Below are 230,686 nucleotides of genomic sequence, written 5' to 3'. Positions count from 1 at the left end.
TGAAGCCCGCGTTGGCGGACTGCTCGCCGGCAAAGCTGGCGTCTTGCACATTCACGTCGGAGACGACGACAGCAAACTCGCCATCCTGTTTGACGTTCTGAAGAAGACAGATCTGCCGATGTCTGTGTTTACCCCAACGCATCTCAACCGCAATCCTGACCTGCTCCAGGAGGCTATCACCTACGGCAAGCAAGGCGGATATGTCGACGTCACCTCTGGCATCCGCCCGGACGAACACGACCACATTTCCGTAAAGCCGTCGAAAGCCATTCGCATGCTGTTGGATGCTGGCGTACATCAGGGACTCATCACCATGAGTTCGGACAGCAACGGTAGCTCCCCCATCTTTGACGACCGCGGGAAGCTGGTTGCGATGGGCATCGGATCGATAGCCACGTTATGGGAGGAGACACGAGATGTCATTGTCCAGGAAGAAGTGCCCGTAGAGGTCGCCGTCCGGATTGTCACGCGCAACGTCGCGCGCGTGCTGAAGCTAGGTCAAAAAGGGGCCATTCGAGAGGGAATGGACGCGGACCTGTTCCTCGCAGACGAACAGTTCCAAATCAGACATGTGTTTGCCAAGGGGCGACAGGTGGTCCAAGACGGAAATCCGATTGTTTTTGGCACCTTCGAACACGCGGATCGCGTTCCAGGGTCCCCCGGGGCAAAGGCGGAAACCGGCAAGGTCGATAAGGGTCGTGGGCGGGCAAACATCTCACCAAACGAGGATGATCCAGACGATTTTCCAGACGCGACAGAACGCCAAAAACGCAGCCGCCGCGGTTACTGCTGCTAACGTGCGAGCGTCAAACGGGGGTGAGCGGCGGTTCACGGCGCAGAACCGCGAGGAGGTTCTCGGCAGCCAAGCGAGCCATTTTCATCCGCGTCTGAACGGTCGCAGACCCGATGTGGGGTAACAACACGACGTTGTCCAGCGTCGTCAGAGGGTGGTCCTTTGATAGCGGCTCTTCACTGAACACGTCAAGGCCGGCCGCCCAAATCCGTCGCTCTTTCAAGGCGCGATATAATGCGTGTTCATCCACCACAGGCCCCCGCGCCACGTTGATCAGCACGGCGGTTGGCTTCATGTAGGACAGTTCGCGTTCTCCAATCATGCCGTGCGTCTCTTCCGAGAGGCTGACCACAACGACGACGTAATCGGAGACAGACAGCAACGTCGGCAGATCTGTGTAGCGACACCCGTAATTGCGTTCGGCTTCTGGCTTTTGGCTTCGGCTATAGTACAAGACATTCATCCCAAAGCCACGTGCGCGGCGGGCCACAGCTTCGCCAATGCGCCCCAGGCCGACGATTCCGAGCGTGGTCCCGTACACGTCTTGTCCGGCCAGCAAGAATGGGCTCCACGACTGCCAGAGACCGTTGCGAACGAATCCATCCGCTTCGGGAATGCGGCGGGCCGTTGCAAGCAACAATCCAAACGCCAAATCCGCCGTGGTTTCCGTCAAGACATCCGGCGTATTCGTGACCACAACTCCGCGCGATTTTGCGGCACTCACGTCGATGTTGTCAAAACCCACCGCCATGTTTGAAATCACCTGAAGCGACGGCCCTGCTGCGTCCATGACCTGTTCATCAATCCTGTCGGTCAGCATGCTCAAGATGCCATGCACACCGCGCACGCCTTGCAGCAACGAACTACGAGGCACGGGGACCTCACTGGAGGAATGAACCGTGAGGCAGGTCTCTGCTTCGAGCATTTGTATGATGGCTTGTGGCAATCGCCGGGTGAGGTAAACGGTCGGCTTCGGCAAACTGTCTTCCCCCTTCAAACGTCCGATTCGAGTAGACTGTGGATATCAGATCAATTCCATCCCCGAGGGGGTCATTGATATGGAGCTGTTGTTCCTCGGTACCGGTGCAGGTCTGCCTGCGAAGTCTCGAAACGTCAGTGCCATCGCCCTGCAACTTCTACAGGAAAGGGGCACAGAATGGCTGTTTGACTGCGGGGAAGGAACCCAACACCAAATTTTACGAGCGCCCGTCAAACTGCATCGGTTGGAGAAGGTGTTCATCACACACCTCCACGGTGACCACATCTTCGGGTTACCTGGACTGCTCTCCAGTCGCTCTTTTCACGGCGCACCATCGCCTCTTCAGGTATACGGGCCGCCGGGTCTTCGGTCTTTTGTTGAATGCGCGCTGTCCATCAGTTCAACGCACCTGACCTATCCCGTGGAGTGGGTTGAAGTACGCCCAGGCGTCGTCTGGTCGGATGAACGCTTTGAAGTCCGTTGCGAGCTGCTTGACCACGTCGTCCCTTCATACGGATACCGAGTGACTGAACGAGACAAGCCCGGAGCGCTGCGGAGCGATGCTCTGAAAGCACTGGGTGTACCACCGGGTCCCATCTACGGCACGCTGAAAGCTGGGGGACGCGTCGTCTTAGAGAACGGCACTGTCCTCGACGGACGTGAATTTCTGGATCCGCCCATTCCCGGTCGCACACTGGCGATTCTCGGAGACACGCGGCCGTGCGCATCTGTACGAACGTTGGCCCAAGATGCAGACGTGCTTGTACACGAGTCCACATTTCACAGTGACTTGGCTCCACTGGCACATCAGTATGGGCACTCCACAGCTTTAGATGCGGCCAAAATGGCACACGAGGCAGGTACACACGCGCTCATTTTGACACACATCAGCGCTCGCTACCAAGACGATGTGACCCACTTGCTCGACGAAGCTCGCGCTGTACACCCCAACACCTACGTGGCAACAGATTTCTGGACATATGCGTTCTAATTCACGATGGCGAATTGGGCGTCTTATTCGCCTCCGCCACCTTTTGCGCGATGTCTGGCCGCGGATCCCAGCAGTGAAACTTGTAAAACGTTTTCGTCTCGTACCCAAGGCGCCGACAACGTGGCTGTGGGCGCCCATCCACGCGCGACATTTCAAAATGCCGACAGGTCGCACAACAGTGGTAGTCCTTTGTCATGCAGTATCTCCCTCTCCCAACTGTTGACCTTAGTCTACCATAGGCCGCTTTGCACTTGGTTAGGTGTAGGTGTTCCCACATATCGGACACCCGCTGGGTACATCCCTGTGCGTCTATGTGCCTCGTACCACACATTAGGTGTACACCGTTTCGTCGTTGACGATGGCTGCGTTAACTAGAGGGAAAACACTTCTAGCGCAGCGAGGTGACAGTCGCTTGTTTCTATACACGGCACTTGGAGACTCCATCACGGCAGGTCAACGTGCGACAGCGCCAACGTTTGCATATCCACTTCGACTGGTATCCATGCTGCGCCACCGAAACATTCCCGCTGTTGGCGCAGTACTGGCCAATCCAGGTTGGACCAGTTCGGCACTGCAATCCGCTGTATTGGAAAATCCCACGGACTACTTGTCGCGTGCCAACACCATCTCCATCTGGATTGGCGGCGACGATATCGCCTTTACAGGCCTCGCGCTGCTCGAAGGTGCGCCTCGGAGTGTCGTTCCTCAGGCTCTTCGCAGCTACGGAGTACGTACGGGACAACTCGTAGGCGCCATCCGCAAAATCAGCAAAGCCAAAGTCATTCTGTGTACACAGTACAATCCATTCCCGAACAGCCCTTTGGCGGCAGAAGCCATTCGTGCCCTCAACCATGTCACAGCCACCGTTGCCTCCCGTACGGGCGCCATCGTCGCCCCTGCCCACAAATGGTTCGCGGGACGCGAAGCAGCACTCATTGCCGGTTACCGTACAGGTCGATTAGAAGACGGCGTGCGCGGTGGTCAACTGCCAGTTCACCCCAATGATGCCGGACACCGCGTCATTGCCGACGGATTGTTGCCGCTTCTGTGACAAATCCGTTCACGTGACACCCGTCACAACAAAAAATGAGAGTGGCAACCACTCTCATTTTTTGGATTCTGGAATTGTGTAGGCTGGGCTCTTTGTCCAATCCGCCGGCACTTTCGTGTCCAGCCACTGGTTTTTCGGAAAGAACTCGTGGCGTTCCTGAAAGTACGTGTTGAACATCTTTTCAGCCACAGGTGCTGCCGATTCGGCACCGTATCCGGCACCAGGCACCATGACGGCTACAGCAATTTGTGGGTTGTCGTACGGGGCATATGCGATGAAGACAGAGTTGTCGACTTTTTTCCCGTGAACGGTAATTTCCGCGGTGCCCGTCTTGCCTGCGGCCTTGTAGGAATCGTTGTTAAACACGCCGTACGCAGTGCCGCCTGGACTGTACAATGCTGCGTACATCCCTTCCTGAGCAATCTTGAAATACTCTGGATTGGCCTTCACGACATTTTCCACGACGGGTTGAATGACGGTGGGTTTCGATCCGTCCTGCGGAATGATTTCTTGCACGACGTGCGGTTTTAACCGCTTCCCATTGTTTGCAATCGTCGCGACGTACTGAGCGAGTTGAATGGGCGTAAACTGCTGCGACTGCCCAATGCCTGCGAACGCCAAGTCAACGGGCGATCCATACATCGGATATTGCCCCGTCTTTTTCAGGGTATCTTCCGCTTGCTGCAAATGGAACGGTACGCGCGCCATTTGCTGTCTCGAATCTTCCACATAGAAAGTGCCTTGTTCCTCGTATGGCAAATCAATGCCCGTGATTTGGCCTAACCCAAAGTCCCATTCGCCCTTGAACAGGTTGGTGATGCCCTGCGCGAAACTGGTATTGAGCCAGTGCTGGTAGTTGCTGACGCCTCCGAACCACTTGCCCATGTTGAGACCCAGTTCATAGAAAAACGTGTCACACGACACACCAATCGCCTTAATGGGATCCACCCATCCATGAGACATGCCGTCGTCACTCAAAGTCGCTTGGCCCACTCGCGTGATCATATGGTCCTGAATGACAGTACTTGGGCTGATGGCGCCAAGCTGAAGTCCGGTAATCAGATTCGCCGGTTTGACCGTGGATCCTGGGTACATCGGGCTCTGAATGGCGTGATTCATTTGAGCCGACGTCGTGCTCAAATACGTCGCGTGCTTTGCCGCTGAAACTCCGTCCGCGAACCAGTTCGGATCGACGTATGGGTAGCTCACCATCGCGAGAACACCGCCGGTCTTTACGTCAATGGCCACAGCCGACGCATCGTCAATCTCATCTTTGTACTTGGACTGATTGATCATGTTGATGATCTCGTTTTGCGTCTCCGCCTGAAGTCTTCCGTCGATGGTCAACCTGAGGTTGTCCCCAGGCTTGGGCTGCGGTGAGAATCCGAGCGACGTCACACTGCCGTCGGTCTGGTTCACGGTTGTAAACTCATAACCAACGGATCCCTGCAATTGGTGTTCGTACTCCAACTCGAGACCGGCGCGTCCCACAATCTGCGTATTGATATATCCTAATTGCTTGTATTTGGCTTCGTCTTCCTTTGTGATCTTGCCGGTGTACCCCAGCACCTGCCCTGCCAGGTCTCCAAACGGGTACACTCTCTGGGACTCGGCAACCACTTCAACGCCTGGCAGCACGGATTTGTGCTCCTGAATGTAAGACAACTGTTTCTCTGTTAACTTCGTCGCTAAGCGAACGGAAGCGTATGCCGTATCGCCCGTCATGGTACTCAGGAGCTTACCTCTGGAAATTCCCAATACCCCTGCCAATTTGTCTGCCAACTGAGCGTACGTGTTGTGGTTCATCATGGAGGTTCTCGTCAAATATAGGCTGTACACAGGTGCATCGTACGCGAGGAGATTGTTGTTCGCGTCGTAGATCTTGCCCCGAACAGGTAGAACAGGGACCTTTACGTATTGGAAATTGGCCGCCTGCACGCGGTAGTACTCACCTTTTGTGATTTGTAGATACCCCATTCGAGCAATCAGGGAAGCAAATGAGAGAAAGATCATCCCGTATATGAAGGACGTTCTACCCGCGCGGGGAGGCTTCTCAGGTTTACCCATCTCATTCATCGCAGAGTCTCCTGTATCATGGAATGATTTTATTATAAAAGAGATGTTCTCTTGTGCTCATCGTAATATGTGACGAGGATGAGAAACCTGAATGCCCACGCAGCGTGCATCTCGTGAAAGGTTTTCCCTTGGATGTATGAACGATGATAGAGAGAGAGAAATTGTTCGGGGATGGAGCGTGGTGATGCGCTGATGGTTGGCGCAACGCCAGAACAAGGGCCAGGGCCAAAGCGCCCTGACCCTCGTTTTCAGCCTGCGTTCATGACGCGCCTTGCGCCGATGTAGCGCGAAGACCAGTACGGGTTAGAAAGCGATGTAATCATCAATCCTGCGTCTTCCGCATTGATCATCATCCCGTTGCCGATGTAAATCCCCACGTGCGTTGCGCCGGGTGCGTACGTGCTGAAGAAGACCAAATCACCCGGTTGTAAATTGCCCTGCGAAACCGGAATCCCTTGGGCAAATTGTTCGGCAGCGGTGCGGTTGAGCGAAATGCCGAAATGGTTGAACACGTACTGCGTAAAGCCTGAACAGTCGAAGCCTGGGTTGGGTGTGGTTCCACCCCAAACGTATGGCAGGCCGATGAACTGCTCTGCATAATGGATGAGAGCATTCGCGTTGACGTTGGTAAAGCTGCTTTTTGTCTGAGCGATATAAGTCGGGTTTTGTACCTTGGTTTCAGCAGCCGCAGTTTCGGCGATAATTTGTTGAATTTGTGCCTGTGTCATTTTCAGCTGGCTTTCCAGTGTATACTTCGAATTTTTGTCCTTCTGCTCACGACTCTGGATGTTGCGGAGCGCGGCAGATTTCGCTTGTTTCAAAGAATTGTCAACCGATTGAAGCTGTAAAAGTTGGGCGCGACGCTGTTCCAGCTGCTTCTTGTCTGCGTCCAGCGATTTGTGCTGTGCCACGAGCTCGTGTTGGAGGTTCGCCACGGTATTGACGATGTCATGCTGTTGTTGACCAACCATGGCCATTTCACTCAAGCGGCTTAGAAAGTCAGAGAAGGACTGAGCGCCAAACAGCACATCTATGTAACTTTGGCTCCCACTTTCATACATATACTTCAGTTGGTCCGCCAATTCGTTTTCTGAGTGCGTGAGATCCGCTTGATTCTGCTGAATTTTTGCTTCCAGCGCATTCACTTTGTCTAATATTTCGGAGTACTGTTTCTGGTTTTCGCTCAATGAAGCGCTCACAGTGCGGAGAGAAGCGGTGAGCGAGTCAATTTGCTTCTGGTATGTGGACTCCTGCTGTTTGTCTTTCTCGATTTGCTGTTGCATCTGGTTGACTTGCGACTCTAGTTGCTTCGCTTGATTTTTCTTCTGGGTTAAGGAATCGGCATACGCCGTTGTCATGGAAGCGGTTGCCACACAAACCGCCACTGTCCCTGCAATCCATTTCCGTCTACTCAATAAAATCACCACGTTATCCCATTTTTGGACATGCCGTCGTTACATGCCGGATATAGTGACTATTCGACACAAGCGGGCGATTTCCTTGTTTTATTGTCGGATTTTTAGATGTGTAAAGGTTTTGCCACATTTTCGTTACGAGACTTCACGTGCTCCACCAGAATCAGGTAGGCGGAGAACCTAGACAGGACTGAGGATTCCGAGGAGAATGGAGATACTCGCAGTACAAGCCATGCGCGTGCTCGATACGGAAACAACGCGGAAAGGTGATGTCGTGAAAAAATCTCCATCGTTTGTCATCCCACTGTCCGTCATCACTGTGTTGGCCACGGCACTTCTGCTGTCCAACAAGGCACGCCCGGATCAAACCAGTGAGTCAACGGGCCATCCATCCAAGCCATACCAAACCAACGTGTTGGTGTACACGGTGGACTACGCAAGTCAGACGAATACCTATCGCGACATGATGGCGCATAAAAGCGATATTAACATGGAGTCGGACGTTGCATTTCAAGTCCAAAAAGATGGGTCCCTCAAAGGTACAGCCCCCAAGGCAACCGGGATCCTACGTTATGCCTGTGTTGAGAATCTGACAAACGGAACCTTTGACCCGAAAATGATTGGACATATCTTACACGACGCATCATTATCGAAGAAATTGCAGGACAATCTAATCAAACTGGCTCTAACGAATGGCTATGCGGGCATTCAGTTGGACTTTGAACAGCTGCACCCGAACGACGAAATGCCGTATGTCCACTTCTTGAAATCACTGCACCAGAAGACACAGCAGCGAGGTATTTCCTTGTCTGTCGCTATCTCTCCGTCCATCGGAAACGACCAACTGGAAAAAGGAATCGGAGACAACGCAGATCAGGTGGTTTTGATGACGTACGATTACTCCTATCCGGGGAGCCATCCTGGGGCTGTCGCACCAACCTGGTGGGTGAAGTCGGTCCTCGACTACGAGACCGCCGTGATTCCGAGGGACAAGATATTTCTTGGCATCAACGCGTACGGGTATACTTGGGGGAATTCCAAAGGCACCGCGGTTGGCCTGGTCAACGTAGACAAAGTCAACAAGAAGTACCACGCCACCGAACACTTCGACACTGTGAACGATGCACCATATTCGACGTATCAGAGCAACAACAAAGACTATGTATTCTACTACGAGAATCAGCAGAGTTTGACCGATAAGATGAACCTCGCCAAAGCGTACGGATTGCATGGGATTGCCATCTGGCGAATTGGGCTGGAAAACGACGAACTGTGGAAAGCCGTCGAGGCCTATAAGAAACAGAGCCTCGAATCATCAGGATAAGGACGACTAGACTACACGCTTTGCGTTGCCTTTTCATTCAATGGTCATGACGATACGCCACGGTTTACCCACTTCAGGTACACCATCCCCCCACAAGCGCACACACCGTTCCCTCCGGGCCAGCATACGGTATTACATCCTGCCTTGCAACATGGCCCGGAGGTGTTCTGTCCTTGCTTTCACTGACCTTGGCAGTAGCGTCGCTCGTGCGCGATGTTGCACTTGTGACAGGGTATGTCAACCAGTCATTCCCGCAACCTTTAAATAAAAAACAGGAAGCGGAATACTTTGAACGCTGGCTTCATGGGGACCGCAACGCATATCAAGCGCTGATTGAGCACAACCTCCGACTCGTTGCACACGTCGCAAAAAAGTTTGACTCGTCGGGCATAGATCACGACGATCTCATTTCCATTGGCACAGTCGGCCTGATCAAAGCGGTGGAGACATTCCAGCCCACCAAAGGCACGAAGTTTGCCACGTACGCAGCACGGTGCATTCAGAATGAGATTCTGATGCAGTTGCGCGCGTTGAAAAAAACGAGAAAAGATGTGTCGCTCAGTAGTCCCATAGGTACGGACAAGGAAGGCAACGAGATCACCATCGGGGACGTGCTTGGCTCAGATGCCGACGGCACAGAGGAAGAGGTTAGTAAGCGCATCGAAATTACCAATATGATGAAACTGATGAACATCCTTGATGAACGAGAGCGACGCGTCATAGAACTTCGGTTCGGCCTGGCGGATGGCAAAGAGTGGACCCAGAATGAAGTCGCAGACACGCTGGGTATCTCGAGGTCCTACGTATCCAGGTTAGAGAAGCGCGCCTTGCTGAAGATGTTTCATCAGTCTTATGCAGGTCGACGAAAGCGAAAACCGTTTGTGTACCGACCACACGCCAAAGACAACTGAAATATACCGCGGGAAGGCTTTTCGAAAACAATCACGTTTCTGAGCGCTTCAAAACAGTAGATGGCTCATTTCTGTGCTGCCAGTGCTCGGGAAATAGCCATGAATCCCCGTATCACAATCCGTTGGATACGGGGTCTGCATCTTGTATCGTACGCAACGGGTCCGGAACGCAGGTCAGCGGGTGTCCCCAGAAGATACGGCGAGGTTGTATACTTGCTCGGCTTCGGCCTGAGAAGGCGTACACATCCCCGGCACCTCCGTTGGCGCATTTGCATCGGTGCCATGGTGCGCTGCGCGCCAGGCGACGGACTCCATACGCACGAGGATGTCTCGTCGTGCCCCCGACGGCACAGGCTGCATGAGTCCGACAGCGGGAACAAATCCGTCCTTCAAGACGGCAATCCCAGCAATGGGCGTCCCATCCACGGTCCGCCAATCCGGAATTCCAGACGCATCCACCGACACACGTCCGGATGCCGACGTGATTCCGTAGCCCGTGATCCGTCCACCTGCAATGACTGCGACTTCCGCCTGTGCGACAGGTTTCCCGTCCTCGTCTTTCACGATGAAATCGAGCTCTGCATCCCCTGCTCCGCGTTCATTCACCTGACCCGTCGAGACGGCGCTTTGCACCATTCGTTCTGCACCGCATACGAATCCATCCCACATCCGTAAACCGTAATCTCCCTGCGCTCCATCTCCAGAAATTCGCACACGGCCAGTGGTCGCTGGTGTCATGGTCAATTGCACGTGGTATGTGGTCGAGCCAAACGCGAACACGCCGAGGCCGTAGTAGACTTGTGGCTGATAGCCATCCTTCCACGCGACCACCGTGATCACGCCCTGCGGGGGCCAGGCCGGTGCAGTGAACGTCCCAAACAGCAACGGATCCTGCGGTACCTGTACGTCCACGGAAGGAGTCTTGCCTTCGGCGTCGGTCACGACAGACGTTTGCACCTGTCCGTTGGTCAACAGCGCGACGTGAACATTCGGCAGCGGCTGTCCTGCCGGATTGACCACACGGACCTGAACAGCTCCTGCCACAGTCGCTGGCCCCATGAGTGCTGCAGGACTGAGGGATGAACTACCGGTCGCATTCGGTGATGGTTTGGGACTCTGGCCGACTTGCCCCTGAAACACAGTCTGCTCTTCCACCTGTGGCACTGCTGCTTTTGCCACGCGCTCGTCGGCATCGTTCGCGGCAAGCATCGAAGGCATCACGGCGGAAACGCATTCATCGGCAGAGTCATGTACGCTGTTTCCCCACGTAGCTGTCGGTGCCTGCGCGGCGCTCTGCAGCGCCTGGGTCGATGCGGAGGTGGGCGGTGTCGAGGACTGGGCGGCGTTTGCGACAGACCCACCATCCCCTCCCATCGCGACAGTACTGGACGCACTGTTCACACACCCCGTATCACTTGTGCCGTGTAGTCCAAGCCCTGCGGCAATCGCGATGACCGCTGCGGCAGCAACCCCCGAGGTCAGAAGCGTCCACCGCTTCAGAAGGCGGCGTGGCGATGGCCCAGCAGTCGTGGCAGACAGCGGTCGCAGCGTGGTCAACAGCCGGTCCACGGCGTCCTCAGAGGGGTTCGGTACCGACTCCGTAAAAGCCGTGACGAGAGACTCGTGCAGGTTCCACGCCTGATTCCATCTTTCGGAACACTCAACGCAGAGGCGGAGGTGAGCAAGAGTGGATTCATTCGCAGTGCGATCCCCGTCCACGTAAGCCCATACATCATCCCAACTGAGATGATCCACCCTGCCCCCTCCTTTCCATCATTTCCATGACTTTGTGCCTGGCGCGCGACATTCTGGTGCGCACCGTACCGGCTTTCATGCCCAGTACTGCACCAATTTCCTCGTAATCAAACTGATGAACGTGGCGAAGCAGCAAAATTTCTCGATCCGGGTCTCCGAGTTCATCCAACACTTCCATCAATTCTGCCGAGGTCTCCTTCTGCAAGTACTGCTCTTCTGGACCTGCAAAATCGGCAGCCCACAGATCAGACACCAGCTCCAACGGCGTGATCACTCGCTTTGTCCTTTTGCGCCGCAGCCAGTCGTAGCAGTGGTTCCGCGCGATCTGCGCCAAATACGCACGAAAACTCCCGCCTCGAAACAGCGACAAGGAATTGTACGCTTTCATCAACACTTCCTGAACGAGGTCATCCACCTCATTCGGATTTCGCGTGATATGATAAACCAGGTTTCTTACGAGCACCTCATGCGTGCGCAAACATCCGTGTTCACAAATCGGTTCGCCGCAGCCGGTATCGGGACACCGCATGGTGATTCTCCTTACATTGCCAGGTGATCTGGTCTGGGTACCGGCACGTCGCGTAGTCCAATGCCCGCAATCAGTGTTCGTATGTATAAAGACGTAATCTTGGCCGACTCGTTACACTTGTCGCACAGTCCCAGGTCACTGGCATCCAGTAAATGTATGGTATTCTAATTCTACCAAAGTCGGCGAGGAGGATACATAGCTCGATGTGGATCTCTTACATTTCTTCCAAGTTGCCGAAATCCGGACGCTGGCGATTTCACGCCGTCGCTCTGGCAGTGGTTGCTACCATGGTGCTGGTGGCATATCCAACGTGGTGTGCCTCAGGCGCTTATGGATTTGACGATCTCGCGCGCCTCAACATCCCACAACGCATGCTCCTGGCATGGTTGTACCTAAACGGCCACTGGCCGCTCTGGAATCCGTTCAACTTCGCCGGTCAGCCGTTCCTGGCGGCAGGGCAATCCGGGCCTCTCTACTTGCCCAACGTCCTCTTTCTCTTCATCCCAGTGGTGCCTGCCGTCAAAGTTTCCTACCTGCTTCACGAGTGGCTGGCCGCGTTTGGAACGTACGCAGCCGCTTATCACTTGTCGAAAAGTCGGTTGGGCGGCGTTGTCGCGGCCGCATCCTTTCTAACCTGTGGCTTTTTATTGGGACACCAAATCCACACGCAAATGTTTGACGCCGTCTGTTGGTTGCCCATTTCATTTTGGCTGTGCCTCTGCATCCTCGACTCCGTCACGGTGCCGCGCGTGGCAGGGCTGGCCGTGGCGCTCGCAATGGAGACGTACGCCGGTCATCCGCAAGTGACGTTCTACGTCTACCTTTTCCTCGGATTGTACTTGTTGTTGGCGTGGCTCTTCCGGCCCACGAAGCTGGCTCTGCGCCGCTCTGCAGCGGTTATATCCGCCATGGTGTACGCGGCGTTGCTGGCCGCTGCACAGTGGTTGCCAACGCTCAACCTGGTGACCTATTCAAGCCGTGGCAACGTGACACCTGGGTTTCTGCTCAACCTCTCCATGATGCCGCAAGGTCTGGTGCAATTCCTGACACCCTTCGGCGCAGGTGGCGGATACCTCAGTCCACCGCTCTCGAGAACGACATTTCTTGACGTCTACGGAAACTCTCTGTTTTGGGAGTTCACGTGCTACGCGGGGTTGGTCGCATTGATAGTGGCGTTCGCAGCAGTGGTGACACAATGGAGGACATCCCCTGCGGTCCTGGCGCTGGTCGTGATTGCTGTGGTGTCTGTGTGTTTCGCGCTGGGTTCTTACGGGTTCTTCGCCGATGTGCTTGTGCATGTACCGGGCTTTGACATGTTCCGCGTGCCTGCCCGCTATGTGGGCATCACAGATTTTTGCATCGCCATGCTCTCCGCGGTCGGCGTGGCAGCACTGCAATCGTCCGATGTAAAGCTACAGTATCGAACGCGGGTGGCCATTACCGCAGGATGTGCCATCGCGGGCGTGGGACTCATCGTCGCGAAGGTCACCGTGCCGCTGACCTACCTGTCGTGGTACACACTCGCCTTGACACTCTGCTTACTCGGAGTGCTTGGTGTGTCTCAGGTGAGGCTCGCTTGGTTTACGGCACACGCGCGAGTCCTCGCCGTCGTCGGTCTCGCGATGTTGGATAGCCTGTCGCAGAGTGCGGATCTGTCCACCTTCGTCCTTACGTCACCCACCGCTTCGTACACGGATCCTCCGCCGGCGGTGCAGTTCCTACAAAAACAACTGGGTCCGAGCACGCCCTTCCTGCGGGCCGCCGACTTCGACGCAGGCGATTTGGCGCAGGACAAGTCGGCCGCTGTGCTGATCCCTGCGCTCAACGGGTACGACTCGCTCGACGCCAGTTGGTACGACGCCACGATTGGGCTCACGTGGACCGCGGATGGGATGACGAGTCAACCAAGATCCCTGCTTGACGCGCTCGGCGTGAAGTACGTATTGACCCCGGCAGACTGGCACCCGATGATTCCCACCGCGCGTACCGGCGTACCGCAGTGGGATCATTGGCTCGACGTACCGAAAGGCACGGAGGAAGTCTCCATCCACTTGACCANTATCCATGGCGAGCCGCCCACGCCGCAGCCATTGTGTTCTGTGACCCTGTCTGCGGGCAGTGCGACGGTAACGAAGTGGATCAACGGCTGGACGGACACGTACTATTCCATCCGCCTACCGAAGAACTGGCCAACCAACGAGGCCACGCACGTGTCCGTGAGAAGTGAATCGTGGTCGAACGACATCGGACTGGACAGCATCACGTTTGTCAACGCGCATCCGTCGAGCGGGAATGAAGTGATACCGATACACCAGCCACTGGCGCCATTGCCGTGGAAACGGGTGTTTACGGACGGTCACACCACTGTGTGGGAAAATCCGGATTCCCTCGCACCGGCCTGGGTGAGCAGTGACGAAGATGCGCCGGTGGTTCCAGGTGATGCGCGGGTGCAGCTGCTCGCTTGGTCACCGAATCGTCAGGAATGGCGCCTCTCACAGTCAAGTGGTGGCGTATTCGTGCTCTCTCAGATGTTCGATCCGAACTGGCACGCAACGGTCGACGGCCACCCGGTGAATGTGCAACGCGTGGGTCCGCAGTCGGACGACGTCTTGACCGGAGTCAAAGTGGCGCCAGGCAACCACGACATTGTGCTCACCTACAGCCCTCGGTCTTTCACCCTCGGCTTGACCATCACACTGCTGAGCGCTGTCTTGTTGATTGCGCTGTGTCTGTACACAAAGAGACGCAGGCGCTCCGCGTGAGCACCTGCGTTCCCCATTGACATGAGCTCTTCCCTCCGCAGCGGAGGGGAAGGCCTGCGTCTCATTCACGTGATTCAACTACTTTTTCAAGTTACTCGGCCAAGCCTGCAATGTCGCCGCAACATCCATCGACCTGCCGTGCCGAAGCACCGAGAGGTGTACGACGTCTCCGACATTTTGGTTTGAAATGTACGCGGTGAGTGACTCAATATCGGCAACCGGCTGCCCATTGACCGCTGTAATGATGTCGCCGTCGCCGACCGGGTTGTTTTGGCCTCCGCTATCCCCTTTGAGGCCGGCCTTGCTGGCTGGGCCACCGGGTGACGTCCCAATGACCAGTACACCTTGATTGACCGGCAAGTGGTACTTTTGCACAAGGGCCGGCGTGATATCCAACCCTATGATTCCAAGCCACGGGTGATCCACCGGTGTACCACTGAGCAGCTTCGGTAAGACTTTTTCCAAGCGGTCAATCGGAACCGCGAAGCCAATCCCGACAGACCCTTCCACCGGGCTTTCGATAGCGGTGTTAATCCCCACAACCTGCCCACTCGCGTTCAACAGAGGCCCGCCGGAGTTTCCGGGGTTCAGAGCTGCGTCGGTTTGCACCAGTCCGCTCATCAGGCGTCCGCTGTCTGTCGGCATGGAGCGGTTGAGACCGCTGACAATGCCGGCAGACACGCTCGCCGTCAATTCAAATGGATTGCCGATGGCGACCACGAGGTCTCCAGGTTGCAGCGTCTTTGCCGTTCCCAGACTGAGCGGTTTGATACCGCTGGGTGGTGGCGTAATGCGAACCACAGCCAAGTCGTCCAACGCATCGGTCCCAATGACTTTCCCTTTGTAGCTGTGGTTATCCAACGAGATGGATACCGTGGTTTGTCCGTTCACGACGTGGTTGTTCGTCGCAATATCGCCTTGGTCGTCAATGAAAAAACCGGTGCCAATGTCTTCTGCAGGATTGTTTTTGTTGGATGTATCCGAATTTGCAACTGCGGTAATGGTCACCACGCTCGGCCTTGCCATTTGATAAATCTGGCTGACCGTATTTCCACTGAGTGCGGGTGGTAAAGCGTTGTTTTGGCCAGATGCAATCGACGGATTGGACTCGGGGTAGGCTCCGGCGGATTCGCGGTTGTCCAGGCTTACAGTGCGCGGAATCCACATACTTCCGCAGACGAGGCCGAGCGCAAAACAGACGGCAGCCGTAGCCACCATCCACGGTGCAAAGCGACTCCATCGGCCTGACCTCGGTGTATCCCAGTGATCCATGTCTTCCCAATGCTTCGCCATTCACATACCCCCTGCGCCCAATCATATCAGGTTTTTGCGACAGTTGCCTAAACAGCTCGGCGTGTCACGGAAAGATTGTCCTCCTCTCACCGTGCACCGGCTGACAGTCCGAGCTCGCGCGCAAGGAACGATTGAATCTTCTCGAGGCGAAACACCCGGTGCCAAGGTTGTCCAGATCTCGAGAGGTTGTGGCCCTCATTCGGAAAGCGCACGAATTCCACGGGAACGCGTCGCACGCGCAGCGCCATATACAGTTGCTCAGCCTGCTCAATCGGACACCGCAGGTCATTCTCCGAATGAATGATGAGTACCGGAGCATGCATGTGACCTGCCGATGCAATCGGGGAGACCGCCATGTATGCCTCCGGGTTTTCCCACGGCGCACAGCCGAAATCGTGCAAGTCCTCGAATCCGACGTCGCACGTGCCGAACATGCTGTACTCGTTGACGCAGGACCGCATCACAACGGCCGCCTTGTACCTATCTGTATGTCCAATCGCCCATGCCGCCATGAATCCGCCGTAACTTCCCCCAGCGATGGCGATTTGATTCCCGTTCAACGGATACCGCTCTATGGCCGCATCGACAAATGTCTCAATGTCAGAGAAGTCCACAGTCCCCCACTTGGCCTGAATACAGTGGCAGAACGCCTGCCCGTAGCCCATGCTGCCACGCGGGTTACAGTAAATCACGGCTGCGCCGGTCGCGGCCAACAGTTGAAACTCGAAGAAAAACTGCTCTCCATACATGGCCATTGGACCGCCGTGCACCTGCACGACCGTGGGATAGCCGCCGGTCGGCGCGGGTTCTCCCGGTAGCATGACCCATCCGTCCAAGGTGAGGCCGTCCACAGTGAACTGCATCTTCTCCGGCTTCACAACTTCCACCTGGTACAGGAAATCTGCGTTCCAGTTCGTAAGTTGCCGGAGCGACGTGACGTCGCCTGTTCCCATGGGCAATTCGACCGCATACACATTGCCCGGATCTGTCGTGGTCGCCCGCACCAGTGATGCACTCGAAGCTTTCCGGTTGAGGGAATACGACAGGATGCAGTGGTCACCGTTGGTGATGAACGTGCATTCACCCGTCACCACGTCCACGCGCACCAGTTGTGTGGTGCCCTTCGCAGACATCAGGCTATATACGTATTTTTGGTCTTCTGACCATTCCAATCCGACATGGTGTGCTGCGCGAGTGTCGGACACCGTCACATCGCCGAACGTCTGATCCAGAGCGGCTGTCGGACAGTAAGCGGACTCCGTTTCAACGTCATAGAGCCAAACCTTCGACTGCGTATACCCTCTATGTTCCTGGTTGTGACCGTAGAAAGCAATCATCCGACCGTCGGGAGATACGCGTGGCCCCTCCGCATAAGCAGGAACCCCGGGTAAGCGGCGGATGTCTTTCGCCTGCTGCAACGTTCCGGGCGAAGGTCCGCCGAGAGACACGACGTACAAGTAACGATTCATCGTCTCGTCCGCGTCGGATTCGAGATTGCTAGCAAAGACGATGGACGTGCCATCCGGCATCCAGTCAAAGCTCTCCACGTCAAAGGAACCTTCCGTCAGGCGTACACACGGGAAGGCCGTCGCGACGGATTTGCTCTCATAGGCGCTTTGCATTCGGCTCTTCCCGGAAACCAGGCTTCCCACATTCACCACGTGCAGGTGATTTCTCCGGTCGCCAAAATAGCCTACACCGTCTAGGCGGTAAAAGGTCCGGGTAATTACCTTGACGTCGGCGGTGTACTTTTCCCGTGGGGAAAGCTCTTTGGAAGATAGCTCGGCTTCCGCGTCCTTGCTCCTCTCTTTGACGTTGGCCACAAACGCAATCGAGCGGCCGTCTGGACTCCAGCGAAACGACTGAACGTCCGTTTTCAGTTGTGTGACTTGCACGGCTTCGCCGCCATTCGCAGGCATGACAAACAGCTGTTGATGGTCACCGCTGCGGTCGGATAGAAACGCCAACCATCTGCCGTCGGGCGACCACGCGGGTCTCGTCTCCGACTTATCGCTCGACGTGAGCAGCCACGCGTTGCCGCTGTCGGTATGCACCTTCCAAATATGAGAGCGGTACGTATTGTCCTCGCGCTGCAACCGAGTCACCACGACGGCCACTGCGTGTTCTGTAGGATGCTGTGCGATGTCCCCGATGACTTGAATATTGAAGATGTCCTCTGCTGTGAGTTTTCGCTTCGCCACGAATACCCCTACCTTCCAACCTGTGTTCGCCCGCTTCCATTCGGCGCCACCATGGGAACTTCTCAGGTGGTCATACTGCTCCTTGTCGTTTGTTTTATATATCTATGAGAAACTCGTCCACCCTAATCCCTGTTCGTCATGGTGCCGTGACATAAGATGTGAACCAAGCTTCAGCGCGGAGCCAGAGATCCATGTCATCGATAGACGCGCCCTCGAGTGCAGAATCTGACAAATTCGCCTGTAACTCCGCAATCCATCGCGTCAAGATGTCCGTCAGGGCCTGGAGCATGGACGCACGTATCGACTCAGACAGTCGCTGAACGGCTTCCCGCACGGCCTCCAGCGCAATCGGTTCGAGTGCCTTTTGCATGGCAGACTGTCCCTGACCTTCGAAAAACTGCTTCGCCGATGTGAAGTGGCGAAATGCAGGGCGAAACCGCTGGCCATCGAGATTGACGCGTTCCGGCAACTCTGGCGGTGCCAAGGACGGACTCAAGTCTGCAGGCAACGCCACATGCGTCAATCCCGCCTCCGCGAGAGCATTCGCCCACTCCGCGCGCCGCGACTGAAGGGCTTCGAGCACATGCCGGTGAGCCCGCAATCCAAACGTTCGCATTTCCGCTTCAACGGTCCTGCTGAGCACTTCGGCGAGTTCTGCTGCTGCGTCCTGCAAGGACTGCTTGTCCTGTGACGGAACGCGGAACCGCCCCGGATGGAAACATTCTTTAAACAACTGACCGAAACGAATGCGAATACGTTCGCCGACGTGAAAGACGAGTTCGTCCCATTCCGCGTTCAACCCTCTCATGACCGGGTCGGCGCCTTGCAGGACGGCGTCACGGACGCTGTCCAATGTTCCAGATAACAACGCAGCTGCACGCTTTCGCTCAGCGGCAGCGGCCTCATTCTGCTGTGCCTGCATCTTGAGCATCTCAACCTGTCGCGCTACACCATCGGCAATGGAGGAAAACCGACGCTGTACGGCGTCCTCAGCCAACGCGTCTTCCTGCGTCGCCAAAAACGCACGCAAGTCAGCTTCCAACTGCGGCAGTCCAGATTGCTCCAGTGCATACGCGGCCGACAGTTCCGAATCTTGCGGGAGTCTCAGTTTATTGCGAATCAGTTCAGCGTACCTCGGGTCCGCCGGGTTTTGCTGGTACGCTGCGGCTGCGAACGCCAACTGGCTAGAGACCTCGTAGACGCGTGGCGCTCGGATTCCCAACTGCCGAAGTTCCTTCACCACGCGCTCCCGCACAGCCGACCGTTCCTCCTCGTGTTCCGCCAAGTCCACCGCATTGATGACGACGAACAGCTTATCCGTGCCCGCAATATCCTGGACATCGGCCAGCTGGCTCAAGAATTCTTTGTCTGCTCGTGAAAATGCGTGGGTGTAGTAAAGAACGAACACAATGGCATCTGCACTCTGCATGTACTGGAAAGCGACGTCGGTGTGCCGCCTGTGAATGGAATCGACACCCGGCGTATCCACCAGAACCATGCCCGTTTCCTGAAGCAACGGCACCTTGGTGAACAGGTCCACTCGCTGTACAAAGCAAGCATAGCGCTCTTCTGCGGTGTACTTTTTCAGTTCATCGGGTCCGACTTCAAAAGACGTACCTAGGCGGTTTTGCATCTCCCCGTAACCGTTTGCAACGGCCTTGAGAAAGGTGATGTACCGGCGAGACATCGGCGTGTAATCGGTCGGTTTCAACGCCGTTGCCCGCTGCAAAGCCGCTTCCAGGTTGTCTTCCGCGAGGTGCAGGGCGAGTAACGACTGCTTGACGTCCTCCCACAGTTGCTCGGCTGATTTCGCGGTCACGCGCGCTGTCGAAAACGAGTCATCTTCCACGCCGTAAATGTGCGTAATGGCGGCTGTGGTCGGGTTGGGTGACACCACCAGGACGGGCGATTGCACGACCGCGTTGATGAGCGAGGACTTGCCCGTCGAAAATGCGCCGAAGACGGCCACCTGATGGCGCCGCCCATGCAGTTGTTCCCGCAAGTCGTACAGGCTTTGGCGCCACCCATTCGCACCTGCCAACGGGTGCAGGATATCTATCGCTTCGTCGATGCGCCGCATCAGCCGTTCTCTAGTTGCACTTACATGGATGTCGGACATGAGGAGCCTCCTTCACATGTGGAAAATACGTTGTGGACTGGATCCAGGAGTCGGGTAAGTTCCCCCTGTTGTTCCGCGGTGAGAGATACCCAGCGACGAATGGCGTCGACTTCATTCTGGAGGGCGTCCACTTCCGGTTGACGCGACCTCTCCAACTCGGCACGGAATTCGCACACGTGTTCATTCCACAGATCCAGCACGCGATTCACGGATGCAAGCACGCCGCTTTTCACCTTTCCTACCACGTCTTTGACGTACTGGTACGGATACTGGTCCGACGACAAGGCACCGGGATTCACCAAGTCCCGACACAACGCAGCCTCGATGGAGACCCCGACGGTATCAATGTCGTTCCGCCACTCGGAGTTCGCCCACGGCGTGTTGTCCACCCACTCCCGCAACCGGCTTTGCAGCGGCCAGACCAGGTATTTTTCGGTCCGGTCGGTCAGGTCCTCGAGAAACGCCTGCAAGCGCCGCTCCCGCTCCGCTGCGGTCTTTTGCTTGGAACCTAGAAAGCCAACTTTAAAGTTCTGCCGGAGGCTCTCGACGTAGAGGCGGCCTTTTTCCGTGGTTTCGTATGGAGAAATTTGCGCCAGGTCCACGAGGCGCCGTACGTCTTCGTGTAACGCGTCGTACGTTTTGCTAATCGATTCCTGTTCTCGGTTCACTGACTCTCGAAGAGTGGCCAGCTTCTCGTTCCGTTCGCAGATCCACTCATTGGCTTCTGCCTCGTCAAACGGCACAAATCCGACCGTGTCGTAGAGCGCATTCTCCACCGCTTGGAGCTTTGGTTCAAAGACGGTCGACACGAACTGTTCCGTCAGGCTCTCGACCGTCCGCAGAACACTGTTGCAAACCACCTCGTGGCCGTCCACGGCCAGGCGATGGAGCTCCTCAACGAGCTCGTTTATCTCGTTTACCGCCGACGTCTTGGTCGACGTATAGTAAATTTTTTCATAGACAATGCCGTAATCACTGAACGTCTGCTCCACACGTTGCTGAAATTCGGCGAAGGACAGTTCCCAGTCCACGTGCTTATCCACCTGGTTCACCACCAGGTACAGGGTCTTCCCCCGGTCCACAAAACTCCGGGCTAACTCCATATTCTCTTCCGACTCCACATGCTGGTAGTCCATAACAAAAAACACCACGTCGGACATGTGCAGAGCTGCTTCGGTGGCCGCCTGATGGGCCTCGTCGGTGGAATCCACGCCGGGTGTGTCCAACAGGACGACAGCCCCCGAGGGCGTCTCGTATCGAACCGCAGCCACTTCAGCGGTGGTCGGCACGGCGCCCGTCGCCAACTGCGACGTTTTCGTCAAGGCGTTGATCAGACTGGACTTTCCGGCCGAGAACAGCCCACAAAACGCCACGTACACTTCTGTCAGCCCATCCTCCACACGTCTTTGAATGTCCTGTATCTTTTGAGCCAACTCCGCCTGGCCAGCACGTTGGATTTCTTCGTGCAGGTTAGCCAGGGGAATCACCAGGCGGTTGTTATCCAATGTCACTGCCATCCTCTTCTGCCTTCCTTCACACAGCGTGCATGTTCGCAGCCATTCTATCATTCCTAAGTTAACATATAGAAAAAGACGTGGCTATGCTGAGGCTGTGGTACAATATAACCAGTTGTTGGTGGGTCTGGAGCGACTCACCGACGTGCTACAAGGGGGTCTTGCCATGTCTGATCCATCACTCGCGTACATCGAAGATCTGCTCGTGCGGCTGCTCAACACGCCGAGTCCAACAGGCGACACGGAAGCTGCTATCGCGTTGCTAGAGGCAGAGTGCCAAACCCTGCCTGTGGAAACTCGGCGCAACCGCAAAGGCGCCCTCATCATCCACGTACCTGGAACAGATACGTCGAGACAGCGGTTGGTCACGGCGCACGTCGATACACTGGGTGGCATTGTCAAGGAAATTTTACCGACGGGGCGCCTGCGTCTGGCGAAAATCGGATCGTACGCGTGGAATACTGTCGAAGGGGAGTACTGCCAAGTTCGGACCGAACGCGGCGACCTGGTGAGCGGTACGGTCATCCTGCACAACACCTCGGTCCATGTGAATCGGGACGTTGCAACCGTGGAACGCAAAGACGACAACATCGAAGTGGTCCTAGATGCAAACGTCCAGTCGAAGCAGGACACCGAGGCGCTCGGTATTGCGGTCGGAGACTTCGTGTACTGGGATCCACGGGTACAGGTGACGCCTACCGGCTACATCAAGAGTCGACATCTGGACGACAAGGCGAGCGTTGCTGTGGTCTTCGGCGCGCTTCAATCGATTTTGCAATCCGGCAAACCCCTGCCGTACGCACTGAACATACTGATTAGCAACAACGAAGAAATCGGATACGGCGGGAACTCCAACATCCCACCGGAAACGGTCGAATACCTGGCGGTCGACATGGGGGCGATTGGCGACGGGCTTTCCACCAATGAACACTGCGTCTCCATTTGTGCGAAGGATGGGTCTGGGCCGTACCACCTTGGGTTGCGCAGGCATCTGGTGTCACTGTGCCGTCAGCACAACATCCCGCATGCGGTGGACATCTATCCTTATTACAGCTCGGACGCCAGCGCCGCGATGTTGTCCGGAGCTGATGTTGTACACGGGTTGATTGGTCCAGGCGTGGCAAATTCGCACGCGTACGAGCGCACACACCGGGATGCGCTGAAAGCGACGTACGACTTGTTGATGGCATATCTCTACTCGCCCCTGCAAGGGTAATCTGGCAGCGAAGTGCAGGCCATCTGAGGAATAACGGCTTGCTGTGACCATTTCCGCAGGTGCCCTGTGCCATCGTCGCAGCCCCTCTGCCATCGGCTACATACTGTATCGATACAGGGAATCATGGCCGAATGGAGGTGAGTCCAGTGCAGGTGAATACGGTGATTCGACTCGGATCGCTCGCCTTCAACGTCGCACAGGACGAACGGGTGCAAGAATTATTCACCATGGTCCACAAGGGGGCCAAGCGCAGAGGGATTATAGGGACAATGCAACCGCCTGTCGCACCGTCCGCTCCTCGTCCGCAGCACGCACCTGCGGTAAGTTCAGGGGGAGGATCGCATCCCATCCCGTTTGCGCCGACGTCGAACTCAGTACCGAGCCCGCCTCCGCAGGCGGTTCCGAACCTGGGTAAATACCTTACGACGGACAACGCGAAGAAAGTCATGAGCTGGGCCGGACAAATCTCAAGCTTACTGAGCCAGTGAGAACGAGTTTTTCGCCCGCGACGATGAATGCCACCCGAATCCGTGGTTGTATACTATAAAAACGGAAACGAGGAGGTACGGGGGCTCTGCAAGCACGACACGCGCCAAAGACTGCAACACAATTCCTATACCGGTGTTTCCGCCACATTCTGCCCATCGCTCGTCAGGAGCTGATCACCTGGACGGGACACGCGGAGCGGATTCCTGACGATATGCTGCGCACGCAAGCGCTGGCCAGTTTGCAACACAAGCGATTTCACGCCGATGGCGGCAGCGTCTACGCTGCCGTTCGGCTTCAATATGCCAAGCCGCTGACACGTCTGATTATTGCGCTGCAGACCATCAGCGACTATCTGGACAACCTGTGCGACCGGTGTCACACGTATGACGAAGCCGACTTCGTGCAACTCCATCACGCCATGCGCGACGCCGTGCGCCCCGAAGCGCCCCTCCGCGATTACTACGCGCTGCGCGGATCTCCGGATGACGGAGGGTATCTGACCAATCTGGTCCAGACCTGTCAAACCATACTCTCCTCCCTCCCCGGTTACGCCATGGTGCGCGAACATGTGGAGTGGCTGGTCGAACGATATTGCGAGTTACAGGCTATCAAACACGTGGAACCGACCCTACGAAAGGACAAGTTGGTTCGGTGGTGGAAACCCTATCGACCGCAATTCCCGGACATCCACTGGTGGGAGTTCGCGGCCGCAACCGGTTCAACACTAGGTATGTTCTCGCTGTTCCTTGCGGCCACCACACCGCTGACCGAAGCCGAAGCGCGACAATTGTTCGACATCTATTTTCCGTGGGTCTGTGGACTACATATCTTGCTGGACTATTTGATTGACCTGGAGGAAGATAGGAGCGAAGGCGACTTTAACTTCGTGGCCTGCTACCCCAGTGCTGGCGACGTAGAAGCGCGGATTCGGTTGTTCGCCGAAACGAGCCACCAGAAGACGCGACAGGTCGGGGACGGCCTGCGCATCCACCACGACGTCGTGCACGGATTGCTCGGAATGTATCTATCCGATGACAAAGTGCGACAGCAGAAAGCTGTGCGCAACCACCGACGACTGGTATGGCAGTTTGGGCCGACGGCGTGGATGTACTACGGGGCTTGTATGCTGTATCGGTTTGTGCGTTAATCCTGGGTCGCCACATGCACGTATCCTGCAGCAAAGACAAAGAAAGGTATGTGTGTATGCCAGCCGTATTCATTCCTTTGATTGTGGTTCATGTGGGCGCTGTGCTTGCCAAATTGAGCGTGTTCTTTGTTGTCCCGAGATTGGACAGTGTGGAACGCGTCAAAGCGTTCATCCAGCGGTTCCGACCGGTGGAAAGAACGGCCGACTGGATTCTGTGGATCACCGGAGCAGGTCTTCTCGCATGCACCAGCTGGCGCATGCTCATGCAAACTTGGATGCTCGTCTCCATCGGCCTGTATGTCATTGTCTTTCTCGCCGTCCGCTTCGCCCTGACCAAAGAACTGGAGAACATCGCAAACTCGAAAAAACTCTACGCGCGCGATGAGTTGAAAAAACTGCGGACAAACAACTGGTGCGTCGGCATCCTCTCCGTCGTACTGCTCGGGATTATCGCGTATCTCATGATGACCAAGCCCTGACTGAACTGTCCTTTCGCCACCGCTCCACCGTGATGGACACCGTGTCAAACGGTCCGGGAATCGGAGCGGATGGTTTCTCCAATTCCACCCTGACCCCTTCGAGTTTTGAATAACGTTCGAGCAGTTTGTCCGCGATGGTGGCAGCCACCGTCTCAATCAAGTTTTTCGGCGTACCTTCCACAACGGCTTTTACGTCCCGGTACACGTCCGCGTAGTTCACGGTATCCTCGACCGAATCGGATGCGGCGGCTGCCGAAGTGTCGAGGTAGAGTGTGAGGTGGACGATAAACCGCTGACCGAGTGCCCTTTCTTCTGCTATGACCCCGTGGTGCCCATAGGCGACAATGCCTCTCAATTCAATCTTGTCCATACAGGCTATACCTCCTGTTTCCTACGTGCCAATAACTCGAGCTCTATCTGTGAAACATCCGTCCACCATGGTTCAGGATTCCCGTCCCACAGCAAGGTGGTTTCTGCGCGATACGCTTGTAACCGCCTATCTTCGGTCATCAGGTAGAAGTTGCTCACGGGCAACTTGCCAAGTTTATGTTTCTGGCACAGCACGTCCAATGCGGGATTCATATCCGCCGGGTTGGCAGACAGATTGGCACCGTCGCCGTGCAGCGCGTACAGCGTGTCGCAGACCGGCACGCGGACCAATGGACCGACGGCCTGGCAGCGAAGAAAGAAATCCCAGTCCCAGTAATGAGAAACCTGTTTGTCGAACGCCCCCACCTCGGCGTGCACAGACCTCCGATAGACGACGCTCGATGGCACAATTGGGTTGTACTCGCAGAGCAACGATTCGACGCCTGACCACGCAAACGCCCGCCTATCCCGGACGATGACGCTGTCCCCTTGACGGCGGAGGGACACAATCTCCGCGTCGCTGTAGGCGAGCACTGCGCCTGAACCAGCCCCTTGAAGCGCATCCAACAAGCGGTTCACGTGCCCCGGCAGCCACCGGTCGTCATCGTCACAAATGGCAATGAATTCTCCGGTTGCCATCTCGAGCGCAGCGTTTCGAGCCTCCACTTGCCCGTAGTTTCGAATGAAATTGGTGTACCGAACCGTAGCCCCTTCGAACGACCTCACCACATCGTCGATGGGACGTCCTCCGTCGTTGACTACGCAGATCTCCACATCCACATTCGGCCCTTGCTGTAAGACGACAGCCCTCATACATTGTGCAAGATCACGGTGTCGCTCATATGTAGTAATCAAAACACTCACCTTTGGCAGAAGAAATCCCCCCTTGACATTTCACCACAAGCGTTTCTTTGTTCTGGCAAGTCTGAATTCACTGGAATTCGTAGAGACGGCACGATACAATACATGATAACACGTGAACCAGTGAAAAACGTGGGAATGAAGGGGGACCTGTCCAAATGTCCGAAGTTCACACATACAAGGTCCGCAGCGCGTGGTCTGGCAATCGACAAGGTACCGGCACCATCAATGGCGATGGACTGTCGTCCAAAATCAGTGTACCCAACAATCTCGACGGCCCGGGTGTCGGCACAAATCCGGAGGAACTCCTCCTCGGAGCTGCGTCCGGGTGCTACGTTATCACGCTGGCCATCATCCTATCCAACCGCAAAGTGCCTTACACCAGACTGGAACTGGAATCCGAAGGCTTTGTGGTCGACGATGGCGGATTGCGGTTTGACCGCATTGAACACCGTCCGACCATTTACGTCGACCAACCTGTCGACCATGAAAAAATTTCATTGTACGCAGAACAAGCGGAACACGCCTGCATGGTCTCCAGCGCGCTCCGCGGGAATGTGCAGGTAACAGTCCACCCCCAAGTGTTGATGGAACCAGCGCGTACCACATAACCTGCGCGTATGAAAGGCTCACCTGAACCGCGCCCTGTTGCAGGTGAGCCGATGCTATTTTGGTCACTCACTGCAAGTCACGCGCGTAGCGCGTAGGATGGACAAACCGTCTCTCCAACTACGCGTGAAGAAATCATCATCCCGGCGTTCATGCCGACCGAATCAAGGAGCCAAATGTCATCCGGAGACGTCCGCGTCGTCACCGTCCGCCTGCACCATCCGCTCGAGTGCAGCCGACACTTCTGCGCCGAACAACATCACAATACTGCCGACGTAGATCCACAACAGGAGAAGCATCACCGCCGTCAGCGTCCCGTAGATCAAATAGTAGCGGACGAGGTGATTCGCATACCAGACAAACAACTTCCGCCCTAAGTCTAGCAGAAGCGTCGCCGCGAGTGCACCCGGAACCACGAATGGCCACGCAGCGCGGCGCGAAGGAAGGTAGCGGTAGAAAATAAGAAAACTGATGAGCAAAGACGCGGGAAACAACACTTTTGACCAACCCTGCAACCAGGTCAACCAGGCCCACCAGCCCGCCGGCTGAACGTGATGCGCCAACCACGGGTATATGGTGGTGACCAGCGCCGAAAACAGCATGATGACGAGCAACACCATCACCATGAAGAAGGAGATAATGCGCCGCGCAATAAACGAGCGTTGTTCACGTTCCCAAATGACATCCATCGCTTGCTGAACCGCCAGAAATCCGCTCATCGCGGACCACGTCAGCGTCAATGCACTGAACAGTCCAATTTGCCGGCCGACGACCGCCAAATTGGAGATGTTTTGCTGTATGACTTTCTCCGCCTGCAACGCCGGAACAAATGGGCCAATCAAATGCATCAACACGCGCTGCACGTCCACGTTCTGCACATCTAATTGCGGGACAATCGTCGACGCCGTATAAATCACCAGCAGCAAGAACGGAAACAGGGAAAAGAACGCGTAAAACGTAATCACCGCCGCCAGTGACATAATGTCGTGCCGCACGACGGCAGCGACAAGACTCCAGACATACCGCCCAACAGCATGCGGCTTTGAACCAGGCCTCCACATTCCTGTCACCTCCTGCGCTGGCATCGTTCACGGGGCCCGAATCCCTTACAGTGGACCGACATCCCCCAACTCCTCGTTATATGGCACCGACTTCTGCAAACCGCCCCAGACCAACACGGGCCAGCAGCTGGGCAAAATGCTCTGGCAACGGCGCGTGCACCGTCACCTGCCGTCTGTCGTACGGGTGGTAAAACGCCAGTTGCACAGCGTGCAGTGCGTATCCTTGTTCCAGATCCACAGTTCCTACACCATCCCCGCCGCCGTACAACACATCGCCAACCACCGGACAGCCGATGGCGGACATGTGTACCCGAATCTGGTGGGTGCGTCCCGTTTCCAAGCGGCACTGCACCAAGGAAACTTTGCCGTTCGCAATGCTGACAGACCCTAGTACTTCATACACGGTGACCGCTTCTTTCCCTGTCTTCGAGACCCGGTACCTCCCTGCTGTATGCCTATCTCGCCCGATGGGCAAGCGGATGGATCCACGCGGTGATTTGGGTTGTCCCTGAACCACAGCCCAGTACGTGCGCTCCACGCGGCGCTCCGCCAACAGCGCGTCGAGCGCCCGCGCAATATAACCGTGTTTCGCATACAAGATGGCGCCCGTGGTATCCCTATCCAACCTGTGCACATGGCGCACCTTGTGGCGCTGTCCTGTCCGCTCGTAATACGATGCGACGCGGTGGGCTAAGGTATCCGATTCTCCCGCGTCGGACGGATAAATGATGAGGCCAGCTGGCTTGTTCAGAATGAGTGCGTGATCGTCCTCCCATAAAGGGACAATCGCGCGGTTGGCATCCATGTGAGACGCACTGATATGTATCCCGTAGTCGTCTTCTACGTCGCCCATCAGGAGAATTTTGGTCGAGCCCTGGACGACGTCATCGGCCGACAGCCGTTGCTTCCCAGAGCGGACGCGTCCATCGGCAAACAGCCCCTTGACGTAGGCGCTAGGCAACATGAGTTGCCGCTTGAGTCCGTCTTGCAACGCCTGACCGTTCCACTGCTTGTCCGTTGTGACGACGAGGCTGTTGCCGAGCACCTGTACTTGCAACGCACATCCTCCTTCTATGTTCATCTTCGCCGAAGTTTCAGTCATTCTATGCAAGCGGATGGACATCCCATTATCACTCTATGACGCACCCGTGCCCTCAAGAATTCTACGCTCCTCTGCGGTAAACAAAAAGCGCGGTGGCACAGCCACCACGCATCGTCTTCAGACATCCGCATCAGTAAGCTTCGACGTACTCCACTTCTGGCACTTGAGCCTTGATGGCGCGTTCCACGCCCATTTTCAGCGTCAGAACACTGGCTGGGCAGCCCACACAGCTGCCGGTCAGCGCCACGTAGACGGTTTTGCTTTCGTCGTCAAACGAGACGAACTCCACATCGCCACCGTCCTGCTGGATGGCTTCCCGGATGCCAGTCAGGGCTTCTTGAATCCGTTCTTCGATGGACATGGTCATCCCTCCATTTCAAGCATACTGCACCCAGACCAGCATTGACAAGAGATTTCCTGCTGAATGGGTCAATCTCACGTGCACCCACGTCCACCCGTATCCCGCGCGTTTGCTACCGTTCCCTTCTGCACATAATGGGTCAGTGAAGGGAGGTGCCGCATGAGCAAAACAGCGCTCGTACTCGTCGTCATCGGGGCCATCAACTGGTTGCTCGTTGGGTTGTTCCAGTTTGACCTCGTCGCATCTCTATTCGGTGGACAAGCGGCTCTGGTCAGCCGTATCATTTACACCATTGTCGGCTTAGCTGGATTGTATGCAATTTCCTTTCTCTTTAACGACCGCAGAACAGTCTAACGACGAGGGTGGAGGTGCAACTTCGCACGGCCACCCTACGAGTTAGGGTGTTCCAGCGTTTTCCAAACGACGAACAACGCCATCTAGAGGAATGTTGCAAATCGCTCCTTCAGGAGCGCGCCAACCAGCAGCCCGCGGTGTGCAGGAGCGGCACGATACCCGTCGCAAAGGCGATACTCTCCGCGGTTGTCCTTCCGACGAAACGAAACGTCTGGCGAATGACCTCGAGCGGATCCGCAGCAGGTTTGACCTTGTCCAGAAAGAATCGCTCCAATGATCCGCTCTCTACAACCAATCGCTGCGCAATCCTCGCGTTCTCGACGGCCGCTTCAATCTTCTTCCGATGACGCACGATACTGGCATCACCCATCAGCCGCTCCACATCTGCCGCGGTGTAGGCAGCGACTTTATCGATATCAAATCCGGAGAACGCTCGGCGAAACGCCCTTCGCTTGTGGAGAATCGTCTTCCAACTCAGTCCCGCCTGAAACGTCTCCAGCACGACAAACTCGAACCAGCGATGGTCACCTCTGGGCGGTCTCCCCCACTCGACGTCGTGATAATACGCTAACAAGGGGTCATCTGCCCACGCGCAACGCATCCGCTGGTCAACCCCTCCCGCCTCGCGCAGCCATGCTGCCACCGTACTCGGTGACAGCGGCGGTTGGTCTGTTATCCGAGCCCACTCACAAATGTGCTCTCGCGAAGTTGGGCGGACAAGACATCCATGAACGAGACCGCTGGCACAGGCCAACTGCAGTGACACCTTCTCCAAGGTGTGCAGATCCATGGGTTCTTTTCGACCGAGGTCCTTCTCCAATACTTCGACCACGCGGGCTGCTCGCTTTCTACCATCCACTGGGCCCGCCGCGATACCGCCATATATACCTTCTCCACAAAAGTCTAGTCGGAAAGGACGCGTCAGCACACCCACGCCGAGTTGACGCGCGAGCGGCAGGGCCAATTGCATGGCACGCGCGTTGAGTAGGTGGTACTCCACTTGCACCACGTCAAAGGCACCGTTCACCAGCCCGAACATCACTTCGTCGACGTCTCCGACCAAACCCACGTACCGAATTTTCCCTTTCTCCTTGGCTTCCTGTAAAGCCCGTTCCGCGTCCGTCGACAGCCCATCGTTTGGGCACTCCAGTTGAACAATATCCAAATAATCCGTGCCTAACAGTTGCAACTGGTGGTCAATCTGTTTCGACACATCTTCGTCGTCGGCGATTCGAGTGGCAAGCACCACATCATCCCTCTTCACAGTCCGCAACCACTGGCTTACAAACGCGGTGGTATCACCGTCCGCCTGTCCTACGTCAAACCACGTGATCCCGTTGTCGAAAGCGACCTGCAACCACGACTCTCCTCCGTAGGTATGGCCACCCGCGACGCCCTGTTCAGGCATCACCGATCCACCTGGCAAACCGTCTGCCAGACTCAACCCGACAGCGGACACCTTCAACTCTGTTTTCCCCAATCTGTTGTACTTCACAGCGGTCTCCTTTTGAACCATGGCACCTCTACCCGAACGGCTTGTCCGGGCGATGCAGCATGGTGTCCCCTCTTCTGATTCACCATCTCTCCGTCTATTGTAGACGATGTGGCAACATCAGAAGAGGGGGAAGGGACATTGCATTACAAGAGTGGATATCCTGGAGCAGCCGGCTGACTAACAGCACGTGGGTGCGTCGGTGCGTGTCCGTCCGCGCCAACTTGTGTATCCAAGCGCTTCTGAAAACATATCGTGGTCGGTGTCACGTAAAACACCTGAACGAAGCCGAGTTTACGCGTGAATCCAAGACTTTTTTCGTTGCCGGTTTGTACAAACACCTCCAGGGTATGGGCACCAAGTCGCCTCGCTTCATCCTCGAGGTGCCGCATCACTTTGGAGCCAATGCCGTCAGACTGATACTCGGGCTCAATGACCATCGCGCTGATGTGCATTTTTCCATCCGGATTGATAAGGTACGAATAGTATCCAATTCGCTTCTTGGCTTTTTCCACAACCACGGTTGGTGCCCCCGATTGAAGATAGCGACGAAATTGTTCGCGCGGGAACACTTCTCCAAACGCTTGTTGATGTACTCCAGAAAGTTGCTCCTCCGTCAACTGGACGATATAGTCGTCATCGTCCGGCGTTCGCGCGCGGAACTCTAATACATCAGCTGGCTGTTGTTTCGCTGGTTTAGACGTAGACGTGTCCACTTTGCGTTTCTTCCGTTTCACGGCAGACTTTTTCCCCAATGATTTGCGCCGCATGGATGAACCTCCTCTTCCCTGTTGCCAGTCACAACAACTTATGCGGCGAGCCGGGCGAACGTCATTGATAGCCGAGATCTGGTGGAGCCACGGGATTCATTTATCCAGACGGCAGGCACTGCACAACGCGAAAAAAGGCAGCACGGACAATCTGCCGCACTGCCTAGTGGAAACTGTTCTATTTGTTGTTTTTGGCCTTCTTCGTATTCTTGTCCGCCTGCTTGCGAGCCTCTGCCTTGTTGCCTTTCCCATCGCGCTTCTTGTCTTTGACCTTGCTCGGCAAAGGTGCGTGGACATATCCAATGTAGTTTCCTGCGATGTCCATCTTATACTTGCGATTCGGCTGAATCTTGTCGTATTCAGACTTGGTGGTGTGAAACGTCATGGTCTGCATCTTATTCATCTGAATGCCCCGCACCGCTTGCGAGACGCTGATCCGACCCACGACTTGGTACGTCTTGAACCGAGCGTACTTCATCCACTTTGACTTCGGGCGTTCCTTCACAATTTTCTTGTTCAGGACGAATATCTCGTGCCGTTCCTTGGCAGCGTTGTACTGTTCATCAAACTGCTTCTGGCGCTTGCGCGCATAAAGAAATACGAGTACGTAGGCTGCAATCAAAATCGCAATGATGACTATCGTCACAATCCAGGAAAACAAGCGAATCTTCCCCCTGCCAAAGGCCTGTACAAAACGTATGCATGTCCCATTCTAACATCTTTGCACAGAGAATGGGTGACCACAGCGAAATTCATTGTACCACAGGTCTACAGAAGGGTAAAAAAGTGCCGAAGATGACGGGGCTCACCAGGTGACCTTAAGAAGGCTTCTCTGCCACCGGACGGGCGTATTTTTTGGGAAACACCTTCATCCCCACCGAAGGGTGGAACATAACTTCGAGATGCGGTTCCTTGTTGTCTCCTACGCCATCCGGTTTTACCGCCAACACAATGCCTTCGCCGTACTTCATGTGGCGAATCTTGTCTCCCGGTTTCCAATCATACAGTTGGTCGTTCGTGAGTGTCAGCCGCCGCACGTGCGTTTCCGGCAGTTCGTCCAAAAACCGCGATGGTTCCTTATAAGATGCCTGTCCAAACAAGGTGCGCTCCATGCAGTAGGTCATGTGCAGCTTGTCCTGCGCTCGCGTGATCCCGACGTAGCAGAGGTTGCGCTCCTCTTCGATGCCTCGGTCATCGTCGACGGATCGACTGTGTGGGAAAATGCCTTCCTCCATACCAATCATGAATACGACAGGAAACTCGAGTCCCTTGCTCGCGTGCAAGGTCATCAGTTTCACTGCCTCACTGGACTTTCCCTTTTCCTTGTCAACGTCGCTCAGCAGGGAGACCTCTGCCAGGAATTCGAGCAAGGTACCTTGCCGGCGCCGGTCAAACGACTTGGTGACACTGAACAACTCGTCGATATTTTCGGCCCGCTGTTGATCTTCCGTTTTGCTGCTTTCCGCGTACATCGCGCGGTATCCTGTGGCATGCAAAACTTCCGCCAGAAAATCGGTGACGGGCATTCCTTCCATCCACAGCATCAGTTCCTGCAGCGTGTCGTACAGCTGTTTCGCAGCTTCCGCTTGCTTGTCGGTCAGTTCGGCCTGTTTGCCACAGTTCAGCGCTTCGAGCAAAGTGAGGTCTTCCGCATGGGCGTAGTCGAGCAACTTGCCGACCGCCTGATCCCCAAGCCCGCGCTTCGGTGTGTTGATAATCCGCAACAAGGAAATCTCGTCCTTCGGATTCGCCAACACGCGCAAATACGCGAACACATCCTTGATCTCCCGGCGGTCGTAGAAGGTCAGGCCGCCCACGATGGTGTACGGAATGGCCATGCCCATGAGCGCCTCTTCCACCGCCCGCGACTGTGCATTTGCGCGGTACAAGACAGCACAATCGCCGTAACTCCCCCCTTCGCTTACGTGCTGCTGGATTTGTTCCGCGACATAGCGGGCTTCGTCTTCACCGTCCGTCAGCGCGCACACGACAATCGGCTCGCCGCGCCCACGTACGGATTTCAGGTTTTTCTCCTTGCGCATCTTGTTGTTTCGAATGACGGCGTTAGCGGCTTCCAGAATGATCTCCGTGGAACGGTAGTTGGTTTCCAGTGTGATGACGGTGGCATCCGGGTAGTCGCGTTCAAAGTTGAGGATGTTCCGAATGTCCGCGCCCCGCCACGCGTAAATGGCCTGATCCGAATCCCCGACCACGCACAAATTGCGGTACTTACCAGCCAATAGCTGTGCGAAACGGTACTGCGCGTGGTTCGTATCCTGATACTCATCCACGTGGATGTACCGAAACTTGTCTTGATACAACGCACGTACGTCGTCAAACTGCTCGAGCAGCCGGACCGTATTGACGATGAGATCATCGAAATCCATCGCGTTCGCGGCGTACAAGCGATTCTGGTACAACTCGTACACATCCTTGGCGATGGCATCGCTCAGTCCAGCGCTCTCCTTGATGGCACCAACCTGTTTCGGACCTTTCAACTCGTTCTTCCACTTTGAGATGTGCGCTTGAATCGAATACACGTCAAACTTTTTGATGTCGTAATGAAGGTCGAGCATCGACTGCTGAACCGCACTTTTTTGATCATCCCCGTCAAGGATGGTGAACGTCGGCGTGTACCCGAGCCGCTCGGCCTCGCGCCGCAGAATCTTGACGCAAATACTGTGGAACGTGCCCATCCACAAATCTTCCGCCGCGTGGCCCACCAACTTTTTCACGCGCTCCCGCATCTCTTTCGCTGCCTTGTTGGTGAAGGTAATGGCCAGCACCTGATGCACGGGGACTTTCTGTACCTGCAACAGATAGGCAATGCGTCGGGTGAGTACGCTGGTCTTTCCACTTCCCGCACCAGCAAGCACCAATACTGGGCCCTCTGTGGTCTCAACCGCCTGCTTCTGTTCAGGGTTTAGCCCTTTCAACAAACTTTGCCGATGATCAAAATCCGGATGCACCGAGGATGAAGTCTGAGTCAAGGCGATGTTCCTCCCAGTGCGTATATCTGTCAGAATCATTGCAAACCATGTCTACACGTGTCTCGTTGTTCACGTGTTCAAAACGTCCGCGTCAGAATCCGTAAACTCGACGGGAGCGACTGTGCGTCGACTTGTCCCGTTTGCAACAGCTGCGAAATGAACAGGCTCTGTTGGAGGAATAGCGCAGCCATCTGCGCAAGTACAGGCAACCGTGTGCGAATCCCAGTGACCTTATCTCCTGAAATTTCGCCCGCCACGAGCACGGCTCCGTCAGCGACCACCATGAACCAACGCCTGTCTTGTGGAACGGGTGCTGCCAGCGAGTGAATCGCTCCACGGCACGACTGACAGGGGCCGGTACAATCCGTCAGACAAAGCGTGGTAAGCGTCACAGATTGGCACAGGTCGGAGAAAACGGGGGCTAACGCAAGGGATTCCTGCGCATGCAGTGCGACCGTTGCGTGCTGCTTTGTACCACGCAGTGCATCCGCTGCGAAAAACATCAGGTTGTCGTAGCCGTCAAACGACTCCACGTGCTCTCCGTCCCCCCGTTGGGTGACGCTCTGCAGGTGGCGCTCCAAGTCCTGCATCATTTCGAGGAATGAGGTTCGCATCCGCTGCATCACCAAATCTGGCGCGACCGCCATGTAACGGACTGCATCTGGAGATACAACGCGCGTGGCCGCACCGCGGGACTCAAGCTTCTGCAACACGGTATAAATATTGCCACGCGGAACGCGTGAGGTCTTCGCCAGTTCGTATCCAGTTTGCGGACTTTTGTACAGTAAGGCGACGTACGCCCGCGCTTCGTAATCGGTGAAACCTGCCTTCTGCAACAACGGTTCCAACGCGGACACGGTCCCTATCACCTCTTGCGTAGTCGTTGATATGACTACTATAATGAGGCGAGATCTTTTTTGCAACGAAACGCGAATGTCCAGGTCGCACGCAAAGGAGGCGCTGGAATGTTGATAGATTCGTCCATGACCGACGTCAATACCGAGAAGTTGAAAACGCGCAACGAGATTGCGTACCACGTACAGGAGATTCTCAAACTCATTGGAGAAGACGTGGCACGCGACGGTCTATTGGACACGCCGATGCGCGTGGCAAAAATGTATGAAGAAGTGTTGGGCGGCATGCACGTTCAACCGGAAAGCGTTCTGAGTACGACATTTGAAGAGCGAACCGAAGGTCCCGTGATTGTCTCTGACATCACGTTCTATTCTTTGTGCGAACACCACATGGTTCCGTTTTTCGGAAAGGCGCACGTCGCGTATTTGCCGTCTGAAAAAATCGTCGGGATCAGCAAGTTGGCACGTTTGGTCGATGTGTTTGCAAGGCGGTTACAAGTACAAGAGCGGATGACAGAACAAATCGTCGACACCATTGACCGAGTGTTGCAGCCCAAAGGCGTCATTGCGCTGATTGAGGCGGAGCATACGTGTATGTGCGCCCGGGGCGTGAAAAAACCCGGATCGAAAACCACCACCCTGGCATCCCGCGGGGCGTACAACGCGAATTACGACTTGCGCCGGGAATTTTTGCAGATGATTGGTCGATAAGCGGTCACTGGACGCGCACGTTCGCATGTAAGGGGAAGCCTAAGTTGTTAGGCTTCCCCTTACATGTGCATCTAGAGTAGTTTGGAACCGTATTTCTCGAAGAGCTGCTTCATGGTTTCCGGAGCACGTTGTTCCGTAGCGTGGATGGCGTCAATCAATGCTTTAATCTGTGCTGTCATGATGATAAGGTAGCGCACCGGGGTAGGTTTGGGATTCCAAAAAGTGTGCTTTGTCATCGGGGGAGCCACAATGGCATCCCCGGCATCAAGATGGTACGTTATGTCACCGATTTGGACTCCAAGGGTTCCCTCAAGAACATACCATGCTTCACTATCCTGATAGTGTAGGTGATGCGGCGCCATAAGTTGAGGCTCTGCATCTACGGGAGTACCTGAAGTAGTCCACTCGGCAATCACTAGGTCCGCCCCAAATGGCGCAAGTGTTTGACCAGCCAATGGCGTCGCGATAATATCCGAACGCGAAAAAATGGGCAATGTCCATGCCTCCCAGCGGTAGTACCAAGCCTGGATTCTTGGCGGCCTGTCCAAGGTATGGAATGACCGCCTGGATGATGACTCCCCTTGGCAGTATAGCCGCCAGGGACGTGTCGGTGACAGGTACACGGCTGATTTGGGCGTGCTTCGGCATTACGCAGGACTGGAGGCACTCGCTCTGGATTCCTCGTACAGCGCGTCAATCTCTGCCTGGTACGCCGCCACAACCGCCTTTGCACGCGCTTTCAACGTGGGAGTCATGAGACCGTTGTCCACCGTGAACGGTTCACGCGCAATCAGGATTTTCTTCGGCTGTTCGAATTTCGCGTACTCCCGCGTCGCTTCCTCCACCTCACGGAGTAGGAAGTTCACCAGAGCGACGTCCTTGTGCCACTCGGACCTCGGCGGAACGTCTTTTCCTCGACGGCGATACCAATCTGCTACGAGGGGTTCGTTCGGGACGACGATGGCACTAATGTATTTACGCCCCTGTCCAATCAACACGACTTGGTCCACCACCGGGCGTTTGAGAATATCCCCTTCAATGGGTGCCGGCGTCACTTTCTTTCCGGTGGACAGCACGATAAGGTTCTTTTTCCGGTCGGTGATCTGTAGTTCACCGGTTGGCGTCACGCGTCCAATGTCTCCTGTGCGCAACCACCCGTCCTCCGTGAACGCCTCCCGCGTCGCTTCCTCGTTGTGGTAGTACCCGCGCATGATACTCGGACCTTTTACCAAAACCTCGCCGTCATCGGCGATTCTGACCTGCACGTTGTGCAGAATCCGTCCCGCGGTACCAAGGACCGGCGCTTCGGGGCGATTTGCCGCCACAACGGGAGAGGTCTCCGTCATCCCGTACCCTTCGGCAACAGACATACCAACGGCCGTAAAAAACCGTCCAACGTATCGCGGCAACGGCGCGCCTCCAACAATGACCGCGCGCAGCTGCCCGCCAAACAACGCCTGAATCTTGTGGAACACCAGTCTGTCCGCTAAGGCCAGCCGTGCACCTGCACGCGCCGATTTTTCCACCCTGACTTTAGTTCCGAGGTCGACCGCCCACTGAAACAGCCGTTGTGTCACTTTCCCGGACTGCTGAACTTTTTCGTATACACCCTCCTGAATTTTCTCCAACAGGCGCGGGACTGTTGTAAAGATGGTGGGGGGTATCACCCGAAAATCGTCGAGAATTTGCTGAAAATTCCTCGCGTAGGCAATCGAAGCTCCAGCTGCAAAGGGCACAAATTGGCCGCAAGTCCGTTCAAAGATATGAGACAACGGCAAGTAGGATAACGAACGGTCGGTAGGGTACAACCTGACAATTTCCCGAATGCCTTCAATATTAGCGAGAATATTGCCATGGGTTAACACCACACCTTTGGGAACGCCCGTCGTGCCTGAGGTAAAGACAATCGTCGCTACATCGTCACGCGTCAGGCCCGCCCAGAACCCCTTCCACTCCTCCTCGCTCAACGTGTGCCGGGCGCGGATCCAATCTTCGTAGAAGTAAACCTGAAAGCGTTTGCGAGCAGCGTGCAGTAGTTGAGGGTCACGGGATTCGTCGAGGACCACGAGAAATCTCAAACCGGGTATCGATGTGGCAGGAATGTCCAGCACTTTTTTCAACTGTTTCATATCCTGCAGCACGAGTCCTTCCATGTCGGAATGACGAATGATAAACTCCATTTGGTTCGAAGGAAGGCTTGGATAAATGGGCACCGTTACTGCACCTAGGCTCATCACCGCCACATCGACAATCGGCCACCAGGACCGGCTCAGAGCCAGTAGACCGACTTTGCTGTCATATTGCACTCCTTCTTCGCGCAATTTCCCGCTCACTCGGCGAATGTCTTCCCACAACTGCGCGTAGGACATTGCGATGAACGTTCCATCTGCCTGTGGGTCCCACACGGCGGGTCGGTCTTTGAACGCATTGACCGAAGTCTCTAACATTTCAAGAATATTGTGGGCCACTTCACCATCCCCTTCCCAGCATCCGTGCGTGAACGTTCTAAAATACGCTCGCCAAAATGACATGATGTCACTACTTTGTGTATATTTCGACATATCTTCCGAATTCCCTGCTCTCCACACCATGAGAATGATATCCTCACGGACCTTTCACAAACGTCTGTCGAGTCAAGCAGGAATCGTCCCTTGGCATGTCTAACCTATTACCGTTTGGTTTCCTTGACTGAAAAAAGAGGAATTCGTGATGAAGGTTGCATTCATTGCATGGGAAAACTGTACCATACAGGACGTTGCACCGGTATTGACGGCGCTAAAGCGAGCCCAGTACGCCGTCCGCACGTTGACCCTCGACGGTTCGCCTGTGACAGCCGATTGCGGCTTAACGTTGCTGCCACACGGTGCCTTGGGAACGGCCAGCCCGCGAGACTTTCAGTGGCTGCTGTTACCCAGCGGTGGCATGACATCATCCCTGCTCGAAAATCCCCACCTGCACCGTTTCATTCGCCAGTTCAATGGGCAACACAACGCTTGGCTAGCCGCGAGCGGAGACGCATGTGCCATTCTCGGGGCAGCCGGGCAGCTGGGTGGTTTGAGGTTCACCGGTCCGTCCGATACTGTCGAGAAGTACGCCTCACTCTTCACGTACTCTGCGTACACAGGCGAAGACGTGTGCCTGGATGGCAACGTATTCACAGCCAAGAACAGTGTCGGTTGTGCGCTTGCAGAGGCGATTTGCAAGCGAATTGGAGTCGAAGCGGGATAACTCAAGCGGTACATAGGAAACCATGACAAGTACAACAAGGAGGTATACCCAATGAAATGGAGTTTACACAGAAGCCTCTACGGACTGTGTGGCGTCGCGGTGTTCATGGCCACGGCGTGCGGAGCACCGCAAGCCAACAACGCCGGGAATGCGGATCAGACCAATTCCACTGCCAACGCGACCAGTGCAAGCCAGGCCAATACGACGACCGACAACAGCATCTCAGGGGCTAGGGCGAAAGCGCCGATGCAGTGGTCCTCGCCACCGGCCATGCAGATTGACCCGCACAAACAGTACTCAGCCGTCTTCCACACCAATTACGGCGACTTTACCGTGCAACTGTTTGCGTCGGAGAGTCCAAAGACTGTTAACAACTTTGTGTTTCTAGCCAAGCACAACTTCTACAACAACGACAAGTTCTTTCGCATCATCAAGACGTTCATGATTCAAACGGGCGATCCGCTCAACAATGGCACCGGCGGCCCCGGCTATCAGTTCGCAGATGAACTGCCCCCGAAACACCCCTACGCACCGGGCATTGTGGCGATGGCCAACGCAGGCCCAAACACAAACGGGAGCCAATTCTTCATCTGCACCGGACAAGACGCTGCAAATCTCAACGCGCAGCCCAACTACACCGAATTTGGCAAGGTGGTATCCGGCATGGACGTCGTGGAAAAAATCGCTGCCATCCCGGTCGTCGCCAATCCAATGATGCAGGGCGAACAGAGCAAGCCGACGAAAGACGCCTTCATTCAATCCATCGACATCGTCGAAAAATAATGCACGTGCCTCGGACGGGCACGTGCACCTGAAGTAAAGTTCCCTCACGGGGCACGACCTAGATTCCATCTAACAGCGCGCCTAACTGCGCCTGATCCGCAAGAAACGCGTCGTGCCCGAAGTGGGACTTCATTTCCAAATAACGACTGTGAACGCCGCACGCCGCTGCCAGTGCGGCGTCTCTTTTTAAGTCCTCCGCTGCGTAGAGATAGTCCTGGTCAATGCCCACGACTGTAAGGCGAGTCTCCAGGTCAGAGAACGCTGCCTCCAACCCACCTCTACCGCGGCCAATGTCATGACTGTCCATCGCCCGCGTCAAGTACAGGTAGCTGTTCGCGTCAAAGCGTCCATTGATCCGCTCGCCGTGATGATCCAAATACGACTCGACCTGAAACCACGGTTCTGCCAAGCGGTCTTTCAGAGATTCCGTGCCCTGCACAGGCGTGTGAATCAACCGACTCCACGTGGGTGAACTCGTTTCTGTGCGGCCAAACCGCTCTTGAAACAGCGGCCCCGTCCGGTAGGTGAGCATCCCGATACTCCGAGCCGTCGCGAGTCCCCTCATGGGACGGCGGCCAGTGCCGTAGTAGTCACCGTCTTGCCAGTCTGGGTCCGACATGATGGCTTGTCGCATGGCGTGGTTGTACCCGATGGCCAGGGGTGGAAACGAGGCGTGTGCCGCAATCACCACAGCGTGTTCTACGTGTCCGGGATACAGAAAAGGCCATTCCCACGCCTGCATCCCCCCCATGGAGCCGCCAATGACGACGTGCACACCCGTGATCCCCAGTGCGTCCAGCACCCGGACCTGCGCCTTCACCATGTCGCGAATGGTCACCAGCGGAAACCGCAATCCGTACGGCTTGGCATCGCGGGCAAGGCTGCTGGGTCCTGTGGACCCAGCGCACCCTCCCAATACGTTGGTGGCCACCACGAAGTACTTGTTGACGTCAATGGCCTTCCCCGGACCGATGAGGTCCGACCACCACCCTGCCCCCTCGTGGCTGGCGGCAGCGCGCGAATCCCCGGTCAACGCGTGGCAGATGACCACCACGTTGTCCTTTGTCTTGTTCAACGTCCCCCACGCGTCAAAGCGAATGTCCACGGGCGACAGCGTCTCACCGAGCTCGGTCGTGAAGTGCGGGATGGTCAACAGGCCGCAAACGTGTCGGTACTCAGGATTCTCGTGCCACTCTGAAAACGTCGCGCCCGGTGCCGAATCTGTCTTCGCAACGTCGGTCGATGTCTCCACCGTGCCCATCCCCTTCTCCACGAAATGATCAGGCCGTGACTGTGACTCGCGCAGCAGTCAGCGCGTCTTCCAGGTCTGCCAGCAGGTCGTCAACCGTCTCCAAGCCAATGGACAGCCGAATGAGGTTTGGCTTCACGCCAGATGCAATCTGTTGTTCCTCGGTCAGTTGCTGGTGCGTCGTGCTCGCCGGATGGATGACCAGGCTCCGCGCATCGCCGACGTTCGCTAAATGCTTGAACAACTTCAGGTTGTCAATGAACGCTTTGCCGGCTTCGACACCACCCTGAATGCCGAACGTCAGAATAGCACCCGCGCCTTTGGGCAGATACTTTTGGGCGAGAGCGTAGTATTCGCTGGATTCAAGCCCTGGGTAGTTCACCCATTCCACCTGTGGATGCGCCTCAAGGAACTTGGCGACAGCCAGCGCATTGGAGGAATGGCGTTCCAACCGCAGCGCGAGCGTCTCCAATCCCTGAATGAACAGGAAGGCGTTGAACGGCGACACCGCGGGTCCGAGATCTCGAAGCAGTTGAACGCGTGCTTTCACAATGTACGCCGCAGCCCCGACGTCCCGCACGTATGAGACGCCGTGGTAGGTTTCATCTGGCTCTACCAGACCTGGGAACTTTCCGTTGTCCCAGGGGAACTTTCCGCTGTCCACGATGACGCCGCCAATGGACGTACCGTGCCCCCCGATAAACTTTGTGGCCGAGTGAATGACGATGTCCGCACCAAAGTCAATGGGGCGGCACAGGTAAGGCGTTGCGAACGTGTTGTCGATAATCAGCGGAATACCGTGGCGGTGCGCGATGTCGGCTAGCGTTTCAATGTCCGCCACGTCAATTCGTGGATTGCCGATGGTTTCCACGTACAACGCTTTTGTGTTGTCGCGGATACTCGCCTCGATGGCTGCGAAGTCGTCCGGTGTGACAAAGGTGAAGTCAATGCCGACCTTGCGCAACGTGGTGTTGAACAAGTTAAACGTGCCACCGTAGAGATTGGTGGAACTGACAACGTGGTCTCCTGCGCCGGCGATGTTCAGGATGGACAACGTAATCGCTGCCTGACCCGACGCCACCGCCAACGCTCCGACGCCCCCCTCCAACCGCGCAATTCTCTGTTCAAACACATCCTGCGTCGGATTCATAATGCGGGTGTAGATGTTGCCCGTCTCTTTCAAAGCGAATAAGTTCGCTGCGTGTTCCGAATTATCAAATGCGTAGGAAGACGTCTGATAGATTGGAACAGCCACCGCGTGCGTGGCCGGATCCGAATGAAACCCCTCGTGCAGTGCAATTGTCTCAAACCCGTTAAATTTCCCCTCTGACATGCTCATCTCTCCTCTGATTTGATTGATAAGATAGGACCCATGACCAAACAAAAACCGCTCCTGAGAGGGAGCGGTGATGGATCTCAATGGATCAAACCTACGCACTCCTCTCATCTCTCAGGACCCAACGCTCTTGGTGTCCTGCAGGAATTGGCACCTCTCCAGGATTTGCTCCCTGGTGGTTGCCGGGCTTCATTGGGCCAGTCCCTCCGCCACTCTGGATAAGAGTTGTCGATGCCGATGTACGGTTTTGTGTTGGCGATAATATACCACTGCCAGAATGGTCTGTCAATCGCGAAATCTGTCGACGATTGCCAGATCCTCGTCGTCCGCCCCCGGTCTCGCTTGACGCAGGGAATGCGCAATTGGTTTAATAAGATGAATGTCCAATTTACGGGAGGTTGGTTGGATGAGGCCGACAAAAGCCATAATCCTCGCCGCGGGACAGTCGACTCGACTGCGCCCACTCACCGACGACAAACCGAAATGTCTACTACCGATGGGGCCAAAGACCATTCTCGATTGGCAACTCGAGGCCCTGCAGAGTATCGACGTCACGGATGTGCTTCTCGTGGTCGGTTACCGGAAAGAAATGATTCAGGAACATATCGCAAAGTTGCACCCGAACGTGCGCGCCACGTACGTGGTCAACTCCGACTTCAAAACGACGAACACGCTGTTTTCCCTCAAACTGGCTTTAGAACAGTACGAAGGGGATTTCTATTACCTGAATGCGGACGTCGTCTTTGACCATCAGATTTTGCAGCGCCTCGCGCCTCTCTCGGGCGGAGGGTACCTTGCTGTGGATCGGAAGCAGTGCCGCGAAGAGGAAGTCAAAGTGATTGTCTCCGGAGACCAAATTACGGCAATCGGAAAGCATCTCAATCCCGACATCTGTTACGGGGAATTTATCGGCGTGGCCAAGTTTACAGGCGACTTTGCGCGCGCGTTCCGCGAGACCGTTTATCGCGAAGCCGTTCCAGGCAATGAAATGAAGTTCTTCGAACACGCGTTGGATGCCATGCATGACAAGTCGCAGATGAAGGCGGTCGACATTACTGGGTTGCCGTGTGTCGAAGTCGATTTCCCTGAGGACTACGAGTACGCGGTCAACGAAGTATTACAGACGTTTAAAAAGGTTGAAGTCAATGAGTGAACTGAAACAAATCAACGCTTGCGCCAAGCGTCCGATTGACATTTGGACAAACTACCTGTACTACCCGTTGTCCATTCGCCTGGTGTACCTCATCCGCAACACCCGGGTCACGCCCAACGGCTTGACCCTGTTTTCACTGTTGCTTGCGCTCATTGGGTGTAGCTTGTTCTCCATCGGCGACCGGACGAGCGTATGGATGGGCCTGATTCTCGTCCAGGTCTCCTACGTGGTGGACTGCGCCGACGGCCAATTGGCGCGATACAAGAAGATGTTTTCGCCGATTGGCGGATGGTTGGATCAAGTTGCGGATAGAATCAAGGAATTTGCCGTGTACTTCAGCCTGGCATATGGGTACACCCGGGTTCACCCAGACCGCATGGACATCTGGATTTGGGCCATGGTGGCCCTGTTTGCACTGTACATGCTGGAGTACCTCGGCCAAGTCGATTTTTTGCGCAAATTGGCCTCTGCTCAGCCTGCAGCAAACGCAGTAGGCTCTTCAGAAAAACAGGATACCTTCAGCCGGATGCAAAAATGGCGCAGTTACATACCGTTCCGTAGTTTTATCATCGGGGAACAGTACTTTACCATGCTGGTGTTCATCGCATTCTACGCGATTGCTCCGTTTTTCGTGTTTGTCAGCGTACTGGGACTGCTGATGGTGGTGTACCGCATCGCGGTCAACCTGTATAAATATCAAAGAATGAAATCGTGACCCATGAGATGGCCACGTTTGTTTGAGCGGGAAGGAGGCACGGACACGTCCAATGATGCGACCAACGATTGTGATTACAGCCGGCGTGACCTGGCATGGCGCCACCGCCCGGCCCCAGCATTTTGCACGTGGACTCGCACAGCGCGGTTGGAACGTGCTTTTCGTCAACGCGCCAATCTCCTGGCTCAGCCCGTTGAAGAATAAGTCCCTCCGCAGCCAACTGCTGCCGAGGAACCCTGTCACCACCATCAACGACCCGACTTTCACCGGACAGCTCCGCGTCTTGTCTCCTGTCGCGGGACTGCCTTTTGCGAATATGTACCGTACGGTGAACAAGTGGAATCAAAGCGTGCTCGCCCAACAAATCCGCGGAGCCATGCCGGGTCCGTACATCCTGTTCCCGATGCTGCCTGGCTCGGTAGATCTCATCCCGCACCTCACGCCCGTGGTGACGGTCTACGACTGCGTGGACTTCCACACCGAGTTTGAGGGGCTGGTGAACCCCACGGTGGTGGGCAACATGGAACGCGAAATCGCCTGCCACAGTCGACTGGTGTTCGCGACATCGGACAAGCTGAAGTCGCGTATGGACGAATTTCACTCCGATGTGCGCTTGTTGCCGAACGCTGCGGAAGTGGACCACTTTGCGAAGACGCAAAGTGCCCACGTACACCCAGCACTGGCCGACATCCCGGGACCGCGTGTAGGTTTCATCGGCGGCATCGGCTCCTGGATTGACCAGGAGTTTATCGCAGGTTTGGCACAGGCCCGTCCGAATGTCCACATTGTCCTGATTGGCCCCGTTGAAACGAACGTCGCGACCCTCGAACGGTGTCCAAACGTGCACTTTCTGGGCTTACGCCCGTATCAGGAACTGCCTCAGTTCCTCGCGGGCTTCGACGCGACGCTGATGGTATTCCGAAACAATGAGCTATCGCAGGCGGTCAATCCGATAAAAGTGTACGAATACCTGGCGGCCGGTAAGGAAGTCATTTCGACACCGATGTACGAAGTGGTGACAAAAATGAAGGAATTGGTTTGGGTTGCAGGTACGCCTGACGAAGGCGCACGTGCCCTCGACCAGATCCTCGCGGGTTGTCGGCGGGTTGACGATGCCACGCGACAAGCGTTTCTCGACAGAAACTCGTGGGCCTCACGTGTCGCCGAGGTCGATGCGACGTTGCGCTCACTGCTGCCGATGAAATGACCAGGTTTGAAATCAGTGAATAAACCCGTATACAGAGAGGCAGGTGATGGGAAACCGTCACCTGCCTTTTTTTAGCGCGTGCTTCGTGAGTCTTCCATGCGTCGACAAGGCCCCCGCACTCTGCACTATCGACAACGACCTGTTACTGCGATTCCCGTGTCGCCGCTGCTGCAGCCTCCATCTTCGCCCGCTCGCGCAGCTCAACCCGCCGAATCTTGCCGCTCGTGGTCTTCGGCAGACTTTCGACAAACGAGATAGATCTGGGGTACTTATACGGCGCGGTGATGGTCTTCACGTGCTCCTGCAGCTCGCTCACGAGCCCCGGGTCTTCCGCATCCTCCGGATTGCGCAGCACGACATACGCCTTCACGATGTGTCCGCGCTCTTCGTCCGGACTGGCGACGACCGCACATTCCGCCACTTTCGGATGCTTGACGAGCGCGTCCTCTACTTCGAACGGCCCAATGGTATATCCGGCGGAGATGATGATGTCGTCTGACCTGCCTTCAAACCAGAAGTATCCGTCTTCGTCCTTTCGGGCCTTGTCGCCTGTGATGTACCATTCCCCGCGGAACGCCCGCTCCGTGCGCTCGGGATCATTTAGATACCCGCGGAACAGCGCCGGATGGGACTTGTGAACAGCGATGTGTCCGACTTCTCCGACGCCGACCTCCTGGCCTTCATCGTCTACAATACTCACAGGCATACCTGGAAACGGCTTGCCCATGGAACCCGACCGGACCTCCATACCTTGCAACGTACCCGCGAGCAATGTGTTCTCCGTTTGACCATATCCGTCGCGGACGGTGATGCCAAACTGGCGCTCGAACGTCTCAATCACTTCGCGGTTGAGCGGCTCTCCTGCCGAGCAAGCGGATCGGAGATGCAACTGGTATTGAGATAGGTTCTTGACTTTCGCCATCAAACGATATTCGGTCGGCGTTGCACAGAGCAAGGAGACCTTGTACTTGTCAAGAAGGGAGAGGTAGGCCTCTGGCGTAAACCGGCCTTGGTAAACAAATGCTGTGGCGCCGTTGCCGAGCGTGGAGACAAACGGGCTCCATACCCACTTCGCCCATCCGGGAGCTGCGGTCGCCCACGCAAGTTCACCGGGTCGCGCGTCAAACCAGTACGTACCGGCCACTTGCAAGTGCTCGCGAGCCCATGCGTAACGGTGCATGACGCCTTTCGGCCCACCCGTCGTGCCGCTCGTGTAGGACAAGAACGCGAGATCTTCGTCGGCGGTGTTCACTATGTAATCCGCGTCCGATCCGAGCGCCGAAACGTCGTCCAACCGCGTCCACCCTTTCTTCTCCCCACCGACAATAAAGAAGTGACCGAGAGTCGGGCACTCCGCACGCGCCTCGTCCGCCGCATCCGTCAATGTGTGGTGAGCAATGATGGTGCTGGCCTCCGAATGTTTCACGCGATAAACAATATCCGATGTACGCAACATCTCGGATCCTGGCAATATTGTCGTTCCTAGTTTGAGCAATGCGAGATAGACAATGTAGGGTTCACTCCCACGGGGAAGCAGTACCAAAACGCGCTGACCGCGGCCGACGCCGATGCGGGCCAGTCCACTCGCCAGTCGGTTCGTTTTCCGCCGGAGTTCCCCGTACGAGGTGCGGTGTTCACTCCCGTCCGCCGATACGCACAGCACCGCCGTCCGATGCGGCGCCTCTAATGCCACTTTGTCCACTTCGAGGGCGAAGTTGTATCCCATGCAAGCCTCTCCTCTGCGAGTTCAGATTTATCCATAGCGAAGATCTTCTAGTCACCCTCCTACATTGTAGGACAGAGAATTCGGAAAAGTCTACCCATACGATTCTCCAGGTATGTATTGACAAGTTGCGGCGTTAAGGGGCGCAACACGGAAGTTGAACGAACTCTATCAGATATCTCATCCCCTTTCGTACGGATGATAGACACGAAAAGGGACAGCACGCCGTGAATGCACTGTCCCTTCGTCCATGTATTGCAAATCGCTGGTGTTATTTCTCGCCTTGGACCTCCTGCACGGCCGCCCTCGCGAGCAGCTTGAACGTAATATCGTCCATCGGAGGATTGTGCAGACCTGCCCGGACGTCGCGGTACAATCGTTCCAGTACCAAATCTCTTGACAAACTCCGTGCCCCGACGACGCGCATGGCAAGATCCACGACGTCCATGGCGTGGTTTGTCGCCAACGTCTTCACGGCAGCCAGCTGCGGCTTGAGTGCCAGCCGCTCTTCCGGTTTGGCTTCGTCCCATCTGCGTGCGATGTCGTACATCAGCGTGCGCGCAGATAACAGTTTTAACTCCATCTCGCCGAGCTTCTGTTGAATGTGCTCCACTTCTGCGATGGGGTGCGGAAGGCTATTGGGCTGGTATGTTGCAGCGTAGTGCACGGCAAAGTCACGCGCATTCAGGGCGATGCCGAGATAACAAGCCGGGATGTGCAGTTGCCAGCCGCCTCCGTCGCGGCTCCGTAAAGACTTCTGCCCAGGTTCAAACACTGCGACGAGGTACCGCTCTGGCACAAAGACGTCCTTTAACACGATGTCGTGGCTTCCCGTCCCCCGCATGCCCATGACATTCCACGTTTCAACGACCTCGACGTCCTGGCCCCGGACGAGAAACTCGCCCGTATTCGGACTGTCTGCAATGGAAGCGGTCACGAGAATCCAATCCAGCTCAGGACTCAGTGAGCTATACGTCTTGCGTCCGTTGATGCGATATCCGCCGTCCACGGCAACGGCGGTGGTTTCAGGGCGTCCGCCGCGACTGGGGCTGCCGGTAGCAGGCTCACTCGCGCAACTGTTGATGAGCGCCCCGCGCTCCATCACGCTGTGGCAGATCTCTTCAAAGATTTCTTCCGGCAACGACCGGCTGGCTCGCAAGTTGAGCATGATGCCCACGTGCCAACCGATGGCTAGTGCGGTGGATCCATCACCGCGCGCGAGCTCTTCCTGATGCAACAACAATTCGTAGAGCGAGATTTCGTCTCCACCGTACTTCTTTGGTACTGTCCAAGTGACATATCCAGATTTGCGCAACGCGTCGATGTGTTCGTGTGGGAATGTGCCAGTCGCATCGAACTTCGGCGCTGTCTCGGCAAACGATTGGGATAGTTTGCGCGTCACTTCAAACCGCTTCCGTTCCTCTTCCGTTCGGATAAACCAATCCTGGCCAGCCAAATCGCCGCCCCCTTCCTAGTGTGCGTTGGTTCGCAAATCGGCCCATTGTTTCGCGATTCGCGAATCTCTCCTCCTCCACTTACGCGTGTGAAGCTTCTGCTTTCGCCAGCACGTCGTCCAGAAACGCTTCGACTTCAGCCTGTGTCTTCCGCAACTTGCTGACAAAGCGAGTCAGGACGTTGCCGTTCTGGTACGCGACAAAGCTCGGAATGCCCATGATATCGAGCGTCTCGCACAGTTCCGGAAACTGGTCCCTATCCACCTTGTACATCGCGATTTTCCCCGCGTACTTCTTCTCCACATCGTCAATGAACCGGTCCAAGAACCGACAGTCAGGGCACCAATTCGCGGAAAACAACATCACGACGGGCGTACTCCCGCGGACGACCGTAAAGTATTCGTCAAGGCTTTCAATGTTCTTCATCCAACTTCCGCCTCCATCCATATCACTCTTCTGAACGGGCTGTGGATTTGCCCGGCAACAAACAGCTGCCAAGGACACCCATCAGCGACAAGATTGTAGGAACGAGGAACGCGTAAAGATACGCTCTCTCTGCGGGTGCTCCGGAGACATGTGTGGGATTGACAGTGTCAATCACAGCGCCGAAAACCACCGGTAACAACACAGCGCTCAAGAAACCACCCATGTTTGCGAAGCCCGAGGTGACCCCTGCACGCTCTTGGGGTGTCGCGTCGCGAATGGTGGCGAACGTCAGAAGACTACCACCACATCCAAACCCGAGGACAAACACAATCACGAAGCTCAGCCATTCTGGCGGGTGGCCACCCGTGAGTGAGACGCTAAACCACGCCAAGGTCGCGATACTCTGCAATGCAATATACGGGCGCTTGCGCTGGCCGAACTTATCTGAAATGTATCCAACTACCGGCCCGCCCACAATCGCACCGATAAACCCAACGAGGATAAATTGCGCGGCAGCGGCCCGGGACATGTGGTACATCGTCATGAATACAGGTACGGCCCACAGACCCGTGAACCCTAAGTAACTTCCCATGATACCGAAGTGGCAGAGAAAGGTGGCCCATGAGACTTGTTCTCGCACCACTCGCTTGAGGGTGAGTAGCAGTGGAATCCGTTGTACGCGCAACGCGGGTACCGGTTGTACCGTCGTTCGCCAGGGCACCCACGTTCTTTGCAACAAAAAGGCGTTTCCCACGGCAAACACCAGTAGCAGCACGCCGAGAATTAAAAACGGCCCACGCCATCCGGCAGCAGAAACCCACGCTGCAAACGGAATGCTCGCCAAAACTGCGCCCAAATTCCCAAACGTCCCAATGAGTCCGAGAATGCCGCCAAATTCTTCGGCAGCAAACCACTTCCCAACAATCAACACAATGTTGATCCAAATGAACGCGTCCCCGGCGCCGACCAACGCGCGTCCGACGAGCAGCCAGGAAAAATTCGGAGCCAGTGAAAACATGACGGTTCCAGCGCCATCCAGCGCCGTGCCAAGTATCAGCAGACGTTCAGGCCCAATCCTATCGGCGAACGCCCCGATGGGGACCTGCAAGACCATGTACAGAAAGTACTGCACGCTGGCCATTGTCCCCAAAATGGCTGAGGACACGCCAAACTGGGCCTGCAACTGGTTCGCAATCACACCTGGTCCGGTGCGTTGCGAAAAGATCACCAGGTAAGTGAACGCAAGTGCGCAAAACACGACCCACCGATAACGCGACCGCGGTTGCCCCAATGACATTTCCATGTTACGCAAACAGCCCTTTCCGCACGCGCTGCGTCACCTGAGGACTGTGGGCAATGAAATACTCGCGACGTGCCAGACGCCCGTTACTTTCGGCGTCGTTCCGCCAGATCCAGCGCATCTGCTGCGACTGCGTCCGATGTGCCCGGTAAGCGGACAACTTGGACTGCAAATGACCTGAGACATCCACCTCTACAACGTGCGGTTGGTTCAAGCCGTAGTCCCCCGGCCGCTTCGCGATGTCTGGCCAGACGGCAAAAAACAACGCCGCTGTGGGATGTTCCCATTGGTAGTCTGCAAACGCCCGGATGGTCGCAGCGCCGATGGCGCAGTGATCCGGATGACCACCGAGCTGTTCGTGAAAGGTAATGACGACGTCCGGTTTTTCCTCTTGCATGTAACGAAGTATCTGAGAAGCCAATGCCTCGGGCGGCACGAACTCTAACGTCTTGTCTCGCAGCCCGAGCCATTCCAACCGTGCCACTCCGAGTGCCTGACAGGCCTTGACCATTTCTGCTTCGCGCAGACGCGGCAGCGATTCCCGCGTCGCAACAAGCGGAACGCCGAGCCTGCGCCCCATCTCTCCTTTGGTTGCACAGAGAAGAACGGTCCGATGACCTTCCGAGGCCGACTTGGCAAGGGTTCCGCCGCACATGAACGTTTCATCGTCCGGATGTGCAAAAACAGCCATCAGCGTACCCACAAGCCGCCCTCCTTTTTCGACTCCCACTCGCCACGTCGTGACAAGCAGAAACAGAACGATTTCGTGTCACAAGACAAATCGTAATCCTTTCGTTACAAGGTGTCAAAAACGCTCGTCTCTGTGGAGACGAGCGTTTACCATCGCTTTCACCAATGCAAAATTCCAAGAAAGTTCGTCGCCATGTCATCGATGGCTGACCAAATTATCCCTGGTACAGCGGCAGATACTTCTCGTTCAAGTAGTCGACCAAGTAGCGGGAATCAATCTCCTCGCCCGTCACCGATTTGACAATCTCCCTTGGCGTCAGCATTTTCCCGTGGCGGTGGATGTTCTCCTTCAACCACTGGCGCACGTCCAGCACGTTGCCGCTGCGGATGCGCTCCCTGAAATCTGGCATCTCCTTGGCCAACGCATGGCGGAACTGCGCCGAGTAAATGTACCCCAGTGCGTAAGACGGGAAGTACCCAAACGAGCCGCCCGCCCAGTGCACATCCTGCAATACACCCTGACTGTCGGTTTCCGGAACAACCCCGAGGTATTCCTTCATCTTGCTTCGCCAGACTTCCGGCACATCTGCAACCTTCAGTTCTTCGTTGATGAGCGCCTTCTCCAGTTCGTATCGGATCATGATGTGCAGCGCGTACGTAACCTCATCTGCTTCAACGCGAATGAACGAAGGGTGGACGTCGTTGATGCCGCGGTAGAAGGCGTCCAAAGACACCTCGTGGAAGGAAGGAAACACGTTCTTCAGTTCATCGTAATGGGCTTCCCAGAACTCCCGCGAGCGGCCAATGATGTTCTCGAAGAACAGCGATTGCGATTCGTGAATCCCCATGGAAGCTCCCGTGCACAACGGCGTACCCATGAGATCTGTGGAAATCCCCTGCTCGTAGAGCGCATGCCCACATTCGTGGATGACGCCAAACAGTGCCGTGCGAACATCGCGTTCGTTGTAGTTCGTCGTCACGCGAACGTCAAATCGATTGATAGTGGTCTCAAACGGATGGACGGTCTCATCCAGACGGCCTGCGTCGAAGTCGTAACCCAGTTTTTCTAACATAGACAGCGCAAGTTGTCGCTGTTTGTCCTTCGGAAAGTATCCCAAGAACGGCCGCACATCTGGGCGAATCCCGGAATCGACAATCCGCTGAACGAGCGCCACCAGGTCGCCGCGCAGGTCGCCAAACAATTTGTCCAACTGCTTGACTGTCATGCCAGGTTCGTATTGATCTAACAACGTATCGTAGCGGTTGTCCTGGTACCCCCAGTAGCCGGCGAATTCAATGTTCATCGCCACAATCTTCTCAAGGTACGGTCGGAACAGCGCAAAGTTGTTGGTGTGCTTGGCGTCTTCCCATACCGATTCGGCCTGCGACGTCAGCATCACGTATTCCTTGTAGCGGTCAATGGGAATCTTCTTTGTGCGGTCAAACTGCTTTTTGACCTCGCGCACCGTCGCCTGCATCACCGGATCCAGCGTAGTGTACACTGCCGGATCGGTCAGCTGATTCAGGTATTCTTCCATTTGCGGCGATGTGTTGCGGGAAAAAACTTCCTCAGACAGTGTTCCAATCGCTTCTGCACGCAGCGGAACTCCCTTTTTCGGCGCCCCGGTGCGCAAGTCCCAGTACATTAAGGACAGTGCTTCCTCGTAGTGCAGAATCTGCTTCAAGTAGTCCCGAAACTGTGCCACTGTCTGTTCCGTGTTCGCCATATGCATCTCCCTTCCTCAACTCGGCTGGGCCAGCGCGAAAATGGCCGGGTTCAGTCCGCAACCGCGGTCCTTACGGGCCGTACGCGTCAGCCGCTTCGGCGGACGGAAAGACCAGCCATGCGTCTGGCAAGTGGCGCTGATGGTTCGGGTCTGTGGTCGACGGCGAGTTGACAATCTCTCCATCCTTATACAAAACGCTGGACGATCCCCCGTCCATCGCACACGCGTTCACCGCGCCCAACTTCAGCATCTCATCCTGCACTTGGCGTTGGCTGGCACCCATGCCCGATCCGCCTTTAAAACGGCCGTTGATGACGATGAAAATCACCGTACCATCCTTCCGTTGGCCGATGGCCGTGCGTGGGTCGTATCCCCAACCGCCCGTGCCGGACGTGATCATGGGCTTGCCGTCCACCACGAGCTCGGGGTGGAACTGCATGGCGTCGCGAACGCCCATTCGCTGGAGCTGGGCAACGCTGTACTGCCCCATCACCATCACGCCGTCTTTGGTAAAGCCCACCGTGGTCCAATCATTCGTGCCTTTGGGCCATTGTACCACCTGACCGCCAGTCATCACGAGGCCGACCGGGGTTCCACCCCACCCCGCGCCCTTCGGATCTTCGAATCCGCTGGCGTTTGTGCCTGCCAATGCGCCCGTGTGTTTGACCATGTCACTGATATACTCACCCATACCGTTGTGTACGTGGGCGGTCACCAGTCGAACAAGTTTCGGGTTGTGTACCAGCATGGCATAGCCGTTCCAGCCGTTGCCGGACAACGGGAGAACTTCTATCGGCGAAGATGGCGTGGTGTCTGACACTACGTGCACATAGCTCGGCACATTCGTGTTTTTGGGAGCCTGGTGTAACGCCGCCCACAACTGGCTGTACTCTGCTGGCGTGGTCAGAAAGTGTGCCAAGTACGCGTGGCGCGTTGTAATCACCGTTTCAGCAGCTGTCAAACGAATACTGCGTCCCCACGGCGTGGCGAAACCGGCGGTCACCAGCGCCGCAATGAGTACCGCCATCGTGAATATGCTTCCAAACACCCAGCGCAGTGCTCTCCTGCGCCTCTGCATTCTCCGTTGTTCACGTTTTCGTTTCCGCGACAAGGGCCTTGACACGGGTTCTGGCGTCGGAACAAAACCATTCACACTATCTACTCCTCTCGCTGTGCTATGAGACGTGTGAACAGGTCGGTACGTTACACTGGATGTGAACGCACCCCACATGATAACGTGAGATAGCGGTGTAGCGATTCGGTGTTCACCGGGAAAAAATATAGAATTTCCCAATCCACACATTCGCAAATCTCTGATGAAAATGAAAAGGATGACTCGCTTGTATTTCGCGAGTCATCCTCAAAATTCCTTGTTCTTGACGTACCTTACTGTTCGTTACGGTCTGTCCCTGCATCCCCAGTTTCAACCGGGTGATCCGGGTACGAGCACCAATCGCTCCAACTTCCTGGATAGAGTTTTGCACCGGACAAACCAGCCAGTTCCATGGCAAACAAGTTTGCGCAGGCCGTTACACCCGACCCGCAGTACATCACCACATCCGTGGGTCGACCGAGATTTTGAAATCGGCTCCGTTGGTGCTCGGGGGACTTCCACGTCCCGTCCTCATTCACACCGTCCGTCCACGGTCGGTTCACAGCGTGCGGGATGTGGCCAGCCACCGGATCAATAGGCTCCACGTCCCCGCGGTAGCGTTCTGGAGCCCGGGCATCCACCAACGTCGCCGCTCCCGGCTGATACACCATCTTCTCAATGTCAGCCATAGAGACAATCCAATCGCGGTGAATAGACAGCGGAAAGTCACCCGGGCGAGGCTGTGGAATGGTCGTATCCGTCGGCAGCCCTTGCGCAAGCCAAGCGCGATAGCCTCCATCGAGGATGACACAGTGTTCGTGACCGAGGTACCGGATCAGCCACCATGCGCGTGGCGCCATCCCTTCTCCATCGTCGTACACCACGACGCGGGCCGTTTTGGTCACACCCGCTGCGGACAATTTGTCGGCCAGCTGCTGTGAGTCCGGCAGTGGATGGCGACCGCCGTGTGCTTGTTTCGGTCCAGAGAGATCTTGCTCCAGGTCTAAGTAATACGCGCCCGGAATGTGCCCCGCCAGGTAGCGATTCCGTCCGTCGGTTGGATCTCCGAGGCGAAATCGGCAGTCAAACACGACAGTATCCGCATCGGATACCACAGCTGCCAGTTCGGATGCAGTGATTAACACACGCGCTCCCCTCCCATGGGTATGTCAGCGATTTGCAAAACGCGAGCAACATCAATGCGTGCTGAACCGCTCTAGCAGAATGTTGCAAAAACGCTCAAGTCGGTATCTGCTTAGCTGCGGCGAGCCACTTTCCCAGCGCCGGCCTGATCTACCGGTTTGACAATAATGGCGTCGATATTGACGTGCGCGGGCCGTGTTGCAACAAACAGGACACAGTCCGCAATGTCTTCCGCAGTCAGCGGGGTCATGCCAGCGTAAACCTCATTTGCCTTTGCTTCGTCTCCGTGGTAGCGAACGATGGAAAACTCCGTCTCCACCATACCTGGATCAATGGTCGTGACGCGGATAGGCTTGCCCAGCAATTCCTGACGAAGCGCTTCTGTAATCGCGCGAACAGCAAATTTGGTGGCACAGTATACGGATCCTCCCGCGTAGGCTTCGCGCCCTGCAATGGAGCCAAGGTTAATGACGTGCCCACTGCCAGCCTTCAACATATGCGGCAAGGCAAGTCGCGTGACGCGTAGCAACCCCATCACGTTGGTTTCCATCATCTCGCGCCAGTCTTCCTCGTCCTTATCGTCCGCATCAGCGATGTGCGTCACCCCACGAGCAAGCCCCGCATTGTTGACCAAGACGTGGATGTGCCCGAGTTCACGCACCACTTCCTCAATGAAGTGCTGACTCGAGTTCGGAGACGTGACGTCCAACGCTTGGATGAACGGACGCTGTCCGGTACGTTGTTGCAGTTCCTCCGCCAGCTGTTCCAGCTTCTGCGTTCGCCGAGCACCGAGCGCGAGTCGAAATCCTGCTTCCGCCAGCGCCACTGCGGTGGCTGCCCCAATTCCTGAACTAGCCCCTGTGATGACTGCCGTCTTGCCGTGTCCGTTGAAACTCATCTACATCGCCTCCTTCACGGTGGACGCTAGGCACCTGCCTCGTGTCACACCCGCCTTGCTTACATACAATGTACCACGGCCGACCCACACGAGTGGAATCCTGTGAAATCCATGGAAGGGTGGATGGAAGCATGCCTTGTCCCGAAGTGTCCACGGGCTTCGTAGAACTGCCCGGCGAAAACTACCACCGAATTCAGCAAGCGGCTGACGCCGGTCGCAACTTGTGGAGACTCAGTCCGGTTCGAACCGCGCAAGAGGTGGGTACACGCAATCTGGGGTTCCGCCCGGACGACGTCTACACCTTCGTCGAACAATACTTTGACCCCGGGTCCGGTCTGCAACACGCCGTTGTTCGCGTCCGTCATCGTACCTGCACGTACTTGGTGGAGCTGTATCAGCCCGAGCGTCAAGGTCCGAAAGGAATCTGGGTGGTCCAGCAAGTCACGGAGCTGTAGCCTCTGATATCTTGGCTCAAGGTGGTACAATGTCGGCAGAAGTGGTTACAATACAGTGGAAACGGACCTTTGCAAAGGGTGAATTGTAGTGACAATGACATGGACCAACGTATCAGAAGTGAGCGGGGCGGCCACGGACTCCCGTCAGGCCCCGCCACATACGTTTATTTTGTTTGGTGCGACCGGAGACTTGGCGCACCGCAAATTGTTTCCGGCACTGTACAGCCTGTTTGTGGACAAGCTGCTGCCGGACAATTTTGCTGTGATTGGCGTTGCGAGAACCGACTTTGACGACAATGCGTTTCGCCAAGAAGTGAAATCTGCTGTCGACAAGTTTTCTCGGACCAAGATGAACGAGAAGGCGTTCACCGAGTTCATACAACGTTTCTTCTATTCCAAACTGGACGCCACCAACCCAGAGGATTTCCAGAAGCTCAAACAGCGAGTGGAAGCGGTGGAACACCAATTCAGCCTGCCGGAGCAGCGCATTTTCTACCTGGCCATGGCGCCCAACTTCTTTGGACAAGTGGCGCTCAACTTGAAAGCATCCGGTTTAAGTGCAGCCAGTGGCTGGCGGCGGCTGATTATCGAAAAACCGTTCGGTCACGACCTTCAGTCCGCGAAGGTGCTGAACGACGAACTGCGCCAGGTGTTTGAAGAAGAGGAGATTTACCGCATTGACCATTACCTGGGTAAGGAAATGGTGCAGAATATTGAAGTCATCCGTTTTGCCAACTCGATTTTTGAACCGTTGTGGAACAACCGGGCGATTGCGAACGTCCAAATCACGTCCAGTGAAACGGTGGGTGTTGAGGACCGGGCATCGTACTACGAAAAATCCGGTGCACTGAGGGACATGGTGCAGAACCACATGTTGCAAATGGTCATGATGGTGGCGATGGAGCCCCCGAGCCGCCTGAAAATGGAGGCCATTCGCGACGAAAAAGTAAAAGTGTTACGGTCCTTGCGCCGCTATACACCGGACGAAGTCGCACAACATGTCATTCGCGGACAATACGACGCGGGTCAGATTAATGGCAAGCCTGTCAAAGCGTACCGCGATGAACCCAACGTATCGCCTTCCTCCACGACGGAGACGTTCGTGGCAGCGCGCTTGTACATTGACAACTTCCGCTGGGCAGGCGTGCCCTTTTACATTCGCACCGGCAAGCACATGGCGGCGAAAGCCACAGAAATCGTCGTTCAGTTTCGCGACATGCCGAAAAACCTGTACTTTAACCGGGACGGAACACTCGGGCCAAACCTGTTGGTCATCCGCGTGAATCCGCAAGAAGGCATGTACCTCCAGCTCAATGCCAAAAAGCCTGGCACGGATGAAACGGTGGTTCCCGTCATGATGGAGTTCAGTCAATCCTTGAAAAATTCTCCAGAAGCGTATGAGCGTCTGTTGTACGACGCCATGGACGGCGACTCCACGTTCTTCACCCGGTGGGACGAAGTCTCCCTCGCGTGGAAGTTTGTCGATCCGATTGCCGACGCGTTCCGCTCCGACTCTTTGCCTTTGCATCACTACGCCGCAGGCACCTGGGGACCTCGCGCGTCAGACCAACTGCTGATGCAAGACGGGTTCTCATGGTGGCCTGTGTATGGGCAAAAACTGCCCGCCAACGTCAAGGCAGAGCACACATTTGGGCAAAGTCTCGAGAGGTGATCTTGTGAAAAAACGCATTTACGACGTATCCATGCCGATTTACGAAGGCATGCCTGTGTACAAGAACAAACCGGAAAAACAGCCGTCATTTCAAATCACCAGCAACTTTGACACCGGGTCCGTCCGTGAGACCCGGGTTTGCCTCGACGTGCACTGTGGCACGCACGTCGACGCTCCGTTGCATATGGTGAAAGACGGCCCCACCATCGAAACGGTGGGGCTGAACGAACTGGTTCGCGAGTGTAAAGTGCTGGACCTCACATCCGTCACGGATGGGATTACCGAGTCAGATCTGGCGAACCTGCCTATTGCCGAAGGGGATTTTCTTCTATTCAAAACCAAAAATTCGTGGGATACAGCGTTCAATCCGGAGTTTATCTACTTGAAGGAGGACGGCGCCAAGTACCTCGCCGAGAAAAAAGTGGCCGGCGTCGGCATCGACGGGCTCGGTATCGAGCGAAGCCAGCCCGGGCATCCCACGCACAAAGCGTTGTTTGCTGCGCAGGCCGTGATTATCGAGGGGTTGCGCCTAGCTGAAGTGCCAGTCGGTACATACCTGATGGTAGCTGCCCCGCTCGCCCTTCAAGGGCTGGACGCTGCACCTGCCCGCGTCATCCTGATTGCCGAAGAGACCGGCCAGTAAGGTCACCGACGCCTCAGTTCATCGTCGATTTTCTGCTCAATCTCCTCATCGGACAAGTCGAACTCGCGCGCCATTCTGCGTGCGAGTTCTCTTTGTTCGTAGTAGTACCGTCGCAACTGCTCGCGGCGCTGTTCAGGAGGAGTTCGGTCCCAACGACTGTTCCGTATCCACCGGAACAGTCCGTAACTGACGGCGCTGGTGAGAATCAGCATCAACAGCGCCGTCAGAGGACTTCCAAAGCCAAATCCAATAATCATTTTTTCTCAACCGCGTGCCCACCGAATTCGTTGCGCAGCGCCGCGACGACTTTCCCCGTAAACGTGTCGTCTTCCAATGAGCGATAACGCATCATCAAAGAGAGCGCAATGACCGGAGCAGCCACCTGCAGATCCAATGCTTCCTCCACGGTCCACTTACCTTCTCCGGACGAATGCATCACGCCTTTGATGGCATCCAACTTGGGATCCTTGGAAAACGCGCGCTCGGTCAACTCCATCAGCCAGCCGCGGATCACGGAGCCGTTGGACCAAACTCGCGCGAGTTTTTCGTAATCGTAAACATACCGGCTCTTGTCGAGCACTTCGAATCCTTCGCCAATGGCAGCCATCATACCGTACTCAATGCCGTTGTGCACCATCTTGGCGTAATGCCCGCTTCCCGAAGGTCCGGTGTAGAGGTATCCGTTTGGAACTGCAGTGTCGCGAAAGAGCGGTTCAATCACGGGGAATACGTCCTTGTCTCCGCCAATCATGTAGCATGCACCGTGACGCGCTCCTTCAATCCCCCCGGACGTGCCTACATCAAAGTAGTGCAGGCCCTTCTTTTGCAGCATTTCCGCTCGCCGCACACTGTCCTTGTAATAGGAGTTCCCGGCCTCAATGATAATGTCCCCTTTGGCCAACAGTGGTACCAGCGTGTCCAACAAATCGTCGATGATTTTCCCTTGCGGCACCATCAGCCAGACAATGCGAGGCGTGGGCAGCGAATGTACCATCTCTTCGATGGAATGCATTCCCTGTCCGCCATCCTCGGCAAAGCGTTTCACTGCATCTTCATTTACATCGTACGCTGCCACCTGATGACCATGGTCCATCATGTTCAGTCCCAAGTGATAGCCCATCTTACCAAGGCCAATCAATCCAATTTTCATCTGTCATCTCCACCCTTTTTGCTTCACCTGGAATCAGACTTTATACTGGTTCCATGGCGACTATTATATTCGATTTAGACGGGACACTCATTGATTCCTCGAAACTTGTTTTACCCGCTTACAGAGAAGCGATTCAACACGTGGCCAGCGTCCCCGTGCCGTCCGAAGAAACGATGAAGCAGACATTTGGCATGCCGGACAGGCAAATCTGGGTAACGCTGATGCCGGACGCCACTCCAGAACAGCGAATGGCCGCGCTGACATACACCGAACACCTCGTTGCAAAAAACATCTTCCAAGAGGACATCCTGCTCCCACACGCCCGCGAAGTGCTGAGTGAACTGCACCGTCGCGGTCATGTGCTGACCGTGGCCAGCAACTGCGGCACACAGTATCTGGATGCCGTGCTGGACGGCCAGCGAATCCGTAAATTTTTTACGGCTCCCCTCTGCCTGGGAAGCGTGAACGGCCGCAAAAAGGCCGACATATTGGAGCGGCACTTCCAACGCTTTGCAAAAGAAAACGCAGTGATGGTCGGTGACCGACAATCAGACGTTGAAGCCGCCGCGGCTCACGGAATCCCCTGCATCGGGTGCGACTTCGTCGGATTCGGCAAGGCGGAGGAACTGCAAGGCGCAGTCCACATCATCAGATCTCTGCCGGAACTGCTTGAACTGTTCCCTGAAGGTACGTCGACCTTGTTGCTCCCACGTGATTCAGGTTAGGTTCCCTCGAATTGCAGAAGAAACTCGCCCACTTGCTGACCTGGCCATTTCTTATTGTAGCGTTTTTCTACCCGTTCGTGGACGGCAACAGACAAGGAGCCCTTCCATCACTTGACTCCTCGGGCGACTCGGGACACACTATGAGTACGCCCGTACGCAGGGCGCGGAGGTGAACAACATGACGAAGCCGCCAGAGCAGACCAAGGTCGTGGTCGGCATGTCCGGCGGTGTGGATTCGTCTGTCACTGCGTTGCTGCTGAAGCAACAGGGGTACGACGTCATCGGGGTATTTATGAAGAACTGGGATGACACGGACGAATTCGGTCACTGCACAGCGACAGACGACTTCGAAGACGTGCGCAAGGTCTGTGATCATATCGGCATTCCATACTACAGTGTCAATTTTGAGCGCGAGTACATGGACCGCGTGTTCAAATATTTTCTTGAGGAATACCAGCGAGGGCGAACACCGAATCCGGACGTGTTGTGTAACCGCGAAATCAAATTTAAGGAATTGCTGCACTGTGCCATTGACCTCGGTGCCGACTACCTGGCAACCGGACACTACGCACAGGTGCGCAACGTGGACGGAAGGGTGGATCTCCTTCGCGGGGCAGATCCGAACAAGGACCAGACGTACTTTCTGTACATGGTGGGCCAGGAGGCGCTGCAGAAAACCATGTTCCCGATTGGCCATCTGCCAAAGCCCAAAGTGCGCGAAATCGCGGCGGAAGCAGGGTTGCCAACCGCCAAGAAGAAGGACAGCACAGGGATTTGCTTCATTGGTGAAAAAAACTTTCGGGAGTTTCTCAGCCACTACCTGCCTGCACAAGACGGAGAAATCCGCACTTTGGACGGAGAGTACAAGGGCACGCACCATGGGCTGATGTACTACACCATCGGGCAACGCCAAGGACTCGGAATTGGTGGCTCCGGTACTGGCGAACCATGGTTCGTCGTCGGAAAGGACCTCGAGAACAATGTGCTATTGGTGGCACAGGGGCATAATCACCCAAAATTGTTCGCCAAGGCGTTGCTCGCTACAGATATGCACTGGGTGCGCGGGGAGGCTCCCGCGCGTACGTTCACATGTACCGCGAAGATCCGCTATCGGCAGCCGGATCAGAAAGCCACGGTGTACATGGAAGATGACGTGTGCCGCGTGGTCTTTGATCAGCCACAGCGGGCCATCACTCCGGGACAGTCAGTTGTCTTCTACGACGGCGACGTCTGTTTGGGTGGCGCGACCATCGATAAAGCCATTGAGGTGGAAGGCGATGCGTTGCTCGCATGAAATCACCCAAGTAAAAGGCGCAGATCCGCATCGGATCTACGCCTTTTTCCGCTTAGAGGTTTGCACGGCCCCATGGACCTCCCTTGTCCAGCTCCACCTACCACTGGGTTTCGTTCTCACGCTCCCACGCGTCTGTGCAATGTTCACAAAGCGCGTTCAATCGCTCTTCGACGCGGTACAGTGGATCTCCGCAGATAGAGCAGTGCTGATGTTCCACCTTCTCTGGCATGCATGTCACCTCCTATTGACTGGCACGTTTCACAAGATGCTAATATTGGTGTCATTATAAGCGGCGGGAAATACTTCGGCAATATAAATTCTGATAATTCATAAACTTTTCACACGATTCCCACGCCTGTTTCTACCGAAATGGGCTGTCCCATCCGTGGCGTGCACCTTGCGACCTGCTCCAAGTTGAATCGCGATTTTGCCGAATGCTATAATTTCCTAAATTGCTGGCGCAAGTGAGGAGTTTTTGTGGACACCAAAGATATCGCGCTGTTTTTGGCCATCGCGCGCCTGGGTTCCATATCCAGGACAGCAGAACAACTATTTATGTCACAATCGACCGTCACCACGCGCTTGCAACGACTCGAACGGACGCTTGGTTACGAACTGTTTGTGCGCACGGCGAACGGCGTCCAACTCACCGCCGCCGGTCAGCGGTTCTTACCGTTGGCTGAACACATGGTGTCGTTGGAACAACAAATGCTGCATCCGGACCAGACAGAAACACCCACATTACGCATTATGTCCGGGCGCGCCTTCGTTTCGGTAGACGTTCCGCAGTGCTTGCTCCGAATCTCCAAACACATGACCGTCCACCTGAAGGTCAGAATGGGCTTGTACGACGATATGGTCAACGCGCTGCTAGCACACCAGGTGGACTTTTGTTTTCTCGGCGAACCCATATACCATCCGCACGTGAAGCTGGTGGAATTTCTGCCGGATGCGATTGACTTGGTCGTTCCGCTGAAACACCACTTGGTTTACAACTTTCCGGGTGTCCGCGCGCTCGCCAACGAACCATTTGTTGCATTTGGGCGCTCGTCATCTCCGTTCCGGAAACGCGTCATGAAGCTGTTGGCTGAGTCCAACGTGTTTCCTACCATTCGCGCGGAGCTAGACAGTATTGACGGCATCAAGGCGATGGTGAGCCATGGCCTCGGCGTGTCGTTCTTGCCGCGCCGCACACTCGGAGACGCTGCGTTCAAACAAATTTCGGTGATTCCTATGTCGGATCCCGCGTGGACACGCCCGACGTTTATTGCTTATCCGGACGCGTTAGACGGACAACCACTGACCCAGAAAGTGCTTTCACTGATTGCGGACTATTACAAGGAACTCGCGAAATCGAAACAACCGAAAACGCTCAAGGACGGTGAGGCACCCGGATGCGACAACCCATGACGAAAGAACAGCGGCGGGCCCACATTCTGCGCGTGGCGAAGGCGTTGTTTCAAGAACGCGGCTATGATCACATCACCATCGCAGATGTCATCAAAGAGAGCAACGTCGCTCGCGGTACATTCTACCTCCACTTCTCTTCCTTGGAGGACTTGCTGTCCTGTCTGTTTGACGAAGTGGTATCAGAAACCTGGAAACGTATCGCCCCCATTCTGGAAGAAGTGGAAGACGTAGAAGCATGTACCATAGAAGTGGTGCATGCTGTTTTTCGCATGTTTGACAACGACGATGAATCGATGATCAGTGTCTTCTTTTCCGGCGGCGGCGAAGCGTTTTTGCGCAAACGGGAAGAAGCCCTGTACTCCAAGCTGGGCGGTTTGCTTGTGCAGGCGTTGGAACGGCGCCGCACCAAGCTGTACGGCCAAGCCCGCCCCCTTGACCTGCCCAAAGTCGAATGGACGGTGGCGATGTTGATCTCGCTGGTTGCAAACATGACCCACTACGCAGCCAATCACATCGCAGCGGAGGATAGGAAGGCGTTTGAAGACAGCCTCATTCGCTTTGTCGTTGCCGGCACCAAGGAGCATCTCGGGCCATTGTTGAGGGAGAGCGAAGAAATCCGGAAACAATAATCTGGGAATGGGAGGATGGACATGACGAAGCCGCAATGGGTCTTGATCACAGGTGCCACAAGCGGCATCGGCTTGGCAACCGCGGTGCTGTTTGCCTTGGAAGGCTACCAGGTGATTGCGACTGGGAGGTCGGAAGAAAAACTGCAAAAAGTACAGCAAGCGGCGGAACGAGGAAACGTAACCATCCGCCAGGTGGTGGCAGACGTGAGCGACGAGGCCTCGATTGCCAAATTGCGAGACGAAGTCTTGGCGTTAACCAATGGCTACGGCGTGGATGTACTCGTCAACAACGCGGGATACGCGGAAGGCGGTGCCATGGCGGAAATTCCGATTGAGCGGTTGCGCAGACAGTTCGAGACCAACGTCATTGGTCTCGTCGCTGTGACACAGGCGTTTTTGCCAGAGATGCAGAAGCGGAGCCATGGGAAAATCGTGAACATCTCATCGGTCGTCGGAAAGGTGACCGTCCCGTTGATGGGTGCCTATACGGCCAGCAAACACGCTGTCGAATCCATCTCGGACGCCATGCGCATGGAGTTACGTCCATTTGGCATCGATGTCATCACGGTGGCCCCCGGTAGCATCCAAACCAACTTCGGCAACACCTTGGTGCAATCCATTGCAGAGTGGGTGTCCCCGGACTCTCACTATAAGGCCGCGTACGAGAAGTTCCGAAAGGACCGCGCGTCCGACCGCGGAGCAAAACCGATTGTCATCGCCAAAGCCGTGCTACAGGCTGTGAAGTCTCCGTCGCCAAAACCACGGTACGCCGTCCCGTTTGACTCCAAGGTGATGCCCGTGGTGAAAGGCATTTTACCCACCCGCGCGGTGGACAAAATCATTCGCAAAGTGACCATGGGACGTTGAACGCAAATCCCATCATCAAGAAAGGCGTGCCCCCTGTGGGTGGCACGCCTCATTTGATCCGTCTGTTATTGCCCGTTCAACACGGACTGGGCAATGGACAGCACATTTTCCAAGGTAAATCCGTACTTTTCCACCACAATGTCCCCAGGTGCCGAAGCGCCAAACCTATCGATGCCGAACACGCGGCCCTGACTACCGACATATTTGTACCAGGGCATCGGATGCGCCATCTCAATGGCCAGGCGTTTGGTGACGTGGGATGGCAGCACGCTTTCCTTGTACGCTTCATCCTGTTCATCGAACACATCGAGGCACGGCATGCTCACGACTCTCACTGCGACGCCCCGTGCCGCAAGTTGTTTACCCGCAGCAAGCGTCCACTGCACTTCCGAACCACTGGCCATGAGGATCAACTGGTCGCCATTTCCATGCTGATACAACACATATCCACCGCGCTCGAAACCTGCACGGTTGGCCTTGACCTCGTCCAGTGTCGGCACTTTCTGCCGCGTGAGTGCAAGCGCCACGGGTGCATCCCGATGCTCCAACGCATAGCGGATCGCGAGGCCTGTCTCAGTGGCGTCCGCTGGGCGGAATACCTTGAACCCAGGGATCAACCGGAGTGCAGCCAGTTGCTCGATAGGCTCGTGCGTCGGTCCATCTTCACCAACGGCGATGCTGTCGTGCGTGAAAATGTGAATGACCGGTTGCTTCATCAACGCGGACAACCGCAACGCCGGCCGCAAGTAGTCGCTGAACACCAGGAACGTACCAGCAAACGGTATGATGCCACCGTGCAAGGCCATTCCGTTGAGGATTGCGCCCATCGCGTGTTCGCGCACTCCGTAGAAGAAGTTCCTTCCTTCGTACGAACCCGCTTTAAAGTGGCCAAGGTCCTTCATCAATGTCTTGTTCGATCCGGACAAGTCCGCGGACCCGCCCACCAAATGCGGAATATGTGGTGCAATCGCGTTGACAATTTTGCCAAACGCGTCGCGTGTCGCCACGGCACCTTCAAACGACGGCAGCGCAGCGTCCCAATCGACGCGAACCTTTCCGTGCAGCGCATCGTCGAACTTCTGCGCCTCTTCCGGGAACGCCTGGCCGTACTGCTTCAGCTTGGCCTCCCAGTCTGCCTCCAATTGTGCACCGCGCTTCGCAATCACCTTGAAACGCTCGCGCACCTCATCCGGCACGTAAAACGGATCATGATTCCAGCCGTACGTCGCCTTTGCTTTCTGTGCTTCGTCAGCACCGAGCGGACTACCATGCGCAGCCGCCGTACCCTGCTTCGTCGGCGCCCCGTATCCAATGATGGTCTTGACCTCAATCATCGTCGGCTTGTCAGTGACGCGGCGCGCTTGTTCGATGGCTGCGTAAATTTCCTCCAGATTGTTGCCATCTTCTACCCGCAGTACGTTCCATCCGCAAGCGCGGAACCGGGCTGCCACGTCTTCGGTAGACGACCATTCCAACGGCCCGTCCAACGAAATGTCGTTCGAATCGTACAGCACGATGAGCTTGTTCAGTTTCAGGTGCCCAGCCAGCGCAACGGCTTCGTACGCAACACCTTCCATTAAATCGCCATCGCCGCACAGCACGTACGTGTAGTGATCCATCAGGTCGTAGCCCGGTCGATTGAAGGTTGCGGCCAGAAAACGCTCCGCCATGGCCATGCCGACCGCCATCGAGATCCCCTGTCCGAGCGGACCGGTCGTGGCATCCACACCGGCTGTGTGACCGAACTCGGGATGTCCAGGCGTTTTCGATCCCCATTGTCTAAATTGCTTCAAGTCGTCAATGGACAGATCATACCCTGACAGATGCAGCAGACTGTACAACAGTGCAGACCCGTGCCCTGCCGAAAGGACAAACCGGTCGCGGTTCGCCCAGGAAGGGTTCTTTGGATTCACATTGAGGAACTTCGACCACAACACGTAGGCCATGGGTGCTGCTCCCATGGGCAACCCTGGATGGCCAGAGTTCGCCTGTTCCACTTGATCGATGGACAACGCACGCAAGGCGTTGACAGACAATTGATCCACTGTGTCAAATTTCATTCTCTTCACCCCTTGCAACCACTTTGATTGCTGTCTGTATGATAGCACTCTTATCCGCGTGCATCCAAAACCAACTGCATCGAAATGCAGTTGGTCCATCGTACACATCTTTTCCAAAACCGTCTCATCCGTTGCACAGGAAACGTAGATGGGCCCCATCAGTTCCATCGACGAACCTGCCGCGACGGATGCTACATCAGTACAATGGCGACAACCGTGGCGACAGCCAGGCCCGCCATGACCGGAATGAAGTTTCGCCGGGTCAATGCCTCTGGACTACATCCGGTCACGCCAGACACATCCAGGACGCCCCATGGCACCAGGGTACCGCCGCCGCTCCACACGGAACCCATCTGCCCCAGCGCAGCGAGTACCGCAATATTGGCACCAACCGGCGTTCCAAGCGCCTGTGCCAAAGTACCGACCAGCACCAACCCAGAAAACCCGGATCCATCCAGTCCTGCAATGATACCCACCAGGACGACAATGATGGCCACGGGAATGACCGACAACGGCACGTGGGCAGCAAGCGCTTTCCCGAGATCGAACAAATATCCTGGTGCACCCTGGCCGAGAATCTGCGGGGACACTTCCGGAGATCCCATGAAGAAAAATCCTGCTATCGGAATCACCGGCGCAAAGATGTTAATGGAAAACGTGAATCCTTCCTGCAATTTTTTCATCACCGCTTCGTACGCCTTCATCCGGTATTCCAAGAACGCGATGACGATGAACAACAGTAGGCTGGCGCCGCCAACCAAGGCCGTCGCGTCATCTCCCTTCAGCCCAATGGTCACGGTGGTCGCAATCGTTGCCAGAAAAGTGAGCGGTACAACGACGGCGGCAAACTTCGCAGCAGCCCCAAAATCCGTTCGCAGAGAGGCGGTTGAGGTAGACTTCGCGACGATACGCCCCTTTTTCATGTCTCGTCGTAGCATCCAAAAGGAGAGCAGAGTGCTGACGAGGCCGGTGGCAATCACCAGCGGGATGCTCGCCTTCAAAATGGCCAATACGCCGACCCCGGCAGCAGAACCTGTCAACTTGGGCGCCCCTTGAATGACAAAGTCCCCAGACAAAGCAATGCCGTGCCCAAACAAGTTCATGGTGGCCGCAATCCCGATAATGGGCAGACCGGCCCGAAGCGCGATGGGGATCATCATCGGCCCGACAATCATGGTCATGATGGTGATGAAAACATACCAGCGAATTAGAACCGGTTTTTGCATACTGTCTGTATCAGCCGGGGCAGACTCAACGATGTATACCATGAGAAAAAACGGAGGTCATGAACACGATGAACGCACAACGCGCACAAGAAATTGCTGCTTCCCCGGTGATGGCGAACGTAACTTACAACGGAACTCCGGTTTACATTCAACGTGTGAATGAGCAAAACAAAACCGCGCGGATTTATCCACTGGATCAGCCGCAAAACGAGCAGGAGGTCCCGCTGAGCAGCCTACAAGAACAGTAACATCGTCCTGTGTATGCGTATGGTTTCTACGCGTATTTCGCCCTGACAGCTTCTTTCCCGGACTAGCTCTGGCAATTCAAACGAACCCAACGCCCAACCAAACACACCTCCCTTCCCACTCCATCAGATTGCCAGAGCTCGGGAGAAGGTCGACGCTGTCGGCCTTCTCTTGTTGTGTTCGATGCATGAGACATGCCACGTGCATCCATCCTCGATGACACACGGACCACGGTACCGCCTGGCGTTAGTCCTTCGACTCGGGCTGATTAGACTCTTCCTTGTTCGCCTGCTCTTGGAGATGCCGTTTCCATATGCGGTAAGAGAGCATGAGGATGCGCCGAGCGTGTTCGGGGGTAAAATCCCCCACTGTACTCACTTTGACTTCCATCTCCATCCCCCCACGCTAGGCTATGACCGGTCCGCTTGGTCACTTTCTATCCACTTCGTGGCGTCACATTCGAACAAACCCGCTACCGTAAACTAGAACGAGGTGATTGTATGCGGGTGGCCATCTACACGCGAGTCAGCTCAGAGGAACAGGCGCTGGAAGGATACTCCCTTGACGCGCAGCTGCATCGGCTTCGCGCATATTGTACGAGTCAGGGATGGACGGTTGCGGACGTGTACACGGACGAGGGCATTTCGGCTAAGGATATGGAACGCCCGGAACTGCAACGAATGCTCGCAGATATCCGAGACAACAAGGTCGACGTCGTGTTGGTTTACAAACTGGACCGTCTGACGCGTTCTGTTCGCGACTTGTATGAAATGTTACACATGTTTGAGCAGGCGGGCGTGGGGTTTAAAAGCGCCACAGAAGTGTTCGACACCACGACGGCGATGGGGCGACTTTTTATCACCATCGTCGGAGCCCTCGCGCAGTGGGAACGGGAAACCATCGGGGAGCGCGTCCATCTCGGCCAGGCACAAATGGTGCGGGAAGGAAAGTACTTCGGCCATACGCCTCCTTATGGGTATGCACTGCGTGACGGCATGTTGTTTGTGCATCCAACCGAGGCATACGTGGTTCGCACCCTATTTGATTTGTACCTCGCAGGAAACGGAATCAGCCGGATTGTCAAGTATTTCAATACTCCGGAGAATCATGTGCCCCGACCTCGCAACGGGGGTGCGTGGTCTATGAAGGTTGTCCATCACATGCTCAAAAACCCGATCTACTGCGGTTACGTCCGATATGGAAACAAATCCAAGACGCCAAACCAAGAGATGGTCATTGCGAACAGCGCCCATGAGCCCATCATCTCGGAGGAAACATTCAACCGTGCGCAACAACTTATGAAGCAACGCCGTCGCGTCCCTCCCCGCAGTGGAACGGGGATTCATCCCCTGGTCGGAGTCCTACGCTGCGGCATGTGTGGAGGCCCGATGATTGGGCGTACCGCGCATGCCAGACTCGATGGTCGCGCCAACGACTACTATGGTTACATGTGCAACGCACGCCGCCAAAAGAGAACTTGCAATATGAAGATGTGGAAACGCGAAGTCCTGGAATCCCACGTGGTGGAGGCATTACAGCGGATTGCCGCGGACAAGCTCGAATCGACAGAGGTAGAAATACCCGACAAAGACGAACTTCGTGTCGTACGAGCCGTACAGCAGGCGTTGCAGAACCTTCGTGTGCGAAGAAAAAAATGGATGGATGCGTTCAATGCGGATAACATCACGGCTCAGGACCTTGGTGAACAACTTCGTGTGATTACGGAAGAGCAAACTATACTGGAATCGCACTTGAAGCGTCTTTCGGAATCGCGTTCCGACAGTCCAGTGACGTTCGAACAAATGCGTGATTTTCAACAAACCTGGCAGATTGCTACCCCCATAGAACGCAAGGAATTGATCCGCTATGTCGTGGACACCATCTGGGTGTATCCTGACGGCAACGTTCGGATTCACATCCGCGCGTAGTCGTTTTCATCACCCTCATCGTCGCCGGTGTCGGCCACACGAACGCCGACACCACCCCTTTTATCAAACCCGTTCCCCAAAATGCAACACCTGGACCGCGAAAGACGTTTCGGAACGGTCTCAAGATCAATTGATCCGCACCGATGTGCTCAAGCAATCGCAGCAACGCAATCATAATGGCGATGATGATGATAATCCCTAGCAGCACCTGAGCGCTGATGAGGGATGCCTTGTACAGCGTCTGGACGGCTTTCAGAAAGCTCCCTGTATACACCCACCCCATTGCAAACGTTCCTAAAACGCACAGCGGAATCACGCCACGCCGCATCGCCATGCCGGCAATGACCAGCAACACAACCAATAAATAAATCCAATGGGACAGCGTCAGCGCCATGCACTGGACCTCCTCCACAGTCTAGGCTGAAAAGCTTGCAGCAACATATGGGATAGTGGGCTGATGGGTGACTGTGAAGAGATTCCGGAGTGACCATACGACTACAGCCGATGTACCAAGTGCAGAAGTAGAAAGGGAGCCAATCCCCGTATTATCGAGGCCGGCTCCCTTCGGTTAATGCACCTGAAATTCGTGTTGTCAATCCCATGGATGAACCCGCTTGTTTAGTGCCAGTCCAATTTCTCCTCCAAGATGATAATCTGCCTTGCGGGTCCAAGGTGGCGACACTTGCCGAAATCCTATCTGCCTCTTGCCGTAGCGCGCGAGCCTTGTCTCGCAATGCGTTGATTTCTTCCGCCCTATCTGCCAGCCACTTTAGCACGCTGGAGGCCTCGCGCAAGGCGTTTGTGGTTCGACGGAAGGCAGTCACTTGTTTCTGGAACGCCTGCACACACGCAGAGGCCCCATCGCCCATCCATGCGTCTGCGCCGCCGCTGACAGCACCAGCGACCAGGTTATCCATGCGGTAGATTTCCTGGTCAATCGAATCACCAGCTGCATCCATGGCCGCAGCGCCACTGCGCAACCGCCATGGATTCTTTGCCTCGAGCACGGCACATGCCTCCCATCGTCGTGACATGGTATGGATGGGCCATGTAGTCACCAAGATATCATGACATGCCCTCGTAACACGAAAAAGATTCCAAAGCGTATATGTATACAACACATAGACGGGTGCGAAATTCATTCCGCCCCGTATCAAAGTCCGTTTACACATATGTATGATTTTTGCGAATATTACCAAATCCGTTCACAAGTCCGTGGCTTGTGGGGGTGGTTTCTCAAAAATTTCATGGAGCGTCTCTTCCATCCACGGTGTTTACAGACAGAAAGAGACGCTCCATGCATTGTTGAATCGGTCTGGTGTTGGCGTTGCTCGCATGAGTTCCACGTTCAACGCTATCAAACGAATGGGACCCGACAGAAGCGCACTATTTCAACACAAGGATGAGTGCCAGAGCTACCCCTGGGACGGCAACCACGTACACCCAGTCCCACCAATGAATGCGAATGTCGCGGTAGAACGTTCGCCCCTGTGCAGAATTCGCGGCCGCTCCGACAAACCCGCGCGCCTCCATCGCGGTGGCGACGCGCTCGCTCATTCGAATGGCCTGCGTCAATAGCGGCAGCGCATACGTGACCGGACGCATCCAAGGCCAACGCGCGTCTTTGCCCCGCAACTGCCTCGCCTGTCTCAGCTTTGTCCACTCGCTCTGAAACAAGGGCGCCAGTCGCAATCCAGCAAGAATGCCGTAAGCAAACTTGGGGGCAAGGCGAAAGTTTTGGCACACACCGACGATGAACGAAGTCATCTCAGTGCTGGCGACCAAGAGTACCCCCATTGCGACAGCCGCCAACATGCGAAATGCCAGGACGACGCCGTTCATGAGTCCAGGCAGACTGATGTGGTACCAGAGGACATGCAGTGATTTTGCACCCGGCGGAACCGCTGAAAAGGCGGCAAACGACCAAATGTATAACACATAAAAGCCGAGGAATGGAGACAGACGTTTCAACACCTTCCATGGGCTCAGCCCTGGAACTACAAGCAGCAACAACACAGCCCAAACGAACAGCGCCAGGGTCTGTGGAAGTTCTCGCGCAGCAATCCCAACTAACACAGTGGCCACCACAGCGAGCATGGATAAGGGTGGATTCAGATACTTGGCAAGACCGCGCTGGCCACGAATGTTCACTGGTTGGTTGGATCCGCTGCTCCGCAGCTGCACTGGCTGCGGTTGCTGTTCCGGTGTGGAGTCTAGCGCTTCCACGTCAGCGAGCAAATGAGCCCGGCGCAAGACGTCCGGACGTTCGCATAGGTCGTCTGGCGAGCCGAAAAACGCGATGCCACCGTCACATAGCACAGCCACGTGGGTCGCGTAGGATCGCACGAGGTCCATGTCGTGCGTCGTGATGACGACGGTCTTGCCTTGGTCCTGCAGTTGCGCGAGTCTCTCGAGAATGGCCAACTGCGTGCGCGCGTCCTGACCAAACGTGGGTTCGTCCAACAGGTAGAGGTCGTGTTCTTCACGAACCATGGCCGCCACGCTCAGGCGCCGCTTCTGCCCCTGGCTCAATGCAAATGGACTGTGATCTTCCAGTCCGGCGAGTCCGAACTCCTCCAGCAACCGAGACACCTGCGTTGGCAAGTCCCCCTGGACAACGCCGTTGGCCAACTCATCGCCAACCCGTTCGTAAATAAACTGATACTCTGGATTTTGAAAACAGAAGGAGAGTATCCGCTGCTTTTCCGTTGCCGACAAATCCTTGAGCGCTCGCCCAAACCATGTGACCTGCCCCGACGCGGGCTTTTGCAGCCCAGCCATTACCTGCAACAGAGACGACTTCCCTACGCCATTCGGTCCCACCACCGCGACGAACGCCCCGGTGGGAATCGTCAGGTCGACGTTGGACCAGATTGTGCGCTCGCCGTACTGCAGGGACAAGCCATGTAGAGATATGGCGGGTTTGTCGACTGGAACGGACCTCCCCCGCTGTCGTGGTTGCATCGGTTGATAAGCGGATTCCAGTGCAGAGCGGGTGCCCGTGACCAACCACGCAGGCTTGCCTTTCCACGCGGGAACCACACCAGCGTCAACCATCCACGTCCACTCCTCGGCGAGCACTTCACGGGTGGGTCCCACGCGGTGGACGGTGCCGTCCCGGTCGAAAAGGACCACGGTGTCCATGTGTGGGAGCAACGCATGGAACTTGTGTTCAATGACAATCAGCGTCTGCCCCTGCTCGTGCAGGCGCGCAATCTGCTCAAAGACCACCCGGGTGGAAAGCGGGTCCAAGTTCGCCGTCGGTTCGTCAAAGATCAGTAGTTTTGGCTTGAGTGCCAGCGCGGACGCCACCGCGAGTTTCTGTTTCATCCCACCCGAAAACGTCGCGTGCTGTGCGTCCATCGGCACGTCCAGATGCACAGTGTCCAGAGACGCACGGATCACGGAATGCATGTTCTCGCGGGGTACGCCAACATTTTCAAGCCCAAACGCCACTTCGTCGTCCACGTGAATCATGCAAAACTGCGCGTCCGGATCCTGGAATACGTAACCGATGCCGCCCGTGCTGCAGAGCGACGGATGGTAGTGTAATTCGCCCTTCACCTGTGCTTCGACGGACGAAGGAATGAGTCGCGCGCAGAGCATCGCCAACGTGCTCTTTCCGCAACCGCTCGGGCCAAGAAAGAGCACCGACTCCCCTTCCCGAACTTGAAAGGACACGTCGTGAATCACAGGCTTGCTCTGTTCCTCATATGCGATGGACACATCATCAAAGCGGATGAGGCTCTCCCGGGGTTGCATCGGGAGAGCCTTTCGTGTGAGTTGGCGCTGGTCAATCATTTGGACAACGCCCTCATTTGCTTGCCAATTTCAAAATTGCGGAGAACCCCGGTCCGGTACAGCGCGTCGTCAATCCACTTCGGCAACAAACCAGCGAGGATGGCGCCGCTGATGAGCGTGGTGATGATGTAGCCCAGCTGGTTGGTCAGCGAGAACTCGCCTCCCCCATACTGGAAGTACCACTGCAGGATGTTTCCAACACCACCAAAAGCGCCCGCGAACATCAGAACAGATGTGCTGTACCGCTTCCAACCGAACAGCAACAGACCGACTTCGGTGCCCCCGCCTTGAAGAAGGCCGGAGATCAATGCGTTTGCCCCGTACGGGCTTCCGAACGCCCACTCAAAGAGGGCGCTGACCGCACCTCCCAGAAAAGCCGCGCCTGGACGACGCACAATATAAGCGACCAACACAGACGCAATCCACCAAACACCGTTCATGAGTCCGAGGAGCCATGGAGACGCGCTCCCTGTCAACGTGGCCAGCCAATCCCATCCCATGTAAATAGCACCGCAGACAACTGACAAAATCACCGTGACCACAATGTCTCGCAACTTCCACATGCTATGATTCCCCCTTGGTTTCTGGCGCTCCACCAGCCACGACCAACGGTGTACGTAAAAAAGCCTCTGCGAATGCACTGGCGCATCACAGAGGCACACTGTCCGAATCAGGTCGGTGGCACTTCCTCCCGCTGGTATTACCCAGATCGAGTCTTAAAGGGTTAGCGATCCGCTCGCTTCTCAGCCGTCATGGCACCCCTAGCGCCGAACTATGCAATTGATGCCCTCAATGTACCACGATTTGCGAGCCATGTAAATCCACTGGGTTTGCTATAATGAAAGAACTGTCAACCAAAGGAGACGTTCTCGTGAAACAAGCGGATTTTCTAATTATGGATGGCTCATCTATCCTCGTTCGCGCATTTTTTGCAAGTGCCTACGGACGGCGTTTAATGCAATCGACGCAAGGCGTATACACCAATGCCGTGTTTGGATTCTTGAATATGATGATTGGCGCCCTGGAGCGCGTGAGGCCAAGGTACGCGTTTGTGGCGTGGGACGTCTCGCGGGATACGTTTCGCCGGGAGCTTTACTCCGACTACAAAGGCACGCGCGGAGAACTCCCGGACGAACTGCACCCCCAATTCACCACGACGCAAAACGTGCTTGAAGCCATTGGGATTCCCCAGCACTTCGACGAACGGTATGAAGCGGACGATATCATCGGCACACTCGCCCACCGCGCTTCCGACGAGGGACACCAGGTCCTCATTTTGACTGGTGACCGAGATGCCCTGCAGTTAGTGCGCGACAACGTCACCGTCGCCATCATGAAACGCGGCATCACAGAGGTGGACCTGTACACTCCAGACACACTCCGCGAGCAGTACGGACTCACACCGGCGCAATGGATTGACTTAAAGGGATTGATGGGCGACACCAGCGACAACATTCCAGGCGTGCCAGGCATCGGTGAAAAGACCGCGCTGAAGCTGCTCGCAGAATACAGCAGCGTGGAGCATCTCCTCGAAAACTGCCACACCGTGAAAGGAAAGTTGCGGGACAAGCTGGAGGCCCACCGAGACCTCGCCCTGCTCAGCAAGAAACTCGCCACCATTGTGACAGACGTACCCCTGTCACTGACCTTGGAAGACTGCAAACTGCAGTTACAGTTGAAGCGTGCTGCAGAGACGCTGCGCGAGCTGGAATTGCAGCGCTTCCTGGTTCCGCTCGAGCGCTTGCTGCAAATCGGATAGTCGAATCAAGATAAAAGATAAAGATCATAGTGAACACGCCGTGCCACGCTATCATGTTCGCGCCCGTACCACGTGCTCCATCGCCTCAATGAGCGTATCTACTTCATCGTCCGTGTTGTACGGCGCCAGACCCGCGCGAATCCAGCCGCCGGATGTGTTGATACCCAGCTTATCCGCAAGCGTGGTTGCATAGAAATCGCCATCTGCCACAAAGATGCCGTACTGTTCTACGAGCGCTTCACAGACTTGCCGAGGTGTCAGACCATCCACGCGGAAGGCGATGGTCGGCGTTTTTCGGTGCGGATGGGGAGCGGCATACACAGTGACCCCTGGCATGTCGCGCAGCGCTTGGCGCAACTTTCGTGCGAGAGCATCTTCGTGCTGTGCAATGGTGGTCATGGCGTTCACCAGTCTGTCTCGCAGCGTAGCCCCCGCCCCCAGAGAACCGATGAACCGGATGGCCGCGCCGACGCCAGCAATGCCTTCGTGATTTTGGGTTCCGGTTTCCAATTTTTCGGGGATATCAGTCGGTGCCGGACGCAACTTGTACACGTCCAGCTCCTCAAACAGCTCGCGGCGAATCACCGCGATGCCGACATGCGGACCAAAGAACTTGTACGCGGAACACAGCAGGATATCCGCGCCAAGTGCGTCCCGGTCAATCACCAGATGTGGTGCAGCGTGTACCGCGTCCACGGCAACCAACGCGCCCACTTCATGGGCTCTGGCGGCAATCCGCCGCACATCCGTAATGGTACCGACGCTGTTGGACGCCAGACCCACAGCCACCAGCTTCGTCCTTTCCGTGATGACGTCTTCGAGATGGTCCAAATCCAACGTCAACGTTTCCGTATTCACCGTGAGCCACTTGACCCCTGCGCCCCGGTCGCGGGCCGCGAGCAGCCAAGGGTCCACGTTGGCGCGGTGATCCAACTCGGACACCACGACCTCATCGCCCGCCTCCCAAGTGCGCGAAAGTGCTCGTGAAATGGCCAGGTTCAGCGTGGTCATGTTCGGTCCAAAGGCCACTTCGTCTGCGGCAGCGTTCAGGAACGCCGCAACGGTTGATTTTGTATCCGCAGTCATCTGCTCTGTCTCAACGCTGCTGGGGAACACGCCATGCAAGTTGGCTCCCCCGCGAGACATGTACTGCACCATGGCGTCCATCGCCGATTGGACCACCTGAGACCCACCCGGACCATCGAAATACACCACCTGCTGCCCCTTGTATGTACGGCGTAGAGCAGGGAATTGATCTCGAACACGCTCCACTTCAAACAACCTTGCCATCAGTAACCTCCTCCACTTCAGCGAGACGATGTTTCGGTGCATCGTGTTGTACTGAGTTTGGCGTCCCAGCACGGTTTCTCTGCTTACCGAATCCTCGACTCCATCGAGTTAGCCCTTCACTCCGGTCAACGCGATACCCTCGACAATCCTTCTCTGGAAGACCAAGAAAACGATGATGATGGGTATCACCGCGAGGGTGCTCATGCCCATAATCGTGTTCCACTGAATGCCGCCGTTATCAGCACTCGCGTACAACGAAATACCAACCGGCAGTGTGCGCATCGGATCGGTGGTCGTGGCAATGACCGGCCATAAATATGCGTTCCAGTTCCCCAGAAACGTCAATATGCCGAGGGCAGACAGCGCTAGTTTGACCTGCGGCATGGCCACGCGCCACCAAATCTTGAACTCGCTTAAACCGTCGATTCGCGCCGCGTCCAACAAGTCATTTGGCACGCCAAGCATAAACTGACGCATCAGGAATACGCCGAACGCCTCCATCATGCCAGGAAACATCACGCCCCAAAATGTATCTATCCAGTTCAATTGACTGCCCATCACGTACCATGGAATGACCAACATCTCCGTAGGAATCATCAGCGTACTTAAAATCAATAGAAACACGGCGGTGACTCCAGGCACCTTGTACTTCGCCAAGGCATAGCCCGCGAGCGAGTCGAACACCAAACCACTGGTCGTCACGCACACCGCAACAATGAGGCTGTTCAGGTACCAGCGTAAATAATTGGTTTGTTGAAAGACGTATAGGTAACCGGACCAGTCTATCGAATGCGGAAAAAATGAAAACGTATAGAAGTCAGGTAGACTCTTGACGGACGACAAAAGCATCCACACGAAAGGGAGAGAAACAATCACGACCCCAATCCACAACACCATGTGGAGTGTCAAAGCCACAACATCAAACTTTCGTTTCATGTCCAGCAACCCTCGCTTCTCCTCGGCTATGTACCGCAGTCGCTGTCACACCTGGCCCCCGCTGCCCTAATACTCGTACGCTTTGTTGAGCACGCGCAGTTGCAAAACGGTCACCAAAAGGATGAAGAGAAAGAGGAACACCGCGATGGCGGATGCGTATTGCAAGTTAAAATTGCTGAAAGCGGAGTCGTACATGTAGACCACCACACTCAACGTACTGTGCAGAGGGCCACCCGCTTCTTGCCCGCTGCTGGCTGTCAGGTTCTCAATTTGCGTGAAAGTCTGCAACGCTGTAATGACACCCGTAACAGCCAAGAACACAATGGTTGGGTTGAGCAGAGGCCACGTCACACGCCAGAACGTGTTCCACTTTCCAGCACCGTCGAGTTGCGCCGCTTCGTAAAAATGGCGAGGCACGGCCTTGAGCCCAGCCAACAAGATCAACATGTTAAATCCAGCAGCTTGCCAGATCATCACAATACTTACGGACACCAGGGCCTGTGACGGGGAAGACAACCACCCCTGAGGCGGAATGTGAAACCAACTCAGCACTTCGTTCAACAAGCCCGTGTTCGCGTCGTACATCAGTCTCCATACCCAACTGACCGCCACCGTGGAGGTGATGTACGGTAGAAAGTACACCATACGATAGAACCACCGCAGGCTCTGGACCCGTTCCACGGCCAGAGCGATGCACAGGCCGATGGCCATTTGCAACGGTACTGTGATGACCACGTACAACAGTGTGTTGAGCGCCGCACGCCAAAACGTACCATCGTGTATCAATTGCTGGTAGTTGCTCAGCGTAAATCCAGACTCATTCTGCTCTGTAAAGGACATGGCGAAGGCGTAGATCATCGGAGCGATTCGAATGCACACAAAAAACAAGAGTGGAATGAGCAGAAAGGAATAGGCTGTCAAGGTACGTCTGGTCCGTAGCGTCACGCCCCGCAATGGTAACTGTGAGACGCTGACGGGTGTGGGCGTCATCCTCATCCCCCCTCTGTCGTGGCCAGAACACCGAGACAACCCAAGGGCTCTCCCCGGCGCCCGCCGCTGGTTGCGAACGACATCACGGTTTGTTGAAATACTGGTCGCGAATGGTCTGCTCTTGTTTCACCAAGTTTGCAAACGTCTGCTTGACATCTGCATGTTGAAGGTTGATCTTGCTCACCGCGTCAATCATATCCTGGCGTTCCTGTGTTTCATTGACAAAGAATGTGGCATGCGCGCTTTGCAACCCTTTGACAAACGGGCCGTAGATAGGGTCGCTGACTATCGACGAATCGTTCGACAGCGATTTCGCGGCAGGAAGCTCTCCAACGTTTTGCAGCCAGTCTTTCTCTGTGTCTTCGGAAATCAAGAACTTCAAGAACTTCTCGCTCGCCTCGAGCTTCTTCCCGGTGACCCCTTTGGCGATTCCATTCACCCAGAAAGACCCGAAGTTCGATTGCACGCCACCTGGCTTCAGCACCGGTATGGTTGTCACTCCCCAGTCGAACTTCGCCGCTTTCTTCACGGCTGCAATGTCAAACGATCCGTCAATCATCATGCCGGCCTTTCCGGCCTCAAACGCTGTGTTGTAGGCACTGAGGAACGAGTCTGACCCAATCTTGTCCTGCGTCTCCATGTCGGTCCAATATTGGAACGCGGCCAGTCCGTTCGGCGAGGCATCCCACAACACCTGCTTGCCGTCTTCGCTGAACGGCGTTACGCCGAACTGGCGCAGCAGAATCTCTTCAAACGTGTGATAGCCTTGGCCGGAAACATCCCAGGCGAAACCTTCCTGTTGGAACTGACCATTGGAATTGGTGATGGTCATCTTTTTCGCGTCTTGGATTAACTCGTCCCACGTGGTTGGTGGTTTGTTCGGATCTAGCCCTGCTTTTTGGAACAGATCCTTATTGTAGAAGAGCGCCAACGTCCGAACCGCCGTCGGCAGCGCGTAGTACTTCCCGTCCACGGCCGAAGTCTGCACCATCGGTATGTAGTAGTTCTTGATATCCACTGTGCTCATGAAGTCCTGCGGAATCGGTTGCAAGTACCCCTGTTTCACATATTGTGGAATCCAACCGTAGTAGAGGTTCAGCACATCCGGGCCCTTGCCCGCATGCATCGCCGCGGTCACCTTCTGGTTGTACTGGTCGTACGGAAAATCCTGTTCCACCACTTTGATGTCCGGGTTCTGTTTCTCAAATGCCTGGATCAGTTTTTTCATCTCCGTCACTTTGGATGGAAACGTGTACTGCCAGTAAGTAATGGTCACCTGGTTCGAATCGGTCCCGCTGTTGCCACCGCAACCGACGACGATGCCTGTCGCAAATAGGGTGGCGGAGCCGACAGCACAGAGCTTGGCCATTCCGCGATTCATTGTGAGTCCCCCCTTGAATTCGGCCTCTAGTTCGGCGAGTGTTCTATCCGCGTATCATCTATCAATTTCAATTTAATGAAATCATCTAACAATTGATGCATTGTCCTCGAGCAAAAACACTGTCGACACTCATTTATATTTAATTTCGAATCATATATTTAGATTGACAAATGACTTGGAGGCCAGCGAGATGAAGTTGAAAGAGGGTATTCTGAACCGTGAAGGGCATTCGTTCCCTGGCGCCACCTATGCCGAAGTCGTGCTCGCTCCCGCCTACGACAACGCCAAAACTGTCCTTCTGCCCCCCATGCTCGCAATCCATAAAGCACATCTCGTCATGCTGGTGGAACAATCCCTGCTCAAACGCCATGAAGCAGAGCGGATTATGAGTGGGATTCAGGCACTGGATATTCTGAAACTGCAGGAAACTGCCTACGATGGTCGTTACGAAGACTTGTTCTTTCTTGTCGAGAGTCAAATCATGCAAACTGCCGGCGAGATTGGTGGCAGTTTACATATCGCGCGCAGCCGCAACGACATGGGCGTCGCCATGTACCGGATGGCGCTGCGTCAACAGCTATTGGATACCATCCAATCCGCCTCTGCATTCTTACAGACGCTAGTGGATACGGCGAATCAGCATGTGGACACCATCATGCTCGGTTATACCCACACCCAACAAGCTCAACCGATGACGTTCGCCCACTACTTGACAGCCGTGTTTGATGCCGTCGCCAGAGACGTCAAACGTCTGCAAGCTGCCTACGACACTTGTAACCGCAGTCCGCTTGGGGCGGCGGCGTTGACCACCTCCGGCTTCCCGGTAAACCGGGAACGGGTGGCGCAATTACTCGGATTCAACGGCTTGGTAGAAAACGCATACGACGCCATCGGCGGGGCGGACTACCTGGGAGAAGCAGCAGCGGCATTGCAGGTGCTGTTTATCGGGATGGGGCGCTTTGTCCAAGATCTGCTGCTGTGGTCTACACAGGAATTTGGATCCATTCGGGTTGCAGACCCGTACGTACAGGTCAGTTCCATCATGCCTCAAAAACGAAACCCTGTGTCTTTGGAACACATTCGCTCGCTCAGCTCGAGTGGAGTTGGTCGTTGTATGACTGTCCTCCAAATGCTTCACAATACGCCGTTTGGCGATATCGTGGACACAGAGGACGACCTGCAGCCTCACCTTTGGCATGGTTTTCGCCTCTCGGATCAGATTCTGCGCCTCTGTGCTGTGGTTGTCGGGACGGTGGATGTGAACAAGGAGTTGTTGCTCAACCGCACCAAACACAGTTTTGCGACCATCACAGAGCTCGCCGACACATTGGTTCGGGAAGCCAACATTCCGTTCCGAAGTTCTCATGCGATTGCCAGTCACGTGGTGAAGATGGCGGTGGAACGACAACTGGACGCTTCACAGGTGACGAGCAGCTTGATTGACGAGGCCGCCTCCCAGGTGATAGGGCATCCGCTGCAGCTGTCTCCGGACATCGTCCAGCGAGCCATGGATCCTGTTCATTTCGTTGAGGTACGCAACGTGCCAGGAGGCCCCGCGCCCACCGAGATGCACCGCGCCTTGGCCGCAAGACAACGCCAACTGAACCACATCGCTTTTTCCGTCCGCGCAGAGGTCGAACGCTTGAAGGATGCCTCCACCTATTTGGACGCCGTTGCGAACGAATGGTGTCGAGGGTAATGCCCGTACTCGCACTCTCCTGCGCTGTTCGCGTCCAAATACAAAGGGACTGCCCCTCCGTGCTGTCGGCACTTTTGGAGCAGCCCCTTCGGTGCTCATATCTCTCGCGTTTCTTATTCTGTCACTTCTTTTTTCAGCGCATTGACGAGAAGCGCGGTGACCACAATGCCAACGAGAATGGCCACAAAGAACATCGGAACGTTGTCCACAGCCCGTACCACAGCAACGACGGGTCCACCGTGCGGCACGTGATCCGTGACACCAGACAGCATGGCAATCACGGAACCGACCATGGAACCAATCATAATGCTAGGAATCACGCGCAGCGGATCCGCAGCTGCGAAGGGGATGGCACCTTCCGTAATTCCCACAAGTCCCATGGCAAACGCCGCCTTGCCTGCCTCGCGTTCTTCCTTGGTATAGCGTTTTTTACTCAGGAACGTAGCGAGCCCCATGCCGAGCGGCGGAATACAAATCGCCACGGCAATCGGTCCCATGATAAAGTACTGGCCGCTTTGAATCATGGCAGAGCCAAACAGAAATGCAACCTTGTTGACAGGTCCACCCATGTCAAAGGCAATCATGGCACCGAGAATCAGTGCCAGCACAATTTTACTTGCACCCTGCATGCTCTGCAGCCAGGACTGTAGGTCGGAGAACACCATCGCAATCGGATAACCAAGCACCCAGATGAATATGGCCGCGACAATGGCACTGGANATAATTGGAATGACAAGAATCGGCATGATAGGTTGAATCATCTGCGGCACTTTCCAGGATTTAATCCACTTTGCTACGTACCCTGCAAGGAAACCTGCCACAATGCCGCCGAGAAATCCGGCACCTGCAGTGCTGCCGTAGAAACTTCCGTTTGCGGCGATATACCCGCCAATCATGCCTGGCACAAGTCCAGGTCTGTCGGCAATGCTCGTGGCGATGAATCCAGCAAGAATGGGCACCATGAAGGTAAACGAAGCAGTACCAACCTGCAATACGTGGTCCCAGAAAGAGCCCTGTGTGACAGCCATCCCATGTGCCGTCGGATGACCGCCAAATCCCAACGAAAGCGCAATCAACAACCCGCCGACGACGACGAAGGGAATCATATACGACACACCGTTCATCAAATGCCGGTAGATAGGGTTCTGTTTCGACTTGCGCTCTTTCTTCAATTCTTCGATAGACTTCAAATGGTCTCGGGACGCTTGTCCATATACTGGAACCGTTCCGTTTTGAAACTCAACAATCAATTCCTGTGGGCGCTTGATACCATCGGCTACCGGAACCTCGAGAACTCGCTTGCCTACAAACCGAGACTTGTCCACCGTTTTGTCCGCGGCAATGATGATGCCATCCGCCGCGGCAATTTCTTCAGCGGTCAATTCGTTTTCAACGCCGATGGAACCTTGCGTCTCCACCTTCATTTCAATACCCAATTCCTCGGCGGCCTTGGCGAGCTTTTCGGCCGCCATATACGTATGCGCAATTCCATTTGGACAAGATGTGATGGCCAAAAGTTTCACCATATTCGCCCCCTCGATAAAGCGCTTTTATCAACTTAGATCATGTCGTATCAAATCTCAATATAAGTCTCCACGTGTTTCCGCAGATTTCGGAAAAAACGGGACTTATATCGCTTTCCGCCCCGGACATACGCATGATTTTTCTAGGTTGTTCGGAACACGCCAACACGCGCGCTAATTCTTTCATGGAAATATACGAGTTTTCATTCAAAAGGATGGATATTTCTCTTTTTTGCCGGGGATTCATACGTCCATCGAATGCATCGTAACCTCGATACAGTTCGGACGTCTGAACACATTCTACGAATTCTCGGGGCAAAGTCAAATGTGGAGGGTGACGGACGTATCACCCTCCATCCGTTCGTTTTGCAAACAGAGCTTAAGCGTCGACAGAGGGGAACTCTATCCTACGCAGACAATGAGGACACTCAGCCACCGGAAGACCGCTTTGGAGTTTGAGTGTGCTGATGCGAAAGACTTCGTCACAATGTGGGCAGGTGCAATACGTCTCCTTCTCGTTCACCATGTGGTTGAACTCAAGCTCCATGAGTTCGGACCTCCTTTCTCGATGCACTTCATACAGTATTTATATGAATAGACGCTGTAATCCCACGCAAAGTTACAAATTTTCTGTGAACGATTTGCAAAATTTCGATATCACTAAGTTCAAGCACACGGTGTTCAGGCAAGCATGAATCATTTCCGTATGCTGAACACCTTCAGAAAGCGACGCAAAAATCCAGTCGACGAGATTATTGTCGACTGGATTTCGTTTCAAAATACCAGGGGTAGTGATTTTCGCATCTGGGATTGAACTTCGATTGACACGCTGGACACTCGTAGTCACACCTTTGACCTCGACGCCGTGTATGTTCATACCGTGCTCCTTCTCCCCGATGGTGACGATTCGGTGCGGGTGTTGTCAAAAGACCCACAACTTATCTCTCTCGGCTCTGCAACACGTGGCAGACGTCGGCTGGAGACAGTCCGGCCAACTTCCACAGTGCGAGCAAATGATACAACAGATCTGCGCTTTCTTCCGCAAGTTCAGCTTTGCCCGCCTCGGACTGAACCGCATTTTTTGCAGCAATCGCCACTTCCACGGCTTCTTCGCCAACCTTTTTCGCCACCTTGTCCATCCCGTGCGTAAACAGGTACGTCGTGTAAGATCCCTGGGGGCGATGCTCCCATCGGTCGGTCAGAACCGTCCACAGGTGGTCAAGGGCCTCGCTGAGACATGTCGCGTCGTTGTCTGAAGATGCAGCGCGGGTGACTTCCTCCCCGTTCACGGCGGACGTGTGACTTGTTTCCGCGGGCGACACCGCATCGTCCCATGCCGTCACGGCTTCGTGGGACGTCCTCGTCTCTTCCGCAGTCTCTCCTTTGTGTTCAACGCGCTGATAAAAACAGCTGTACTCTCCGGTGTGGCAAGCCGGTCCGGCTGGATCCACCAAATACAGTACGGCGTCTCCATCGCAGTCCAGGCGCACTTCGACCACGCGCTGAACGTTTCCGCTTGTGGCGCCCTTGTGCCAATAGTCGCCTCGCGACCGACTCCAAAACCACGCTTGGCCCGTGCCGAGCGTGCGTTTCAACGCCTCTCGGTTGGCGTAGGCCAACATCAGCACGGCCCCCGTCCCTTGATCCTGGACTACCACCGGTACGAGCCCCGTTTGCGCATCATACCGGACGCTTTCGAGCGCCGTCGCCGTCAGTTGGCCCACTTTGCGTTCCATCGCACCGGCACCCCTTTCTGCTTGAGGTAGGACTTGACCTGACCGATGGAGGTCTCCGCAAAGTGGAAGACACTCGCCGCGAGCGCCGCGTCGGCCTTCCCTTCCGTGAGCACTTTCCAGAAGTGTTCCTTCTTGCCGGCGCCACCACTCGCAATCACCGGCACGTTCACCGCTTCCGACACCATTTTGGTCAGCGTAAGATCATATCCTTCACGCGTTCCGTCCTGGCGAAAACTCGTGAGCAGAATCTCTCCCGCTCCCAGTTCTGTGACGCGGCGCGCCCACGCAATCACGTCCATGCCCGTGCCGACTTTTCCCCCCTGAATCATCACTTCGTAGGTACCCATCTTCGCATTCAAGTTTGCGTCGATGGCCACGACCACGCACTGCTCCCCAAAGCGGTGAGCGGCTTCCTTGATCAACTGCGGATTGCGCACGGCCCCGGTGTTGATGGACACTTTGTCGGCACCCGCCAAGAGCAGTGCGCGGACGTCGTCGACCGTAGACACCCCCCCGCCGACCGTGAGCGGAATGTTCACTCTGTCCGCCACCTCCGCGACAACGCGATGCGTCGCCAAGCGTCCCTCTTCGGAAGCAGAGATGTCGAGCAGGACCAACTCGTCGGCACCTTCGCGGGAGTACCGTTCGGCGAGGGCAAGCGGATCGCCCGCGTCCCGGCGATTTTCCAGAAAGCCTACGTGTTTCACGACTCGCCCGTCCAGTACATCAAAGCATGGGATAATCCGTTTCGTCAGCATGACTTCGCCTCCTGCAGCGCTGCGAACGCCTCCGTCAGGGAAAGGGTTCCGTCGTAGATGGATCTGCCCGCGATGACTCCGGCGAGCCCCGCAGCCTTCGCTGCCAGCACGTCCTCAAGATTGCGAATGCCACCGGAGGCAATCGCCTGAATCCCCGTCGTTTGGATCTCTGCCGCGAGTGGCAGATTCGCCCCTTGCAATGTCCCATCCCGTTCCACGTCGGTGACCAAGGCGTGCCTTACCCCGACTCCGTACAGGGTCTTCGCCAGGTCCACGAGGGACGTTTCGGTCTGCTCCAGCCACCCTTTGACCGCGAGCTTTCCCTTGCGACCATCCAGGCCCACCACCAAGGCGTCGCTCCCAAACCGGTCAACCACATCTGTGACCCACTCCATCCGAGTTGCGGCGGTCCCAACGACGCACCGTTTGACGCCGCAGTCCAGCCAGCGCTGCATGGCTTCCACCGTGCGAATGCCGCCGCCCACCTGGACAGACACGTTCGCCTGCGCGGCTCTCTCGACGATAGCGGCAATGACATCGACATTCTCCGGAACCCCTGATTTGGCCGCGTCCAAGTCCACCACATGCAGCCACTGAGCCCCTTCTCGGATCCACCGCCCTGCAACGTCGACGGGGTTGGCACTGTACTCCGTCTTGGCGGCGTAGTCGCCCTGTAGAAGTCGAACGCAGCGGCCGCCGAGAATGTCAATCGCCGGGTACAGTTCAAACGTTTGCGTGGGTTCAGCCATGTGCCATCCCTCCCTGTTCCATCTGCCAATCTCTGCAGATTTGAACGAAGTTGCGGAGAATTTGCTCTCCAACTTCACCGCTCTTCTCCGGGTGGAACTGCGCGCCGTACACGTTGCCCTTGCCTACGACGGCAGGCACCAAGGTCCCTCCGTAATCCGCCCCAGCCAGCAAGTGGCGAGATTCCTGCAGCACGGCGTAGTACGAATGCACGAAATACACGAAATTTCCTTTTTGTATGCCAGTCAGCAACGGGTGGTCGGCCACTTGCATGAGTTCGTTCCAACCCATGTGCGGAACTTTCACCTTGTCGTCAAAGCGCACGACTCGCCCTGGGAAGACGCCCAATCCCACGTGCAATCCGTGCTCTTCACTGACCGAGAACAAGAGCTGCATTCCAAGGCAAATCCCAAGCAACGGTCGACCTTCTCGCACCACGTTGCGAACCGCTGTGAGCAGCCCGGAGACCCGCAACTGAAACATGGCGTCGCCAAATGCACCTACGCCCGGCAGAATGACGCCGGCCAAATCGTCCCTCTCCGCCTTCAACGCCTCAAAATCCGCGCCGCGGGCAACGACCACGGTATCTTCGCCAGCCCGCGCAAATCCACTTCGCACGCTCGAGAGGTTGCCGATGCCTAAGTCTAATACCGCAATCACTCTAATACCCCTTTCGTGCTCGGCACACCACCGTCGTCCGGCGCTACCGCCAGCCGCAAGGCTGCGCCAGTTGCTTTGAACAAGGCTTCTACCATGTGGTGACTGTTCTCTCCATAGAGTATCGCCAGGTGCAGCGCCATCCGCGCCTCGTTCGCAAAGGATTTAAAGAACTCTCGCACCAGCTCCGTGGGAAACGTCCCTATGCGCTCCGCCGGAATCTCCCCCAGCAGGACAAAGGCGGGACGGCCGGACAAGTCAATCACCGCTCTTGCCAACGTTTCGTCCATCGGCGTGTGGCGTTCTCCGTACCGGCGAATACCCCGCTTGTCGCCCAGCGCAGTGTGCAACGCTTTACCGAGACACAATCCGATGTCTTCGACGAGATGGTGGTCATCCACGTCCACATCGCCTGTGGCGTGAATGGAGAGATCGAAATGGCCGTGTGCCGCGAACAGGTGCAACATATGACGTAAAAACGGCACTGGGAAATCGAGCGCTGCTTGACCGCTGCCGTCGAGGCGAAGGGTGAGCTCAACGGACGTTTCGCCCGTCACGCGCTCAATTTTCGCTTCCCTCGGCTGATTCCGTTCATTCATCCTTCTTCCTCCTGCATCCGAATCTCCACGGCGCGGGCGTGCGCCTGCAGCCCTTCCGCGTGGGCCAACGTGCAAATGTCCATTGCGTGCGCTTCGAGTGTGTGCTTCGCGTATTCCACGTAGGACATGCGCCGAACAAAGTCGTCCACACCGAGGCCAGATGCAAAGCGCGCGGTCCCAAACGTCGGCAGGACGTGGTTAGTACCCGCGTAGTAGTCGCCGACCGACTCCGGCGTGTACGGTCCGAGGAACACGGCACCGGCCGTGCGGATGTTCTTCAGCCACTTGTTTGGATTTTGCACCATCAACTCCACGTGCTCCGGCGCTGCCGCGTTGACCACCGCCACCGCCTGGTCCAGGTTGTCAGCCACCACGAGAGCTCCCCACGCTGCCAGAGATTTCTCCGCAATCTCCCGCCTTGGCAACTGCTGTAGTTGCTCCGCAAGAGCCACTTCGACAGCATCCGCCAAGGGCGCATGCGTGGTGATGCAGACCGCGCCAGCCTCTGGATCATGCTCCGCTTGAGCCAACATGTCTGCGGCGACGTACGCGGGATTGGCCGAAGCGTCCGCCACAATGAACACTTCACTTGGGCCGGCAATGCTGTCAATGCCCACGTCCCCCGACACCATTCGCTTCGCATAGGCCACATAGGCATTGCCGGGCCCGACAATCTTGTCCACCGGACGAATACTTTCCGTACCATATGCGAGCGCCGCAATCGACTGAGCGCCACCCATGCGATAGACTTCCTGTACGCCGAGGAGGTGCGCAGCGGCCATGACGAGCTGATGCGGGTACCCCGTGTCTGGCTGTGGTGGCGACACCAACACAATTTCCTCGACACCCGCAACCTGCGCGGGAATCACGTTCATGAGGACGGTCGAAGGATATGCGGCTCGACCGCCTGGTGCGTAGACCCCGACTCGGTGAAGAGGTCGCCAGGTCATCCCTAGCCGCTCCCCATCTTCCCCGATGTATTCAACATCGCGTCGCTTCTGCAACTCGTGAAAGTGGCGAATCCGGTCCGCCGCGCGTTGCAGCGTTCCTTGCAAATCCGGGCTGAGCCGAGCCCACGCCTCAGCGAGTGCGTCGTGAGGGACACGCAGTTGGAAATGCGGGTGGTCTGCAGCAGCCACTCCGTCGAACTGCGCTGTGAAGGTACGTACAGCTATGTCTCCATCGATACGGACGGTCTGCAGGATGCGCGCCACAACATCCGCCAACGACTTGTCCATGCCTTGTTCCCTTTTCCAACGCCACGCAGCCGCCGATGCCCGTTGAACCTTCATCTCCCCACCTCCGCTGCCAACACACTCGTGATACGCCTGGATATCTCGTCAACCAGGTTTCGCTTCATGCGATAGCTCGATCGATTGGCAATCAACCTCGCTGATACATCGAGCACTTCGTCAAACACCACCAGACCATTGGCCGCCAACGTCGCGCCAGTTTGGACCAAGTCAAAAATCCTGTCGGCCAGTCCAATCACCGCTGCCAGCTCAATGGAGCCGCTGAGCGTGACCAACTCCACCGATACCCCTTGACTGCGAAAATACTGATCTGCCAATCGTGGATACTTCGTGGCAACTCGGCGTGGACGCGTGTCTTTGTCCTCCGGCCTGCCTGCCACGCATAGCTTGCACTGGGCCGCCTGCAGATCCAACAACTCGTACACGTCTTTCGGATTTTCTATGAGGACGTCTTTGCCGACAATGCCGATATCCGCCACGCCAAAGGATACGTAGGTCGGGACATCCGCCGGCTTGGCCAACAAAAACCGCACAATGCCGTATTGTTCGGACGATTCTTCAAACACCAAGGCGCGGCTGTCATCCAAGTCTGCGGGCACAGGCAGGTTTGCCGCCGTCCACAAAGGCAGGATGCCCTCCAGCGTGCGACCTTTCGCCAAAGCGATGGTGATCATCTCACGTCCCCCTTCCCCATGGACTCAGCCAACCAGCGACCATCCGTCAAGGCGGTCAAGAGCCGCTCGACTTCAAACGTGAAGCCCACGGCGGGCGCGGGAGAACCAAACTGCGCAAGGAGGTCGTCGTAACGGCCACCCAATGCGACGGGCGCGCCGACGCCAGGCACGAACACTTCGAAGATAATTCCGGTGTAGTACGACAAGTCTCGCGTCAAGGTGAAGTCGAAAGACAGGTGTTCCGTCAGCCCTTGTACCGCTAGGACCGAGGCAAATTCCGTCAATTCGTCCCACAGTTTCCACACGCGCTGCGTGGTCGGGTTATCTTCCCGACTGTACGTCAGGAAGGCCGATAGAGAGCCATGGTCTAACGGATTGACTTGGGCCAACGCACCAAGTACGTCTTCCGTAATGCCGTAGTCGGCATGAACCTGCCGAAACCCGACATAGTCCCCACGGATGAGGTACTGCATCAGCGTTTCCCTGGCTTCCTGGGAAAGGCCGAGCACTTCGAGCAGGCTGGCCGTCAATTTCGCGTGGCTGACGACCATCTGCCAATCTGCAAGCCCTAGGTGCTCTACCGACCGCTGACACAGTGCCAACAGGTCCACGTCTGCCCTGTTAGCCGCTGGGCCAATCCATTCCACGCCTACCTGCGTCGACTCGGCAGCCTTGCCGCTCACCCAGGACAGCGACGCGGGGTCGTTGGACCGGCGAAACACTTTCTCCGCGTAACACCAGCGAATTTCCTTTGTTCCACTCGCGACAAGTGGAGCAGCCATGCGCGCGATGGACGGTGTCATGTCTGGGCGCAGGGCAACCATGCGCCCGTTCGGATCGAACCAACGCAGCCAGTCGTCTGCTTCCTGCACCTGCCGTCCGCGCAATAGCGTATCCACATACTCAAAGGCGCCGCTCGACACCATGTGGTACCCGTGCTGCTCGAAAAACGCCAGCAATTTTGACTCAATATCCCGTCGGTATTTCGCCTGCTCTGGATACACGTCGCGCATCCCAACAGGCTGTTCAGCCCAGGTTTGAGGAAGGTCAAAGGTCACAGAGAATCACGTCCTGTGTGTAAAATTCGATGACGTAGACGTACATGGAAATGACGATACTTTAGTTTGCTAATAAGATAAAGCATATGGATGATTGTATTCGTTTCTTCATACAGCGTCAACTGAAATGACGGGGATATACGAAAAGCCTTCCCCAAATCGGAGAAGGCTCCTCATGTATACGTCGGCTCTATTGTCCCGCCTCCAGCAACATCTCTTTCCAATCGGCGGACAGGTAGGGGCACTGACCCAGCGCTCGCGCCGCTTCCGGATTCTTCTTCCGTTCTCGCGCCACTTCGTGCGCCTTGGTCACAGTCCATTCGGGATACGGCCGTTCTTGCAGGACGAGCTCCATCCCGGCTTCCACGAACCCTTCCTGCAGTACGCGCATATACCAGCCCGTCCGACCGGTTTTCTCGGCGCTTGCCGCCAGACCAGGAATCCCGTGGCGTCGCGACAGCTTCCAGCACGGCTTCCGCGGTTGAGAGACCTGGACGAGCACCGGACCAAGACGGTAGACATCTCCAATGCACACGGTATCCTCGCACAATCCGGCCATCGTGAAGTTCTCACCGAACGCGCCATGTTCAAGCGGAATCCCAAGTTCGGATTGCCACTGTGGGTAATAATCGGCACTGTACCCGAGAATGGGTCGGTCCACACCGCCGTGGTAGCGTAAATCGGCTTGGCCGTCGTCGTCCAAGTTGAGTTTTCCTACCCAAATCGGCCCTTGCACCGGCGCTTTGTATATCCCGGACATCCAGGTTGACTCCTTCTCATCCTGTCCTGCGTCCTCACGGTATACCTGTGGTTTGCCAACCTGAATGGAAAGTAGAGTATAACTCTGCATGCGTCGACGCTCCCAGACATCAGACGTACGGTTAGAAATTCCCTACCTGGTGGTTACGCCCCGTGCAGGGACCCCGTTTCCTGGTAGTGCTTCGCCATGCGGTCGATTTCTTTTTTCAACTCCGTGACCAAGTCCGCCTCCGGAATCTTGCGGACAACCTCTCCTTTACGGAACAGCAACCCTTCTCCACGCGCGCCGGCAATACCAATATCCGCTTCGCGCGCTTCCCCCGGGCCGTTCACTGCACAGCCGAGCACCGAAACCTTAATCGGCGCTTTCACCGTTTGCAGGTACTCTTCCACCTCGTTCGCAATCGAAATCAGGTCGATGTCGATTCGGCCGCAGGTTGGACAAGACACCAACGTCGCGGCATTCGAAATCAGCTGGAACGTCTTCAATAGTTCGCGGGCCACTTTGACCTCTTCCACCGGATCCGCACTCAGCGAGACGCGAATCGTGTTTCCGATGCCCATGGACAGCAATGTACCCAATCCAGCCGAACTCTTGATGGTGCCGCTGAACAGCGTCCCTGATTCGGTAATGCCCAAGTGCAACGGGTAATTGAACGTCTCCGCTGCCAGTCGGTAGGCCTCAATGGCCAGAGGTACGTCAGAGGCTTTCATGGACACAATGATGTCGTGGAAGTCCAAGTCCTCGAGAATCTGAATGTGGTGCAGTGCGCTTTCCAGCATGCCCTGCGCCGTCGGGTAGCCGTACTTCTCCAAAATGTGTCGTTCCAGCGATCCCGCGTTCACACCGATGCGAATGGGAATCCCGCGCTCCTTGCACGCCTTCACAACGGCCTCTACCCGTTCGCGCTTCCCGATGTTACCGGGGTTAATGCGCACTTTATCAATGCCGTTCTCAATGGCCTTTAACGCCAATCGATAGTCGAAGTGAATGTCTGCGACCAGCGGGATGTGGATCTGCCGCTTAATTTCCTTGATGGCGTCTGCCGCCTCGTTGTTGTTCACCGTGACGCGGACAATCTCACACCCGGCCTCTTCCAGCCGATGAATTTCCGCGACGGTGGCTTTGACGTCCGCCGTTTTTGTCGTTGTCATACTTTGTATAATCACTTGGTTCGATCCGCCAATGGTCAAGTTCCCGACCTTCACGGGTCGCGTATCTTTTCGATGAAACATGTCTGCTCTCCCCAAGTTAAGGTCTTGTTCTTACTCCCTCGTCATTATACACCAATTCCATTAGCGTTTTGCCGCGCGAATCTGGTACATTAATGGAGGTAGACAAGGGTCACCGCTATGTTACCTACCCAACATCATGAAAGTAGAGGTGTCCAACTGTGTTGGATCAAATCATGTCGTACCTCGGACCGGAAGCGGAATCGCTCCTAACCCACACTTGTAACACTATTCCGAAATCGGCGCTGACGCTGCCGTCGCCAGACTCCGTCAACGAAGTCTTCGGCGGATCAAACCGCAACAACCAAGTGCTGCGCAGCCTCCAATCCATGATGAGCACAGGTCGTTTGGCGAACACGGGTTACGTCTCCATCCTGCCAGTCGACCAAGGCATCGAACACTCGGCAGGGGCCTCGTTTGCGAAGAACCCGGCGTATTTCGACCCAGAGAACATCGTCAAACTCGCCATCGAAGGTGGTTGTAACGCGGTCGCATCCACACTCGGTGTGCTTGCACTGACGTCGCGCAAGTACGCCCACAAAATCCCCTTCATTGTGAAAATTAACCACAACGAGTTGCTCACATATCCGAATAAGTTCGACCAAGTCATGTTTGCAAAGGTTCGTCAATGTTGGGAGCTGGGCGCCGCAGGTATCGGTGCCACCATCTACTTTGGGTCCGACCAATCCACGCGGCAGCTTCAAGAGGTCAGTGAAGCGTTCGCGCTCGCCCATGAACTCGGGATGTTCACCGTGCTCTGGTGCTACCTGCGGAATCCGGAGTTCAAGCAGGGAGGCGTGGACTACCACTTGGCAGCCGACTTGACGGGTCAGGCCAACCATCTCGGCGTCACCATTGAAGCAGACATCATTAAGCAGAAGTTGCCGGAAACGAACGGCGGATTCAAGGCCTTGAACATGGAAGGCAGCAGCTACGGAAAGACGGACGAACGGATTTACACGGAGTTAACGACAGAGAATCCGATTGACCTCACGCGTTACCAAGTGGCGAACTGCTACATGGGCAAAATTGGCCTCATCAACTCTGGTGGTCCGTCCGGTCAGAATGACTTCGCAGAAGCAGTGAAAACTGCGGTCATCAACAAGCGCGCCGGCGGCATGGGGTTGATCTCCGGCCGTAAGGCGTTCCAACGTCCGATGGAAGAGGGCGTCAAACTGCTCAACTTGATTCAGGACGTCTACCTCTGCAAAGACATCACCATCGCTTAATCTTGGACAAGCACCAAGGGCGCGGCTGAACATGCTGCGCCCTTTTCGTTTGGTGCAGTGAGCAAATTGGATCCCGCCCTTGCGGATGATGGTGCCTCAATCCCTCCATACTACTGCTGGGGGTGATGACATGGGGCAGGAAAACCAATTTAAACCCGGTTGGGAAGTTCCGAACGACGGCGAGTACGTGGAAATCGGTGAACACCCGGATAGCGGAAACCTCCACAACCCACGGAAAATTCGTCTGCATAAAGGGGATACATTTCCAGAAACCACCAACACCAACCGAAAGTGGACGCGAAACCGCAACAAGTGATGACGACACAGCGGACTCGCCGCCCAACGTTGGCAGGCGAGTCCGCTTACTGCATATAGATAGGACGCGCATGGCCAAGGAGGGTCGTCATGCACAACACAAAATCCACGGAGATTATCTCTATAACGGAGAAGTACGGGGCACACAACTACCATCCACTGCCGATTGTCATTTCCAAGGCGGAACGCGTTTGGGTGGAAGATCCGGATGGAAACCGATACATGGACATGCTCAGTGCGTATTCTGCCCTCAACCAGGGACACCGTCACCCGAAAATCATTCAAGCACTGAAAGACCAGGCAGACCGGGTGACGCTCACCTCACGCGCGTTTCACAGCGACCAACTGGGACCATTTTACGAGAAACTGACCAAGGTGACAGGCAAAGACATGATATTACCCATGAACAGTGGAGCGGAAGCTGTGGAAACGGCCGTGAAGGCTGTCCGCCGCTGGGCGTACGATGTCAAAGGGGTACCGGACGACCAGGCCGAAATCATCGTCTGCACCAACAACTTCCATGGACGGACAGTGACCATGATCTCCATGTCTTCTGCCGAAGCGTACCGCCGCGGCTTTGGCCCCCTCACACCGGGCTTCCGGATTATTCCGTACGGCGATATTGAAGCGGTGCGCCAGGCCATTACGCCCAATACGGCGGCATTTTTGGTGGAACCGATTCAGGGCGAAGCCGGTATTCTCATTCCCCCGCAGGGGTACATTGCGAAGGTGGCAGAACTGTGTCGGGAAAACCACGTACTGTTTGTCGCAGATGAAATTCAAACGGGTTTCGGCCGCACCGGCAAACTATTTGCGTGTGATTGGGAAAACGTCGTTCCGGATGTGTACGTGATGGGTAAGGCCCTTGGCGGCGGTGTCTTCCCCGTTTCCGCCGTTGCCGCGAATCAGGAAATCTTGGGTGTGTTCGAGCCAGGTTCGCATGGCTCGACGTTTGGCGGAAATCCGCTGGCATGCGCAGTCGCCATCGCGGCACTCGACGTCATTCTGGAAGAAAACCTGCCGGAGCGTTCGCGAGAGCTCGGCGATTACTTCCTGAAAGCGCTCAAGGCGATGCATAACCCAAATATCAAGGAAGTACGAGGAAGAGGACTCTTCATCGGCCTGGAACTGCATGGTCCTGCGCGACCATACTGCGAAGCGTTGATGCGAAAAGGCCTGTTGTGCAAAGAGACACATGAGAACGTCATACGCTTCGCCCCGCCCTTGGTCATTACGAAAGACGAACTGGACGAAGCGCTGGCGAAAATCCGCGACGTCCTATCGGCGTAAAGAGACGCGGCGAGGGGAATGTCCTACAAAAACGGAGCGGGAATCACCGCTCCGTGTCTTTTTTCAAATTGGACAGGTACGTTGTGTACTTCAAGATAAACAAGGTCAACCCGATGAACACGAACAATCCAAGCGCAAACGAGAGAAGTTGCATCCGCGGTCTCGGCGTGCGCAGGCACGCCAATCCCTCCCTTCATCGTGGAAATTCTCGGTATTCACACCAGGTGCTGTCCGCACCATGCCGCGAACTGACCCACGGACATGACGTCTTCCACCAACAGGATGACAACGTTGGACAACGCGGCGTACAGCCACACGTTCATGCCGACTGGGAAGAACGAATTGATTTTTCGCTTGTTCGCGAAGCTGGCATACCAGCCCGCCGCAACCAGCAAAATCACGCACACCACCGTCAAAGCGAATTCCATGACAGCCGTCGGGGCATAAATCGTTGCCACCTGCTTGCTGTACCCTGCAAACCACAGCATCAGGTTGAACTCCACCATCACCTGGGCGATGTAGACCAGCGTTGTCAACGCCAGGACCAAGTTGAATGCACGCCATTTATCCCTGGCGAAAAAAGAGGCGGCGACAAACAGCAAAATGACAGAAATGATAGATAACAACACCGTAACATACGGAAGGTCGGTCAACACTTTGTCGCTCAAGTGAAACTTCGATGGTGCCCATCCCCGCAAGTATACGTTGCACGCCACAAACGTTGCCGTCATGAACGTTAAGGCAACTAAGCCAAGCCACACCGCAAGGTTCGCATTCCCTTGATGGTCAATGTTTTCGTTGTGATCAAAGTGCACGTTTGCCTGTGCGTGATTGGTCGACATCTCGTGAACCTCCTTAACCATCGTGCTTCATCACATTGCGCTGGCAATCATTGCGATACACATGGCTATCAGGTAAACCAATGAAAAGCGAAACAGTTTTTTCGCCCACACCAAGTCCTCCCTGGCGAACAGACCTTGCACGGACTTCACGAGGAAGGTGACTCCAAGTGTCAAGGCCGCGAGCAAGTACACGGTACCTTCGTACCCAAATCCGTACAAGAGTAGTGACACGGGAACCATCGCTGCGGTGTAGCTCAAGATCTGCCACTTGGTCTCTCGATAGCCCCGAACCACCGGCAACATGGGAATGCCAGCCGCGCGGTACTCCTCGCTACGCTTCATGGCGAGTGGGAGAAAATGCGGAGGTTGCCAGAGGAAGAACATGGAGAACAAGGCCAAGGTGACAACATTCAAGGTTCCACCACTGCCCGCGACAAACCCAATGACTGGAGGCATGGCGCCAGCCAAGCCGCCAATCACAGTGTTCAGGGTCGTGGTTCGCTTCAGCCAAACCGAGTACACATACGCGTACACGACCAAACCCACAAACGCACAAGCTGCTGCAATGACGTTCACGAAAAAGACAAGCATCGCGATGCCGACACAGCCCAACGTCAGCCCGAGCACGAGCGCCGCGTGAGCGGGGACCCGCCCTGTCACAACAACCCGGTCCTTCGTACGGTCCATCGCGTAATCGATATCTCGGTCGACAAAGTTGTTCAGTGCCGCACCGGACGCGACCACGAGCGCGGTACCGAGCAGGGTATATAGACTTACAATCAGCCCCGGACGGCCGTGGCTGCCCACCCACAAACCGGCGAAGGTCGACATCAGGTTGGCAAACGTGATGCCTAGTTTCAGGAGCGACACATAGTCACGAAATGTCGCACGTTCCTCTGCACCACGCTCCTTTGGTAAACGCTTCGCCACCGCCACGCCATCTGAAGCCAACTTCGTCTCCTCCTTCTCCTCGGATGCCGCCTGCCCCGTCAATGAACAGTCCCCGGATTTGACACCGACGTTGAATTGGATCTGTCTGCTGTTTGCCTGATCCGTTGCCGAGCCAATGTCGCCGTGGTGGCCACCCACGTCATGGTGGCAATCATGCCGCCGGCGTTTGCGAAATGGAGCGTGACCACTGTAAAAGCGAGCCGACTGGTCAGCGACAGAACACCAAGGATGAACTGTACCGTCACCAGGCCTAACAAGAGTGACGCGGCCTTGACATAAAGCTGCAAATGCAGTGCCCGGCAGAACAGCCACAACGCCGCAAACGCGACCAGCGTCCCCGCCGTGATATGAAATACGAGCAACCCCACAGACACCGAGGAAGAAGGCAGCGTGTGCTGTCCGTGGCTAGCCAAATAGCTGTTGATGCCAAACAATGCCTCACCCGCGCCAGTGTGTCTGAAAAGAGCGCCCACCAGAACTGCGAATCCGCCGATACCAACCACCATCCACGCAGTAGGCGTCATCTGTTCCAGCTCCACATCGGGCCACTCACGGCCGAAACGACGGTGCACGGTAACACGGTACGCTTCCGTGGTGAGTGCAACATAAAGCGAGAGCAATACCATGCTGTTCACCACGTCGACGGTGGTCACGACGCCCGGCCACTTGAACAGGACAATCAACCCGCCCACGACCATTTGGATGAGCAATGATAGCAGCGCGAGTGTGGCAATGACCATCATTGTCTTGTTGTCGCGATACTTCCAGTACACTCTCCCGGTGATGAACAGGACCAAGACGGCTACGAGCAACGCCGTGATGCGATGAGTCATTTCAACGATGACAAGTCCAGTCCATGTCGGAAGCAGCATGCCGTGACACAGCGGCCAATCTGGGCAAATGAACCCGGCATCCTTGCCGACCACAACACCCCCAAGGACAATTTGAACCCCAAGGAGAAGCGTGGTCACCAAGGGCAATCGGTAGTTCAGCGCTGGTCACCTCCATTGACGCCGCAACCTGGTCAACGTTGCAGGTGGAAAAAACAACACTGGTCGTGGGGCTACGCTGTGGCCACTTCTTCCACTTCTTGCGGCGAGTACGGTTGGTACGGATTTTCCGTGACCACTGGAAGTTCCGTAAAGTTATGCTCCGGCGGCGGCGAGGAGATGGTCCACTCGAGTGTCCGAGCGCCCCACGGGTTGTTGCCGACCTTCTTTCCGTACTTTGCCGAGTAAAACAGGTTGAAAATAATAATCAGCGTACCCACGCCAAGGATGTAGGAGCCGATGGTCGATACATCGTTCCAGAATTGGAACTCCGGCAGGTACGACTGATAGCGTCGCGGCATGCCAGCCAACCCCACCAGATGCATCGGGAAGAACGTAACCTGGGTGCCAATGAAGTAAAACCAGAACGAGATGTGTCCCAGCTTCGTGTTGAACATCCGTCCGGTGACTTTCGGAAACCAGTAGTGCAACCCTGCCATAATGGTCATGACGCTCCCGCCGAACAACACGTAGTGAATGTGTGCAACGATAAAGTACGTGTCATGCAGGTGCATATCCAGCGGAACCTCTGCCACAATCACACCACTGAAACCACCGATGATGAACGAACCGATAAACCCGAGCGATGCATACATCATGGGAACTGTGTAGTCTACAGCGCCTCGCCACATCGTGGCCAACCAGTTGAAAATTTTTACCGACGTGGGCACTGCAATAATCAAAGACGAAATCATGAATGGAATCCCCGCAGACATCGACATACCGGCCACGAACATGTGGTGCGCCCAGACAAAGAAGCCGAGGAAGCCGATGGCCACACTGGAGTAAGCAATGGCATGGTACCCAAATATAGGTTTGCGCGAAAAAACCGGCAATAATTCAGAAATAATCCCGAACCCTGGCAAAATCATGATGTACACTGCCGGGTGCGAATAGAACCAGAACAGATGTTGGTACAACATTGGATCTCCGCCAGCGGTGGCGTCGTAAAACACAGTGCCAAAATGACGGTCCGCCAGCAACGTCGTCACTGCCCCCGCCAATGCCGGGGTACCAAAGATCTGCATGTAGGCGGTGACCAAAATGCTCCACACAAACAGCGGCATACGGTTGTACGTCATACCCGGCGCCCGCATCTTGTGTATCGTCACCACGAAGTTGATAGCACCGAGAATGGAAGACAAACCAGCGATGTGAATCGCCGTTACCCACAGATCAATACCGGGGCCTTGCGACTGTATGCTGTACGGCGGGTAAGATGTCCAGCCCGCATCCGGCATGCCAAAGAACATGCTGAATAACAGAACGACACCCGACGCGAGATACAGCCAGTAGCTCAGGGCATTCATTCGCGGGAACGCCATATCGCGCGCGCCAATCATCAAAGGTACCAAGTAGTTGCCAAACGCGCCGGTCAACAATGGAATGATGACGGCAAAAATCATGATGGTTGCGTGCATCGTGAAGAATTCGTTGTACGTTTGCGGAGAAAACAAGCCAGACGGAACCAACAAATCTGTCCGAACGAGAAGCGCAAACAAACCAGCGAGGAGGAAGAAGAAGAGCGAGGTGACTCCGTACATGATGCCAATCTTCTTGTGGTCGACCGTCATCACCCACTCGCGGATGAATGACTTACGCGGCGCCTGAACCGCTGCCTCCATTGTGCCACCACCTTCGTGCAAGTTGTATGATTACTCAGATAATACAGACGCTACTTGCGGCTGATGCTCACTGCCCAGAGTTCTGCTTTTGCTTCTGAAGTTGGGTTTGTTCCCAGTGCTCGTAATCTGCTGGGGACATCACGGTCATTTTGGCATCCATGATGGGGTGCCCCGAACCACAGAACTGGTCACACGGCACGTCAAATACCTGACCGACCTTGTCAGTGTCCGCATTCATCCAGAATTCGGTCTGCCGACCAGGCAACGCATCTTGTTGAATTCGAACAGCCGGTATGTAAAACCCGTGAATCACATCGGCTGAGTGAATCTCAAACAGGACGTTTTCGCCGGCAGGGACGCGTAAGTCATTCTTTGTTGTCAAACCGTTCGGATACTGAAACTCCCAGAACCACATGTGCCCCGTCACCTTAATCACTTCCGGTTTCGCAGGGGGCGTTTGTAAGGCGTAGACCACCTTCACGCAGTAAACCCCCATACAGACAAGAATGGCCGCAGGAATCAGTGTCCAGATGACTTCAAGCCTGTTGTTGCCGTGCACGTTCACTCCGGTTTGATTGGTCTTGGTGCGCCGATAACGAATGAGAAACGTGACTAGCAAAACTTCCACTAGGACAAAGAAGAACGTGACAACACCCAACGCAACGTCAAACAGAACGTCTAAGCTATGAGACATCGGTGTCAGTTCAGTTGGAAGCCAAGATGCTGCATCGACCACACTACACCCTCCTCGGCTGGTATCACCGTTTGCTCATGAGACTCGCACGAAGTCTTCGCGTCCTCACCTATCAAAATAATCTCAAAATTGACAGCGTATTCATTCTCTACTGACCATATCCATTGCGCATGATAGGTTTGACAACCGACGTTTCACATGGATCCGGTGACACACAGGATGAGTACGCGAAACCGCATGAGGCGAATAGAACGGCACAGTCCCGCAAAGAGATAGGTACAGTTTACCATAGGCCGACGCACAGGCGTCAAGTAATGTAGTATCGACGTACCTGTGCGGCCGTTGCAAATAGAGAGAAAACGAGTGTGTCTAAGTTGTGGCTATCCGGCGACAAATTGGCCAAGACAACCGTGACTTGTATAGATGCGATGGGTGCACTTGGAGTATAATCAGCCTCGGACGAGTGAATGTAGACACGACTCGTCGCGGAAGGGTGAGAGGAATGCTGTCGACACCCTCAGAACCACAAAGGCGCGAAAAGCGAAGCCGCCTGTACATGTTGGTGGTCTTCGTAGGCATCCTCGTCATGATGGGATTCCTGTACATCGCCATGAAGTCCATTACCACACAGCGCTTGGCTGAACACAAGCACTCCTTCATGGGATACGTAACGTCGAACCACGTCGGTAAACTGGTGGAAATAGACAGCGGTACGGGACTGGATCCCATGTCGTACGTTCTTCAACTCGACCACCCAGTTCCTGACTCCGAAAAAGCCTCGTTCACGATTGATATGATGCAAAAATACGTGCAGTACGACCGCGGTTCTGTCCTCACTGTCGTCTACGTGAACCCCACGACGAAAGTCCAAATCCCTGTTGCGGAAGCCCACTACAACCGGGTTGACGGCAGGGTGAGTGTGGCCGTTCACATGGACAACGGCGAGACAAAATCACTGGTCGTGAAAGAGAAATGGTAGAACCATGTCCACCATGTAGGACAGAACACTTTGGCGTGTGAGCGTCTGGCACAACATCCATTGGCAACGAAAACGATTGGAGGGTGTTCCATGTTTGTCTGGATGAGCGGGCTCATTGCCTTCATTGTGAGCTGGGCCACCATCCCCTACATCCGGCGTCTAGCGTTTCGCTGGAACTTCGTAGACCAACCGAATCAGCGCAAAGTTCACAAGTCGCCCCTGCCTTTGCTTGGCGGCGTCTCGATGTTTGCTGCGTTCGTCCTTGCAGCGACCTGGGTTACGGTATTACACGGGAGCCTGCCGGACGTTTACTTCGGCATTCTCATGGGCGCGTGCTTGCTTTTCGGCATCGGCCTGGTCGATGACTACTACAAGTCGCGCGCTAAGGATTTTTCTCCATGGCCCCGCCTCCTCATGCAAATTGCAGCCGCCGCGCTGGTTGCCCTATTCGGGGGAACAGTTCGCGGTTTTTCTAGTCCATTTGGCACGCACGGCTTTGTTCAGTTCCCCCACTTCGTTTCCGTGGCCGTCACTATCGTGTGGATTGTCGGCGTCATCAACGTGTTCAACTTTCTCGATGGACTGGATGGACTGGCCGCCGGCATCGCTTGTATATCTGCCGTGACGTTGATGTTTATCGCGCTCGTGAAAGGCGACACCAACTCGGCCATCTGGGCGGCAGCGGTGGCTGGAGCTGCGTTGGGTTTTCTCCGCCACAACTTCTACCCGGCGCGCATCATCATGGGTGACGCCGGTTCTACTTTGCTGGGCTTCCTGCTCGCAGCCATTGCAGTGATTGGCGCATTCAAGTCCGCAACCGTCATCTCCATCTTCGTGCCGATATTGGCGCTCGGCGTTCCGATTTTCGACGCAGTGCGGGTGGTTATACGGCGCGCAATGGCAGGCAAACCTGTGTACAAGCCGGATAAAACGCACGGTCACCACAGACTGTTGAATGCCGGTTTCTCACAGGTGCAGGCGGTGACATTCATGTATCTCTTGAGCGCCTGCTGCTCGCTGGCTTCCATGATTATTGTTCTTTTGCAACGTTAGAGACCAGAGCAGTATTTTGAAGGGACGGAACCAATGACCAAGTTCACATTCGTCGCAACGACCCCGATGGGGATTGAGTCGGTCCTCAAACGAGAATTGCTGGGCCTCGGCTATGAGGATGCCCGGGCCTTTAACGGCTACGTCGAGTTCTCCGGTGATGAGAGCGCCATCGCGCGGTGCAACCTGTGGTTGCGCACCGCGGATCGGGTGTTGGTGAAAGTCGGCCAATTTCAGGCCAAGACGTTCGATGAGTTGTTTGAAGGGACCAAAGCGCTACCATGGCAAGACTTATTACCGGAAAACGCCCACTTTCCAGTGGAAGGCCGGTCGGTGAAGTCACAGCTGTCGAGCGTGCCGGCCTGTCAACGCATCGTGAAGAAAGCCATTGTCGACAAACTGAGCGCCAAGTACGGGCGACAGACCTTCCCAGAAACAGGCGCTACATACAGCATTGAAGTTTCCATTCATTCGGATCAGGCCATGATCACCTTAGACACCAGTGGCGCGGGTCTCCACAAGCGGGGTTATCGCAAGCTCAGCGCGAAAGCGCCCATCAAGGAAACTTTGGCCGCCGCATTGGTGCTGCTCAGTTGGTGGAAGCCTCACCGCCCGTTTGCTGATCCGCTATGCGGTTCGGGCACCATCGCCATTGAGGCGGCGATGATTGGCAAGAACATCGCTCCCGGATTGCAACGCGAATTCGCCAGCGAACGATGGCCGTGGATACCGACCGAGGTGTGGACAGACGAGCGCACTCGTGCATTTGCGGCGACGAACAAAGACGTCGACCTCGACATCGTGGCAAGCGACATTGACAGTGAAGTGTTGAGCCTCGCAGAGTACCACTGCCGAAAAGCAGGTGTCGCTGAGTGCGTGCGGATTGTGAAACAAGATGCCGGACAATTTTCGTCCAATGCAGAGTACGGCTGTATCGTGACCAACCCACCGTACGGAGAACGTCTCGGTGACCAGTGGGAAGTCGAAAATCTCTACCGCGCGATGGGCAGAGCGTTTCGCAGACTCGACACGTGGTCCGCGTTCATCATCACGTCCCACACGAAATTCGAAAAAATGTACGGGAAGCCAGCCGATAAAAAACGCAAGCTTTACAACGGCCGCATTCAGACCAACCTGTATCAGTACCTCGGCCCACTTCCCCCGCCCAAGGAACGGTAAAACCCCGGTGCTACAGACCGGGGTTTTCCTTGGTCAAAGTAGAATGTAGACGTTGCAACACATCTTGCACGGTCACCTCAGTGGACAAGGGAACGGATCCTTGCGCTGCCTGCCGATTACCGCCGCCTTTTCCCCCGAGCGGAACCACAGACGCTGCAAACCACTCGTTCGCATGCACAGAGGGGGCACTAGACAGTAACTGAACCATCAGCCGCTCACCCGCTACCCCAACCACTCCAATACAGGCGGGCACTTGTTCCACAAAAGCCTCGCGGACCTTTGCACCCAACCGCTTCAAGTCAGCAAAATCCAGGTTTCCGTCCAGCGCGTGCAACACGACGTGGGTACCGTTGTCAAGCACAGTAGCGTGGGCACTGAGCTCGCGAGCCGTCGCCTCAGCGAGTGCCTCTTTGGCCTCCTCAACTTGTTTTTGCGCGCTCACCGCGTTTGCCTGCAGTTTCTGCACGGTGAGCACCAACTCATCCACGCCTGTGGACAATGCTTGGCCGACTTCGCGCAGAACCGACGTTTTTCTCTGAAAGTCAGCCAGTGCGCGCGCACCGCAGACGAAAGAAAGTCGCACCTTTCCCTTCATACTTTCCGCCTTCACCACTTTGATGGCACCGACAGCGCCCGTCGCAGACGGATGCGTGCCACCGCACGCGTTGTCGTCAAATCCGTCGATGCTGACAATGCGAATGTCCTCTGTCACTTTTGGCGGATGACGCAGGGAGAAATGAGCGAGTTCCTCTGGATTTACGAACCTTGCATATACCGGGCGGTTCTCCCAAACGACTTCGTTCGCTCGCCACTCCACGCGTTCAACGTCAGACCAAGAGAGACTCTGTACGTCGAGATCAATGGTCACCCACTCACCGCCGATATGAAAGCCGACCGTATCGACATCCATCAAATCTTCAAAACAGCGAGAGAGAATGTGTTGGCCGCAGTGCTGCTGCATGAAGTCAAGCCGCCGCTTTCCGTCAATGTGGCCAACCACGTGTTCGCCCACGGACAACGGCTTGGTGACGGTATGAAACACGGCGCCATCTTCAGTAAATACGTCTATCACAGGGACGTCATTGAGCGTTCCCGTGTCGTGTGGCTGACCGCCTGATGTGGGATAGAATGCGGAAGCATCCAATCGAACATGCCATTTTTCACCATCTCGTCGCACGTCCACCACTGTCCCCTGGAACTCCCACAAGTAACTATTCGCATAGTACAGGCGTTCTTCTCCTATGCCCAAACCCGGTTCTCCCCTCGTCTGAAATCCACTTGAAAAGCCTGGTATTCCCACCTGCACAGCTTGCAATATGTACTGCATCGGTAGTAGAGTGACAATTGACTGAACTCATTCTACTCACCATGGGAAGCGCATTGGGTATCAGTATTCGTCTGCGCGCTCCCCAAACCCTGCTCCGGACCTCGTCAGGGGCATCGGAAAACAGGATTCTTCTATCGGCAAATCTGATCCTGGTTCGACAGACCGCGGAATGATTTGCGAAAATGAACACAGGCATCATTGAAACACAGAGAGTGGAGGGAATCACACATGACAGACAAACGTGACCCGTTTGGCGTCCGCGGCACGTTGACTGTGGGTGACAAAACGTACACCTACTACAACCTGGCCGCGCTTGAAGACAAAGGCATCGGCCCTGTCTCCAAGCTGCCGTTCTCCATCAAAATCCTGCTCGAGGCCGTCGTACGTCAGTTTGACGACCGCGCTATCCTCGAACACCACATTCGCGAACTCGCAAACTGGAACGCTGCATCCCCGCAAGCGTCTGAAGTTCCGTTCAAACCTGCACGTATCTTGTTGCAAGACTTCACCGGCGTTCCCGCGGTGGTCGACTTGGCTGCGATGCGCGCTGCAATGCACCGCGCTGGTGGCAATCCGAAGCGCATCAACCCGCTGATCCCTGTGGATCTCGTTATTGACCACTCGGTTCAGGTCGATGCGTTCGCATCTCGCGAAGCGCTGGAATTCAATATCAATAAGGAATTTGAACGCAACGAAGAACGCTACAAATTCCTCCGCTGGGCACAAAAAGCGTTTAACAACTTCCGCGTGGTTCCGCCCGGCACCGGTATTGTCCACCAGGTGAATTTGGAATACCTCGCCACCGTTGTTGCACAACGAGAAGTGGACGGCGAAACCGTTGTGTTCCCGGACAGCCTCGTCGGAACCGACTCACATACAACGATGATCAACGGTATCGGCGTGCTCGGCTGGGGCGTTGGAGGCATCGAAGCGGAAGCGTGCATGCTCGGTCAACCGCTCTACCAGTTGATGCCGGAAGTCATCGGCTTCAAGCTCACCGGTCAACTGCCGGAAGGGGCAACGGCGACCGACTTGGCGCTGACCGTCACGAACATGCTCCGCAAGAAGGGTGTCGTCGGCAAGTTTGTCGAGTTCTACGGCTCCGGGCTGAGCAATATCAGCTTGGCTGACCGCGCGACCGTAGCCAACATGGCACCTGAGTACGGTGCAACCATGGGCTTCTTCCCAGTCGATGCGGAAACGCTCAACTACCTGCGCAACACTGGCCGCGACGAAGCGCTCGTGCAACTGGTCGAAGCGTACACCAAGGCGAATGGCTTGTTCCGTACGGACGATACGCCAGACCCGGTATTCACCGACACCATTGAACTGGATCTGTCCACAGTGACTCCGACCCTGGCTGGTCCGAAACGCCCGCAGGACAAGATTGAACTGAAGAGCATGAAGGCAAACTTCGAAGACGCGTTGCAAAAGCCGCTGGACAAGGGTGGCTTCGGCCTCTCTGACGAGCAAGTTAACAAGGCTGTGACCGTCAAGCGAAATGGCAAGGAAGACGTCATGAAGCCAGGGGCGGTTGTCATTGCGGCCATCACCAGCTGCACCAACACGTCCAACCCGTCCGTCTTGATTGGGGCTGGATTGGTGGCGAAGAAGGCTGTCGAACGCGGTTTGACACCGCCGAACTACGTCAAGACGAGCCTTGCGCCTGGCTCCAAAGTGGTAACGGACTACCTGGAACGCGCAGGATTGCTCGAGCCACTCTCTCAAATCGGATTTGACATCGTTGGTTACGGTTGCACCACTTGTATTGGTAACTCCGGCCCGCTGCCGGATGAAGTCGGCAACGCCATCAAAGAGAACGACCTTTTGGTATCCGCCGTGCTTTCCGGTAACCGCAACTTCGAAGGCCGCATTCACTCGCTGGTACGTGCCAACTACCTGGCATCACCGCCGCTCGTCATTGCGTACGCGCTGGCCGGCACGGTCGACATCGACCTTCTCAACGAGCCACTGGGTACCGACAAGAACGGGCAGCCGGTGTACCTGAAGGATATCTGGCCGACATCGAAGGAAGTACAGGACGTCATTTCCGACGTACTGACCGCAGACTTGTTCAAGCAACGGTACGCAGGCGTCTTCACGAGCAACGAACGTTGGAACGCGCTGACGACGCCAGAAGGCGACCTGTACGACTGGGATAAAACGTCCACGTACATTCAAGAGCCGCCGTTCTTCGTGGGCCTGTCCGCTGAACTGCCGGAGTCGGGCGACATCGAGGGCGCGAAAGTGTTGGCTCTGCTCGGTGACTCCGTCACGACGGACCACATTTCGCCTGCAGGCTCCATTGCGGCAAACAGCCCGGCTGGCAAGTACCTGACCGAGCATGGCGTCAGCCCGGTGGACTTCAACTCCTACGGTTCTCGCCGCGGGAACCACGAAGTGATGATGCGTGGTACGTTCGCGAACATCCGCATTCGCAACAAAGTGGCTCCGGGTACCGAAGGCGGCGTGACGAAGTACCTACCGACCGACGAAGTCATGCCGATTTACGACGCATCCATGAAGTATCAGGAAAACGGCGTGCCCCTCGTGGTCATCGCTGGCAAAGAGTACGGCACCGGTTCTTCCCGCGACTGGGCTGCAAAGGGCACCAGGCTCCTCGGCGTGAAGGCGGTTATCGCAGAAAGCTTTGAACGCATCCACCGCAGCAACCTGGTCGGTATGGGCGTTCTGCCGCTCCAGTTCAAGAACGGCGAAAGCGCGCAATCGCTGGGTATCACCGGACGTGAAACATTTGATATCCACGGTTTGCAAGGTGAGCTGAAGCCACGCCAAGACCTCCTGGTCGAGGCGACACGTGAAGACGGCAGCAAGTTCTCCTTCACGGTAACGCTCCGTCTGGACAGCAACATTGAAATCGAGTACTACCGCAACGGCGGTATTCTGCAAACGGTGCTCCGCAACTTCGTTGCCGAGGAAGTGAAGTAAACTGTCCGCATAAACAAAAGGTGTACCAGATACGTCTGGTACACCTTTTTGATTTGAGTCGTGAAGCCACCAGTATGGTGTACTATAGGGACAAGCGACTGATGATTGGAGCTGACGCACTCATGAAACCCAGCGATTTCTTTGCACCGACCCGCGACCTGACCATTGACCTCGTCGCCATTCCGTCCGTCACTGGCTCGTCTGGTGAAACCACCATTGTGGAGTACCTACACCACCGGCTGACGCGTCACAAGGCGTATCAGTCGGGCCGCATGCGCCTTTTCATGATCCCCTCGAAGGATGATCCCCTCTTTCGCCCGACCCTGATTGCACACCTCGTGGGCAAGAAACCATCCGGCGTTCTGCTTTTCGGGCACACCGACACGGTGGGTACCTCGGATTACGGCGCATTGGAATCTCTCGCGTGCCGCCCACTAGAACTCACCCAAGCCGTAAGTCAGGGCGTACTGGGACCGGAAGCAGCCGAACGCGCCAAGACGGGTTCCTGGCTATTTGGACGTGGATCGGTGGATATGAAATCCGGTGTGGCTGCAGCACTCACAACGTTTGAGGCACTGGCCGATTCAGAGTGTGAACAACACGTATTTTTCTCTGCCACACCTGACGAGGAAGTGAGCTCTCTGGGTGTCAAAACCCTCTCTGGGTGGTTAGATGAATACCTCGAGGCCGAAGGCATAGAACTCAAGATGGCCATCAACACGGACTACACTTCTCCCTTGCTCGGGGATGGTGGCGCGAAACACATATACCTCGGCAGCATAGGGAAACTTCTCCTCGGGGTGTACGTACGCGGTGTACCAAGCCACGCGGCCGAGCCAGAAAACGGACTGGATCCAAACGTACTCCTGGCCAACATCACAGGACACGTGGTGTACAACGATGCTCTGCGAGACACATCTGCCGCGGAGCGATGCCCTGCCCCAACGTGCCTATTTCAACGCGATGGCAAATCGAACTACGATGTCCAGACGGCGCTCTCCGCATCAGCGTATTACAATCTCTTTCATATGGAGAGAACGCCCAGTGAACAACTTACATTATTCGTAAGAACCGTGCGCAGGGCCATCCAGGAATTTCAGACCCGATATCCCGCCTATTCCCCAAGTGACATCCCTGTTTACACCTATGAGGACCTTTGGAACCTTGCCAATGACCAGGTTCGAGATGATATGAAATCCTACCATGATTCTTTGACGCTCAGTACCGATGTCCAAGAACGATCCCGCCTCATGACCGAGACCCTCTTAGAGAAGATTGGTGTGAAGGGCCCGTGTGTTGTGGTGTACTTTGCAGCAGGACTTATCCCGAAAGTTGACAGTGGCGTAACCGTAGCAAAGTTGTTGACTGAGACGTTGCACGCATTTTCGGCAAAGACGGGTGAGAAATTTAAATTGCACACCTATTTTCCGTACATCTCTGACCTCAGTTTCCTCACTGCGTCACCGGACTGGGAGGACGCCACGTTCGTTTCCAATTATCCTTGCCAAGTGACCGCGACGCCCGGACCTCGGCGGACGGCCCCGACGCTGATGATAGGCACATACGGAGTTGGGGCCCACCGCCCCGACGAGTCCGTGGAAATGACGTATACATTCAGACACCTGCCGTCGCTGCTGTGGAATCTGGTCAAAACGGTTGACTGATCCTGTGGAGTGTTGCAACAAACGGTGTACCCGATCTGTCGAGTACACCGTTTGTGTTTACTGTGAATTGTTAGTACGCTAGCTGAAAAATTTTATCCATATTCTAGAATCTCATCAAGTGGAACAACGTGTTGAAAATGTAGGCACGTGTTGATAATGTGAAATTAACTAGAAACCCTTACAGATAACAGGAAATTTTTGACCATCGTCCCGCCTCGTACTGTGCACCAGGTATTGGGGCTTCGACGTGTGTCTACATTGCCTCACACCATGTATGATAGTCAATGCCCGAGGTGTCGAGCGCTCATGGGGACTCGTAAACGGTGATAGAGTCAAGAGAATACACCGGGGAGAGGTTGAGCAGACATGAAACGCCTGCGAAGAAAGTCTAAGTTCAAGGAGGAACCAACCCAGCGTGGAAAACGGTCCCAAGTATTTCGTGTGAACGTCCTGTACGGGTTGGTGTTCCTGTCGTTTTCGTCGCTGATCTTGCGACTAGGATACTTGCAAATTTCACAAGGTGCCAACATGCGTGCACAAGCCATGAATTACTCCATGCAATTGGTCCCCACCTTGCCTGCACGCGGTCGAATCTACGACACCAACGGAAATTTGATTGCGTACAACCAACCGACGTACAACGTTTACCTGACTCGTATCAAGCACGTCAACGACAGCCCGCAAATGATTCAAAAGATGGCAGACATTTTGGCACCGGTATTTCATACGACGCCACAAGACGTCGTGAACCAGATGAGTGCGTTGCCACAAGACGCCACCGTGCGGTTGTTTGCCAACGACAAAGTGACGGAGGCACAGCTTTCGTTCATCGGCGAACATCATAGCGACCTTCCTGGAATTAGCGTGCAAATGAACGGTCAGCGCGTCTACCCCTATGGCGATCTCGCTGCACAAGTCCTGGGCTACGTCGGACCGATTTTGTCAAATGACCAAAACTACTTTTTAAACCAGAAACACTACCTTCGCATCCAACAAGTCGGTGAAACGGGCATTGAGCGCGTTTATGAACAGTACTTACAAGGAAAAGTTGGTTACCAAGCGCAGCAAGTGAACTTGCTCAACGACACCACGGAAAACCTGGGGTATGATCCACCGCCGGTTGCTGGCGACAACATTCAGTTGACGCTGGATGGCACCTTGCAAGCAGATGCGCAAAACGCCGTATTGAACGCAATTCAGTCGTACGAAAGCCAAAACAATACCCAAATTACCGACGGTGCAGCCGTAATGATTGATCTCAAAACCGGCGGAGTACTGGCCATGGTGAGCTACCCGTACTACGACCCCAACTGGTTCATCAACGGCGACTTCTTGAAACACGCGCAGTATTTGAAAAGCTCAGGTGCACAACTCAACAACGTGATTCAAAGCCCGCTCTATCCTGGTTCGACGGTAAAGCCGGCCAACTTGTTGACAGGTTTAGAGCACGGTGTCGTGACGCCGGACACCATCTTCGACGACTCTCCGAACTACCAATACATCGGTACATTTAGAATGCCCGAGGACGCGTCGTACGGACCCGTGAGTGACACGCGCGCCATCGCAGTTTCTGACGACAGGTTCTTCTACACCCTCGGGCTGAATCTAGGGCACTGGTTCGGCAGCTCCCCGACAAGTGGTGGTTACCCGGACGGCGGAAACTTACAGACGTGGCGTAACACCTACTTCATCAAAGGTCTGATGACCTTGATTCAAGGTGAGATGCGATTCGGACTCGGTGTGAAGACAGGCATAGACCTATTAGGGGAAGTGGCCGGGCGTTTCTACATGGAGAACAACGGACAGACCGTGCCAATCGATGTGCCAAAGGTAGAAAAGAGTCTGCAAACGACAGGATCGTTTCCGAATTACGGTTCACCGGCTGACTTGGCATTCATGGCATTCGGTCAGTCTCAGCAATTTACGCCCATTCAATTGGCGGAGTACGTTTCCACGATTGCGAATAACGGCAAGAAACTTCAACTTCACCTGTTGAAAGCCGTCTATCCACCGGGAATGGAGCAAACTTTACAAGGCACAAACGCCAAGCCGATACAGACCTATCAGACGAAAGTGCTACAGCAGTTGAACTTAAACCCAACCTACCTGAGCATTGTGCAACAAGGGATGTACGACGCGTGCAACGAATCGGACGGGACAGCGTACCCTGTATTCGGCAATGCGCCTTACAAAGCGGCCGGGAAAACGGGTACGGCGGAAATCAGTATGAATGGTCATAAAGTCAACAACTCCGTGTTTATCGGTTATGCCCCGTACGACAACCCGCAGGTGGCGGTGGCAGTCATGGTGCCTGGTGCCGGCTACGGTGCCGTCACTGCGGTGCCCATCGCTCGTCAGATGATGGACGACTACTTCAAAGAACATCACGAGTTCTTCCCGCAAAACCAGTGGATCAACTCGAGCATTCCATCCAGTTGGTTTGATTCACCTGCCTACAAGCAGCCCGAAAATACGCAGTAAAACAAGCCTACGCGGGGTGTGATCCCCGCGTAGGCTTTATCATACGGTTCACCGAGATGACGCTTGGAACTACAAGCACTTCCGGAGAATCGCCAATACGTCCTCCTTGCCGAGTTTCTTAAAGTGACCAATCGGCTCAAAGCGAACCGCCTGTTCGGCCATGCGTTCCAAATGCTCGTCCCCGATGTTGTAGTCAGCCAGTCGCGTCGGAGCGCCGATGGACTTGAAGAACTCGCGCACTTTGTCAATCGCCAGCCGAGCCAACTCTTCCTGCGACTTTCCTTCTGGATTGACCTTGAAGACGCGTACGGCGAGGTTGGCGAAGCGCTCTGGATTCGTATCCATCACGTACTCCATCCAGTTCGGACAGATGATGGCCAATCCACCCCCGTGCGGAATATCGTAAATCGCACTGATTTCGTGTTCAATCTTATGGCTCGCCCAGTCGCCCTCCAAGCCCATGCTGATCATCCCGTTCAAGGCCATCGTGCTACAGTACATGATGGTCTCGCGTGCGTCGTAGTCGGTCGGGTTTTCGAGCACTGCATGTGCATTTTCAATAATTGTCGTGATGACCGCTTCAATGAGATGTTGCTGCAACGGCGTATTGGGCGTTGGGTGGAAGTAGTGCTCAAAGCTGTGCATGAGCATATCGCAAATCCCGTACACGGTCTGGTCGCGCGGGACTGTGAAGGTATTCTCTGGATCGCAAAACGAAAACTTCGGGAACGTATACGGAGCGGCTCCGCCACCCAGTTTCTCTTTGGTCTCCCAATTGGTAATGACGCCACCTGCGTTCATCTCAGACCCTGTTGCGGCAAGCGTGAGGATGGTGCCGAGCGGTAATGCGTCATGGGCCTGTACTTTGCGTTGATACACATCCCATACATCGCCGTCAAACTTGACGCCCATGGCAATCGCTTTCGAGCAGTCGAGTACGGATCCGCCACCGACCGCCAGGACCAGGTCGACGCCTTCTTTGCGGCAGATATCAATCCCCTTGTACACGGTCGTCAACCGTGGATTCGGCTCAACACCAGGCAATTCGAAAATCTCGACGCCGGCGTTCTGCAAAATGCCGACCACCTTGTCGTAGAGTCCAAACCGCTTGATGCTGCCCCCGCCGTAGACCAACAGCACTTTCTTTCCATACTTTGTCACTTCCTCGGCCAGGTGCGCTTCGATTTGTCCCTTTCCATAGTACAGTGTGGTCGGGTTATAAAACTTAAATGGATTCATTCCGAAACCCCTCCTATGTAACCGATTTGCAAAATGACACGAGCGTGGTGCAGCACGACGAGATGTTGCTCACGTTTTGCAAATCGCTGATGAAACCTGCCCAGTGGCAACACATGGTGCTCCTATATTGTACCGAAATGGGCGTCGATGTTGAAATCGCAGGGGACCATCCGCGCCTCCTCTCCGTGCATCCTCAGACGTGGCATTTCAGCCCACCGCAGGGTACACTGTGGATGGTACAGCACGAAATGAGGAATGAGCACATGGTAACGCCAGCATTTGACGTGATTGTGGTAGGTGGAGGTCCAGCGGGGTTGATGGCAAGCATCGCGGCTCAAACATCCGGCGCCTCCACCCTGCTGATTGAAAAGGGAAACAAACTTGGACGAAAACTTGGTATTTCTGGCGGCGGCCGCTGCAACGTCACGAATGCAAAGCCGTTGCCAGAATTGATACAAAACATTCCGGGTAACGGCCGCTTCCTACACTCTGCCTTGCACCGTTTTTCCAACGAAGATGTCTGGGCATTTTTCGAAGGATTAGGCATCAGGCTGAAAGAAGAGGACAGAGGCCGCGTCTTTCCGGTCACTGATAAAGCGGCCACCGTGGTACAGGCGCTGGTCAACAAAGTGTACGATGTGGGAGTGGAGATTTGGGAGAACTGCCCCGTGACAGGCCTGGTGACAGACAACGGCCGCATTGCAGGCGTGTCCACCCATCGCCACGCGTTGGTCGCAGCGAAAGCCGTTGTGATAGCCACTGGCGGTTGCAGCGTTCCCAAGACGGGAAGCACCGGTGACGCGTATCCTTGGGCGCGAGCTGTGGGACACACCATTGTGCCGCCGTATCCCACGGAAGTCCCACTGACCAGCGACGAATGGTTCATCCGCAAACGCGCACTGCAAGGGTTGTCCGTCCGCAACACAACGGTCACCCTTCTTGATGATAGGAAGAAAAAGCTCACCGTCGAACATGGAGACCTGTTGTTCACCCACTTTGGGCTCAGTGGCCCTGTGGCTTTGCGCTGCAGTCACTATGTATCCACGACACATCGCAAGCGGCCTGGGATACGGTTACTTGCTCAGGTGGATGGGCACCCCGAACGCAGTCTTCAGGAGTTGGTGGATGAACTGTTTCATCGCAAATCCGCACAACCGAAGCGTCATCTCAGTAACGTCTTGTCAGATTTGCTCCCTGAGCGACTGGCGCATGTAGTGCTCGAGACGCTCGGCATCGCCAGAGATATCCCGATGACAGACATCCAGAATGTCAAGTTGGAGGAGGTTGCGAAACAGACGAAGCGGTTCCCCGTGGCGATAACCGGTACCCTACCGTTGGCTCAAGCCACCGTCACCGGCGGAGGCGTGTCCGTGAAAGAAATTGATCCAAGGACGATGGCATCCAAAGTGTGTAAAGGACTGTTTTTCTGCGGCGAAGTGATGGACGTTCACGCACACACCGGCGGCTACAATATCACGGTGGCGTTTTCCACCGGACATTTGGCGGGGGCTAGCGCGGCGGAGTACGCTGCCGTATCTTCCGTGGAACCAGTTGAACAACCGTAAAGGCGCAACTGCGGCATGACTTGCGACGATGGGGCGTACACTCTACACAAAGCTCATCACAAAAATTTCACAGTAAAACGTGTGACGTTCACGCCCATGATTTCGTCTATTTCTTCGAAACGCAATGAAGCAGGTGATGACCACCATGACATCCACCCCATTCCGATGGTACCGATTAACAGGAACTGCATGCGGGGATGCGAACACTGACACATCCGGTACCGTTTTCGTCCACTATGTGGAAGCTGCCTCCCGGCACAACGCCGTGAAGCACTACGGTGGAAAGCGAACCTTTTTCAATGCGGAGGGGAAAAAAGTCGTCGTTCAGTTCCCTACCCGCGAGCAGCAGGTGGAGACCCTGCCAGTGCACTGGTCTCCAAGTTCCTTAACTCAGGCACCATCGGAAACGGGACTGGTGGTGAAGGTTACACCTGCGGTCAGATACCGCTGCAGTCATTGCGGGAAAGTGCGCTTTTCGGAGCATCGTTATCCTTCCATGTGGTGCAATTGCTCACACAAAGCGTTTCCGGATCCCCCCGATGGACAATGGGTAGAAAAAGGGTGAGCGCACATGTCTTCACACGCCATTGTTGGAACAGCAATGTGAAACCACGTATATCGAACGCCTCGAAAACCTATTGATTCAGGAGTTGACACACCCCGAAACGGCCATCACTAGCGTAGATGTCATTTCGTCAGATGTTGCACCCAGATGATGTTCTGGATCACACGCGTGTGCCCGAAAATGGTTGTGGGTTACCTCGATGCTCCGGGCGACAACCTTTCCAGGATGCGCTGCAACGCATCACGGAACCTTTCTCCATCCGCCTCCGTCCGCGCCTTTGGACCTTTGCTGCGGCCAGTGGCTCGTCGTTGTTTCGCACTCAACTCGCGTTCCAATAACAATCGGTCGATGTTCTGGTCGGTAAATTCTAAACCTGTCGGAGATAGAGCCGCTGCACCTTTCCCGAGCGCAAGTGCAGCCAAGCCGTAGTCCTGGGTGATGACCAGTGTGCTGCCCCGACGTTGGATGAGGCTGATGATCTTCATGTCCGTCGCCTGCGGCGAGGAATCCACGGTGATGTGTTCTTGCGACCTAACGTCGTGTGCGATGGAACTCACGGTCACCACCCGAGCGCCATGTTCGGGTGCCATCTTCAGGATGGTCTGCAAGGCGTCCCGGGGCATGGCGTCGGCATCTACAAACACCTCAAGCAACATCCAATTCCTCCTACTTAGACATCGACGAATCCTGCAAAGGGACCGACGTCATGGCACTTGTGTGACGCAGTTTGCGGAGCAGGATCATCAGATAGGTACACGCGACAGCGAACACTACGGCTGACGTGGCGTAGAGGACGCTACGCCCTGCGTTGGTCAACAAATATCCTCCTCCAAGAGATCCAATGGCTGTTCCGACATTGTTGCCGAAAATACGCACCCCGAACATCTGTGAGTACTCCGTCGGCGTGGTGATGTTCAGGAACGTCGCATCCACAATAGACCCGGGAACGCTGGTTGACGCCGTCCGCAACAGATACAGTCCCGAGAACGCGTACACGTTCCCGAGTAATCCAAGCCCCAACGTAAAGACGATGGATAGCGCAAAGCTGAGCAACAGCGTCCGTTCATGCTTGAGGTGGCGAAGCAATGGCGCCACGGCAAAGCCCCCCAGCGACATCATCAGCGTGGATGCTGCGGAAATGGGCGCGACGATGTTGTCACCAATGCCGAACTGGGCCTTCAAAATCAGCGTCGCAAACGGATTAAACAGCCCGGTGGCAATCCCGAAGATCATCGCGTACGCGCACATCGCCAGCAGCCTTCGGGAAGGCAATTTGAACATTCGCGACGATGTGACATCTTCCACTCGGACAAAGTATCGAATGACAGGAGCCACAAGGGCAATGGCCGCTCCGAGGAATATCGCGACCCGGTACGATGCGTACGCGCAAATGGGGCCCGCCACAATGGATCCAACGCCCATCACAAACGTGTACATGGCGAAAAATCGACTAAGTAGACGCGCCTTCTCCTGGTTCTGCGTCAACGCGGTGAGCACCACGTTCTCCGTCGAGGTGAGCAATGCACCGCCTAGCCCGGACACACTTGATGTGACAAGCCACATCGAGGCACGGTGACCGAATGCCGTGAATAGATAGCTCAATCCCAGCAGCAATGTAGCAATTTTCACAACTTTGGAGGCGCCAATTCGGTCCGCAACAGATCCGAGCAACAGTGCAGAAACGCCCGACACCGCAGCATTGGTGGCCAAGAGCAATCCAATGGTCGCATCAGATAACCCGGCCGATTTATATAAAAACGGGAGCGCGTAGAGTACAATCCCCAGACCGAGACTGAGAAACACCTCGCTGATACAGTACAATACAAGCGGCTTTTTCATAGAAACTCCTTCAGCGACAGGTTGGACTCGCCCTGAACATCATCATATCATGGCCCCATGATCTCAAGTATACCGGAAAAACTACGCCTCGTTGAATCGCGGGTAGAAACGACAGATCCCTGAGCTCATTCACCCCCGGACATAGCCCGGGGGTGAATCGGTTAGGGTGCCGCCGTTTTCGTCTGACTTTTGAATCAAGACGCAAACTGTGCGACTGCAACTACTGCAAGTTGCTGACGGAAGATCCGTACTCGCCACCAAGCCGGCGCGAGTACTTGCCCTGTTCAGGAGTGCCAAAGCGATGGTTCATCAGCTTCTCCACACTTTCGCCGCGAGCCATACTTTGACTCGCGAGTGGGTCCATTACAGGCCCTGAAGCTTCGTCACCGCGTCCAATCGACTTTCTCCTCGATGTCATCGGCATCTCCCTCCGCTGATGGCGGACCCGAACCAACATGTAGGGTACCCCGACGACGCTTTGATTACACGCGCGAAACATCGGTCAATACGATAAAAGCGGACGGGTCGACGATGGACCCATCCGCTTTGTCCGGTCACTTCTATGCCATGTCCCAATGAAAATCACCACGTCACTCATTCGTGGTTCTCTTTTTTGTCCACTGTAAAGTCCGGAATGATCCAATATACCAGCAGGCCGGCCAGCGTCGCGTACGCGATTCCGTTGTTCGGATAACCGACACCGATGATGAAAATGATGGCGACCACAACCAGGTTCTTCATGTTGGCAAGATTGACCTTCTCTTCAATCACATGGCGGATACCCATGGCAGCAATCATGCCAAACAACAGAATGCTGATGCCACCCATCACAGGCGTGGGAATGGTCTGAATCAAGGCACCCACTTTGCCAAACAATCCGAGGATGATGGCGATGACAGCAGCACCCTCGATGATGCGACTGGAGAATTGGCGAGTAATCGCAAGCACCCCTAGGTTCTCCGCGTACGTTGTCTGAGCGGGTCCACCTATTAACGCGGACACGGCTGTGGCTAAGCCATTGCCAATCAGAATGCTGGAAAATCCAGGATTCTTTGTCACGTCGCGCTGAATGATCTCGTTCAACACGAACATGTGACCGAGATCTTCGATGATGGTCACAAGCGCAATCGGTGCCATCGCGAGAATCACGTCGCCTGTGAAGTGCGGCAACACAAAGTGCGGAACGGCAATCACAGGTGCTTTACTCAAGCTGGAAAAATCAACGAGCCCGCGCGCAAGAGCGTACAGATACCCAACAATAATGCCCATCAGTAGAGGAATGATCCGCATTTGGCGGGGGCCAGCCAACGAAGCGACGATAGCCACTACGAGACTGACAATAGCGACATCCCAGTGCTTCGCAGCCATGTTCGTAACCGCCGTGGTCGCGAGCGACAAGCCGATGATGGAAACGACCGGTCCAACGACGACTGGCGGAATGATCCTGCGAATGTGGTGGAATCCAAAGGCGGCCACAAGCAGCGAAACCACTGCGTACACCACGGAGACAGCAATGAGACCTGCCGCAGCTTGTCCAGGTGACTGATTCTTTGTCACGTAGAGAGTGAGCGGTGCAATGAATGCAAACGATGAGCCGAGGTACGTCGGCACCTTCCCTCGCGTGATGAAATGAAAAATCAGCGTGCCAAGGCCACTCGCGACCAGTGTGCTTCCCGGATCCAGCCCAGTGAGGAACGGCACCAACACTGTGGATCCAAACATCGCAAACACGTGCTGCACGGACAACGGAATGGCCCGCAAAAATCTTTCCATACTCATAAATCCCCCTTCGATGATTCCGAAGCCCACCCTAATATACCGTTCTGAGCAGCGATAGTACAGCGGTACGAAACCATGCGATGGGATTTATGATGTACGCTCTGTACGCGTGATGGATGGAACAGGCGGTGACCAGTACTTTCTCCGCAACCACAACAGGGCTGCACCACAGAGAGCCAACACAAGGGCCGGCCAGACGTTGTTCCAACCGCTGAAGACGATAAACAGAACGGTCGTCAATAGGGAGAGCGCTGCGAACACCCTGCGCTTTCCGTGATTGCGGAAGACGCCTCCCCACGGCTCTGAATCAAATAGGGCGACCGCAAAGACGACAGCATAGCCAATCAGCGCAGTCAGCGAACTAGCCGCCACCGCGGCAGAGAAGATGGGAAGCCGAGACCCCAGCACAAGCACGAGCGCAATGCCCCAAGGAACCAGAGGATGGTACTCACCCCGATACCATCTCCACGAGCGTGGCAGTGGCAGTAGTCCATCGCGCGTCGTCGCCTGTACCAGTGTCGTGGTGGCAATCAGCCAAGAGAGTAGGGAACCGACAACCACCACCAACGCCCCCCACCCTATCACTGCCGACGCAACCGGTCCGCACAATCGCCCGACCAAGATCAGGGGGTTGGTGTAGCGCGACAGCTGGTCCACCGGTACGGAAGCAATGGCGGAACAGGCTACAAGGATGTACAGTACGCCGACCAGCAAAGACCCAATGATCATTCCAAAGGCCAAAGAACGCCGACTTTTGTATGCGCCAGACGGTACCGCAACCGCCTCCCAACCGGAATAAGTCCAAAACGCAAAAAACGTAGCCTGCAACACATCACGAGGGAGACCGAGGTGGATGGCCCAATCAGACGAGCGCGCCAGGCTCACTTGCGTAGGATGCATGCATCCAATGACAATGCACAACACGAGCAGTCCGACAGTGCCGATGGTGAGGACACGTTGAACGAGGGCGCCCATGTGAATGCCCACAGACGTGACACCTGCTAATATCAGTACGATGAGACTGCTCCACCCGAACACATGGTGCACCCCCAACTCCCGGAGCATTCCGGTGAGGGCGATGAACAGCGCTTGCGCCGCTCCCGCGGCAGACACGAAAAACAACCAGGCCGTCCACAGACCCAGCCAAGGTCTGGACTTGTCCCGGATGTAGACGTAGGGACCACCTGACTGACTGAGGACGCCGACTAGGTCGCTGAATGTCAGGGCCATGGGCAAACTCAGTACGACGACGAGTACCCATGCCGCGATGGCAGAGACTCCCGCCGTCTTCACCGTCAGCGCGAGGACGGAAAAAATGCCCGCACCGACCATGCTTCCAACGGTGAGTGCGACCGCATCTAACGTATGTAGTTTCCGTTGCCGTGAAGACGTCTGCAATACCGTGTATCCTCCTTACTTCAGATCTCTGAGCCCAGGCCGCCAAAAAGTAACGGTCCACGCCCACATAAATCGGTGATGGGTGCGCAGAATATCGTTCTGTGAGTCCCACAACCCCAGTCCATCAACGCGAAGGAGAGTGCCTGTATGCCAAAGCCGGATGATCGGAGCGACAATGTGGACCGCATTGCGAACAATATCCAGAATACCATGGCAAATCTGCGGGAGTCCGAAGACTTCCTCAAGGCGCACAGCGACGAAATGAACGCGAAGGACCGCGAGGCGCTGGAAGCCAAAAACGACCGCCGAGAACGGGCCATTGAAGGGCTACGGGAAGAAATTGCGGATGAATCGGATTCGCAGCAGTATCTGAAGTAACCGCACACACCCAGAAAAAGGGGCTGCACACGGGCAGCCCCTTTTCTACCTGTCCCATCAGCCACTCCAGTCGTCCAAACTCCGGTGCTTCAAGTTCCTCCATCGGCTCATCCGGTGTAGACCACTGGTTACTGCGCAGTATACTGGAGAAGATAAAACACAGAAGCGCGAAAGCAAGGTGAAATCTCGTGACCACAACAAACCCTGACATTGTACTCGCTTCCGGATCTCCACGGCGAAAAGAACTGCTCAGTACGCTCGGCCTACCCTTTCGGGCCGAGGTCAGCGACGCGGATGAACACATTGCAGAACAGATCCCGCCGTCTGCTTTCGTCGAGACTTTGGCCCGCCGTAAAGCGTCCGCAATCGCAGCGAAGTATCAAGCAACGCAGCGTGATACCGTCATCATTGGCGCAGATACTATCGTCGTCCTCGACGGACAAATCCTGGGCAAACCTACATCGGAAGCGCATGCCGAGGACATGCTGACGATGCTTCAAGGACGAACCCACGAAGTATATACCGGACTGTGTGTCTGGCGGATCCCAGATGCGAGGACGCTGGTCAGCCATTCGCGAACGGAAGTGACCATGCGGCCACTGATTCGGGAAGAGATCACTCGCTATGTCAAAAGCGGAGAACCCATGGACAAGGCGGGAGCGTACGCCATACAAGGCCTCGGTTCTACCCTTGTCACGGGTATCCACGGAGATTACTTTACCGTCGTAGGGCTTCCGTTGTACCTCCTGGCCGACTTCTTCCGCCAACTTGGATGGTCCATCTTCTGAGGCTTGCGAAGGCAACGCAATGACGCGAATATTGTACATACCTTGCATTTGACCCATTGGAACATGATATTTCAACTCGCGCCAATCCACACGAAAATGCTGGACACAAAACAGAGCCAACGTTACCGTTGGCTCTGCAGTGCCAGTTCTCTGCACTCGTCCGAACAAAATCCTTCGTGTTCAGTTTCACACGCTTCACAGCAAATGTATTGTTTGTGGCACGGTGGATAAGCACAGTTGATGTATCGGTCTTCCGGCTTTCCACAGTGATGACACTGGCCCACCACTTTGTCTTCCAACCGATTGACGCGCACTGAGATGCGCTCGTCGAAGACGTAACACTTGCCTTCAAACCCTTTCCCCTGCACTTCGGGATCCTGGCCGTACCGGATGATGCCCCCGTGCAGCTGCGAAACATCCTGAAATCCCTCGCGCAACAGAAAACCAGACAGTTTTTCGCACCGAATGCCGCCCGTACAGTACATGATGACCTTCTTATCTTTGTACTGTGTGAGGTTCTCCCGAATCCACTGGGGTAACTCACGAAACGTCCTGACATTCGGGCGAATCGCCCCTTTAAAGTGACCGATGTCATATTCGTAGTCGTTCCGAGCATCGAGCACAATAACGTCCTCGCGGTTCAGCATTTCGTAGAACTCTTTCGGCTCGAGGTACTTGCCCGTTAACTGATTCGGGTCGATATCGTCTTCGAGTCCAAGATGCACAATTTCCTTCCTGGGCCGCACAGACAAGCGCTTGAATACATGTCCGTTGGTCGGCTCGATTTTGAATTCCATGTCGCGGAACCTCGGATCCGCATGCATGTGCATCATGTACTGTCCGGTTTGCGACACCGTGCCCGACACCGTTCCGTTAATGCCTTCGTGCGCCACGAGGATTCGCCCACGCAGACCCACTGCCTTGCAGAACTCCAAGTGGTCTTTCGCGAATTCCTCAGGGTTATCAATCTTCACGTACTTGTAGTACAAGAGCACTTGGTACGCTTGTGTGTCTCGGTCGTTCACTGTACATTCACCTGTCTGTTCCAATGTTGTCGTCATACTTGCAGCAAACGTTCCAAGGCTGCGTCCGTCAACTTGTTTCCAACGAGGAACGGTCCAAATTCACCAAACCGCGCACTCGCTTCATCAAAGCGCATCTCGTACACCAATTTCTTAAACTGCAATGCATCCTCGCTGAAGAGGGTGACACCCCATTCCCAGTCGTCCAGACCGACTGACCCTGTGATGATTTGCGTCACCTTACCTGCATAACTCCGCCCAATCAGGCCGTGGCTCTTCATCATTTCCCGACGTTCTTCCAGCGACAACATGTACCAGTTGTCCTCGCCTTGACGGCGCTTGTTCATTGGATAGAAGCACACGTACTGTGTATCTGGAAGCGTAGGCTTTAGTCTGCTCTGCAGGTACGGGTCGGAGTCGACATCCACCCCCGGCTTGGCCAAATATGCGCTGAGTTCGACGATGGACACGTAAGAGTACGAATCCGTCGTGTAATCCGCAAACCGCGTTTTTTGGAAGCGGGCCTTGACCTCATTGAGCTCATCGAGGGTGGGGCGCATGTGCAAGAATAGCAAATCTGCCTTGTGCCCTGCAATGGCGTACTGTCCGTAGGCCCCCCGCTTGTTTTTTGCGTCATCCGCGAATTCTCTAGACAAGCTGAGCAGCTCGTCCAACGCTTGTCGACGATCCGACGCACTCGCGGCCTTCCACGCAGACCAATTCACTTTGCGAAAATCGTGATATGTGTACCAACCTTCTATTGTTTGCACGGCTTCGTTCATGGCTGGAGCTCTCCTTCACCGAATACATTCACCGCTACAGTCAACGGCTCTACAAGGCGTGTCCGAGTTTTTTCGCCTGTTCGCACAACATACTCAGACATCTTGCGACACGCTGGCCTCTGCTATAAAAGTACCGCAATGGATCATAGCACACAAATGTTTTGACCATCCATGATGGTGACCGCCACGAAAATGTCACGAGAAAGCCATGAAAAATTGACCGTTTGGACCCGCTTTTGCCTGGCCGCATGCGTTGTAGTGTCTGCGCGCCAGAGAGAATCTATGCGATGCGCAGACCTTGCCCATACCACGAAAGTGGATCGGCACTCAAATCGATGAAGGTATAATAGGGTCATCCGCGCGGACAGGGAGGAATCTGGATGTCTTCGAACACACACCTGCGCTTTAACTCGCACATCGGACGGCAAAAGCCAGAAAGCATCGTGAATCGCGAGACCGCGTGTCCATTTTGTAACCGTTCTCAACTGTCTGGAATTCTCGCAGAAGAGGGCAATATCATTTGGTTGAAAAACAAGTATCCGGTGCTGGAAGATACGTTGCAAACCGTCATCATTGAAACCCATGAGTGTGACTCCGACCTGTCCCTGTACACGCCGGATCACCTGCATCGCCTGTTCCGTTTCGCATTCGCGAAATGGCAGGACATGTCCGACAGCGGGGACTACGCCTCCGTCCTGTTTTACAAGAATCACGGACCGTACTCGGGCGGAACCATTCGTCACCCACACATGCAGATTGTCGGATTGAAGTATGTGGACGCCATGCAACATGTGGAAGAGTCGCAGTTCACGGGAATTGTCATCGCCAAGCGGCAAGGGGTGGAGTTGAACGTATCCACCCTGCCGCGCGTCGGATTTGTAGAATTCAACGTCCTTCTGGACGACCTTCGATATCTCGATGACTGCGCCGATTTCACGCAAATCGCGGTGCACTACATCATGAATCACTTCAGCCGAAACTGCAACAGTTACAATCTGTTTTTCTATGGGTTACATGGCGAGTGGCGCGTGAAAATAGTGCCTCGCTTCGTCACTTCACCACTGTATGTAGGATTTGGCATCCCGCAAGTGTCAGACCGCATTGACGAAGTCGCGGAGGAAATCAAGGAGCGCTACTTCGTCGAGCAAGAGCGCCTAGAGGTGTAACGCCTGTGCGAGGTCGAGAACGTTGTTAAGAATGTACTCACACCCCAGTTGTTCGAACGTCTGACGAGCTTGCGCGCCGGTCAGCCCCGTCAACACAGCGGCAAAGTGACACCCCATGGACCTGGCAGCTTTCCAGTCCGCCACCGAGTCGCCGACGATGAGAATGCTTTGGCCCACTTCGGTCGGAAGCGGTAACGTCTGTGCAAGAGCGGATTCAGCGTTGGTGCCGAGCCAACTTCTCACGTAGGAGAAAGGGTGCGGCTTCGACAAGGGCCGCAAATGCGGGTACCGCTGCTCCGTTTGGCGCACGTCTGAGGCAGTCGTGATCCGATTTTTCGGGAAGTGCCGTTCCCACCCGTACACGTGAAACGGTACTTCCGTTTCAATCTGCGGACGCCCGGTCGCGACGCCCAAGGTGGCACCCGTTTTGGTACAGAGTTCAAACAGCGCAGCAAGCGATTCCGGCGCTGCGAGCGGGATTTCCTGCTGGACGAACCCGTGTTTTCCGACGGCAGGCCCCGCGCTGTATTCGTCACCCAAGTACCAGGCCTGAAACACGTCGACACCGAGGTCGTACACGGTCTGCAAGTCGTCAGCCAGCTGCCCTTCGGATTCGAACAATTCGGCAAACCACTGTTCAATCTTCGTGAACATCGCCGCCCTATCGGCACAATCTCCAAAACGTTGAGAGAACGCTGCGAACGATTCTGGCTGGATGCTGCACCCGTGTTCTCTCAAAATCGAACCCACCGCGCGAATGGACTCGTGTCCCCAGGACTCGTCCAGCGCATCCCGAACCTGCCGCCAGTGCGGCTTGGAGATTGACACCTCTCGCAGCAAACGGTACCACTGGTACATGAACTGCAAGTACACCATATCCCAGTTTGCATTGACACCGGCCGACTTCATGGTGTCCAGCACAGCGTCGTTCGCAAAGACCGTGGATCGAATGTGCTGGATGTGTTCATCATCTGGTTGCACCGTGAAATCCGGCAGTCCGTCGACACGGAGCCCCAACCAGTCGTCGCTACACAGCATCTCGTACACGGTCAGTGCAGATGCGTCAAAGTACCGCTCTTCGCTCAACATGACACCGTCGATATCAAACAGGATGGTTGAATACACCACTACGCCCCCTTCATTCCTTGATAGCATCATATCTCAGTCACTCGTATAATTCATCGTAGAGATTCGAATTTTTAACGGCAGCGTCAACGTACGACCAATCCAGACATGACCGTTCATAGCGAGGAGGTGCCCTCTGTGCAGGAACAGACCTTTACCGTTCCGACCTGGGACGGTCAGAAGCTGTTTGTCTATCAGTGGTCCCCCGACGAGGATTCCCCCGTTGGGATTTTGCACATTGTCCACGGCATGAGCGAGACGGCCGCCCGGTACGCCCGACTTGCTGCGTGCGCAACAGAACATGGCTATGTCGTATACGGGCACGACCAGCGTGGGCACGGGCAGACGGCGCCATCCCCCGAGTTGCTTGGGGACATTGGTCCTGACGGGTTCCGGCGCATGGCCGAAGACATCAAGACAGTGAACGACGTGATTCGTACGCGACACCAGGCCCTACCTGTGTATGTATTGGGCCACAGCATGGGCTCCTTCCTCGTGCGGCTGTACCTCGGAAAGTACGGAGACACTGTGGCAGGCGCCATCCTTTCCGGGACCGGGTCTCCTCCTCGCGTAGCGGTACGTGTCGGCATGCACCTCGCCAAACGAAAGATGCGTTCCAAAGGATTCACCGCGCGCAGCAAAAGTCTAAACCGCTTGGTCTTTGGCAGGTACAACCAATCGTTCAAACCCACTCGAACCGATTTCGACTGGCTGTCCCGCGACGCCAATGAAGTCGACCGCTACACCCAAGACCCGTATTGTGGACAGCCGTTTACCAACGAATCGTTCTACCACTTCTATGCCGGTTTGATGGAGGCACTGTCCGCGCGAACGCTGGCCAACACGCCGAAAGACCTCCCAATGTTCATTTTCTCTGGAGAGAAAGATCCGGTGGGCGGACACGGGAAGGGCGTGCGGAAGTACGTCCGCCAACTCTACAACGCTGGATTTTCAGACGTCTCCGTCAAGTTGTACCGGGATGGGCGCCATGAGATGCTCAACGAGCTGAATCGCGACGAGGTCGCTGCAGACATTCTCCAATGGATGTTGGCACACCGATGACGTAGCCATTCTGGCGTTACACTTCCGTCGAAACCGCTCCCGCCAAAGTGGGATCTCCATGTGAGCACATAAAATGACCATTCCTGCTCACATTAAGGAACTGAAGCAGTCCATGGAAAGGAGCGGTGAGAATTGGCGAAGGAATCAACCAGCATGCAGTCGCAAAGCCCACTCTCCCAGGCTCAGGCTTCTGTCGCCAAAGCGACGCGGGCAGTTCACCAGGCGGAGTCCCATCCGACCGACACCGCGGTAGATCAAGCTTCGAATGCCGTCGAGAAGGCCGGTAACGCCGTGGAATCCGCTGTGAACTCCGACAACAAACAAGCGCTTGAAGAGGCACGCGCGGAGCTTGCGGATGCGCAAGACACGCTGTCCGACCTGAATCCGTCGTAATTCGTGAAGGGGCCACTGGCCCCCTCTGGATATCCGCTATCCTTCACAAACAACCGCCCATTCGTCCATCGCAAATTGCGAAACTCTTCCTTCAGAGACATCAATGGAAAATGTTTGTTTCTGCTTTTCGGTTGCCTGTAGCAGATACTGCTCAACCGCCTGCCTGTGCTCCTCGCTCTCAGCCATGCGTTCCATCCACGGCTCAAACTCCAGTGTTTTTCTCTTCTGCTCCTGCCGAACCACAGTCAAACCTTGTTCCTGGAACACTCCAGTCCACTCCGAGACTTTCAAACACCGTACGTGGCTGATGTCGCGCATCTTTTCAAACGTGTTGAGAAACTGCGCGCAGTCGTCATCCTCTGGAGCCACGTTGTCCACCAACAGAAACCGACCACCTGGTTTTAACACTCTGCGGACCTCTGCCACAAACGCCTTTGGGTTCGGGAAGTGATGTGCTGCAATGCGGCACGTGACTACGTCAAAACTGTCCTCCAGAAACGGGAGTTGCTCCGCATCTGCTACCACATATCCCACATTGGTGCACCCGTTTTTTGTCAGGTGACCTCTTGCAGCGGCTAACATGTCCGGCGTGATGTCTGTCGCAAACATCCAGGTGACATGAGGAGCCAGGGCTCCCGCCAGATGTCCACCGCCTGTGGCGATATCGAGGCCAATCCACGTCGCTTGTGGATGGAGCATCTGAATCAGTTGAGATAGCGATGCCTCATCACCATGCGTACGGCTCGCTACATACGACGCCGCCGTTTTTCCAAATTGCTGTTGGACCAATCGTTTTTCATGCTCCACAACAACACCCCGTTTCGCTAGCTGTCACGTTTATCATAGTGAATTCCCCCATTGTGGTTCATCGGAAGTCGTCTGCCTCCCATTGAAAATTCGAATGGCAGCACATTCGATGTCGACAAAGTCTGGTCATTTTCGCATCCAGGGTGTACATTAGTTGAGGTTACAAGTGTATATACACATGTTCATACAAATTCGATTGCTTGATTCACCGCCGGGAGGTGTTCTGGTGATTCTATTAGATTCTGTATATCGTTTGATTCGACTTGCATTGCAGGAAGACATCGGCCGTGGAGATCAGACATCGGAAGCCATCATGGACCCTGAGTGGAGTGCCGCTGCAGCCATCTACATCAAGCAGCCAGCCGTGGTCGCGGGGTTGCCTGTGGTACAGGCCGTATTTCAAACGCTCGATCCCCGCGTGCAGGTGATTCCTGCCATATCGGACGGCACGCACCTGTCTGAGAAGGCGCTCGTGTGTCAGGTGGAAGGCCCCGCCCTCTCCGTGCTGTCCGGTGAGCGCACGGCGCTGAACTTTCTCGCCCGCCTTACGGGTATTGCGACGGCCACTGCACGAGCGGTTGCGGAACTGGAAGGCACGAAGGCCAAGCTTCTCGATACCCGGAAGACGACCCCGGGGTGGCGAACGCTCGAAAAGTACGCAGTGCGAATGGGTGGCGGCCACAACCACCGATTCGGGCTCGACGACATGATACTCATTAAGGACAACCACATCGCCCTGGCCGGCAGCGTCCGGGAAGCCGTGCGCCGCGCGCGACTGTACGCCAGCATTTCCACTCGCGTCGAAGTGGAAGTAGACACCCTGTCCCAGCTGGAAGAAGCGCTGCAGTGCGATGTAGACATGATTTTGCTGGACAACATGGACTGCCCCACCATGGAGCAAGCGGTTCGAATGACCGCAGGCAAAGTGCCCCTGGAGGCGTCCGGAAATATGAGTGTCGAGCGGCTGCGTGCCGTTGCAAATACTGGAGTCGATTACATCTCCATGGGTGCGCTCACTCATGGTGCCACCAGTGTCGACGTGGGGCTTGATATCACCATTGACGGGGCGCAAGGCGTGACCGCTGGAGAAAGAAGGGATGGAAATGAACCGCCTCGCGTTTGACTTCGTCATTGTCGGCTGTGGACTGGCAGGCACCGCCGCCGCCCTGGAACTGTGCCAATGGGGTGACGTCGCCGTTGTCTCCAAAGAGCCTGTCACAGGCTGCAATTCCTACTGGGCGCAGGGAGGCATCGCCGCCGCCGTCGACCACGGGGATAGCGTAGAACTCCACGTGGCGGATACGTTGAACGCGGGACACGGGCTGTGCCATCCCGCTGTGGTAGCGGATGTGGCAGGCGCAGCACCAGATAGGGTGCGCTGGCTTGAGCGCCTAGGCGTGTCGTTTGATGTGGATGGCAAGACAGGGCGCCTCTCGTTGGGATTGGAAGGGGCACACTCTCGGCGGCGCATCCTGCACGCCGGGGGAGATGCGAGCGGGAAAAACGTGATGTTGAGTCTCCACGCACGCCTTGGTGACGAGCTGAACATCGTTCATCTCAACCACCACGCCGTGAATAGTTTACTTGTCGATGCCAACGGGCGCGTCGCAGGTGTGCTCGCAACGGATGCGAACAGCGGTGAAGAGCTGTGGATACGTGCCCGCCGCGGGACTGTTCTGGCCACAGGAGGAGCTGGACAGCTGTATGCGCGGACAACCAACCCTCCGGGTTCCACCGGAGACGGTATTGCCTTAGCGCACTCGGTGGGTGCAACCGTTCGAAACCTTGAGTTTGTCCAGTTTCATCCAACCGCGCTCGACGCGGACTGTAATCCACGCTTTCTCATCTCAGAAGCGGTTCGCGGCGCAGGGGCGCACTTGGTGTACAGGGATGGTCGCCGCTTGATGGCCTTCCACCCCATGCAAGACCTGGCTCCGCGCGACGTTATTGCTCGAACCATCTATGAATCCTTGCAACGCGGCGAACCTGTGTACCTGGATGCACGGAAGGTGGACGACTTTCAGGCGCGGTTCCCTACCATTTTCAACGGCTGCCTGGCGCGCGGCTACAACCCAGAGCGCGACTTGCTGCCGGTTGCTCCAGCTGCCCACTTCATGATGGGCGGCGTGGAAGCCACACTGGCCGGTGAAACCTGTGTTCCCGGATTGTACGCGGTTGGCGAAGTCTCCAGCACCGGCTTGCATGGAGCGAATCGGCTGGCGAGCAACTCACTGCTCGAATGTCTGGTGATGGCGCACCAATTGTCGCTCGTATTACAGGACACGGAGGAAATGCCGCTTGAGGCACCCGATTCGCTACAACCAGTGACAAGATTTACCACACCTCCACCCGAGTTACTGAGCCAAGTACAGGACGTGATGTGGACATGTGCAGGCATCGTCCGAGACGGCGCTCAACTGCAGCATGGGTTGTCCAACTTACTTGCGTTGCAGGATAGGTACCCCCACGCTGCAGCAGTGTACACGGCGCTGCTCGTTGTCCAGAGCGCGCTGTTGCGCGAAGAAAGCCGCGGCGCCCACTATCGATCCGATTTTCCTAAGACGGAGTCGGCACTGGACTGCGTGGACACTCGACTGCAACAACCATGTACGTATGCGACGGTCCCTACCCATTAGAAACTGACCAACATGGAGGTAGATATCGTGACGACTGCAACCATACCCATCCAAACTGGATTGCCGAAAGAATACATGGGGTTATCTGCGTCTGAGTGGCAAGCGCGAATTGCCCAAGCGAAAGCCACGCTCGGCCAAGATCTGCTGATCCTTGGGCATCACTATCAACGGGATGAAGTGATCCAGTTCGCAGACCTCACCGGTGACTCGTTTAAATTGGCACGGCTCGCAGCGCAAAACACGACGGCCAAGTACATCGTGTTTTGCGGCGTACACTTCATGGCGGAAACCGCCGATATCTTGACTGGGCCGGAACAGGTAGTTGTCTTGCCAGATCTCAACGCTGGCTGCTCGATGGCGGACATGGCAAACCCAGACCAGGTGGACGAGTGTTGGGAAACGGTCACGGACGTCTTCGGGGGCACCACAGTGCCCATCACCTACGTGAACTCCGCAGCTGTCTTAAAAGCGTTCTGCGGACGCCATGGGGGCGCCGTTTGTACCTCGTCCAACGCCCGGAAAATCCTGACCTGGGCGCTTGCACAAGGTGAACGCGTGCTGTTTTTCCCAGACGAGCACCTGGGCCGCAATACGGCACTGGACATGGGCATGACGGACAAGGAACTTGTCGTCTACAACCAGCAGACTGGTCAGTTCGAGTGGCTCCCAGGCCAAACGCCGCAGCACGTGAAGGTCATCCTCTGGAAGGGTTTCTGTTCCGTACATCAGCGTTTCAATGTCGCGCAGGTGGAGGCACTGCGAAAGCAGTACCCTGAGATTCAAGTACTGGTTCACCCCGAGTGTAACCACGACGTGGTCGCGGCGGCGGACATGTTCGGATCGACCGAGTACATCATCGCCCAAGTCGAAGCAGCCAAACCGGGTACGGTCTGGGCCATCGGTACAGAAGTGAACCTGGTGCACCGGTTGGCAAAACAGCACCCGGAGCAGACCATCCTCAGTCTCAATCCGATTGTCTGCCCGTGTACGACGATGTCGCGCATTTCCCCGGAACACCTGACCTGGGCACTGGAATCACTCTGCCGCGGCGAAGTTGTCAATCAGATTCAAGTGCCGAGTGAAGTCGCCGAATTCGCAAAACTCGCGTTGGACAAAATGCTTACCATCGCGTAACGAGGAGAATCGGAGCTATGGATACGCTCTACCTGGATTACTGCGCCACCACCCCGCTGCGCCCGGAAGTATTGCGAGAAATGGTTAGCGTCTACGAAACACAGTTTGGCAATCCGTCCAGCTTGCACGAAGAAGGCCGGAAAGCGAAGCAGACGGTGGAGCTCGCCCGCGCTCGCATCGCACAGTGTCTGGACGCTAAGCCGACGGAAGTGATCTTCACGTCAAGCGGGACTGAGGCCAACAACTTGGCCATCTTCGGCGCCCTGGCAGAATACTTGCAGACCCCCACCGCATCTGGGGATGGCATCCACGTCATCACAAGCGAGCTCGAGCACCCTGCGGCGAAGAACTGTTTTCGACGGCTGGAGAGGCTAGGAGTAGACGTCACGTGGCTCCCCGTTCCAGAGAGCGGCGTCATCCGGGTGTCGGACCTGGAAAAGGCCCTTCGCGACAACACCAAGTTGGTGTCTGTGATGATGGCGAACAACGAGGTGGGAACACTGCAACCGGTGGCAGACATTGCTGCGTTGTGCCGGCCACGTGGCATACTGGTGCACACCGATGCCGTTCAGGCCGTCGGAAAGATCCCGGTGTCGTTTCGACAACTGGGTGTGGATTTGCTCACCTGCTCCGCCCACAAGTTTTACGGACCCAAAGGGTTGGGCATTCTCATTGCCACCCGTCGAGCGAAACTACAACCGATTCTGTTTGGTGGCGGGCAGGAACGCGGGCTGCGGTCGAGCACAGAAAATGTACCAGCGATTCACGGAGCCGCGGTTGCGTTGGACTTGGCGTTGGGTGAATTGGCGCAGGAGTCAAAGCGGCTGTCCGCGTTGCGAGACCAACTGGCCGACGAGATTGCCTTGCACGTGCCCGATGTGCTTCATACCGTGAGTGGATGGCCCACCCTTCCGCACGTGCTGCACATCTGTTTGGCAGATGTGTTAGGAGAGGCCGTGCTGTTGGAACTTGACCGGATGGGGGTGCACGTCTCGGCGGGTTCGGCGTGTTCGGCCGGTACAGCGGAACCCTCTGCCGTGTTGCAGGCCATGGGTGTTGACCCGCGCTACATTCACGGATCGCTGCGCATCAGTCTCGGACGAGAAACGCACGCGGAGGATATTCCACGTTTCGTCCAGGCGTTGCACACGACAGTGCACCAACTCCGTGGCAAGCTCACTCGATAACATGGCGCCCACCAGTCGGACTGGTGGGCGCATAATGTTGCAATTGTGCCTTGGGTGTCCCAGGCTGCTTTTATGAACGTTATTTTGCACATCGCTGGATAGGCGTCGAGTTCTGTTTGACGGACAGAAAGTCAAAGATTTGTTGGCGCATATTCAGTACATGCTGATATCCGAGGTCAATGTTGCTCTTCATGGGTTTGCGGCACGACCACCACGACGTCCTTTTTACGTCTGGTTTGATGACGAGAACATCGTCCCCTTGCAAATGACTGCTGTCCGTAGATTCATCTATCAGCGCCACCAATGAACGTTTTAATACATCCACCATGGTGACTGGATACCAATTTTGAGATATGTTTTGTACGTCAATCGCGATGATTTTGTTGCAACCGACTTGACGGAGAATGGATATCGGCACCGTCTCACGTACGCCGCCATCGACAAGCATCCATTTCCTGTATTTATAGGTGTGAACAAACCTGGAATCGAACAGCTACCGCAAATCTCCTTGATAAGGTCAGTGCTTTGTTCCGCATATCCCTTTTGAATGCAGTGAGAATCATTCGTGAATGTGACAGTGTTTGTCGTGTACAAGTCTGTAGCGACCACGTAGTAGGGAAGTTTGGGTAATCGATTGTGGTGAATCCGTTTCACATATCGTTGCAGTCGTTTACCCCGAAAGACTCCGTTCGGTGCGGAGACGTCCTTCCCTTTCCAAGCGTGCCGAACCAGATTTGACATCGACGATACCATAGGAAACCCATAGTCCAAGAGCAACAGACCCGGGAATTTTTTCACAGCTCTTCTAAAATCATCGAATCTGTATCCATGAGCGTACATCGAGGCAACCAAGGCACCCGCACTCGTGCCTGCAATGTGTGTCGGTCGTATTCCGAGTCGCTCGAGTGCAAACAGAACACCGACGTGCAGAGTTCCTGCCAGTTCGGCTCCACAAAGCGCAATACCAAGACGCAATTCGTTGTCATTCATACAACCACCAGCACCAGTGATCTGACGTGCTGGATCATATGTGTGGGCGGATGTTTGAGTTCCAACATCAGATGTTAGGTTCGCGAAATTCTATCATTTCTGTTACATTCGGCATAGAAACGCAATTTTGATAGACGACGCCAGCGTCTGCCTCTTGACACATTTCAATAGGCAGACTAAGCTAACTACAAACGTTCAGAACATTACGTTTTGCACGACTGGCGGAACATGAGGGAGTACCCTCGGGGAGTGCAAAATGACACATTTCGCCGACCGCCTGGGCGCCTCTTTACAGAAGCGTGCCCAGGTTTTGTATATCATGCGCTATGTATACAAAGGAGGAGTCACTGTGAAAGTCCTGGTCACGGACGAAATCGCTGAAGAAGGTCTGCAAGTGCTACGTCGTCTCGGAAACATCGACATCGTGGTCCGGACGGGACTCTCCGAATCCGAGCTGCTGCAGGAAATCGCGGATGCAGACGCCCTCCTCGTCCGCTCCCAGACCCAGGTCACAGACAGAGTCATTGCGGCCGGAGCCAAGCTGAGAGCCATCGGCAGGGCGGGTGTCGGCGTTGACAACATTGATGTGAACGCTGCGACGCGCCGAGGCGTGGTTGTGGTGAACGCGCCGGACGGAAACACAATTGCGGCAGCCGAACACACACTCGCCATGTTGCTGGCTCTAGCACGGCACATTCCACAGGCGTACGTTTCCGTCTGCGACGGCAAATGGTCTCGGGGACGCTTTGTGGGCGTGGAGCTCCGCGGCAAAACGCTGGCCGTCGTTGGTATGGGGCGCATTGGCACTGAGGTAGCAAAGCGTGCGCTCGCCTTTCAGATGAACGTCCTCGGGTACGATCCATACCTCACCGACGAACGTGCAGAGTCTCTCGGCATTCAACGCGTGACCCTCGATGAAGCGATTGCCAATGCTGACTTTATTACGGTCCATACGCCGCTGCTGAAGGAGACACACCACCTCCTCGACGTCAACGCGTTCGACAAGATGAAGCCCGGAGTACGCATTATCAACTGCGCGCGCGGTGGCATCATCGACGAAAAAGCGCTTGTGGAGGCACTGCAAATCGGCAAGGTCGCAGGTGCCGCCCTGGATGTGTTTGAACAAGAGCCGTTGCCTGCGGATCACCCGTTGCGAGCATGTGAGAACGTCATCCTGACTCCCCACCTCGGTGCGTCCACGGTAGAAGCACAATCTCTGGTGGCCGTTGCCGTCGCAGAGGAAGTTGTGAACATTCTTACTGACAAGCCTTTCCGCAATGCGGTGAACCTGCCGTCCATGACGGAGGAACAAAAGCGCAATCTTCAACCCTACCTGACCCTTGGTGAAAAACTGGGCAAATTCGTCGGTCAGCTCCTGCTCCATCCAAGTGTACAGGTGGACATCACGTATTCCGGGGACATTGCGAACCACGACGTGTCCTTGCTGACACGCACCGTCCTCAAGGGCTTGCTCGCACAGACGTACGCGGACGAAGTGAACTTCATCAATGCCCTCGTCGTGGCTAAGGAGAAAGGCATTCATGTGCGGGAAGTGCGGCAATCCAGCAAAGTCTTCACCAACATGATTTCCGTCACTGCCGCAACGAAGGAAGAACAGCATACCGTCTCCGGTACCCTGTACAACGGCTATGGCCCCAAAATTGTGGAAATTGACGGATTTCGAATTGACGTCGCCCCAGAAGGCAACCTGCTGTACACCCTGCACCGCGACAAACCTGGTATGATTGGCAAGATTGGCACGCTGATTGGCGATGCCGCTATCAATATTGCGGGGATGCAAGTGGGTCGGCACGAACAGGGTGGCGACGCGGTCATGCTGCTGAGTGTCGACAAAGCGATTCCGGCCGATATTGTGGAACGCGTCCGCCAAATCCCAGATCTTGTGCAAGTCCGGTCCATTGAACTGTAACGCGGAGGTGGAGACGATGAACACAGTGAAGACGAAGCTTCGGAAGGATTACTTCGGCGCTGGTCCAGGCCCTCTTCCTGGCCCGGTGCTTGAGCAAATCAGCAAGGATGCTGCAGAGTACGGCGATTTGAACTTGTCCGTATTGGAAATCAGTCACAGAAGCCCCGCGTATGAACAGATTCAAGAGCGCGCGAAAGAGCGATTGCGACGATTGCTCGACATTCCCGACACACACGACGTCCTGTTCCTGCAGGGTGGCGCGAGCCTGCAATTTGCCATGATTCCCATGAACTTTCTGCAAGAAGGGCGAACCGGCGCGTACGTGTTGACAGGACAGTGGTCGGAGAAAGCGTACGATGAAGCAGGCCGGGTGGGCAAGGTACGCGTGGCGGCGAGCAGCAAGGAAGTCGGCTATCGGTCCATTCCAAGTCTCTCCGCAGACATTGCGTCACCAGACGATGCGTACGTTCACATCACATCCAACGAAACCATTGTCGGCTCTCAGTGGAGAACCTTCCCCGAAACGTCAGCGCCGCTCGTCGCAGACATGTCCAGCGACATTCTGTCGAGACCCATCCCAGTGCAGAACTTCCATCTGATTTACGCGGGCGCGCAGAAAAACCTCGGCCCCGCCGGCGTCACGGTGGTGATTGTCCGCAAGGATTGGGTGGAAAGCCTGTCGACAAGCGGCGTCCCCAAGATTTTGCAATATGCAACGCACTTGAAGAACGATTCCAAGTACAACACGCCGCCGGTGTTTGCCGTGCACGCCGTAGAGCGTGTCCTGGCATGGGTGGAAGAAGAAGGCGGCGTGCAGGAAATGGAACGCAGAGCCAAAGTGAAGGCTGACCTCGTGTATGCAGCCATCGACGACAGCGATGGGTTCTACCAGGGCGTTGTTGATCCGGAGAGCCGCTCGCAGATGAACGTGACATTCAGGTTGGCCTCCAAGGAGTTGGAGACTGCGTTTCTAAACGAGGCGAAAGAAGCTGGGCTTTCCGGGCTTTCCGGACACCGCTCTGTCGGTGGCTTCCGAGCCTCGCTCTACAACGCCGTGGAAGTGTCATCCTGTGAACGCTTGGCAGAGTTCATGCGGGCGTTTCAGAAGAAGCATTGATCAGGGTTGATGACGAGAAGGGTCACCTAATTCTTGAGCCGCAAGGTCGAAGGCACCTTGCGGCTCACAATTTTTCGTACCGAAAGGATGTTTCAATTTCCACTGGAGAGCGGTTCACTACGACGAGGCTCATCGTGGATCTATGAATTCGTAGAGATTTCTGGGTCCCTCGTACGCGAGTAGGCCATACGTCTCGTCCCAGACGCAAACAGGCTTAATGTGAGGCTGAGAGCAAGCCCTACCATCATGAACCCACCAAATTTCCACGGCGATGGACCATACGCCTTGGCCATGGATGTCCACATCAGTGGGCCAAAACCAACAATGGCTGCGGCGATCTGGTAACCAACCGATAGACCAGTATAACGGACTCGAGCCGGAAACAGTTCGGAGAAAAGCGTCCCCTGTGTAGAGAAAATCGCCGCCCAGATGACTCCAAGCATGACCGCCTGCATCAAGTGAAACCAGCCGGCCCCTTTGCCAATCAACGAAAAATAAGGAACCGAAAGAAGGAATAGAAGAATCAATCCCCCGATATAGATGCGTTTCCGGCCGACAAAATCGGAAATGTAACCCACCATCGGGATGGTGACGAGCATGATAGCGGAACCGATGGTCAGGGCGTTTAAAGCAGTGTTACGAGAATAGCCTAAGTATACGGTAGCAAACGTAAGCACATAGGACATGGAGAACACGTTGAAGAACCCGTCACCGAGTTTCAACCCGATGGCACGTAGTACGTTTTTCCAATCGCTGCGGATGACTTCAACGATGGGCAGCCGTGCGATATCGCCACGTTCCTTCTGCACCTGAAAGACGGGCGTTTCCTCTATACCACTCCGGATCCAGATGGCTAAACTTACGAGCACCACACTGAAGAGGAAGGGAATCCGCCATCCCCATGTCATAAACTGGTCGTTGGTGCCCAAGTGACTGAGGAGTGAAAAACTTAATGTCCCAGTGACCAAACCGATAGGAACCCCGAGTTGTGGAATCGAACCATAAAGCCCACGAACTCCTTTCGGCGCGTATTCTGTTGCCAAGAGGATGGCTCCGCCCCATTCACCCCCCAAGGAAATCCCCTGGATCAGCCGCAACGTCACTAATAAGATTGGGGCAAGCAAACCGATTTGCTTGTACGTGGGAAGAAGACCAATGAGCGTTGAACTGCATCCCATGCCGACCAGCGTATAAATGAGCGTCGCCTTTCGCCCCAGCCTATCCCCGAGGTGACCGAATAACACACTACCGATAGGCCGAGCGGCGTAACCGGCACCGAAGGTGGAAAAGGCGAGAATCAGTGAGATGGCTGGATCGTGCGATGGAAAGTATTGCGTCGAAAAAATCAAGCCGGTTGCTGAACCATACAGGTAGAAATCGTACCACTCAATGATTGAACCAGCCATGCTGGCAAATAGGACCCGGATTTTGTTCACAGGACTTCCTCCCCTCCCGTTCGAGATCCATCCGTTCAGTGATGCTGAAGCAGTCATGCACTCGGCCACGTCAACATCCTCATCCCCCGGCCTCTTGAGATACATACCTACACCATGCGTGTCTGCCCTTCCCAGTACTTGGCGCGGAGGTCACGCTTGAGCACCTTCCCGTAGGCGTTTTTTGGGAGCTCCTCGACAAAGTCTACCGACCGAGGCTTCTTGTAACTTGCCAGCTGACTTCGACAAAACGCAATCAACTCGTCTTCTGTAACCGCGTGCCCATGCCTCAAGACAACCATGGCCTTGACCGCCTCGCCCCATTCCGCATCCGGGACACCGAAAACGCAAACCTCTTGTACAGCTGGATGACGCAATAAAACTTCTTCCACCTCGCGAGGGTAGATGTTGTTTCCACCGCTGATAATCATGTCCTTGGTCCGATCCAAGATATACAGGTAGCCCTGCTCGTCCATGTACCCGATATCTCCTGTACGCAACCACCCGTTCACCATCGCCTCGGCAGAAGCCTCCGGATTGCGCCAGTATCCCTTCATCACAAGGTCACTTCGAACGGTAATTTCGCCGACGGTCCCCGGGGGTAACGCGTTGCCATCCGAATCTTGAATGCACACCTGTACCCCCAAACGGGGAGTACCAGCAGAGGCAAGGCGTGCAGGATGATTCAGGTCGTGCTCTTCCCGACTGAGACCGGTAATCGTCATCAGACATTCCCCTTGCCCATAAACCTGAGCAAACACCGGTCCGAAGACCTTCAATCCTGCGACCAGATCCTCCACGTACATCGGTGCGCCGCCGTAGACGATGCATCGCAAGCTTCGCAAGTCGTATGTGGTGCGCGCTTCGGATTCAATCAAGCGCTTCACCATGGTCGGGGCCATAAACGGAAGCACGGTGACCCGGTGTTTTTCAATGGAAGCGAACACCGTTTCCGGATCAAAGCGGGGGGCATCGAGGATCACGTTCGTACCCCCCTTCGCAATTATGGGAAGTGCATAGATGCCTGAGCCATGGGTAAGCGGTGCCGCATGCAGCCCGATGTCGTCGTGCGCAAACGGATAAATGTCTGCACAGGCGTTCAGAGCGACCAGCAGAAGAATGCGGTGCGTCAACATCGCCCCTTTGGGTCGCCCCGTGGTACCCGATGTATAAAAAAGCCAAGCCAAGTCGTCTCCATCCACCGGCGCCATCCATTCGGCGGCGTCCCCACAGTCCAACAGCTCGCGATAATCAAGCACCGTGAAAGAATTCCCGTGTCGCTTGTTCTCCAAGCCATCCAGGCAAACCGCAGTACGAGTCGCGGTGAGATCCCCAGCAATACGGTCGATATCCGCCTGATACACACCCGCAAACACAAGAACCTTGGCTTCACTGTGGTTTAAAATGTAGCGCACCTCGTCATGGTGCAGGCGAAAGTTCATCGGTACGGCTGTCAGGCCAGCCTTCCACGCCGCAAACAGCACCTCTAGGATCTCTGGGCGGTTCGGCGAAAAGATAGCCACCCGGTCTCCACGTTCTAGGCCAAGTTGGCGCAGTGCGCTCGCAACCCGGTTGACGCGCTCGTTAAACTCCCGGTACGTCAACACCAAGTCGCCATAAATGATGGCCGGATGGTTTGGATAGGCTGCTGCCGAACGGCTTAACATATAACCGAGGTTCATGGCCGCCATATGGGTCCCTCCCTGCATCCTGCTCCGTTATGCATGAGAACGTCAGCCACCCTACTGATATCTTGGAATGATAGGGCGAATCCAGTGTTATTCTCAGAATATAACGAAAACAAAAACCCGTCTACATCCTTTCATTTGGGAGAGAACATAGGTCTTGTGTGGTGAGAAACTAAAATAAGAGCACCCTGCGCAAGAGGGTGCTCTTCTGCTTCACAGCGGCCTCGCTGAACCGCTGCGTTAAGGATATCCAATGACGCAACCAATATGCGTTGTGGCTGGGGAGGAAGGGATCGAACCTTCGCATGACGGAGTCAAAGTCCGTTGCCTTACCGCTTGGCTACTCCCCATCAATCCAGCGACAGGTTGTAAATTACCACGGATGCCGATTGCCTGTCAAGTCAATGAACGGACGTTGTGGTTATGCTGAGCACGCCGTCGAGCGTTTCCAGCGCTTGATACAGCTCTGTCAACGGAACGTTGACATGGACAATACACGACAACGTCACTTCCCTCGTCCCCTCGTTCACCTTATTCGTCCTGATGCGTTCAATGCGGCTCTCAATGACGCGAATGCGAGAGAGAATATCTTTCATGGAGACGTTGCTTCGAATCACAAGATGCAGTTCCACTTCCTTCTCGCGCAGCACCTGCGGTCCCACTCGGCGCATGATAAACGGTACCAGTTCCACACTGACAATAATCAGTAACAAGCCGACGACGGCGTCCGCGTAATACCCTGCACCCACAGCAATGCCCAGCCCCGACGACGCCCAGACCATGGCCGCCGTGGTGAGTCCAGAAATCACTTCATTGTTCTTTCGCAGGATCACACCTGCGCCGAGAAAACCAATGCCACTCACAATCTGCGCCGCCAGCCGCATCGGATCCGCGCGAAACACACTGGAAACGGCATTGGTCGCGGTGGCAGTATCGATGGAGACGATGGTCAACAAACAACTGGACACGGAAATGACTAGACAGGTCTTTAATCCCAGTGGCTTCCGCTTCAACTCCCGTTCCAAACCGACGAAGATGCCGAGGATGGCCGCAATGACTAACTTCAAGATGTCCTGATGAAGCACGAGCTGCTCCCCCCTCTGCCCACTCTATCGCAACCTCCCCGCTTTGACCAGCCGTTGGACGCGAGAACGCTCCGCTCAAATTCGCTTCACAATCATATTTTCTATCCAGCGCCACGGCAACACGGCCTTCGCAACAGTGCTCAATCGGCTGCCCTTTCCCACCGGATACCGCAACTTCGGTCGAGGCGTGCGGGCAATGTGGCGGATGACCCTCGCGACCTCATGTGGATGGCCAGCCGTCTGCGCCGTACGCTCGATTTGCTGCATCATGCGCAGTGCGCGCTCTTGATACGCGGATGAGGCAGGGATGCTCGTGTTTCCCAAACTCGTTTCCCAGATATTCGTCTTGAACGCGGCGGGTTCCACCAGGCAGACGTACACATTGTACGGCAACAGTTCCAGGCGCAACGACTCCGAAAAGCCTTCCACCGCAAACTTGGAAGCCGCGTACGGTCCGAATGCGGGCAGCCCGATGCGCCCACTCACACTGCTGATGTTGATGATGGTTCCGTTTCTTTGCGCGCGCATGTGCGGGATCACCGCTTTTGTACAAGCAATCAAACCGAATACGTTGGTCTCAAACTGCCTGCGCCAGTCGTCCATCGCCACGTCCTCTACGAACCCACCAACGGCGATGCCCGCGTTGTTCACGAGGATGTCGATACGGCCGAAGCTGTCCACAACCGCTTTGGCCACCGACGCGATGTCCGACTCACAGGTGACATCCAGCTTCCGAACGTGGATCCGATCCGCGACAGCAGCTTCTTTCGCCCGTCGAATCAACTCGGTTTGCTTCTCCGTGTTGCGCATCGTGGCTACTACTTCGCACCCATCCTGCGCCAGCACAATGCTTGCCAGCAGCCCGAATCCGCTGGACGTCCCTGTAATCCAAACGATTTTCCGTCTAGACACAATCCACTAAGCGCCTCCTCTTCCTCCGATGTACCAGCCTCGAACAATTCTCCAAACGAGTGCCGCCATCCTGTTTTGATGTACAAAAAATCGGGAGCCAAACGCTCCCGATACCTGCAACGTTCGGTATGTAGACTACATCTCCCGTATCACTGAGAAGCTCGGCGCCTGGGCGTCGAAGCTTACCTTCGAAGACGCTCGTTGATGTGCGTTCAAGGCGCTCGAGAGGACAAATCCCGCACAGAACATCACAATCACCAGGATGGCAAAGAGAGCGAATCTCTGCACCCATGTCCCTCCCATTCCCAGCATGTCCACACCAAAGTGAATCCCCTACGCCCCGGCGTCACGGCAAGTATTTGACCTTCTCAACCATTGGGGTTCGTGCTTTGGGCTGTGGCACTTCTGCCGGGTAACCAACGCCGAGTACGCCGACCACGTCGTACCCTTCAGGAACCCCGAGAATCTCGTGCGTTTCCGGTTTCCACCCAATGGACGTCCAACGCACGCCGACGCCTGCCTCCCAAGCTATCAGCGAGAAATTCTGAATGAAGCAGGATACTGCAATGAGGTTTTCATCTCTGTCGATGGCTGTGGATGCGGACTTCGATAAGACCGCCATCACGACAGGGGCATCCCCAAAATTAGCCTTATGATTCAATTTCGCGCGTGTCTCTGGACCAATGAAGACGATTTCCCACGGTTGAGCCATGCGATGGTTCGGTGCATAACTCGCGGCCTGCAACCATTCCATCAGCTGGTCTCGGTCCACGGGATCCGGCTTAAACTGCTTAATATTGCGACGTTCCACAACGGCTTTCATGACTTCCATCATCCACATCTCCTTTCCCCGATATTGTACCCCATGGATATGCAGCGTGTGATGTCTTCATCCGGCTGCAGAGTGATTGCACGAAGTCCGAGTTGACCTACGCCTACAAGTTCAGGCGCCGGGAGGGATCCACGCTGTCGATGGCGAATCTGTTTGCCATTCCCATCCACCGGCAAAAAGCTGACTGCTTCGAAGCCAGGTGCTTGTGGCGTCATGACTTTACATAGACTCCACCGAGACGCTGTACAAATCATCCCCGTATTCGTGGTACGCGGATTGCTCCCATCTGTAAGGAGGGTTTTGACATGAAAGTGGCGTATCTGGGTCCCGAAGGCACGTTCAGCGAAGAGGCGGCAATTCGTTTCTTTCAAGGTCAAGCGGTGGAATGGGTGGTCTGCCCCGCCATTCCGGACGTACTGGAAGCCATATTGAATGAGGATGTCTTGTTCGGAATCGTGCCGATTGAAAACTCCATCGATGGCTCGGTCAATGTGGCCCTGGATGGGCTACTGCGACACGGCGAACTGTTTGTCTGTGGCGAGCTCGTTCTACCCATTGAACAGATGCTACTTGGACTGCCTGGTACTCGCATTGACCAAGTTACGGAAGTGTGGTCGATTCCCCCCGCCCTCGCCCAGTGCCACAATTTCATCAGGCAACGCGGCCTGCCTACGCGTCACTTCACCAGTACCGCCGCGGCTGCCAAGGAGATTGTGACGTCGGGCCGATCCGACGTAGGTGCTGTCGCATCGGCCTGGGCCGCGAAGAAATTTGGATTGTCCATTCTTGCCTCCAACATTCAAGACGCTGCGAGCAACCACACCCGTTTTCTCACGCTGCGCAAAGGTGAAATTGTACCCGACACCGCCGATAAAACCATGTTACTTGTGCTCCCATCTACGGAACACGCCGGTGTCCTAGCCAGTATTCTCAACGTGTTTGCCGCATTCGGGCTCAACCTGTCCTGGATTGCCTCCCGACCCGTGAAGACACAACTTGGCGTTTATCAGTTCGCATTTGACGTGGAAGCGGGCCTACACGACGAGCGCATGCAAAAGTCGTTGTCCATCCTGCGTACGTTTGACCACCAGGTACGTGTGCTTGGATCTTTTGCCGCATGGAAACCTGGGCCCCGTTAAAACCACAATTTCCTCGGGAAAAGAATGCATGGTGGCCGCGGGAGGAACGCCCGTCCTATCGCTTCAGGTCTTGGTAAGACGGGAGTCCTCCAGCGGCTTCTGCCGCTTTCACGGCGTTCACCACCGCGTCTGCCAGCACCTCAGCCGAGACGGCTCCAACCACGTCGACGGGAACATCCAGTCCTCCGGTTGCCACAGCAAAGAGCGTGTCACCGTCGAGCATGGTGTGCACCGGATAAATCGTGCGCGCCAATCCGTCGTGCGCCATTTGTGCCACCTTAGTCGCTTGTGCCTTATTCAGGTTGGCGTTCGATGCCACCACGCCAATCGTGGTGTTCGTGCCTGGAAAAACTGGCGGATGGGCCATCCGCACAAGAAGATCCAGGCTGTCCAGCAGGTTCCCATCGTCGTCGCGCGGTGCTGCCAAGACTTGGCCTGTTTTGGGATGTCGCACTTCCCCTACGGCATTGACTGCAACAATGGCACCGACGACCAGACCGTTCGGCAGCGTGCGCGACGCTGTACCGAGTCCGCTCTTCATCGCCCGTTCAAGGCCGGCCAGCTTACCTACAGTAGCGCCGCAGCCTGCCCCGACGTTACCTTGTGCAGCACAATCTGTAGACGCGTTTTGCGCCGCGACGTACCCCATTTCTTTGTCCGGGCGGACGTCCGCGTTTCCGATGGCCAAATCGAACAAAACGGCTGCGGGGACGATAGGAACCACACCCACTCCCACGGGGAGGCCGTGGCCACGTTCCTCCAGAAATTGCATGACGCCTGTGGCTGCATCCAAGCCATATGCGCTGCCCCCGGACAAGAGAATGGCGTGAACCCGCTCCACCATGTGAGTCGGTTGCAGCAAATCGGTCTCACGGGTGCCCGGGGCGGAGCCCCGGACATCGACGCCACAGACTGCGCCTTGCTCAGTAAGGACAACCGTACATCCTGTGAGCGCGCGATGGTTGTGCGCATGCCCAACCTTGATTCCCGGTACGTCTGTGATGCTTCCTGCAGTCATTTACTTGTCCCCCGCCGCGTTGTCGTCGGAGAGCTTTGACTTTTTCCGAGTGCCAAGATTCATCCAAGAAGCGACGACTGCGAGTGTGACAATCACCGATACGACAGCTTCCGGCAATCCATTCGTAATTGCCACGCCTACCGCGACGCCGAAGGTCATGTAGCCGCGGAGCACGGCCATCCCAAGCACCAGGATGGTGTTTGATGCGGACCCAATAAACCCAGCTGCACCAATCGCAAAGTACGGGTTCACCCGTCGCAATCCTACGTAGGTGAGGTACGCGAAAACACCGATGAACAAGCGCGGCAAAATGGCGACGAGGGGGTCTTTGAACAGTGGCACAGTCGCGTTGAGAAACGAAGACACACCAAATATCAGGCCAATGACCATGCCGACCGGCCATCCCTCCATAATTCCACCAATCACTGCAGGAATATGCATGATGGTCGCATTCCCTGCCGCCGTTGGCACCGGAATGTATCCAAGCCTCGTCACCCCGAGCAAAATCGCGATGGCGCCGAGCACGCCCGAAATGACAATCCTACGGACTGTGAGACCTTTTTCCATATGTAATCCTCCATGTTTCTCACGTGTATTGGAATCCCCTGTGGCAGATTCCCACTCCGCACTCGCTCATTTTGCGGATTTACACAGGGATGGCGAACAGCACAGCCACAATGACTAGGCTGGTCACCACTGCAAAGACATCTTTTGCTGACGCATGGTACCGTTTGTAGGTGGTACGTTCATCCGTCGGTGTGTAGCACCTTGCCTCCATCGCCAAAATCAAGTCTTCGGCTCGTTTCAGGGCGACGTTGAACAGTGGGATGATGATGGGAAACATATCTTTGGTGCGCTGGACAATTCTCCACCAGCTACCCGTTCCAAATTCTGCGCCTCTGGAGGCTTGCGCTTTCATCATCTTCTCCATTTCGAGGGCAAACGTCGGGACAAAGCGCACGGCAATCGTGATGATTAACGCGAACGCATGAACTGGGAACCCGACCTTGCGAAGCGGCATCAACAAGTGTTCCATGCCGTGCGTCAATTCGGTCGTCGAGGTGCTGAGCGTGAGTACGCTGGATAGGAAAATCACTTCGACAAACCGCATCGCCGACACCACGACCAGCCGCAAGCTGTCGCTCGTAATGGTCACAAATCCATAGTGGAAGTAGGTTTGCCCGCCGGTTCCGAATCCTTTTCCGTAAAACAGCAGCTGCAGAATCGCGAGGATGAGAATGAATGGAATGGCAGGCTTCACCCCGGACAGCCCATAGCGAATGGGAATACGGGCGAGCGGAAACAATGCTGTACACAAAATAAGGGCCAACACGTTGGAGCCGTAGGTGCCGCAGAATGCGATACCGAGAATGAGGATGACAAATGCCGCCAGTTTACAGCGGGGATCGAGTCGATGGATGATGGAGCCAGTCGGTAGGTACTGTCCAACCGTAATGTTTCGTGTCAGTTCGAATGAAGATGCCAACGAGCTCACCTCCCCGCAGCCGGCAGAATCGATAGTATCTCTTGCACAGTCTCCTGAACCTCGTACGCTTCCGGGTTGACTGCGTATCCTTTTCGCTTCAACCGGTGCAAAATCTCCACCGTCTCCGGCATACCGATGTGGTATTTGTGCAGGATGTCTGCATTGCCAAACACATGCCGCGGTGTGCCTTCGCAAACGACGCGCCCGTTCGCCATGACATACACGCGGTGGGCGAGGTAGGCCACCTCTTCCATATTGTGAGAGACAAATACCACCGTGAGATTCTCGGACTGATTGAGGTACCGGATGCGCTCCAGCAGGTCCTTGCGCGAGCACGGATCGAGACCGGCTGTCGGCTCGTCCAAGACGAGAATTTCGGGGCGCAGGGCAAGAACACCCGCCAACGCAACCTTCCGTTTCTCCCCGCCACTCAGCGCGAACGTCTCTCTGTCTTTCATGTCCGCAAACGACAACCCGACCACTTCCATGGCCCATTTTGCCCGCTCCGTCACCTCTTTGATGGACAGTCCCTGTTTCAACGGACCGTAAGCGATGTCGTCTCCGACCAATTTCTCAAAAATCTGATCCTCTGGATTTTGAAACACCAGGCCCACCTTTCGACGGAGCGCCCGAACATCCAATTTGCGCTGCGAAAGGTCCAGGCCGTCAATGACCACGCGCCCTTTCTGCGGTCTCTGCAGCCCGTTCAAGTGCTGAATCAACGTAGATTTCCCAGACCCTGTGTGGCCAATGATGGCGACACACTCTCCTCTTGCAACCGTCATGTTCACGCTGTACAGTGCCTGGTGCTCAAGCGGCGTATTCTTCATGTACACGTGGTCCAGGTCCTCGACGAGGATGATGGAGTCTGTCATCCGCCATGCACCTCCAATGTCCGAAGGTGCATGTTCTCGACTTCTTCAACGACCTCGTCCGTGCGGATCAACGTCCCTGAAAACGCTGGCACCACGCGATGTACCGCCTGCGAAATTCGACTCGCGTCGGGAATGTCCAGTTGTAGTTCATGGAGCCGCTCCTGTTGCTGAAACACATCGCGCGGTGTGCCCTCCATGACAATGCGGCCCGCTTCCATGACAATGACCCGATCCGCCTCCACCACCTCGGACATGTGGTGCGTGACAGTGACAATCGTCATGCCTTGTTGGTGCAGAGCGCGCATGACGCGGAGAATGTCCTGCCGACCGTAGCTGTCCAGCATACTTGTGGCCTCGTCAAGGACAATACACGCTGGCCGCATCGCCAGAATGCCGGAAATGGCAATGCGCTGTTTTTGACCTCCGGAAAGATGATGCGGTGGTCGGTGGCGAAATGCGAACATGCCAACCATCTGCAACGCCTCATCCACTCTTTGCCGCATCTCGTCTGCTGGCACTCCGATGTTTTCCAAGCCGAACGCCACGTCGTCTTCCACGATGGTGGCCACGATTTGGTTGTCCGGATGTTGAAACACCATGCCAACGCACTTGCGAATCTCTTTTCGCAAGCCCTTATCTTTCGTGTTCATCCCCGCGACCCACACGTTTCCCTGTTGTGGCACCAACAGGCCATTCAGATGTTTGGCCAGCGTGGATTTGCCGGATCCGTTATGGCCAATGATGGCCAAATACTCTCCACGACGCACCTCAAAGGAAATGTCCCGAAGCACAGGGAGAGTCCGCTTGTCGTTCATGGTATATCCGAAGGAAACGTGTTCGACGCGGATCAGCGGTTCTCGTTCATCAGACATATACACACCGGCCTCCATCGACTTCCACATCCACGCCTGTCGTCAGGCTCGCCACGGCCTATGCCAGGAATGACGCTGCCTGCGCAATATCCATAAGCTGGGCCATATGACCCAGCGTCTATACTCGTATCATATCATTCTGACACACCCTCAGCTTGTGACAAAGGGGACGTCCGATGTTTCGCGAGTCAGCTCCAAGATGATGTCTTCGTGTTGGGGATACATCGCAAGGAGTTCGCTCCGAGAAAACAATTCAAAATCTCGGTAATCAAACCCGGGCGTGACCATACAGCTGACCAGGGCGTAGTCGTCCTCCGTCTGCTCGTCCAGCGCCATGAGTTTCGATCCAAAAATCGTCCCTTTGGGAACCGTAACTTGCGGAACCTGACCTTTTTCAAGGTCGAGTCCAAGGTGCATCTCTTCGAGCGCCCCGTTTTCGTGAATCACATACACCGTCAATGGCGCCCCGGCGTGGAAATACCAGATTTCGTCCGACTTGAGCCGATGAAAATTGGATACCTCGTCGACCGTCAAGAGAAAATAGATGCTTGTTGCAAGCATGCGCTGATCCGAAAACTCGACCGACAGTTCTTTGTCAGAAATTTTCTCGGCACACTGATACGTCCGCCGATAATACCCACCTTCAGGATGAGGAATCAGGTTCAGCTTTGAAATCCAATACTCCGCATTCAAACGTGTCACCGTACCAGTCTTCCTTCCGAACACCTGATAGAAACGCACCACGCATGTGGAGCGCCACCACGATATTGTACCCTTCTGTATCGCCCGAACAAAATCCAATCAAAGACAAACGAACCACCAATACTGGTGGTTCTTAGCACGTAAAAATATTTTACAGCCATGCGCAAAGGCCGATTTTGTCACAGCGTGTCATCGATTATCGCCAGTGAGAACCAAAACCCTCACGGGCCACGTACGAGTACCCAACACTGTAATCGGTGTCATTGCCCCAGCCCTGGGCTTGCCAATGTCCCCAAGCCCGGTGTGACATGCGATTGCGACCGTACCCGGTATTCGTACTCACAGTGGCTGTGGTGAACGACTCACCATTTGACGCTAAGGCAGAAGGAACCATCAGTACGCGGCCAGTATCCGATACCAGAGCCACCGGCTGAACCTCATTCTCAGCATTGTTCAGCGCATGTCCGTCTACTAAAGTCGAGTTAAATTGGACTTCTCCGGTATTCGCCAGCGGGTACAGGTTGCCATTGTCGTCCGAGGGATCTTCGTTGATCCACTCCGCGGACGTTCCGATGTTCTTCGCGTACGTCGCGTCCAACTTGACTGGAATCGTCTTGCTCAGCGTTTGCCCAGCCGGCGTGTGCGCAGTAAACGCAATATTCCAAGTTGACCCGGACGCTTTTGATATACTTGCATGTATGGTCGATCCAAACGGCACCGTCATCACTTCCTGCGCGGCAGCGGGCAACTTCTCCCAGAAGACTTCTGCGACAGGTCGACCGTTCTCAAACTGCTCCAGCGTTCCCATTTGCAACAAGTCCGTGGAGGACACACCTCCGAGACCTATCCACTGCGCGGCAATCGATTGCGCGTTGCCCGTAATGTTAGGTACGGTCCAGCTGCCAGACACGCTGGTATATCTGTGACTGGACGACTTGGGCGACACGATGTAGCCCGCCCAGTTTCCAGAGCCCTGGGTTTCTTGCGGTACGGTCAGGCTGACGTCTTGCACTGGCGTCGCCGAAGACTGTGGCACAGTCCTTCGCGTCGGAGTGAGCGAAGCGGTGGATGTCGGTACTGGTTGGACATCGACTTGTCTATGCCAATGGTTTGTAGACAACTTATATTCTGTCGATGTCTGGTTATCATTGACCGGTGTGGTTGGAAGTCCGTGCAGAAACGCATACCCGCCTATGCCCATGCACAGCAACAGTGCTGCAGCTTGGGGAGTGGTCAACTTTCTCATAACCCGGCCTCCTTACGGTGGATTCTATGAACAGATTCTATCATTTCTACTACTCATTCTCTCACACCGTTTTGAAGGCGTTGTGTAGATGATGTGGAAAAAATGTGGATGCGCCGTTTGGTAGACTATCCATGATGAAAGTAAGATGAGGGAGACTCAGACCAAGCAAGCGAGGAGGAAAACGATGTTTCAGACGTACGTTGAAGTGGAAGAAGCCATGAACAAACTTGTAGACGAGGAATTTATCAACGCGGCGTTTCTCACCCATCTGCGCAATGGACGCTACACAATGCGGCAGATTCAGTATTTTGCACTGCAATATTCGTATTACAGCCGACACTTCCCACGCGTGCTGGGCGCAGCCATCTCTGCGATGGCGCCGCTGGACACGTGGTGGGTCCCATTGGCAGATAACCTATGGGACGAGGCGGGACGAGGCGCACCTGGCAAGTCTCACGAGCAATTGTATAAGACCTTCCTGTTGTCCGTGTATCCAGACGTCGAATTGGACGGCAACGGCATGCCGCGCGAACCGATGTCTTCAGCCGTATCCGACGCGATACAAACGTTCATTGACTTTTTCCGGTCGGCAACGCCACTTGAGGCCATGGCGGCGGTCGGGCTGGGCTCAGAAATGTTTGCAGGGACCGTCATGGGTGCAATTGCCGATGGGCTGAAGCATCCAGCCTATCAAGAGCGGCCGCTCAACCTTCTGTTCTGGGAGGTTCACGCGGACGAACACGAACCGCACCACTATCAGCTTTGCAAAGACATTCTCGTTCAGTTCACCGAGCCGAAGGACTTGGACACCATGTATTCGGTCGGTGCGCAAATCGCAAAATCAGAGGCACGGATGTACGCCCGCCTGCACGACGAAATGCTGAGCTTGTCGTAAGGAATCGCCATTCTGGGGAAAACAGCACGAATGTCCGTGTGGGAAAATCACCCTATGGAGTTATGCGCTGCGTCACACTTTGCGATTCGGTCAAAGAGAGGAGGGATATCTTTCCGCAAACTTCCACAAAACGAAGCGCGTGCGGGTTGTTCATTCGACGCATGAATGACACCCTCGTCACACCACAATGAACGAAACGCCGACGACCATACAAAGGACGTAGACGTACGTCATCCAGGTCATGCGCTCCAGTCCCCGGAAAAACACGCTGGAGATGAGGACGACGAGCACGGGCTGCAGGCCGACCAGAACCGCCACCGCGGACACCGGTGCCGTCTGCGAAGCGGTGAAAAAGAGCTGTACGGCTGCAGAGGACGCCACACCCGCTGCAAGCAAGTACAAACTGCGACTCTTCACATAGAAGGCCGTGTACTGTCTGAACTTTCCTGACCAGATGAGGTATACGGTGTAATACAAGAGTGCAAAAACCACTTCGAGCGTTGCGCCAAACAGCGGTGGAAGCGTACTGGTCACCGCAAGTTTACGCATAATGTGGCCAGTTCCTTGCAACCCTGCGGCTGCGAAGGCCAGTGCAAGTCCACGGGTGGTCACGCCCCGGACGATAGATTCGTCCTCGGTCCGTATGCGTTCCAGCGTCAGCAGAAGAATACTTCCTGCCAACAGGGCAAACCCCAGCCAATCTCGCGGATGGGGAATTTCACCCAACCAGAGCACCGCCACCAACACCGTTACGGCAGGCGCCAATGACTTGATGACAACGCCGCGTGTGGCCCCGAGTTGGCTAATGGCAGCGTACAAGCAAAACCGTCCGAGAAACGTCGCAAACAATGCACTTGTCGCACAATAGAGGATGGGTGCGAACCCGATGCTGCTCAACCGGTGTAACTCTGTGGCAGACGAGGCGTAATGCAACCCCAGGGCCGCAGCTAACGTTGCGGAACTTACACCAAGCACCGGAAGCAATCCGTCATCGATGGTCTCACCATCGGCCTGCGCCTTGTGGAGGAAGATGTAGGTCAACGAGTAACAGAGTGCACACAGGAGTGCAGTCACTTCTCCAGGCATGAGCATCCTCCTTTGGACAATCCGTTCATAACAATGTATGATGGGCTGTCCGCAGTTAGACGCCAGTGTTCCATATGCGGTTCAAGAGGAAGCTTCGAAAGCGCAAAAAACCAGCCGGTTGGGCACTCCCCACAGTCACGGCTGGTTTTTAGACGAATATACACACATCACTGGGATTTACACCGTGTGTCCAAAAATGCCAAGACCTCTTCCTTGGTGGGTACAGACGTCTGCGCGCCAGACTTCGTGACAGCCAGTGCTGCTGCAGCCGACGCATACTGCAGTGACCACGCAATATCCCCGGTCCTTGAATGCTCAGCCGTCAAGGCTCCTACAAATGTGTCCCCTGCGGCCGTCGTATCCACGACCGGTACTGAAAAGGCCGGCTGTCTCACAAGGCATAGCCCGTTTCTTTTGAAGGTCTCCTGCCCAACCCTGACGGAACGGTCAGATACGCCTTCCGCCCATTGCGAGACACGCGTCCCGTATACGGATCCTTGGCCGCCCAAGGTGACCACAGCAGACTGAGCGCCGGCGTCGAGAAATACTTGGATGACACGTGCCACCCAGTCCAAGACGTCTTGCGCGTCAGCATATGAAACACCGGATAACGCTTCGGCTTCCGTTTCATTGACCACAACAATGTCCACGTCCCGGAGCCACTTCAACGTGACACCAGTGACGGGAGCAGGATTAAAAACCACCCACGCCCCGGCCTTTTTCGCCACCTGCATCACGTGCAATGTCACGGTAGAAGGCACCTCGTTCTGCACCACCAGCGTGCCGACCCCATCGAGGACGCCCGCACGTACTGCCGCGTCTACGTGGGCAACAGAGAGTTGAGCATTGGCCCCTCCCTCGACAATGATGGTATTTTCACCGTCACCGTCCACCGTGATGAACGCCATCCCGGCCGGGCCGGAAACCCGTTCAATCCAGGAGGTGTCAATCCCCTCCGTCGCGAGATGGCTCAACAGCGTCGTGGAAAACGTGTCGTCACCAACTGCCGCCAACATGCGGACCGTACCACCATTGCGAGCCACAGCCACAGCCTGGTTTGCACCTTTCCCGCCCGGGTTATACGATAAGCCGAGGCCTGGAACCGTTTCACCTGGCTTCGGGTGAACACGCACACGGTTCACCACATCCATATTGATACTTCCCGCCACCAGCGTGCACGTCATCCCTTGGCCCTCCCTTCACCGATTGGCGGATGTGCCACATCGGACCCCATGGGATTAGAATCCCTTAAATGTGGAGCCCTTCTCAACGAGGTGCAGCGGAGACGGCACAGTCGCCGGCACACTAGATCCTGCGATGACCTTCAGGGCGTAATCGACGCCAAGCGCCCCTTCGCTCTTTGGCTGTTGCGCAATGTCAGCAAACAGCAGGCCCTTGTTGACGTCGTTCACTGCTTCTGATTCTCCGTCGATGCCCACAATTTTGATACCCGATTTGTTCGCCTGTTGGGCGGCTGCCAGAGCTCCGAGTGCCATTTCATCGTTCTGAGCGAACACGCCCTGAACGTTTGGATGTGCCTGCAAGAGGTTCTGCATCACGTTCAGTGCCTTGCTGCGGTCAAAATCTGCCGCTTGCTTCGCCACAACTTGGATGTTCGGCGCGGTCTTGATTTCTTCATCAAATCCCTTTTCTCTGTCTCGTTCCGCCGAGGTACCGATGACGCCCTGCAACTCCACGACTTGACCCTTGCCGCCGAGCGCTTTGATGATTTCGTCGGCCGCCATCTTACCAGCCTGCACACTGTCCGATGCGATAAATGTGGAGACTTTACCACTGGATACACTCCGATCCAGTGTAATCACGGGAATGTGTGCATCGTTGGCCATCTTCACCGCTTGTGCCAACCCTTCACTGTCCGTCGGATTCAGCAGAATGGCACTGACCTTCTGCTGAATGAGGTCCTGAACCTGGTTGAGTTGAGTGGACGGATCGTTGTTGCCATTCATCACAACGACCTTCACGCCTTTCCTTTGCGCTTCTTGTTGGACACCATCGCGCATGGCAACGAAGAACGGATTGTTCAAGGTGGACACGGCAAACCCAATCGTCACGTTTCCACTGCTAGATCCACCCGTCGAATTTCCGCTACTCGTGTTGACACTTGATGTGTTTCCACTCGTCCCGCAACCTGCCAATACGCCAACGGCGAGTACAGAAGCTACTGCGACTTTCCATTTGTTCATCTCAAATGACTCCCTTCTTCATATACAAATCCTTTGTATTTTGAGCAGAATCGCGAGTTTTAGGAGCACGCGTCTGCAAACCCCACAACCCATGGTTTTATATCGTTGTCGTCTTTTTCCGGTCCAACAGAATCGCCACGAGGATGATGGCGCCTCGGACGGCGTCCTGCCAAAACGAGTTCACATTCAGGATGTTGAGGCCGTTGTCAATGACACCTAAGATGGCTGCACCAATGATGGTCCCCACCAGTGTCCCTTCACCACCGAACAGACTTGTACCACCCAGGACAACGGCAGTAATCGCATCCAGTTCGTAGCCAGTACCCGCTGTCGGTTCGGCTGAGCCTAGGCGCGAAGTTAACACCAGGCCAGCGACGGCCGCCAAAAAGCCGCTGACCATGTACACGAGCAATAAGTACTTTTTGACGCGCACCCCTGCGAGGTATGCGACCTGTTCATTTCCGCCCACCGCGTAAATGCGACGACCGGGAACGGACTTCGCCAGAATCACCCAGGCGACAATCAAGACGATCACCGTGAGGATGACAGGGACCGGAATCCCGGCAAGCTGAGCCGTACCCAACCAAGCAAAACTGTCCGGGAGATTGAAAATGGGTGTTCCGTGCGTGTAAATCTCTGTAATCCCCCGGAACAACGTCATCGTTCCCAGTGTGACAATAAACGGCGCCAAACCGGCGTAGGCAACAAAAATCCCATTGAACAATCCGGCCAGCAGCCCAATGGCCAAAGCGACCACCACAGCAATCCAGATGGGCACATGTGTAACCATCAATCCAGCTGCCACCGAACTTGTCATCGCTAACGTGGAGCCGACTGACAAGTCAATTCCAGAAGTCAAGATGACGAATGTCATGCCGACGGCCAACAGCATGTTCACCGAAGTCTGCAGTGCCACGTTGCGGAGGTTGCCGAAGGTCATAAACTGCGGCGATACAACTGAAAGAATGATGAATAGCAGTAAAAATCCAATCAGTGGTCCTAAATGATAGCGACGGATGAAATCCCCCATCACAACTCCCCTCCTGTTGCCAGCGTCATGAAGTCCTCTTGGTTCATGGCACTTCCCCGCACCTCACCCTGCGTGGTGCCCTGGAACATCACGTACACTCTGTCGCACATGCCCAGCAGCTCCGGCAAGTCTGAGGAAATCATGAGAATGGCTTTGCCGCTTGCGGTCATCTCATTGATCAGTTGGTATATTTCCTGCTTCGCCCCAACGTCGACACCTCTTGTGGGTTCATCTAGAATCAGCAGGTCAGGATTATGTGCAAGCCACTTCCCAAGAACGACTTTTTGCTGGTTGCCACCACTTAAGCTGCCAACGCTTTGCTCGGGATTCGCCACCTTAATACGCAGCCGCTTGACCATGTCACTCGCAAACACCTTTTCCAGACGTCGGTTCACCAGTCCGGCGCGTTTTCGCTGGTCCAGTGTGGACAGCGCCAGGTTTTCCCGCACGCTGAACGGAAGAATGAGCCCTTCGCTTTTTCTATCCTCCGTAAGAAATACCATTCCTTCCCGAATAGCCTCACGAGGAGATGTAAAGCGCCGTGGCTTTCCTTTGAAGACAATCTCACCACGCGTAACTTTGTCGATTCCCATCAGCGCCCGCGCAACTTCGGTCCGCCCGGCCCCCATGAGCCCGCCGAGTCCAACGACCTCTCCAGCGCGGACAGTCAGGTTGATGTCCCGAACGTATTGCGTCGTAAGCCCTTTCACTTCAAGCAGCGTTTCCCCAGGCGTAGTGGGGACCCGCGGATAACGATTATCGACATCGCGGCCGACCATCATGCTGATCAGCTCGCGCTCCTGTGCCTCCGCCATCACCCGTGTGCCGATAAACTGTCCATCCCGTAAGATCTCAACTTTGTCAGCAATTTGGTACAGCTCTTCCATCCGGTGCGAGATGTAGATGATGCCTACACCGTTTGAGCGCAGCTGTCGAATCAGTTCAAACAGGCGTTCGGTTTCGACCTCCGTCAATGCGGCGGTAGGCTCGTCCATGATAAGAAACCGCACATTGGACTGGAGGGCACGCGAGATTTCCACCAGCTGCTGCTCACCAACGCCCAAACTGCCAACGAGCGTCGAAGTGGGACGCTGCAAGCCTACCCGCCGCAGGGCGTCTGCCACTTCACGGTGAAGCTTTTTGTAGTCCACCAGACCAAATGTGTTTCGATACTTCTCTTCATGCCCAATCAGGAAATTCTCTGCGATAGACAGATTTTGAAAGAGGCTCAACTCCTGATGGATGATTTCGATGCCCAGCGCTCGACTGTCCTGAATGCGATGAATGTGAACAGGCTCTCCGTCGATGAAAATTTGTCCGTCATCTGCAGCATACACTCCGGTTAAGATCTTCATCAGAGTGGATTTCCCGGCACCGTTCTCTCCAAGAAGGGCTAGCACCTCCCCGGATTCAAGCCGCAGGTCCACGCCCTGCAGAACCTTTACCGTGCCAAACGATTTTGAAATCCCCTTCATCTCCAGCACACTCACAGGTTCACCCCCCAGTCCTAGAATGGGACGCCTGCTCGCAAGATGACATTGGCGTACGGCGTCCACTCACCTGTTCGAATGATGGCCTTTGCCTGTTTACATCGCTTCTTAAAATCCTCATGAGCCAGGAATTCCGGAAACGGTTTCAACAGGTGCTGGATCTTTGCAAGGAAGTCTGGATGAGTATCATGTAACTCCGTGGCCACCACCCAGTGTTCTACGACCAACTCGGACAGCACCGTTTCCAGGACGTCGAGAAACGATGGCACCCCCGTCTTCACCGCAAGGTCAATTTGCGTAACCCCTGGCGGAACAGGAAGTCCGTAGTCGGAAATCACGATTTCATCCCCATGGCCCAATCGCGCAACGAGCTCGGAGATATCTCCATGAAGGATGCCTGACGCTTTCATGTTGCAATGCCCCCTATCTCCGTTGAACCCCAGTCAATCCGTGGGTGGGTAATGTGAAAACGTTACCACATACGGCACAACTACGGTGTATCGAGCCGAGTAGAATGTCGCACGAGGAGTGTCGGTTCAAATTCCTTTGTAAGCGACACATCGTCGCGCCCATCCAACTGCGCAATGAGAATCTTCGACGCCATGCGTCCCATGTCATAACCTCGTTGCTCGACCGTGGTGATGGATGGGTAGACGTACTCTGACATCGGGATGTTGTCGTATCCGACCAGTTTAACATCCTCCGGAATTCGAATCCCCTTCCGATTGGCGGCCTGTACAACAGCGATGGCCATGACGTCGTTCGCGGCGAATATACCATCTGGGACGTCTTCTGCAGAGAGCAGTTGAATGGCCGCTTCGTACCCACCGTCGTAGCGAAAGTCCCCTTGAGCGACGGTCCCGTACACACCAACCTGTTCTTCAATGGCTTGACGAAATCCCGCTCGCCTTGCTGTTGCCGATGGAGAATCCTCAGGACCCGAAATATGGGCAATCTTCCGACACCCCATCTCAATCAGGTGTTTCGTCGCGAGATAAGCTCCGCCTTCATTGTCGGTCCACACTCCGCTTTTCAAATGAGTAGGTTTCCGATCCGCCAAAATGATGGGAAGTCCATTGAGCAGGCCGACCAATTCGTGTTCCGGGGTCCGACTTCCCACCAGAACAATGCCTTCCACCCACTTTCCTTGCAGGAGGTTGACATACATCTGTTCACGTTGCAGGTTCCAGTCTGTGTTGCACAAGATAACGGTGTAACCGTTTGCAATCGCCTCATCCTCAACCCCGCGTGCGACGTCCGAGAAGAACGGGTTCGCCACGTCCGGAACAATGAGACCGATGGTTGCGGTCTTTCTACTGACGAGACCTCTGGCAATCGCGTTAGGCTGATAGTTGAGCTCCTTCATCGCCCAAACGACGCGATCATAAAATTCTTTCCCCACGTAACCGCTCTGATTAATAACACGCGATACCGTTGAAACGGACACATTCGCCAATCGTGCAACATCTTTAATCGTGGCCATAGGCCTTCCACCTTGCAATAAAAACGCTTTCATATTTTGAATTTTAGTGGATGCACCTGCTGTGAAAACGTTACCACATCCAGATGCATGCATTGTAGCACATGAGCATTGTGTGTCAATAGATGCGTAGGCGTTTCCGACCAGGAAAATTTTGATTCGTACTTTGCAAGTGGTACATCCCTTCCGACGAACCACCTCTGACAAGCGCCGAAGCAACACGCAACACCCCACGGCACCATACCACAAAAAAACCGCCCTATGGGCGGTGGGTGAACAGAGTTCAATCTTCAATGGGGTAAATCCAGTACGATTCCGTACTCATGAACGCTTCGAATTGTTTTCGGGCTTCCGGGCTTTGTGCGGCTTCCCGTTCCCAGCGCGCCATCATGACTTCAGACTGAGAGCGATGCGCTTTGATGGCCGCCATCTTGATGTCCAGGACCGGCGTCACATCAAAGACGACATCCGGCGGCCCAAACACCTCGTGTGGATTGTCCACAATCGGAGAACAATGCAGCACAGGCCGTTTCTCTTTTGGCAACCGCTTGACCGCCAAGACCGTTGCAGCAGACATGGCATTATGATCTGGATGTACGCCATAACCAGGATAATAGGTCATGATGACGGACGGATTTACCTCCTGAATGACCTCGTAAATCCGGTCGGCCAGTTCTTCCGGATCTTCAAATTCGACCGTCTTATCGCGCAATCCCAGCAAGCGTAGGTCTTTGATGCCGAGAATCGAACAGGCGTCGCGCAATTCCTTCTCGCGGATGATGGGAAGCGTTTCACGGGTTGCAAAGAAAGGCTTCCCCATATTCCTCCCCATTTGGCCCAGGGTGCCGCAAATCAGTGTCACGGGAGTCCCCGCCCGGGTGTACAGGGCAATCGTACCCGCTTTGCCGAACGTCTCATCGTCCGGGTGCGGGTACACAGCCAGCACGTGGCGTTCCATGACTCATCCCTCCTGTCACATGGGGAACGGTTGCTCGCTCAACTCCAATGCCACCGCGAGCCGTCCCTCCGTGTCATGTCCAGCAAGCAGCAACCTGCCTTGTTCATCAATTTCATAATCCGTTAATCCTTCTGCGTAAATCCACCCGTTGTCCATCTTCAAACCGACGCGATACGGACCGTCGCCAGTGATGAGACCCCGGTGAAACTGCACTTTTCCATTCCGTATGTACGCGCAGACCGCCATGGCACCTTGACGAGCTGCGTACGCCCCGTTGGTTGTCTCCAGGTGTAGATACACGTCCTTCCCGATGAAACGCTCTATCGCTTTCTGCACCTCGTCTTTCGCAATCGGGCCCATACTCACCCTCCTCCACCAAAGCCATTGTAAAGGACACAATTCTATCCATAGTATCCGGCATGATGTCGGTCTCGCGCAAGTTCGGCCACCTCTGTGGAAACGCACACCCATTTATGTGCACCTCACTGAAGGACGGAGTCTGCCATCGTCTCTGCGTAGTGACAAGCCACCTGATGAGCACTCTCGAGGGTCCGAAGTTCCGGGGTTTCTTCGCGACAACGACTGGTTGCAAACGGGCAACGCGGGTGGTACGCGCACCCCTGCCCGCCCTGCTTAGACCCACTGACACCTGTCACAAATTGGACGGATTTCCCAAGCGGAGTGACTCCGTCCTCAGTGAACGCTGGAATCGCGCTGATCAATGCCCTGGTGTACGGATGCGACGGCGCCGTAAACAGACGCTCGGTTTCTCCCTGCTCGACAATCCGCCCCAAGTACATGACGGCCGTTTGTTCGCACATCAAGCGAATCACAGCCAAATTGTGCGAGACAAACACATACGTAAGTTCCCGCTCTTCTTTCAGGCCTTGCAATAGGTTCAAGATCTGGGCTTGGATGGACACGTCGAGACTCGACACCGCTTCGTCCAGTACAATCATCTGCGGGTACAAGGCCAAGGCCCTGGCGATGGCGACGCGTTGTTGTTGGCCGCCACTGAGCTCATGCGGGAAAGAATGAAAGTTGTACAGTGAGAGGCCCACCGTCTCCATCAACTCCGCCGCCAGTTCCCGACGTGACCGCCGATCTCCAACCCCATGGATTTCCAGAGGTTCCGCGATGTTTTGGCCAATCGTCAGGTTTGGAAACAGTGATCCGTACGGGTCCTGAGCGACAAACTGTATCTTCTTCCGAAACGTCCGCAGTCTCCTTGCGGATAGACGAGTGAGGTCCGTTCCTTCGAAGTAGACCTGGCCTTCAGTGGGCGGGATGAGCAATTGAAGGATACGAATGAGTGTTGATTTCCCACTCCCGCTCTCGCCCACGATGCCAAGGCTCTCCCCTTTCGTGATTTGCAAGTTGATGTCGCGGCAAGCGACGACCTCCTGTCCGGAAGACCTGAACCGTTTCGTCATGCGCTTCAGCTCTGCCAGCGGCACCGGATTCGCTCTGGGTGCTCCATCAGTCATACGCTCACCTCCGCCCCAGCCTTCCAGCAGGCCACTTCATGTCGCTCTCCCAGTTGCAACAACGGTGGGCGCTCTGCACAGCGCTCGAACCGATACGCACAGCGATCCGCAAAAATACACCCTGTCGGCCGATTGGCAGACGCCCCTAAGGGTTGGCCCGGAATGTACGGCAGACGCCCCTTTTCTCCAGAGAGCTTTGGAATCGATTGAATCAGACCCTGTAGGTACGGATGAGCTTGACTTTTCAGCAACATCTCGGAAGGCAGATGTTCTACCATCTCTCCTCCGTACATGACGTAGATCTCGTCACACACCTGAGCGGCCACTGCCAGGTCGTGCGTCACCAGAACCATCGCCATACCAGTCTCCTGCTGCAGTTTTTTCAGCAGCCACAAAATCTCTGCCTGAACCGTCACGTCGAGTGCCGTTGTCGGTTCGTCCGCAATCAGAAGGTGAGGGCGAGACAGCAAGGCCATCCCAATCATCATACGCTGGAGCATCCCGCCGCTGAACTCAAACGGGTAGTTGTCAAATCTCTTCTCGGGGTTTGAAATCCCGATGTCCCCCAACAATTGAACTGCACGCCTACGCGCTTCAGCCGGTGAGGCGAGGTGGTGATACAACAGTGGTTCAATCATTTGCTTGCCAATCGTTTTGGTTGGGTTTAGGTACGTCGAAGGATTTTGGAAAATCATCGATATCCTGTGTCCGCGGATTTTCCGCATCTGTTTTTTGGACAGCGAAAGCAGGTTCTCTCCCAGAAAGTCTACTTGTCCACCAATGCGGGCTCCCGTAGACAGCAAGCGCATCACGGCCATCATAGTAGTGCTCTTGCCGCTGCCGCTTTCCCCGACGATGCCCACTGTCGATCCTCGTTTTACCTGCAAGTTCACTCCGTTCACCGCATTCACCGTTCCGGTGTCCGTCACAAACTGGACGTGCAGGTCGCGGACGTGCAAGACCGGGTGGTCCATCAAGTCTCCCTCCTCCCAATGCGTCAAATCAGCGCTTTCCCTTCATGTCAAAAGCGTCCCGCATCCCGTCTCCGACGAAAGTAAAGCTGATGAGGGTGATGGCGAACAACAGTGCAGGGGTCCACATCAAATACGGGTATGAAAACATCGCCTGTTGCCCGTCGATAATCATCTGTCCCAGGTCCGGCGTCGGTGGCTCAATCCCCAGGCCGACGACGCTCAGACCGGCTTCGGTCATCATGTTGGCCGGAATCCCGAAGGTGACAGCGACCAAAACGGGGCCCATTGAGTTCGGCAACAAGTAGCGCCGGATGATGCGCCAGTTGCCAGCCCCCATGCTGCGGGCACTTTCAATGAACCCGGACTGTTTCAACCGCATGACCTGACCGCGCACCACCCGGGCCATACCGACCCAGCTGGTTGCGGAGACTGCAATCAGGATGGCCCAGATGTTATGTCCGAGAAGCATCACCAGGATAATGCTGAACAAGAAGCTCGGAAAGGCATATACGATGTCTACAATCCGCATGAGGATGTTGTCGACGAGACCGCCCAAATAGCCTGCAAGCGCGCCAATCATGAGACCGACCGTCAGTTCGACGGCTTCCGCGCCGAAACCGACAATACAGGCGCTGCGCAGAGCCCAGATCACGCGGCTGAAAACATCGCGTCCGAGCGAGTCTGTCCCAAACCAGTGCCGCGCACTCGGTCCTTTGAACGTCTCGAGAAAATTAGGCTTTGTATACGAGTACGGCGCTACAATCGGTGCAAACACGGCTGCAACGACAAGTAGCACCACCAGGACCAGTCCAACCACAGCCAAGCGGTTTTTGCGAAAGCGAAACCACCGCAGCGCAAATGTGGAACGCCGCTGGCTGAGTATCTGGTACGTCCGCGTCTGACGGTCTTCAAGTTCTTCCATTTTCAATGCCATTGCGCTATCCCCCTATCCCGCATACCCAGTCTTCCGAATCCGCGGGTCAAGGAACCCGTAGACGAGGTCAACAATCAAGTTCATACCCATAATGACGAGGGCGTAGAGTAATGTGGAGTCCATAATCAAGGGATAGTCACGCATGGACGCGGCAGTCGTGAACAGGTGTGCCATGCCTGGAATACCAAACATATTTTCAATAAAGACAGTCCCCATCATCAGTGAGGCCAACTGCGGGCCGACCACCGTAATCAGGGGCAGGAGCGAATTGCGCAGACCATGTCCGAAAACCACGTTCTTCAGACTTCCTCCCTTTGCGTAGACGGTCACAATATACTCCGAGTGCAACGTCTCCATCAGGCTGTTCCGCATATAGCGGCCCATGGAACCAATCATCGGCAACGCCAGGGACAAAACGGGTAGGACGTAATACTGTATCCCCTTGAACCCGAGCACCGGTAGCCAGTGCAACCAGACGCCAAAAACGAGCATCAGAAACACCGCAATGACGTAGGCAGGAATTGCAGTCCCGAGGATGGCTACCAGCATCGTTCCACGGTCCACCCAGGTGTTCTCCCTGACCGCCGCCACAACCCCCGCTATGATGGACAACACGGTTGCTACCGTGATAGACATCAGGGCCAGCCCGACAGATATCGGAAAGGTTTGCCGAATCAGAGAGAGCGTCGGAGTATTCGGGTACTCGAACGACGCCCCCATGTGCAAACTAAGAAAATTCCAGACATAGCTCCACCACTGCACATACCACGGGCTATTCAAGTGATACTCCTTGACCAACTCCTGCATCAGCTGTTGCGTAACACCGAGATTAATCGAAGCGGCCGTGATTCCCCCGAGGAACTGATTGAAAGCCAAAAAGCTTCCCGGAGCCGCCTTCATGAGAAAGTAGGTCACGAGACTGACGGCCAGAAACGCAATCACCATGTACAAAACGCGTCGAACCACGTATTTCAGCATTCAGGACACCCCCGTGACCAATCCCAGGTCCACCCCGTCTGGGATGGCCCTGGGATTGCCAGGTATGATGACGTTGTTGTACTAGGGATGAGAGAGCCTCCTCAGTTTGCTTGAATGTAGTTGAACCACATCGGCGCAAGCGACAGGACAAAGTGGTCAGGTACATAACCGGTCACATTGGAGCGAATGAGAACCGGGTATTTCGGGGTATAAACCGGGATGGTGTAGACGTTTTTCACCTCGTCCTCGTAAAACTTCTGCATTTCTTGCGCGTTGTTGGTCTTGTAGGCGTTATAGCCTTCCTGTACCCACTTCAGATAGTCGGACGGGAGGTTGTTTTGAAACAGGGCGTCCTCCTGGTGTTGCTTCGCCGCAGGATCCATGCTCTGGTTCTGATTCAGTTGATACCATTGGGTATACAGATTCGGAGGCAAGAACCCTACCTCCATGACATCATGTTGGAAGAGCCAATCGCCAATCCCTTGCGGCAACCCGAGTTGAGGGTACGTCCCGCCTTGGGAGTCGTTGGCCCAACCCACTTCATTGGCTGGCAGCTGTTTCTTCATGTCGGTGATGAACTGTCCGTATTCCTCACCGACAAACTTTACGTTGACACCTAAGTTTTGCTCCCACATCTGTTGAATCGCCTCGGCGACGTGGTCCGTCGTCGTGCCGACCTCAATCACCACTGTCGGGAACCCTTTACCGCCCGGGTAGCCTGCTTTCGCCATCAGTTGCTGCGCCTCTTTGACGTTGTAGGGAACCGCGACATCCTTGATCCACGGGTCAATCCAAGCAGGCGTGTAAGGCCCATAGGCCGGCGTCCCAGTTCCGTTCAACACGCCGTTGCAGATGGTGTCCTTGTCGATGGCCATCTCAAACGCCTTGCGTACATCTGGATTTTGCAGCGCCTTGTTTTGCGAAGGCATCGGAATCAGGGTGTACTGGACGGAGGTATCCCACATGTGTAGTTGCTGTTTCAAGTTCGGATCTGCATTCACGGCAGGAACATCTTCTGGCTGCAGCAACGCTTCGTCCAGAGCCCCGTTTTTGAACGCTAAGAGCTGGTTCGTCGTTGAGTAGCTGAAGGTGAGCTTCTTCAGGCTGACCTTGCCCCAATAGTAAGGGTTTGGCACCAAGGTAGCGGACGTCTTCGCAGTGTAGGTCTTCAGCATATACGGTCCGTTGGACACAATCTTTGACGGATCTGTCCAGTCGGACGGCTGCATGTTTTCGACAACCTTTTGATCCAGCGGAACCACCCATCCGGCTTGCGGTAGACAGAGGTCGCGCAGGAAGTTCGGATCGCTACGGCTGAGCGTAATCTGCAAGGTGTGATCATCAAGCGCTTTCACGCCAAGGGCACTGGTCGGTTTCGTGCCTGCCCGTACGTCCAAGATATTGACGATAGGGAGATTGTTGATAGGTACCGGTCCAGCTTTTTCTTTCACCGATGTACTCGGGTCCACAGCTCGCCCAAGGTTGAAAACAAAGTCCTGAGCCGTCACAGGGTCACCATTTGAAAATTTCGCATTCGTGCGGAGATGGAAGGTATAGACTGTTTTGTCTGAGTTCACATCCCACGATTGGGCCACTCCTGCAGTTGGTTGGTAGTTCTGGTCGAAGTGCACAAGACCCTCGTAAATTCCTGCAGTCTCCTGATAGACTTCTTGAGACCACAGCGCGGGATCGAATCCATGGCCATCATCAATGAAGAACATGGTGAACTCGCCTGGTTTGGAACTCGTGCTCGGCGACTGACCCGTCTGGTTGCCGGACCCGGTCGGCGTATTGGATGTACCGCCGCCGCTCGAGCATCCAGTAACCAGCCCAAAGAGTGTTACGGTCGCCAATAGACCTGCTGAAAACGCCCCCCTACGACGCTTCACTAGAGATTCCCCCTCTTTGCTCTTGGACATCCACGTCTCGTTACACCCTGTGAAGTGATAACAAGCAATTGGTGAAAGTGATGTGCATTCCCTGTGGTTTTGTTCAGGCTGTGCCGTAGTCATCGTGAATGGAGTTGTTGCTATTCTATTTATCTGATAATTTAAAATTCTATATCGAGCAAAAAAATCCTCCGAAAACCACGTTTGAGGAGGATGAAAATTTCAATTTGCACGCATCTGACCCATGCCCGTCGGGATGGTCTCTACTCCGACCTCGAGCCCCTGGGGCAGGAGATCCCAGCACCGTGTCGAACTTGTCAGATTCGTACCCTAATGCCAGAAACACCCCATATTGTGCTGAACCAGGTGTTCGTCGTTATTTTGCAAATCGCTGACCTATGTGTTTCACCATGCACTTCACCCTAAGCAGGGACACCAAAGGAAGATCCAGATGAAACTATGGCGCGACATGCCGCAACGACTCGTTGAAAACCTTCCCATTTGGAGGATTGTCTTCATTGTATTTCTGGCGTTCGACATCGCCATTTCAAGCATCCTGCCAGACTCCGTGCAGTCTTCAAACCCAGCTCCGGCCGTCATGTTGTTTGCCGTGTTTGTCGCGTCTCTATTCCTCTTAACCTGTGATTTCATGCGGCGGATAAGCAGTGGACACAACCAGCTCCAACCCGTGTCACCGCTCCCTTCATCCGTGGCCAGGTGGAAGGTTGCGCTATACCGCGTGTGTCTGCCCTTCACGCGATACATCGCGTTTTTCATCGTTTGGCTGGCGCTCTCCGGCGGGTTTTCAGCGCTGATTGATCAACTTCTGCCATCCTTTTCATCCGACCAGAACATAGGCTTCTCCGACGTCAATATTTGGGGAGCCGCTGGTATTGCATTTCTCGGATGTCTCGAGGAGTACTGGCGGTGGTCGATGATTATCACTGTGTTGCTGCTGGTCAAGTGGATATTTCGGAGGCAGTGGGAACGAAGCAGAAAGTTGAGAAACGCTGGATTCGTCCTCGCCATCCTCATCAGTTCACTCGTATTCGGGATGGCTCATTACCAGGAATTCTCGCACTACAAGTCATTGTCTTACATCGTCCTTGGCACAATGGGGCTGTTGTTGGCACTGGCGGCCATCATCACCCGGAGATTTCTGGTCGCTGTGGCCCTGCACTACGTATACGACCTGCTGGCGATTAGCAACGGGTTTGACTTCCTGCAAATCTACTTGTTGGTCATTGCAGCCATCCTAGCGATTGTGGTGTTTCCTACGTTTGGTTTGCTGTTGCGGAGCGTACGACCCGCACTGCGCGGGTGGCAAATGGCGATACCCAACACGCATGAACATCAGTAGCCGTCGTCTCCGGACGCCCTGCTCGACCGGCCTGCGTCGTTGTGCGACAGTTGGAACGTGAGAAACCAAACGCCCACAGTCACGCCCAGGAGCAGGAACGGCAGCAAGCACACTACATCGTACAGATCAGAAGTACCAGCCATTGTTCCAGGCGGCAGCAGCTCCAGCAGGGGGATGAAAGGGTGCAGCCAAAACTCGAGTGCACCAGGTGCCCAACCGCCGGCGCTCGGCACCCAAAGTGAGCATACGCTCGCCCCCGCCATAACCATGCCCGGAAAATTCAACGCAGCCGACGCCGCCACGGCTCGCCGCATCGACAGTCCGCGGCGAGCTGACTGGACGAAGAGCAGTAGCACGTACGCAAGCCACATGGAGACGAGCAATCGTTGCCAGACCACTCGGTCCATCGCCAGGAATGACGAGATAAGAAGCATGAGATAAGTCCAACACAGTCGGGCGGTCACCACACATCCCTCCCTACGCTTGGTGAAACGGACCATTTGGCCACCCACGCCAACGCCGCGCTCCGCGCGAGTTGGTCGGGTAAAATCCATGTCTGTGCCGGGCTCAGTTCCACGCCAGCCTTGCCGTACAACTGCCAAATGAGTTTGCTGCAGTATTGGCTGCGAGTGTCGGTGAGGCCAGAAAGCGGATCGTACGGCTTCCCGACTTCAGCCAGAGCCCAATGTGCCACGTGCTCACGCCTCTCTCTAGGTATCTTTGCCCGCAGCACCGCCACCTCGGCGTATTTTTGATACGCCTCCACACGCCGCAGTTCTGTGCCTCGCTCAAAATCGTAGGCATCCACCGCTTGCCCGCCCCCGACATATAACACGGCGTGCGTCCAATACCCATAACCGCCGTGGGGATTGTGACACAGCAAAATATCCCCAGGTTCAAGAATGCTAAAATCGGCCCTAAATCGACTCCCTGGAAAAACACCCGTTAAGTGACCGTGTGCGAGTTCGGAGGCCGTCGCCTCCATGAGCCTCAGGCTCTCGTGTCGCAGAATCTCACTATGCCAAGAAAGAGACACAATCACCATCAACATGCCTACGAAACTCACTATCTGAATCCACCTGCACTGCATGTGACAACCCCATTCAACCTACCCACTCAACCGTGCGCCATTACCCCGAGTGTGTGCCTTTTCCAAGGCTAACATGCGCGCGAATCGTAGACAGAATTGTAGATTGCGGTATACAGGCCCGACGTGGGCGACTAAGATGAAAGTACAAGGAGATGGTTGGATGATCCGCACGAAGTTCATGCGCGCGTTTTACCAACACCGCGCTGCCTCCGCAGGGGTTCTTGGCGCAGTGGTCGTCATCCTGCTGGGCATTGGCGCCCTTGTGTTGGATATCTCCCATCCTGCTGCGCGAACGTCCAGTTGGCTGGCACCAACGGTCTGGGTCGTCGCTTTCCTGCTTGTCGCGTCTGCTTATGGCGCATTTCGCAGACTTCACGAACGTCTCACGCATAGAATAGGGTGGTGGCTGTTCAACGCCGGTTGTGTTTGGTTCGGCGCGTTCATCGCGCGAAACCCAAAAACTACACACTTTGGCGAAGTTGAAATCCCTGTCTTACTGGCCGTTCCGTTCTATATCATTCTCTGCTTGGCCATGGGCAAAATTCTGGTGTCCATCGTATCGCTCCCGCTCATTCAGGGATTGTTGCCAGATTCCCTGAAAACGTACGACGTGGGCCTGCAAAAGCAAGAGCAACTGCTCCACGATGCGTGGCGCAGCGAGGCCCGCTTCGCGCAGGCGTTGATTGAAGTACACCGCGAAGAATCGCGTCACGTGTTGCGGCAGTTCCGCATCCAGTACCCCAATGACGAAGATTTTGTGTACCACGCGCTGATGTCCATGGTGGGAGCGCTATACTATAAATTTGAAGACCATTCCGATATGTATTTCACTTCTGTCGAAGACGTGTTCGATCCGGTCTACGACCAACTGGAACCCCGCGCCTACGCCCTCACGCTGAAGGCCGCGGACGGCGAAGACGGTCTCTACTGGGCAGACCTGGAGCAAGGCGCATGCGCCATCGCCTACCGGTTGGAAGCGCTCGGCCACGCCTATGTCGTGACCAGCTTCTTCCGGGATAGGATTATCAGCCCGTCCGAATACGAGCACTTCTGGCAGGTCTGCCTTGCCATGTTTGAAGATCAAACGATTGTGCAACGAGAATTGGCCATTGCCTATCACGCGTACTTACAAGGTGTGCTATCATAGACCGAGGAAGGAGGCACGATGGGTTGCTAATCGTAAAGGACAAAGATTCCAAAGCCGCCGTGGCCATTGTCAAGGCGGTCGAAGGCAAGGTACGCGAAGTCAACACGTCCCCTTCTCAAAGTTACAAAGACTACGTCAAAACCATGCTCAACGCGGCCCGCGCGTGATGTTTGCCCACAGACAAGCATAACCGGTCGCCTTCATCATACACATGGGATTTGGAGGTGGCGTTATGCTTCACTTCACGCGAGCGCCCGATGCATTTGCAGAGCGAGTCTTGGCCGAGCAGAAACGCCGCCAATCTCGCGACTGTCCTGCTCCGCCCAGTAAGGCGCAGGTGGATGCACTGCGGGAATACATACGGCAGTTTGGTCTCGCAAGGCGATAGTGCATGGAGCCATGGTTGAGTGACGCGTCGCGTCGCATGACCATCCTCACATGACAAACGAAACACTCTGTGCCGCATCAAATGGACACAGAGTGTTTCAAAGTCGGTCTGCAATGGCGTACGCCATGTCAGTGCCACCAATGACCTTATCTCACTAGAGCGATTGGTGAGCGGCATCTGTAACGGTGGATGGCTTTCTTAGATCCACCACTTTCTCCTCGGCTAGAATGCCCGTCAACTCGCCCGCCGATAACGTCTCCGGGTAAGCTGCCTCATTGTGCAAGATGAGGTCCAGTCCCAGCAGTTCTTCCTCCCGAGTCACGCGAAAGCCCATCAGGACATCCACCACTTTAATGAGAATGAACGTGCCCACACCGGAGAATACCCACGTGGCGGCAATCCCTGCGAGCTGCAGCAACACCTGCTGGGGATGGCCGGCAAGCAGGCCGTCTGCCCCTGCTGAATTCACAGCGGTCGTTGCAAACATCCCCGTGGCTAGCGCACCCCATGTGCCACCAATACCGTGTCCTCCAAATGCGTCCAGTGCGTCGTCATAGCCCAGTTTTGCCTTCATGAACGTCGATGCGAGGTAACAGAAAATCCCTCCCAGAAAACCGATGACGATGGACGCGCCAGGTGTCACAAAGCCAGCGGCTGGTGTAATGGCTACAAGTCCAGCGACCGCGCCCGCACAGGCTCCCACAAGCGTCACGTGACCTGTGCGAATGCGTTCCACTAGCATCCATCCCAGCGCAGCAGCAGCCGTAGCTGTATTGGTGGTGAGAAAGGCAACCGCAGCCAGGCCATTTGCCCCCAAGGAACTCCCTGCGTTAAACCCAAACCAACCAAACCACAAGAGCGTGGTTCCCAACAACACAAGCGGTACGTTGTGTGCTCGAATGGCCCCGGTTCCGTGCTCCGCGCGTTTTCCCATGTACAGTGCTGCGACGAGCCCCGCAACACCGGAGCTGATGTGAACCACGGTTCCACCCGCGAAGTCCAGGACACCCAGGTTATGCAGCCATCCACCGGCGCCCCACACCCAATGTGCGAGGGGATCGTAAATGAACGTCGCCCACAACACGGTGAACAGGAGAAACGCCGAAAACTTCACGCGCTCCGCCAGTCCGCCAATGATCAGAGCGGGCGTAATGATGGCAAACATCAACTGGAATATGCCAAACGCCATGCTTGGAATGGTGCTACTGTACGTGGGGTTCGGGATGACACCCACTCCGTGAAACAAAACATTCTGCAATCCACCAATGACATGGCCGACATCAGGTCCAAAAGCGAGACTGTAGCCGAACAACACCCACTGCAACGACACGATTAAGATGACGGCAAATGCTTGGAACATGGTCGTGATGACGTTTTTCTTGCGTACCAGTCCCCCGTAAAAGAACGCGACACCAGGTGTCATGATGAGGACAAGTGCAGAACTGACGAGCACCCAAGCCGTGTCAGCTCCACTCACAGTCGGAGTCGATGTGTCAGCAAAGATGACATTCGGAACACATGAAAGCAAGAAAGCTACCACAAAGGCCGCCCTAACTCCACGTTTCAACCCGTTCATTCTGTTCCCTCCCACGATTTTCAGAATCTTTATTCACAAAATACGTGAGAAAGGGCGGCAGGGTCAACAATTATGTAAGATATCCTTACACATCTCTCAGGAAAATTTTTAGAAAGCGCTGTCATTTGGGTAGTGGGCAGATGGTTGAAATGCAACTATTCGGTTGCATATAATGTGTTCCATGGATAAAATATTTAAAGCTCTTGCTGATTCCAGCCGCAGACAATTGCTCGACCAACTGTACATGAATAATGGACAGACATTGAGCGAACTGTGCAAACACATGGATATGTCTCGACAGGCTGTGACGAAGCACCTCGCAATACTAGAAGATGCAAATCTCGTTGTTGTGGAATGGAAAGGGCGTGAGAAGCTACATTATCTCAATGCCGCACCCATCAGCGAGATTTATCATCGTTGGATTGGGAAATACGAACGTCATCTCGCAGAAGCAATGAATGACCTAAAAACCCATCTTGAGGGGGATGAGCATCCATGAATCATTCAACATTCGTGTACGTTACCTACATTGCAACCACACCGGAAAAACTCTGGCAAGCCTTGACCAGCGGCGATTTTACCGAAAAATACTTCTTTGGGAGCAAAGTCGAATCCGATTGGCAAGAAGGCTCAACCGTTACCTATTCACGTAATGGGAAGGTCACCGATTACGGTAAAGTGCTAAAATATGAGCCGCCGCGCGTGCTTTCGTTTACATGGAACTACGTAGGCGACAAAACACCTCGCGAGCATCCCACACGAGTGACTTTTGAACTACAGCCGATGGATTCAACCGTAAAGCTCACGTTAAAGCATGAAGGTTTATTGGAAACGGATTTCGTGGATGACAATGGTACCTTTGAGGGATTTAATAACGGATGGCCCGCGGTTCTAAGTAACCTAAAGAGTTTTCTTGAGACGGGACGTACCTTGCCAGCAATCGTTGTGTAACCATTCCTCCCTATGAGCACGAGGTGCCATCACACAAACAAGGGCTGCCAATTTGGCAGCCCTTGTTTGCTTTCGCGCTCAATCGTTTACCCTTGCATCACCGCGCTTTGCTTCATCTCCCTGCGATGTGTACGCAAGTGGAGTAACTCGTAAACCAGCGGCACAATGCACAAGGTCAAGATGGTCGACGTGACCAAACCGCCGATGACGACGACAGCAAGTCCTTGCGAAATCAGAACCGATTCTGATGCACCTGCCGCCAAAGGAATCAATGCGCAGATGGTGGCGATGGCCGTCATCAAAATCGGGCGAAGTCGCGTCGTGCCTGCTTCTAACAGTGCCTCGCGTACGCTCATTCCAAGTTGGCGTTGTTGCTCAACCCGGTGAATCAAAACGATGGCGTTGGTAACCACGATACCCATCAACATCAAAATGCCAATGAGCGAAGACACGCTGAGCGGAACATGAGCGATGAAGGAGCCAAAGAAAGCCCCAATCAAAGCGACTGGCATGGAGAACAGAATGGCAAAAGGCGCCGACCATTCTCCGAACAACACGAGCATCACAATGTAGACGATGCCGACCGCCACAAGAATCGCCTCAATCAGTTGCGTGAAACTCTGACTTTGCTGCATCGCGGAAGACGATTGTCCGACTTGGACACCAGACGGCAGATTCAGCGACTTGATGGTCTTCATCGCGCTCATCAAGGTCTTGTTGGTGTTCTGCGTCGTGTAATCCGCCGTAATCTCAGCGTACGACTGGCCATTTTCGTGCAAAATGGACGTCGGTGTCTGCACACTGTTCACGCTGGCGACATCGCTGAGCGAAATGGTTTGCCACGTCGATGTGCTAATCGGAAGCTGGCGGATGGCGGACAAATCGTTTAGGTCACTCGCACTCTTCAGTGTCACGTTCAGGTTGTACGTTTGCCCATCCAAGTTCACGGTGCCAATGTTTTGCTGCGACATATAGTCGCGCACTTCACCGGCAATTTGTTGTGCGGTCAAGCCGTACTTTGCAGCGTCCGTTGAATTTGGAACGACGCGAATCTCGGGTTGCGTCTGGGACAGATTGCTCTGTACATTCGCAAAACCCGGGAAGTTCTTCAATCGATTCGTGATTTGTGTAGCGGCTTGCTGAATTGCAGCATCGCTTGCGCCGGTGACGACGATGTCAAACGTCGTGCCACCGCCTCCCGTCGCCTGTCCTTTCACCTGAATGGTCGTGTCACCGGATGCTAGGCTCGCTGTTTGATGGCGTACTTGTGCCAGAAATTCATTGATATCTGTGGTTGGCTTCAGCGCAATGTTGAGTTGCGCCACGTTGGTTCCGGATGGACCCGACCGAAATCCGTTGGAGTCTCCACCCACAGACGTATTCACCTGTTGAATCTCGGAGGCATCCTGCTTCAGTACTTGCTCCACTTGTTTTGCCTTCGAATCCGTGACGTTCAGCGGCGTTCCGACCGGCATCGTGATGGAGACAGTTGCCGTTTGTTGCATGGAGTTCTGGATGAATGTACTCCCGACGAACGGCAGCACTGCAAGGGAAGCCACCAATGCGATGGTTGTACCGAGAATCACCCATCCTTTGTGGTTCAAGCACCAATTCAAAATGGACTGGTACCGTTTCTGCCATGGACGTTTTGCCACGGTTGCGGCGACGAAATGGTTACCGGACATGTCCGATGAGCCTGTGGAACCCTCTACAAGACTCGGATGAAGTGCCCCATCGGTATCATCTTCCGTATCCAACCAATCGTATACGACGCCTTTCGGTGACTTACGAACGACGAACAACCATGCGAGCATTGGCACGACCGTCAACGCGACGATGAGTGAAGACGCCAACGAGCAAACCACAGTCAGCGCGAATGGGAAAAAGATCTTCCCTACGATGCCACTCACCATGCCCAGCGGAAGGAACACGGCAATCGTCGCCAGAGTGGAAGACAAAATCGCTTTTCCAACTTCGGATGTCCCGTATAGTACTAACTTCTTGCCGTACCCTAAGCCGTTTTTCCAAGCCCGATAAATGTTTTCAATGACGACGATACTATCATCCACCACACGTCCAGTCGCCACGGCAAGCCCACCGAGCGTCATGATGTTGAGCGTGATGCCATACCGACTCAATAAAATGATGGATGTCAGGATGGAAATTGGGATGGACACAATGGCAACCAGCGTTGTCAACGCATTCCGCAGGAACAGCAGGATGACAAGCACAGCGAAAATGGCACCCAAAATGGCCTCGCGTAGCACGCCGTTCACTGACGCCTTGATCATTTGCGAGGAATCAAACAGCGGAACGATGTGCACGCCACTGGGCAACTCGTTCTTGAGAGAAGCGAGTTCCTTGTTCACAGCTTGTACCACCGCCACAGTGTTTGCATCCTCCGTTTTGGTCACGGTGACCAAAATACTAGGCTGTCCGTTCGTGCGGTTGATAGAACTGTCAACCGGCGGTTGCATAGACACTGTCGCAATATCAGAAAGCGGAATGGTCTGAAGCGTGGACGACTGCGTACTTGTGGTACTTGTCGTCGACGGTTGCACTGCGGGTTTCCGGGCTGACGACATCGAATCCGACAGTGCAGGCGTCTTCGACTCCAATTGGATTAATTGCTGTTGAAGCTGTTTTTGCTCGCCTTCCAGCGCACGTATTTCATTTTCTAATTTTGCAATCGCTTGTGGATTTTGCTTCTGCTGAGTCATCGCCATCTGTTGATTTAAAGACAGCTCTGCGCCGAAAATCTGCCCTTGGATCTGCTGCAAAGACGTCAGAAGCTTATTCTCTGCCTGAACAACACCCAAGCTTTGACCAAGCTGACCAACCCCCTGCGCCACTTGCCCAATGGATTGCCCCATTTGGCTTAGACTATTTCCGAGCGCCTTTTGCATGCTCGCTGCCGGATTGGACGCTATCCCAATTTGCAGATTTCGAATGTCATCCAGCGACTTGATGTTCGCATTCAACTGCACCGGCTGTACCTTACCTTGCGCTGTCACCGTTCCCAACGGCGTGGACGCGTTGTCGCTTTGCAAGTCCTGCAACACCTGTTGCAACGTCAAATTGTGTTGCGACAGTTTGGCAGGATCGAACTGAATGACGACGTTATCCGGATCCGCGCCTGCTGCACTCACGGTCGCTACACCGGAAACCCCCTGCAGCGAAGGGATGACGGTGTTATTCACCACGTTTTTCAGTTGTTCGCTGGACAGTTTGCTTGACGCGACGGTGAATGCCAGTACAGGCGTGTTGCTAAACGAGAAGGACCGCACGGTTGGTTTCCCTGCCGTCGTTGGCAACTGGACCTGATTCAACAATTGTTCTACGTTTTGTTCAACGGCGTTCAAATCTGCATTCATGTCGAGTTGAAGCTCGATTTGTGATACGTTCGCGACAGACGTCGACGTAATCGTCTGTACATGCTGTGCACCGTTGAGCGCCTTTTCAATCGGTGTCGTGACATCCGTTGCAACCTGGCTTGGTGACGCACCAGGATAGGTCGTCATGATAGATATGATAGGAATAGACATGTCTGGCATCAGCTCTTCCTTCAATCCAAAGGAAGACAAAATACCGCCGATTGCAACGAGTAGCACGAGAATGACAATCGCAACCGGATTCCGTAAAGAAAATCGGGTTAAAAAGCGCATGGTTTGCGAGCCACCCCTTCCCTTTCACATTCCATTTTGTATGAGGTCAGCTGAATCTGCTCGCATGAAATCCTAACGGATGATTATCAAGAATTTATAAAGACAACGCGATGGCGTTACATTTTGGCTTTGGATATGTCGTGCTCCCGAATCGTGAATCGAACGTACGCCCCACCGTCCGGGTTATTTCCGGCAGTAATGGTTCCCCCGTGCTTTTCAACAAGGGTTTTGGCCGTATATAGTCCGAGTCCACTATGTCCAATCTCAGAACGAGAAGTATCCCCTTGGTAAAACCGGTCAAACATGTGCTCAAGGTCTGCTTTCGAAAATCCCTTCCCTGTATCAGAAATCTCAACAGTCACCGTATGCTCGGCAATTTCTGCGCAAACTGTAATCACCCCACCCGGAGGCGTGAACCGAATACTGTTCGAGACTATATTGTCGAGAATCTGGGATGTCCGTTCCGGATCGATGAACATATTCGTTGCCTCGCGGCGTTCATCCACGAAGTGAACGTTGAGCTGTATGCCCGCCCTGGATGTGAGAAGTTCAACATCCCTTGTCCAATCCAAGAAATAGTCACGTACATTGACTGGAATGGGAACAAGAGAAAAATCCGGTTGTTCGACCTCGGTTACTTTTTGCATATCTTCGATGAGCTGTATGACCCGCTTGGTGTTGTGCATGACAGTCTGCAAATATCGTTCGAGTCGTTCTGGGCGCTTCATCGCTCCGTCCAGCAAACTTTCCACGTGCCCTTGAATAATGGTTAAAGGCGTACGAAGATCGTGTGAGATGGAAGCAATCATGTGTCTCCGCTCTTCTTCCATCTGCCACTGCCGCACCAAGGAATCCTTTAACGCTGCACGCATGTTTTCGAAGGCGACCAAGACCTGTCCAATTTCGTTGGGTCCGGTCGGTTCAATTTCGAAATCAAGATCCTGCTGTTGAATCCGTTGCGCACCCTTCATCAAAACCTGTAGTGACTGATTGATTCTTTTCCCAAACCGCTTTGCAAATAAATAACTAAACAGACAAAAATATAAAAATGGAAGGAGCGGAATCAAGAACGAAAGAAAGCTCATCCAGCCTTGCGCTGAGGGACGAGTCGGAAATCCATTGGCCGTATACCGAACCACGAGCGCTCCATGCAATCCGCCATTACGGTCAAATACAGGAAAATACCGAGTGATGGTGAACTGCGGAATATAGACCCATCGTCCGTGAATATCCGTTGTATTCATTCGTTGAACCAAATCTGTGGGACTGTGTAATATCGGCGTCTGAATCGAACCGTAGAGGATATGTCCTTGGTCATTGACCACTTGGTAAGGCAAACCGTGTAACACCTGTTCTACCTTTCCCTTGTCGGATACGCTTAAGAGTTGCACGCCTTGTTGGGCGGTAAACTTAGAGATTTGCCGTTCGAGGTCAAAGCGCGAAGAGCCCGTGAGTCTCCCCCATAACATCATTCCACCAAAGGTCAACACAGTTGCCAGCCAACTCGAGAACAAAATCAAAAGCAGTGTGACAATGACCTGTCCCTTCAGTGACAGACGCTCCACTCGTTTCACCTTTCCCACTTGTAGCCTACCCCCCAAACGGTGGATATCCACTGTGCTTCAGGGTCGTGTGAGGAAAGTTTAGCGCGGATGTTTTTAATGTGTTCGGCAACCGTTGAAATGTCCCCATGCGCCTCTATCCCCCAGATTTTGTCATATATTTGCTCTTTGGAGAAGACTTGTCCAGGATGCATCGCTAACAATCGCACAATATCGAATTCCTTTGGCGTCATGGAAACAGGTTGATTCTTTATCGTGACTTCTCTGTCCTGTATCGAAATCGAAAGGCTGCCGAATTGAAGCAAAGACTTATCCGGTAGCGAACGGACGCGTGCCTCCCTTCGCAAATGTGCATGTACCCTCGCCTTCAGTTCTCTCAAGCTAAACGGTTTCACCAAATAGTCGTCGCCACCAACGGCGAGTCCGTGAATACGATCCGTTTCAGCGTGTCTTGCACTCAGAAACACGATGGGGCAGGAAACGATATCGCGAATGGCTTGACACACTTCGTATCCGTCGGGTCCGGGCATCATGACATCCAACAAAATCAAATCTGGTTGTTGCTTCGCCATTTCAATGGCCTGATGCCCGTCGTATGCCGTCAAAACGCTATACCCTTCGTCGAGGAACCCTTCTTTGATGAAAGACACAATGTCACGTTCATCGTCTGCAACTAAGAGCTTAGGCACCATCCATCATCCCACTTTCAACGTTCCAACGCGTTGTCATCGTTTTCAACAGTGTTTCCATAAAAAACACAACGATGGTTATCGTAGCGTGAACAAGTTGATTGTATAATTGAGGAAATGAAATTGAAACCTGTTCACGGAAACACGAAATGACAGGATGATCTCTTCCATCCGTGATAGGATGGTAAAGGGGTTGGAATGGTGACTCCGAATGAAAGAGGCGCTTGACCTCACGGAGAAAAAGGCTGAACGCTTGGATATGTTACTGAAGGGAGACAAGGATATGGATTATCGAATCGTGGAAAAAGAGGCGTTTACGGTCATCGGTAAGTCTACGGGGGTCACGTGCCGGAATGGAGAGCATATGCGCCAAATCCCGAGGTTTTGGGAGGAATGTCATCAGGATGGCACGACGGCTGAGCTAGGCTCCATCAACACAGACGGGAATTTGCTTGGCATCTGCTTGGATACGAAGCCGGATCAGGAAGGTTTCACTTACATGATTGCGAGTCGGACCGATGTCACAACCCCTCCGGAAGGATTCTCCCTTCGCACGATTCCTGCTTCCACTTGGGCCATCTTCACTTCTGTTGGGCCGCTTCCCGGTGCCATCCAACATGTGTTCGGCCGAATATTTCAAGAGTGGTTCCCCGCTACGGGATACAAACACGCCGAAGCGCCCGTACTTGAGGTATATCCACCGGGAGATACGACAGCGGATGATTATCGGTGCGAGGTATGGATTCCCATTGTCAAAAAATAAATTGAAAAGCCGGTTGAGATCAGCAATTGCCTGAAATACGTCATGCTTCGCAGCAAAAGTGCTCATGAAGCCTCGTCAGGCGCGGTACACAACGTTTCCTTCAATCAGCGTAGCGACGACGGTGTTGCGCAAGTCTAGCGGATTGCCCGTCCAAATGACGACATCCGCGTCTTTGCCGGGCTCCAGTGAGCCCACCCGGTCTTCGACTTCCAAGTGCTTCGCGGCATTCATCGTAATAGCCTGAAGTGCCGTCGTTTCGTCCAGTCCGTGTTTGACTGCGTTTGCCGTCGCCGTGATCAGGTACTCAATGCTCACCACGGGATGATCCGTGGTAATGGACACAGGGACTCCTGCCTTCGCCAGCGTGACGACCGTATGGAACCCCTTGTGAGCCAACTCGACTTTGTGCCGGGTGGACATGGTTGGCCCTACGGATACACGCACGCCCTTTTCAGCAATGTAATCCGCAATCAGGTGCCCCTCTGTGCAGTGTTCAATCGTTACGCGGATATTGAACTCGTCCCGCATGCGTAAAACAGTCGCAATGTCATCTGCACGATGTGCATGGGCGCGAAGCGGAATCTCTCCTCGCAGTACCTTCGCCAGGTTTTCCAGGCCCAGGTCGCGCGATACAGGATGTCCTCTCTCCAAATCACGAAGATAGTCTTGCGCTTTCATAAACTGTTGCCGAAATAGCGCAGCAATCCCCATGCGCGTCGCGACCTTGTCTTTGCTTCCGTACACCGCCTTTGGATTTTCTCCAAACGCCGCTTTCATACCAGAAGGGCTTTTGATGACCATCTGGTCCACAATGTTTCCGTATGTTTTCAGGACAACCATTTCCCCGCCAATCACATTGGCACTGCCTGGCATCACTTGCACCGTGGTAATGCCCGTCTTCATGGCGTCCTTGAATCCCGGATCCATGGGATGAATGCCATCCAACGCACGCACGTGGGGCGTAATGGGAGAAGTGGTCTCATTCAAATCTTGGCCCTCTTTCCCAACTTCCAGTTCATGTACGCCAAGATGTGTATGCACATCAATCATGCCCGGAGTGACGTATTGACCCGTGGCATCCATCACGTGTGCATCACTCGGCGCTTCAAACCCATGGCCGACAGCCACAATCTTTCCATCCTGGATGAGCACCATTCCACGTTCGAATACTTCTCCCGTTCCGGTTGCAACGGTTCCGTTTTGAATCGCCAGCATCGTACTCCCCCACGCCGTTGTCGAAGGCTCTCATATTGGTGATGATAGAGCGGGTTTCCGTCCCCTTAGAGATTGTATTCTTCCTTAATTTTCTTGAGCAATACCGCGCACCCTTTGTGAACCAACTCATACACCAAATCGAAGTTGCCCGTGTAATAAGGATCTGGGACGTCCGAGTCTCGCTCATCGGGGACGAGGTCCAACAGTTTAAACACACGTGGCCCCTTCTTCACACCCAATCTTGCGAGGCCGGACATATTGTCTTCGTCCATCGCAACAATGTAATCGAACGCCTGAATGTCTTGTTTCGTGAATTGACGGGCACGGATACCTGCGTGGTCCACACCGTGCTTATTCAGAACCTCTAAAGTGCCTCTGTGTGGCCGCTCCCCTACATGCCAGCCGCCGAGCCCTGCAGAGTCAATTTCAATTTTGTCATCCAGGCCTTCGTCCTTGACCATTTTGCGAAAAACCGCCTCTGCCATAGGAGACCTGCAAATGTTCCCGAGGCATAAAAACAGTACGCGTATCACGTTGATTCCCTCCACCTACATTCATGAAAAACGACTGCCACCGAGGTGACAGTCGTCGTTGACTGAAGATTACAATGACACGACCGGATTCACATCCGCGTCATAGTCGACGCCCTGGAGCCCGAAGCCAAACAGTTTCATGAACTCACTGCGATATCCTTTAATGTCCGTGAGTTGCTCCACGTTTTCGCTATTCACCTGGCCCCACAAAGAAGCCACCTGTTCCTGTACATCGTCCCGCATCTCCCAGTCATCCAGTCGAATGCGTCCGCGCTCGTCCACTGGCGTCTCACCTCCATTGTACAGCCTATCTGCGAATAGCCGATACATCTGCTCTGCACACCCCTCGTGCAGTCCCTTGTCTTTCATGACTTGAAAGAGCAAGGAGATGTACAGCGGAACCACCGGGATGGCGGAACTCGATTGAGTGACCACAGCCTTGTTGACCGAAATGTACGCATGCCCACCCTTACTCTGAAGATACTCGTCCAGCTTGTGGGCGGTCGCTTCCAAATCATCTTTCGCCCGGCCGATGGTGCCATCGCGGTATACCGCTTTGGTCAACTCCGGTCCAATGTAGGAATACGCGACCGTGATGGCGCCATCCGCCAACACGCCAGCTTCGTTCAGAGCGTGGATCCACATTTCCCAGTCCTCGCCGCCCATCACTGCCACCGTCTGGCGAATCTCTTCTTCTGTGGCCGGTTCTAGAGAAACCTGCGTCACCTCTCCCGTGTGGAAGTTCACCGTTTTGTTGGTGAACGGTTTGCCAATGGGCTTTAACACGGACGAAAACGACTCGCCGGTCTTCGGGTGCGTTCTCCGTGGAGACGCCAGGCTGTAGACGACCAAATCCACCTGGCCGAGATCTTCCTTGATGGTGCGGATGGTCTCTGCCTTGATCTCGTCGGAGAATGCGTCTCCATTGATACTCTTGGCATACAGGCCCGCTTCCTCCGCAGCCCGATGAAATGCGGCGGTGTTATACCAGCCCGCCGTTGCCGTGCGGTTGTCGGAGGCCTGCTTCTCGAAAAACACGCCGAGCGTCGCCGCGCCCGAGGCAAACGCCGCAGCGATTCGCGAAGCCAAGCCGTACCCCGTGGACGCACCGATAACCAGTACTTTCTTCGGCCCGTCGACCTTTCCCTGTGCTTTTACGTAGTCAATCTGCTCCTGCACGTGTTTCGCACAGCCCACTGGATGAGCGGTCGTGCAGATGAATCCACGGACTTTTGGTTGAATGACCATGTGTTTGCTCCTTCCACACCATATGTATCAACACCGGGTGTTCAAGTTCTGTCACATGAGGTTGTCCACCACGCCGGTCCGACACCCTCGTCTCTCCACCAGTCTACTATATCAGGACGTCGTTTACGAAGGGACACCCCAGTCTACATCTTAGTGTAAAACATTCATAGCCCTTGAAACAACGCAAGCCACATCAATAAGGCGACATCTACCCGCGTGGAGGCCGTCTCTCATCTGACAAACTCCAGTACTGAACTTCTTTGATGATTCGCCCCGTTCGGTAAACAACAAATCCCACGACTGCCCCCATGGTGTTCAACAGGACGTCATCGATGTCGGCATTTCTGGTACCCATCCAACATTGCACGCATTCAATCGCAAACGAACAGATCAAGCCGATGCATACCATCCAACCCATTTTGAGTCTTCCTCGAAACATCATTGGAAGAAAGACTCCGAGTGGAATAAACATCAGGATGTTGCCGGCAATGTTCATCCAGGCGACTTCAGGACGATATAGCAGCCACTTCATTTCCACCAGTGGAATCCAGTTAAACGTATGTGGGTGAATGCCCATGTCCACACTGTGCGAAAACAACGTCAGGTAGATGACTGACAATACATACACAAAAAATCCATTGACAAGAACCTCTTGCCCATGTCGAAACGCCCTGGACTGTTTCTTGGACCTGTTCCACCGAACGTAGAGCCAAATCGGCGCCCCCACCCCAAGTACAATCCAGAAATACATTCTTCCCATGCCTCGCCCCTCCATAGACCATGCTTATGCCGGGCTTACCATGAATAGGACGCGCAGAGTATGCTACCATTAGACAGGAGACCGGCTCGTCCTGGAGGCACAGAAGAGCAGATGTTAACCCTACACGGACTATGGTTCCCTGAGTACTTTTTCCTGTATGGGATGGAAGGGACGCAAGTTGTATACGCGCACAATTTCCTGTTTACTTTGCGCGAACCGCCGATTGAGTTACCAGAACATTTATTGTCGTTTAACAATATTCATTCGGAAAAACTGTACATCCCTCAATATACGCAAGTAGGTACACTCAAAGGAAATTCGACGCGTCGCTTGCCGAATACGGAAGTGTATGGTGTTCGTATTCCCCCCGCGGAAGCCATGCGCGTGTTGGCTCGCATTGACCTATCAGGTCGTTCGAGGTTCCTAAGAAAACCTTACGTATTCGGTGAAGACATGCTATTTTGGCACAAGTTTGCGCGTTACGTGTTGAGACTTCTCGCAATGCGCCGGTTTTTACCGACTCTCAAAGTCAGCACAGACTACCATACGTACCACTCTGCAAATTCATACTTTGTCGCGGATTTGAGTCAAGCCGAAGATAGACAGCAGCTGCAAACCTTTGCTGACAACATGCCGCCAGCGTGCTGGTGTTTTGCGCCGTCCTCGTGCCAGCAGTGGTACAGACTTCCAGCCTTCCGTTTGCTGGAGGAGATTGCATCGCAGGCCGTAGACTGCTTTGTTCGTGAATCGTATGCGAAACGCATGCCCATGCCAACACAACAGCGACGTCACCCAAATGTGGTTGCAGAAGCGTGGGTTCAAGACTTACTCCAACCCAAGTCCCTTCCCATCTGGGGATGGCGCACTACATTGGATGAACTCCGCCGTGACGTGGAATCTTGGCTTGCTGAGGCCAAACTTCGCAAAGCGAACTTGCGCCTGCAATTTCGCCTCGTAGACCCGACACCTGAGGTTGCAGCGGCTACGGACAGTCAGGCTCAAAGTGGCCAAGATGGCGTGCTTTGCGAAACGGCCGCACCTGTGTCCGCGCCCCTAACACAACATTCAGCCGCAGCCGATTGGCACCTGATGTTCGTTGTACAAGCCGTTGACATACCAAGCTTTTCGATCCCTGTCCAAGACATTTGGCGCGGCACACTGTCACCTGAAACATTAGAAGTCCTGAAGATTTCTGCACAGCCCCTTCGAGACCTGGTACATGCAGAGCTCAGCCGGGCGTGCAAAATCTACTCGCCACTGGAACAAGGTCTGTTCCCCGAACCCACAGAGATGGACCTGACCGCGAAGGACGCCTATCACTTTCTGAAAGACGGTGCACCCGCGCTACAAAAGGCTGGATTTTCGGTTGTACTTCCAGCGTGGTGGACTCCAGCGGGGCGGCAACGTTTACGCGCCAAGCTTCGCCTGCGGACACCTGCCCATTCGAGTCACCAAAACTTACTCGGCGGACGTCTTGGCATGTCGTCGCTCCTAGAGTTCGAACCGCAAGTGTCGCTTGGAGACGAATCCATCTCCATGGAAGAGCTGGAATCCCTGGTACGGCTCAATCTTCCTTTGGTTCAAATCCGCGGCCAATGGATGGAAGTCAACCCACAAGAACTGCAGCAAACCGTGCAGTATATTCAGCGGTTTTCTCACTCGCCCTTGACTTTGGCGGAACTGCTGAAGGAACACGCAGCATTGGAACGGTCCGGTAAGGACGAACTCGGAGGACCGTTGACGTTTGATCTCCCGGACGACTTTGCAGCGTTCTTACATGGAAACTGGGCTCCGCCCAAAGCCACGGTTCCGTCCACGTTGCGTGGTACGCTTCGCCCCTACCAAGAGCGAGGTTTCTCGTGGCTGGCAGCCATGACCGACATGGGGTTCGGTGTTTGTCTCGCGGACGACATGGGCCTTGGCAAGACCATACAACTCATCGCTCTCCTTTGCTTGTTGAAAGAGGGCCAAGACGTAAACCGCGAACCCCGAACCATGCAAATGGGCCGTAGCACTACCACCCATCGCGCAAGCCGTTCGGTGGGTGCCCCGTCACTGGTCATCTGTCCAACATCGGTACTTGGCAACTGGCAAAGGGAATTGGAGAAATTTGCGCCACCCTTGAAAGTCTACGTCCACCACGGTCCGCGGCGCCTACACGAGGAAGCATTCGTCGCCAAGTGCGAGGACGTCGATGTCGTGCTCACATCCTATCCGCTCGTTCCACGGGACGAAGCGGACTTCACCCGGATCTGGTGGTCACTGATTACGCTGGACGAGGCACAGAACATTAAGAATCACGAAAGTAAGCAGGCAAGAAGCGTGTGCCGATTGGCAGCGGATCGGAAAATTGCGATGACCGGAACTCCGGTGGAGAATCGGCTCGCAGAACTGTGGGCCATCTTTCGCTTCCTGAACCCGGGATTTCTCGGATCAGCAGAAGAATTTCGCAGTCAGTTTGCCATCCCCATTGAGCGCTGGCAAGATGAGGACAGAGCACAGACGTTGAAGCGCCTTGTGCAGCCCTTTTTGCTCCGGCGTGTGAAAACCGATAAGTCGATTGTTGCAGACTTGCCGGAGAAAATTGAGATGAAAGCCTACTGTACTCTGAGCAAGGAACAAGTCGCTCTGTACCGTGCGAGTGTAGAAGATTTCACGCAACAAATCGAACAAGTCGAGGGTATAGCACGGCGCGGGCTCATTCTCGCCATGCTGACGAAATTGAAACAAATCTGCAACCACCCCGCGCTATTTTTGCATGACGGAAGCCCCTTTACACCGAGAAGGTCAGGCAAGCTCCTTCGCCTTGCAGAATTGCTGCCCGAAATCCTCGACGCTGGTGAATCTGTCCTCGTGTTTACCCAGTACAGGGAGATGGGTGAACTGCTATGCCAGTTCATTGAGAAGGCCACGAAGCATCCCCCTCTCTTCCTCCACGGCGGAACACCGAAGCGTACACGTGACGAGATGGTGGAGCGATTCCAGCAGGCGGGCGGCCCACAAGTGTTTGTCTTGTCGCTTCGTGCAGGTGGTGTTGGGTTAAATTTAACCCGCGCGAACCACGTCATTCACTATGACAGGTGGTGGAATCCTGCGGTGGAAAATCAGGCGACGGACCGTGCCTTTCGAATTGGCCAACAGAAGAATGTTCAAGTGCACAAGTTGATTTGCCGTGGAACGTTGGAAGAGCGGATTGATGAGTTGATGGAACTGAAGCAGGCACTCTCAGATCAAATCATGGCAGAGGGTGAATCATGGATTACGGAAATGACCACAGATGAACTAAAACAATTGTTTGCGCTACGTGCAGATGTACTCGAAGGAAGGGATGACGCATGACTCGGGACCGAAGAATTCACGAGGCCGACACATGGGTGCAGAATCGGTGGGATCAGGCACTGAAGCACTGCTTTGGTCAAAACGTTCGCATGAGCCGTGGTAAATCCTACATGCGACAGGGCGCAGTGCGAAATTTGCGTATTTCTGACAACACAGTGTACGCGGAGGTCCAAGGGAGCCGAAAGACCCCGTACCGCGTGTCATTCCAGTTGAGGCCATGGCCTCCAAGTCAACGCCATCGCTTTTTACAAGAGTTGCAACGGCATCCCACTCTGTCACGCGCGCTGCTCAACGACCAATTTCCGTCTGAGCTCACACACGTGTTCCAAGCATCCAACGTCACTCTGTTTCCTGCGTCTCCCAGAGACATCTACGGTGACTGTTCATGCCCCGACTGGGGAGACCCATGCAAACACATCGCCGCCGTGTATTACGCGTTTGGCGCACGACTCGTGGAGCGTCCCCTGTACCTTCTAGCGCTTCGTGGCCTCGATGAGGATACGCTCGTACGCCACCTGATAAATTCGGATGGTCAGAACCGATTGAAAGCCTACGATGCGCTACTACATTCTGTTGACACAATGACGATGCCACCTGACGTTTCGTCAGATGTCAAGATGAATCACGGAATCCGCGATGTGGACAAGACACTGCCGCGGAGTTCGAGTGAAGGTGAAAAGCCTGGAACAGATTCTTCGGAGGCCGTCGTGGATGTAGAAAAGTTGTCACCGCCGCAAAGACTGTGGCATGAGGTTCAGGCGGGTCGATTTTGGAAGGCTGGAAGCGCCATCCATGAGTTGGGAATTTCCGTGTCCCCCGACGACATGGCACAGGCGCAAGATGTCCCCCGCACGTTCGGCCCGCCGCCGTTTGTGAGACGCCCACAAGCGGTACTGGATGATCTCGAAGTATTGTACAACATGGTCAGCGAAGCCGCAGCCGCAGAGCTGAACGTCGTGATGGAGGAAGAAGCCAAGAGTGGCAGGGATTAACCGAATCTCATGGAGGCAGGGTCTATCTTTAGTACACGGGATATGGGAGCAGGCGTCACCGTTTGGTGACGCGTGGCAGAGGAAGCTCACCTTTCAGCATGTGTAACGGGCGTCGAAGTGATTTCAATACCCGACTTCCACCACCGCGTTGACAATGACCATCTCGTCGGTGACGTCTCCCTTGTCCGGCAACACGATACCACTACTCGCTACGAGGCCACCTTGTACCACCTGAACATCTACCTGGCCATACGGGAACACGTGGCGCACAGCTTCGACATCGAGTTCGTCGTGCCGAAAGGGAACCCCAAGCGTCACGCGAACGCGCATGTTGTTTAGCTCCCCTCCGGGTAACACGTCCCGGATGCCTGGCATGGAGTTGTGTCCAATCGCATCTCTGCACGCCCGGACGGCGGCGACCGTCACGTCTTGCCCGTGCAGGTCAATGCCCATTCCAATTTCAATGAAAACAACCTTTTCCACTGAATTCTACCTACCTCTCTATGAGTCTAGTCGAAGGACGTCTTTCAACGCCGCAAACGGATTGTTGCGAAAATCTTCTTCATATACGACTTCCAACTGATATGTCCCAGAGCAGTCGTTGTGTTCTAAGGTAAAAATGGGATCTTCAGGATCATAGATACGAGTTAACACCTGCAGTGTGTTGTAAGCGTCCGACATCGCGCTGTGTGCGTGGCCTTCTGCGGTTAACTCGAGCATCTCCATCGCGGTTTTCAACCCTGCTCGCCGCTCCAGGTGAAACTTCTTCCCGAACCATCGCTGAATGTCGTTGTAATTCCGAATCCAGTCTGTGGATATCTCGTGTCTTCGACAATCCGCGATGAAGTAATCTCTGTCGGACAGCGACCACGAACACAGGTAGTATTCGTCTCGTCCCAACCATTCCCGAAACTTCGTAATGACCTCCGGGAATTGTCCAGCTTTCTGGACCTGTTCCTGGGTAATGCCCGTCAGTTTCGTGGTCGTAACAGGGATGGATGCCACGCCTTGCGGCTCCACGTAGGAATGAAACTTATCTTTTATGACTAATGCCCCGTTCTGCAGTTCCACACGGATGGCGGCGATTTCAATGATTTCCGAGTCATACATCAGTCCCTTGCGGACGATGGCTTCGACGTCGTGAACAATCAGATTCATTCTCCTCACCCTTTGCACAGATGTGCTGAGTTCGCTATATCTACAAAACAATCGTTCATCTGTAATATTGAACCACGCACCAAGTACAATGTCATCCTACCACAGACCGAGTGTCCACATCACACTCGTTTCATGAAAGCGGTCCCCCACAACCATCTGATAGCCGCGGACTCAACCGAAACTTTTCCGCCTTGATCTACAGTTGTCCTCCTGGTACACTGATGTAATAAGAACATATGTTCGTATTCGAGCGCTGGAGGGACGCACCGATGAAACCGCCCACCTTCCACAAAACATCTGCGAAGACCGTGATGAATAAAGTAGACACACCGGCCATGCCGTTCCAGTGGTCACTCAACCCGTATCGTGGATGCACCCATGGGTGCAGCTTTTGTTACGCGCGCAATACGCACACATTCATGGGGATGCGTGCCGACGATTCGTTTCGCACACAAATCTTTGTCAAGGGAAACGCAGCGGAAGCCCTGGAGAGACAACTCGAGCGAATGGCCAAAAGACATCAGTACAACCTCACCGCACTGGCTGAGGAAATCGGTTTGCTGGCGATTGGCACCGCGACAGACCCATACCAGCCTGTGGAAGCGAAAGCCAAAATTACACGCAGATGTCTTGAGGTGCTGGCACAATTCCGGGTACCTGTAACCATCACCACGAGGTCCCCCCTGATCTTGCGCGACCTGGATCTATTCGAAAAACTCGACCTGCGGTCCGTCAATATCAGCATCCACACCCTCGACAAACAAATCTGGCGAAGTCTCGAACCGGCCACGCCCTCTCCGCTCAAACGACTTGAAACCATCCGTACGTTGGTTCAAAACCACGTGAACACCGGTGCCTTGCTCGCTCCAGTCATTCCATACCTCACCGATTCTGACGCGGCGCTCGAACAAGTCATCGGAGCGGTCAAGGAACATCGTGGGCAATTTGTGTCACCTTCCGTCCTTCGCTTGAGCCCAGACGTCAAAACGTGGTTTTTCAGTGTCATTCGCGAACAATTTCCAACTGCGTACGCTCGCATTCGGTCATTGTATCAAGGTCCCTACGCACCTGAGACCTATACCAGGCCGCTTTTGCAAAAAGCCCGTATCATCATGGAGCGTCATGGGTTTCACAATGACGGTCGGGCGGAGTTGAAGCAAACGCCGGCAGTGGAGAAATGTGAATACTTGGAGGGGAAATCCGTTCAACTGGCGTTACCGATTTAATCGTATTCCATTGTGATGTCAGCACTACCTGCACACTCACCTCGCACCAATCCATAGAGAAAGCACCCGCACGCCACAGGCGCGGGTGCTTTTCAAGAAGCTACACACAATCCAATTACAATACAGGTTGTAGAGACTCCCGTTTCCTTTCGTACTCCGCAATCGCAGCCTCGTATTGCAAGGTGAGGCCAATTTCATCGAGTCCCTTCAGCAACATGTTACGCCGAAACTCATCCACCGAGAATGTGGACACCCAGCCGTGACCGTCCGTCACCGTCTGGCGTTCCACATCGACTTCCAGCTCATATCCGGGAGCCAGAGCCTTTTCCATCAAATCGTCCACTTCCGCTTGGGACAGCACAATCGGCAAAATGCCGTTCTTAAAGCAATTATTGTAGAAAATGTCGGCGAACGACGGCGCAATGATGATGCGGAATCCGTAGTCGAGTAGCGCCCATGGTGCGTGTTCCCGGGAAGAACCGCAGCCAAAGTTTGCTCCAGCCACCAGAATCGAAGCACCACTGTACTGCGGCTGGTTTAACTCGAACTCGGGATTGATGGATCCATCCGGTCGAAACCGCCAGTCGTAGAACAGGAATTGACCAAAACCGGATCGTTCAACGCGCTTTAAGAACTGCTTGGGAATAATCTGGTCCGTATCCACGTTTACACGGTTCAGCCGCGCGACCTTTCCGCGATGTCGTACCAAAGGTTCCAAAACCGTACTCCCTCCTTCACGAACTGCCCCATATGTGATGCGAGTTTTCGGGGCTTTACAGAGACTGTGGTGTCCCGAAGCCTATCAACTCGTCTGGTAAGACGTCATCAGTTTTCGTACATCGACAAACCGTCCAGCTATCGCAGCAGCGGCTGCCATGGCAGGACTGACCAAGTGCGTCCGCGCGCCTCGACCCTGTCGGCCCTCGAAGTTCCGATTCGACGTGGATGCGCAACGCTCACCTGCGGGCACGGTGTCGGGATTCATCGCCAGGCACATACTGCACCCGGACTCCCTCCATTCGAAACCTGCACTTTTGAATACCTCGTGCAAACCTTCTGCTTCGGCCTGTTCTTTCACGCGCTTGGAACCCGGCACGACCAGAGCGCGGACCCCCGGTGCCACTTTTCGATCCCGCACCACTTCTGCGGCGACACGAAGATCTTCAATGCGCGAATTTGTGCACGAACCAATGAAAACATGGTGAATCTCGATGTCTTGGATTGGTGTACCGGGCTTCAGTCCCATGTACTGTAGGGCTTGTTCCACAGCTTTGCGCTCTACCTCGTTGTCGTATTGACTGGGGTCCGGCACCGTACCGTTCACACCAACGCACATCGCAGGATTGGTTCCCCAGGTCACCTGCGGCTCCAGATCCGAGACGTCAAACTGGATGACACGGTCGTATGTAGCTCCCTCGTCCGTGTTCAACGCTTTCCATGCCTCCACGTACCGGTCAAACTCGGAGTCCGCAGGTGCATAGCGGCGACCTCGCACATACGCAAACGTCGTTTCATCTGGTCCAACCAGCCCTGCTCGCGCACCGCCTTCAATCACCATGTTGCACAGCGTCATGCGCTCCTCCATGGACATGGCACGCACGACAGGTCCAGTGAATTCAATGACATATCCGGTGCCGAACGACACACCGTGTTGTGCAATGACTCCGAGGATCACATCCTTCGCGGTGACCCCCGGCGCACGCGTGCCTTGCAAATCCAGTTGCAGTGTCTGCGGGCGTTTCTGCCAAAGGCATTGCGTCGCCAACACGTGTTCCACTTCGCTGGTCCCGATGCCAAACGCGAGCGCTCCGAACGCGCCGTGTGTGGACGTGTGGCTGTCACCACAGACCACCGTTTTTCCAGGCAGTGTCAAGCCAAGTTCCGGCCCAATCACGTGAACAATTCCCTGATCTGGACTGTCCAGCCCTGCCAACGGGATACCGAACTCGCGGCAGTTCTCTGCCAGGGTGGTAATCTGTTTGGCCGCAATGGGGTCTTTGACGTCAAACGGATTGTCCGTCGGTACATTGTGATCCATCGTGGCAAACGTCCGGTCCGGGCGACGAACGGATCTTCCCGTCAATCGCAAACCTTCAAATGCTTGCGGAGAAGTCACCTCGTGCACCAGGTGCAAGTCAATGTATAAGAGGGCAGGTCCCCCATCGGGTTGAGTCACCACATGCGCATCCCAAATTTTTTCAAACAGCGTCTTTGGCATCTTCGTATTCCCCCGTGAGGATGGCATCCCGTACGCGGTCTCCCATCTCAGTTGTTGTCAGGTATGGAGGCTGTCCCCCGGTCAGGTCGGCTGTCCTCCAGCCTTGTCGCAAAACCCACTCGACGGCTTTTTCGACTGCGTCAGCCTCCTGCTGAAGTCCAAACGAATGCCGAAGCATCAATGCCACAGACAAAAATGTGGCCAACGGATTGGCCAAGCCCTTACCGGCAATGTCTGGTGCTGACCCGTGAACCGGTTCATACAATCCCGGACCTGCACCGAGGCTGGCCGAGGGCAACATTCCGATGGACCCTGTCAACATGGCCGCTTCGTCGCTCAGAATGTCGCCAAACAGGTTCTCTGTGACAATCACGTCAAACTGCGCGGGTTTTTTCACCAATTGCATCGCAGCGTTGTCTACCAGCACGTGATGGAGTTTGACATCTGGATACCTATCCGCCACTCGTTCCGCAATCTCGCGCCACAGCCGGCTGCTTTCGAGCACATTCGCTTTGTCGACGGAGGTCACCGCCTTCCGCCGCAGGCGAGCAATCTCAAACGCTGTGACGAGAATTCGTTCGATTTCGTGCTCGGTGTACTTCAAGGTGTCTACCACTTCCACCCCGTCTGGACCAACCTGTCTGCCGCGCGGCTGACCAAAATACAGTCCACCCGTCAGTTCGCGGACAATGACCAGGTCTATCCCCGCCAGCACCTCGGGTTTTAACGTCGAGGCATTGGCCAACTCCGCAAACACCTTTACCGGACGCAGGTTTGCATACACGCCCAGATGTTTGCGCAATCCGAGCAGTCCAGTCTCCGGTCGGCGCTCCACGGGTTCCCTATCCCACTTTGGCCCGCCCACGGCCCCTAGCAACACAGCATCGCTCGTGTCACACGCTGCCAACGTCTCCGCCGGCAATGGCGTGCCGTGCTCATCTACCGCGCTGCCACCCACGTCTCCGTAGACGACGTCAAAGCGATGACCAAAGCGCCGTCCCACATCTTCCAATAGTTTTACGGCTTCCGCCGTCACTTCCGGTCCAATCCCATCTCCAGGCAACACACAGATTCGCTTCTCCACGCTTCTCTCTCCTGACTTTGCCGATATGCAATCACTTAGCTGTTTGTGGCAATCAGTTCAAACTGTTCTTTCAATATGATGCGGTTGATGGCGTCCAGGAAGGACTTAGCAGACGCTAAGAGGACGTCGCTGTCCACGCCGCGGCCGTTAGCCACGTGCCCATGGTACTTTACCTTCACGTAGACTTCGGCCAGAGCGTCTTTGCCGCTTGTGGTGGATTGAATGCGATAGTCACTCAGAACCACACGCTCAGACAGCGCGCGCTCCAACGTCCGGTAAATCGCTTCGACGCTCCCTTGTCCCGTAGCCGCTTCGCGAACCACTGAGCCGTCCGGTTTTCGGATTTCTACGGTTGACGTCGCAACGCCGTTGGATCCATACGAAATGTGCAGCAGCTGCAGCTCGTACCCGTTTTGTTGTCCCGCCACGTCCGTCGCAAGCGCGAGGATGTCGTCGTCGGTGACCTCTTTCTTCTTTTCCGTCAGTTCCTTAAAAGCCTTGAACAACTCGTTGAACGCGGTGTCGTCTAAGCGCAGCCCCAGCTCCAGACACCGTTCGCGAAATGCGTGTCGACCGGAGTGTTTGCCCAACACCATTTGATTCGACGACAAGCCGACCATTTCAGGGGAGATGATTTCATAGGTCAGTGCGTTTTTCAGCACGCCGTCCTGGTGGATGCCTGATTCGTGGGCAAACGCATTGGCACCGACGACCGCTTTGTTAGGCGGTACTGGCATGCCTGTCAGTTTACTGACCAGCCGACTGGTGAGGACAATTTGAGACAGGTCAAGGTTGGTTTCAACTTGGTAGACGTCCTTTCGAATGGCGAGAGCCACAGCGATTTCCTCAAGGGATGCATTACCGGCACGTTCCCCGATGCCGTTGATGGTCCCTTCAATCTGATCCACGCCCGCGTCAATCGCCGCGAGGCTGTTGGCCACTGCTAACCCTAAGTCGTCGTGGCAATGAGCAGACAACTTGGCCCGATGGATGTTCGGCACGTGTTCACGGATGTACCGGAACAAACGGGCGTACTCTTCTGGGGACGCGTAGCCTACCGTGTCCGGCAGGTTAATCACTTTTGCTCCAGCGTTTATCACTTGCTCTACAATTTGCACGAGAAAATCCCAATCACTCCGGGTGGCGTCTTCTGCGGACCACTCCACAACGGGAAAGTATTGCGCCGCGTGTCGAACACACTGTACAGCCGCTTCCACGACTTCATGCGGTTGCATGCGTAGCTTGTATTGCATATGAATCGGGGACGTTGCAAGGAAGATGTGTAACCGCGGCTCCACAGCGCCTTTCAGCGCCTCCCAGGCAGTGTCGATGTCCTGTATCGTCGACCTGGCCAAGCCAGCGACCGAGCAGTTCTTGATCTGCTTCGCAATCTCCTGAACAGCGAGGAAGTCCCCGCGGGAGGAAGCCGGAAACCCAGCCTCCATGATGTCTACGCCGAACCGTTCCAACTGAGAGGCAATCTCCAGTTTTTCGTGTGCGTGTAAGTTGACTCCGGCCGACTGTTCCCCATCTCGGAGCGTGGTGTCGAAGACGTCAATGTTGCGCACTTGGCACGACCTCCCGGAATTTGTTTTTGATGAACGGCATCATGTCGCGCAGTTGACGACCGACCACTTCCACGGGATGCTGCTTTTCTTGCTCATTGATGGCATTGAATACCGGACGATTGTTCTCGTTCTCCTCAATCCACCGCTTTGCAAACGTGCCATTCTGGATTTCCGAGAGCAGCGCCTTCATTTCCTGGCGCACAGCGTCGTTGACAATCCGCGGTCCAGCCGTGAAGTCGCCCCACTGCGCCGTGTCCGAAATGGAATACCGCATACCGGACAAACCGCCCTCGTACAACAGATCCACAATCAGCTTCATCTCATGTAGACACTCGAAGTAGGCGAGCTCCGGTTGGTATCCCGCCTCAGTCAACGTTTCGAAGCCGGCCTTGATGAGCGCACTGAGTCCACCGCAGAGCACGGCTTGCTCGCCGAACAAGTCTGTTTCCGTCTCTTCCTTAAACGTAGTTTCCAGCACGCCAGCACGCGTCGCTCCAATGCCGCGTGCGTACGCAAAGGCCGTGTCTCTCGCAAACCCACTTGCATCCTGATGCACCGCAATCAGAGCCGGCACACCGCCGCCCTCGGTGAACACGCGACGCACGAGGTGCCCCGGTCCCTTCGGAGCCACGAGAAAGACGTCAACCTCCGCAGGCGGGACAATCTGTCCGAAGTGGATGTTAAATCCGTGTGCAAATGCGATGGCCTTCCCTCGTTCCAAATAAGGAGCGATGTCCGCTTCGTACACCTGTTTCTGCTTTTCGTCCGGAAGCAACAGCATGACCACATCCGCTTGCTGAACGGCCTCTGCCACTGGCAGGACCGTGAAACCATCTTCCTTGGCTTTTTCGAAAGACCGACCCGGGCGCTGCCCAATGACCACCTGCACACCGCTATCGCGGAGGTTCTGCGCATGCGCGTGACCCTGAGATCCATACCCAACGATGGCAACCGTCTTTTCAGAGAGTGTCGCGAGCGATACGTCGTTGTCGTAGTACATTTTTGCCATGATAATCTTCCCTTTCCTCGAAAGATTCGGTGTTTCCAGTCTAAACGACAGCGGATGTTACAGTGGTAACAATTGCATGCGGTTTGCCTTATTCCCCTCTGTCTGTCGATCCGCTTCGCGCGCGAACGCCGTGACACCCGTCCGCGCGATATCTTTGATGCCGTACGGCCGTAGTAATCCAATCAACGCCTCAATCTTGTCCGGGTGACCAGTCGCTTGAATGGTAATGCTCTCTCTCGTCACATCCACTACGGTCGCGCGGAACGGTTCAATCAACGTGAAGACCTCTGCACGGGTGGAAAGGGGGCTGTTCACCCGAATCAGGACCAACTCCCGGGCAATGATAGCTTGTTCCGTGATGTCGAACACTTTGATGACGTCAATCTGCTTGTGCAACTGCTTGATGACCTGTTCGGCGTCGCGCTCACTGTCCACGTCCAAAAGAATTGTCATGCGAGACAATTCAACGGTTTCAGTGGTTCCGACGGTGATACTCTGAATGTTGAACCCTCGCCTTAAAAACAGGCCGGTGACTCGGTTCAAGACGCCGGTTCGATTGTTGACAATGACAGACAAGATTCGGTTCACGGCTTCACCCCCTCCATTTGATGGATGCCTTTGCCCGGTGCCACCATCGGATACACATTCTCGTCCGGTGCGACCTTACATTCCACAATCACCGGGCCAGGCGTTGCCAGTGCCTGGCGCAGCACGTCCTCCACCTCGTCTGGTGACTGGACCACGAAGCCAGCCATGCCGTAAGCTTCGGCCAGTTTGATAAAATCCGGGTGGTGTGAGAGCAACGACTCGGAGTACCGTTCTCCGTGAAACAATTGCTGCCATTGTCTCACCATGCCGAGGGATTGGTTGTTGAGAATGACAACCTTGACTGGCAATTGATATTCCGTAAGTACGGACAACTCCTGAAGCGTCATTTGGAATCCACCGTCGCCAAGCACCGCACAAACCGTCGCAGACGGCTCTGCAATCTGTGCGCCAATGGCAGCAGGCAGCCCAAATCCCATCGTGCCGAGGCCACCAGAAGTCACCCATCGGTTCGGTTCTGACAATGCGTAGAATTGTGCGGCCCACATTTGGTGTTGCCCGACATCTGTGACCACGATGGCACTGCCACCCGTGATGTCGTGAAGGCACTCAATCACGCGCTGCGGCTTCAATACGGCGCTCGTACGGTCGTACCACAGTGGATAATCCCGCTTCAGCTCATCCAGATAGTGGAGCCAATCCTGCGAAGCACTGGGAGAAGACATCTCTTCTAGCAACATCTCCAAGGCTATTTTTGCGTCACCCACGACCGGGATGTCGGTGACAACGTTCTTCCCAATTTCCGCAGGATCAATATCAATGTGCACAACCTTTGCAAACTGAGCAAAGTGTTGGAGGTTCCCAGTCAGCCTATCGTCAAACCGCGCACCAATGTTAATCAGGAGGTCCGATTCGTACATCGCCATATTCGCCGCGTACGTTCCGTGCATACCGCCCATACCGAGAAACAGCTCGTGTTCTGCTGGGAATGCACCCAAGCCGAGCAGTGTGTGTACCACCGGTATGCGCGCTTCCTCTGCAAATCTCCGCAGCGCTTGGTGTGCCCGCGCGTGAAGCACGCCCGCCCCAGCCAGGATGACCGGTTTCTTGGCGGCAGCCACCGCTTCCGCAACCTTTCGAATTTGGAGGCGATTTGGAACTACGGTCGGCTGGTAGCCCGGCAGGTGTACGGGTTGGTCGTAGGCAAACAGCCCCACGGCATTCGACACGTCCTTCGGGATGTCAATCAAGACAGGACCCGGCCGCCCCGTTTGGGCGATGTGAAACGCTTCCTTGATGATGCGGGGCAAATCTTGAACGTTGCGTACCTGGTAGTTGTGTTTCGTAATCGGCATGGTAATGCTCAGGATGGCTGCTTCCTGAAACGCGTCCGTTCCGATGACGGTAGTGCTCACCTGACCCGTGATGACCACCAACGGCAGAGAATCCATCATGGCGTCGGTCAAGCCCGTGATGAGGTTGGTCGCGCCCGGCCCTGAGGTGGCAATCACCACGCCGGCTCTCCCGGTCACGCGAGCGTATCCCTCCGCAGCGTGAATTCCGCCTTGCTCGTGTCGAGTGAGGATGTGGCGGATCCCACAGCGGTAGAGTGCGTCGTAAATCGGCAGCACTGCCCCCCCAGGATAGCCAAACAGTACGTCCACACCCTCTTCCTTCAAGGCCTGCACGAGCATGGCCGCGCCACTCATCTCTTGAGCCACCTGAGTTTCTGCTGCGTTCGCCTCCACAGAATTGGTTGTCAATTCAATCCCCCCTCGCAAATCGGATCAGTTATATCTTCAGCACGCCGCCGGTGTTCGCCGAGGTCACCAGCTTGGCGTAGCGCGCCAAATAACCACTCTTGACTTTCGGCTCAGGCGGAGCAAACCGCTCTTTCCGTGCGGCCAGCTCTGCGTCTGACACGAGCACATCGATGGAGCGTGCCGCGAGGTCAATGACAATTCGGTCGCCCGGCTCAATCCAGCCAATCGGGCCTCCTTCTGCCGCCTCCGGCGAGATGTGACCCACACAGATGCCTCTGGTTGCACCGGAAAATCGACCGTCCGTGATTAAGGCCACTTGCGTATCCAGGCCTCTGCCGACAATCGCCGACGTGGGTGCGAGCATTTCCGGCATCCCCGGCCCGCCTTTTGGCCCTTCGTAGCGGATGACCACCACGTGGCCCGGTTGCACCAGACCGTCGTCTATACCCTTCTGCGCATCCTCCTGGGAGTCAAACACGATGGCCGTACCCTCAAAGCGGGTGATGCTCGGATCTACCGCGCCCACCTTGATGACAGCTCCGTCAGGAGCGAGGTTGCCATAGAGGATGGAGAGTCCGCCGACAGGGCTGTACGGGTTGTCCCGCGGCCGGATCACTTCTGGATTGAGGATTTCCGCAGACGCTGCATTTTCCGCAACAGTGCGTCCTGTCACCGTGATGCGATCCCCGTGAATCGCACCGTCAATCTTCGCCAGTTCATGGATGATGGCTTGAATGCCGCCGGCGAGATGGGCGTCGTGAATGGAATAGTCTGACGCTGGACTGATTTTTGCTAGGTACGGTACCCGTTGCGCAATTTCGTTAATGCGCCTGAGGTCGTATTCGATGCCTGCCTCATTGGCAATCGCCAGCAAGTGCAGAACCGTGTTTGTGGAGCCTCCCATGGCCATGTCCAGTGCAAACGCATCGTCAATCGCCTCAGCGGTGATGATGTCCCGCGGCCGGATATCCTTTTCAATCATGGCCATCAGGTGTTCTGCAGCCTGAAAAATCAGTTCCCTGCGTTGTTCCGAGACAGCGAGAATGGTTCCGTTGCCGGGCGGAGCGATACCGAGCATTTCCATGATGCAGTTCATGGAGTTGGCTGTGAACATCCCGCTGCAAGATCCACACGTTGGACAAGCCTGGGTTTCGAGCTCAAGCAACTCCTCGTCCGTGATGCGCCCCGACTTGTAACTGCCAACGCCCTCAAATACCGATGACAGAGACAGCTGTTTACCGGATTTCGCCCTGCCGGCCGCCATCGGCCCGCCGGAAACGAAGACGGCAGGAACGTTGGTGCGGACGGCAGCCATGAGCATGCCCGGCGTAATCTTGTCACAGTTCGGCATGAAGAACACGCCGTCAAACCAGTGCGCCTGAATCATGGTCTCTGCCGAATCCGCAATAATCTCGCGACTGGGCAATGAATACCTCATGCCGATATGCCCCATCGCGATGCCGTCGTCCACGCCAATGGTGTTAAACTCGAACGGCACACCTCCGGCCCGACGGATGGCCTCCTTGACCACTTCTCCAAGTTCCTTAAGGTGCACGTGTCCAGGGACAATATCGACGTATGAGTTACAAATGCCGATAAACGGCTTGGGTAAGTCGGTGGGTTTAACGCCCGTTGCGTACAGGAGACTTCGATGTGGCGCCCTGTCCACACCCTTCTTGATCATGTCACTTCTCATCACATCGCACCCTTACGCAAGTTCTGCATGAACACTGGAAACTGGCGTCAGCGTATATTTGACACCATCCTGTCGAGTCAACTTGCGGAACCCTTCGAGCAATCGATGGGTGTGGGGACCCGGTCGTCCGTCGCCAATTTGTCGGCTGTCGACGCGAACCACTGGCATAATCTCCACCGCCGTCCCAGAGAGGAAGACTTCGTCTGCTGTGTACACGTCGTGCAGCGTAAATGGTTCCTCTTTCACGACGTAGCCCATGTTTTCCGCCACCTCCATGACTGCGCGGCGAGTGATGCCGTCTAGCGCGCCCAAGTAACAGGGAGGCGTGTACAAAACACCCCGTTTGACGACAAACACGTTATCTCCAGAGCCCTCAGTGACATAGCCTTCCGTATTGAGTGTCAACGCTTCGGACACGCCGGCTTGATGTGCTTCAATACGAATGAGAATGTTGTTGAGGTAATTGAGAGACTTGATTTTGGGGTTCAGTGCGTCCGGGCGATTTCGCCGAGTCGCCACAGTGACCAAAGACGTGCCGGCATCGTACATTTCCTGTGGGAACATCGCCAGCTGCTCGGCAATCACGATGACCTGAGGGTTGCGACAGGCGAATGGATCCAGCCCGAGATTTCCTTCACCCCGTGAGACAACGAGACGGATGTACGCACTGGACAGCTCGTTCTTTTGGAGTGTTTTCACAACCATGTCTTCAACTTCTGTCGGAGAATATGGGAGTTCGAGGAGAATCGCCTTGGCGGATTCAAACAACCGTTCGACGTGTTCTTCCAAACGAAAAACGTTGCAGTCGTAAGATCGGATTCCTTCGAAAATTCCATCTCCATATAGAAACCCATGGTCAAAGACAGAGACTTTCGCGTCTTCACGCCGTACGTAATCACCATTCATGAATATCCACTGTTCCATGATGCATCCTCCCTGACGATTGTCAAAATATTTGAACTATATAAGGTAATAAATAGACCTCTGCCTTGGCTCAAACCAAAGCACACGTCACAGCACCCTGGTTCAGAACCTTCCGCAGAGGTTTTTATCCTCACGGTGTACACCTTTGGGTGTCGGTATCGCTCGGACCAGAAAAACCTGTGGCCGACCACAGCGGAACCCTAGATACCCTCCTGAATCCAACCTCAATTCCTTGTTGTTGTGATTGTACTGACGGCGTTCCTCCTGGTCAATACAATGTTTGTAACGATTCCGTTATGGCGCCATCCATGTAAGCGATTACTTTCTCATGGCATATGAACAAGTAGAATTTATGAAAAAATTGTGACAATGTGATTTGATGGGTTCTTGGGCCCCTTATGTCAATTTTCATTGCACAACGGGACCATTTATCTACCGCATCGGCGAAAATATTTTTATCATGATGATGAGGCGTCGAATGCATAGAGATTGAGACCTCCAAAACGGACATCGCGACGTATGGGGTGCTGACACGGAAAAGCAAAATTTTACATGACTATCATCCCATACAAGCCGGTCTATTTCACGAATTGTAAAATATGGATTATCGGTTATGATATACCGTGCAGTCATTCACAGTTCGACACACATTCCTCTGGAGGTGCTGCCGAGATGGACGAAAGACAATGGACAGAGGAACAAAACTACTTACATCACGTACAAGACGTGCTTGATAAACTACGACACACCGCCGAACAAGCAACCGATAGACGCATGCGTGAACTCCTCGAACATCGAAGATACATGTGGGAAAACGTCGCCCATGATGCCGCGAACGAGGAAACCCGGATCTTGCAAGCGCAGCATGTGTCCGACTTGGCGAGTCAGGAACGTGAACACGAAGTGTTACAAAACGTCGTCCGTCAATACGAGCGAATTCAACGAAACCCGTACTTCGGAAGAATGGACTTTCACGAACAAGGGCAACAAACTGCGGAAAAGATCTATATCGGGATTGCAACCGTCCGCGAGCCCGAGGACCTCTCCCTACTGGTCTACGATTGGAGAGCACCGATTTGCAGCCTGTACTACGATTTTTCACCCGGCGCGGTAGAATACAACACGCCAGAAGGACCCGTGTCAGGGACAATGACGTTAAAGCGCCAGTACATGATTTCGGGCCGTACCCTCGAAGCGATGTTCGATACGGATGTCCGCATTGGCGACGAGATTCTTCAAACCATGTTGGCCAAGCACGCGGACGACAAGATGTCATCCATCGTGACCAGCATTCAGAAGGAGCAAAATCGAGCGATTCGCAATCTGAATCATCGCGTGTTCATCGTGCAAGGGCCGGCAGGCAGTGGCAAAACATCCATCGCATTGCAGCGTGTCGCGTACTTGTTGTACATCCACCGACACCACGTAACCGCGGACAACATTCTTCTGTTTGCGCCCAACAATATCTTTCAAGATTACGTGTCCAACGTTCTTCCGGAGCTCGGCGAGTCAAACGTGCTACAGGACACATTCCAGGACTACGTTCGGGGTGTGTTCGATATCGACGCGCCATTCGAAGATTTTTACACACACATGGAAGGCATCCTCACCGCTGACGAAGGTTCCTCAAACGACAAGGCTGCCGCCATCGCGTTTAAATTCTCGCACTCGTTTTACGAGTGCATGCGCCGTTACGTTGCGTACCTTGGTGAGCAAGGGATGCCCTTTGAAGATCTGGCGTACCGTGGTAGGCCCATTGTCAGAGCACAGAGGATGACTGAGCTGTTCTACGGGCCACTGAAGCGCTATAACCTGCCTGCACGCTTTCAGCACCTCACTTCCTACGTGGACAGAGTGTTGCACAAGGTGGAGGAGAAACTGCAACAGCGGTTTGAACAGAAGCTGCTCGCAAAGAACAACTACATCGGCACCGATGAAGAAATTCATCAGATGAGTTGCAGCAAGGCAGCGAAAGTCGTGCGAGAACTCAAGTCTGCCTTTCGTCGGCAGATCCGCTCCCTGCCCATGCGCTTATATGTTCAGTTGTTCGAGAACGCCTACACTTGGAGTGCCGTGACGCAGGGCTTGACGTGTCCAAATGACGTCCATCAGATTCGCAACATCACCGTGGAAACCCTGCGCAGTGGGAAGACCATTCCCTACGAAGACACTGTGCCCCTTGCGTACCTGTACTCCACCGTGGTTGGACCGGCCGTGAAAAAGGATATTCGACACGTGCTCGTTGACGAAGCTCAGGATTACACGTGGTTGCAGTACGAAACCATGCGAAGGATATTCCCGAGATCTGGGTTTACCATTCTCGGCGACATGCACCAATCCATTCACCCGTACATGAATCGGGATGAATTTCACGGCCTTGGCGAAGTGTTTGGCGAGGGAGAGGTTGCGTTTTTCAGACTCACCAAGAGTTATCGGTCGACGCGCGAGATCATGCAGTTCGCTCAGTCCGTACTTGGAGAACCTGACGTCAGTGAACCGATTCGCACCTCAGGAGAAGCGCCAGCCGTGGTTCGTGCGGATGCAGACACCGTGCGCGAGGCGGTACTCGAACACATACGTCGTTACCAGGCGGCGGGCGACGTGTCCATCGCCATCATTTGCCGAACAGCGGCGCGCGCACAATCCATGTGGAATGCACTTCCACCGGACGTCCAGGCCGTCCTGTTCACAAAGGATGACCGCGCGTTTCGAACAGGCGTGGTTGTCGTGCCGTCGTATCTGACGAAAGGATTGGAGTTTGACGCAGTCATCGTCCCCGACGCCGCGGACTACAAGGTGAATGAGAAGAGGCTGTTTTACACGGTCTGCACGCGGGCATTACACCACTTGACCGTCATCGACTGCGGTGGCGCAGAACTTCTACGTGAAGCGGAGAGATAGTTTTCGCCATGGAACACGTCCACAGGTGGAATTTGCACATCGCTCCATGTGAACTGGCGGCCCGCATCTGTGCGGACCGCCTCGCACGGTTTGGAAGCACCGGGCACATCAAGCTCAACCGAGCAGTTTCTTGATCAGAGGGATCTGACCTCGATGGTGCACCGTGTGCGCAATCATGTACGACAGTAGTTGGCGTTTGTTCAATTCCCCGATGCCAAGTTTCAAACCCGGAGCGGTCAGATCTTGCTCCGTCAGCTTTGACAGGGTTTCTTCCGCAATCTGCAAGTTCTCCTGCCACTGGCGTTTGATGGAGGCAACATCCCAGTGGCTGGCTCGGAACGGGGCTTGGACGTCCATGTCCGCCGAAGTGCCCGCCAAGGCTGCGAGAAACTTGCGTTCCACCAGGACCACATGCTCCACAATACTCGCGATGTTGTTGAAGTTTTCAGCTGGATTTTTTAACCATTGCTCGTCGCTGAGGTCCGCCACCATCTTGTCAACGCTACGATGTACGGACACGAGCAGTTGATACTGATCTTGCACTTCTGGGATCATGTGTTCCATCCTCCTTGTTGAGAAGGCGATATGTAGAGATGTTCCGCTTCCATTTTACAACAATTTCAAAAGGCATGAAACACAGTCCAGGTGAACGCCCTTTGGCCTACGGTTTCAGAATCAGTTTTCCCCAGGTCTTGCGGGTTGCAAGTTCCTCCAGCGCGTCAGGTAGAGTATCGAACGGGTACTCTTTGTAAATCAGCGGCTGGATGGATGCTTCCAGCATCATATCCACCAATCGATCCTCGATGTCCCGGACTTTCTCCGGCATGAGCCGACGAAACAGTCCCCAGTGGACACCCACAATCGAGTAATTCTTCACGAGCGCATGGTTTGTCGGCGCGTCCGCAATTCGCCCACCTGCAAACCCAATGACCAGTAGTCGTCCCATAAACGAAATACACTTGCGGGAAGCATCGAAGACGTCTCCCCCTACGGGATCAAACACCACGTCGGCGCCACGCCCCTGTGTCCGTTCCTTTACCACGCCGATAAAGCTACCCGCCCGGTAGTCAACGACTTCATCCGCGCCAAGCCTACGGCAAATGTCGACCTTTTCGGCTCCCCCCGCAGTGGCAATGACCACCGCTCCAGCTGCCTTCCCGATTTGAATGGCAGCCGATCCTACTCCGCCAGCGCCCGCGTGCACGAGCAACGTTTCTCCAGGTTGCAGATTTGCACAGGTGTGCAGGGCGTAGTAGGCCGTCTGATAGGTAATGAAATGTGCAGCCGCCTCTGGCGCAGTGATGGATTCCGGCATTGCGTATACGTCCCGCTCAGAAACCGAGACGTACTCCGAAAATCCACCGTTTGGCAGTGCACACATCGCCACCACTCGCTGTCCTTTGTGAAGCGAGGCACCTTCCCCAACTTCTTCGACTACGCCCGCAATTTCCGCCCCCGGTGTAAATGGCAGAGGGGGCTTTTCTTGATATTTGCCCTGACACACGAGAATGTCCAGGAAATTGACAGCCGCTGCCTCGACCCGAATCCGAATCTGACCCACCTTGACGTCTGGTTTAGGCACATCCACCAGTTTCAACACATCGCGCGGTTCCCCAAGCGTCTGAACCTGCCATTGACGCATCTCCTGATTCCCCCCTTCGCCGAACCTACGAGAGTCGAAGAGTCCACCACGCCTACATTAGGCGCGTGGACCACCTGCGACGTAGATGACCTGGCCGGACACAAAACTTGCATCTTCACTGCAGAGGAACGCAATCACGTTAGCCACGTCCTGTGGACGACCTACCCGGCGGAGCGGTATTTCTTTGGCTGCGTATGCCTTAAAGTCCTCTGGGTCGACACCCATTCGTTCTGCGGTCTGCCGCGTCATGTCCGTATCAATGAAACCAGGCGCCACCGCGTTCACGTTGATGTTGAACGGCCCCAGTTCAATCGCCAACGTCTTGGTAAATCCCTGAATGCCGGCTTTTGCTGCGGAATAGTTCGCCTGTCCACGGTTGCCGAGGGCAGAGGTGCTGCTGACATTGACAATCTTGCCGTACTTCTGTTGCACCATGTACCTCTGGGCAGCGCGGCTGCACAGAAAGTGTCCACGCAAGTGCACGTTCATCACGGTGTCCCAATCCTCTTCGGTCATCTTGTGCAGGAGATTATCCCGAATGACACCTGCATTGTTGACAAGCACGTCCACCGTTCCAAATGTGGAGGCAATTCGTTCAACGGCTGCTTCCACCTGCGTAGCATCGGTGACGTTGCACCCTACAGCAATGGCTTCACCGCCCGCTTCACGTATACGCGCGACGACTGCTTCGCAGGCCTTTTCATCTAAATCCACCACCGCGATGTTCGCACCGTCCGCTGCGAGTCGTTCGGCAGTCGCCGCCCCAATACCGCGCGCTGCTCCTGTCACCATGGCTGTCTTTCCTGTCAAGTTCCCCATGTTCCATTCTCCTTCTCTCGTTCTTTAGGTGTGATTCACACTTCATGCATATGACATTCGCCTATGCCGTAAACACGGCATGCCCTGTGACAGCAACTCGCCCGTCTTGTTGGACGGTTGCGGAGACGTCACACGACACCCACTGCACACCATCTTCATCGCGAACATCTGTGACCACACCTTCGCAGACAATGACGTCTCCGGGCCGAACCATTTCGCGAAAGCGAACACGAAACTGTTTCAACGCCCCAGGCGTTCCTGTTGCATCGGTCAACATCTGTCCCACAAAAGCCATGGTGAGCATGCCGTGCGCAATCACGCCACCAAGTCCAACCTCCTTGGCAAACTCATCCACCGTGTGAATGGGGTTGAAATCCCCAGATGCGCCAGAGTACATCACCAGTTGAGTTTTTGTCACTGGGGGCTTGATCAAGGGGCCTAGCTTATCACCGACGGCAAATCGCTTCTGATTCACGCCACTCCCCCCTGTTCGCGATAAATGGCAGTCAGTCGCTCACGTACAACCAAGTCCCCGGAGTCATCCACCGCTGTGTTTTCAAAGACGAGAAAGATCATGGATCCAAGCCGTCCGCTCTTTTCATGGACTTCAATCAGTTTTGAACTGCAGTACAGCACGTCGCCGGCGTAGATTGGGCGGAAGTACTCAAACTGTTGTTCCCCGTGAATCAGCCCTGCTTTGGGCAAGGGCAGATCCGGAATCTTCCCGTAGTCAAATGTTCGACTGAATGTCGGAGGCGCCACAACACGCCCATCGGCGCCGGTTCCATCGCGATAGAGCGGATTGGGATCGCCGATAGCATCTGCAAACTTGCGAATGGCGCCCTTTTCAACCTCGTTTCGGACTGGGGACGATGAACGCCCCACAAACGGCTCAAAAGTTTCCAATGACACAATACCCCTCCTACTCTTTCGACCGACTGATTGGTAGACGGCGTTTGCAATCCGAATACCGATGTTGTCTCTGAGTGACCTGTGAACGGCACACACCATCTCCTGGAGGCTGTACGATACTACGACGTCAGGCGCCCTTCCTCGTATTGCTCGCGCAACGTCTTCTTGGAGAACTTCCCAACGCTGGTTTTCGGCACCTCATCGATAAACACAAAGTCGTCAGGTATCCACCACTTGGGCACCCTGTCCGCGAGAAAGGCCGACAGCTCCTCCTTGCTCACTCTTCCCCGGTATTCTGGCTTTAAAGAGACACAGGCGAGGGGTCGCTCCTGCCACTTCGGATGCGCGATGGCAATCACCGCAGCTTCGGCTACCGCTGGATGTGCCATGATGGCGTTTTCGAGATCCACCGACGAAATCCACTCTCCGCCGCTCTTAATTAAATCTCGCGTTCTGTCGACAACTTGCAGATAACCGTTCTGGTCGAGCGTAACAATATCTCCCGTACGGAACCATCCGTCTACAAACGATTCTTTTGACTTCTCCGGATTTTTGTAGTACTCATTGATGACCCATGGACCGCGTAACAGAAGTTCACCCATCTCCTTGCCGTCGTGCGCGACTTCCTCGCCGTTTGTATTGACAATACGCATTTCCAGCCCCGGTAGGATGAGCCCGGTCTTGGCCCGCAACTGGTACAGCTCTGTCCCCTGCAAATCCTTGAATTTAGATTTCGGTACATTGATGAACGTCACTGGAGTCGTCTCCGTTTGGCCGTATCCTTGATAGAGCTTGACGCCGAGTTGCTCCTGGTATGCCTGAGTCAACGCTGCTGGCAACGCAGAGCCGCCGGACATGAAGTAACGCACGTGGCTGAAGTCATACTTGCCTGGGTTCGCCAACACATGTTGAAGGATTCCCATCCAAATGGTAGGAACCCCAACACTAAAGGTTACCTTTTCGTTGTGAATCAGCTCACACAAGTCGGCAGAGGTCGGCCGCGGCCCAGGGTATACCTGCTTCGCACCTGCCCACGTATCGGTGTATGGACGCCCCCAGGCATTGACGTGAAACATCGGAACAATCGGCATGGTCACATCAGACTCGTGGACGCCAAGCTCGCCTGTGAGGCAGGTTAGACAGTGTAAGTATAAGCCTCGGTGACTGTATACCACACCTTTTGGATCCCCAGTGGTAGCTGAGGTATAGCTGATGATGGCTGGTGTGCGTTCATCAAATTCCGGGAACGTATAGTCGGAACTGGCGTCTGCGATGAGGTCTTCGTACAGAATGGCACCTGGTAGAGGTATGTCCTGCAGCGCTGTCTTGTCCGTCATGATGACATAGTGTTGTACGGTTTTTAGTTCACTGGCAATGGGTGCAATCAAGGGCACCAAATCTTCATCCACGAACAATACCTTGTCTTCCGCGTGGTTGATGGTATATATCAGTTGGTCCTTAAACAACCGAATATTGACCGTGTGGAGAACGCGCTGTGAACACGGGACTGCGTAGTAGAGCTCCAAGTGGCGGTGGTGATTCCACGCAAACGATGCCACTCGTTCCCCAGGTTGAACACCTAACGAGTTCAGTGCGTTCGCCAGTCTGCACACACGGGTATGCAGGTCGCGATACGTGTAACGAAAGAGTCCGGAATAATCTCTCGAGACAATCTCTTTTTCGGGAAAGATAGTAACAGCTCGGTACAGCGCCGATTTGAGCAATAACGGATAGTCCATCATCGTCCCCATTCACTCCCCATTGACCTCAAGAATCATCCCATGGTCTATCTCCGATGCGACGCGCCTCATGATTGCGCTTTCACAACATCCGCCATCCCTCTCTTCATAAAATGATATTAGAATCATTTCCACGTAATTTGATTATATGTTTGCACTCATGTGCATCACAACCTCGTTATCTCAACAATCAGTATTTTAACACCTGAAGTATTCTATTATAAAGTACTTTATCATACGACCTCTACTGAGAGTGTTTCTGCAGCACTCCGATAACTGCACAAAGACAACAGAGCGGCTGTCTCCGACCCTCGTCAGAGAAGCCGCATGGAAGTCATGATTTCTCATCCGTATTAAACCCACCTGAGCAGCCATGCGGACAACCACAGACTGCAGGTGGCAATCACCATCGATTGACCAACGCCGCTGAGCAAACCCGTCACCACTCGCAGCGCGTTATTGCTGGTGCGCCATTTGCGGTACTGAGTGAATCCGTCGATGAGCATCGGCAGATTGAGCAGCACACCCAGCCAAATGGGAAAACGGAGGTTCGCCGCCAGAAATACAGGAGTCGCCAAGTATCCGATGAGAATGGAGAGACAGCGGTAGCACAGCGGAAACTGTCTGCCAAACCAATGCGGAGACCGGGAAGGCATACGATGACAAGGAATAAAGCGGAGTCCAATGACGTCTTTAAGCACCAAAACAGTCACATCCTGGTGCCCCGCAGTCCGCGCATTCTGCACACTCTAGGCCCTCGAGAAACCCACACTCAAACGCCAAACAATCCAGTCCTCCGCAACACGCGGCGCCCCGCGGCCCCCGACTCGCGTACCTTGCGGACGTGGACAAAAACATCAAAACTGCGAGTCCCATCAACACCAGTCCGGGGGCTATTTTGTGGTGTATCAGCAAAGACGTGCCAGCCCCCAACAAAATCAACTCTATGATGGAAAACATGAAAAACACCAGTGATACCTCCTGTTCCATGGATCACTACTCACATTATCAGAGAAAGTGCGAAAGATGGGTAGGCCTCACCACGAATTCCCAACCAATCAAACAGTTTGAAATCATCTTGCCACGGAGAAGAAAGTCTCTTGGAAGTTTTGTAAGAGATAAATCCAGAATTTATAAATCCGAGAGGTGAACCCCGTTAGCTGCGATCATTCACGTGGAGACCCATTGTGCCATTGGATCCGGCGAAATCTGGCCATATCCTCACTTTTCCTATACAAGTCAGCCTTTGATGTTTCGTTCCGGACAATTTACACTCGACAAAACTGAACATTGCATCACGTTGAACGATATCTCTGGGTAAAGCCTAAGTGCGCTCCCGTAAAGAACAGTCCGACGAGTGCATGCGACAGACGAGGATCCTGAAAGGAGTGATGGATGGGAGAAAACACAAAGGTCTCTTTGTCTCACGCCAACAACAAAGCGAGGTGAGATGTGTTGGCCTTACGAAGCGAGTCGTCTCCTGCTTCAAACGCCAACGATGACAATGAAAACAACAGCTGTTCAGTTTAGATTTCGTGAACCTACCGTGCACGACGGAGCTGCCATCTGGTCCCTGGTTCAACACGTTGGAACACTCGAACTGAATTCAGCCTACAGTTACCTCATGATCAGCAAATTCCTTTCTAACACCTCAGTCGTACTCGTTCACAACGAACAAATCATCGGTTTCCTGTCCGCTTTTCAGCCCGCTCAAAGAGATTCCGTGTTCGTCTGGCAAGTCGCAGTCCATCCATCCTATCAAGGACATGGTTGGGGAAAAGGTCTATTAAAGGCCCTCCTGCAGCGACCCGCTTGCCAAGGGATTCGGTATCTCTACGCTACCGTTACCCCCTCCAATTCAGCATCGAAATTCATGTTTCAAGGGCTAGCCAGGGAACTCGACACATCCTGTGAAACCTCAGAATGCTTCCCCAGACACTTGTTTCCAAACGAAGATCACGAACCTGAAGTCATGGTTCGAATTGGTCCATTGTCATAAAACAAGGAGGTTGTGTCATTAGTGGATGTACAAAAAGAATCTTTCACGTCCCTCGCCGTGTTTGAGAATTTAGAATCAGAAGTTCGTAGTTACATCCGAAGCTTCCCCACCATCTTTCATAAAGCCAAAGATTACAGGCTGTGGGATGGAAACGGTCGACAGTTCATTGACTTTTTTTCTGGAGCTGGCGCTTTAAATTACGGTCACAATCATCCACGGTTCAAGAAGAAACTCATTGACTATATTTCCAGCGATGGCATTACTCACAGTTTGGATATGGCTACAACGGCAAAGGAAAAATTCCTGCGTCGGTTTGACGAAGTCATTCTAAAGCCTCGAGGGTTAGACTACAAGATTATGTTTCCTGGACCGACCGGTACAAATGCCGTAGAGAGTGCACTCAAACTGGCACGAAAGGCCACCGGTCGAAACACCGTGCTCCATTTCACCAACGCCTTTCACGGGATGACCTTGGGCTCTCTCTCGATTTCCGGCAACCGATTCAAACGAAATTCTGCTGGCGTTCCTTTAGGAAACAGCGCCTCTATGCCATATGATAACTACCTTGGTGAGAACACGGATACTGCAGCTTACATTAGGCAATACCTCGAGGATTGTGGCAGCGGACTCTCCCTTCCTGCCGCCGTCATAGTTGAAACGGTTCAAGGCGAGGGTGGAGTCAATGTCGCCAGTTTCGAATGGCTTCGTAAAATCGAACAGATTTGCCGCAAAAATGGGATTGTATTGATTGTCGATGACGTTCAGATGGGCTGCGGCCGCACGGGACCCTTCTTTAGTTTTGAACCGGCAGGGATTCAGCCCGACATGGTCTGCTTATCTAAATCAATCAGCGGTTATGGGTTGCCCATGTCGCTGACATTGATACGCCGCGAACTGGATGTGTGGGAGCCAGGTGAGCACAACGGTACTTTTCGCGGCCACAATTTAGCATTTATCACTGCGACCGAGGCGTTGAGCTATTGGGAAAATGATGATTTCAGTAAAGAAATCATCGCCAAGGGGAACAAGGTTCACCGATTCCTCGCTCAACTTGTAGATAGATATCCGGAATTACAGGCAACCGTTCGGGGGAGAGGCTTCATTCAAGGCATTGAATGTGGCGTTGACGGGATGGCAGAAAAGATCTGTCAAACAGCGTTTGAGCAGGGTCTCTTACTGGAAACTTCGGGTCCAAACAACGAGGTGATGAAGCTACTACCGCCGCTGATTATCGACGAAAAAGGATTGTTCACTGGTCTCGAGATGCTTGCCGAAAGTATTCGTGAGGTGACCCATTCACACTGCCTGACAGTGAGTATTTGAAGGAACCATGTTCGAGGAGGGATCCCATGATTGTTCGTCGCCTTGATGAGATTCTGTTCACGGAACATCACGTATCAGGTGAAACTTGGTCAAGTCGAAGGCTCTTGCTTCATAAAGACAACGTTGGTTTCTCTCTCCACGATACCGTCATGAGGGCGGGTACGGATACTGTGATGTGGTATAAGCACCACATCGAAGCGGTGTACTGTATTTCCGGAGAAGGAGAAATTGAAGATATCTCAAGCGGAACAATTCACACCATCACTCCAGGCACGCTCTACGTGCTCGATGGAAACGAAAAACATCGGGTCCGTCCGAAAACGGATTTGCGCTTGATCTGTGTTTTTAATCCGCCTTGTATAGGTAAAGAGGTACACGACGACGAAGGCGCCTACCCTCTTTTCCTTAACTAAATAAAGAACAGCGTAGTCGGGTGAATCCCTCTAAATCACAACACGTGATTTAGAGGGGAGTTCACCCTCTCAAATCGCGATATCGGAAAACGAATACTGATATTTTTTGAACGATTGAGCCATCCGAAAGATACACAGCAGGGAGAGATTGAATGGAGAACTGGCTAACCTGGCTCGATTCGCCCAGTTAAAATCTGCTGACGCAAATAGCTCGCTTCTCCTCTTTCCCCATCGCATACATATTCTCTTTCCTGATATTACTGGTAGGAATCGACCTAGAATGCCGTTACCATGGATACAACGCATCCACTCTTCCGAAAGGGGTATGCAGAATGAAAAAACCGTTGCTCACCGCAATCACTTCAGTCGTCGCTCTTTTGGCATTGGAAAGTACAGCGTATGCATCAACATACGCCGTTCAGCCCGGCGACACACTCTGGAAAATTGCACAGCATCACGGTGTTCCACTCGGCACCCTGCTTCGGTCAAACCCGAGTATCCATAACCCAAACTTCATCTGGGTCGGAGAGAAAATTCAAATTCCAACGCCTAGCACTTCATCTACACACACGTCTACTTCACAGCAGTATGCCGCTGAAGTGGCAGCGCTGGTAAACCAAGAACGAGTACACGCTGGACTCAAGCCCTTGTCTGTGGATGGCAAGTTGTGTTCACTGGCCATGCAAAAAGCAGCGGATATGTATCAACATCACTACTTCAGTCATACATCGCCGACGTACGGTTCACCGTTTGACATGATGCAAAAGGAAGGTATCAGCTTCACATACGCAGGAGAAAATATTGCGGAAGGTCAAACCACTCCGCAACAGGTGATGAATGACTGGATGAATAGCCCAGGACACCGCGCGAATATTTTGAACGCCCATTACGACACCATCGGCGTTGCATACGACCACGGCATATGGGTGCAAGAATTCGTTGGCCACGGTCAATAAATGATGTGAAGAAATTTGTAGAGGCAGGGGCAAACGCCCCTGCCTCTGTTGGTTTCCCGAATGCTTCGCAGTTCTCCGGTCTCACGCACGATGCCTCACACTGAACCAGCTGCAAATCGCTAGGTTTGCCAAAGCCAAAACGGTACACTGTATGTGTGAGCAAAGTGAGTACGAAAGGGAGGTTTTTCCGTGAAGGCTGTCACCATGAGCGGGTTCGGCGGACCCGATGTACTCGAAATGGGTACCGCGCCCAATCCACATGTCGGCGACACCGACTTACTCGTTCGCGTACACGCGACTGCGTTGAACCGCGCAGATTTGCTGCAAAGAAGAGGACTGTATCCCCCGCCGCCGGGCGCCTCAGACATTCTTGGATTAGAAATGGCTGGAGAAGTGGTGCAGGTTGGAGCTCAGTGCGAAGGATGGAGCGTGGGCGACCGAGTGTGCGCCTTGTTGCCAGGCGGAGGATACGCTGAATATGCAGCCGTTCCTGCGGGAATGGCGATACGCTTGCCGAACAACCTGTCCTATGAGCAGGGAGCGGCCATTCCGGAGGTGTTCCTAACGGCATACCTCAACTTGTTTTGGCTCGGCGGACTCACTGCAGGAAAGAACGTCCTGGTCCATGCGGGGGCAAGCGGCGTTGGTACCGCTGCCATCCAACTCATTCGAGCAGCTGGTGCAACCAGCTACATCACAGCAGGATCTCGCGAAAAAATTGAGCGATGTCTGGAACTCGGCGCGAAAGCCGGCTGGTACTACAAAGAGGGACCGTTTGCACCTTGGGTGAAAGAGCAGACAAACAACGAGGGTGTGGACATTGTCCTAGATTTCGTCGGCGCACCGTATTTCGAGCAGAACCTCGAGGTACTGCGCACGGATGGGCGACTCATCGTCATCGGAACAATGGCTGGCACGAAGGTCGCGAATCTAGACTTAGGCTACCTGCTGCGCAATCGGCTGCAAATCATCGGTACCGCTTTACGATCCCGCAGCGTAGAAGATAAAATCCGACTCACCCAGGAGTTTGTCGCGTTTGCCATGCCACACATAGAGAAAGGAACCATCGCACCGGTCATTGACAGTGTCTTTGACTGGGCGGAAGCGAGCAAAGCGCACGCGTATATGGAGTCCAACGCCAATATCGGCAAAATTGTGCTTCGGGTCTCGTGATGGACGAAGCGCGGATTGATCCTACGGTTCAACATCCCCAAGGGCGATGTCGTACTGGGCTTGTATAGCTACGGCAGTCTGGGGCCCAACAATACCATCGACAGCCAACCCTCGAGTGGATTGAAAGGCGCGGACTGCATTCTCCGTCATGATGTCGAAGGAGCCCGTAATGCTTCCTTTGTAATAACCAAGCCTCTGCAGCATTTGCTGGAGCGTCTCAATGTCCGGTCCAGGCGAAACATACCGGTGTAGCAGTCTGGTGGTGAACACTTGCCCGTTGATACTTACCAGCGTTCCGAGGGGTACGATGCCATATAATTGGATGACATCTTCATTCCGCATGCGCACACAGCCGTGGGTGACAGACTGGCCAATGGTCGATGGGTCGTCGGTGCCGTGAATGGCATATCCGCCGTTTGGAATAGATAGCCGCATCCAGCGCGCGCCAAACGGGCCACCCGGGTTCTCCATTTTCTCAACGATGACCCAGTCTCCAAGCGGCGTTGGCGTCGTCGGTTTTCCAGTAGACACTGGAAACGTCTCCGTAAGGCGACCGCTATCGTATAAAACCAACAAGTTGCGCACGGTGTCTACCGCGATTCGGTAGCGGCCTCCGCCCCATTCGACCTGGTTGATGCCAAGCGCCATCCAGGTGTCGGGACCCACGATGCCATCGGCGCGAATACCGGAAGCTCTCTGAAAGGCGATGACAGCGTCTCGCGTTTGTGGACCGAAGACGCCATCAAACACCCCTTGCAAATCGCCGAGTGCAATCAGACGTCTTTGCACAGCGAGGACATCCGGCCCTTGCATGGCTGGATCCGTCAAGCGCAGAAAGCGACTTGCCTGTACCATGTGACACGCCCTCTCCTCTACTGAGTACGTCCGGCGCGTGCCTTGTCACGAGATGTAAAATCATTGCCGTTGCATACCGAACAAGGCCCCTGCCACCTCACCCATGTTCATGGGTAAGATATGCAGGGGCACTTTGTCCACAATCCGAAACCGTCGAAATCGGGATCCTCACCACCCCGTCATTCCACAACCCGTCGTCGTTTATTTGAACCGTAGTGGCTTATGCCGAATGGCGACGCTCATGGCAATTCCAACCGCAATAAAATTGGCAAGCAACGAACTACCACCGTAACTCACAAAAGGCAAGGTAATACCAGTGGACGGACTCATGTACATGTCCATGCCCACGTTTTCAAACACCTGAAAGGCGAACATCCCCAATATCCCCACGACCATGTACATGCCAAATGTGTCGGACGCGTGTCTAGCAATCCTTACCAGGCGGTAGATCAGCGCCAGGAAGCACAGCACCAACCCTGCCGAACCGACAAAGCCGAACTGTTCACCAACGGAACTGAAAATGTAGTCCGTCCACTCATTCGGCACACCGGCGTGAAGAGATAACAGTCCGTTGAGTGCACCTTCCCCAAACATTTGCCCGGACGCGATGGCCATTTGCGCCTGGTGCACGTTGAAGCCACTCCCGCCCAGGTCGTAGTTTGGATCGAGCCAAGCGAGAATCCGCTCACCCTGGTATCCCTTGAGGATGTTGTGCGGGATGAGGACCTGGTGAACAAATGCGGCAGCTTCCTTCGAGTAAAAGATAGGTACAGTGACGAGCACGACACCGCCGAGCAAAACTGCGCCACACAGAAGTGCGAACATGGACCGCTTTGTAAATGCCATGAACATGATGAGGCTAATGGAGACCATCACCAACGCTTGACCGAGGGCAGGTTCTTTCAGCGTTAACACAAAAGGCGGGATCAGCATCGCCCAAACTGGCCAGGAAGAACGAATCCGGTAATCAGGCAGTTCGCTTTCATCCACATTCGCCATAAACGCAGCCGTCGCAATAATCAACGCCAGCTTGGAAAACTCTGATGGCTGAAAGGTGGTGAATTTCAAGTTAATCCACGAGTGTGCGTAGTTGACGGCAGGGAACGCAAAGACCACCACCAGCAACACAGTTGTGATGCCGTACAACCACCAGCGAATGCGGCGCAAGGAGCGGTAGTCCGACACGGCGACAGCAAACATCACCACAAATCCAATGAGGCCGACCACAAGTTGCTTTAACCACGCGTGAGACGGCATTTGAGAATTGTGCACACCGGCGATGGCCAGGCAGCTATACGCCATGAGAATGGCTACGAGTACGACAATTGTATAGTCAATGTCCCGAAGGTAACGGCGAATTCCTTCCACAGTTGCATCCCTACCTGCATCAATATGTATGAACTTCATCAACGGGTTTGGAAACGTTCAACATGTATAAAGACAACGGATTGGATAGGCTTGTTACGGGAAATTTTGACGACACGGTGACAATTTCGCATGGCGTGGGAACATGCGGGCTTGTGCCCCCCATTCGTGGTGTACTCGACAACGGTATAATCTAATGAGCATCTTATCACAGCGCAGGGAACGAGGGAGGCATGGCTTCGTGCCACAACACCAAAATTCCAGATATTATTCCAAAATAAACCAACGTCGTTATCTGTTCCTCGTTACCATTGCGCTCGGCGTACTGCTGAATCCACTCAATTCCTCCATGATATCCGTCGCTCTCACTCGACTGCAGCACGTATTTCACTTGAATTTTACTAGCGTCTCCTGGCTGATTTCCACGTACTATCTGGCGAGCGCGATTGCCCAACCTGTCATGGGGAAGATTGCCGACACCCTTGGACGCAAACGCGTTTTTCTTGCAGGGTTGGTGCTGGTCGCCGTGTCTTCAGTCACGGCCCCGTTTGCCCCCTCGTTTGGCTGGCTTATCGCATTGCGCTTGATTCAGTCCATCGGCAGTGGAGCCATATATCCTGCAGGCATGGGGATTGTTCGGCAATACATCACCCAAGGCCAGGCACAGGCCCTCGCCTTTCTTGCCGTGTTCTCGTCTGGTGCTGCAGCGTTTGGTCCATCCATCGGTGGAGTGCTCATGCACTGGGGTGACTGGCCATCCATCTTCTGGGTAAACTTCCCGTTTATCGTGGCCAGCCTTCTGTTAGCTGTATGGATTCTCCCCAGTGACCGGCGACAAAATCTGGACGGACCGGACCGGGAACCCATTCGGGCGCTGATTCAAAAATTGGACGTATGGGGAATTATACTCTTCGCACTGGCGATTATCATGAGTCTTTTGTTCTTGCTGTCCTTAGCGGAGACCATCAAATGGTGGTCTGGTTTATTGGCAGTCGCCTCCATCCTCGTTTTTTACGTATGGGAAACGCAATCACAGATGCCATTTATCAACCTGCGCATGTTTCGCCAGAACATGGCCTTCACCTGGGTACTCCTTCAGTTTGTGACGGTTAACACAATTTTTTACTCTATCTTCTTCGGCATGCCGACGTATTTGCAAGAGGTACGCCAGTTCAGCCCTCAGAACACCGGTCTCATCATGTTGTGTGTCGCCGGTTTCGGCGTCATCATGGCGCCCATCGCCGGACGTTGGGTGGCACTGTCTGGATCAAGGCCTCCGTTGCTTTTGGCAGGCTTTTGCATGACGATTGGATCCACACTCTTTTTGGTCCTGCACAATCAATCCCCTGTATGGTGGCTCGCCATCAACTTGTCGGTACTTGGTTTTAGCAACGGCTTTAACAACGTGGGACTGCAGACGGCGCTGTTCCAAGTCACGCCACAAGAGATCATCAGCGCAGCATCTGGATTGTTTCAAACCGCCCGCTACATGGGTACCATCCTATCGACTGTTCTGCTCGGCGTCCTGTTTGGAAACCACCTGTCCACCCACGAAGTCCGCTTGCTCGGCATCGTGCTCGCAGCACTCGGCCTGTGTGTCATCTGGATGAGCTGGCGTTTGCCCAAGAAATGCCACAACACGTGATGATACGATTGCCCGCTTACACGCCTGGGACGGCTTCATCACTGTGCATCCCAGGATTCTCGCCTGTGATTGGACATCTGAGCGGGTACATTCGCAACTCGTTCCTTTCGCCCTGACAACTTGTCTCGTTCGAACATACACTGAACTAAGCTCTGGGGCAAAAACAACACACCACACAACGCAGACCAAAACCGAACACCCACCCTCCTTCGAACGCCAGAGCTGAAGAGAAGGTCGACATGAGCGACCTTCTCTTTTGGTGTTCTTTCATGAACGAAGCATTGTATTGTACCTTCAGAACGAAGCTTGAGCCCGAGAAGCGGTTACAGGCTTGCCACAACGGCGCCGATGATGGTAACAGCCCCTCCCACCAGTGACATCCAATAAATTTGTTCGTGAAGCATGAGAACACCAAATACGACGGTCCACACAGGGAGCAAGTTGATGTAGGGTGCTGCACGACCAGCGCCGACAATCTTGACACCAGCGTTCCATGCCAAGTAAGCACCGACGGATGCAAACGTACTAACGTAGATTACGCAAGCCCACGCAATCGTGGTCATGTGAATCATTCTTGGTGATACTGTTCCAATGCAGCTCATGGCGCTGAAAACCGTACCGTAGACAGCTGCGCCAGCAGTCATCGTCAGTGGATCCATCTGTTTTCCGTACCGCTTGCCAAGGACCGTATATAGCCCCCACGCCAAACACGACAAAACGATTTCGACATCTCCAAGCACTGAACCATGAGCAGCGGTCGAATGTTTGCCCTGAAATAACAGGATGACACCCATGATGGACACGACAGCGCCTATCCAAGCCTTCGCTTTGATGTGCTCTTTCAGGACAAGGGGCGTGACCATCAGGATGGCGATAGGAATGCCCGCAGAAATCATTCCGGCTTGCGAGGCGCTGATGTTTCTTAATCCTAAATAAGTTAACGTCGAAAATGAAAATATACCCAAGAACCCAAGGACCGCAAATTCCTTCCATTTATTAAAAATCGGTAAGCTTTTTTGATTCAGAGCAAGAATTCCAACAAGGAGTACAGCAGAAATTGCCCACCGAACGGTATTCAGTAGAGTAGCCGGTAACGCCGGACCCAAAAAGCGTCCGCAAATATAGTTGCCGCCCCAAAGAATCGTGGCAAGGATGAGGAGTCCAAGTCCGCGCTTCATATTGTTTGACAATTCCTTTCGTAAGGTGTATCCATTGTGGGCATCTTCATATGAATACGGATACAGTGACCGCTACGCCTAGGCGTCCTGTTTCCGTTCCCAATAAATCATCCCCTCAGACAGGGTTGGACTTGGTCCAACGCTGTGTCAAGGGGATGGCAGCGAACACTGACATCTTTCAATGTCATTTGACATGATGATACAGTGACTACCCGACTTGAGGTGACACGCTCGCGTCGGGAACTTCGGACGGCTCCGTGTCCAGAATCGGCGTCCGCAATGCGCTCTTGACTCCCCAATAATAGGTGACAAGGGATACGACAGCCACAATCACCTGGTCCCACGGAGCAGGCACAATGGCTTTACCGCCGCCAAATGTTCCAACATAAGAGAGAACAATCATGGCAATGGAATAGAGAATCAGCCACCCGGTTGTTTTGATTTGCTCTGAGAAAGATACGCCTACATCCGGCGCTTTCTTGTGGAACACGCAGTAGAGGATAAACATCACAAGCAGAGAACCGATGAGCCAAGAATCGGTCTGCCACCCTGTCCAATACACAATGAGGGAGGCAATCACAAAGGCAATCGGAGCGACGACAGACATCCCACGCAATCGGAAGGGTCTCTCCAAATGAGGCGCAGACCGTCGCAATGCGGCGGCAGCCACCGGCCCCATGACAAAGCACAGTACGCCGGAAGACGATGCAACTGCAACGAGCTTATCCCAAGACGGGAAGGGCAGGGTCCAAAAGATAGCCAGTATCAAGGAAAACCACAGTGCAGCCCTTGGAACACCTGTTTTTGAGTCCAATTTCGTAAAAACGCGAAAGAAGGTTCCGTTTTTGGACCAGCCGAATATCAACCGTGCCGTGGCGGACAGGTAGATGTTCGCTGTACCGCTTGGAGACAATACGGCATCCGTCAGGATGACGCTGGCTAACCAGCCAAGACCCAGCAAGGTGGCGAGATTGGCAAACGGTGAGTCTAGTTTCACACCGCCCCAGCCGTGATGAAGCAGGCTTGCGGGCAACGCGCCGACAAAACTCACTTGCAGCAATACGTAGATGACCATCGTTACCAGGAGCGAGAACAAAATGGACAGTGGAACCGTACGTGACGGCTTCTTTGCTTCGGAGGCAAACAGCACGGGTTGTTGAAAACCTTGAAACGCGAAAATGATGCCTGTTGTGGACACAGCCGCTTCAATTCCGTTCAATCCAAAAGGTGCAAACCCATGCAGTGAGAAATTGGCGGGTTTGAACTGTGTGAGAAAGACGACAATGGCAAGTGTCGGTACCACAAATTTCACGAGGGTAATCACGGTATTGGACTTACCAAAGATGTTGACGCTCCAGTAGTTTAGCAAAAAGAATAGGACAAGCGTGGCCGCCTGCACAAACCAGCCGAGCACTGTGGGATTTTGTGTACCTAATGCCGGCCACCAGGCGCTGGCGTAAGTGCGCATGCCTTCCGCCTCCAGTCCGGCCACGCAAGAGTACGCGACGAACGCCATAAAACTGACTAGATACCCTGTGAGCGGTCCATGGGAGTAGGCCGGATAACGAACCAGACCACCGGCCCTCGGAAGCGCTGCTCCGAGCTCAGCAAAGACCATACCCAGTATGTACGAGGCCACCGCACCAATCACCCAGGATATCCAAGCTGCGGGCCCTGCCACTTGTGAGGCCAACAGCGAAGCGAATAACCACCCGGATCCGACGATGGACCCCACTCCAATAAACGTCATATCTACCAGGTTCAGTTTTCTCTTGAACGTGCCTTGATTGGCCATGCAAACTCCCCTTTCATCGGTAAACAGGATGGACAGCGATGAGGTCCATATTCAAAGATACGGACAGAATCAATAGAATAAACAGTATATTCAACCAATAGATTTGTGACGTGGTTCCCTTTCGGGATTCCGCGCAAAACGATATTCAGTTTCGTAAAGTGTAGCTCGTTGATGGCGAAACCTCAAAGGATGACTTGAATAGGTACAGTGAGAATACGGCCAGATTTCGCAGGATCCACTGGCACATTCGGTTTCCACGTTCGTGACCGGATGTACGCCACTGACGTAGCGTAGTTTACGTCCCATCGCGTTTTACCCACTGCTCATAAGGCGGTACAATAGCGACAGATATTTCATGGAGGGATGCCCGTGTCTCTACTTGACGAGATTTTGGAGTATAGCGGAGAATTTGTTCGCACGAAGCAATACGAGCCGTACCGCACGTCGGGGCTTCCCAGCAAACGCATGGTCATTGTGGCCTGCATGGACACGCGCTTGGTAGAATTGCTGCCAAAAGCGATGAACGTGAAAAACGGCGATGCCATTGTGGTCAAAAGCGCTGGAGCGATGGTCACCGACCCATTTGGAGACGTCATGCGGAGCATCCTCGTTGCACTGTACGAACTTCAAGCGGAGGAAGTCTTTGTGGTTGGCCATCACGGGTGTGGTATGAACCGCATCAATCCTTCAACCACGTTGAGCACCATGAAGCAAAGAGGAATCAGTGAAGAGACCATCCGCGTTCTGCAAAATGGAGGTATTGACATACATACCTGGTTGCAGGGATTTCACGACGTGACAAACAGCGTGCGACAAAGTGTGGACGTGATTCAGAAGCACCCTCTACTCCCACCAAGCACTCCGGTCCACGGAATGATTATTCACCCGGACACCGGCCAGCTCGAGGTTGTCGTACGAGGGTACTAAGCGAGCGATTTTGCACATCACCGAAGCCAATGGCTCCCCGTATCGCTTTGACGAATGCTGGGAGCCATTTCGCAAAAACACAATTTACAGTTCGACGACTTGTCCCTGTCCCTCGCGCAATTGTTGGTAGACGACGTATCGATTTCCACCGGTTTGTTTGGCAGCCTGAAGGGCTTGGTCCGCCTTTTGAATGACCCGTTCCAAATCTGGCCCATCTGTTGGGTAGAAGGCAATACCAATGCTAATAGAGGCACGAAACGTCGTTGTCCCAAAGGTCCACGGTCTACTCATACTCTGTAATACCCGTTGTCCGATGCTTGTGGCATGCCGAACATGGTCCACTGCCGCGACGGCCACAAACTCATCCCCACCGAGCCGACAAAGAATGTCCGCTTGACGTAGACCATTTTTCAATCTCTTCGACAGAGCCACAAGAAACTCGTCTCCGAGACCATGTCCGTACACATCGTTAATCGACTTAAATGTGTCACAGTCCATGAACATCACAGTAAGGATCCGGCCTCGTTCCTTTGCCCCCGCTTCCAACGTCTTCAGGCTCTCAAACAGATGGCGTCGGTTGGGAAGGCCTGTGAGCGGATCGTGATACGCGAGATGCGTCAGCTGCCGTTGATACATCTCATGCACCGTGATGTCTCGAGTGATGGCCAGAACGTGGGTACAGTTACCACGTTCGTCGAGAATCGGAGAGAGAACCGTTTCTCCGTAGCTTCCGTCCAGGTCCTCCACAAATGTAACCACTTTCTTTGTGCTTGCGGCTTCGCGGTAGTACGCATTCAAAAGCTGCGCGCGTTCCGGGCTGACGGAATCATCTATCGTCCGACCGTAGACGTCCGCTGTGAGCTTTGCTGCTTTCATGGCAGCTGGATTGAACAACACGTAGCGAAACTTGCCATCATCCCCCACCGACATCAAAAACAGCAAATCCGGTATGTTGTTGAACACCGCCATTAACGTGCTGTAGTTTTGTTGTATAAACCCGTCCAGATTCAACACAACTCGGAGTCTCCTTGGTGAGGATACACCACTAGATTGCCCTCCATCAGGAGGAAAGCACCATTGCCATTGTGTTCACTCCGAAAGTATATAATATGACTTCAGAAAAGACGAATACTGCGCATGGTGAGCAACATGTAATACGGGGCTTCCCAAAAGTGCCTAACGCACTGAGGGATAGCCCCGTCTCATTTACGTCAACCAAACCAAATTCACATCACTCATGCGAGCGATGTCCAAAAGTGACGAATGAACTCCGCTGTGTTTCGGATGGCTTCGTCGGAGAAGTCGAATTTCACGCCGGTCTCCGCGTACACGTCCGCGATGGACTGGTTGTAGTCCGCAGCCGCCCCGCGCTTGTAGTTCGCCACGGCCTTGGCCGGATCTCCCTGGTACTGCTGCAGCAACTGAAGGGCGCCGAGTTCCGCCATGGAGTATTCGATGTTGTAGAACGGATAGCCAAAGTAATGTAGCGATCCGACCCATTGCGCCCCTAGATTCTTCTCAAAGCCAGACCAGTCGGTCGGATGCGCAGAATAGCGCTTCATGATGGCAGCATACGCTGCATCTCGTTCCTCTGCAGTATGTTCTGGATTCTCGTACATCCAGTGCTGAAACAAGTCACCTGCGAGCGGACCCATCAGCATGTTGAGGCTGCGGCGTATGCGTTCGCCCACGGCCGCTCGGTACTGCTGTGGATCTCGATAGAATTCGTTCAACTTATCGAGACACAGCAGTTCCATGCTGTGCGAAAACAATTCAGCAATTTCGGATCGATGATGGAACCATTGAGGTTCTTTGCGGAGTTGATAACACGCATTGATGGCGTGGCCCATCTCGTGAATTAAGGCAATCACCGCAAAATACGACGGACTGAAGTTCGCGAAGACAAAGCTGGTCCGGGATAGCATGAGCGAAGCATTGAATCCGCCAGGTGCTTTTCCTTTGCGTCCCTCAAGGTCCAGTAATCCGTTGTCTCGCATCTGTGCGAAGATGTCTCCAAATTCTTCGTCTGTCTTGCGCAGAATCGTCTCAACCCCAGCCATGAGCTCGTCAACTTCCTGGAAAGGAGCAGCGGGTATGGTGCACGAGGTCTGATCCCACGGGCGATATACGTCTACGCCCAACGTTTTGCGAAGATCTTCCGCAACCTCGTCCCAGACTGGCACGACGTACTTCTCCACTGCAGCGTGGAAGCGGCGGCAATCATCCAGTGTGTACTCTCGGTTCTTCTCCCGAAATACGTAGTCGCGGTAGTTTTCGAATCCGGCATTGTGTGCCATCTGGTGTCTCACACGCACCAGTTCGTTCATGATGCGATCGCATTCGGGTTTCACAGACGCATACGCCGCTGCAATGCCCTTCCACGCCTTTTCACGCACCGCTCTGTCAGGGCTGTCCAACAGTGCTTGGACGACGGGTAACGGCTTCCGTTCCCCATCCAGGTCCACCAACAAGCCGCCCATGATGGCGTTGTATTCCGTGTCCAATTCCTGTTCACGGACCTGAAGTGGCACGTTTTCATCGCGGAACAACGCCAAGCTGGTGGCGCGCACCTTTTTCATCATACCGTACTTCTGGTCATCAAGTTCCTTCATGAACGGGCTTTCGCAAAACTTCCGGTCAATCTCCGCCTGGTATTTCATCAACAGAGGCTGGATAACCGATTGGTCGTGTAGATACGTCGCTTTCTTCTCTTCATTCTCGGTGTCCCGATAAAAGTCTATGGTATGCCCCATGAGGACTTCACCGAGCCGATTGCCGAGGTCAAGCTCTGCCTTCAGCCACTGTTCCAGGTCCCCGACAGAATGAATCGGGGTTTTCAGCAAAGACTGCAGCTCTGCCTCTACCGAAGCAGCATCGGTGACGTCTATCCCGCGTTGGTAGTACGAGGTTGAGATGGTGGACATGTTGGGCCTCCTTCAATGTTCACATGAGCAAACTACACTTGCATAATCATACGGCTTTTCTGTCGTTTTCGAGTCTATCGTAACCGTGCATAGACCCGGAAATCAATGGAATTCGCGAAACATTGATTCGTGCACAGAGATCTGCTAGCTACTACCCCTGAGAGGTAACGGATGTGGATTCATGTTTCGTCGGTCTTACTGAGGAAAAACTATGTAACACGATGCCAATAATGATAATGCCGATGCCTGCCAAGGCCACGCCCGACACGGCCGTGCCTGGCAATAACAGCAGTTCACCCATCAGCGCGAAAACAACTTCGCCCGATTGCGTCGCTTCTACTGCGGCCAATTGATGAACGTTGCCTTTCGTGAGGTCGGTCGCGTAAAAGAACAGGATGGTCGCAATCACGCCGGAAAATACTGCAACCACGAGGGATTGTGTCGTCTGGCCGATGCCCGAGGGCCCGACTCGGAATAGCGCGTACAGCCCGAGAATCAGCCACAGTGGCAAACTTGCCAGTGTCATGCCCAGCACACGTTGCACCGTGTCTACACGGCCACTACATAACTCCATCATTTTACGATTGCCAAGAGGATACGCGAAGGCCGCGACAAGAACCGGCACGCCTCCGAGAAGCAGGTCGCGCCACGGCACTTCACCAGCCTGCTGCACTTCGACGAGGACGATGCCGACGAGAATAATGGACGACACCGCCAGCCCTTTCAAGGGAATCCGTTTACGGACTTTGACGACGCCCGTCCGAGTCTCCAGATGTTCATGGAACAAGGGAACGAGCAGCGACCCGGCAACAATGGTACATTGCCAAGTGGCTGCCACCAACCAGGCGGGGCTGTACAAAGCTGCCATGCACAGAGGACCATAGAACAACCCAAACCCGACCGTGCTCCACAAAAGCCATGCCCACGGACGTTCGCGCATTTGGGCGAACAACGACCAGAGATTCCCTCTCATCGCCACAATGGCCAACAAAAACGGAAGCATAAACAGGTAGCGCAGGGAAGCGCTCCACAGCCAGCTCCCTCCGTGAACACTCATCATGCGATTCAGGACAAAGGTGAACGCAAAAAAGAAGGATGACAGAACGCCGAGTACGATGGGCTTCATGATACACCTCCCCGCGGATCAGTCAGATCCATCATACTCGCACAATATGTCACTGTGATAGGAGTGTATACTGACCTTTTCGAGCTCAATGAGGTTTTAAACTTCCGACAAACAGACCGATGAGTAAGGCAAAGGCGAGAAACTCTGTCCGATGCTAGGGTATACTAGTTGTCGTGAAAATGAGCGATTTGCAAATTTCCTTTAGCGTGGTTCGTCGTTATTTTGCAAATCGCTGAAAAATAAGGCAGGGGTGAAGGATTCGTGATTCAATCCATTGCAACCGTCGCCGTATATGTCGAGGACCAACAAAAGGCGCTCGAGTTCTGGACACAAAAGGTCGGTTTTGAAGTGGTGGCAAACCACCCGATGGGACCGAATGCCAATTGGATTGAAGTGGCACCTCCAGGCGCGCAGTCTCGACTCGTGATATATCCGAAGGCGATGATGCCAGATTGGCAGGAAAGAAAGCCATCCATCGTCTTTGAGTGCCATGACATTCAAGGAACATATGAACAGATGGTTGCAAACGGCGTGAAATTCAATGATTCACCGAAAGCCATGTCATGGGGCACCTACGCAACGTTTGAAGACATCGATGGAAACGAGTTTCTGTTGAAGGGCTGACACGGAATTGCGATTCGGGATAGGGGGGCTCCCCTGTTACCTTATCCCGAAACTCCATCTGCTCATGACGTGCCAGACGTGCCGTCGAAGAACAATAGCAGGTCGGCTGCGTGCGCGCTCATCACACCGACTTTCGAAAACACATCCGGATGAAGGAAACTGTCGTGCAGTGCAGCAAAACCGCCCATTGACAGTCCACCCACGTACCGTCCGGACTTGTTGGCGATGGTGCTGTAGTGGTGATCCACATATGGAATCAGGTCCTTCATGACGTAATCCTCGTACATGCCCCGGCTGTATCCACTTACCGACTGAGTGGTCAAGGATGTGTTGATGCCATATCCGTTATCGATTTCTGGAGAAACAATCATCAGCGGGCGGATCTTCCCCTCTGCAATGAGTGCTGTCGCCATGGCATTTACACCCACCGCACCACTTCCTTGTGACCCGTCCATCCACGAATCTGCGTTTCCATCTTTGCCATGAAAGAGGCACAACACAGGATATTTCTGATGTGTGTCATAGCCTTTGTTAGAACGAGGGCAAGGCATGTGGTGATGAGGACTCGGATCTTTTTCACAAAGCACACTCCCAGACGCAGCCGTCTGGCTCCTACGCACAGGCGTCTGCGAACGTCGTCATTGTATTGGACGATCCGCCTCCTACCTACGTTACACAAGCCGCGATGGACTGTACAGCACGCCAAAGGTTCTTTGGACAACTCTAATTAGAACACATCGGCTCCTTATGCTTCCCATTCCCCCTCCAGACGCGTAATATACTTATATACCGATATAAAAAGGCGGGATTAAACGATGCAAAGAAGCTCAACAATTCCTCGTCCCTTGGTGCGTACCAATCAATGGGTGATTGTCTTGTCCGTTCTCGTTACATGGGTCACTGGCGCGTATTGGATTCTGCTGATTCCATTCATCGCGGGGATCATGGGCATTGTGGTTGGCTTGAACCCCATCATGCGCTTGGCCAGGGTGTTCCTGCGGAAACCGCTGTCGGAATACGTTCCGGAAGACCGCGACCAACAACAGTTCAATCAAATCATCGCCGTCGCCTGTCTTGCGCTCGGCCTAATTGGCTATCTCATGCACTGGCTGATTGTAGCATATTTATTTACCGCCATGGTTGCCTTGGCTGCGTTTATCGCCATCCTCGGCTTCTGCATCGGATGTTTCATTCGCTACCAATGGACGCAATACCGCTACCGCCGCACACAAAGACACTCCTGACCAGAGGCCGGAGTTTCTATGATTCGGAAGACGACCCAACAATCGTTTGAACCCTACCAATCTGGCCATCCTGCAGGCGCACTTTGATGCCATGGGGATGTGTCGGAGACTTTGTGAGGATGTCCTTGACAATGCCCCGGGTGGTCTTCCCTGTCGGCTGATCTTTTTTCAAAACGATGTCGACCTCAAGCCCGGGGTAAATATCTTTACGTTGCTGTCCGTTTTTCGCCATGGTTCCACGTAACTCCCTTGGTCATCCGTGCGGGTCAGGAGATGCCCCTTCCCTCACGCTAATGAACCCAGGTTAGCACATCGTCCGGATCAGCTACAATACGCCCGTAGTATTTAAGCGACCGGAAGTTGTGAATTTCCCGACACACAGTGGACATTTGCTCCAGAATCGTCCGTTCGGACACTTCGTTCGGCGACCAGTAGTACACGTCCATGGTGAACGGCGTACCGTCCTCGTCAGACCGCGTGTATTCAATGTGCTCCGCTCTGCGGAAACCGTTTTTTTCGTAGAAACGGATGCGCTTTACCGTGTCTGCATCGTCTGTGTCTGGTGGCTCCACTTCGAGGATGATGGTCTTCCCCATTTGCTTAAAATGATTGATTACCTTGCTGCCGACGCCACGACCTCTGGTGTTCGGGTTCACGATGAGGTAATCAATGAAAATGAACGTTGGAAACTCCGCATATGCCACGAGGAAATCCTCGGTCTCGAATTTCTTATACGCATCATGGTGAACCAGCAAATCCTGCAGTTGTCCTTTTTCCTTCAGCTCGTGTTCAGGGAAATACTCTGCCAGCCTGTCATACCAATGCACAGTCGCTCCTCCTTTGTCGCACATAGCATGGGGAGCGGAGGAAGGAATTATTCACGTATCAGCCACGCCCGGATTTGCGGCTATGTTCCATTTCTTCGGCGATTTCGTTTAGGTACGTCCACCTGTCCAACAATTCGTTCAACCGCTCCTCCAATGCCTGTTGCTCTTCGTACAACGCCTGCAATCGACCGTAATCGCCACCGGCCTCGTCCATTTGCTGCGTTACAACGCTCAGAGATTGCTCTACCTCTGCAATCCTATCCTCAATCTCATCGTATTCTTTTTGCTCTTTGAAAGTGAACTTCCGAATGGTGGGCTTCGACGAACGGCGACTCCGCTTTTCAGTCTTTTCAGTATACTTCTCGGAAGGCGCCTCCGACTCCTCCTCTGGATGATGCGCGAGATAGTCTGAGAAGTTCCCGAAGTACGTGGATACCTGTCCCCCGCCCTCAAACGCAAACACTTTCTCTGCGACGCGGTCCAAAAAGTATCTGTCGTGCGAAACCACAATCACTGCACCCGGAAACTCGTCGAGATACGATTCAAGCACGGAGAGCGTAGGAATGTCCAGGTCGTTGGTCGGTTCATCGAGCAACAGGACGTTGGGCGCAGCCATCAGCGTTTTGAGCAGTGCTAATCGGCGCTTTTCCCCGCCAGACAACTTCGCAATCGGTGTCCACTGCAAAGGGCCTGGAAACAGGAACCGCTCCAACATTTGCGCGGCCGAGATGGTGTGGCCATCTTCAGTC

The 230,686-nt window shown here is 54.7% G+C and carries 217 protein-coding genes, 1 tRNA gene, 1 pseudogene and 3 riboswitches (2 of these 222 only partly in view); of the genes and pseudogenes, 74 read left to right on the top strand and 145 right to left on the bottom strand.

The genetic code is table 11. From position 1 onward, the window contains the following. Positions 1 to 796, top strand: the 3' portion of a protein-coding gene (gene iadA, locus YWK_RS17755; RefSeq protein WP_035465666.1) for a beta-aspartyl-peptidase. The gene continues 542 nt to the left of window position 1, outside the view; the window shows 796 of its 1,338 coding nt (coding positions 543-1,338); its start codon lies beyond the left edge, outside the window; the stop codon is at positions 794 to 796. Between the two features lie 10 nt (positions 797 to 806). Here iadA and YWK_RS0101315 read toward each other — a convergent pair whose 3' ends face one another. After that, positions 807 to 1,772 carry a 2-hydroxyacid dehydrogenase gene (locus YWK_RS0101315; protein ID WP_026963363.1) on the bottom strand — a complete coding sequence of 322 codons (966 nt, stop codon included), beginning with the start codon at positions 1,770 to 1,772 and terminating at the stop codon, positions 807 to 809. A gap of 79 nt (positions 1,773 to 1,851) precedes the next feature. Here YWK_RS0101315 and rnz point away from each other — a divergent pair, with 79 nt between their 5' ends. Further along, complete coding sequence (rnz, locus tag YWK_RS0101310; RefSeq protein ID WP_026963362.1) at positions 1,852 to 2,763, top strand: ribonuclease Z; 912 nt, start codon at positions 1,852 to 1,854, stop codon at positions 2,761 to 2,763. Position 2,764: 1 nt separating this feature from the next. On the opposite strand, the gene YWK_RS22065 is transcribed toward rnz, so the two are convergent. Beyond that, positions 2,765 to 2,959 carry a hypothetical protein gene (locus tag YWK_RS22065; protein WP_026963361.1) on the bottom strand — a complete coding sequence of 65 codons (195 nt, stop codon included), beginning with the start codon at positions 2,957 to 2,959 and terminating at the stop codon, positions 2,765 to 2,767. A 216-nt stretch (positions 2,960 to 3,175) separates the two neighbouring features. On the opposite strand from YWK_RS22065, the gene YWK_RS0101300 reads away from it, so the two are divergent. Next, positions 3,176 to 3,814 carry an SGNH/GDSL hydrolase family protein gene (locus YWK_RS0101300; protein ID WP_026963360.1) on the top strand — a complete coding sequence of 213 codons (639 nt, stop codon included), beginning with the start codon at positions 3,176 to 3,178 and terminating at the stop codon, positions 3,812 to 3,814. 54 nt (positions 3,815 to 3,868) lie between these two features. Here YWK_RS0101300 and mrdA read toward each other — a convergent pair whose 3' ends face one another. Both mrdA and YWK_RS0101290 read right to left on the bottom strand, forming a co-directional pair. After that, positions 3,869 to 5,890, bottom strand: coding sequence for a penicillin-binding protein 2 (gene mrdA, locus YWK_RS0101295; RefSeq protein ID WP_051374865.1), 2,022 nt, complete (start codon positions 5,888 to 5,890; stop codon positions 3,869 to 3,871). A 248-nt stretch (positions 5,891 to 6,138) separates the two neighbouring features. After that, positions 6,139 to 7,305 (bottom strand): C40 family peptidase, encoded by a 1,167-nt coding sequence (locus YWK_RS0101290; RefSeq protein WP_035465770.1) that lies wholly within the window; start codon positions 7,303 to 7,305, stop codon positions 6,139 to 6,141. A 208-nt stretch (positions 7,306 to 7,513) separates the two neighbouring features. Between YWK_RS0101290 and YWK_RS20690 the strand changes: the two genes are divergently transcribed. Next, positions 7,514 to 8,629 (top strand): glycosyl hydrolase family 18 protein, encoded by a 1,116-nt coding sequence (locus YWK_RS20690; RefSeq protein ID WP_026963357.1) that lies wholly within the window; start codon positions 7,514 to 7,516, stop codon positions 8,627 to 8,629. A 173-nt stretch (positions 8,630 to 8,802) separates the two neighbouring features. Continuing rightward, positions 8,803 to 9,540 carry an RNA polymerase sporulation sigma factor SigK gene (sigK, locus tag YWK_RS17745; RefSeq protein ID WP_051374862.1) on the top strand — a complete coding sequence of 246 codons (738 nt, stop codon included), beginning with the start codon at positions 8,803 to 8,805 and terminating at the stop codon, positions 9,538 to 9,540. Positions 9,541 to 9,714: 174 nt separating this feature from the next. On the opposite strand, the gene YWK_RS0101275 is transcribed toward sigK, so the two are convergent. Next, positions 9,715 to 11,295, bottom strand: coding sequence for a carboxypeptidase-like regulatory domain-containing protein (locus YWK_RS0101275; RefSeq protein ID WP_026963356.1), 1,581 nt, complete (start codon positions 11,293 to 11,295; stop codon positions 9,715 to 9,717). Beyond that, on the bottom strand, positions 11,273 to 11,824 hold the full coding sequence (locus YWK_RS0101270; RefSeq protein ID WP_026963355.1) for an RNA polymerase sigma factor: 552 nt from the start codon (positions 11,822 to 11,824) through the stop codon (positions 11,273 to 11,275). The genes YWK_RS0101275 and YWK_RS0101270 overlap by 23 nt, the downstream gene beginning before the upstream one ends. 152 nt (positions 11,825 to 11,976) lie before the next feature. On the opposite strand from YWK_RS0101270, the gene YWK_RS0101265 reads away from it, so the two are divergent. Continuing rightward, entirely contained in the window at positions 11,977 to 14,586 is a 2,610-nt protein-coding gene (locus tag YWK_RS0101265) for a YfhO family protein (RefSeq protein WP_425387168.1), read from the top strand. Between the two features lie 78 nt (positions 14,587 to 14,664). Here YWK_RS0101265 and YWK_RS0101260 read toward each other — a convergent pair whose 3' ends face one another. From YWK_RS0101260 to YWK_RS0101245, 4 genes are all read right to left on the bottom strand, one after another. Further along, positions 14,665 to 15,879 carry a S1C family serine protease gene (locus YWK_RS0101260; RefSeq protein ID WP_026963353.1) on the bottom strand — a complete coding sequence of 405 codons (1,215 nt, stop codon included), beginning with the start codon at positions 15,877 to 15,879 and terminating at the stop codon, positions 14,665 to 14,667. Between the two features lie 86 nt (positions 15,880 to 15,965). Next, positions 15,966 to 18,080: a S9 family peptidase gene (locus YWK_RS0101255; RefSeq protein ID WP_026963352.1), complete on the bottom strand. Its 2,115-nt coding sequence runs from the start codon at positions 18,078 to 18,080 to the stop codon at positions 15,966 to 15,968. Positions 18,081 to 18,216: 136 nt separating this feature from the next. Continuing rightward, entirely contained in the window at positions 18,217 to 20,199 is a 1,983-nt protein-coding gene (locus YWK_RS17740) for a dynamin family protein (protein WP_051374861.1), read from the bottom strand. Next, positions 20,181 to 21,716 carry a dynamin family protein gene (locus YWK_RS0101245; RefSeq protein ID WP_026963351.1) on the bottom strand — a complete coding sequence of 512 codons (1,536 nt, stop codon included), beginning with the start codon at positions 21,714 to 21,716 and terminating at the stop codon, positions 20,181 to 20,183. The genes YWK_RS17740 and YWK_RS0101245 overlap by 19 nt, the downstream gene beginning before the upstream one ends. Before the next feature lie 163 nt (positions 21,717 to 21,879). On the opposite strand from YWK_RS0101245, the gene YWK_RS0101240 reads away from it, so the two are divergent. From YWK_RS0101240 to YWK_RS0101225, 4 genes are all read left to right on the top strand, one after another. Then, a complete protein-coding gene (locus YWK_RS0101240) occupies positions 21,880 to 22,929 on the top strand; it encodes a M42 family metallopeptidase (protein WP_026963350.1) in 1,050 nt (349 codons plus the stop codon). Between the two features lie 146 nt (positions 22,930 to 23,075). Beyond that, positions 23,076 to 23,417, top strand: coding sequence for a hypothetical protein (locus YWK_RS0101235; protein WP_026963349.1), 342 nt, complete (start codon positions 23,076 to 23,078; stop codon positions 23,415 to 23,417). Positions 23,418 to 23,503: 86 nt separating this feature from the next. Then, positions 23,504 to 24,565: a tetraprenyl-beta-curcumene synthase family protein gene (locus YWK_RS0101230; protein WP_026963348.1), complete on the top strand. Its 1,062-nt coding sequence runs from the start codon at positions 23,504 to 23,506 to the stop codon at positions 24,563 to 24,565. 56 nt (positions 24,566 to 24,621) lie between these two features. Next, positions 24,622 to 25,044 carry a DUF2269 family protein gene (locus tag YWK_RS0101225; RefSeq protein WP_026963347.1) on the top strand — a complete coding sequence of 141 codons (423 nt, stop codon included), beginning with the start codon at positions 24,622 to 24,624 and terminating at the stop codon, positions 25,042 to 25,044. On the opposite strand, the gene folB is transcribed toward YWK_RS0101225, so the two are convergent. After that, positions 25,025 to 25,414, bottom strand: coding sequence for a dihydroneopterin aldolase (gene folB, locus YWK_RS0101220; RefSeq protein ID WP_026963346.1), 390 nt, complete (start codon positions 25,412 to 25,414; stop codon positions 25,025 to 25,027). The two genes, YWK_RS0101225 and folB, sit on opposite strands and share 20 nt — an antisense overlap. Before the next feature lie 5 nt (positions 25,415 to 25,419). Then, complete coding sequence (locus YWK_RS17735) at positions 25,420 to 26,277, bottom strand: glycosyltransferase family 2 protein (protein WP_281172218.1); 858 nt, start codon at positions 26,275 to 26,277, stop codon at positions 25,420 to 25,422. Between the two features lie 155 nt (positions 26,278 to 26,432). Between YWK_RS17735 and YWK_RS0101210 the strand changes: the two genes are divergently transcribed. Further along, positions 26,433 to 26,885 carry an OsmC family protein gene (locus YWK_RS0101210; protein ID WP_026963345.1) on the top strand — a complete coding sequence of 151 codons (453 nt, stop codon included), beginning with the start codon at positions 26,433 to 26,435 and terminating at the stop codon, positions 26,883 to 26,885. A 177-nt stretch (positions 26,886 to 27,062) separates the two neighbouring features. Here the strand turns inward: YWK_RS0101210 and YWK_RS0101205 are convergent, their stop codons facing one another. The 3 genes from YWK_RS0101205 to YWK_RS0101195 all read right to left on the bottom strand — a co-directional run bounded on the left by YWK_RS0101205 (position 27,063) and on the right by YWK_RS0101195 (position 29,407). Further along, a complete protein-coding gene (locus YWK_RS0101205) occupies positions 27,063 to 27,944 on the bottom strand; it encodes a YihY/virulence factor BrkB family protein (RefSeq protein ID WP_026963344.1) in 882 nt (293 codons plus the stop codon). Between the two features lie 76 nt (positions 27,945 to 28,020). Further along, positions 28,021 to 29,001, bottom strand: a complete 981-nt coding sequence (locus YWK_RS17730) for an RluA family pseudouridine synthase (protein WP_051374857.1) — start codon at positions 28,999 to 29,001, stop codon at positions 28,021 to 28,023. Positions 29,002 to 29,176: 175 nt separating this feature from the next. Further along, positions 29,177 to 29,407: a NifU family protein gene (locus tag YWK_RS0101195; RefSeq protein ID WP_084453375.1), complete on the bottom strand. Its 231-nt coding sequence runs from the start codon at positions 29,405 to 29,407 to the stop codon at positions 29,177 to 29,179. A 159-nt stretch (positions 29,408 to 29,566) separates the two neighbouring features. On the opposite strand from YWK_RS0101195, the gene YWK_RS0101190 reads away from it, so the two are divergent. Next, the gene (locus tag YWK_RS0101190) at positions 29,567 to 29,761 is read left to right on the top strand and encodes a DUF378 domain-containing protein (RefSeq protein WP_026963342.1); all 195 of its coding nucleotides are present in this window, start codon (positions 29,567 to 29,569) and stop codon (positions 29,759 to 29,761) included. A 109-nt stretch (positions 29,762 to 29,870) separates the two neighbouring features. Here YWK_RS0101190 and YWK_RS21280 read toward each other — a convergent pair whose 3' ends face one another. The 5 genes from YWK_RS21280 to YWK_RS20685 all read right to left on the bottom strand — a co-directional run bounded on the left by YWK_RS21280 (position 29,871) and on the right by YWK_RS20685 (position 35,870). Next, complete coding sequence (locus tag YWK_RS21280; RefSeq protein WP_169727115.1) at positions 29,871 to 31,256, bottom strand: aldo/keto reductase; 1,386 nt, start codon at positions 31,254 to 31,256, stop codon at positions 29,871 to 29,873. Between the two features lie 143 nt (positions 31,257 to 31,399). Further along, positions 31,400 to 32,023, bottom strand: coding sequence for a GNAT family N-acetyltransferase (locus tag YWK_RS17725; protein WP_051374856.1), 624 nt, complete (start codon positions 32,021 to 32,023; stop codon positions 31,400 to 31,402). 178 nt (positions 32,024 to 32,201) lie between these two features. Next, positions 32,202 to 32,684: a hypothetical protein gene (locus tag YWK_RS17720; protein WP_035465662.1), complete on the bottom strand. Its 483-nt coding sequence runs from the start codon at positions 32,682 to 32,684 to the stop codon at positions 32,202 to 32,204. 157 nt (positions 32,685 to 32,841) lie between these two features. Beyond that, the gene (locus tag YWK_RS0101170; RefSeq protein WP_245578468.1) at positions 32,842 to 35,013 is read right to left on the bottom strand and encodes an ATP-dependent helicase; all 2,172 of its coding nucleotides are present in this window, start codon (positions 35,011 to 35,013) and stop codon (positions 32,842 to 32,844) included. Positions 35,014 to 35,090: 77 nt separating this feature from the next. Next, positions 35,091 to 35,870 carry a TrmB family transcriptional regulator gene (locus YWK_RS20685; protein WP_026963339.1) on the bottom strand — a complete coding sequence of 260 codons (780 nt, stop codon included), beginning with the start codon at positions 35,868 to 35,870 and terminating at the stop codon, positions 35,091 to 35,093. A gap of 108 nt (positions 35,871 to 35,978) precedes the next feature. On the opposite strand from YWK_RS20685, the gene folE reads away from it, so the two are divergent. Beyond that, entirely contained in the window at positions 35,979 to 36,578 is a 600-nt protein-coding gene (folE, locus tag YWK_RS0101160) for a GTP cyclohydrolase I FolE (protein ID WP_156908992.1), read from the top strand. Between the two features lie 71 nt (positions 36,579 to 36,649). Here the strand turns inward: folE and YWK_RS0101155 are convergent, their stop codons facing one another. Then, positions 36,650 to 37,072, bottom strand: a complete 423-nt coding sequence (locus tag YWK_RS0101155; protein WP_245578467.1) for a cupin domain-containing protein — start codon at positions 37,070 to 37,072, stop codon at positions 36,650 to 36,652. Positions 37,073 to 37,225: 153 nt separating this feature from the next. Continuing rightward, positions 37,226 to 39,046 carry an AMP-dependent synthetase/ligase gene (locus tag YWK_RS0101150; protein ID WP_026963336.1) on the bottom strand — a complete coding sequence of 607 codons (1,821 nt, stop codon included), beginning with the start codon at positions 39,044 to 39,046 and terminating at the stop codon, positions 37,226 to 37,228. A 241-nt stretch (positions 39,047 to 39,287) separates the two neighbouring features. On the opposite strand from YWK_RS0101150, the gene YWK_RS0101145 reads away from it, so the two are divergent. Both YWK_RS0101145 and YWK_RS17710 read left to right on the top strand, forming a co-directional pair. Further along, complete coding sequence (locus YWK_RS0101145) at positions 39,288 to 39,806, top strand: DJ-1/PfpI family protein (RefSeq protein WP_026963335.1); 519 nt, start codon at positions 39,288 to 39,290, stop codon at positions 39,804 to 39,806. Between the two features lie 51 nt (positions 39,807 to 39,857). Continuing rightward, the gene (locus YWK_RS17710) at positions 39,858 to 40,589 is read left to right on the top strand and encodes a peptidylprolyl isomerase (protein WP_035465661.1); all 732 of its coding nucleotides are present in this window, start codon (positions 39,858 to 39,860) and stop codon (positions 40,587 to 40,589) included. Positions 40,590 to 40,647: 58 nt separating this feature from the next. Here the strand turns inward: YWK_RS17710 and metX are convergent, their stop codons facing one another. Both metX and YWK_RS0101130 read right to left on the bottom strand, forming a co-directional pair. Beyond that, positions 40,648 to 41,841, bottom strand: a complete 1,194-nt coding sequence (gene metX, locus YWK_RS17705) for a homoserine O-acetyltransferase MetX (RefSeq protein WP_245578466.1) — start codon at positions 41,839 to 41,841, stop codon at positions 40,648 to 40,650. Positions 41,842 to 41,869: 28 nt separating this feature from the next. Then, positions 41,870 to 43,171 (bottom strand): homocysteine synthase, encoded by a 1,302-nt coding sequence (locus tag YWK_RS0101130; RefSeq protein WP_026963334.1) that lies wholly within the window; start codon positions 43,169 to 43,171, stop codon positions 41,870 to 41,872. 107 nt (positions 43,172 to 43,278) lie between these two features. Beyond that, a riboswitch (SAM riboswitch) is annotated at positions 43,279 to 43,399 on the bottom strand. A 181-nt stretch (positions 43,400 to 43,580) separates the two neighbouring features. Here YWK_RS0101130 and YWK_RS0101125 point away from each other — a divergent pair. From YWK_RS0101125 to YWK_RS17700, 3 genes are read left to right on the top strand one after another with little or no spacing between them, the layout of a single operon-like run. After that, on the top strand, positions 43,581 to 44,327 hold the full coding sequence (locus YWK_RS0101125) for a phosphocholine cytidylyltransferase family protein (RefSeq protein ID WP_026963333.1): 747 nt from the start codon (positions 43,581 to 43,583) through the stop codon (positions 44,325 to 44,327). Beyond that, complete coding sequence (locus YWK_RS0101120) at positions 44,320 to 45,042, top strand: CDP-alcohol phosphatidyltransferase family protein (RefSeq protein ID WP_026963332.1); 723 nt, start codon at positions 44,320 to 44,322, stop codon at positions 45,040 to 45,042. The genes YWK_RS0101125 and YWK_RS0101120 overlap by 8 nt, the downstream gene beginning before the upstream one ends. Positions 45,043 to 45,094: 52 nt before the next feature. Continuing rightward, positions 45,095 to 46,249 (top strand): glycosyltransferase, encoded by a 1,155-nt coding sequence (locus YWK_RS17700; RefSeq protein ID WP_051374851.1) that lies wholly within the window; start codon positions 45,095 to 45,097, stop codon positions 46,247 to 46,249. 142 nt (positions 46,250 to 46,391) lie between these two features. On the opposite strand, the gene YWK_RS0101110 is transcribed toward YWK_RS17700, so the two are convergent. The 9 genes from YWK_RS0101110 to YWK_RS0101070 all read right to left on the bottom strand — a co-directional run bounded on the left by YWK_RS0101110 (position 46,392) and on the right by YWK_RS0101070 (position 56,703). Further along, complete coding sequence (locus tag YWK_RS0101110; RefSeq protein WP_026963331.1) at positions 46,392 to 47,975, bottom strand: acetate--CoA ligase; 1,584 nt, start codon at positions 47,973 to 47,975, stop codon at positions 46,392 to 46,394. 268 nt (positions 47,976 to 48,243) lie between these two features. Further along, positions 48,244 to 49,428 (bottom strand): acyl-CoA dehydrogenase family protein, encoded by a 1,185-nt coding sequence (locus YWK_RS0101105; RefSeq protein ID WP_026963330.1) that lies wholly within the window; start codon positions 49,426 to 49,428, stop codon positions 48,244 to 48,246. A gap of 79 nt (positions 49,429 to 49,507) precedes the next feature. Next, complete coding sequence (locus YWK_RS0101100; protein WP_026963329.1) at positions 49,508 to 49,852, bottom strand: thioredoxin family protein; 345 nt, start codon at positions 49,850 to 49,852, stop codon at positions 49,508 to 49,510. Positions 49,853 to 49,874: 22 nt separating this feature from the next. Next, positions 49,875 to 51,155, bottom strand: coding sequence for an MFS transporter (locus tag YWK_RS0101095; RefSeq protein ID WP_026963328.1), 1,281 nt, complete (start codon positions 51,153 to 51,155; stop codon positions 49,875 to 49,877). A 1-nt stretch (position 51,156) separates the two neighbouring features. Further along, complete coding sequence (locus YWK_RS0101090) at positions 51,157 to 51,855, bottom strand: PIG-L family deacetylase (protein WP_026963327.1); 699 nt, start codon at positions 51,853 to 51,855, stop codon at positions 51,157 to 51,159. A 202-nt stretch (positions 51,856 to 52,057) separates the two neighbouring features. Beyond that, positions 52,058 to 53,569 carry a carboxypeptidase M32 gene (locus tag YWK_RS0101085; protein WP_026963326.1) on the bottom strand — a complete coding sequence of 504 codons (1,512 nt, stop codon included), beginning with the start codon at positions 53,567 to 53,569 and terminating at the stop codon, positions 52,058 to 52,060. Positions 53,570 to 53,639: 70 nt separating this feature from the next. Next, complete coding sequence (locus YWK_RS17695; protein ID WP_169727114.1) at positions 53,640 to 54,722, bottom strand: phosphodiester glycosidase family protein; 1,083 nt, start codon at positions 54,720 to 54,722, stop codon at positions 53,640 to 53,642. Between the two features lie 233 nt (positions 54,723 to 54,955). Then, on the bottom strand, positions 54,956 to 55,807 hold the full coding sequence (locus YWK_RS17690; RefSeq protein WP_035465659.1) for a sulfurtransferase: 852 nt from the start codon (positions 55,805 to 55,807) through the stop codon (positions 54,956 to 54,958). 110 nt (positions 55,808 to 55,917) lie between these two features. Continuing rightward, positions 55,918 to 56,703, bottom strand: a complete 786-nt coding sequence (locus YWK_RS0101070) for an SDR family NAD(P)-dependent oxidoreductase (RefSeq protein ID WP_026963325.1) — start codon at positions 56,701 to 56,703, stop codon at positions 55,918 to 55,920. Between the two features lie 131 nt (positions 56,704 to 56,834). Between YWK_RS0101070 and YWK_RS0101065 the strand changes: the two genes are divergently transcribed. The 3 genes from YWK_RS0101065 to YWK_RS0101055 all read left to right on the top strand — a co-directional run bounded on the left by YWK_RS0101065 (position 56,835) and on the right by YWK_RS0101055 (position 59,473). Then, on the top strand, positions 56,835 to 57,158 hold the full coding sequence (locus YWK_RS0101065; RefSeq protein WP_026963324.1) for a hypothetical protein: 324 nt from the start codon (positions 56,835 to 56,837) through the stop codon (positions 57,156 to 57,158). 94 nt (positions 57,159 to 57,252) lie between these two features. Next, a complete protein-coding gene (gene zwf, locus YWK_RS0101060) occupies positions 57,253 to 58,830 on the top strand; it encodes a glucose-6-phosphate dehydrogenase (protein ID WP_084453408.1) in 1,578 nt (525 codons plus the stop codon). 31 nt (positions 58,831 to 58,861) lie between these two features. Further along, entirely contained in the window at positions 58,862 to 59,473 is a 612-nt protein-coding gene (locus tag YWK_RS0101055; protein WP_035465749.1) for a cyclase family protein, read from the top strand. A 2-nt stretch (positions 59,474 to 59,475) separates the two neighbouring features. Here the strand turns inward: YWK_RS0101055 and YWK_RS0101050 are convergent, their stop codons facing one another. Together YWK_RS0101050 and gnd are read right to left on the bottom strand one after the other, a co-directional pair. Next, positions 59,476 to 59,730 carry a hypothetical protein gene (locus tag YWK_RS0101050; RefSeq protein WP_026963321.1) on the bottom strand — a complete coding sequence of 85 codons (255 nt, stop codon included), beginning with the start codon at positions 59,728 to 59,730 and terminating at the stop codon, positions 59,476 to 59,478. Then, positions 59,727 to 60,623, bottom strand: coding sequence for a phosphogluconate dehydrogenase (NAD(+)-dependent, decarboxylating) (gene gnd / locus YWK_RS0101045; RefSeq protein ID WP_026963320.1), 897 nt, complete (start codon positions 60,621 to 60,623; stop codon positions 59,727 to 59,729). Before gnd ends, YWK_RS0101050 begins: the two co-directional genes overlap by 4 nt. A gap of 53 nt (positions 60,624 to 60,676) precedes the next feature. Between gnd and YWK_RS17685 the strand changes: the two genes are divergently transcribed. Next, on the top strand, positions 60,677 to 61,348 hold the full coding sequence (locus tag YWK_RS17685) for an HAD family hydrolase (protein WP_084453370.1): 672 nt from the start codon (positions 60,677 to 60,679) through the stop codon (positions 61,346 to 61,348). Positions 61,349 to 61,526: 178 nt separating this feature from the next. Then, positions 61,527 to 62,642, top strand: coding sequence for a tRNA 2-thiouridine(34) synthase MnmA (mnmA, locus tag YWK_RS0101035; RefSeq protein ID WP_026963319.1), 1,116 nt, complete (start codon positions 61,527 to 61,529; stop codon positions 62,640 to 62,642). Positions 62,643 to 62,739: 97 nt separating this feature from the next. On the opposite strand, the gene YWK_RS22600 is transcribed toward mnmA, so the two are convergent. Next, a complete protein-coding gene (locus tag YWK_RS22600) occupies positions 62,740 to 62,871 on the bottom strand; it encodes a hypothetical protein (protein ID WP_281172214.1) in 132 nt (43 codons plus the stop codon). Positions 62,872 to 63,119: 248 nt separating this feature from the next. On the opposite strand from YWK_RS22600, the gene YWK_RS17680 reads away from it, so the two are divergent. Genes YWK_RS17680 through YWK_RS0101015 form a run of 3 tightly spaced genes read left to right on the top strand, consistent with a single transcriptional unit; the run spans position 63,120 to position 65,548 of the window. Further along, on the top strand, positions 63,120 to 64,052 hold the full coding sequence (locus YWK_RS17680) for a LysR family transcriptional regulator (RefSeq protein ID WP_051374845.1): 933 nt from the start codon (positions 63,120 to 63,122) through the stop codon (positions 64,050 to 64,052). Beyond that, on the top strand, positions 64,037 to 64,681 hold the full coding sequence (locus YWK_RS20680; RefSeq protein WP_026963318.1) for a TetR/AcrR family transcriptional regulator: 645 nt from the start codon (positions 64,037 to 64,039) through the stop codon (positions 64,679 to 64,681). Before YWK_RS17680 ends, YWK_RS20680 begins: the two co-directional genes overlap by 16 nt. A gap of 21 nt (positions 64,682 to 64,702) precedes the next feature. After that, entirely contained in the window at positions 64,703 to 65,548 is an 846-nt protein-coding gene (locus YWK_RS0101015; RefSeq protein ID WP_026963317.1) for an SDR family oxidoreductase, read from the top strand. 65 nt (positions 65,549 to 65,613) lie between these two features. Here YWK_RS0101015 and tkt read toward each other — a convergent pair whose 3' ends face one another. Beyond that, positions 65,614 to 67,707 carry a transketolase gene (tkt, locus tag YWK_RS0101010; protein WP_342664224.1) on the bottom strand — a complete coding sequence of 698 codons (2,094 nt, stop codon included), beginning with the start codon at positions 67,705 to 67,707 and terminating at the stop codon, positions 65,614 to 65,616. 92 nt (positions 67,708 to 67,799) lie between these two features. Further along, positions 67,800 to 68,834: a hypothetical protein gene (locus tag YWK_RS17670; RefSeq protein ID WP_051374843.1), complete on the bottom strand. Its 1,035-nt coding sequence runs from the start codon at positions 68,832 to 68,834 to the stop codon at positions 67,800 to 67,802. 68 nt (positions 68,835 to 68,902) lie between these two features. On the opposite strand from YWK_RS17670, the gene YWK_RS0101000 reads away from it, so the two are divergent. After that, positions 68,903 to 69,082, top strand: a complete 180-nt coding sequence (locus tag YWK_RS0101000) for a small acid-soluble spore protein H (RefSeq protein WP_026963315.1) — start codon at positions 68,903 to 68,905, stop codon at positions 69,080 to 69,082. Between the two features lie 244 nt (positions 69,083 to 69,326). Here the strand turns inward: YWK_RS0101000 and YWK_RS21730 are convergent, their stop codons facing one another. Beyond that, positions 69,327 to 69,470 (bottom strand): hypothetical protein, encoded by a 144-nt coding sequence (locus YWK_RS21730; protein ID WP_156908991.1) that lies wholly within the window; start codon positions 69,468 to 69,470, stop codon positions 69,327 to 69,329. Positions 69,471 to 69,580: 110 nt separating this feature from the next. On the opposite strand from YWK_RS21730, the gene YWK_RS17665 reads away from it, so the two are divergent. Then, positions 69,581 to 71,008: a recombinase family protein gene (locus tag YWK_RS17665; protein WP_051374841.1), complete on the top strand. Its 1,428-nt coding sequence runs from the start codon at positions 69,581 to 69,583 to the stop codon at positions 71,006 to 71,008. Here the strand turns inward: YWK_RS17665 and YWK_RS21275 are convergent. The 4 genes from YWK_RS21275 to YWK_RS0100970 form a co-directional block, all read right to left on the bottom strand. Further along, the gene (locus YWK_RS21275; protein WP_026963314.1) at positions 70,914 to 71,402 is read right to left on the bottom strand and encodes a hypothetical protein; all 489 of its coding nucleotides are present in this window, start codon (positions 71,400 to 71,402) and stop codon (positions 70,914 to 70,916) included. The genes YWK_RS17665 and YWK_RS21275 overlap by 95 nt on opposite strands. Before the next feature lie 151 nt (positions 71,403 to 71,553). Then, complete coding sequence (locus tag YWK_RS0100980) at positions 71,554 to 72,015, bottom strand: WXG100 family type VII secretion target (RefSeq protein ID WP_026963313.1); 462 nt, start codon at positions 72,013 to 72,015, stop codon at positions 71,554 to 71,556. A 379-nt stretch (positions 72,016 to 72,394) separates the two neighbouring features. After that, entirely contained in the window at positions 72,395 to 74,809 is a 2,415-nt protein-coding gene (locus YWK_RS0100975; RefSeq protein WP_051374839.1) for an ATP-binding cassette domain-containing protein, read from the bottom strand. Continuing rightward, positions 74,806 to 75,372 (bottom strand): ECF transporter S component, encoded by a 567-nt coding sequence (locus YWK_RS0100970; protein WP_026963311.1) that lies wholly within the window; start codon positions 75,370 to 75,372, stop codon positions 74,806 to 74,808. Before YWK_RS0100970 ends, YWK_RS0100975 begins: the two co-directional genes overlap by 4 nt. A gap of 106 nt (positions 75,373 to 75,478) precedes the next feature. After that, positions 75,479 to 75,582, bottom strand: a riboswitch (TPP riboswitch). Positions 75,583 to 75,680: 98 nt separating this feature from the next. Between YWK_RS0100970 and YWK_RS0100965 the strand changes: the two genes are divergently transcribed. Next, on the top strand, positions 75,681 to 76,568 hold the full coding sequence (locus YWK_RS0100965; RefSeq protein WP_026963310.1) for a 5'-3' exonuclease: 888 nt from the start codon (positions 75,681 to 75,683) through the stop codon (positions 76,566 to 76,568). A gap of 51 nt (positions 76,569 to 76,619) precedes the next feature. Here YWK_RS0100965 and YWK_RS0100960 read toward each other — a convergent pair whose 3' ends face one another. From YWK_RS0100960 to YWK_RS0100945, 4 genes are all read right to left on the bottom strand, one after another. Beyond that, positions 76,620 to 77,858, bottom strand: a complete 1,239-nt coding sequence (locus tag YWK_RS0100960) for a cysteine desulfurase-like protein (protein WP_026963309.1) — start codon at positions 77,856 to 77,858, stop codon at positions 76,620 to 76,622. Between the two features lie 108 nt (positions 77,859 to 77,966). Next, complete coding sequence (locus YWK_RS0100955) at positions 77,967 to 78,794, bottom strand: carbohydrate ABC transporter permease (RefSeq protein WP_026963308.1); 828 nt, start codon at positions 78,792 to 78,794, stop codon at positions 77,967 to 77,969. Between the two features lie 66 nt (positions 78,795 to 78,860). After that, on the bottom strand, positions 78,861 to 79,784 hold the full coding sequence (locus YWK_RS0100950) for a carbohydrate ABC transporter permease (RefSeq protein WP_051374837.1): 924 nt from the start codon (positions 79,782 to 79,784) through the stop codon (positions 78,861 to 78,863). 82 nt (positions 79,785 to 79,866) lie between these two features. Beyond that, positions 79,867 to 81,165, bottom strand: a complete 1,299-nt coding sequence (locus YWK_RS0100945) for an extracellular solute-binding protein (protein ID WP_035465658.1) — start codon at positions 81,163 to 81,165, stop codon at positions 79,867 to 79,869. A gap of 190 nt (positions 81,166 to 81,355) precedes the next feature. Between YWK_RS0100945 and argH the strand changes: the two genes are divergently transcribed. Beyond that, positions 81,356 to 82,864 carry an argininosuccinate lyase gene (gene argH, locus YWK_RS0100940; protein ID WP_026963305.1) on the top strand — a complete coding sequence of 503 codons (1,509 nt, stop codon included), beginning with the start codon at positions 81,356 to 81,358 and terminating at the stop codon, positions 82,862 to 82,864. 113 nt (positions 82,865 to 82,977) lie between these two features. Here argH and YWK_RS0100935 read toward each other — a convergent pair whose 3' ends face one another. The 11 genes from YWK_RS0100935 to ispG all read right to left on the bottom strand — a co-directional run bounded on the left by YWK_RS0100935 (position 82,978) and on the right by ispG (position 93,864). Beyond that, positions 82,978 to 84,390, bottom strand: a complete 1,413-nt coding sequence (locus YWK_RS0100935) for a PTS fructose transporter subunit IIC (RefSeq protein ID WP_281172212.1) — start codon at positions 84,388 to 84,390, stop codon at positions 82,978 to 82,980. A gap of 935 nt (positions 84,391 to 85,325) precedes the next feature. Then, the gene (gene hisIE / locus YWK_RS0100920) at positions 85,326 to 86,123 is read right to left on the bottom strand and encodes a bifunctional phosphoribosyl-AMP cyclohydrolase/phosphoribosyl-ATP diphosphatase HisIE (RefSeq protein ID WP_026963302.1); all 798 of its coding nucleotides are present in this window, start codon (positions 86,121 to 86,123) and stop codon (positions 85,326 to 85,328) included. Beyond that, on the bottom strand, positions 86,099 to 86,881 hold the full coding sequence (hisF, locus tag YWK_RS0100915; protein WP_026963301.1) for an imidazole glycerol phosphate synthase subunit HisF: 783 nt from the start codon (positions 86,879 to 86,881) through the stop codon (positions 86,099 to 86,101). The genes hisIE and hisF overlap by 25 nt, the downstream gene beginning before the upstream one ends. Further along, the gene (gene hisA / locus YWK_RS0100910; protein WP_026963300.1) at positions 86,875 to 87,630 is read right to left on the bottom strand and encodes a 1-(5-phosphoribosyl)-5-[(5-phosphoribosylamino)methylideneamino]imidazole-4-carboxamide isomerase; all 756 of its coding nucleotides are present in this window, start codon (positions 87,628 to 87,630) and stop codon (positions 86,875 to 86,877) included. The genes hisF and hisA overlap by 7 nt, the downstream gene beginning before the upstream one ends. Next, complete coding sequence (gene hisH, locus YWK_RS0100905; RefSeq protein ID WP_026963299.1) at positions 87,623 to 88,288, bottom strand: imidazole glycerol phosphate synthase subunit HisH; 666 nt, start codon at positions 88,286 to 88,288, stop codon at positions 87,623 to 87,625. The genes hisA and hisH overlap by 8 nt, the downstream gene beginning before the upstream one ends. Further along, positions 88,285 to 88,884, bottom strand: a complete 600-nt coding sequence (gene hisB / locus YWK_RS0100900) for an imidazoleglycerol-phosphate dehydratase HisB (protein ID WP_026963298.1) — start codon at positions 88,882 to 88,884, stop codon at positions 88,285 to 88,287. Before hisB ends, hisH begins: the two co-directional genes overlap by 4 nt. Then, the gene (gene hisD, locus YWK_RS0100895; protein WP_026963297.1) at positions 88,881 to 90,176 is read right to left on the bottom strand and encodes a histidinol dehydrogenase; all 1,296 of its coding nucleotides are present in this window, start codon (positions 90,174 to 90,176) and stop codon (positions 88,881 to 88,883) included. Before hisD ends, hisB begins: the two co-directional genes overlap by 4 nt. Continuing rightward, positions 90,173 to 90,811 (bottom strand): ATP phosphoribosyltransferase, encoded by a 639-nt coding sequence (gene hisG, locus YWK_RS0100890; RefSeq protein ID WP_026963296.1) that lies wholly within the window; start codon positions 90,809 to 90,811, stop codon positions 90,173 to 90,175. Before hisG ends, hisD begins: the two co-directional genes overlap by 4 nt. Then, entirely contained in the window at positions 90,808 to 91,869 is a 1,062-nt protein-coding gene (locus YWK_RS0100885) for an ATP phosphoribosyltransferase regulatory subunit (RefSeq protein WP_026963295.1), read from the bottom strand. The genes hisG and YWK_RS0100885 overlap by 4 nt, the downstream gene beginning before the upstream one ends. Before the next feature lie 190 nt (positions 91,870 to 92,059). Then, a complete protein-coding gene (locus YWK_RS0100880) occupies positions 92,060 to 92,719 on the bottom strand; it encodes an MOSC domain-containing protein (RefSeq protein WP_026963294.1) in 660 nt (219 codons plus the stop codon). 53 nt (positions 92,720 to 92,772) lie between these two features. Further along, entirely contained in the window at positions 92,773 to 93,864 is a 1,092-nt protein-coding gene (gene ispG / locus YWK_RS0100875) for a flavodoxin-dependent (E)-4-hydroxy-3-methylbut-2-enyl-diphosphate synthase (protein ID WP_026963293.1), read from the bottom strand. 158 nt (positions 93,865 to 94,022) lie between these two features. On the opposite strand from ispG, the gene YWK_RS0100870 reads away from it, so the two are divergent. The 3 genes from YWK_RS0100870 (at position 94,023) to YWK_RS0100860 (ending at position 96,695) form a co-directional block, all read left to right on the top strand. Further along, positions 94,023 to 95,090, top strand: coding sequence for a class I fructose-bisphosphate aldolase (locus YWK_RS0100870; protein WP_026963292.1), 1,068 nt, complete (start codon positions 94,023 to 94,025; stop codon positions 95,088 to 95,090). Between the two features lie 130 nt (positions 95,091 to 95,220). Next, on the top strand, positions 95,221 to 95,406 hold the full coding sequence (locus YWK_RS0100865; RefSeq protein WP_026963291.1) for a YjzC family protein: 186 nt from the start codon (positions 95,221 to 95,223) through the stop codon (positions 95,404 to 95,406). Between the two features lie 89 nt (positions 95,407 to 95,495). Next, positions 95,496 to 96,695, top strand: a complete 1,200-nt coding sequence (locus tag YWK_RS0100860) for an ornithine--oxo-acid transaminase (protein ID WP_026963290.1) — start codon at positions 95,496 to 95,498, stop codon at positions 96,693 to 96,695. A 43-nt stretch (positions 96,696 to 96,738) separates the two neighbouring features. Here the strand turns inward: YWK_RS0100860 and YWK_RS21725 are convergent, their stop codons facing one another. From YWK_RS21725 to coxB, 6 genes are all read right to left on the bottom strand, one after another. Further along, complete coding sequence (locus YWK_RS21725; protein ID WP_156908990.1) at positions 96,739 to 96,879, bottom strand: hypothetical protein; 141 nt, start codon at positions 96,877 to 96,879, stop codon at positions 96,739 to 96,741. A 31-nt stretch (positions 96,880 to 96,910) separates the two neighbouring features. Then, entirely contained in the window at positions 96,911 to 97,537 is a 627-nt protein-coding gene (locus YWK_RS0100850) for a hypothetical protein (RefSeq protein WP_026963289.1), read from the bottom strand. 30 nt (positions 97,538 to 97,567) lie between these two features. Beyond that, positions 97,568 to 98,488, bottom strand: coding sequence for a heme o synthase (cyoE, locus tag YWK_RS0100845; protein ID WP_035465735.1), 921 nt, complete (start codon positions 98,486 to 98,488; stop codon positions 97,568 to 97,570). A gap of 38 nt (positions 98,489 to 98,526) precedes the next feature. Beyond that, positions 98,527 to 99,459 (bottom strand): COX15/CtaA family protein, encoded by a 933-nt coding sequence (locus YWK_RS0100840; RefSeq protein WP_169727112.1) that lies wholly within the window; start codon positions 99,457 to 99,459, stop codon positions 98,527 to 98,529. A gap of 92 nt (positions 99,460 to 99,551) precedes the next feature. Next, a complete protein-coding gene (ctaD, locus tag YWK_RS17660) occupies positions 99,552 to 101,162 on the bottom strand; it encodes a cytochrome c oxidase subunit I (protein ID WP_051374835.1) in 1,611 nt (536 codons plus the stop codon). A gap of 67 nt (positions 101,163 to 101,229) precedes the next feature. Then, positions 101,230 to 101,898, bottom strand: a complete 669-nt coding sequence (gene coxB / locus YWK_RS17655; RefSeq protein WP_051374833.1) for a cytochrome c oxidase subunit II — start codon at positions 101,896 to 101,898, stop codon at positions 101,230 to 101,232. Positions 101,899 to 102,358: 460 nt separating this feature from the next. Between coxB and YWK_RS0100825 the strand changes: the two genes are divergently transcribed. The 3 genes from YWK_RS0100825 to YWK_RS0100815 all read left to right on the top strand — a co-directional run bounded on the left by YWK_RS0100825 (position 102,359) and on the right by YWK_RS0100815 (position 105,064). After that, on the top strand, positions 102,359 to 102,835 hold the full coding sequence (locus tag YWK_RS0100825; protein WP_026963286.1) for a hypothetical protein: 477 nt from the start codon (positions 102,359 to 102,361) through the stop codon (positions 102,833 to 102,835). Between the two features lie 90 nt (positions 102,836 to 102,925). Continuing rightward, the gene (locus tag YWK_RS0100820) at positions 102,926 to 103,888 is read left to right on the top strand and encodes a glycosyltransferase family 4 protein (RefSeq protein ID WP_026963285.1); all 963 of its coding nucleotides are present in this window, start codon (positions 102,926 to 102,928) and stop codon (positions 103,886 to 103,888) included. A gap of 33 nt (positions 103,889 to 103,921) precedes the next feature. After that, positions 103,922 to 105,064, top strand: a complete 1,143-nt coding sequence (locus YWK_RS0100815) for a THUMP domain-containing class I SAM-dependent RNA methyltransferase (protein ID WP_026963284.1) — start codon at positions 103,922 to 103,924, stop codon at positions 105,062 to 105,064. Between the two features lie 10 nt (positions 105,065 to 105,074). Here YWK_RS0100815 and YWK_RS0100810 read toward each other — a convergent pair whose 3' ends face one another. Continuing rightward, complete coding sequence (locus YWK_RS0100810; protein WP_026963283.1) at positions 105,075 to 106,313, bottom strand: alanyl-tRNA editing protein; 1,239 nt, start codon at positions 106,311 to 106,313, stop codon at positions 105,075 to 105,077. Positions 106,314 to 106,619: 306 nt separating this feature from the next. On the opposite strand from YWK_RS0100810, the gene acnA reads away from it, so the two are divergent. From acnA to YWK_RS0100795, 3 genes are all read left to right on the top strand, one after another. After that, entirely contained in the window at positions 106,620 to 109,340 is a 2,721-nt protein-coding gene (acnA, locus tag YWK_RS0100805) for an aconitate hydratase AcnA (protein ID WP_026963282.1), read from the top strand. A gap of 74 nt (positions 109,341 to 109,414) precedes the next feature. Beyond that, on the top strand, positions 109,415 to 111,004 hold the full coding sequence (locus YWK_RS0100800; protein WP_156908989.1) for a M20/M25/M40 family metallo-hydrolase: 1,590 nt from the start codon (positions 109,415 to 109,417) through the stop codon (positions 111,002 to 111,004). A 366-nt stretch (positions 111,005 to 111,370) separates the two neighbouring features. Then, a complete protein-coding gene (locus YWK_RS0100795) occupies positions 111,371 to 113,485 on the top strand; it encodes a peptidoglycan D,D-transpeptidase FtsI family protein (protein ID WP_026963280.1) in 2,115 nt (704 codons plus the stop codon). Positions 113,486 to 113,554: 69 nt separating this feature from the next. On the opposite strand, the gene YWK_RS0100790 is transcribed toward YWK_RS0100795, so the two are convergent. After that, the gene (locus YWK_RS0100790) at positions 113,555 to 114,724 is read right to left on the bottom strand and encodes an iron-containing alcohol dehydrogenase (RefSeq protein WP_026963279.1); all 1,170 of its coding nucleotides are present in this window, start codon (positions 114,722 to 114,724) and stop codon (positions 113,555 to 113,557) included. Positions 114,725 to 114,987: 263 nt separating this feature from the next. Here YWK_RS0100790 and YWK_RS0100785 point away from each other — a divergent pair, with 263 nt between their 5' ends. Further along, complete coding sequence (locus YWK_RS0100785; RefSeq protein WP_035465729.1) at positions 114,988 to 116,289, top strand: BaiN/RdsA family NAD(P)/FAD-dependent oxidoreductase; 1,302 nt, start codon at positions 114,988 to 114,990, stop codon at positions 116,287 to 116,289. Between the two features lie 145 nt (positions 116,290 to 116,434). Further along, positions 116,435 to 116,854, top strand: a complete 420-nt coding sequence (locus YWK_RS17650) for a hypothetical protein (protein ID WP_035465657.1) — start codon at positions 116,435 to 116,437, stop codon at positions 116,852 to 116,854. A 191-nt stretch (positions 116,855 to 117,045) separates the two neighbouring features. Here the strand turns inward: YWK_RS17650 and YWK_RS0100780 are convergent, their stop codons facing one another. The 5 genes from YWK_RS0100780 to YWK_RS0100760 all read right to left on the bottom strand — a co-directional run bounded on the left by YWK_RS0100780 (position 117,046) and on the right by YWK_RS0100760 (position 121,870). Next, a complete protein-coding gene (locus YWK_RS0100780) occupies positions 117,046 to 117,510 on the bottom strand; it encodes a DUF188 domain-containing protein (RefSeq protein WP_026963277.1) in 465 nt (154 codons plus the stop codon). Positions 117,511 to 117,520: 10 nt separating this feature from the next. Then, complete coding sequence (locus tag YWK_RS0100775) at positions 117,521 to 118,693, bottom strand: MFS transporter (protein ID WP_026963276.1); 1,173 nt, start codon at positions 118,691 to 118,693, stop codon at positions 117,521 to 117,523. A 220-nt stretch (positions 118,694 to 118,913) separates the two neighbouring features. Continuing rightward, positions 118,914 to 119,111 (bottom strand): hypothetical protein, encoded by a 198-nt coding sequence (locus YWK_RS0100770; RefSeq protein WP_026963275.1) that lies wholly within the window; start codon positions 119,109 to 119,111, stop codon positions 118,914 to 118,916. Positions 119,112 to 119,287: 176 nt separating this feature from the next. After that, positions 119,288 to 120,466, bottom strand: coding sequence for a uracil-xanthine permease family protein (locus YWK_RS0100765; RefSeq protein WP_026963274.1), 1,179 nt, complete (start codon positions 120,464 to 120,466; stop codon positions 119,288 to 119,290). Between the two features lie 93 nt (positions 120,467 to 120,559). Continuing rightward, positions 120,560 to 121,870 (bottom strand): APC family permease, encoded by a 1,311-nt coding sequence (locus tag YWK_RS0100760; protein ID WP_026963273.1) that lies wholly within the window; start codon positions 121,868 to 121,870, stop codon positions 120,560 to 120,562. 147 nt (positions 121,871 to 122,017) lie between these two features. Here YWK_RS0100760 and tlp point away from each other — a divergent pair, with 147 nt between their 5' ends. Further along, positions 122,018 to 122,248 carry a small acid-soluble spore protein Tlp gene (tlp, locus tag YWK_RS0100755; protein ID WP_026963272.1) on the top strand — a complete coding sequence of 77 codons (231 nt, stop codon included), beginning with the start codon at positions 122,018 to 122,020 and terminating at the stop codon, positions 122,246 to 122,248. Between the two features lie 188 nt (positions 122,249 to 122,436). Continuing rightward, on the top strand, positions 122,437 to 123,036 hold the full coding sequence (locus YWK_RS0100750; protein ID WP_026963271.1) for a Maf family protein: 600 nt from the start codon (positions 122,437 to 122,439) through the stop codon (positions 123,034 to 123,036). A 122-nt stretch (positions 123,037 to 123,158) separates the two neighbouring features. Here YWK_RS0100750 and trhO read toward each other — a convergent pair whose 3' ends face one another. Both trhO and hemQ read right to left on the bottom strand, forming a co-directional pair. After that, positions 123,159 to 124,061 carry an oxygen-dependent tRNA uridine(34) hydroxylase TrhO gene (gene trhO / locus YWK_RS0100745; protein ID WP_026963270.1) on the bottom strand — a complete coding sequence of 301 codons (903 nt, stop codon included), beginning with the start codon at positions 124,059 to 124,061 and terminating at the stop codon, positions 123,159 to 123,161. 32 nt (positions 124,062 to 124,093) lie between these two features. Continuing rightward, complete coding sequence (gene hemQ / locus YWK_RS0100740) at positions 124,094 to 124,840, bottom strand: hydrogen peroxide-dependent heme synthase (protein WP_026963269.1); 747 nt, start codon at positions 124,838 to 124,840, stop codon at positions 124,094 to 124,096. A 380-nt stretch (positions 124,841 to 125,220) separates the two neighbouring features. Between hemQ and YWK_RS0100735 the strand changes: the two genes are divergently transcribed. Next, positions 125,221 to 126,006, top strand: a complete 786-nt coding sequence (locus YWK_RS0100735) for a DUF4931 domain-containing protein (RefSeq protein WP_035465654.1) — start codon at positions 125,221 to 125,223, stop codon at positions 126,004 to 126,006. Here the strand turns inward: YWK_RS0100735 and YWK_RS0100730 are convergent. Next, a complete protein-coding gene (locus YWK_RS0100730; protein ID WP_026963267.1) occupies positions 125,995 to 127,131 on the bottom strand; it encodes an HAD family hydrolase in 1,137 nt (378 codons plus the stop codon). The genes YWK_RS0100735 and YWK_RS0100730 overlap by 12 nt on opposite strands. A gap of 138 nt (positions 127,132 to 127,269) precedes the next feature. Here YWK_RS0100730 and YWK_RS0100725 point away from each other — a divergent pair, with 138 nt between their 5' ends. Together YWK_RS0100725 and YWK_RS0100720 are read left to right on the top strand one after the other, a co-directional pair. Next, positions 127,270 to 128,193, top strand: a complete 924-nt coding sequence (locus YWK_RS0100725) for an alpha/beta hydrolase (RefSeq protein WP_026963266.1) — start codon at positions 127,270 to 127,272, stop codon at positions 128,191 to 128,193. A 132-nt stretch (positions 128,194 to 128,325) separates the two neighbouring features. Then, the gene (locus YWK_RS0100720) at positions 128,326 to 128,586 is read left to right on the top strand and encodes a hypothetical protein (RefSeq protein ID WP_026963265.1); all 261 of its coding nucleotides are present in this window, start codon (positions 128,326 to 128,328) and stop codon (positions 128,584 to 128,586) included. A gap of 36 nt (positions 128,587 to 128,622) precedes the next feature. On the opposite strand, the gene YWK_RS0100715 is transcribed toward YWK_RS0100720, so the two are convergent. After that, positions 128,623 to 129,393: a class I SAM-dependent methyltransferase gene (locus YWK_RS0100715; RefSeq protein WP_026963264.1), complete on the bottom strand. Its 771-nt coding sequence runs from the start codon at positions 129,391 to 129,393 to the stop codon at positions 128,623 to 128,625. 226 nt (positions 129,394 to 129,619) lie between these two features. Here YWK_RS0100715 and nadC point away from each other — a divergent pair, with 226 nt between their 5' ends. The 4 genes from nadC to YWK_RS0100695 are packed head-to-tail and all read left to right on the top strand — an operon-like array spanning position 129,620 to position 134,350. Beyond that, entirely contained in the window at positions 129,620 to 130,516 is an 897-nt protein-coding gene (nadC, locus tag YWK_RS17645; protein ID WP_245578465.1) for a carboxylating nicotinate-nucleotide diphosphorylase, read from the top strand. After that, a complete protein-coding gene (nadB, locus tag YWK_RS0100705; protein WP_026963263.1) occupies positions 130,491 to 132,029 on the top strand; it encodes an L-aspartate oxidase in 1,539 nt (512 codons plus the stop codon). The genes nadC and nadB overlap by 26 nt, the downstream gene beginning before the upstream one ends. Before the next feature lie 27 nt (positions 132,030 to 132,056). After that, positions 132,057 to 133,163: a quinolinate synthase NadA gene (gene nadA, locus YWK_RS0100700; RefSeq protein WP_281172210.1), complete on the top strand. Its 1,107-nt coding sequence runs from the start codon at positions 132,057 to 132,059 to the stop codon at positions 133,161 to 133,163. Positions 133,164 to 133,180: 17 nt separating this feature from the next. Beyond that, positions 133,181 to 134,350 carry a cysteine desulfurase family protein gene (locus YWK_RS0100695; RefSeq protein ID WP_026963261.1) on the top strand — a complete coding sequence of 390 codons (1,170 nt, stop codon included), beginning with the start codon at positions 133,181 to 133,183 and terminating at the stop codon, positions 134,348 to 134,350. A gap of 79 nt (positions 134,351 to 134,429) precedes the next feature. On the opposite strand, the gene YWK_RS22060 is transcribed toward YWK_RS0100695, so the two are convergent. Both YWK_RS22060 and YWK_RS22775 read right to left on the bottom strand, forming a co-directional pair. Next, complete coding sequence (locus tag YWK_RS22060; protein ID WP_026963260.1) at positions 134,430 to 134,798, bottom strand: patatin-like phospholipase family protein; 369 nt, start codon at positions 134,796 to 134,798, stop codon at positions 134,430 to 134,432. A gap of 68 nt (positions 134,799 to 134,866) precedes the next feature. Continuing rightward, positions 134,867 to 135,340, bottom strand: a pseudogene (locus YWK_RS22775) (patatin-like phospholipase family protein); the annotation flags it as partial. 204 nt (positions 135,341 to 135,544) lie between these two features. Beyond that, a riboswitch (ZMP/ZTP riboswitch) is annotated at positions 135,545 to 135,630 on the top strand. Positions 135,631 to 135,659: 29 nt separating this feature from the next. Between YWK_RS22775 and serA the strand changes: the two are divergent. Both serA and serC read left to right on the top strand, forming a co-directional pair. Then, a complete protein-coding gene (gene serA, locus YWK_RS0100680; RefSeq protein ID WP_026963258.1) occupies positions 135,660 to 137,270 on the top strand; it encodes a phosphoglycerate dehydrogenase in 1,611 nt (536 codons plus the stop codon). A 16-nt stretch (positions 137,271 to 137,286) separates the two neighbouring features. Beyond that, positions 137,287 to 138,387, top strand: a complete 1,101-nt coding sequence (gene serC, locus YWK_RS0100675) for a 3-phosphoserine/phosphohydroxythreonine transaminase (RefSeq protein WP_051374832.1) — start codon at positions 137,287 to 137,289, stop codon at positions 138,385 to 138,387. A 140-nt stretch (positions 138,388 to 138,527) separates the two neighbouring features. Here serC and YWK_RS0100670 read toward each other — a convergent pair whose 3' ends face one another. The 7 genes from YWK_RS0100670 to YWK_RS0100640 all read right to left on the bottom strand — a co-directional run bounded on the left by YWK_RS0100670 (position 138,528) and on the right by YWK_RS0100640 (position 144,337). Further along, complete coding sequence (locus YWK_RS0100670) at positions 138,528 to 139,823, bottom strand: MFS transporter (protein WP_026963256.1); 1,296 nt, start codon at positions 139,821 to 139,823, stop codon at positions 138,528 to 138,530. Between the two features lie 107 nt (positions 139,824 to 139,930). After that, a complete protein-coding gene (locus YWK_RS0100665) occupies positions 139,931 to 141,511 on the bottom strand; it encodes an acyl-CoA synthetase (protein ID WP_245578464.1) in 1,581 nt (526 codons plus the stop codon). Between the two features lie 272 nt (positions 141,512 to 141,783). Next, positions 141,784 to 141,858: transfer RNA gene (locus tag YWK_RS0100660), tRNA-Gln, on the bottom strand. Between the two features lie 51 nt (positions 141,859 to 141,909). After that, complete coding sequence (locus tag YWK_RS0100655) at positions 141,910 to 142,593, bottom strand: MgtC/SapB family protein (protein ID WP_026963254.1); 684 nt, start codon at positions 142,591 to 142,593, stop codon at positions 141,910 to 141,912. Between the two features lie 75 nt (positions 142,594 to 142,668). Then, entirely contained in the window at positions 142,669 to 143,505 is an 837-nt protein-coding gene (locus tag YWK_RS0100650; RefSeq protein WP_245578463.1) for an SDR family oxidoreductase, read from the bottom strand. A 135-nt stretch (positions 143,506 to 143,640) separates the two neighbouring features. Beyond that, the gene (locus YWK_RS21720; protein ID WP_156908988.1) at positions 143,641 to 143,793 is read right to left on the bottom strand and encodes a hypothetical protein; all 153 of its coding nucleotides are present in this window, start codon (positions 143,791 to 143,793) and stop codon (positions 143,641 to 143,643) included. A 58-nt stretch (positions 143,794 to 143,851) separates the two neighbouring features. Next, entirely contained in the window at positions 143,852 to 144,337 is a 486-nt protein-coding gene (locus YWK_RS0100640; RefSeq protein ID WP_026963252.1) for a nitroreductase family protein, read from the bottom strand. Between the two features lie 305 nt (positions 144,338 to 144,642). Between YWK_RS0100640 and pheA the strand changes: the two genes are divergently transcribed. Then, on the top strand, positions 144,643 to 145,476 hold the full coding sequence (gene pheA, locus YWK_RS0100630; protein ID WP_026963250.1) for a prephenate dehydratase: 834 nt from the start codon (positions 144,643 to 144,645) through the stop codon (positions 145,474 to 145,476). 55 nt (positions 145,477 to 145,531) lie between these two features. Here pheA and YWK_RS0100625 read toward each other — a convergent pair whose 3' ends face one another. From YWK_RS0100625 to YWK_RS17635, 7 genes are all read right to left on the bottom strand, one after another. Then, positions 145,532 to 146,494 (bottom strand): P1 family peptidase, encoded by a 963-nt coding sequence (locus YWK_RS0100625; RefSeq protein ID WP_026963249.1) that lies wholly within the window; start codon positions 146,492 to 146,494, stop codon positions 145,532 to 145,534. Beyond that, complete coding sequence (locus tag YWK_RS0100620; protein WP_026963248.1) at positions 146,495 to 147,061, bottom strand: ECF transporter S component; 567 nt, start codon at positions 147,059 to 147,061, stop codon at positions 146,495 to 146,497. Positions 147,062 to 147,140: 79 nt separating this feature from the next. After that, a complete protein-coding gene (locus YWK_RS0100615) occupies positions 147,141 to 147,980 on the bottom strand; it encodes an energy-coupling factor transporter transmembrane component T family protein (RefSeq protein ID WP_026963247.1) in 840 nt (279 codons plus the stop codon). A gap of 5 nt (positions 147,981 to 147,985) precedes the next feature. Beyond that, positions 147,986 to 148,855, bottom strand: coding sequence for an energy-coupling factor transporter ATPase (locus tag YWK_RS0100610; protein ID WP_026963246.1), 870 nt, complete (start codon positions 148,853 to 148,855; stop codon positions 147,986 to 147,988). Beyond that, positions 148,852 to 149,727 (bottom strand): energy-coupling factor transporter ATPase, encoded by an 876-nt coding sequence (locus tag YWK_RS0100605; protein WP_035465650.1) that lies wholly within the window; start codon positions 149,725 to 149,727, stop codon positions 148,852 to 148,854. The genes YWK_RS0100610 and YWK_RS0100605 overlap by 4 nt, the downstream gene beginning before the upstream one ends. Positions 149,728 to 149,877: 150 nt before the next feature. Continuing rightward, positions 149,878 to 150,429 (bottom strand): cupin domain-containing protein, encoded by a 552-nt coding sequence (locus tag YWK_RS0100600; RefSeq protein ID WP_026963244.1) that lies wholly within the window; start codon positions 150,427 to 150,429, stop codon positions 149,878 to 149,880. A gap of 196 nt (positions 150,430 to 150,625) precedes the next feature. Next, entirely contained in the window at positions 150,626 to 151,675 is a 1,050-nt protein-coding gene (locus YWK_RS17635) for a G1 family glutamic endopeptidase (protein ID WP_051374830.1), read from the bottom strand. Positions 151,676 to 151,859: 184 nt separating this feature from the next. On the opposite strand from YWK_RS17635, the gene YWK_RS0100590 reads away from it, so the two are divergent. Continuing rightward, on the top strand, positions 151,860 to 152,570 hold the full coding sequence (locus tag YWK_RS0100590) for an iron-containing redox enzyme family protein (RefSeq protein ID WP_026963243.1): 711 nt from the start codon (positions 151,860 to 151,862) through the stop codon (positions 152,568 to 152,570). A gap of 177 nt (positions 152,571 to 152,747) precedes the next feature. Here the strand turns inward: YWK_RS0100590 and YWK_RS0100585 are convergent, their stop codons facing one another. From YWK_RS0100585 to YWK_RS0100520, 14 genes are all read right to left on the bottom strand, one after another. Further along, on the bottom strand, positions 152,748 to 153,656 hold the full coding sequence (locus tag YWK_RS0100585) for a DMT family transporter (RefSeq protein ID WP_026963242.1): 909 nt from the start codon (positions 153,654 to 153,656) through the stop codon (positions 152,748 to 152,750). A 167-nt stretch (positions 153,657 to 153,823) separates the two neighbouring features. Further along, positions 153,824 to 154,840 (bottom strand): ribokinase, encoded by a 1,017-nt coding sequence (locus tag YWK_RS0100580; protein ID WP_026963241.1) that lies wholly within the window; start codon positions 154,838 to 154,840, stop codon positions 153,824 to 153,826. 54 nt (positions 154,841 to 154,894) lie between these two features. Next, positions 154,895 to 155,860, bottom strand: a complete 966-nt coding sequence (locus YWK_RS0100575; RefSeq protein ID WP_026963240.1) for a substrate-binding domain-containing protein — start codon at positions 155,858 to 155,860, stop codon at positions 154,895 to 154,897. A 97-nt stretch (positions 155,861 to 155,957) separates the two neighbouring features. Further along, a complete protein-coding gene (locus YWK_RS0100570) occupies positions 155,958 to 156,890 on the bottom strand; it encodes an ABC transporter permease (protein WP_026963239.1) in 933 nt (310 codons plus the stop codon). After that, complete coding sequence (locus YWK_RS0100565) at positions 156,890 to 158,380, bottom strand: sugar ABC transporter ATP-binding protein (RefSeq protein ID WP_026963238.1); 1,491 nt, start codon at positions 158,378 to 158,380, stop codon at positions 156,890 to 156,892. The genes YWK_RS0100570 and YWK_RS0100565 overlap by 1 nt, the downstream gene beginning before the upstream one ends. A gap of 17 nt (positions 158,381 to 158,397) precedes the next feature. Further along, positions 158,398 to 158,790: a D-ribose pyranase gene (gene rbsD / locus YWK_RS0100560; protein ID WP_026963237.1), complete on the bottom strand. Its 393-nt coding sequence runs from the start codon at positions 158,788 to 158,790 to the stop codon at positions 158,398 to 158,400. 80 nt (positions 158,791 to 158,870) lie between these two features. Beyond that, complete coding sequence (locus YWK_RS0100555) at positions 158,871 to 159,863, bottom strand: LacI family DNA-binding transcriptional regulator (RefSeq protein ID WP_026963236.1); 993 nt, start codon at positions 159,861 to 159,863, stop codon at positions 158,871 to 158,873. Between the two features lie 280 nt (positions 159,864 to 160,143). Further along, positions 160,144 to 160,818: a bacillithiol biosynthesis deacetylase BshB2 gene (gene bshB2, locus YWK_RS0100550; protein ID WP_026963235.1), complete on the bottom strand. Its 675-nt coding sequence runs from the start codon at positions 160,816 to 160,818 to the stop codon at positions 160,144 to 160,146. A 15-nt stretch (positions 160,819 to 160,833) separates the two neighbouring features. Further along, positions 160,834 to 161,178 carry a YojF family protein gene (locus YWK_RS0100545; RefSeq protein ID WP_026963234.1) on the bottom strand — a complete coding sequence of 115 codons (345 nt, stop codon included), beginning with the start codon at positions 161,176 to 161,178 and terminating at the stop codon, positions 160,834 to 160,836. 122 nt (positions 161,179 to 161,300) lie between these two features. Further along, on the bottom strand, positions 161,301 to 162,305 hold the full coding sequence (locus tag YWK_RS0100540; RefSeq protein WP_245578462.1) for an oligopeptide/dipeptide ABC transporter ATP-binding protein: 1,005 nt from the start codon (positions 162,303 to 162,305) through the stop codon (positions 161,301 to 161,303). Next, a complete protein-coding gene (locus tag YWK_RS0100535; RefSeq protein ID WP_026963232.1) occupies positions 162,302 to 163,279 on the bottom strand; it encodes an ABC transporter ATP-binding protein in 978 nt (325 codons plus the stop codon). The genes YWK_RS0100540 and YWK_RS0100535 overlap by 4 nt, the downstream gene beginning before the upstream one ends. 28 nt (positions 163,280 to 163,307) lie before the next feature. Further along, complete coding sequence (locus YWK_RS0100530; RefSeq protein WP_211231360.1) at positions 163,308 to 164,213, bottom strand: ABC transporter permease; 906 nt, start codon at positions 164,211 to 164,213, stop codon at positions 163,308 to 163,310. Positions 164,214 to 164,225: 12 nt separating this feature from the next. After that, a complete protein-coding gene (locus tag YWK_RS0100525; RefSeq protein ID WP_026963230.1) occupies positions 164,226 to 165,191 on the bottom strand; it encodes an ABC transporter permease in 966 nt (321 codons plus the stop codon). A 101-nt stretch (positions 165,192 to 165,292) separates the two neighbouring features. Next, the gene (locus tag YWK_RS0100520) at positions 165,293 to 167,080 is read right to left on the bottom strand and encodes a peptide ABC transporter substrate-binding protein (RefSeq protein WP_026963229.1); all 1,788 of its coding nucleotides are present in this window, start codon (positions 167,078 to 167,080) and stop codon (positions 165,293 to 165,295) included. A 451-nt stretch (positions 167,081 to 167,531) separates the two neighbouring features. On the opposite strand from YWK_RS0100520, the gene YWK_RS0100515 reads away from it, so the two are divergent. Then, a complete protein-coding gene (locus tag YWK_RS0100515; protein ID WP_026963228.1) occupies positions 167,532 to 168,440 on the top strand; it encodes a CPBP family intramembrane glutamic endopeptidase in 909 nt (302 codons plus the stop codon). On the opposite strand, the gene YWK_RS0100510 is transcribed toward YWK_RS0100515, so the two are convergent. Together YWK_RS0100510 and YWK_RS0100505 are read right to left on the bottom strand one after the other, a co-directional pair. Further along, complete coding sequence (locus YWK_RS0100510) at positions 168,434 to 168,904, bottom strand: hypothetical protein (RefSeq protein WP_026963227.1); 471 nt, start codon at positions 168,902 to 168,904, stop codon at positions 168,434 to 168,436. The two genes, YWK_RS0100515 and YWK_RS0100510, sit on opposite strands and share 7 nt — an antisense overlap. After that, positions 168,901 to 169,506 (bottom strand): YiiX/YebB-like N1pC/P60 family cysteine hydrolase, encoded by a 606-nt coding sequence (locus YWK_RS0100505; protein ID WP_026963226.1) that lies wholly within the window; start codon positions 169,504 to 169,506, stop codon positions 168,901 to 168,903. The genes YWK_RS0100510 and YWK_RS0100505 overlap by 4 nt, the downstream gene beginning before the upstream one ends. Before the next feature lie 160 nt (positions 169,507 to 169,666). Here YWK_RS0100505 and YWK_RS0100500 point away from each other — a divergent pair, with 160 nt between their 5' ends. From YWK_RS0100500 to YWK_RS21710, 3 genes are all read left to right on the top strand, one after another. Next, a complete protein-coding gene (locus YWK_RS0100500) occupies positions 169,667 to 170,677 on the top strand; it encodes a hypothetical protein (RefSeq protein WP_156908987.1) in 1,011 nt (336 codons plus the stop codon). Between the two features lie 23 nt (positions 170,678 to 170,700). Then, on the top strand, positions 170,701 to 170,844 hold the full coding sequence (locus YWK_RS21715; protein ID WP_156908986.1) for a hypothetical protein: 144 nt from the start codon (positions 170,701 to 170,703) through the stop codon (positions 170,842 to 170,844). A 65-nt stretch (positions 170,845 to 170,909) separates the two neighbouring features. Then, positions 170,910 to 171,065, top strand: coding sequence for a hypothetical protein (locus tag YWK_RS21710; RefSeq protein WP_156908985.1), 156 nt, complete (start codon positions 170,910 to 170,912; stop codon positions 171,063 to 171,065). Positions 171,066 to 171,219: 154 nt separating this feature from the next. Here the strand turns inward: YWK_RS21710 and YWK_RS17630 are convergent, their stop codons facing one another. Next, positions 171,220 to 172,542, bottom strand: coding sequence for an ammonium transporter (locus tag YWK_RS17630; protein ID WP_211231364.1), 1,323 nt, complete (start codon positions 172,540 to 172,542; stop codon positions 171,220 to 171,222). Positions 172,543 to 172,822: 280 nt separating this feature from the next. On the opposite strand from YWK_RS17630, the gene YWK_RS0100480 reads away from it, so the two are divergent. Beyond that, complete coding sequence (locus YWK_RS0100480) at positions 172,823 to 173,140, top strand: ArsR/SmtB family transcription factor (RefSeq protein ID WP_026963224.1); 318 nt, start codon at positions 172,823 to 172,825, stop codon at positions 173,138 to 173,140. After that, positions 173,137 to 173,592, top strand: coding sequence for an SRPBCC family protein (locus YWK_RS0100475; RefSeq protein WP_026963223.1), 456 nt, complete (start codon positions 173,137 to 173,139; stop codon positions 173,590 to 173,592). The genes YWK_RS0100480 and YWK_RS0100475 overlap by 4 nt, the downstream gene beginning before the upstream one ends. Before the next feature lie 86 nt (positions 173,593 to 173,678). On the opposite strand, the gene YWK_RS17625 is transcribed toward YWK_RS0100475, so the two are convergent. The 3 genes from YWK_RS17625 to YWK_RS0100460 all read right to left on the bottom strand — a co-directional run bounded on the left by YWK_RS17625 (position 173,679) and on the right by YWK_RS0100460 (position 179,511). After that, positions 173,679 to 177,257 carry an efflux RND transporter permease subunit gene (locus tag YWK_RS17625; protein WP_035465646.1) on the bottom strand — a complete coding sequence of 1,193 codons (3,579 nt, stop codon included), beginning with the start codon at positions 177,255 to 177,257 and terminating at the stop codon, positions 173,679 to 173,681. Positions 177,258 to 177,373: 116 nt separating this feature from the next. Continuing rightward, the gene (locus YWK_RS17620) at positions 177,374 to 178,840 is read right to left on the bottom strand and encodes a sensor histidine kinase (protein WP_051374826.1); all 1,467 of its coding nucleotides are present in this window, start codon (positions 178,838 to 178,840) and stop codon (positions 177,374 to 177,376) included. After that, positions 178,828 to 179,511: a response regulator transcription factor gene (locus tag YWK_RS0100460; RefSeq protein ID WP_026963222.1), complete on the bottom strand. Its 684-nt coding sequence runs from the start codon at positions 179,509 to 179,511 to the stop codon at positions 178,828 to 178,830. Before YWK_RS0100460 ends, YWK_RS17620 begins: the two co-directional genes overlap by 13 nt. Positions 179,512 to 179,719: 208 nt before the next feature. Between YWK_RS0100460 and YWK_RS0100455 the strand changes: the two genes are divergently transcribed. Continuing rightward, positions 179,720 to 180,271 (top strand): GyrI-like domain-containing protein, encoded by a 552-nt coding sequence (locus YWK_RS0100455; RefSeq protein ID WP_211231359.1) that lies wholly within the window; start codon positions 179,720 to 179,722, stop codon positions 180,269 to 180,271. A gap of 75 nt (positions 180,272 to 180,346) precedes the next feature. On the opposite strand, the gene YWK_RS0100450 is transcribed toward YWK_RS0100455, so the two are convergent. The 4 genes from YWK_RS0100450 to YWK_RS0100435 form a co-directional block, all read right to left on the bottom strand. Then, positions 180,347 to 181,486 (bottom strand): amidohydrolase, encoded by a 1,140-nt coding sequence (locus YWK_RS0100450; protein WP_026963220.1) that lies wholly within the window; start codon positions 181,484 to 181,486, stop codon positions 180,347 to 180,349. Positions 181,487 to 181,551: 65 nt separating this feature from the next. Beyond that, positions 181,552 to 182,019 carry a low molecular weight protein-tyrosine-phosphatase gene (locus YWK_RS0100445; RefSeq protein ID WP_026963219.1) on the bottom strand — a complete coding sequence of 156 codons (468 nt, stop codon included), beginning with the start codon at positions 182,017 to 182,019 and terminating at the stop codon, positions 181,552 to 181,554. Between the two features lie 69 nt (positions 182,020 to 182,088). After that, on the bottom strand, positions 182,089 to 183,267 hold the full coding sequence (fabV, locus tag YWK_RS0100440) for an enoyl-ACP reductase FabV (RefSeq protein WP_026963218.1): 1,179 nt from the start codon (positions 183,265 to 183,267) through the stop codon (positions 182,089 to 182,091). 208 nt (positions 183,268 to 183,475) lie between these two features. Further along, entirely contained in the window at positions 183,476 to 184,027 is a 552-nt protein-coding gene (locus YWK_RS0100435) for a VanZ family protein (RefSeq protein ID WP_026963217.1), read from the bottom strand. Positions 184,028 to 184,138: 111 nt separating this feature from the next. Between YWK_RS0100435 and YWK_RS17615 the strand changes: the two genes are divergently transcribed. Together YWK_RS17615 and YWK_RS20665 are read left to right on the top strand one after the other, a co-directional pair. Next, a complete protein-coding gene (locus YWK_RS17615) occupies positions 184,139 to 187,366 on the top strand; it encodes a DEAD/DEAH box helicase (RefSeq protein ID WP_051374825.1) in 3,228 nt (1,075 codons plus the stop codon). Beyond that, on the top strand, positions 187,363 to 188,358 hold the full coding sequence (locus YWK_RS20665) for an SWIM zinc finger family protein (RefSeq protein ID WP_051374823.1): 996 nt from the start codon (positions 187,363 to 187,365) through the stop codon (positions 188,356 to 188,358). The genes YWK_RS17615 and YWK_RS20665 overlap by 4 nt, the downstream gene beginning before the upstream one ends. A gap of 123 nt (positions 188,359 to 188,481) precedes the next feature. Here the strand turns inward: YWK_RS20665 and YWK_RS0100420 are convergent, their stop codons facing one another. Together YWK_RS0100420 and YWK_RS0100415 are read right to left on the bottom strand one after the other, a co-directional pair. Then, positions 188,482 to 188,841, bottom strand: coding sequence for a Lin0512 family protein (locus YWK_RS0100420; protein ID WP_026963216.1), 360 nt, complete (start codon positions 188,839 to 188,841; stop codon positions 188,482 to 188,484). Between the two features lie 18 nt (positions 188,842 to 188,859). Continuing rightward, a complete protein-coding gene (locus tag YWK_RS0100415; protein WP_026963215.1) occupies positions 188,860 to 189,516 on the bottom strand; it encodes a 3'-5' exonuclease in 657 nt (218 codons plus the stop codon). Between the two features lie 269 nt (positions 189,517 to 189,785). Here YWK_RS0100415 and YWK_RS17605 point away from each other — a divergent pair, with 269 nt between their 5' ends. Further along, positions 189,786 to 190,742, top strand: coding sequence for an SPL family radical SAM protein (locus tag YWK_RS17605; RefSeq protein WP_051374821.1), 957 nt, complete (start codon positions 189,786 to 189,788; stop codon positions 190,740 to 190,742). A gap of 115 nt (positions 190,743 to 190,857) precedes the next feature. Here YWK_RS17605 and leuD read toward each other — a convergent pair whose 3' ends face one another. From leuD to ilvE, 9 genes are all read right to left on the bottom strand, one after another. Continuing rightward, positions 190,858 to 191,460 (bottom strand): 3-isopropylmalate dehydratase small subunit, encoded by a 603-nt coding sequence (gene leuD, locus YWK_RS0100405; RefSeq protein ID WP_026963214.1) that lies wholly within the window; start codon positions 191,458 to 191,460, stop codon positions 190,858 to 190,860. An 84-nt stretch (positions 191,461 to 191,544) separates the two neighbouring features. Beyond that, a complete protein-coding gene (gene leuC / locus YWK_RS0100400) occupies positions 191,545 to 192,960 on the bottom strand; it encodes a 3-isopropylmalate dehydratase large subunit (protein WP_026963213.1) in 1,416 nt (471 codons plus the stop codon). Then, positions 192,941 to 194,044, bottom strand: coding sequence for a 3-isopropylmalate dehydrogenase (gene leuB, locus YWK_RS17600; protein ID WP_035465644.1), 1,104 nt, complete (start codon positions 194,042 to 194,044; stop codon positions 192,941 to 192,943). Before leuB ends, leuC begins: the two co-directional genes overlap by 20 nt. A 35-nt stretch (positions 194,045 to 194,079) precedes the next feature. Continuing rightward, entirely contained in the window at positions 194,080 to 195,612 is a 1,533-nt protein-coding gene (locus YWK_RS0100390) for a 2-isopropylmalate synthase (protein ID WP_026963212.1), read from the bottom strand. After that, positions 195,599 to 196,621, bottom strand: a complete 1,023-nt coding sequence (gene ilvC, locus YWK_RS0100385; RefSeq protein WP_026963211.1) for a ketol-acid reductoisomerase — start codon at positions 196,619 to 196,621, stop codon at positions 195,599 to 195,601. The genes YWK_RS0100390 and ilvC overlap by 14 nt, the downstream gene beginning before the upstream one ends. A gap of 57 nt (positions 196,622 to 196,678) precedes the next feature. Then, a complete protein-coding gene (gene ilvN / locus YWK_RS0100380) occupies positions 196,679 to 197,209 on the bottom strand; it encodes an acetolactate synthase small subunit (RefSeq protein ID WP_026963210.1) in 531 nt (176 codons plus the stop codon). Next, the gene (gene ilvB / locus YWK_RS0100375; RefSeq protein ID WP_051374926.1) at positions 197,206 to 198,876 is read right to left on the bottom strand and encodes an acetolactate synthase large subunit; all 1,671 of its coding nucleotides are present in this window, start codon (positions 198,874 to 198,876) and stop codon (positions 197,206 to 197,208) included. The genes ilvN and ilvB overlap by 4 nt, the downstream gene beginning before the upstream one ends. 82 nt (positions 198,877 to 198,958) lie before the next feature. Further along, a complete protein-coding gene (gene ilvD, locus YWK_RS0100370; RefSeq protein WP_026963208.1) occupies positions 198,959 to 200,626 on the bottom strand; it encodes a dihydroxy-acid dehydratase in 1,668 nt (555 codons plus the stop codon). 12 nt (positions 200,627 to 200,638) lie between these two features. Continuing rightward, positions 200,639 to 201,553 carry a branched-chain-amino-acid transaminase gene (gene ilvE / locus YWK_RS0100365; protein ID WP_026963207.1) on the bottom strand — a complete coding sequence of 305 codons (915 nt, stop codon included), beginning with the start codon at positions 201,551 to 201,553 and terminating at the stop codon, positions 200,639 to 200,641. 669 nt (positions 201,554 to 202,222) lie between these two features. Between ilvE and helD the strand changes: the two genes are divergently transcribed. After that, complete coding sequence (helD, locus tag YWK_RS17595; protein WP_051374819.1) at positions 202,223 to 204,451, top strand: RNA polymerase recycling motor HelD; 2,229 nt, start codon at positions 202,223 to 202,225, stop codon at positions 204,449 to 204,451. Between the two features lie 114 nt (positions 204,452 to 204,565). Here helD and YWK_RS0100350 read toward each other — a convergent pair whose 3' ends face one another. The 8 genes from YWK_RS0100350 to YWK_RS0100315 all read right to left on the bottom strand — a co-directional run bounded on the left by YWK_RS0100350 (position 204,566) and on the right by YWK_RS0100315 (position 210,532). Next, the gene (locus tag YWK_RS0100350) at positions 204,566 to 205,006 is read right to left on the bottom strand and encodes a DinB family protein (RefSeq protein WP_026963205.1); all 441 of its coding nucleotides are present in this window, start codon (positions 205,004 to 205,006) and stop codon (positions 204,566 to 204,568) included. Positions 205,007 to 205,112: 106 nt separating this feature from the next. Next, complete coding sequence (locus YWK_RS0100345; RefSeq protein WP_026963204.1) at positions 205,113 to 206,093, bottom strand: NADPH:quinone oxidoreductase family protein; 981 nt, start codon at positions 206,091 to 206,093, stop codon at positions 205,113 to 205,115. A 57-nt stretch (positions 206,094 to 206,150) separates the two neighbouring features. Then, positions 206,151 to 206,912 (bottom strand): SDR family NAD(P)-dependent oxidoreductase, encoded by a 762-nt coding sequence (locus tag YWK_RS0100340; protein ID WP_026963203.1) that lies wholly within the window; start codon positions 206,910 to 206,912, stop codon positions 206,151 to 206,153. Between the two features lie 61 nt (positions 206,913 to 206,973). Next, complete coding sequence (locus YWK_RS0100335) at positions 206,974 to 207,387, bottom strand: MaoC/PaaZ C-terminal domain-containing protein (RefSeq protein ID WP_026963202.1); 414 nt, start codon at positions 207,385 to 207,387, stop codon at positions 206,974 to 206,976. Then, a complete protein-coding gene (locus YWK_RS0100330) occupies positions 207,384 to 207,824 on the bottom strand; it encodes a MaoC family dehydratase N-terminal domain-containing protein (protein WP_026963201.1) in 441 nt (146 codons plus the stop codon). The genes YWK_RS0100335 and YWK_RS0100330 overlap by 4 nt, the downstream gene beginning before the upstream one ends. Before the next feature lie 119 nt (positions 207,825 to 207,943). Next, the gene (locus YWK_RS0100325; RefSeq protein ID WP_026963200.1) at positions 207,944 to 209,566 is read right to left on the bottom strand and encodes a long-chain fatty acid--CoA ligase; all 1,623 of its coding nucleotides are present in this window, start codon (positions 209,564 to 209,566) and stop codon (positions 207,944 to 207,946) included. Positions 209,567 to 209,916: 350 nt separating this feature from the next. After that, positions 209,917 to 210,264 carry a DUF2085 domain-containing protein gene (locus YWK_RS0100320; RefSeq protein ID WP_026963199.1) on the bottom strand — a complete coding sequence of 116 codons (348 nt, stop codon included), beginning with the start codon at positions 210,262 to 210,264 and terminating at the stop codon, positions 209,917 to 209,919. Further along, positions 210,257 to 210,532 carry a hypothetical protein gene (locus YWK_RS0100315; protein WP_026963198.1) on the bottom strand — a complete coding sequence of 92 codons (276 nt, stop codon included), beginning with the start codon at positions 210,530 to 210,532 and terminating at the stop codon, positions 210,257 to 210,259. Before YWK_RS0100315 ends, YWK_RS0100320 begins: the two co-directional genes overlap by 8 nt. A 481-nt stretch (positions 210,533 to 211,013) precedes the next feature. Here YWK_RS0100315 and ectA point away from each other — a divergent pair, with 481 nt between their 5' ends. The 5 genes from ectA (at position 211,014) to YWK_RS0100290 (ending at position 215,427) form a co-directional block, all read left to right on the top strand. Beyond that, on the top strand, positions 211,014 to 211,562 hold the full coding sequence (gene ectA, locus YWK_RS22770; protein WP_084453353.1) for a diaminobutyrate acetyltransferase: 549 nt from the start codon (positions 211,014 to 211,016) through the stop codon (positions 211,560 to 211,562). A gap of 21 nt (positions 211,563 to 211,583) precedes the next feature. After that, positions 211,584 to 212,885, top strand: a complete 1,302-nt coding sequence (ectB, locus tag YWK_RS0100305) for a diaminobutyrate--2-oxoglutarate transaminase (RefSeq protein ID WP_026963197.1) — start codon at positions 211,584 to 211,586, stop codon at positions 212,883 to 212,885. 26 nt (positions 212,886 to 212,911) lie between these two features. Beyond that, the gene (locus YWK_RS0100300) at positions 212,912 to 213,298 is read left to right on the top strand and encodes an ectoine synthase (protein WP_026963196.1); all 387 of its coding nucleotides are present in this window, start codon (positions 212,912 to 212,914) and stop codon (positions 213,296 to 213,298) included. Between the two features lie 332 nt (positions 213,299 to 213,630). After that, complete coding sequence (locus YWK_RS0100295; protein WP_026963195.1) at positions 213,631 to 214,254, top strand: CAP domain-containing protein; 624 nt, start codon at positions 213,631 to 213,633, stop codon at positions 214,252 to 214,254. Positions 214,255 to 214,443: 189 nt separating this feature from the next. After that, positions 214,444 to 215,427, top strand: coding sequence for an NAD(P)H-quinone oxidoreductase (locus YWK_RS0100290; RefSeq protein WP_026963194.1), 984 nt, complete (start codon positions 214,444 to 214,446; stop codon positions 215,425 to 215,427). A gap of 21 nt (positions 215,428 to 215,448) precedes the next feature. On the opposite strand, the gene YWK_RS0100285 is transcribed toward YWK_RS0100290, so the two are convergent. Both YWK_RS0100285 and YWK_RS0100280 read right to left on the bottom strand, forming a co-directional pair. After that, positions 215,449 to 216,282, bottom strand: coding sequence for a L,D-transpeptidase family protein (locus tag YWK_RS0100285; protein ID WP_026963193.1), 834 nt, complete (start codon positions 216,280 to 216,282; stop codon positions 215,449 to 215,451). A gap of 201 nt (positions 216,283 to 216,483) precedes the next feature. Continuing rightward, positions 216,484 to 217,650, bottom strand: coding sequence for an FtsW/RodA/SpoVE family cell cycle protein (locus tag YWK_RS0100280; RefSeq protein ID WP_026963192.1), 1,167 nt, complete (start codon positions 217,648 to 217,650; stop codon positions 216,484 to 216,486). A gap of 238 nt (positions 217,651 to 217,888) precedes the next feature. On the opposite strand from YWK_RS0100280, the gene YWK_RS0100275 reads away from it, so the two are divergent. Beyond that, positions 217,889 to 219,292 (top strand): MFS transporter, encoded by a 1,404-nt coding sequence (locus YWK_RS0100275; protein WP_245578461.1) that lies wholly within the window; start codon positions 217,889 to 217,891, stop codon positions 219,290 to 219,292. Between the two features lie 323 nt (positions 219,293 to 219,615). Here YWK_RS0100275 and YWK_RS0100270 read toward each other — a convergent pair whose 3' ends face one another. Both YWK_RS0100270 and YWK_RS0100265 read right to left on the bottom strand, forming a co-directional pair. Continuing rightward, entirely contained in the window at positions 219,616 to 220,470 is an 855-nt protein-coding gene (locus tag YWK_RS0100270; protein WP_026963190.1) for a DMT family transporter, read from the bottom strand. 208 nt (positions 220,471 to 220,678) lie between these two features. Beyond that, positions 220,679 to 222,265: an APC family permease gene (locus YWK_RS0100265; RefSeq protein ID WP_026963189.1), complete on the bottom strand. Its 1,587-nt coding sequence runs from the start codon at positions 222,263 to 222,265 to the stop codon at positions 220,679 to 220,681. A gap of 369 nt (positions 222,266 to 222,634) precedes the next feature. Between YWK_RS0100265 and YWK_RS0100260 the strand changes: the two genes are divergently transcribed. Then, on the top strand, positions 222,635 to 223,192 hold the full coding sequence (locus YWK_RS0100260; protein ID WP_026963188.1) for a beta-class carbonic anhydrase: 558 nt from the start codon (positions 222,635 to 222,637) through the stop codon (positions 223,190 to 223,192). An 84-nt stretch (positions 223,193 to 223,276) separates the two neighbouring features. On the opposite strand, the gene YWK_RS17590 is transcribed toward YWK_RS0100260, so the two are convergent. The 3 genes from YWK_RS17590 to YWK_RS0100245 form a co-directional block, all read right to left on the bottom strand. Continuing rightward, on the bottom strand, positions 223,277 to 224,206 hold the full coding sequence (locus tag YWK_RS17590) for a diguanylate cyclase domain-containing protein (RefSeq protein WP_051374817.1): 930 nt from the start codon (positions 224,204 to 224,206) through the stop codon (positions 223,277 to 223,279). A gap of 221 nt (positions 224,207 to 224,427) precedes the next feature. Continuing rightward, positions 224,428 to 226,116 carry a M3 family oligoendopeptidase gene (locus tag YWK_RS0100250; RefSeq protein WP_026963187.1) on the bottom strand — a complete coding sequence of 563 codons (1,689 nt, stop codon included), beginning with the start codon at positions 226,114 to 226,116 and terminating at the stop codon, positions 224,428 to 224,430. A 151-nt stretch (positions 226,117 to 226,267) separates the two neighbouring features. Further along, positions 226,268 to 227,242, bottom strand: a complete 975-nt coding sequence (locus tag YWK_RS0100245; protein WP_026963186.1) for a DMT family transporter — start codon at positions 227,240 to 227,242, stop codon at positions 226,268 to 226,270. Positions 227,243 to 227,503: 261 nt separating this feature from the next. Here YWK_RS0100245 and YWK_RS0100240 point away from each other — a divergent pair, with 261 nt between their 5' ends. Further along, on the top strand, positions 227,504 to 227,866 hold the full coding sequence (locus tag YWK_RS0100240) for a VOC family protein (protein ID WP_026963185.1): 363 nt from the start codon (positions 227,504 to 227,506) through the stop codon (positions 227,864 to 227,866). A 62-nt stretch (positions 227,867 to 227,928) separates the two neighbouring features. On the opposite strand, the gene YWK_RS17585 is transcribed toward YWK_RS0100240, so the two are convergent. Beyond that, positions 227,929 to 228,417: an alpha/beta hydrolase gene (locus YWK_RS17585; protein WP_245578478.1), complete on the bottom strand. Its 489-nt coding sequence runs from the start codon at positions 228,415 to 228,417 to the stop codon at positions 227,929 to 227,931. A 264-nt stretch (positions 228,418 to 228,681) separates the two neighbouring features. On the opposite strand from YWK_RS17585, the gene YWK_RS0100230 reads away from it, so the two are divergent. Next, on the top strand, positions 228,682 to 229,110 hold the full coding sequence (locus tag YWK_RS0100230; protein WP_026963184.1) for a DUF4395 domain-containing protein: 429 nt from the start codon (positions 228,682 to 228,684) through the stop codon (positions 229,108 to 229,110). Positions 229,111 to 229,126: 16 nt separating this feature from the next. Here YWK_RS0100230 and YWK_RS0100225 read toward each other — a convergent pair whose 3' ends face one another. The 3 genes in view from YWK_RS0100225 to YWK_RS0100215 are tightly spaced (at most 58 nt apart) and all read right to left on the bottom strand, a layout consistent with a single transcriptional unit that may run on beyond the window. After that, positions 229,127 to 229,342, bottom strand: a complete 216-nt coding sequence (locus YWK_RS0100225; protein ID WP_026963183.1) for a YwbE family protein — start codon at positions 229,340 to 229,342, stop codon at positions 229,127 to 229,129. A gap of 58 nt (positions 229,343 to 229,400) precedes the next feature. Next, positions 229,401 to 229,937 carry a GNAT family N-acetyltransferase gene (locus tag YWK_RS0100220; protein ID WP_026963182.1) on the bottom strand — a complete coding sequence of 179 codons (537 nt, stop codon included), beginning with the start codon at positions 229,935 to 229,937 and terminating at the stop codon, positions 229,401 to 229,403. 58 nt (positions 229,938 to 229,995) lie between these two features. After that, a protein-coding gene (locus YWK_RS0100215; protein ID WP_026963181.1) for an ABC-F family ATP-binding cassette domain-containing protein crosses the window boundary here: on the bottom strand, positions 229,996 to 230,686 show its end. The gene runs 1,232 nt beyond the window's last position; 691 of the gene's 1,923 nt are visible here — the last part of the coding sequence; its start codon lies beyond the right edge, outside the window — the gene reads right to left on this strand; it ends in the stop codon at positions 229,996 to 229,998.

Origin of the sequence: Alicyclobacillus pomorum DSM 14955, from assembly GCF_000472905.1 — a bacterium.
In the GTDB taxonomy this organism is placed as follows: domain Bacteria; phylum Bacillota; class Bacilli; order Alicyclobacillales; family Alicyclobacillaceae; genus Alicyclobacillus_A; species Alicyclobacillus_A pomorum.
Note: the sequence above shows the minus strand (reverse complement) of the source record. Positions and strands in the feature narration are given on the sequence as shown.

Excerpts from the sequence above, each read along its gene's own strand:
- rnz (WP_026963362.1), top strand. The coding sequence starts at position 1,852 with ATGGAGCTGTTGTTCCTCGGTACCGGTGCAGGTCTGCCTGCGAAGTCT.
- YWK_RS22065 (WP_026963361.1), bottom strand. The coding sequence starts at position 2,959 with ATGACAAAGGACTACCACTGTTGTGCGACCTGTCGGCATTTTGAAATG.
- mrdA (WP_051374865.1), bottom strand. The coding sequence starts at position 5,890 with ATGAATGAGATGGGTAAACCTGAGAAGCCTCCCCGCGCGGGTAGAACG.
- YWK_RS20690 (WP_026963357.1), top strand. The coding sequence starts at position 7,514 with ATGGAGATACTCGCAGTACAAGCCATGCGCGTGCTCGATACGGAAACA.
- YWK_RS0101270 (WP_026963355.1), bottom strand. The coding sequence starts at position 11,824 with ATGCGGTGTCCCGATACCGGCTGCGGCGAACCGATTTGTGAACACGGA.
- YWK_RS0101260 (WP_026963353.1), bottom strand. The coding sequence starts at position 15,879 with ATGGCGAAGCATTGGGAAGACATGGATCACTGGGATACACCGAGGTCA.
- YWK_RS17740 (WP_051374861.1), bottom strand. The coding sequence starts at position 20,199 with ATGTCCGACATCCATGTAAGTGCAACTAGAGAACGGCTGATGCGGCGC.
- YWK_RS0101245 (WP_026963351.1), bottom strand. The coding sequence starts at position 21,716 with ATGGCAGTGACATTGGATAACAACCGCCTGGTGATTCCCCTGGCTAAC.
- YWK_RS0101240 (WP_026963350.1), top strand. The coding sequence starts at position 21,880 with ATGTCTGATCCATCACTCGCGTACATCGAAGATCTGCTCGTGCGGCTG.
- YWK_RS0101225 (WP_026963347.1), top strand. The coding sequence starts at position 24,622 with ATGCCAGCCGTATTCATTCCTTTGATTGTGGTTCATGTGGGCGCTGTG.
- folB (WP_026963346.1), bottom strand. The coding sequence starts at position 25,414 with ATGGACAAGATTGAATTGAGAGGCATTGTCGCCTATGGGCACCACGGG.
- YWK_RS0101210 (WP_026963345.1), top strand. The coding sequence starts at position 26,433 with ATGTCCGAAGTTCACACATACAAGGTCCGCAGCGCGTGGTCTGGCAAT.
- YWK_RS0101205 (WP_026963344.1), bottom strand. The coding sequence starts at position 27,944 with ATGTGGAGGCCTGGTTCAAAGCCGCATGCTGTTGGGCGGTATGTCTGG.
- YWK_RS0101195 (WP_084453375.1), bottom strand. The coding sequence starts at position 29,407 with ATGTCCATCGAAGAACGGATTCAAGAAGCCCTGACTGGCATCCGGGAA.
- YWK_RS0101190 (WP_026963342.1), top strand. The coding sequence starts at position 29,567 with ATGAGCAAAACAGCGCTCGTACTCGTCGTCATCGGGGCCATCAACTGG.
- YWK_RS17725 (WP_051374856.1), bottom strand. The coding sequence starts at position 32,023 with ATGCGGCGCAAATCATTGGGGAAAAAGTCTGCCGTGAAACGGAAGAAA.
- folE (WP_156908992.1), top strand. The coding sequence starts at position 35,979 with ATGTTGATAGATTCGTCCATGACCGACGTCAATACCGAGAAGTTGAAA.
- YWK_RS0101145 (WP_026963335.1), top strand. The coding sequence starts at position 39,288 with ATGAAGGTTGCATTCATTGCATGGGAAAACTGTACCATACAGGACGTT.
- YWK_RS17710 (WP_035465661.1), top strand. The coding sequence starts at position 39,858 with ATGAAATGGAGTTTACACAGAAGCCTCTACGGACTGTGTGGCGTCGCG.
- YWK_RS0101130 (WP_026963334.1), bottom strand. The coding sequence starts at position 43,171 with ATGTCAGAGGGGAAATTTAACGGGTTTGAGACAATTGCACTGCACGAG.
- YWK_RS0101125 (WP_026963333.1), top strand. The coding sequence starts at position 43,581 with ATGAGGCCGACAAAAGCCATAATCCTCGCCGCGGGACAGTCGACTCGA.
- YWK_RS0101120 (WP_026963332.1), top strand. The coding sequence starts at position 44,320 with ATGAGTGAACTGAAACAAATCAACGCTTGCGCCAAGCGTCCGATTGAC.
- YWK_RS17700 (WP_051374851.1), top strand. The coding sequence starts at position 45,095 with ATGATGCGACCAACGATTGTGATTACAGCCGGCGTGACCTGGCATGGC.
- YWK_RS0101110 (WP_026963331.1), bottom strand. The coding sequence starts at position 47,975 with ATGGGATACAACTTCGCCCTCGAAGTGGACAAAGTGGCATTAGAGGCG.
- YWK_RS0101100 (WP_026963329.1), bottom strand. The coding sequence starts at position 49,852 with ATGAAGAACATTGAAAGCCTTGACGAATACTTTACGGTCGTCCGCGGG.
- YWK_RS0101095 (WP_026963328.1), bottom strand. The coding sequence starts at position 51,155 with ATGGAAATGTCATTGGGGCAACCGCGGTCGCGTTATCGGTGGGTCGTG.
- YWK_RS0101085 (WP_026963326.1), bottom strand. The coding sequence starts at position 53,569 with ATGGCGAACACGGAACAGACAGTGGCACAGTTTCGGGACTACTTGAAG.
- YWK_RS0101070 (WP_026963325.1), bottom strand. The coding sequence starts at position 56,703 with ATGAGTTTCAACGGACACGGCAAGACGGCAGTCATCACAGGGGCTAGT.
- YWK_RS0101065 (WP_026963324.1), top strand. The coding sequence starts at position 56,835 with ATGCCTTGTCCCGAAGTGTCCACGGGCTTCGTAGAACTGCCCGGCGAA.
- zwf (WP_084453408.1), top strand. The coding sequence starts at position 57,253 with ATGACATGGACCAACGTATCAGAAGTGAGCGGGGCGGCCACGGACTCC.
- YWK_RS0101055 (WP_035465749.1), top strand. The coding sequence starts at position 58,862 with ATGCCGATTTACGAAGGCATGCCTGTGTACAAGAACAAACCGGAAAAA.
- YWK_RS0101050 (WP_026963321.1), bottom strand. The coding sequence starts at position 59,730 with ATGATTATTGGATTTGGCTTTGGAAGTCCTCTGACGGCGCTGTTGATG.
- gnd (WP_026963320.1), bottom strand. The coding sequence starts at position 60,623 with ATGAAAATTGGATTGATTGGCCTTGGTAAGATGGGCTATCACTTGGGA.
- YWK_RS17685 (WP_084453370.1), top strand. The coding sequence starts at position 60,677 with ATGGCGACTATTATATTCGATTTAGACGGGACACTCATTGATTCCTCG.
- mnmA (WP_026963319.1), top strand. The coding sequence starts at position 61,527 with ATGACGAAGCCGCCAGAGCAGACCAAGGTCGTGGTCGGCATGTCCGGC.
- YWK_RS22600 (WP_281172214.1), bottom strand. The coding sequence starts at position 62,871 with ATGCCAGAGAAGGTGGAACATCAGCACTGCTCTATCTGCGGAGATCCA.
- YWK_RS20680 (WP_026963318.1), top strand. The coding sequence starts at position 64,037 with ATGCGACAACCCATGACGAAAGAACAGCGGCGGGCCCACATTCTGCGC.
- YWK_RS0101015 (WP_026963317.1), top strand. The coding sequence starts at position 64,703 with ATGACGAAGCCGCAATGGGTCTTGATCACAGGTGCCACAAGCGGCATC.
- tkt (WP_342664224.1), bottom strand. The coding sequence starts at position 67,707 with ATGGACCAACTGCATTTCGATGCAGTTGGTTTTGGATGCACGCGGATA.
- YWK_RS17670 (WP_051374843.1), bottom strand. The coding sequence starts at position 68,834 with ATGCAAAAACCGGTTCTAATTCGCTGGTATGTTTTCATCACCATCATG.
- YWK_RS0101000 (WP_026963315.1), top strand. The coding sequence starts at position 68,903 with ATGAACGCACAACGCGCACAAGAAATTGCTGCTTCCCCGGTGATGGCG.
- YWK_RS21730 (WP_156908991.1), bottom strand. The coding sequence starts at position 69,470 with ATGGAAGTCAAAGTGAGTACAGTGGGGGATTTTACCCCCGAACACGCT.
- YWK_RS17665 (WP_051374841.1), top strand. The coding sequence starts at position 69,581 with ATGCGGGTGGCCATCTACACGCGAGTCAGCTCAGAGGAACAGGCGCTG.
- YWK_RS21275 (WP_026963314.1), bottom strand. The coding sequence starts at position 71,402 with ATGGCGCTGACGCTGTCCCATTGGATTTATTTATTGGTTGTGTTGCTG.
- YWK_RS0100975 (WP_051374839.1), bottom strand. The coding sequence starts at position 74,809 with ATGATTGACCAGCGCCAACTCACACGAAAGGCTCTCCCGATGCAACCC.
- YWK_RS0100970 (WP_026963311.1), bottom strand. The coding sequence starts at position 75,372 with ATGTGGAAGTTGCGAGACATTGTGGTCACGGTGATTTTGTCAGTTGTC.
- YWK_RS0100960 (WP_026963309.1), bottom strand. The coding sequence starts at position 77,858 with ATGGCAAGGTTGTTTGAAGTGGAGCGTGTTCGAGATCAATTCCCTGCT.
- YWK_RS0100955 (WP_026963308.1), bottom strand. The coding sequence starts at position 78,794 with ATGAAACGAAAGTTTGATGTTGTGGCTTTGACACTCCACATGGTGTTG.
- YWK_RS0100950 (WP_051374837.1), bottom strand. The coding sequence starts at position 79,784 with ATGACGCCCACACCCGTCAGCGTCTCACAGTTACCATTGCGGGGCGTG.
- YWK_RS0100945 (WP_035465658.1), bottom strand. The coding sequence starts at position 81,165 with ATGAATCGCGGAATGGCCAAGCTCTGTGCTGTCGGCTCCGCCACCCTA.
- argH (WP_026963305.1), top strand. The coding sequence starts at position 81,356 with ATGAAGTTGAAAGAGGGTATTCTGAACCGTGAAGGGCATTCGTTCCCT.
- hisIE (WP_026963302.1), bottom strand. The coding sequence starts at position 86,123 with ATGGAACGCAAAGTGGGCCAACTGACGGCGACGGCGCTCGAAAGCGTC.
- hisF (WP_026963301.1), bottom strand. The coding sequence starts at position 86,881 with ATGCTGACGAAACGGATTATCCCATGCTTTGATGTACTGGACGGGCGA.
- hisA (WP_026963300.1), bottom strand. The coding sequence starts at position 87,630 with ATGGCTGAACCCACGCAAACGTTTGAACTGTACCCGGCGATTGACATT.
- hisB (WP_026963298.1), bottom strand. The coding sequence starts at position 88,884 with ATGAATGAACGGAATCAGCCGAGGGAAGCGAAAATTGAGCGCGTGACG.
- hisD (WP_026963297.1), bottom strand. The coding sequence starts at position 90,176 with ATGAAGGTTCAACGGGCATCGGCGGCTGCGTGGCGTTGGAAAAGGGAA.
- hisG (WP_026963296.1), bottom strand. The coding sequence starts at position 90,811 with ATGATCACCATCGCTTTGGCGAAAGGTCGCACGCTGGAGGGCATCCTG.
- YWK_RS0100880 (WP_026963294.1), bottom strand. The coding sequence starts at position 92,719 with ATGCAGAGTTATACTCTACTTTCCATTCAGGTTGGCAAACCACAGGTA.
- ispG (WP_026963293.1), bottom strand. The coding sequence starts at position 93,864 with ATGTTTCATCGAAAAGATACGCGACCCGTGAAGGTCGGGAACTTGACC.
- YWK_RS0100865 (WP_026963291.1), top strand. The coding sequence starts at position 95,221 with ATGGGGCAGGAAAACCAATTTAAACCCGGTTGGGAAGTTCCGAACGAC.
- YWK_RS0100860 (WP_026963290.1), top strand. The coding sequence starts at position 95,496 with ATGCACAACACAAAATCCACGGAGATTATCTCTATAACGGAGAAGTAC.
- YWK_RS0100850 (WP_026963289.1), bottom strand. The coding sequence starts at position 97,537 with ATGTCGACCAATCACGCACAGGCAAACGTGCACTTTGATCACAACGAA.
- ctaD (WP_051374835.1), bottom strand. The coding sequence starts at position 101,162 with ATGGAGGCAGCGGTTCAGGCGCCGCGTAAGTCATTCATCCGCGAGTGG.
- YWK_RS0100825 (WP_026963286.1), top strand. The coding sequence starts at position 102,359 with ATGCTGTCGACACCCTCAGAACCACAAAGGCGCGAAAAGCGAAGCCGC.
- YWK_RS0100820 (WP_026963285.1), top strand. The coding sequence starts at position 102,926 with ATGTTTGTCTGGATGAGCGGGCTCATTGCCTTCATTGTGAGCTGGGCC.
- YWK_RS0100815 (WP_026963284.1), top strand. The coding sequence starts at position 103,922 with ATGACCAAGTTCACATTCGTCGCAACGACCCCGATGGGGATTGAGTCG.
- acnA (WP_026963282.1), top strand. The coding sequence starts at position 106,620 with ATGACAGACAAACGTGACCCGTTTGGCGTCCGCGGCACGTTGACTGTG.
- YWK_RS0100800 (WP_156908989.1), top strand. The coding sequence starts at position 109,415 with ATGGTGTACTATAGGGACAAGCGACTGATGATTGGAGCTGACGCACTC.
- YWK_RS0100795 (WP_026963280.1), top strand. The coding sequence starts at position 111,371 with ATGAAACGCCTGCGAAGAAAGTCTAAGTTCAAGGAGGAACCAACCCAG.
- YWK_RS0100790 (WP_026963279.1), bottom strand. The coding sequence starts at position 114,724 with ATGAATCCATTTAAGTTTTATAACCCGACCACACTGTACTATGGAAAG.
- YWK_RS0100785 (WP_035465729.1), top strand. The coding sequence starts at position 114,988 with ATGGTAACGCCAGCATTTGACGTGATTGTGGTAGGTGGAGGTCCAGCG.
- YWK_RS17650 (WP_035465657.1), top strand. The coding sequence starts at position 116,435 with ATGACATCCACCCCATTCCGATGGTACCGATTAACAGGAACTGCATGC.
- YWK_RS0100780 (WP_026963277.1), bottom strand. The coding sequence starts at position 117,510 with ATGTTGCTTGAGGTGTTTGTAGATGCCGACGCCATGCCCCGGGACGCC.
- YWK_RS0100775 (WP_026963276.1), bottom strand. The coding sequence starts at position 118,693 with ATGAAAAAGCCGCTTGTATTGTACTGTATCAGCGAGGTGTTTCTCAGT.
- YWK_RS0100770 (WP_026963275.1), bottom strand. The coding sequence starts at position 119,111 with ATGACATCGAGGAGAAAGTCGATTGGACGCGGTGACGAAGCTTCAGGG.
- YWK_RS0100765 (WP_026963274.1), bottom strand. The coding sequence starts at position 120,466 with ATGGAAAGATTTTTGCGGGCCATTCCGTTGTCCGTGCAGCACGTGTTT.
- tlp (WP_026963272.1), top strand. The coding sequence starts at position 122,018 with ATGCCAAAGCCGGATGATCGGAGCGACAATGTGGACCGCATTGCGAAC.
- hemQ (WP_026963269.1), bottom strand. The coding sequence starts at position 124,840 with ATGAACGAAGCCGTGCAAACAATAGAAGGTTGGTACACATATCACGAT.
- YWK_RS0100735 (WP_035465654.1), top strand. The coding sequence starts at position 125,221 with ATGTCTTCGAACACACACCTGCGCTTTAACTCGCACATCGGACGGCAA.
- nadB (WP_026963263.1), top strand. The coding sequence starts at position 130,491 with ATGGAAATGAACCGCCTCGCGTTTGACTTCGTCATTGTCGGCTGTGGA.
- YWK_RS0100695 (WP_026963261.1), top strand. The coding sequence starts at position 133,181 with ATGGATACGCTCTACCTGGATTACTGCGCCACCACCCCGCTGCGCCCG.
- YWK_RS22060 (WP_026963260.1), bottom strand. The coding sequence starts at position 134,798 with ATGCTTGTCGATGGCGGCGTACGTGAGACGGTGCCGATATCCATTCTC.
- serA (WP_026963258.1), top strand. The coding sequence starts at position 135,660 with ATGCGCTATGTATACAAAGGAGGAGTCACTGTGAAAGTCCTGGTCACG.
- serC (WP_051374832.1), top strand. The coding sequence starts at position 137,287 with ATGAACACAGTGAAGACGAAGCTTCGGAAGGATTACTTCGGCGCTGGT.
- YWK_RS0100665 (WP_245578464.1), bottom strand. The coding sequence starts at position 141,511 with ATGGCGGCCATGAACCTCGGTTATATGTTAAGCCGTTCGGCAGCAGCC.
- YWK_RS0100640 (WP_026963252.1), bottom strand. The coding sequence starts at position 144,337 with ATGGAAGTCATGAAAGCCGTTGTGGAACGTCGCAATATTAAGCAGTTT.
- pheA (WP_026963250.1), top strand. The coding sequence starts at position 144,643 with ATGAAAGTGGCGTATCTGGGTCCCGAAGGCACGTTCAGCGAAGAGGCG.
- YWK_RS0100625 (WP_026963249.1), bottom strand. The coding sequence starts at position 146,494 with ATGACTGCAGGAAGCATCACAGACGTACCGGGAATCAAGGTTGGGCAT.
- YWK_RS0100620 (WP_026963248.1), bottom strand. The coding sequence starts at position 147,061 with ATGGAAAAAGGTCTCACAGTCCGTAGGATTGTCATTTCGGGCGTGCTC.
- YWK_RS0100610 (WP_026963246.1), bottom strand. The coding sequence starts at position 148,855 with ATGACAGACTCCATCATCCTCGTCGAGGACCTGGACCACGTGTACATG.
- YWK_RS0100605 (WP_035465650.1), bottom strand. The coding sequence starts at position 149,727 with ATGTCTGATGAACGAGAACCGCTGATCCGCGTCGAACACGTTTCCTTC.
- YWK_RS17635 (WP_051374830.1), bottom strand. The coding sequence starts at position 151,675 with ATGAGAAAGTTGACCACTCCCCAAGCTGCAGCACTGTTGCTGTGCATG.
- YWK_RS0100590 (WP_026963243.1), top strand. The coding sequence starts at position 151,860 with ATGTTTCAGACGTACGTTGAAGTGGAAGAAGCCATGAACAAACTTGTA.
- YWK_RS0100585 (WP_026963242.1), bottom strand. The coding sequence starts at position 153,656 with ATGCCTGGAGAAGTGACTGCACTCCTGTGTGCACTCTGTTACTCGTTG.
- YWK_RS0100580 (WP_026963241.1), bottom strand. The coding sequence starts at position 154,840 with ATGACGTGCACGCTGGTGGCGGGAAGTATCAATATGGATGTGGTGAAC.
- YWK_RS0100575 (WP_026963240.1), bottom strand. The coding sequence starts at position 155,860 with ATGAACAAATGGAAAGTCGCAGTAGCTTCTGTACTCGCCGTTGGCGTA.
- YWK_RS0100570 (WP_026963239.1), bottom strand. The coding sequence starts at position 156,890 with ATGGGGGATTTCATCCGTCGCTATCATTTAGGACCACTGATTGGATTT.
- rbsD (WP_026963237.1), bottom strand. The coding sequence starts at position 158,790 with ATGAAAGCGTCAGGCATCCTTCATGGAGATATCTCCGAGCTCGTTGCG.
- YWK_RS0100555 (WP_026963236.1), bottom strand. The coding sequence starts at position 159,863 with ATGGCCACGATTAAAGATGTTGCACGATTGGCGAATGTGTCCGTTTCA.
- bshB2 (WP_026963235.1), bottom strand. The coding sequence starts at position 160,818 with ATGGAACGCCACGTGCTGGCTGTGTACCCGCACCCGGACGATGAGACG.
- YWK_RS0100545 (WP_026963234.1), bottom strand. The coding sequence starts at position 161,178 with ATGGGCCCGATTGCGAAAGACGAGGTGCAGAAAGCGATAGAGCGTTTC.
- YWK_RS0100540 (WP_245578462.1), bottom strand. The coding sequence starts at position 162,305 with ATGACTGATGGAGCACCCAGAGCGAATCCGGTGCCGCTGGCAGAGCTG.
- YWK_RS0100535 (WP_026963232.1), bottom strand. The coding sequence starts at position 163,279 with ATGGACCACCCGGTCTTGCACGTCCGCGACCTGCACGTCCAGTTTGTG.
- YWK_RS0100530 (WP_211231360.1), bottom strand. The coding sequence starts at position 164,213 with ATGGCATTGAAAATGGAAGAACTTGAAGACCGTCAGACGCGGACGTAC.
- YWK_RS0100525 (WP_026963230.1), bottom strand. The coding sequence starts at position 165,191 with ATGCTGAAATACGTGGTTCGACGCGTTTTGTACATGGTGATTGCGTTT.
- YWK_RS0100515 (WP_026963228.1), top strand. The coding sequence starts at position 167,532 with ATGAAACTATGGCGCGACATGCCGCAACGACTCGTTGAAAACCTTCCC.
- YWK_RS0100500 (WP_156908987.1), top strand. The coding sequence starts at position 169,667 with ATGAAAGTACAAGGAGATGGTTGGATGATCCGCACGAAGTTCATGCGC.
- YWK_RS21710 (WP_156908985.1), top strand. The coding sequence starts at position 170,910 with ATGCTTCACTTCACGCGAGCGCCCGATGCATTTGCAGAGCGAGTCTTG.
- YWK_RS0100480 (WP_026963224.1), top strand. The coding sequence starts at position 172,823 with ATGGATAAAATATTTAAAGCTCTTGCTGATTCCAGCCGCAGACAATTG.
- YWK_RS0100475 (WP_026963223.1), top strand. The coding sequence starts at position 173,137 with ATGAATCATTCAACATTCGTGTACGTTACCTACATTGCAACCACACCG.
- YWK_RS17625 (WP_035465646.1), bottom strand. The coding sequence starts at position 177,257 with ATGCGCTTTTTAACCCGATTTTCTTTACGGAATCCGGTTGCGATTGTC.
- YWK_RS0100460 (WP_026963222.1), bottom strand. The coding sequence starts at position 179,511 with ATGGTGCCTAAGCTCTTAGTTGCAGACGATGAACGTGACATTGTGTCT.
- YWK_RS0100455 (WP_211231359.1), top strand. The coding sequence starts at position 179,720 with ATGAAAGAGGCGCTTGACCTCACGGAGAAAAAGGCTGAACGCTTGGAT.
- YWK_RS0100450 (WP_026963220.1), bottom strand. The coding sequence starts at position 181,486 with ATGCTGGCGATTCAAAACGGAACCGTTGCAACCGGAACGGGAGAAGTA.
- fabV (WP_026963218.1), bottom strand. The coding sequence starts at position 183,267 with ATGGTCATTCAACCAAAAGTCCGTGGATTCATCTGCACGACCGCTCAT.
- YWK_RS0100435 (WP_026963217.1), bottom strand. The coding sequence starts at position 184,027 with ATGGGAAGAATGTATTTCTGGATTGTACTTGGGGTGGGGGCGCCGATT.
- YWK_RS17615 (WP_051374825.1), top strand. The coding sequence starts at position 184,139 with ATGTTAACCCTACACGGACTATGGTTCCCTGAGTACTTTTTCCTGTAT.
- YWK_RS20665 (WP_051374823.1), top strand. The coding sequence starts at position 187,363 with ATGACTCGGGACCGAAGAATTCACGAGGCCGACACATGGGTGCAGAAT.
- YWK_RS0100415 (WP_026963215.1), bottom strand. The coding sequence starts at position 189,516 with ATGAATCTGATTGTTCACGACGTCGAAGCCATCGTCCGCAAGGGACTG.
- YWK_RS17605 (WP_051374821.1), top strand. The coding sequence starts at position 189,786 with ATGAAACCGCCCACCTTCCACAAAACATCTGCGAAGACCGTGATGAAT.
- leuC (WP_026963213.1), bottom strand. The coding sequence starts at position 192,960 with ATGCCAAAGACGCTGTTTGAAAAAATTTGGGATGCGCATGTGGTGACT.
- ilvC (WP_026963211.1), bottom strand. The coding sequence starts at position 196,621 with ATGGCAAAAATGTACTACGACAACGACGTATCGCTCGCGACACTCTCT.
- ilvB (WP_051374926.1), bottom strand. The coding sequence starts at position 198,876 with ATGAGTGGCGCGGCCATGCTCGTGCAGGCCTTGAAGGAAGAGGGTGTG.
- ilvD (WP_026963208.1), bottom strand. The coding sequence starts at position 200,626 with ATGAGAAGTGACATGATCAAGAAGGGTGTGGACAGGGCGCCACATCGA.
- helD (WP_051374819.1), top strand. The coding sequence starts at position 202,223 with ATGGACGAAAGACAATGGACAGAGGAACAAAACTACTTACATCACGTA.
- YWK_RS0100350 (WP_026963205.1), bottom strand. The coding sequence starts at position 205,006 with ATGATCCCAGAAGTGCAAGATCAGTATCAACTGCTCGTGTCCGTACAT.
- YWK_RS0100345 (WP_026963204.1), bottom strand. The coding sequence starts at position 206,093 with ATGCGTCAATGGCAGGTTCAGACGCTTGGGGAACCGCGCGATGTGTTG.
- YWK_RS0100340 (WP_026963203.1), bottom strand. The coding sequence starts at position 206,912 with ATGGGGAACTTGACAGGAAAGACAGCCATGGTGACAGGAGCAGCGCGC.
- YWK_RS0100325 (WP_026963200.1), bottom strand. The coding sequence starts at position 209,566 with ATGATGGACTATCCGTTATTGCTCAAATCGGCGCTGTACCGAGCTGTT.
- ectA (WP_084453353.1), top strand. The coding sequence starts at position 211,014 with ATGTGTTGGCCTTACGAAGCGAGTCGTCTCCTGCTTCAAACGCCAACG.
- YWK_RS0100300 (WP_026963196.1), top strand. The coding sequence starts at position 212,912 with ATGATTGTTCGTCGCCTTGATGAGATTCTGTTCACGGAACATCACGTA.
- YWK_RS0100295 (WP_026963195.1), top strand. The coding sequence starts at position 213,631 with ATGAAAAAACCGTTGCTCACCGCAATCACTTCAGTCGTCGCTCTTTTG.
- YWK_RS0100285 (WP_026963193.1), bottom strand. The coding sequence starts at position 216,282 with ATGGTACAGGCAAGTCGCTTTCTGCGCTTGACGGATCCAGCCATGCAA.
- YWK_RS0100270 (WP_026963190.1), bottom strand. The coding sequence starts at position 220,470 with ATGAAGCGCGGACTTGGACTCCTCATCCTTGCCACGATTCTTTGGGGC.
- YWK_RS0100265 (WP_026963189.1), bottom strand. The coding sequence starts at position 222,265 with ATGGCCAATCAAGGCACGTTCAAGAGAAAACTGAACCTGGTAGATATG.
- YWK_RS0100250 (WP_026963187.1), bottom strand. The coding sequence starts at position 226,116 with ATGTCCACCATCTCAACCTCGTACTACCAACGCGGGATAGACGTCACC.
- YWK_RS0100245 (WP_026963186.1), bottom strand. The coding sequence starts at position 227,242 with ATGAAGCCCATCGTACTCGGCGTTCTGTCATCCTTCTTTTTTGCGTTC.
- YWK_RS17585 (WP_245578478.1), bottom strand. The coding sequence starts at position 228,417 with ATGCCTTGCCCTCGTTCTAACAAAGGCTATGACACACATCAGAAATAT.
- YWK_RS0100230 (WP_026963184.1), top strand. The coding sequence starts at position 228,682 with ATGCAAAGAAGCTCAACAATTCCTCGTCCCTTGGTGCGTACCAATCAA.
- YWK_RS0100225 (WP_026963183.1), bottom strand. The coding sequence starts at position 229,342 with ATGGCGAAAAACGGACAGCAACGTAAAGATATTTACCCCGGGCTTGAG.